This is a genomic window from Enterobacter sp. MGH120 (assembly GCF_001037725.1).
Classification (GTDB): domain Bacteria; phylum Pseudomonadota; class Gammaproteobacteria; order Enterobacterales; family Enterobacteriaceae; genus Enterobacter; species Enterobacter hormaechei_C.
Genome location: NZ_KQ089940.1, coordinates 114,624 through 345,309, shown reverse-complemented (window position 1 = coordinate 345,309; position 230,686 = coordinate 114,624). Strand labels below are relative to the sequence as shown.

At 55.2% G+C, this 230,686-nt stretch carries 215 protein-coding genes, 10 tRNA genes, 1 rRNA gene, 1 pseudogene and 1 riboswitch (1 of these 228 running past the window's edge); of the genes and pseudogenes, 131 read left to right on the top strand and 96 right to left on the bottom strand.

Going from position 1 to position 230,686, the window contains the following annotated elements:
- Positions 1-35 carry the final stretch of a LacI family DNA-binding transcriptional regulator gene (locus SK54_RS01650; protein ID WP_003861033.1) on the top strand. Its footprint begins 916 nt before the window's first position, so the window shows 35 of its 951 coding nt (coding positions 917-951); the start codon falls outside the window, past its left edge; the stop codon is at positions 33-35.
- Between the two features lie 48 nt (positions 36-83).
- Here SK54_RS01650 and SK54_RS01645 read toward each other — a convergent pair whose 3' ends face one another.
- From SK54_RS01645 to SK54_RS01620, 6 genes are all read right to left on the bottom strand, one after another.
- Positions 84-380 carry a YicS family protein gene (locus SK54_RS01645; RefSeq protein ID WP_003861030.1) on the bottom strand — a complete coding sequence of 99 codons (297 nt, stop codon included), beginning with the start codon at positions 378-380 and terminating at the stop codon, positions 84-86.
- Positions 381-462: 82 nt separating this feature from the next.
- Positions 463-1,620 (bottom strand): multidrug effflux MFS transporter, encoded by a 1,158-nt coding sequence (locus SK54_RS01640; RefSeq protein ID WP_023302834.1) that lies wholly within the window; start codon positions 1,618-1,620, stop codon positions 463-465.
- Between the two features lie 49 nt (positions 1,621-1,669).
- Positions 1,670-3,034, bottom strand: a complete 1,365-nt coding sequence (locus SK54_RS01635) for an efflux transporter outer membrane subunit (RefSeq protein ID WP_039269378.1) — start codon at positions 3,032-3,034, stop codon at positions 1,670-1,672.
- A complete protein-coding gene (locus SK54_RS01630; protein ID WP_045141766.1) occupies positions 3,034-6,144 on the bottom strand; it encodes an efflux RND transporter permease subunit in 3,111 nt (1,036 codons plus the stop codon). Before SK54_RS01630 ends, SK54_RS01635 begins: the two co-directional genes overlap by 1 nt.
- The gene (locus tag SK54_RS01625) at positions 6,144-7,265 is read right to left on the bottom strand and encodes an efflux RND transporter periplasmic adaptor subunit (RefSeq protein WP_017383665.1); all 1,122 of its coding nucleotides are present in this window, start codon (positions 7,263-7,265) and stop codon (positions 6,144-6,146) included. The genes SK54_RS01630 and SK54_RS01625 overlap by 1 nt, the downstream gene beginning before the upstream one ends.
- A 147-nt stretch (positions 7,266-7,412) precedes the next feature.
- Entirely contained in the window at positions 7,413-7,982 is a 570-nt protein-coding gene (locus SK54_RS01620) for a TetR/AcrR family transcriptional regulator (RefSeq protein WP_047062539.1), read from the bottom strand.
- A 185-nt stretch (positions 7,983-8,167) separates the two neighbouring features.
- Between SK54_RS01620 and SK54_RS01615 the strand changes: the two genes are divergently transcribed.
- Complete coding sequence (locus tag SK54_RS01615) at positions 8,168-8,587, top strand: GNAT family N-acetyltransferase (protein WP_017383664.1); 420 nt, start codon at positions 8,168-8,170, stop codon at positions 8,585-8,587.
- Here the strand turns inward: SK54_RS01615 and SK54_RS01610 are convergent.
- Complete coding sequence (locus tag SK54_RS01610) at positions 8,584-9,231, bottom strand: TetR/AcrR family transcriptional regulator (protein WP_017383663.1); 648 nt, start codon at positions 9,229-9,231, stop codon at positions 8,584-8,586. The two genes, SK54_RS01615 and SK54_RS01610, sit on opposite strands and share 4 nt — an antisense overlap.
- A 78-nt stretch (positions 9,232-9,309) precedes the next feature.
- Here SK54_RS01610 and SK54_RS01605 point away from each other — a divergent pair, with 78 nt between their 5' ends.
- Positions 9,310-10,809 (top strand): MDR family MFS transporter, encoded by a 1,500-nt coding sequence (locus SK54_RS01605; RefSeq protein ID WP_015570095.1) that lies wholly within the window; start codon positions 9,310-9,312, stop codon positions 10,807-10,809.
- Between the two features lie 229 nt (positions 10,810-11,038).
- Positions 11,039-11,839, top strand: a complete 801-nt coding sequence (gene nlpA, locus SK54_RS01600) for a lipoprotein NlpA (protein ID WP_020480549.1) — start codon at positions 11,039-11,041, stop codon at positions 11,837-11,839.
- 33 nt (positions 11,840-11,872) lie between these two features.
- Here nlpA and SK54_RS01595 read toward each other — a convergent pair whose 3' ends face one another.
- Together SK54_RS01595 and SK54_RS01590 are read right to left on the bottom strand one after the other, a co-directional pair.
- Positions 11,873-12,553, bottom strand: coding sequence for an EAL domain-containing protein (locus tag SK54_RS01595; protein WP_015570094.1), 681 nt, complete (start codon positions 12,551-12,553; stop codon positions 11,873-11,875).
- A gap of 75 nt (positions 12,554-12,628) precedes the next feature.
- Positions 12,629-13,249 (bottom strand): LuxR C-terminal-related transcriptional regulator, encoded by a 621-nt coding sequence (locus tag SK54_RS01590; protein ID WP_015570093.1) that lies wholly within the window; start codon positions 13,247-13,249, stop codon positions 12,629-12,631.
- A 569-nt stretch (positions 13,250-13,818) separates the two neighbouring features.
- On the opposite strand from SK54_RS01590, the gene SK54_RS01585 reads away from it, so the two are divergent.
- Positions 13,819-14,454, top strand: coding sequence for a LuxR C-terminal-related transcriptional regulator (locus SK54_RS01585; RefSeq protein ID WP_015570092.1), 636 nt, complete (start codon positions 13,819-13,821; stop codon positions 14,452-14,454).
- A 6-nt stretch (positions 14,455-14,460) separates the two neighbouring features.
- On the opposite strand, the gene SK54_RS01580 is transcribed toward SK54_RS01585, so the two are convergent.
- The 4 genes from SK54_RS01580 to SK54_RS01565 are packed head-to-tail and all read right to left on the bottom strand — an operon-like array spanning position 14,461 to position 19,378.
- Entirely contained in the window at positions 14,461-15,525 is a 1,065-nt protein-coding gene (locus tag SK54_RS01580) for a fimbrial protein (protein ID WP_048246618.1), read from the bottom strand.
- A gap of 15 nt (positions 15,526-15,540) precedes the next feature.
- Entirely contained in the window at positions 15,541-18,033 is a 2,493-nt protein-coding gene (locus tag SK54_RS01575) for a fimbria/pilus outer membrane usher protein (protein ID WP_015570090.1), read from the bottom strand.
- Between the two features lie 15 nt (positions 18,034-18,048).
- Positions 18,049-18,741 carry a fimbrial biogenesis chaperone gene (locus SK54_RS01570; protein ID WP_015570089.1) on the bottom strand — a complete coding sequence of 231 codons (693 nt, stop codon included), beginning with the start codon at positions 18,739-18,741 and terminating at the stop codon, positions 18,049-18,051.
- A 52-nt stretch (positions 18,742-18,793) separates the two neighbouring features.
- A complete protein-coding gene (locus SK54_RS01565; protein ID WP_017383657.1) occupies positions 18,794-19,378 on the bottom strand; it encodes a fimbrial protein in 585 nt (194 codons plus the stop codon).
- Positions 19,379-19,752: 374 nt separating this feature from the next.
- Here SK54_RS01565 and SK54_RS01560 point away from each other — a divergent pair, with 374 nt between their 5' ends.
- The 14 genes from SK54_RS01560 (at position 19,753) to SK54_RS01495 (ending at position 33,002) form a co-directional block, all read left to right on the top strand.
- Positions 19,753-20,565: a winged helix-turn-helix domain-containing protein gene (locus SK54_RS01560; protein ID WP_015570087.1), complete on the top strand. Its 813-nt coding sequence runs from the start codon at positions 19,753-19,755 to the stop codon at positions 20,563-20,565.
- A gap of 18 nt (positions 20,566-20,583) precedes the next feature.
- Positions 20,584-21,054: a hypothetical protein gene (locus SK54_RS01555; RefSeq protein ID WP_017383656.1), complete on the top strand. Its 471-nt coding sequence runs from the start codon at positions 20,584-20,586 to the stop codon at positions 21,052-21,054.
- Positions 21,055-21,281: 227 nt separating this feature from the next.
- Positions 21,282-21,905 (top strand): common pilus major fimbrillin subunit EcpA, encoded by a 624-nt coding sequence (locus tag SK54_RS01550; protein WP_003860995.1) that lies wholly within the window; start codon positions 21,282-21,284, stop codon positions 21,903-21,905.
- A 45-nt stretch (positions 21,906-21,950) separates the two neighbouring features.
- Positions 21,951-22,628, top strand: coding sequence for an EcpB family pilus assembly chaperone (locus SK54_RS01545; RefSeq protein WP_032668886.1), 678 nt, complete (start codon positions 21,951-21,953; stop codon positions 22,626-22,628).
- 6 nt (positions 22,629-22,634) lie between these two features.
- Positions 22,635-25,229, top strand: coding sequence for a CS1-pili formation C-terminal domain-containing protein (locus tag SK54_RS01540; protein WP_032620742.1), 2,595 nt, complete (start codon positions 22,635-22,637; stop codon positions 25,227-25,229).
- Positions 25,207-26,805: a hypothetical protein gene (locus tag SK54_RS01535; RefSeq protein WP_023295679.1), complete on the top strand. Its 1,599-nt coding sequence runs from the start codon at positions 25,207-25,209 to the stop codon at positions 26,803-26,805. The genes SK54_RS01540 and SK54_RS01535 overlap by 23 nt, the downstream gene beginning before the upstream one ends.
- Before the next feature lie 6 nt (positions 26,806-26,811).
- Positions 26,812-27,465, top strand: a complete 654-nt coding sequence (locus tag SK54_RS01530; RefSeq protein ID WP_006812468.1) for a hypothetical protein — start codon at positions 26,812-26,814, stop codon at positions 27,463-27,465.
- Between the two features lie 73 nt (positions 27,466-27,538).
- A complete protein-coding gene (locus SK54_RS01525) occupies positions 27,539-27,733 on the top strand; it encodes a hypothetical protein (protein ID WP_013094846.1) in 195 nt (64 codons plus the stop codon).
- A 23-nt stretch (positions 27,734-27,756) separates the two neighbouring features.
- Positions 27,757-27,942, top strand: a complete 186-nt coding sequence (locus tag SK54_RS01520) for a hypothetical protein (protein ID WP_001196016.1) — start codon at positions 27,757-27,759, stop codon at positions 27,940-27,942.
- Positions 27,943-28,009: 67 nt separating this feature from the next.
- On the top strand, positions 28,010-30,106 hold the full coding sequence (locus SK54_RS01515) for a peptidase domain-containing ABC transporter (protein ID WP_048246615.1): 2,097 nt from the start codon (positions 28,010-28,012) through the stop codon (positions 30,104-30,106).
- The gene (locus SK54_RS01510; RefSeq protein WP_048246613.1) at positions 30,103-30,852 is read left to right on the top strand and encodes a hypothetical protein; all 750 of its coding nucleotides are present in this window, start codon (positions 30,103-30,105) and stop codon (positions 30,850-30,852) included. The genes SK54_RS01515 and SK54_RS01510 overlap by 4 nt, the downstream gene beginning before the upstream one ends.
- A 6-nt stretch (positions 30,853-30,858) precedes the next feature.
- The gene (locus SK54_RS01505; protein WP_017693988.1) at positions 30,859-32,109 is read left to right on the top strand and encodes an HlyD family secretion protein; all 1,251 of its coding nucleotides are present in this window, start codon (positions 30,859-30,861) and stop codon (positions 32,107-32,109) included.
- Between the two features lie 123 nt (positions 32,110-32,232).
- Positions 32,233-32,685: an STM2901 family protein gene (locus tag SK54_RS01500; RefSeq protein WP_032646726.1), complete on the top strand. Its 453-nt coding sequence runs from the start codon at positions 32,233-32,235 to the stop codon at positions 32,683-32,685.
- Positions 32,685-33,002: a DUF1493 family protein gene (locus SK54_RS01495; protein ID WP_023298994.1), complete on the top strand. Its 318-nt coding sequence runs from the start codon at positions 32,685-32,687 to the stop codon at positions 33,000-33,002. Before SK54_RS01500 ends, SK54_RS01495 begins: the two co-directional genes overlap by 1 nt.
- Positions 33,003-33,026: 24 nt before the next feature.
- On the opposite strand, the gene SK54_RS01490 is transcribed toward SK54_RS01495, so the two are convergent.
- The 5 genes from SK54_RS01490 to SK54_RS01470 form a co-directional block, all read right to left on the bottom strand.
- The gene (locus tag SK54_RS01490) at positions 33,027-33,509 is read right to left on the bottom strand and encodes an Hcp family type VI secretion system effector (RefSeq protein ID WP_023298995.1); all 483 of its coding nucleotides are present in this window, start codon (positions 33,507-33,509) and stop codon (positions 33,027-33,029) included.
- A 262-nt stretch (positions 33,510-33,771) separates the two neighbouring features.
- On the bottom strand, positions 33,772-34,860 hold the full coding sequence (locus SK54_RS01485) for an AAA family ATPase (RefSeq protein ID WP_048246611.1): 1,089 nt from the start codon (positions 34,858-34,860) through the stop codon (positions 33,772-33,774).
- A 146-nt stretch (positions 34,861-35,006) separates the two neighbouring features.
- Positions 35,007-35,966 (bottom strand): YbgA family protein, encoded by a 960-nt coding sequence (locus SK54_RS01480; RefSeq protein ID WP_045343888.1) that lies wholly within the window; start codon positions 35,964-35,966, stop codon positions 35,007-35,009.
- A 102-nt stretch (positions 35,967-36,068) separates the two neighbouring features.
- On the bottom strand, positions 36,069-36,479 hold the full coding sequence (gene uraH, locus SK54_RS01475) for a hydroxyisourate hydrolase (RefSeq protein WP_017383647.1): 411 nt from the start codon (positions 36,477-36,479) through the stop codon (positions 36,069-36,071).
- A gap of 99 nt (positions 36,480-36,578) precedes the next feature.
- Positions 36,579-37,304 carry a MerR family transcriptional regulator gene (locus tag SK54_RS01470; protein ID WP_048246609.1) on the bottom strand — a complete coding sequence of 242 codons (726 nt, stop codon included), beginning with the start codon at positions 37,302-37,304 and terminating at the stop codon, positions 36,579-36,581.
- A gap of 117 nt (positions 37,305-37,421) precedes the next feature.
- Between SK54_RS01470 and SK54_RS01465 the strand changes: the two genes are divergently transcribed.
- Complete coding sequence (locus SK54_RS01465; RefSeq protein WP_015570073.1) at positions 37,422-37,946, top strand: lipocalin family protein; 525 nt, start codon at positions 37,422-37,424, stop codon at positions 37,944-37,946.
- 1 nt (position 37,947) lies between these two features.
- Here the strand turns inward: SK54_RS01465 and SK54_RS01460 are convergent, their stop codons facing one another.
- From SK54_RS01460 to SK54_RS01435, 6 genes are read right to left on the bottom strand one after another with little or no spacing between them, the layout of a single operon-like run.
- The gene (locus tag SK54_RS01460) at positions 37,948-38,955 is read right to left on the bottom strand and encodes a fimbrial protein (RefSeq protein ID WP_017383645.1); all 1,008 of its coding nucleotides are present in this window, start codon (positions 38,953-38,955) and stop codon (positions 37,948-37,950) included.
- Positions 38,955-39,473: a fimbrial protein gene (locus tag SK54_RS01455; protein WP_015570071.1), complete on the bottom strand. Its 519-nt coding sequence runs from the start codon at positions 39,471-39,473 to the stop codon at positions 38,955-38,957. Before SK54_RS01455 ends, SK54_RS01460 begins: the two co-directional genes overlap by 1 nt.
- The gene (locus SK54_RS01450; RefSeq protein WP_048246608.1) at positions 39,464-41,989 is read right to left on the bottom strand and encodes a fimbria/pilus outer membrane usher protein; all 2,526 of its coding nucleotides are present in this window, start codon (positions 41,987-41,989) and stop codon (positions 39,464-39,466) included. The genes SK54_RS01455 and SK54_RS01450 overlap by 10 nt, the downstream gene beginning before the upstream one ends.
- A gap of 23 nt (positions 41,990-42,012) precedes the next feature.
- A complete protein-coding gene (locus SK54_RS01445; protein WP_032104018.1) occupies positions 42,013-42,690 on the bottom strand; it encodes a fimbrial biogenesis chaperone in 678 nt (225 codons plus the stop codon).
- Positions 42,691-42,743: 53 nt separating this feature from the next.
- On the bottom strand, positions 42,744-43,328 hold the full coding sequence (locus SK54_RS01440) for a fimbrial protein (protein WP_015570069.1): 585 nt from the start codon (positions 43,326-43,328) through the stop codon (positions 42,744-42,746).
- 52 nt (positions 43,329-43,380) lie between these two features.
- Entirely contained in the window at positions 43,381-43,983 is a 603-nt protein-coding gene (locus tag SK54_RS01435; RefSeq protein WP_015570068.1) for a helix-turn-helix domain-containing protein, read from the bottom strand.
- Positions 43,984-44,817: 834 nt separating this feature from the next.
- Here SK54_RS01435 and SK54_RS01430 point away from each other — a divergent pair.
- The 4 genes from SK54_RS01430 (at position 44,818) to SK54_RS01415 (ending at position 47,703) form a co-directional block, all read left to right on the top strand.
- The gene (locus tag SK54_RS01430; RefSeq protein ID WP_032646739.1) at positions 44,818-45,606 is read left to right on the top strand and encodes a winged helix-turn-helix domain-containing protein; all 789 of its coding nucleotides are present in this window, start codon (positions 44,818-44,820) and stop codon (positions 45,604-45,606) included.
- 1 nt (position 45,607) lies between these two features.
- Positions 45,608-46,087, top strand: coding sequence for a hypothetical protein (locus tag SK54_RS01425; RefSeq protein ID WP_048246606.1), 480 nt, complete (start codon positions 45,608-45,610; stop codon positions 46,085-46,087).
- Positions 46,088-46,440: 353 nt separating this feature from the next.
- Entirely contained in the window at positions 46,441-47,211 is a 771-nt protein-coding gene (locus SK54_RS01420) for a GlxA family transcriptional regulator (RefSeq protein ID WP_223230145.1), read from the top strand.
- A 48-nt stretch (positions 47,212-47,259) separates the two neighbouring features.
- Positions 47,260-47,703, top strand: coding sequence for a GNAT family N-acetyltransferase (locus tag SK54_RS01415; protein WP_017383639.1), 444 nt, complete (start codon positions 47,260-47,262; stop codon positions 47,701-47,703).
- Between the two features lie 32 nt (positions 47,704-47,735).
- Here SK54_RS01415 and SK54_RS01410 read toward each other — a convergent pair whose 3' ends face one another.
- The 5 genes and pseudogenes from SK54_RS01410 to SK54_RS01395 form a co-directional block, all read right to left on the bottom strand.
- Positions 47,736-48,323 (bottom strand): hypothetical protein, encoded by a 588-nt coding sequence (locus tag SK54_RS01410; RefSeq protein ID WP_225561440.1) that lies wholly within the window; start codon positions 48,321-48,323, stop codon positions 47,736-47,738.
- A complete protein-coding gene (locus tag SK54_RS21605) occupies positions 48,320-48,685 on the bottom strand; it encodes a tlde1 domain-containing protein (protein ID WP_023302859.1) in 366 nt (121 codons plus the stop codon). The genes SK54_RS01410 and SK54_RS21605 overlap by 4 nt, the downstream gene beginning before the upstream one ends.
- 9 nt (positions 48,686-48,694) lie before the next feature.
- Positions 48,695-49,180, bottom strand: a complete 486-nt coding sequence (tssD, locus tag SK54_RS01405) for a type VI secretion system tube protein TssD (RefSeq protein WP_045338680.1) — start codon at positions 49,178-49,180, stop codon at positions 48,695-48,697.
- Positions 49,181-49,443: 263 nt separating this feature from the next.
- The gene (locus SK54_RS01400) at positions 49,444-50,481 is read right to left on the bottom strand and encodes a virulence RhuM family protein (RefSeq protein WP_048246604.1); all 1,038 of its coding nucleotides are present in this window, start codon (positions 50,479-50,481) and stop codon (positions 49,444-49,446) included.
- Positions 50,482-50,531: 50 nt separating this feature from the next.
- Positions 50,532-50,873 (bottom strand): annotated as a pseudogene (locus SK54_RS01395) (SymE family type I addiction module toxin).
- Between the two features lie 136 nt (positions 50,874-51,009).
- Between SK54_RS01395 and SK54_RS21600 the strand changes: the two are divergent.
- From SK54_RS21600 to SK54_RS22420, 3 genes are read left to right on the top strand one after another with little or no spacing between them, the layout of a single operon-like run.
- Positions 51,010-51,198, top strand: coding sequence for a toxin-antitoxin system HicB family antitoxin (locus tag SK54_RS21600; RefSeq protein WP_075550043.1), 189 nt, complete (start codon positions 51,010-51,012; stop codon positions 51,196-51,198).
- 14 nt (positions 51,199-51,212) lie between these two features.
- Positions 51,213-51,452 (top strand): P-loop NTPase fold protein, encoded by a 240-nt coding sequence (locus SK54_RS22425; protein ID WP_075550042.1) that lies wholly within the window; start codon positions 51,213-51,215, stop codon positions 51,450-51,452.
- 36 nt (positions 51,453-51,488) lie between these two features.
- Positions 51,489-53,048 (top strand): P-loop NTPase fold protein, encoded by a 1,560-nt coding sequence (locus SK54_RS22420; RefSeq protein ID WP_369793795.1) that lies wholly within the window; start codon positions 51,489-51,491, stop codon positions 53,046-53,048.
- 4 nt (positions 53,049-53,052) lie between these two features.
- Here the strand turns inward: SK54_RS22420 and SK54_RS01385 are convergent.
- Positions 53,053-53,147 (bottom strand) — tRNA-Sec (locus SK54_RS01385).
- Positions 53,148-53,434: 287 nt separating this feature from the next.
- Between SK54_RS01385 and SK54_RS01380 the strand changes: the two genes are divergently transcribed.
- Entirely contained in the window at positions 53,435-54,826 is a 1,392-nt protein-coding gene (locus SK54_RS01380) for a glycoside-pentoside-hexuronide family transporter (protein WP_023295696.1), read from the top strand.
- A gap of 12 nt (positions 54,827-54,838) precedes the next feature.
- A complete protein-coding gene (yicI, locus tag SK54_RS01375) occupies positions 54,839-57,157 on the top strand; it encodes an alpha-xylosidase (protein ID WP_039269354.1) in 2,319 nt (772 codons plus the stop codon).
- Between the two features lie 128 nt (positions 57,158-57,285).
- Here the strand turns inward: yicI and SK54_RS01370 are convergent, their stop codons facing one another.
- Entirely contained in the window at positions 57,286-58,980 is a 1,695-nt protein-coding gene (locus SK54_RS01370; RefSeq protein ID WP_047734934.1) for an AsmA family protein, read from the bottom strand.
- Between the two features lie 118 nt (positions 58,981-59,098).
- On the bottom strand, positions 59,099-60,490 hold the full coding sequence (xanP, locus tag SK54_RS01365; protein WP_015570053.1) for a xanthine/proton symporter XanP: 1,392 nt from the start codon (positions 60,488-60,490) through the stop codon (positions 59,099-59,101).
- Positions 60,491-60,715: 225 nt separating this feature from the next.
- Between xanP and gltS the strand changes: the two genes are divergently transcribed.
- Complete coding sequence (gltS, locus tag SK54_RS01360) at positions 60,716-61,918, top strand: sodium/glutamate symporter (RefSeq protein WP_006812438.1); 1,203 nt, start codon at positions 60,716-60,718, stop codon at positions 61,916-61,918.
- Between the two features lie 3 nt (positions 61,919-61,921).
- Here gltS and recG read toward each other — a convergent pair whose 3' ends face one another.
- Genes recG through gmk form a run of 5 tightly spaced genes read right to left on the bottom strand, consistent with a single transcriptional unit; the run spans position 61,922 to position 67,788 of the window.
- A complete protein-coding gene (gene recG / locus SK54_RS01355; RefSeq protein ID WP_017383630.1) occupies positions 61,922-64,003 on the bottom strand; it encodes an ATP-dependent DNA helicase RecG in 2,082 nt (693 codons plus the stop codon).
- Positions 64,004-64,006: 3 nt separating this feature from the next.
- Positions 64,007-64,696, bottom strand: coding sequence for a tRNA (guanosine(18)-2'-O)-methyltransferase TrmH (trmH, locus tag SK54_RS01350; protein ID WP_003860922.1), 690 nt, complete (start codon positions 64,694-64,696; stop codon positions 64,007-64,009).
- 4 nt (positions 64,697-64,700) lie between these two features.
- Positions 64,701-66,815, bottom strand: a complete 2,115-nt coding sequence (gene spoT / locus SK54_RS01345; RefSeq protein WP_003860921.1) for a bifunctional GTP diphosphokinase/guanosine-3',5'-bis pyrophosphate 3'-pyrophosphohydrolase — start codon at positions 66,813-66,815, stop codon at positions 64,701-64,703.
- Between the two features lie 19 nt (positions 66,816-66,834).
- Entirely contained in the window at positions 66,835-67,110 is a 276-nt protein-coding gene (rpoZ, locus tag SK54_RS01340; protein WP_000135058.1) for a DNA-directed RNA polymerase subunit omega, read from the bottom strand.
- Between the two features lie 54 nt (positions 67,111-67,164).
- Entirely contained in the window at positions 67,165-67,788 is a 624-nt protein-coding gene (gene gmk / locus SK54_RS01335; RefSeq protein ID WP_006177710.1) for a guanylate kinase, read from the bottom strand.
- Positions 67,789-68,038: 250 nt separating this feature from the next.
- Here gmk and ligB point away from each other — a divergent pair, with 250 nt between their 5' ends.
- The 8 genes from ligB to etk all read left to right on the top strand — a co-directional run bounded on the left by ligB (position 68,039) and on the right by etk (position 78,104).
- A complete protein-coding gene (gene ligB, locus SK54_RS01330) occupies positions 68,039-69,709 on the top strand; it encodes an NAD-dependent DNA ligase LigB (RefSeq protein WP_017693972.1) in 1,671 nt (556 codons plus the stop codon).
- A gap of 703 nt (positions 69,710-70,412) precedes the next feature.
- Positions 70,413-70,709 (top strand): hypothetical protein, encoded by a 297-nt coding sequence (locus SK54_RS01325; protein WP_017693971.1) that lies wholly within the window; start codon positions 70,413-70,415, stop codon positions 70,707-70,709.
- Positions 70,710-70,824: 115 nt separating this feature from the next.
- Entirely contained in the window at positions 70,825-71,469 is a 645-nt protein-coding gene (locus SK54_RS01320) for a YjbF family lipoprotein (protein WP_023295702.1), read from the top strand.
- Positions 71,466-72,203 (top strand): capsule biosynthesis GfcC family protein, encoded by a 738-nt coding sequence (locus SK54_RS01315; protein WP_039269351.1) that lies wholly within the window; start codon positions 71,466-71,468, stop codon positions 72,201-72,203. The genes SK54_RS01320 and SK54_RS01315 overlap by 4 nt, the downstream gene beginning before the upstream one ends.
- The gene (locus SK54_RS01310; protein ID WP_048246600.1) at positions 72,203-74,296 is read left to right on the top strand and encodes a YjbH domain-containing protein; all 2,094 of its coding nucleotides are present in this window, start codon (positions 72,203-72,205) and stop codon (positions 74,294-74,296) included. The genes SK54_RS01315 and SK54_RS01310 overlap by 1 nt, the downstream gene beginning before the upstream one ends.
- 43 nt (positions 74,297-74,339) lie before the next feature.
- The gene (locus SK54_RS01305) at positions 74,340-75,473 is read left to right on the top strand and encodes a polysaccharide export protein (protein WP_032646765.1); all 1,134 of its coding nucleotides are present in this window, start codon (positions 74,340-74,342) and stop codon (positions 75,471-75,473) included.
- The gene (locus tag SK54_RS01300; RefSeq protein WP_045142428.1) at positions 75,461-75,904 is read left to right on the top strand and encodes an arsenate reductase/protein-tyrosine-phosphatase family protein; all 444 of its coding nucleotides are present in this window, start codon (positions 75,461-75,463) and stop codon (positions 75,902-75,904) included. The genes SK54_RS01305 and SK54_RS01300 overlap by 13 nt, the downstream gene beginning before the upstream one ends.
- A gap of 22 nt (positions 75,905-75,926) precedes the next feature.
- Positions 75,927-78,104, top strand: a complete 2,178-nt coding sequence (etk, locus tag SK54_RS01295; RefSeq protein ID WP_045614498.1) for a tyrosine-protein kinase — start codon at positions 75,927-75,929, stop codon at positions 78,102-78,104.
- Positions 78,105-78,130: 26 nt separating this feature from the next.
- Here etk and SK54_RS01290 read toward each other — a convergent pair whose 3' ends face one another.
- Both SK54_RS01290 and SK54_RS01285 read right to left on the bottom strand, forming a co-directional pair.
- Entirely contained in the window at positions 78,131-78,748 is a 618-nt protein-coding gene (locus SK54_RS01290; RefSeq protein ID WP_015570045.1) for a trimeric intracellular cation channel family protein, read from the bottom strand.
- A 208-nt stretch (positions 78,749-78,956) separates the two neighbouring features.
- Positions 78,957-79,820, bottom strand: a complete 864-nt coding sequence (locus SK54_RS01285; protein WP_003860907.1) for a YicC/YloC family endoribonuclease — start codon at positions 79,818-79,820, stop codon at positions 78,957-78,959.
- A gap of 125 nt (positions 79,821-79,945) precedes the next feature.
- Between SK54_RS01285 and rph the strand changes: the two genes are divergently transcribed.
- Positions 79,946-80,662: a ribonuclease PH gene (gene rph, locus SK54_RS01280; protein WP_015570044.1), complete on the top strand. Its 717-nt coding sequence runs from the start codon at positions 79,946-79,948 to the stop codon at positions 80,660-80,662.
- Positions 80,663-80,728: 66 nt separating this feature from the next.
- On the top strand, positions 80,729-81,370 hold the full coding sequence (gene pyrE, locus SK54_RS01275; RefSeq protein ID WP_015570043.1) for an orotate phosphoribosyltransferase: 642 nt from the start codon (positions 80,729-80,731) through the stop codon (positions 81,368-81,370).
- Positions 81,371-81,452: 82 nt separating this feature from the next.
- Here the strand turns inward: pyrE and slmA are convergent, their stop codons facing one another.
- The 3 genes from slmA to coaBC all read right to left on the bottom strand — a co-directional run bounded on the left by slmA (position 81,453) and on the right by coaBC (position 83,818).
- Positions 81,453-82,049, bottom strand: coding sequence for a nucleoid occlusion factor SlmA (gene slmA, locus SK54_RS01270; protein ID WP_003860901.1), 597 nt, complete (start codon positions 82,047-82,049; stop codon positions 81,453-81,455).
- 121 nt (positions 82,050-82,170) lie between these two features.
- On the bottom strand, positions 82,171-82,629 hold the full coding sequence (gene dut, locus SK54_RS01265) for a dUTP diphosphatase (RefSeq protein ID WP_015570042.1): 459 nt from the start codon (positions 82,627-82,629) through the stop codon (positions 82,171-82,173).
- The gene (coaBC, locus tag SK54_RS01260) at positions 82,607-83,818 is read right to left on the bottom strand and encodes a bifunctional phosphopantothenoylcysteine decarboxylase/phosphopantothenate--cysteine ligase CoaBC (RefSeq protein WP_181007816.1); all 1,212 of its coding nucleotides are present in this window, start codon (positions 83,816-83,818) and stop codon (positions 82,607-82,609) included. Before coaBC ends, dut begins: the two co-directional genes overlap by 23 nt.
- Before the next feature lie 173 nt (positions 83,819-83,991).
- Between coaBC and radC the strand changes: the two genes are divergently transcribed.
- From radC to mutM, 4 genes are all read left to right on the top strand, one after another.
- Positions 83,992-84,657, top strand: a complete 666-nt coding sequence (radC, locus tag SK54_RS01255) for a RadC family protein (RefSeq protein ID WP_006812419.1) — start codon at positions 83,992-83,994, stop codon at positions 84,655-84,657.
- A 217-nt stretch (positions 84,658-84,874) separates the two neighbouring features.
- Positions 84,875-85,111, top strand: coding sequence for a 50S ribosomal protein L28 (gene rpmB / locus SK54_RS01250; RefSeq protein WP_002436699.1), 237 nt, complete (start codon positions 84,875-84,877; stop codon positions 85,109-85,111).
- Positions 85,112-85,133: 22 nt separating this feature from the next.
- A complete protein-coding gene (gene rpmG, locus SK54_RS01245; protein ID WP_003024094.1) occupies positions 85,134-85,301 on the top strand; it encodes a 50S ribosomal protein L33 in 168 nt (55 codons plus the stop codon).
- Between the two features lie 72 nt (positions 85,302-85,373).
- Entirely contained in the window at positions 85,374-86,183 is an 810-nt protein-coding gene (gene mutM / locus SK54_RS01240; RefSeq protein ID WP_003860879.1) for a bifunctional DNA-formamidopyrimidine glycosylase/DNA-(apurinic or apyrimidinic site) lyase, read from the top strand.
- A gap of 2 nt (positions 86,184-86,185) precedes the next feature.
- Here mutM and coaD read toward each other — a convergent pair whose 3' ends face one another.
- The 7 genes from coaD to rfaQ form a co-directional block, all read right to left on the bottom strand.
- Positions 86,186-86,665, bottom strand: a complete 480-nt coding sequence (gene coaD, locus SK54_RS01235) for a pantetheine-phosphate adenylyltransferase (RefSeq protein WP_015570040.1) — start codon at positions 86,663-86,665, stop codon at positions 86,186-86,188.
- 3 nt (positions 86,666-86,668) lie between these two features.
- Positions 86,669-87,439, bottom strand: coding sequence for a glycosyltransferase family 2 protein (locus SK54_RS01230; protein WP_017693965.1), 771 nt, complete (start codon positions 87,437-87,439; stop codon positions 86,669-86,671).
- Positions 87,439-88,713, bottom strand: coding sequence for a lipid IV(A) 3-deoxy-D-manno-octulosonic acid transferase (gene waaA / locus SK54_RS01225; RefSeq protein ID WP_003860874.1), 1,275 nt, complete (start codon positions 88,711-88,713; stop codon positions 87,439-87,441). The genes SK54_RS01230 and waaA overlap by 1 nt, the downstream gene beginning before the upstream one ends.
- Positions 88,714-88,779: 66 nt before the next feature.
- Entirely contained in the window at positions 88,780-89,769 is a 990-nt protein-coding gene (locus SK54_RS01220) for a glycosyltransferase (RefSeq protein ID WP_017693964.1), read from the bottom strand.
- Between the two features lie 11 nt (positions 89,770-89,780).
- On the bottom strand, positions 89,781-90,881 hold the full coding sequence (locus tag SK54_RS01215; protein ID WP_017693963.1) for a glycosyltransferase: 1,101 nt from the start codon (positions 90,879-90,881) through the stop codon (positions 89,781-89,783).
- Positions 90,882-90,883: 2 nt separating this feature from the next.
- Positions 90,884-92,011, bottom strand: a complete 1,128-nt coding sequence (locus SK54_RS01210; protein ID WP_048246597.1) for a glycosyltransferase family 4 protein — start codon at positions 92,009-92,011, stop codon at positions 90,884-90,886.
- On the bottom strand, positions 92,008-93,078 hold the full coding sequence (gene rfaQ, locus SK54_RS01205; protein WP_048246595.1) for a putative lipopolysaccharide heptosyltransferase III: 1,071 nt from the start codon (positions 93,076-93,078) through the stop codon (positions 92,008-92,010). Before rfaQ ends, SK54_RS01210 begins: the two co-directional genes overlap by 4 nt.
- A 150-nt stretch (positions 93,079-93,228) precedes the next feature.
- Between rfaQ and SK54_RS01200 the strand changes: the two genes are divergently transcribed.
- Positions 93,229-94,182, top strand: a complete 954-nt coding sequence (locus SK54_RS01200; RefSeq protein ID WP_048246592.1) for a polysaccharide deacetylase family protein — start codon at positions 93,229-93,231, stop codon at positions 94,180-94,182.
- Positions 94,183-94,208: 26 nt separating this feature from the next.
- Here the strand turns inward: SK54_RS01200 and SK54_RS01195 are convergent, their stop codons facing one another.
- From SK54_RS01195 to rfaD, 6 genes are read right to left on the bottom strand one after another with little or no spacing between them, the layout of a single operon-like run.
- Complete coding sequence (locus SK54_RS01195) at positions 94,209-95,420, bottom strand: O-antigen ligase family protein (protein ID WP_048246589.1); 1,212 nt, start codon at positions 95,418-95,420, stop codon at positions 94,209-94,211.
- Positions 95,408-96,307 (bottom strand): glycosyltransferase family 2 protein, encoded by a 900-nt coding sequence (locus tag SK54_RS01190; RefSeq protein WP_045338664.1) that lies wholly within the window; start codon positions 96,305-96,307, stop codon positions 95,408-95,410. The genes SK54_RS01195 and SK54_RS01190 overlap by 13 nt, the downstream gene beginning before the upstream one ends.
- A gap of 5 nt (positions 96,308-96,312) precedes the next feature.
- Entirely contained in the window at positions 96,313-97,422 is a 1,110-nt protein-coding gene (locus tag SK54_RS01185) for a glycosyltransferase family 9 protein (RefSeq protein WP_017693958.1), read from the bottom strand.
- A gap of 3 nt (positions 97,423-97,425) precedes the next feature.
- Positions 97,426-98,409 (bottom strand): lipopolysaccharide heptosyltransferase RfaC, encoded by a 984-nt coding sequence (gene rfaC / locus SK54_RS01180; RefSeq protein ID WP_039269342.1) that lies wholly within the window; start codon positions 98,407-98,409, stop codon positions 97,426-97,428.
- Between the two features lie 3 nt (positions 98,410-98,412).
- Positions 98,413-99,459, bottom strand: a complete 1,047-nt coding sequence (gene rfaF, locus SK54_RS01175; protein WP_015570031.1) for an ADP-heptose--LPS heptosyltransferase RfaF — start codon at positions 99,457-99,459, stop codon at positions 98,413-98,415.
- A 2-nt stretch (positions 99,460-99,461) separates the two neighbouring features.
- Positions 99,462-100,394: an ADP-glyceromanno-heptose 6-epimerase gene (rfaD, locus tag SK54_RS01170; protein ID WP_003860858.1), complete on the bottom strand. Its 933-nt coding sequence runs from the start codon at positions 100,392-100,394 to the stop codon at positions 99,462-99,464.
- A 213-nt stretch (positions 100,395-100,607) separates the two neighbouring features.
- On the opposite strand from rfaD, the gene kbl reads away from it, so the two are divergent.
- Entirely contained in the window at positions 100,608-101,804 is a 1,197-nt protein-coding gene (kbl, locus tag SK54_RS01165) for a glycine C-acetyltransferase (RefSeq protein WP_015570030.1), read from the top strand.
- 9 nt (positions 101,805-101,813) lie between these two features.
- Positions 101,814-102,842, top strand: coding sequence for an L-threonine 3-dehydrogenase (tdh, locus tag SK54_RS01160; RefSeq protein WP_017383610.1), 1,029 nt, complete (start codon positions 101,814-101,816; stop codon positions 102,840-102,842).
- A 28-nt stretch (positions 102,843-102,870) separates the two neighbouring features.
- On the opposite strand, the gene SK54_RS01155 is transcribed toward tdh, so the two are convergent.
- Both SK54_RS01155 and SK54_RS01150 read right to left on the bottom strand, forming a co-directional pair.
- On the bottom strand, positions 102,871-103,785 hold the full coding sequence (locus SK54_RS01155) for a hypothetical protein (RefSeq protein ID WP_015570028.1): 915 nt from the start codon (positions 103,783-103,785) through the stop codon (positions 102,871-102,873).
- A gap of 15 nt (positions 103,786-103,800) precedes the next feature.
- Positions 103,801-105,006 (bottom strand): glycosyltransferase, encoded by a 1,206-nt coding sequence (locus SK54_RS01150; RefSeq protein ID WP_047729082.1) that lies wholly within the window; start codon positions 105,004-105,006, stop codon positions 103,801-103,803.
- Between the two features lie 205 nt (positions 105,007-105,211).
- Between SK54_RS01150 and SK54_RS01145 the strand changes: the two genes are divergently transcribed.
- Complete coding sequence (locus tag SK54_RS01145; RefSeq protein ID WP_047637970.1) at positions 105,212-106,012, top strand: glycosyltransferase family 2 protein; 801 nt, start codon at positions 105,212-105,214, stop codon at positions 106,010-106,012.
- An 11-nt stretch (positions 106,013-106,023) separates the two neighbouring features.
- On the opposite strand, the gene SK54_RS01140 is transcribed toward SK54_RS01145, so the two are convergent.
- From SK54_RS01140 to gpmM, 3 genes are read right to left on the bottom strand one after another with little or no spacing between them, the layout of a single operon-like run.
- Positions 106,024-106,956 (bottom strand): divergent polysaccharide deacetylase family protein, encoded by a 933-nt coding sequence (locus tag SK54_RS01140; protein ID WP_033486964.1) that lies wholly within the window; start codon positions 106,954-106,956, stop codon positions 106,024-106,026.
- 3 nt (positions 106,957-106,959) lie between these two features.
- On the bottom strand, positions 106,960-108,219 hold the full coding sequence (gene envC / locus SK54_RS01135) for a murein hydrolase activator EnvC (RefSeq protein ID WP_026094345.1): 1,260 nt from the start codon (positions 108,217-108,219) through the stop codon (positions 106,960-106,962).
- Positions 108,220-108,252: 33 nt separating this feature from the next.
- Positions 108,253-109,797: a 2,3-bisphosphoglycerate-independent phosphoglycerate mutase gene (gpmM, locus tag SK54_RS01130; protein WP_023302893.1), complete on the bottom strand. Its 1,545-nt coding sequence runs from the start codon at positions 109,795-109,797 to the stop codon at positions 108,253-108,255.
- Between the two features lie 248 nt (positions 109,798-110,045).
- Here gpmM and SK54_RS01125 point away from each other — a divergent pair, with 248 nt between their 5' ends.
- The 5 genes from SK54_RS01125 (at position 110,046) to cysE (ending at position 113,155) form a co-directional block, all read left to right on the top strand.
- The gene (locus SK54_RS01125) at positions 110,046-110,477 is read left to right on the top strand and encodes a rhodanese-like domain-containing protein (RefSeq protein ID WP_003860840.1); all 432 of its coding nucleotides are present in this window, start codon (positions 110,046-110,048) and stop codon (positions 110,475-110,477) included.
- Positions 110,478-110,488: 11 nt separating this feature from the next.
- Complete coding sequence (gene grxC, locus SK54_RS01120; RefSeq protein WP_003860837.1) at positions 110,489-110,740, top strand: glutaredoxin 3; 252 nt, start codon at positions 110,489-110,491, stop codon at positions 110,738-110,740.
- Between the two features lie 31 nt (positions 110,741-110,771).
- Positions 110,772-111,239: a protein-export chaperone SecB gene (gene secB / locus SK54_RS01115; protein WP_003860835.1), complete on the top strand. Its 468-nt coding sequence runs from the start codon at positions 110,772-110,774 to the stop codon at positions 111,237-111,239.
- Positions 111,239-112,258: an NAD(P)H-dependent glycerol-3-phosphate dehydrogenase gene (gpsA, locus tag SK54_RS01110; protein ID WP_006812398.1), complete on the top strand. Its 1,020-nt coding sequence runs from the start codon at positions 111,239-111,241 to the stop codon at positions 112,256-112,258. Before secB ends, gpsA begins: the two co-directional genes overlap by 1 nt.
- A 75-nt stretch (positions 112,259-112,333) precedes the next feature.
- Entirely contained in the window at positions 112,334-113,155 is an 822-nt protein-coding gene (cysE, locus tag SK54_RS01105) for a serine O-acetyltransferase (protein WP_022646641.1), read from the top strand.
- Between the two features lie 54 nt (positions 113,156-113,209).
- Here cysE and ppiC read toward each other — a convergent pair whose 3' ends face one another.
- Positions 113,210-113,491 carry a peptidylprolyl isomerase PpiC gene (gene ppiC, locus SK54_RS01100; RefSeq protein ID WP_006812396.1) on the bottom strand — a complete coding sequence of 94 codons (282 nt, stop codon included), beginning with the start codon at positions 113,489-113,491 and terminating at the stop codon, positions 113,210-113,212.
- 85 nt (positions 113,492-113,576) lie between these two features.
- On the opposite strand from ppiC, the gene rep reads away from it, so the two are divergent.
- Positions 113,577-115,601, top strand: coding sequence for a DNA helicase Rep (gene rep / locus SK54_RS01095; protein ID WP_015570023.1), 2,025 nt, complete (start codon positions 113,577-113,579; stop codon positions 115,599-115,601).
- Between the two features lie 51 nt (positions 115,602-115,652).
- Here rep and gppA read toward each other — a convergent pair whose 3' ends face one another.
- Both gppA and rhlB read right to left on the bottom strand, forming a co-directional pair.
- Complete coding sequence (gene gppA / locus SK54_RS01090; RefSeq protein WP_017383602.1) at positions 115,653-117,137, bottom strand: guanosine-5'-triphosphate,3'-diphosphate diphosphatase; 1,485 nt, start codon at positions 117,135-117,137, stop codon at positions 115,653-115,655.
- 5 nt (positions 117,138-117,142) lie between these two features.
- Positions 117,143-118,411, bottom strand: coding sequence for an ATP-dependent RNA helicase RhlB (gene rhlB, locus SK54_RS01085; RefSeq protein WP_006812393.1), 1,269 nt, complete (start codon positions 118,409-118,411; stop codon positions 117,143-117,145).
- Positions 118,412-118,555: 144 nt separating this feature from the next.
- Here rhlB and trxA point away from each other — a divergent pair, with 144 nt between their 5' ends.
- From trxA to SK54_RS01000, 17 genes are all read left to right on the top strand, one after another.
- Positions 118,556-118,885 carry a thioredoxin TrxA gene (gene trxA, locus SK54_RS01080; protein WP_006812392.1) on the top strand — a complete coding sequence of 110 codons (330 nt, stop codon included), beginning with the start codon at positions 118,556-118,558 and terminating at the stop codon, positions 118,883-118,885.
- Between the two features lie 341 nt (positions 118,886-119,226).
- Positions 119,227-120,486, top strand: coding sequence for a transcription termination factor Rho (gene rho / locus SK54_RS01075; RefSeq protein ID WP_001054528.1), 1,260 nt, complete (start codon positions 119,227-119,229; stop codon positions 120,484-120,486).
- 242 nt (positions 120,487-120,728) lie between these two features.
- The gene (wecA, locus tag SK54_RS01070; protein WP_001050933.1) at positions 120,729-121,832 is read left to right on the top strand and encodes a UDP-N-acetylglucosamine--undecaprenyl-phosphate N-acetylglucosaminephosphotransferase; all 1,104 of its coding nucleotides are present in this window, start codon (positions 120,729-120,731) and stop codon (positions 121,830-121,832) included.
- 13 nt (positions 121,833-121,845) lie between these two features.
- A complete protein-coding gene (gene wzzE, locus SK54_RS01065) occupies positions 121,846-122,892 on the top strand; it encodes an ECA polysaccharide chain length modulation protein (protein ID WP_017693953.1) in 1,047 nt (348 codons plus the stop codon).
- A 56-nt stretch (positions 122,893-122,948) separates the two neighbouring features.
- Positions 122,949-124,079, top strand: a complete 1,131-nt coding sequence (gene wecB / locus SK54_RS01060; RefSeq protein WP_006812390.1) for a non-hydrolyzing UDP-N-acetylglucosamine 2-epimerase — start codon at positions 122,949-122,951, stop codon at positions 124,077-124,079.
- Complete coding sequence (gene wecC, locus SK54_RS01055) at positions 124,076-125,338, top strand: UDP-N-acetyl-D-mannosamine dehydrogenase (RefSeq protein WP_048246586.1); 1,263 nt, start codon at positions 124,076-124,078, stop codon at positions 125,336-125,338. The genes wecB and wecC overlap by 4 nt, the downstream gene beginning before the upstream one ends.
- On the top strand, positions 125,335-126,012 hold the full coding sequence (gene rffC, locus SK54_RS01050; RefSeq protein ID WP_032620667.1) for a dTDP-4-amino-4,6-dideoxy-D-galactose acyltransferase: 678 nt from the start codon (positions 125,335-125,337) through the stop codon (positions 126,010-126,012). The genes wecC and rffC overlap by 4 nt, the downstream gene beginning before the upstream one ends.
- 4 nt (positions 126,013-126,016) lie before the next feature.
- Entirely contained in the window at positions 126,017-127,147 is a 1,131-nt protein-coding gene (gene rffA / locus SK54_RS01045) for a dTDP-4-amino-4,6-dideoxygalactose transaminase (protein ID WP_015570019.1), read from the top strand.
- A 1-nt stretch (position 127,148) separates the two neighbouring features.
- A complete protein-coding gene (gene wzxE / locus SK54_RS01040) occupies positions 127,149-128,399 on the top strand; it encodes a lipid III flippase WzxE (RefSeq protein ID WP_017383597.1) in 1,251 nt (416 codons plus the stop codon).
- Positions 128,396-129,475, top strand: a complete 1,080-nt coding sequence (locus SK54_RS01035) for a TDP-N-acetylfucosamine:lipid II N-acetylfucosaminyltransferase (protein ID WP_017383596.1) — start codon at positions 128,396-128,398, stop codon at positions 129,473-129,475. Before wzxE ends, SK54_RS01035 begins: the two co-directional genes overlap by 4 nt.
- Entirely contained in the window at positions 129,472-130,824 is a 1,353-nt protein-coding gene (gene wzyE, locus SK54_RS01030; RefSeq protein WP_048246584.1) for an ECA oligosaccharide polymerase, read from the top strand. The genes SK54_RS01035 and wzyE overlap by 4 nt, the downstream gene beginning before the upstream one ends.
- Before the next feature lie 12 nt (positions 130,825-130,836).
- Positions 130,837-131,577, top strand: a complete 741-nt coding sequence (wecG, locus tag SK54_RS01025) for a lipopolysaccharide N-acetylmannosaminouronosyltransferase (RefSeq protein WP_015570015.1) — start codon at positions 130,837-130,839, stop codon at positions 131,575-131,577.
- A 197-nt stretch (positions 131,578-131,774) separates the two neighbouring features.
- A complete protein-coding gene (locus tag SK54_RS01020; RefSeq protein WP_017693946.1) occupies positions 131,775-133,160 on the top strand; it encodes a bifunctional threonine/serine APC transporter ThrP in 1,386 nt (461 codons plus the stop codon).
- A gap of 102 nt (positions 133,161-133,262) precedes the next feature.
- Positions 133,263-133,339: transfer RNA gene (locus tag SK54_RS01015), tRNA-Arg, on the top strand.
- Between the two features lie 67 nt (positions 133,340-133,406).
- Positions 133,407-133,482 (top strand) — tRNA-His (locus SK54_RS01010).
- 21 nt (positions 133,483-133,503) lie between these two features.
- A tRNA-Leu gene (locus SK54_RS01005) sits at positions 133,504-133,590 on the top strand.
- Positions 133,591-133,634: 44 nt separating this feature from the next.
- Positions 133,635-133,711 (top strand) — tRNA-Pro (locus SK54_RS01000).
- Between the two features lie 537 nt (positions 133,712-134,248).
- Here the strand turns inward: SK54_RS01000 and hemY are convergent.
- Genes hemY through hemC form a run of 4 tightly spaced genes read right to left on the bottom strand, consistent with a single transcriptional unit; the run spans position 134,249 to position 138,343 of the window.
- Positions 134,249-135,448: a protoheme IX biogenesis protein HemY gene (hemY, locus tag SK54_RS00995; RefSeq protein WP_026080629.1), complete on the bottom strand. Its 1,200-nt coding sequence runs from the start codon at positions 135,446-135,448 to the stop codon at positions 134,249-134,251.
- A 2-nt stretch (positions 135,449-135,450) separates the two neighbouring features.
- Positions 135,451-136,644 (bottom strand): uroporphyrinogen-III C-methyltransferase, encoded by a 1,194-nt coding sequence (gene hemX / locus SK54_RS00990; RefSeq protein WP_015570012.1) that lies wholly within the window; start codon positions 136,642-136,644, stop codon positions 135,451-135,453.
- A 20-nt stretch (positions 136,645-136,664) separates the two neighbouring features.
- A complete protein-coding gene (gene hemD / locus SK54_RS00985; protein ID WP_017383593.1) occupies positions 136,665-137,405 on the bottom strand; it encodes a uroporphyrinogen-III synthase in 741 nt (246 codons plus the stop codon).
- Positions 137,402-138,343, bottom strand: coding sequence for a hydroxymethylbilane synthase (gene hemC / locus SK54_RS00980; RefSeq protein WP_048246582.1), 942 nt, complete (start codon positions 138,341-138,343; stop codon positions 137,402-137,404). Before hemC ends, hemD begins: the two co-directional genes overlap by 4 nt.
- 350 nt (positions 138,344-138,693) lie before the next feature.
- On the opposite strand from hemC, the gene cyaA reads away from it, so the two are divergent.
- Entirely contained in the window at positions 138,694-141,237 is a 2,544-nt protein-coding gene (gene cyaA / locus SK54_RS00975; RefSeq protein ID WP_017383591.1) for a class I adenylate cyclase, read from the top strand.
- A gap of 279 nt (positions 141,238-141,516) precedes the next feature.
- Here the strand turns inward: cyaA and cyaY are convergent, their stop codons facing one another.
- Complete coding sequence (gene cyaY, locus SK54_RS00970; protein ID WP_017694788.1) at positions 141,517-141,837, bottom strand: iron donor protein CyaY; 321 nt, start codon at positions 141,835-141,837, stop codon at positions 141,517-141,519.
- Between the two features lie 135 nt (positions 141,838-141,972).
- Between cyaY and SK54_RS00965 the strand changes: the two genes are divergently transcribed.
- The 8 genes from SK54_RS00965 (at position 141,973) to corA (ending at position 148,904) form a co-directional block, all read left to right on the top strand.
- Complete coding sequence (locus SK54_RS00965; RefSeq protein WP_003860815.1) at positions 141,973-142,176, top strand: LPS translocon maturation chaperone LptM; 204 nt, start codon at positions 141,973-141,975, stop codon at positions 142,174-142,176.
- A 35-nt stretch (positions 142,177-142,211) separates the two neighbouring features.
- Positions 142,212-143,036, top strand: a complete 825-nt coding sequence (gene dapF, locus SK54_RS00960; protein WP_017383590.1) for a diaminopimelate epimerase — start codon at positions 142,212-142,214, stop codon at positions 143,034-143,036.
- Positions 143,033-143,740, top strand: a complete 708-nt coding sequence (locus SK54_RS00955) for a DUF484 domain-containing protein (protein ID WP_017694746.1) — start codon at positions 143,033-143,035, stop codon at positions 143,738-143,740. The genes dapF and SK54_RS00955 overlap by 4 nt, the downstream gene beginning before the upstream one ends.
- Positions 143,737-144,639: a tyrosine recombinase XerC gene (gene xerC / locus SK54_RS00950; RefSeq protein ID WP_017383588.1), complete on the top strand. Its 903-nt coding sequence runs from the start codon at positions 143,737-143,739 to the stop codon at positions 144,637-144,639. The genes SK54_RS00955 and xerC overlap by 4 nt, the downstream gene beginning before the upstream one ends.
- Complete coding sequence (gene yigB / locus SK54_RS00945; protein ID WP_017383587.1) at positions 144,639-145,355, top strand: 5-amino-6-(5-phospho-D-ribitylamino)uracil phosphatase YigB; 717 nt, start codon at positions 144,639-144,641, stop codon at positions 145,353-145,355. The genes xerC and yigB overlap by 1 nt, the downstream gene beginning before the upstream one ends.
- Positions 145,356-145,434: 79 nt before the next feature.
- Positions 145,435-147,597, top strand: a complete 2,163-nt coding sequence (uvrD, locus tag SK54_RS00940) for a DNA helicase II (protein WP_017383586.1) — start codon at positions 145,435-145,437, stop codon at positions 147,595-147,597.
- A 149-nt stretch (positions 147,598-147,746) separates the two neighbouring features.
- Positions 147,747-147,803, top strand: coding sequence for a YsgD/CorL family protein (gene ysgD, locus SK54_RS22670; protein WP_212743980.1), 57 nt, complete (start codon positions 147,747-147,749; stop codon positions 147,801-147,803).
- A 150-nt stretch (positions 147,804-147,953) separates the two neighbouring features.
- A complete protein-coding gene (gene corA / locus SK54_RS00935; protein ID WP_003860807.1) occupies positions 147,954-148,904 on the top strand; it encodes a magnesium/cobalt transporter CorA in 951 nt (316 codons plus the stop codon).
- A 462-nt stretch (positions 148,905-149,366) separates the two neighbouring features.
- Here the strand turns inward: corA and rarD are convergent, their stop codons facing one another.
- On the bottom strand, positions 149,367-150,263 hold the full coding sequence (rarD, locus tag SK54_RS00930) for an EamA family transporter RarD (RefSeq protein ID WP_017694744.1): 897 nt from the start codon (positions 150,261-150,263) through the stop codon (positions 149,367-149,369).
- 51 nt (positions 150,264-150,314) lie between these two features.
- Positions 150,315-150,782 (bottom strand): acyl-CoA thioesterase YigI, encoded by a 468-nt coding sequence (gene yigI, locus SK54_RS00925; RefSeq protein ID WP_006812366.1) that lies wholly within the window; start codon positions 150,780-150,782, stop codon positions 150,315-150,317.
- Positions 150,783-150,942: 160 nt separating this feature from the next.
- Between yigI and pldA the strand changes: the two genes are divergently transcribed.
- The 3 genes from pldA (at position 150,943) to rhtC (ending at position 154,414) form a co-directional block, all read left to right on the top strand.
- Positions 150,943-151,812, top strand: a complete 870-nt coding sequence (gene pldA / locus SK54_RS00920; RefSeq protein ID WP_003860803.1) for a phospholipase A — start codon at positions 150,943-150,945, stop codon at positions 151,810-151,812.
- Positions 151,813-151,902: 90 nt separating this feature from the next.
- A complete protein-coding gene (gene recQ / locus SK54_RS00915) occupies positions 151,903-153,732 on the top strand; it encodes an ATP-dependent DNA helicase RecQ (protein WP_032620661.1) in 1,830 nt (609 codons plus the stop codon).
- A gap of 61 nt (positions 153,733-153,793) precedes the next feature.
- Positions 153,794-154,414, top strand: a complete 621-nt coding sequence (gene rhtC / locus SK54_RS00910; protein ID WP_006179256.1) for a threonine export protein RhtC — start codon at positions 153,794-153,796, stop codon at positions 154,412-154,414.
- Here the strand turns inward: rhtC and rhtB are convergent.
- Positions 154,411-155,031, bottom strand: a complete 621-nt coding sequence (gene rhtB, locus SK54_RS00905; protein ID WP_006812363.1) for a homoserine/homoserine lactone efflux protein — start codon at positions 155,029-155,031, stop codon at positions 154,411-154,413. The genes rhtC and rhtB overlap by 4 nt on opposite strands.
- A 111-nt stretch (positions 155,032-155,142) precedes the next feature.
- On the opposite strand from rhtB, the gene pldB reads away from it, so the two are divergent.
- The 3 genes from pldB (at position 155,143) to SK54_RS00890 (ending at position 157,949) form a co-directional block, all read left to right on the top strand.
- The gene (gene pldB, locus SK54_RS00900; RefSeq protein WP_015570002.1) at positions 155,143-156,135 is read left to right on the top strand and encodes a lysophospholipase L2; all 993 of its coding nucleotides are present in this window, start codon (positions 155,143-155,145) and stop codon (positions 156,133-156,135) included.
- 31 nt (positions 156,136-156,166) lie between these two features.
- A complete protein-coding gene (yigL, locus tag SK54_RS00895) occupies positions 156,167-156,967 on the top strand; it encodes a sugar/pyridoxal phosphate phosphatase YigL (protein ID WP_015570001.1) in 801 nt (266 codons plus the stop codon).
- Between the two features lie 82 nt (positions 156,968-157,049).
- Positions 157,050-157,949, top strand: coding sequence for a carboxylate/amino acid/amine transporter (locus SK54_RS00890; RefSeq protein WP_023295736.1), 900 nt, complete (start codon positions 157,050-157,052; stop codon positions 157,947-157,949).
- Here the strand turns inward: SK54_RS00890 and metR are convergent.
- Positions 157,837-158,790, bottom strand: coding sequence for an HTH-type transcriptional regulator MetR (gene metR / locus SK54_RS00885; protein ID WP_015570000.1), 954 nt, complete (start codon positions 158,788-158,790; stop codon positions 157,837-157,839). The two genes, SK54_RS00890 and metR, sit on opposite strands and share 113 nt — an antisense overlap.
- A gap of 116 nt (positions 158,791-158,906) precedes the next feature.
- On the opposite strand from metR, the gene metE reads away from it, so the two are divergent.
- Positions 158,907-161,168, top strand: coding sequence for a 5-methyltetrahydropteroyltriglutamate--homocysteine S-methyltransferase (gene metE, locus SK54_RS00880; RefSeq protein WP_048246580.1), 2,262 nt, complete (start codon positions 158,907-158,909; stop codon positions 161,166-161,168).
- Between the two features lie 47 nt (positions 161,169-161,215).
- Here metE and SK54_RS00875 read toward each other — a convergent pair whose 3' ends face one another.
- Positions 161,216-162,022, bottom strand: a complete 807-nt coding sequence (locus tag SK54_RS00875; RefSeq protein ID WP_048246578.1) for a dienelactone hydrolase family protein — start codon at positions 162,020-162,022, stop codon at positions 161,216-161,218.
- Positions 162,023-162,281: 259 nt separating this feature from the next.
- On the opposite strand from SK54_RS00875, the gene udp reads away from it, so the two are divergent.
- The 9 genes from udp (at position 162,282) to tatD (ending at position 170,191) form a co-directional block, all read left to right on the top strand.
- On the top strand, positions 162,282-163,043 hold the full coding sequence (udp, locus tag SK54_RS00870; RefSeq protein ID WP_003860792.1) for a uridine phosphorylase: 762 nt from the start codon (positions 162,282-162,284) through the stop codon (positions 163,041-163,043).
- A gap of 138 nt (positions 163,044-163,181) precedes the next feature.
- Entirely contained in the window at positions 163,182-164,639 is a 1,458-nt protein-coding gene (rmuC, locus tag SK54_RS00865; RefSeq protein WP_017383581.1) for a DNA recombination protein RmuC, read from the top strand.
- A gap of 66 nt (positions 164,640-164,705) precedes the next feature.
- Complete coding sequence (ubiE, locus tag SK54_RS00860) at positions 164,706-165,461, top strand: bifunctional demethylmenaquinone methyltransferase/2-methoxy-6-polyprenyl-1,4-benzoquinol methylase UbiE (RefSeq protein WP_003860790.1); 756 nt, start codon at positions 164,706-164,708, stop codon at positions 165,459-165,461.
- Between the two features lie 13 nt (positions 165,462-165,474).
- Positions 165,475-166,080, top strand: coding sequence for a ubiquinone biosynthesis protein UbiJ (locus SK54_RS00855; RefSeq protein WP_023295740.1), 606 nt, complete (start codon positions 165,475-165,477; stop codon positions 166,078-166,080).
- Complete coding sequence (gene ubiB / locus SK54_RS00850) at positions 166,077-167,717, top strand: ubiquinone biosynthesis regulatory protein kinase UbiB (protein WP_017383580.1); 1,641 nt, start codon at positions 166,077-166,079, stop codon at positions 167,715-167,717. Before SK54_RS00855 ends, ubiB begins: the two co-directional genes overlap by 4 nt.
- Before the next feature lie 76 nt (positions 167,718-167,793).
- Complete coding sequence (gene tatA, locus SK54_RS00845) at positions 167,794-168,048, top strand: Sec-independent protein translocase subunit TatA (protein WP_003860787.1); 255 nt, start codon at positions 167,794-167,796, stop codon at positions 168,046-168,048.
- Between the two features lie 3 nt (positions 168,049-168,051).
- Positions 168,052-168,594 carry a Sec-independent protein translocase protein TatB gene (gene tatB, locus SK54_RS00840; RefSeq protein ID WP_003860783.1) on the top strand — a complete coding sequence of 181 codons (543 nt, stop codon included), beginning with the start codon at positions 168,052-168,054 and terminating at the stop codon, positions 168,592-168,594.
- A gap of 2 nt (positions 168,595-168,596) precedes the next feature.
- Complete coding sequence (gene tatC / locus SK54_RS00835; protein ID WP_032646822.1) at positions 168,597-169,367, top strand: Sec-independent protein translocase subunit TatC; 771 nt, start codon at positions 168,597-168,599, stop codon at positions 169,365-169,367.
- A gap of 41 nt (positions 169,368-169,408) precedes the next feature.
- Positions 169,409-170,191: a 3'-5' ssDNA/RNA exonuclease TatD gene (gene tatD / locus SK54_RS00830; RefSeq protein WP_017694739.1), complete on the top strand. Its 783-nt coding sequence runs from the start codon at positions 169,409-169,411 to the stop codon at positions 170,189-170,191.
- Here the strand turns inward: tatD and rfaH are convergent.
- Positions 170,188-170,679: a transcription/translation regulatory transformer protein RfaH gene (gene rfaH, locus SK54_RS00825; RefSeq protein WP_003860779.1), complete on the bottom strand. Its 492-nt coding sequence runs from the start codon at positions 170,677-170,679 to the stop codon at positions 170,188-170,190. The two genes, tatD and rfaH, sit on opposite strands and share 4 nt — an antisense overlap.
- A 169-nt stretch (positions 170,680-170,848) precedes the next feature.
- Here rfaH and ubiD point away from each other — a divergent pair, with 169 nt between their 5' ends.
- The 3 genes from ubiD (at position 170,849) to SK54_RS00810 (ending at position 174,922) form a co-directional block, all read left to right on the top strand.
- The gene (gene ubiD / locus SK54_RS00820) at positions 170,849-172,345 is read left to right on the top strand and encodes a 4-hydroxy-3-polyprenylbenzoate decarboxylase (protein WP_032652159.1); all 1,497 of its coding nucleotides are present in this window, start codon (positions 170,849-170,851) and stop codon (positions 172,343-172,345) included.
- A 39-nt stretch (positions 172,346-172,384) separates the two neighbouring features.
- Complete coding sequence (gene fre, locus SK54_RS00815; RefSeq protein ID WP_048246576.1) at positions 172,385-173,086, top strand: NAD(P)H-flavin reductase; 702 nt, start codon at positions 172,385-172,387, stop codon at positions 173,084-173,086.
- Positions 173,087-173,302: 216 nt separating this feature from the next.
- Entirely contained in the window at positions 173,303-174,922 is a 1,620-nt protein-coding gene (locus SK54_RS00810; protein ID WP_039269331.1) for an ABC-F family ATP-binding cassette domain-containing protein, read from the top strand.
- Between the two features lie 38 nt (positions 174,923-174,960).
- Here SK54_RS00810 and SK54_RS00805 read toward each other — a convergent pair whose 3' ends face one another.
- Entirely contained in the window at positions 174,961-175,248 is a 288-nt protein-coding gene (locus SK54_RS00805; RefSeq protein ID WP_003860776.1) for an HTH-type transcriptional regulator, read from the bottom strand.
- Positions 175,249-175,578: 330 nt separating this feature from the next.
- Between SK54_RS00805 and SK54_RS00795 the strand changes: the two genes are divergently transcribed.
- On the top strand, positions 175,579-176,289 hold the full coding sequence (locus SK54_RS00795; protein ID WP_017383576.1) for a DUF3053 domain-containing protein: 711 nt from the start codon (positions 175,579-175,581) through the stop codon (positions 176,287-176,289).
- A 244-nt stretch (positions 176,290-176,533) separates the two neighbouring features.
- On the top strand, positions 176,534-176,746 hold the full coding sequence (gene cspA / locus SK54_RS00790; protein ID WP_003860775.1) for a transcription antiterminator/RNA stability regulator CspE: 213 nt from the start codon (positions 176,534-176,536) through the stop codon (positions 176,744-176,746).
- A gap of 58 nt (positions 176,747-176,804) precedes the next feature.
- On the opposite strand, the gene ghrB is transcribed toward cspA, so the two are convergent.
- The 6 genes from ghrB to SK54_RS00760 all read right to left on the bottom strand — a co-directional run bounded on the left by ghrB (position 176,805) and on the right by SK54_RS00760 (position 182,857).
- Positions 176,805-177,779, bottom strand: a complete 975-nt coding sequence (gene ghrB, locus SK54_RS00785; RefSeq protein ID WP_039269330.1) for a glyoxylate/hydroxypyruvate reductase GhrB — start codon at positions 177,777-177,779, stop codon at positions 176,805-176,807.
- A 27-nt stretch (positions 177,780-177,806) separates the two neighbouring features.
- Positions 177,807-179,087 carry an MFS transporter gene (locus SK54_RS00780; RefSeq protein ID WP_039269329.1) on the bottom strand — a complete coding sequence of 427 codons (1,281 nt, stop codon included), beginning with the start codon at positions 179,085-179,087 and terminating at the stop codon, positions 177,807-177,809.
- 117 nt (positions 179,088-179,204) lie between these two features.
- Positions 179,205-180,143: a sugar kinase gene (locus SK54_RS00775; RefSeq protein WP_048246574.1), complete on the bottom strand. Its 939-nt coding sequence runs from the start codon at positions 180,141-180,143 to the stop codon at positions 179,205-179,207.
- Between the two features lie 3 nt (positions 180,144-180,146).
- Positions 180,147-180,896, bottom strand: a complete 750-nt coding sequence (locus tag SK54_RS00770) for a sugar phosphate isomerase/epimerase family protein (RefSeq protein WP_033486944.1) — start codon at positions 180,894-180,896, stop codon at positions 180,147-180,149.
- 102 nt (positions 180,897-180,998) lie between these two features.
- Entirely contained in the window at positions 180,999-182,015 is a 1,017-nt protein-coding gene (locus SK54_RS00765) for a LacI family DNA-binding transcriptional regulator (RefSeq protein WP_015569988.1), read from the bottom strand.
- Positions 182,016-182,194: 179 nt separating this feature from the next.
- Positions 182,195-182,857, bottom strand: coding sequence for an OmpA family lipoprotein (locus SK54_RS00760; RefSeq protein WP_048246572.1), 663 nt, complete (start codon positions 182,855-182,857; stop codon positions 182,195-182,197).
- A gap of 122 nt (positions 182,858-182,979) precedes the next feature.
- Between SK54_RS00760 and SK54_RS00755 the strand changes: the two genes are divergently transcribed.
- Complete coding sequence (locus tag SK54_RS00755; RefSeq protein WP_044488942.1) at positions 182,980-185,349, top strand: molybdopterin guanine dinucleotide-containing S/N-oxide reductase; 2,370 nt, start codon at positions 182,980-182,982, stop codon at positions 185,347-185,349.
- Here SK54_RS00755 and SK54_RS00750 read toward each other — a convergent pair.
- Together SK54_RS00750 and tag are read right to left on the bottom strand one after the other, a co-directional pair.
- The gene (locus SK54_RS00750) at positions 185,318-185,758 is read right to left on the bottom strand and encodes an N-acetyltransferase (RefSeq protein WP_048246570.1); all 441 of its coding nucleotides are present in this window, start codon (positions 185,756-185,758) and stop codon (positions 185,318-185,320) included. The genes SK54_RS00755 and SK54_RS00750 overlap by 32 nt on opposite strands.
- Positions 185,736-186,317, bottom strand: coding sequence for a DNA-3-methyladenine glycosylase I (gene tag, locus SK54_RS00745; RefSeq protein ID WP_017383572.1), 582 nt, complete (start codon positions 186,315-186,317; stop codon positions 185,736-185,738). Before tag ends, SK54_RS00750 begins: the two co-directional genes overlap by 23 nt.
- Positions 186,318-186,477: 160 nt before the next feature.
- On the opposite strand from tag, the gene SK54_RS00740 reads away from it, so the two are divergent.
- The 9 genes from SK54_RS00740 (at position 186,478) to dppF (ending at position 196,888) form a co-directional block, all read left to right on the top strand.
- Positions 186,478-187,020, top strand: a complete 543-nt coding sequence (locus SK54_RS00740) for a hypothetical protein (protein ID WP_015569983.1) — start codon at positions 186,478-186,480, stop codon at positions 187,018-187,020.
- A 238-nt stretch (positions 187,021-187,258) separates the two neighbouring features.
- Positions 187,259-188,461 (top strand): L-lactate MFS transporter, encoded by a 1,203-nt coding sequence (locus tag SK54_RS00735; RefSeq protein ID WP_045329429.1) that lies wholly within the window; start codon positions 187,259-187,261, stop codon positions 188,459-188,461.
- 238 nt (positions 188,462-188,699) lie between these two features.
- Positions 188,700-190,394 (top strand): kdo(2)-lipid A phosphoethanolamine 7''-transferase, encoded by a 1,695-nt coding sequence (gene eptB / locus SK54_RS00730; protein ID WP_017383570.1) that lies wholly within the window; start codon positions 188,700-188,702, stop codon positions 190,392-190,394.
- A gap of 91 nt (positions 190,395-190,485) precedes the next feature.
- Positions 190,486-190,562: transfer RNA gene (locus tag SK54_RS00725), tRNA-Pro, on the top strand.
- Between the two features lie 621 nt (positions 190,563-191,183).
- A complete protein-coding gene (dppA, locus tag SK54_RS00720; protein WP_003860756.1) occupies positions 191,184-192,791 on the top strand; it encodes a dipeptide ABC transporter periplasmic-binding protein DppA in 1,608 nt (535 codons plus the stop codon).
- Between the two features lie 161 nt (positions 192,792-192,952).
- Positions 192,953-193,972: a dipeptide ABC transporter permease DppB gene (dppB, locus tag SK54_RS00715; RefSeq protein ID WP_006810536.1), complete on the top strand. Its 1,020-nt coding sequence runs from the start codon at positions 192,953-192,955 to the stop codon at positions 193,970-193,972.
- Between the two features lie 9 nt (positions 193,973-193,981).
- Positions 193,982-194,884 (top strand): dipeptide ABC transporter permease DppC, encoded by a 903-nt coding sequence (gene dppC / locus SK54_RS00710; RefSeq protein WP_017383569.1) that lies wholly within the window; start codon positions 193,982-193,984, stop codon positions 194,882-194,884.
- A gap of 10 nt (positions 194,885-194,894) precedes the next feature.
- Complete coding sequence (gene dppD / locus SK54_RS00705) at positions 194,895-195,878, top strand: dipeptide ABC transporter ATP-binding protein (RefSeq protein WP_015569978.1); 984 nt, start codon at positions 194,895-194,897, stop codon at positions 195,876-195,878.
- A complete protein-coding gene (gene dppF, locus SK54_RS00700; protein ID WP_017383568.1) occupies positions 195,875-196,888 on the top strand; it encodes a dipeptide ABC transporter ATP-binding subunit DppF in 1,014 nt (337 codons plus the stop codon). Before dppD ends, dppF begins: the two co-directional genes overlap by 4 nt.
- Positions 196,889-196,930: 42 nt before the next feature.
- Here the strand turns inward: dppF and coaA are convergent, their stop codons facing one another.
- A complete protein-coding gene (gene coaA / locus SK54_RS00695; RefSeq protein ID WP_015569977.1) occupies positions 196,931-197,881 on the bottom strand; it encodes a type I pantothenate kinase in 951 nt (316 codons plus the stop codon).
- A gap of 317 nt (positions 197,882-198,198) precedes the next feature.
- On the opposite strand from coaA, the gene SK54_RS00690 reads away from it, so the two are divergent.
- From SK54_RS00690 to rpoC, 13 genes are all read left to right on the top strand, one after another.
- Positions 198,199-198,274, top strand: a tRNA-Thr gene (locus tag SK54_RS00690).
- 8 nt (positions 198,275-198,282) lie between these two features.
- Positions 198,283-198,367 (top strand) — tRNA-Tyr (locus tag SK54_RS00685).
- A 116-nt stretch (positions 198,368-198,483) separates the two neighbouring features.
- Positions 198,484-198,558: transfer RNA gene (locus SK54_RS00680), tRNA-Gly, on the top strand.
- A gap of 6 nt (positions 198,559-198,564) precedes the next feature.
- Positions 198,565-198,640 (top strand) — tRNA-Thr (locus SK54_RS00675).
- A gap of 118 nt (positions 198,641-198,758) precedes the next feature.
- Complete coding sequence (gene tuf / locus SK54_RS00670; protein ID WP_023323999.1) at positions 198,759-199,943, top strand: elongation factor Tu; 1,185 nt, start codon at positions 198,759-198,761, stop codon at positions 199,941-199,943.
- Positions 199,944-200,170: 227 nt separating this feature from the next.
- On the top strand, positions 200,171-200,554 hold the full coding sequence (gene secE, locus SK54_RS00665) for a preprotein translocase subunit SecE (RefSeq protein ID WP_003862342.1): 384 nt from the start codon (positions 200,171-200,173) through the stop codon (positions 200,552-200,554).
- A 1-nt stretch (position 200,555) separates the two neighbouring features.
- A complete protein-coding gene (gene nusG, locus SK54_RS00660) occupies positions 200,556-201,101 on the top strand; it encodes a transcription termination/antitermination protein NusG (protein ID WP_003862341.1) in 546 nt (181 codons plus the stop codon).
- Between the two features lie 156 nt (positions 201,102-201,257).
- The gene (gene rplK, locus SK54_RS00655) at positions 201,258-201,686 is read left to right on the top strand and encodes a 50S ribosomal protein L11 (protein ID WP_003862340.1); all 429 of its coding nucleotides are present in this window, start codon (positions 201,258-201,260) and stop codon (positions 201,684-201,686) included.
- Positions 201,687-201,689: 3 nt separating this feature from the next.
- Positions 201,690-202,394, top strand: coding sequence for a 50S ribosomal protein L1 (rplA, locus tag SK54_RS00650; protein ID WP_006810530.1), 705 nt, complete (start codon positions 201,690-201,692; stop codon positions 202,392-202,394).
- A gap of 289 nt (positions 202,395-202,683) precedes the next feature.
- Complete coding sequence (gene rplJ / locus SK54_RS00645; protein ID WP_003862338.1) at positions 202,684-203,181, top strand: 50S ribosomal protein L10; 498 nt, start codon at positions 202,684-202,686, stop codon at positions 203,179-203,181.
- Positions 203,182-203,247: 66 nt separating this feature from the next.
- Positions 203,248-203,613, top strand: coding sequence for a 50S ribosomal protein L7/L12 (gene rplL, locus SK54_RS00640; RefSeq protein ID WP_002445276.1), 366 nt, complete (start codon positions 203,248-203,250; stop codon positions 203,611-203,613).
- Between the two features lie 319 nt (positions 203,614-203,932).
- Positions 203,933-207,961 carry a DNA-directed RNA polymerase subunit beta gene (rpoB, locus tag SK54_RS00635; RefSeq protein WP_008503453.1) on the top strand — a complete coding sequence of 1,343 codons (4,029 nt, stop codon included), beginning with the start codon at positions 203,933-203,935 and terminating at the stop codon, positions 207,959-207,961.
- Between the two features lie 76 nt (positions 207,962-208,037).
- A complete protein-coding gene (gene rpoC, locus SK54_RS00630) occupies positions 208,038-212,261 on the top strand; it encodes a DNA-directed RNA polymerase subunit beta' (protein WP_017384083.1) in 4,224 nt (1,407 codons plus the stop codon).
- A gap of 115 nt (positions 212,262-212,376) precedes the next feature.
- Here the strand turns inward: rpoC and SK54_RS00625 are convergent, their stop codons facing one another.
- The 10 genes from SK54_RS00625 to SK54_RS00580 all read right to left on the bottom strand — a co-directional run bounded on the left by SK54_RS00625 (position 212,377) and on the right by SK54_RS00580 (position 221,162).
- Positions 212,377-212,694 (bottom strand): PTS lactose/cellobiose transporter subunit IIA, encoded by a 318-nt coding sequence (locus SK54_RS00625; RefSeq protein ID WP_003862327.1) that lies wholly within the window; start codon positions 212,692-212,694, stop codon positions 212,377-212,379.
- A complete protein-coding gene (locus SK54_RS00620) occupies positions 212,694-213,002 on the bottom strand; it encodes a PTS sugar transporter subunit IIB (protein WP_010425948.1) in 309 nt (102 codons plus the stop codon). Before SK54_RS00620 ends, SK54_RS00625 begins: the two co-directional genes overlap by 1 nt.
- Positions 213,003-213,182: 180 nt before the next feature.
- A complete protein-coding gene (locus SK54_RS00615) occupies positions 213,183-214,724 on the bottom strand; it encodes a sensor domain-containing diguanylate cyclase (RefSeq protein ID WP_048246568.1) in 1,542 nt (513 codons plus the stop codon).
- A 338-nt stretch (positions 214,725-215,062) separates the two neighbouring features.
- Positions 215,063-216,190: a 2-iminoacetate synthase ThiH gene (thiH, locus tag SK54_RS00610; protein WP_015569973.1), complete on the bottom strand. Its 1,128-nt coding sequence runs from the start codon at positions 216,188-216,190 to the stop codon at positions 215,063-215,065.
- Positions 216,190-216,957 carry a thiazole synthase gene (thiG, locus tag SK54_RS00605; RefSeq protein WP_015569972.1) on the bottom strand — a complete coding sequence of 256 codons (768 nt, stop codon included), beginning with the start codon at positions 216,955-216,957 and terminating at the stop codon, positions 216,190-216,192. The genes thiH and thiG overlap by 1 nt, the downstream gene beginning before the upstream one ends.
- 1 nt (position 216,958) lies before the next feature.
- Complete coding sequence (gene thiS, locus SK54_RS00600; RefSeq protein WP_015569971.1) at positions 216,959-217,159, bottom strand: sulfur carrier protein ThiS; 201 nt, start codon at positions 217,157-217,159, stop codon at positions 216,959-216,961.
- Positions 217,143-217,898: a thiazole biosynthesis adenylyltransferase ThiF gene (gene thiF, locus SK54_RS00595; protein WP_023302918.1), complete on the bottom strand. Its 756-nt coding sequence runs from the start codon at positions 217,896-217,898 to the stop codon at positions 217,143-217,145. The genes thiS and thiF overlap by 17 nt, the downstream gene beginning before the upstream one ends.
- The gene (thiE, locus tag SK54_RS00590) at positions 217,885-218,526 is read right to left on the bottom strand and encodes a thiamine phosphate synthase (protein WP_032646852.1); all 642 of its coding nucleotides are present in this window, start codon (positions 218,524-218,526) and stop codon (positions 217,885-217,887) included. The genes thiF and thiE overlap by 14 nt, the downstream gene beginning before the upstream one ends.
- The gene (gene thiC / locus SK54_RS00585; protein ID WP_015569968.1) at positions 218,526-220,421 is read right to left on the bottom strand and encodes a phosphomethylpyrimidine synthase ThiC; all 1,896 of its coding nucleotides are present in this window, start codon (positions 220,419-220,421) and stop codon (positions 218,526-218,528) included. The genes thiE and thiC overlap by 1 nt, the downstream gene beginning before the upstream one ends.
- A gap of 79 nt (positions 220,422-220,500) precedes the next feature.
- Positions 220,501-220,610, bottom strand: a riboswitch (TPP riboswitch).
- Between the two features lie 54 nt (positions 220,611-220,664).
- The gene (locus SK54_RS00580; RefSeq protein ID WP_017384077.1) at positions 220,665-221,162 is read right to left on the bottom strand and encodes an Rsd/AlgQ family anti-sigma factor; all 498 of its coding nucleotides are present in this window, start codon (positions 221,160-221,162) and stop codon (positions 220,665-220,667) included.
- A gap of 95 nt (positions 221,163-221,257) precedes the next feature.
- Here SK54_RS00580 and nudC point away from each other — a divergent pair, with 95 nt between their 5' ends.
- From nudC to SK54_RS00550, 6 genes are all read left to right on the top strand, one after another.
- Positions 221,258-222,031: an NAD(+) diphosphatase gene (nudC, locus tag SK54_RS00575; RefSeq protein WP_015569966.1), complete on the top strand. Its 774-nt coding sequence runs from the start codon at positions 221,258-221,260 to the stop codon at positions 222,029-222,031.
- 38 nt (positions 222,032-222,069) lie between these two features.
- A complete protein-coding gene (hemE, locus tag SK54_RS00570) occupies positions 222,070-223,134 on the top strand; it encodes a uroporphyrinogen decarboxylase (protein WP_022650209.1) in 1,065 nt (354 codons plus the stop codon).
- A 9-nt stretch (positions 223,135-223,143) separates the two neighbouring features.
- On the top strand, positions 223,144-223,815 hold the full coding sequence (nfi, locus tag SK54_RS00565; RefSeq protein ID WP_048246566.1) for a deoxyribonuclease V: 672 nt from the start codon (positions 223,144-223,146) through the stop codon (positions 223,813-223,815).
- 41 nt (positions 223,816-223,856) lie between these two features.
- Entirely contained in the window at positions 223,857-224,447 is a 591-nt protein-coding gene (locus SK54_RS00560) for a YjaG family protein (RefSeq protein WP_003862310.1), read from the top strand.
- A gap of 186 nt (positions 224,448-224,633) precedes the next feature.
- The gene (gene hupA / locus SK54_RS00555; protein ID WP_002445246.1) at positions 224,634-224,906 is read left to right on the top strand and encodes a nucleoid-associated protein HU-alpha; all 273 of its coding nucleotides are present in this window, start codon (positions 224,634-224,636) and stop codon (positions 224,904-224,906) included.
- Positions 224,907-224,917: 11 nt separating this feature from the next.
- On the top strand, positions 224,918-225,610 hold the full coding sequence (locus SK54_RS00550) for a DUF1481 domain-containing protein (RefSeq protein WP_017384076.1): 693 nt from the start codon (positions 224,918-224,920) through the stop codon (positions 225,608-225,610).
- Positions 225,611-225,658: 48 nt separating this feature from the next.
- Here the strand turns inward: SK54_RS00550 and purD are convergent, their stop codons facing one another.
- Positions 225,659-226,951 carry a phosphoribosylamine--glycine ligase gene (gene purD, locus SK54_RS00545; RefSeq protein ID WP_015569963.1) on the bottom strand — a complete coding sequence of 431 codons (1,293 nt, stop codon included), beginning with the start codon at positions 226,949-226,951 and terminating at the stop codon, positions 225,659-225,661.
- Between the two features lie 15 nt (positions 226,952-226,966).
- The gene (gene purH, locus SK54_RS00540) at positions 226,967-228,556 is read right to left on the bottom strand and encodes a bifunctional phosphoribosylaminoimidazolecarboxamide formyltransferase/IMP cyclohydrolase (protein ID WP_023295751.1); all 1,590 of its coding nucleotides are present in this window, start codon (positions 228,554-228,556) and stop codon (positions 226,967-226,969) included.
- Positions 228,557-229,119: 563 nt separating this feature from the next.
- On the opposite strand from purH, the gene SK54_RS00535 reads away from it, so the two are divergent.
- Positions 229,120-230,661 (top strand): 16S ribosomal RNA (locus tag SK54_RS00535).
- Positions 230,662-230,686 lie beyond the last annotated feature (25 nt).

Genomic DNA, 230,686 nt, shown 5'->3' with positions numbered 1-230,686 from the left:
GGGATTTGATTATTCCGGATGTGCGGAAGCGTTAAACGTGTGATGTAGGCCGGGTAAGCGCAGCGCCACCCGGCGCTCAACCCTCAGTAATCTTCCATACAATCCACCTGACTTACTGCATCCCAGTAGGCGTCCAGGTTGTCACGCTTCACGGCAGTGATGGCGTTTTTGATCAGCAGCTGATTGGCCTCAGACGACAAAATCATCGCCTGCCAGGCCTTATCGCTCTGCTTTTTCTGCGGGGTACAGGTTTTCTTCACATCTTTCAGGACCTGCTGTTTTATCTGGGCCTCTTTCTCCGGAGCGCTCTTCTCCTGCGCGTGAACAAACGCAGCGAAAATCAGGCAAACGAGCAGGCAAACCAGGTGTGCAGATTTCATCGAAACCTCCTTTGAAAGTCACATGCTTCCCCTGAAATATATCGTTACATTCATCAACGCGATTCAAGCCAAAAGTATGAATTTACGCATTCTGCGTGCGGGATCCGAACGCCAGTGCAATGCCATAGCTTACTAACACCGCGAGACTCATTTTCAGCATCGTTTCTCCGCCGATACCGGCAAGAGGCGCTGCGATCCCGCCGAATAAAAACATCAGCATGCCCAGAATGGCTGACGCTGTGCCGGACTCCTTCGCGTCGACTGCGCTCATCGCTTCTGAACCCGCAATGGTGCTGATCCCGCTGTTAAATGCGACGGTGAAAAAGAGTGCAATCAGTGCCGGAACGGAAAGCTGCATCCACGCAAAGAGCAACGTCAGCCCCGCGCAGGTTACGGCCAACACCAGGCCTATTTGCATTAACCCTTCCGCCGGGTGTCGGCGTGCCAGACGGGAGAAAATCAGCGCTGAGACGATCAGGCCGATACCGTTCACACCGAACAGCAGGCTGAACTGCATGGCGCTCAGGCCATATTCGTTTTGCATCACAAAGGAGGATGCCCCGATATAGGCGAACAGCCCCGCCAGCATGAAGGCCTGGATCAGGCAGTAGCGCATAAAGCGACGATTTTTAAGTACCGTCCTGGCGGTTTGCGTCAGCGATCCCCCGCCCTGTTTCTCTGTGAGGGACTCGCGGATAAAAAGCTGGCTGGCGATCAGCAGCGCCAGACCCGCCCCTGCCATTACCCAGAACAGCATCCGCCAGTCGAAATGCGACGCGATATAGCCACCGAGTACCGGGGACACCACGGGCGCGATGCCGTTGACCGTCATCAGTAGGGCAAAAAACTGCGTTAGCATCGTGCCATGATAGTTATCACGGGCGATGGAGCGGGCAAGTACGGAGCCGCCCGCCCCGGCAACGCCCTGCACAAATCGCCAGCCGATCAGGGCGTAAATATTCTGCGTGCTGGCACAAAGCACTGAAGCCAGTACAAACAGCAAAAGTGAGAACAGCAGCGGCGTTTTACGTCCGATGCGATCGCTTAGCGGGCCGAAAAAGAGTTGTCCCAGCCCCAGGCCAATCAGCGCCGAGGTAAGAGAAAGCTGCGTCAGCGTTGTGGAGGTGTTGAGCTGGGTGGCGATCTCCGGCAGCGCCGGAAGATAAAAATCGGAACACAGCGGCCCGATCGCCGTCAGCAGGCCAAGGATGGCCGCGAAAGAAAAAGAGAGTTTTGCCATAGGTATTTACTCTGATGGCCGGGCAACGTTGCGCCGCCCGGCAGTGATGTTACTGAATCCCGCCGCCCAGCGACTGCCACAGCGTGATGCGGTTTTCCAGGTCGGTTTGCTGCAAGGCAATCAGTGATTCCTGCGCCGACCACAGCGACCGCTGCGCGGTGAGCACCGTCAGATAATCGCCCGCGCCAGCCTTGTAACTGCGCGTCGCCACATCCAGCGTTTTTTGCTCCGCCGCCACGTATTCACGCTGGGCATCAAGCTGTTCACTCAACGTTTCGCGCCGGGCCAGCGCGTCGGCCACGTCCTTGAACGCGCTCTGGATGGTTTTCTCATAGGTCGCAATTAACCCTTTTTTCTCGGCTTCCGCATAGCGCAGCTGCGCCATATTGTTGCCGCCGCTGAACAGCGGCAGGGTGATGGAAGGTGCAAACGACCAGACCTTCATCCCGTGGCTGAACAGGGACGACAGCGAATCGCTGCCGACGCCCGCGCTGGCGGTGAGCGAGATGGTCGGGAAGAAGTTGGCGCGCGCCGCGCCGATGTTGGCGTTGGCGCTCAGCAGGTTATGTTCCGCCTCCTGAATGTCCGGACGACGCAGCAGCGCGCTGGAGCTGACGCCCGCCGGGATCAGCGTGATGGCGTTGTCGCTCAGGCTCTCCAGCGTGTCGGGCAGCAGGTTCTCGGGCACCGTATCGCCCGCCAGCAGGTTGAGAGCGTTTTTGTCCTGCATCACCAGCGTCTGGTAGCTCGCCACGCTGGCGCGCGCCTGCTGGTAAACCGCCATCGCTTCACTGACGTCCGTTGCCGCTGCCACGCCTACTTCCTGCTGGCGCTTCACAATCTTGAGTGAGTTTGCGGCGCTCTCCAGGGTGGACTTCGCCAGCGCCAGATTGCTGTTATCCGCCGCCAGCGTCACCCAGGCCGTGGTCAGCTCGCTGACCATCGTCAGGCGCGTGTTCTGCGCGGTGAATTCGCTGGCAAGCCAGGTTTCACGCGCGGCACGCGACAGGCTCTGGTTGCGGCCAAACAGATCCAGTTCGAAGCTGGAGACCGCGCCGTTGGCTTCGTCACTTGTCGCGACGCCGCTCGCCAGCGTGCGGCTGCGGGTGTGGCTCAGTTCCGCGTCCACCGTCGGGAACAGGGACGAGCGCGTTTCGCCATACTGGGCACGGGCGGCGTCGATATCCGCAATCGCTTTTTGCACGTCGCGGTTGCTGTTGAGCGCCATCGTCACCACGCTTTTCAACCGCGCATCATTCATCACCTGCTGCCACTGGCTCACCACGGCGTTGGCTTCGCCATGGGCGCCCGGCAACGTCGCCGGGACGGGGGCGTCCGGGCGCTGATACGTGGGATCTAATGACACACAGCCCGCGCTCAGCAGCGCTAACGTTAATACGGTTACACGAAACATTATGACCTCCGGTTTGCGTGCTTACCGGAGAACAGACGTTTCACCAGTACAAAGAATAAAGGAACAAAGAAGATGGCCAGCAGCGTCGCGGCCAGCGTCCCGCCGATAATACCGGTACCGATCGCCACGCGGCTGTTGGCACCGGCGCCGGTGGCAATCGCCAGCGGCGTCACGCCTGCGATAAACGCCAGCGAGGTCATGATGATCGGACGCAGACGCGTCTGGGCGGCCCGCAGGGCGGCGCGCGTCAGGGAGTAGCCTTCGGCCACTTTGGCTTCGGCAAACTCGACAATCAGAATGGCGTTCTTCGACGACAGACCGATGGTGGTCAGCAGCGCCACCTGGAAATAGACGTCGTTGTTCAGGCCGCGCAGGGAGGCGGCAACCGCTGCGCCAAGCACCCCAAGCGGGATCACGAGGATCACCGAAATGGGCACCGACCAGCTCTCATACAGCGCCGCCAGGCACAGGAACACCACCAGGATCGAGAGGGCATAGAGGCTCATTGCCTGACCGCTCGCCAGTTTTTCCTGCAACGACAAACCGCTCCATGCCCAGGTGCTGCCGGACGGCAGGTTATTCGCCAGCTGCTCCATTTTGCTCATCGCCGTACCGGAGCTGGCGCCGCTGGCGTTTTCGCCCTGAATCTCATACGCCGCCGAGCCGTTGTAGCGCACCAGGCTTTCCGGGCCATACTCCCAGCGGGTGGTGGCGAAGGCGGAGAACGGGGTCATGGTGCTGTCGCTGCCGCGCACATACCATTTGTTAAGATCCGACGGCACCGCGCGATAGTCACTGTCGCCCTGGATGTAGACCTTTTTCACACGGCCACGGTCAATGAAGTCGTTCACGTAGGTGCCGCCCCAGGCGCTGGAGAGGGTGTCGGTAACATCGCTCAGGGAGAGCCCCAGCGACACGGCTTTGTTGTTATCGATATCCACCTGAAGCTGCGGCATCTGCGGCAGATCGTTGGCGCGCACGGCGTGCAGCGAGTTGTCCTGGTTGGCTTCGCCAATCAACTGGTTACGCAGTTTCAGCAGCGCGTCGCGGTCGGTGCCGCCGCTGGCCATCAGCTCAAAGGTAAAGCCGTTGCTCTGGCCTAAACCATCCACCGCCGGGGGCGTCATGGCGAAAATTGTGGCATCCCGAATGGTGCTCAGCTCCTGCGTGGCGCGCAGGGCAATGGCCTGGGCGGTGTTTTCCTCGCCTTTGCGCTCTGACCAGTTTTTCAGGGAGACGAACGCCATCCCGGCGTTCTGGCCGCTGCCACTGAAGCTGAAGCCTTCAACGGTAAAGATCACGTCGGTATTGGCTTTCTCTTTGGTGAGGAACCACTCGCGTACCTGGCGGCTTACCTCGGCGGTACGCACCGCGGTTGCGCCGGCAGGCAGGGTGTACTGCACCATGATTTCACCCTGGTCTTCGGTTGGCAGGAAGCTGCCCGGCAGTTTTAGCATGGCGAACCCCATCGCGCCGCAGAGCAGGGCGTAGATCACCAGCATGCCACCGGAACGGCGCAGGGCGCGCAGCACCTTGTTCTGATAGCCGTGCTCGGTCTTACTGTAGAAGCGGTTAAACGCGCCGAAGAAACCTTTTTTGTGCGGAGCGGTGTGATTCAGGATCGAGCCGCACAGCGCGGGCGTCAGGGTCAGCGCCACCACCACGGAGAGGAACATCGCCGAAATAATGGTGACCGAGAACTGACGGTAAATCACCCCGGTGGAGCCGCCGAAAAAGGCCATCGGCAGGAATACCGCAGAGAGCACCAGCGCAATGGCGATCAGCGCGCCGGAAATTTCGCCCATCGATTTTTCGGTCGCTTCCCGGGCGGGCAGCCCTTCGTCGCGCATAATACGCTCGACGTTTTCCACCACCACGATGGCGTCATCCACCAGAAGCCCTATCGCCAGCACCATCGCAAACAGCGTCAGGGTGTTGATGGAGTAACCGAACAGCGCCAGCACGCCGAAGGTGCCCAGCAGCACCACCGGCACCGCCAGCGCCGGGATCAGCGTCGCGCGGATGTTTTGCAGGAACAGGTACATCACCACCACCACGAGGATAATGGCTTCGAACAGCGTCTGAATCACGTCCTCAACGGAGATCTTGATGAACTCGGTGCTGTCTTTCGGGTAGGCCACATCGTAGCCTTCCGGCATCGACTTTTTGAACTCGGCGATCTTATCTTTTACCGCCGTGGCGGTGTTAAGCGCGTTGGCGCCCGGTGAGAGCATCACCGCCATACCCGCCGCCGGGTGGCCGTTCAGCTTCGCGGTGGCGGTGTAATCTTCGCTGCCCATCTCCACGCGCGCGACGTCGCTGATGCGCACCACCGCACCGTTGGACTGGCTCTTGACGATGATCTTTTTGAACTCATCGACCGTTTGCAGACGCGACTGAGCGCGGACGGTGGCGGTCAGCTGTTGGGCGTTCGACGAGGGCAGTGCGCCGATTTTACCGGCGGAAACCTGCACGTTCTGCGCTTCAATCGCGCTCTGCACGTCGGAGGGCATCAGCGAGTACGACGCCAGCTTCGCCGGGTCGAGCCAGATGCGCATCGCGTATTCTGCACCGAACACCTGTAGGCTACCGACGCCATCCACGCGCGCCAGCGGATCCTGCATATTACTCACCAGCCAGTCGGCGATATCCGAGCTGCTGGCGGTGTCGGTTTTGTCATATACGCCCATGATCAGCAGGAAGTTGCTCTGGGATTTTTCGACGGTGATCCCGGACTGCTGCACCTCGGTCGGCAGGCGCGATTCCGCCTGCTGGACTTTGTTCTGCACCTGTACCTGAGCGGTGTCCGGATCGGTTCCCTGTTCAAACGTGACGTTAATACTCACCGACCCGTCCGAGCTGCTGGTGGAGGTGAAGTAGAGCAGGTTATCCAGCCCGGTGAGCTGCTGCTCGATCACCTGCGTCACGCTGTTTTCCAGCGTCTGTGCGGAGGCACCGGTATAGGTGGCGGAGATTTTGATCGACGGCGGAGCCACGTCCGGGTACTGCGCAACGGGCAGCGTGCGGATCGCCAGCATTCCGGCGAGCATGATGAGAATGGCGATAACCCAGGCAAAGACCGGGCGACGCACGAAGAAACGGGAAAACATCAGGCGTTTCCTCCGTTGGTTTTCATCTCTTCAGCTTTCACTTCCTGCCCGGCGGTGACTTTATCGGTGCCTTCCACAATCAGCTTATCGCCCGCCTTCAAACCGCTCAGCACCAGCCATTTGTCGCCGTAGGTGTCGCCCGTTTCGAGCTGACGCTGCTCCACCTTGTTGCTGGCGTTCACCACCAGCGCGGTGGCGGTGCCTTTGGCGTCGCGGGTGATGCCCTGCTGCGGGGCGAGGATCGCGTCATTCATGATGCCTTCATCCACTCTGGCGCGAACGAACATGCCCGGCAGAAGCTGATGCTGCGGGTTCGGGAAGACGGCGCGCAGGGTAACTGAGCCGGTAGACTCATCCACCGCCACTTCGGTCAGCGCCAGGCGGCCTTTTTCGCTGTAGCTGCTGCCGTCTTCGAGAATCAACGACACGTTCAGCGTATCGCTGTTGCTGGCGAGGGTTTGCTTGCGTAAACGCAGCAGATCGGCGCTGGAACGGGTTAAATCGACGTACATACTGTCCAGCCCGCGAATGGTGGCCAGCGCGGTATCCTGCTGGGCGGTCACCAGCGCGCCGGGGGTCACAGAGGAGATGCCGATACGTCCGGCAATCGGCGCGGTGACGGTGGTCCAGTTGAGGTTAATGCGGGCGCTTTCCAGCGCGGCTTTCTTTGACTCGACGCTGGCCTTGTCCTGCGCGCAGGTGGACTTCGCGTCTTCCGCATCCTGACGTGATACGCCGTCGTCCTTCACCAGCTGCGCATAACGCCGGGCTTTCTGGCAGTCGGCCTGCACCAGCGCCTGCGCCTGTTTCAGTGCGGCGGCGGCTTCATCATACGCGGCGCGGTAGCTGGAAGGATCGATCTGATACAGCGCCTGCCCGGCCTTGACCGTATCGCCTTCGGTGAACAGGCGCTTCTGGATAATGCCACCTACCTGGGGGCGCACTTCGGCGCTCATTGCGGCGGCGGTGCGGCCGGTCAGCTCGCTGACGACGGACACCGGCTGGCTCATGAGGGTGACAATCCCCACTTCCGGAAGAGGACGTTGAGGAGCAGATGTTTGCGCATTATCGCACCCTGTCAGGAGGAGTAATGCCGCGATGGAGGTTGTTATGGTTTTCATAATCTTTTTCCAGGGTGAACGAAGCCTGCCCTGTTAATCGCTTAACAGGGAGGAGGGCTAATTAAAAGCACAGCGATCCCGCATCTCTGGCTGAGCCAGAAATGAAAAAAGGGAAATTCCTTATTTCCGCTAATTATTCACATGCGATTACTTCGCAGAGAAAATCATATTTAAAATATTCTGGTATATAGGCTCTAATTGTTCTGATGGTACTTTTAAAGGCGTGAGTCGACGGTAAATCGTGCCTTCGATCATCACGGCGGTAATCTCCACGCAGCAGCGAATATGCTCATCGCTCAGGTGAGGGAACTGCTTTTTCAGGTGCTCACAGGCATTGGCGAACATGCGTGCTTCGGCTTCGATCAGCATGTTTGCCACCAGCGGATTGCGCGTGGCCTCTGCGGACATTTCGAGCATCAGCGCGTCATCGTCTTCGTTAAGCGTCTGGCGCCAGGCAAGCGCCTGCGGCATCCCTTCAACCAGGGTTTTGCCCTGCATCTCTTCAATACGTGAGTCGATAATGCGCCGGATCATCTCTTCAATAATCGCGTCTTTGTTACTGAAATAGCGATAGATTTGTCCGACGCTGAGCCTGGCTTCGCTGGCGATCTGCGACATGCTGGCAGCGTGAAACCCGCTGGCGCGAAAGCAGCGGTGCGCGGCGGTAATGATTTCGTCCTGCCGCAGTTTTTGTCGTTCTTCCAGCTTTGTACTCATTGTCGGCTACCGTAAAAAGTGAGAATGATCGTTCTCATTATACGTTTTCGGAGACTATTGGAAAGGCTTTTTTTATTTACATATTGAATGAATATTTCCAGGTATAAACAATGGAGAAAATAAGGAGTTTTTATGAAGGTTAAGCTGTGAGATATTCAGATTGCGCTGAAAATAAGGAGAGAATTATGCATCTGAGCATTACAGATAATGTCACAGCCGAAGAAAAAGAAGAATTATTAACGGGGCTAAGAGCCTATAACGCGCAGTTTTTAGATCTGTCGACATTTGGCGGCGATATTGGCGTATATATGCGAGACGACAATGGCGTCATGCTGGGCGGGTTAATCGGCGTACGGAAAGGCGACTGGCTGAACATCGACTATCTGTGGGTCAGCGACAGCGTGCGGGGAACGGGCGTGGGAAGCCAGCTTATCAAAACGGCTGAAGAGGAGGCCCGTCGCAAAGGCTGTCGTCACGCGCTGGTGGATACGGTCAGCTTCCAGGCGCGCCCGTTCTATGAAAAGCAGGGTTATCAGGTGCAGATGTCCTTGCAGGATTACCCTTATCAGGGAATGCAGAGACACTATCTGTCCAAAAATCTTTAACCGCCGATCCCGGTGCCTATCACGGCTAACACGTGGCGCACCACGATCTCCGGCGAGAGGGCGCTAAGCCTCTCGTCATTGCGCATGCGGGAGAACGGCACCAGCACCAGGCTCAGCAGCGTTGTGAACAGCAGTTCGGGGGCCAGCGCCGGATTCAGCTTTCCTTCCTGCTGCCAGCCTTTGATGGTTGCCAGCGTGGTGTGATATTTCTCATCGCCAAAGCGTGCCTGCAAATGGGTGCGCAGTACCGGCATCTCGCCAATCACCTCCTGCATCCACAGCGGGGCAAACCAGCGATACTTTTCCGCCAGTTCGGCCAGCACCCTGACCATTTCCGTCAGGGCATCCACCGGCGAATCCCGGTTGTCGGCGAAAATCGCCCCGATCCGCTCGCGTAACGGCAGGAAGCGCTCCTCAATCATCGCATCCAGTAACTGTTCTCTGGAGTTGAAGTAGTAGTGCAGCATGGCGGGCGTCACGCCTGCTTCGCGGGCGATGGCGTTCAACGACGTATTGGCGATCCCCTGGCGGGAAAAGAGGTTCAGGGCGATGTCCAGCAGCTGTTCACGGCTGGCGGTAACGCGCTTGCCGCCGCGTGGCCGACCGGGGCGGCGGGGTTCAGAATTGTCCTTTTGTGCTGGCATGGTCACCGTATCTCTTGATCTTATTCATCACTTCCACAAATATTAATTATACGATTAATTAATTTCAAGTGATGTCTTATGGAGTCCGACGTAATGACTCAACCTGCGAAAAAGGCGCCGTCGATTAAGCTGCTGTTCAGCGCACTCCTGCTGGTGATGCTGCTCTCGGCGCTGGATCAGACCATTGTCTCCACCGCGCTGCCGACCATCGTCGGTGAGCTGGGCGGGCTGGATAAGCTCTCGTGGGTGGTAACGGCCTATATCCTCAGTTCGACCATCGTGGTGCCGCTGTACGGCAAATTCGGCGATCTGTTTGGCCGAAAAATCGTTCTGCAAATCGCGATTGTGCTGTTTCTTGTAGGGTCCGCGCTGTGCGGTCTGGCGCAGAACATGACCCAGCTGGTGCTGATGCGCGCCCTGCAAGGGCTGGGGGGCGGCGGTCTGATGGTGATCAGCATGGCTGCCGTGGCGGACGTGATCCCGCCTGCCGATCGGGGTCGCTATCAGGGGTTGTTTGGCGGCGTGTTTGGCCTGGCGACGGTGATAGGGCCGCTGATCGGCGGGTTTATCGTTCAGCACGCATCCTGGCGCTGGATTTTCTACATCAACCTGCCGCTGGGGCTGTTTGCCCTGCTGGTGATTGGCGCGGTTTTCCACGGCAGCGCGCGGCGCAGCAAGCATGAGATTGACTACCTGGGGGCGATTTACCTCAGCATGGCGTTGCTGTGCATCATTCTGTTTACCACCGAGGGCGGGACGATCCGCCAATGGAGCGACCCGCAGCTGTGGTGTATTCTGGCCTTCGGCCTGACGGGGATCGCCGGGTTTATCTACGAAGAGCGGCTGGCGTGGGAGCCGATTATCCCGCTGTCGCTCTTCCGCGACCGCAGCTTCCTGCTCTGTAGCCTGATCGGTTTTATTATCGGCATGTCGCTGTTTGGCTCCGTCACTTTCCTGCCGCTCTATTTACAGGTGGTAAAAGACGCCACGCCGACGCAGGCCGGTTTGCAGCTGATCCCCCTGATGGGGGGGCTGTTGCTCACCTCCATTATCAGCGGGCGCATCATCAGCCGTACCGGGAAATATCGTCTGTTCCCGATCCTCGGCACGCTGCTCGGCGTGGTGGGGATGGTATTACTGACGCGCATTTCAATCACCTCCCCAACCTGGCAGCTGTACCTGTTTACCGGCGTGCTGGGCATGGGGCTGGGACTGGTGATGCAGGTGCTGGTGCTGGCGGTGCAGAACAGCGTGTCAGCCGATCAATACGGCGTCGCGACGTCTGGGGTGACGCTGTTCCGTTCCATTGGCGGGGCGATTGGCGTTGCGCTGTTTGGCGCGGTGTTCACCCATATTCTGCAATCAGGCCTGATCGACAGGCTGCCGGAAGGGGCGGAACTGCCGCGCGAACTTAATCCCGTTGCCATACACCATCTGCCTGATGCCCTGCGTCTGGACTATCTGGATGCGTTCGGCTCGGCGATCCATGCGGTATTCATGCTGGCGGCGGGGATTATGGTGCTGGCGTTTGTGCTGTCGTGGTTTTTGCGCGAAGCGCCGCTGCGTCGGCAGGCGTGAGGGAAGCGGTTCTGCTTGCGCCTGGACTACCGTAGCCTGATGCCCATCGCCCGGTGGCGCTACGCTTACCGGGCCTACACTTCCCCCGTCACGTAGGCCGGGTGAGCGCAGCGCCACCCGGCAACAGGCCGCATATAACTTAACCGTCTTACTGATTCCTTTTCGTTTTTTAGCCTGCCGTCTCGTTGTCGATATAGTCTTCAAAACGTCTATCAAAAGGAACTGTCTCGTGAAACTTCGATTGGGTGCGCTTCTCCTGACTGGCCTGCTGCTCGCGGGCTGTGATCAGGGCGGCAATGATGCCAGACACATTAAAGTCGGCGTGATCAATGGCGCTGAGCAGGACGTGGCGGAAGTCGCCAAAAAGGTGGCAAAGGAGAAATACGGTCTGGATGTTGAGCTGGTGGGCTTTAGCGGCTCGCTGCTACCCAACGATGCCACCAACCAGGGCGAACTGGACGCCAACGTCTTCCAGCATCGCCCGTTCCTCGCAGAAGATAACAAGGCGCACAATTACAAGCTGGTCGCCGTGGCCAATACCTTCGTCTTCCCGATGGCGGGTTACTCCCGAAAGATTAAATCGGTCTCTGAGCTGAAGGACGGCGCAACCATTGCGATTCCAAACGATCCCACCAACCTTGGCCGCGCGCTGTTGCTGCTGCAAAAAGAGAAGCTGATTACCCTTAAACCGGATGTTGGCCTGCTGCCAACGGCGCTGGATATTACCGCGAACCCGAAAAACTTACAGATTATGGAGCTGGAAGGGGCGCAGCTGCCGCGCGTGCTGGACGATCCGAAAGTGGATGTGGCCATCATCAGTACCACCTATCTCCAGCAAACGGGGCTTTCTCCGGTACACGACAGCGTCTTTATCGAAGACAAAAACTCACCCTACGTGAATATTGTGGTCACGCGTGAAGAGAACAAAGACGCCGAAAACGTGAAGGAATTTATCCAGTCCTATCAGTCGCCGGAAGTGGCGAAAGCGGCGGAGACCATTTTTAACGGTGGCGCGGTGCCGGGCTGGTAAGCCCCGGTAAAAAGGCCAGCGCTCCGCTGGCCGTCAAAGCGTTACGCGGGCATCGGTTCGGCTTTCGGGCCACAGAAAACCCTGACCAGACTGTGCGCCGGACGCGCGGGCGCGCGCCAGATCCCGCGAGTTTTCGATGCCTTCTATAAGAATTGATTGCGCGATACCTGCCCTGACCTCCTGTACAAACGGGGCAAGCGGCGCGCGCTCGCGCAGCGCTGAGCGGTCAATTTTCACCCCATCCAGCGGCAGCGCAAGCCGCGCGAACGCCTCCGCCAACTCCCGGGTTAAATCGTCCAGCCAGATTTGCCATCCCGCCTCTTTTAACCGAACAAGCGTGGCATGAAGGCGACGTTGCTCATCCTCGCTCAGCCGTGTGATGGTGAGGGGATCCTGAATTTCAATCGTTAACCGCTGCTGATGGCGTAACGCCAGCAACAACCGGATAGCGCGTTCGTTGAGAAGGTGTTCTGCCGGAAGGTTTAGCCAGTAAGCGTCCCGGGCGGGTATCTGTAACAGGGTGTTGGCCTGCCAGAAGAAGATTTGCAGCGCGCTGCGCGAGGGCAGCGAGGCAAACAGCACCTCAAGATTGACGTTATGGATCTCCACGAGAACTTCATGCGCGAACACCTGGCCCGAATGAAGATCGACAAGCGGCTGGAATCGCAGCCCTGAGATACGTTGCAACAGGGGAGAGGGAAGAACGGTATACATGGAACAGCCTTCAGGAAATGAAAAAAGGTTCCCGCGGACACGGGAACAAAAGGCAAACGACACACGGTCAAATTTTTAATTCAGGATCCAGCGAATGCTCTGGTAAAACGAGGGACCACGCACGGCCTTAAGCTTGTTCATGGCGTTGTTCTTATAAAAGTAAACCAGCCTGACGTTACACCCCAGCTGACGGGCGATTTGCTTGGTTTTGAGATTACAGGAATAGCCGCGCAGTACGCTTGCCTCCTCGCTGGACAGCCTCGCCGGGGTGCGTAAGCGGGTCGTCATGCCTACGTTGTAACGGCCAGACTCTTGCGGCGTCTGGCTCATCAGTATTTGCCACAGCGCTTTGATATCCCCCAGGGAGACTCTTTTGCTGATGACTCCATCAACATGTTTAAATTTCAAATAGCCGGCGGATAACGAATAGATATAGATCTTCGCTGTCACTTGTTTCTGTTTAATACAGAGAATGTCGTCATTCGTCGTCACCCGGAAATGACGCGTATTCAACGGATCATAAATGATGATATCAAAGAGTTGTTCACTCATAGCAAGTTCTTCGATATGGGTAAATCCATGGAAAATAACGTCGTGTTTTTCATCAGGCTCACGCTTTCCAAGCGATTGCAGGCCAATCATCGTGAATTCGCAGCTGTCAACAACGGCAACGTGAATTGTTTTTTTATTTTGCATTGGCATTCTCCTTTCGCTGAGTAAACAGTCCATATAAGAGAAAATGGCGGTTCGCACTCTCTTATTAAAAGAATAGCGAGCACTTTTTAAATAACGCGATGCGATGGCATCAATGTAAGCCAATACAAACCGTCGAGTAAAGCTGAAGCCAATTATTAGCGGAAGATAAAATTGAAAAATGGTTTTAATGGTATATGCAATTGTTTTAATCTTCTAATAATATTCATGCCAGATTTTTATTCTGTAAATGAGCGGATAATAAGCATCAGAAGGTTGATTAATGGGGTTAATCCACCGCCTTTTCAGTGATTTACTGCTGTTCCTGTAAGAAAAATTGTGATCGTGGCAGGATTATCGACAGGGCTTTATCTGCGAGGGGAAACGGCGTGCAGAATAAAATAGAATTTTTTCTATGAATTTAATGTCCTTGTTCAGATTTTTAATCCTGAGAAGGATAAAATCCTGGCGCGAAGAGGTTGTGAGTGGTGAGTACATAAACTATTATCATTTTCCTCCGGTCACGAGAATTTAGAAAAGACATGAATAATACTGAACGTATCGTAAGGGTAATGGTGTTTTACAAAATAAATATATTTAAAGAGATAATATTCCGGGCGCTCCAGGATCTTTTACCCGATTACGTACTGAACATTACTCAGGTCGATTCCACAGAACAGGCGCTGGCGGCGGTGGCGGATAATAACGTGGATGTTTTCTTCACTGAATTTAATTATCTGCTTAATCATAAAGAGTGGAGTGCGGAGGTCAGCAGCCGTTTTACATCTTTATGTAAAACCCATCACGTCAGGCGTGTTCTGTTGGTGCCCGAGCTGCCTTACGGGCTGTTAAAAAAAGTTCTGGAGATGAAATTTGAATTAACCATCAGTCAGCAGGATGAATTGACTGAACTGAAAAAGGAATTACCCGCGTTGCTCATGGCGGACGGGCAAAAACCGTCGATCTCTTCGTGGCTCAGGCGGGTAATGCGGTCCGGCTCCCGGGCGCGTTCCATCCTCTCGGCCAGAGAGTGGGAGGTGCTTCATCTTATCGTGGAAGGATTTTCAACGACGGAGATTGCCCGTCATCGAAACCGTTCGGTCAGTACCATTGCGACACAGAAACACAATGCAATGAAAAAGCTGAATCTTTCCAACCACAGCGAACTGATTAAGTATGTGCAAGCGGTTGGAAAGATGGAGGAATAGTTCACATCAGGGATAGATAATATTCAGCGTAGCCGATGTATTGATCTTACCCTGGCTCACTTGGGCGGGCGCCCACACGTAATAGTACGCCGCCATCGGAAGGGTGAAATGTTCGTCCAGCGCCGCGCCAGCCGCCACGCTGAAAATCATCGTGGCGTTGCCACGGCTGGTGGTTGAGGTAGAGAAGGTCACCGGCGTTTGCGGGGCGTCACGTTTTATCAGGCGGAGCCCCACGCCCTGCGCCGCGCTACTGCTGCTGTCGATCAGCACCGAGCTGTCGGTTGAGAGCAGCTGCGTGCTGGACAGAAACATCTCAATTGACCGATCGGAATTGCCGTTAACCCCGACGTTCTGACAGCTCATGTTCAGTGAAAAAGGCGTCAGCCCCGGCTGTGAGGATGCACTGAGCTGGGGAATGCCGAGCGTCGGCAGCGCCACGGTCAGCCCCGCATTATCAAAGGAACAGGTAGTCAGTTTCGGCGCGTATTTGATGATCATCGGTTGACCAAACATATCTCGGTTGTCGTAAGGCCACTTGAACCCGCTGAATAACCACTGCGCTATCTTGATGACCTGATTGATTGGCCAGGTGATGATTTCCCAGATGGATAACCCGCTCATGTCGCTGACGAACAGAACGTCGCTCATGTTCGCCGTATCCCCCGTCAGGGTGGTACCGCTCTGGTTAACGAGGGTGAAGCGAACCGTAAACGGTGTGTTCAGCTCAGACGCCGTATGGCTACCGCTGGCTGACAGGGTTTTATTGGCCGGGGGATTGGTGATCTCCGCCCGCACCATATACTTGTTGTTGCTGAACCCGAGGATGGTCGCGTATTTGCTGTCGGTCGAGAGGATCGGCGTGTAAGAAAATTCACTGTTACCCGTCGTACAGTTGAACGAGCCGCTGTACTGGGTGGTGAAGCTGCCGGTCCATGTGGGCGTGGCCGGGCTCAGCTTATCCGATAAATCAATGGTAATCGGTGTGCCATAAACGATGCTGCTGCCGGAGCAGGTGGCATAGCTCATCCCGCTAATGCTGGTGAGGAGCAGGAACATGAATGATCGTAACATTTTGATAATCCGTAATTAATGGCAAACCGATGAGGGGCTGTTCAGCCCCCAGGCCGGGGAGGAGATTTCGCACTTTCCGCTGCGGAGATGCACGTTGAGCGCGCGTGGCGGCTGTTCAGCACGGATATACAGTACGCTGGCCTGGCCGACATACCCGACAGATCCACCGTGTTCATCCAGCACTTCAGTGCCAAACGGCAGCGGTTTGCCGTCGGTGCGCGTCGCATGAAGTACCCATGACTGGCGCTTATCGGTTTCGAAGCGGATATAACTCACCGCCCCGTCATAAGGCGCCACGTTAGCCATATTGCCGATCACCTCCGCGCCAGCGCTGTTTTCCGTTTCAGTTAACGTAATGGCGTTTTTGCGATACGGGGTGGCGTAAGGCACCAGCGCTACGCCATCGCGGTTCGTCATAATGCTTTCATCGCCGTTCACCATCAGCCCCTCCGCCTTTGGCGCATCGACGATAGTCATGGTTGTGCCGGTTTCGTTTGAGGCGAGAACGTGCCACGGGTAGGCCACCAGGCTTCCGCGTCCGCTGAGCCCGGTCTGGCGGTAGTCGGAGGATTCGCTGTAAGAGCCACCGAGTGTCGCGAAGTTCGAACGGTACGCGGCGTTAACGCTTGCCGCATTTTTACCCCCACGCGCATTACTGCCGGAGAGGGTATAGCTCAGGCGGTTCGACGCCAGCGCGTTCCCGCTCATGCTGATATTGCTCTGCTCGTAATGCGAATCGCTGGCCGTCAGGCTGGAGGTGATCCACGCATTATTATCAAACAGCGAGAACGGCAGGCTGAGGGAGAGGTAAAGGCGCGTCTCTTCTTCACTGTCCCTGTTCCGTACCCGGCTGGCCGACAGGGTATAGCTGGCGCGGCCGATGGCGTTGGAATAGCCCATCTGATATTCGCGCGTGGTTTGCTGTGAGTTCCAGTAATCGCGCTGTGTGCCGGAGACAAACACCGTGCCCCAGTTATTGAGCAGGCGCTGATTAAGGTTAAGCGTAAAGGTATTCTTGGGCTGCGCCGCGCGCAGGGCGTCCCAGGTGCTTAGCGACATGTCGGGCGCAACGCCAAACCGATCTTCATAGTCGTCGTACTGCGCTCTCAGGCGCTGATACCCTTCGCGCGAATAGAGCGCGTCGCTGAAGCTGTAATAGCCTTTAGTGGAATAGCGATAGGCCGCCAGAGTGAAGTTGGTGGCAGTGGTATCGATAAATTTGCTGTACGACACGCGATAACTCTGACCGCTGCTGGTGCGATCCTGTAGGGTGGTTTTGGCGTGGGTGACATCAAACGAGACCGCGCCAAAGGGAAGGTTCCACCCGGTACCGACAAGCCCGGCCTGGTAGTTATCGCTAATAATCGTCCCGGTATACCCGGTGATGAGGTTATTAAACCCGTAGCGCAGCGTGGCCTGCATGAATGCGGGTTCGGCATCGAGCGTGTTCTGGTGCACTTTACCCGCCACCACGCTGTACTGACTCACCCCTTCTTTTAGCATCCCGGGCACGGCGGAAAACGGCACCGTGAAGGACTGCTGTGAACCGTCCGCCTCACGCACCACCACCAGCAAATCGCCCGCGGAGCCGGTAGGCTGAATGCTGTCGAGGGTAAACTGGCCCGGCGGCACGTTCTCCTGATAGATCACGTTGCCATTCTGGATAACTTTCACCAGGGCGTTCGTCCGTGCCACGCCGTGAACCACCGGTGAAAAACCCTGCTGTGAATTTGGGCGCATCTTCATATCCGACGCCAGCGACACGCCGCGCACGCGCAGGGAATCAAACAGATCGCCAGGAATATAAAAGTCACCCAGCGTCAGGTTGGATTTCAGCGAGGCCAGGGGACGGCGCAGGTAGCGGGTATTATTCTGCCAGCTACTCTCTCCGCTGGCGGTTTTCCGCCAGGCGCTGCTGTCGCGAAACTGCCAGCCGAACAGGTTGGCGCCGGAATCCAGCCCGGCATAAAAATCATCATTTGTGTCTTTCGCAGTGCCTTTCGCGCGGGTGTTGTACCAGGTCGTGTTCCACGAGAGCATCAGCGCCGGGATCCCCTCGTCCCAGAACTGGGGGGCAATGTAACCTTCTTCAGTACGCTGCACGGCCGCCTGCGGAACGGTAAGCGCCAGACTCAGGGTGCTGGTATCGGTTTTGACTTCACCGCCCTGAACCAGATCGCGCAGCTGGACCTGCCCGTGCGCAATGGCGGGCGCAGGCACGGACGTGGTGTTGATGCCCAGCGACCGGGCATCTTTCCAGGCAAGGCGGATGTCGTCACGCTGCTCGCCGTAGATGACGGTATAACGTCCCTTCCAGCTGCCGTTTACGTAGATATCCATCTCCTGACTGCCGGCAGGCATGGCGTTGTTTTCGGAAAAGCGAGACAGATCGGACTCACCGGATGCGCCAGCAAGCAGGGAGGGATCAAACGAGACGGCCCCTGATTTATGCGAAAGCAGAAGCGTGCAGACTGCCAGCAGACAGAGTCTGTTTTGTTTCATTTTCATGGTGAGTCTTTCCGATCACTGACTGGTGAAAGTCCGGGTTTTATACGCGCCAAGATCGTCCACATACATCAGCTGGAAGGTCTGTCCGCGCTTAACCGTATTTTTGGCGGCGACCGTCAGCTGCCCAAACGGGGAAACCATCGGGGACTCCTGGAGCAATTTCGTTTTACCCAGCGAAATATTGGCGACCGTAATATGGAACGGACTGTTATTTGTAATGCGAAAGCGATCGCCGTCGGCGGCGAGCGTCAGTTTCGCCACCGCGTCATCCAGCGTGCCTTTCAGCGCAGCGGGCCGATAAAAAAGTTTGATACGGGATTTAATCGCCAGCTGAACAGTATTCTGGTTTTGCAGATTTTCAGGTCTGGGCGGAATGTCGAGGACATTCAGGAAAAAGACGGATTCGCGATCCGCAGGCAAGCTGGACGGCAGCTTTTTAATACGAAGCTGTTGACCATTATGTTCGTTAACCTTTATCACCGGCGGCGACAACAGAAACGGCACATTGGCTGTTTCCGGCGTGGAATTAATATCACCGTCATCTATCCAGGATTGTACCAGAGCCGGCGCATCGCCCGTATTCATTAACTGGACGATCACCTCTTTGTTATTTTCAGGATAAAGGACACGGGTGCCATTAATGACAATATTGGCCCATGAGTGACCCGTGCTTAGCAGTAAGCCTGCCAGCAAAATTGCCTTGCGCATGATTGCAACCTTAAATACAGGCTCTGCGAAAACAGAGCCTGAATAATCACTATTACAGGTAGGAAATGGTATACGTTACGTTGGAGCTTAACTCGCCCACGGTGGCGGCAGCGGCGTTTGTTTTATAGTAATAAACGTCCAGCGTCAGCGTTTCGGAATCTGGCGCGGTCGCTGTACCCATAATATTTGTCGTGTAAGGCTGGTTCAGGGTAATAGGCGTAGACGAACCTGGCTCCACTAACGCAAAGCCGACATTACGTGCCACGCTGGCATCGCTTTCGTTCACGCTGTTATTCAGCAGGTATTTACCGTCAGTGGAAATATTATCCGCGCTGGAGAAATAAACTTTCAGCGGGGTACCGGTCGTTCCGGCTGCTGGTGAGCAACCAGAGAATGTCAGCGCAATAGATTTTTTATTTCGGGTGATCAGGCCAACCGTGGTGCCCGCATCTTTTACCGAAATAGGGGAAAGCGCAACGGTAAAGTCCGCGCTTTTACCGCCGTTAATGGTACAGGTTGTATCGGTAATAGCGCCGGTAAAGTTAATGATACCACCCGCCGAATTGTCTGCGGCCACTGCGCTGGTAGAGGCAATAGCGGCGGCCAGCAGTGATACGGTCATGATCGATTTGAACATGATAAACTCCATGAAGATTTGTGTTATTTAAAATGAATGTTAATCGGCTACACATGTCCCTGATGTACCGGCTAGACGCATGGCGACTCGGGAGAATGCTTTGACGATATTATGTTGCACTAAAAAAGTACATAACAAAACATTATTCCAATAACTTCTAAAGTTTAAGATTATAATCTTGTCAGTATGTTTTTTTTAATGTTTTAACCTAAATGCGTTGGTTCGAAGATTTTTATTAATGCTTTAATAATCGTTAATTAATGAAGCTTTATGAATTCATCTCTCAATTAATATCACGCGACTTGACCACACAAACTTTAGACTTATTATTGCCTGGCAAATGCACAAAAATTTAACAATGGCGTAATAATAATATGAAGTATCTCATTGATCTTACAATGCTTTATGAAGTCGACACCGGTATGATCATGATTAATGGAGAGGAAGAGTCATCCATTAAGTTATCTAACCAGGCGGGTCGTCTGCTTTATGAACTTATCATCAATAATGGTAAAACACTCGACAGAGACGACCTGATAAAGAAGGTCTGGGAGGATCATGGTTTCTCTGGTTCTTCGGTGAGTCTGAATGTTGCCATAAGTGAAATCAGAAAAGCATTTCGTACATTAGGCTGCGACCCTTTACTGATAAAAACGATACGTGGCAAGGGATTTAGCCTTGCCGCGCATATTGAACACCACACGGTCAGGCCGCCGGTTATTTCAACGCTTAGCGAAGAATCTGCCTCTGAAGCATTCGATACGCTAGCGCATAAGAAAGATGCCGATCCGCCTAAACAAATAATATCGCTGCACAGACTCTTTATTTCTCTCTGCACGTTATTACTGATTATTGTTACCGGCACCGCTGTTTTACTGTTGCACCAGCGGGATTCCTATGCCGAGAGCCTGAAAGATTCTGATATGCATCTGCTCGGTAAAGTGGACAGGTGTACGATATACCTGATCGATAAGAATATGTATCAGCCGCGACAGCACTACTTTAATCACGTAAAAGAGGTCATCGCCAGTCAACATATCGACTGTCAACATCAGGTTGCAGATGCTTACTATTCCAGGTTTAAAAAGTCGCAGATAGAAAATTATTTCCTGGCCATCTGTTATCAGCAGGACAGTATCGACGATTATAAGAACTGCATTTCTTACAGAAGCCTGACCGGGAGTTAAAATATGTCAAGGACTAAAATGAGTGTACTGTTCAGTATCGTACTGGCGCTGTCTGTCATCGCGTTGTTATGGGTCTATTTTACCAGAACGCAGGATGAGGGGTTTGGCTGCCAGTCAGATACCATTTCCTGGAAAACCTATTCCACGGGTGAGTCAACCGATATGTCGCTAACCACGCTTTTCCTGTTTAACAACAAAGATGTTGTGACGGTTATTCATAAAGGCGTACTCAAGAAAGAGGGCAAAAGCTACCTGATTGACAGAAATTACACGCTCAGCGTGGAAAAAGTCGACGGCAGCAATATCTTTTATATTAAGGATAAAAAGCTGAATAAATCTGAAGATGATGCGGCGCCGGATGGCGTTGTAAACGAAATGTTACTTGATAATATCAACTTCTTCTATATTACCAGCGTAAAAAAACATGCGTGGTTAATTAAGGGGCTGGTGTTGCCTGTAATGATGTGTGTGGCTGTCCCGACGTCCTGATATTTTTCTTTATTGAAAAATCGATATTTATCTATTACTCGGGAAATTGAGTAATTTACTCAATACGTAACAATAAGATACGAGAAATTTATTTATATTTTTATTGTTACTCTCCGTCGAGTGAATTTTTCTGTATTGCCTCGTTATTTTGCGGCTGTCTATACTCCGCCTCGAAAAAGGGGCTCCCCTTTTTATACACGTGGATTCTTTTTTGAAGGACTAAATAAATGAACAAACTGAACGCTATCGTTCTGGGCTCCCTGCTGTCTGTTTCTGCCCTGAGCGCAGTTAATGCAGCTGAAACGACGGCTTCTGCCACCTGGCAGGCAACCGCGACCAAAGACAGCGAATCCGATCTGGTTGTTACGCCAACGCGTGCTTTGAACTTCGTTTACAGCGCCAATACCAAATCTTTCAACACCGATACCGGTCTGTTTGATGTGGCTATCCGTGGCGATCACTCTACGGCGACCAGCTTCAAACTCGAAGCTATCCTCGACGATTCAAACAACACGCTGTTCAGCGTGGGTGGTGAAGCGACCAAGCTGAAAGTGGGTGCGCGTTGGGGCGGTAACGACCTGGGCTCTATCGGTGGCACCGTGGGGGCGAAATCGACCGCATGGACCACGCTGGTTGATTCTTCTTCTAACACCGGCGTCTCTTCTGGCCTGTGGAACCTGACCACCAGCGCAGGCGCGGCGGCAGATACCGAAATTACCGGCCAGGACAAATTCGTCTTCTACGTTGACTCCGCTCAGGACAACGCGGGTACTGCGAAAGAGTTCAAAGACCTGACCAACAGCCTGTGGGAAGGGACCGTGTCTGTTGCGTTCCGCGCAACCTGGGGCTAAGGCCTGATCGATCCAGGGGCGCAAGCCCCTGTTTAGGGAAATAGCATGTTTAACCTCAAATCCACCTTCTTATTTTTATTATTTATCTCTTCCTCCGCGCTGGCCATTAATGTGGGAAAAGTCACCACCATTATTTCTGCGGATGCTGACTCCACCGCCAAGGAAATAAAAAACGAAGCAGACAGCGTGCGTATTGTTTCTGTTCGCGCACAGCGGATCAGCAGCCCAATGGATGAAGGGATCGTCATTAATCCGGAGAAAGTGGACGAACTGTTGCTGACGCCCACGCGCATGGTAATGCCCGCCGGTACCAGCAATATCGTCAAATTTTACTATCACGGGAACGCCGATAACAAAGAGCGTTACTACCGCATTACCTTCACGGATGAAGGGGTAAGCGAAGAGGTGGACAGCGGTTCGCCAAAAAACGGCACCGGGATGACGCGTGCGGTGGTGAGCACCATTCTGGTGGTTCAGCCCCGGAATAAGAAGATTGATTTCGTCTATGTGGCGGGAAAAATAACCAATAAAGGGAACACCTCGTTTCGCGTCAATGCGACCGGGACCTGCCTGAAGCCTAATCCGGAATCCCCCGGCACGCCGTGTAGCAAAAACTTCTACCTGATGCCAGAGACCTCGCGCGCTATCGAGGATATCAACGTTACGGATAACCATTTTCATCTCGGAATATGGGACCTGAAACAGTTCATTCCTGTTAAGTAAGGATGCATGGTGAAAAATAAATTAGTGTTGCCGGTGATGATGGCTTGCGCATCCGGCACGCTGCCCGCGCTTGCGCATGCAGCCTCAAGCTCCGTGGTTATCGCTAATTACCGTTTTCCCGACTCGCTTTATGCACTGCTGGAGCAGGGGATCAAAATTCCCGTCTATCTGGTGAATACGCGTCCACACTCAGCACAACAAGGGAACCACGAAGGCACGGCGAGCGAATATGTTCGTATCGGTGACGTGACGCTCTTTGCAAAAGATCTGAAGCTGGGGCTGAGGGATGTTCAGGTCCAGGAGTCTGATAACGGCATTCGTCTGTCAAAAGAGATGCGGGCGTTACTGCAAAGCATTAACGATAAGCAGTTTGATGGCCAGATGCGTATTCCGGTTAGCGCGGGTTCGGCGTTCGAACTGGATCAGAAAAAAATGCGCCTGTTGCTGAATCTGTCGCAGAGCGACTACGGGGTGAATATTCGCCCGCGTGAGGTGGATATTGATGCGCCGGAGTCTGACGACCTGAGCGGCACGTTCTCCTACAACCTCGGGGCGTATCACACCGAGAGCGGCTACGGTGACAGCTGGTCGTCGGGCTATCTGAACGCGAGAAACTGGATCTCAATGGGCGTCGATCATGTGCTGATCGATGGCTCTGGCTACGTCAACGAGAGCAGCAGCGATACCCAGATGAACGCGGTTATGTGGGAGCGCGACTATCAGGGGATGCGCTACGCCGCGGGCATGCTGAACGGCTGGGCGATGCAGTCTCTGGCGAGCGTCAGCGGGATTTCCGGCGGTGAAGTCTACGGCGTTTCCATGGGCAACCAGGCCAACTCCCGCAAGCGCGATAACACGCTCTCTCTGACGCCGGTGGTGGTCTATTTTCCCACGGCGGGCGAGGCCCGTATTCGTCGTGACGGGCAGCTTATCGGCATTCAGCGCTTTGACGTCGGCAACCATGAAATTGACACCAGCAGCCTGCCCTACGGGATCTACAGCGTCGAAGTTGAAGTGGTGAGCGGAAGCCGCACCGTGTCGCGCAGCATGTACACCGTAAATAAACCGTTCTCCAGCAACGTGTCGGAAACGCTGCGCTGGCAGATGTGGGGCGGGATGTATAGCCGCGATAAATCCGTCGTCAATTATAAAAAATACGCGAAACGCAAAAACGAGCAGGATAACACCTACTACTACGATTACGACACCAAACATAAAGACACCATGTCGCTGGTGGGAGCCTCGTTCAGCAAGCGCAGCGGGATGGTCGACTGGAACGCCTCTACCTACATGATGCGGGAACACATCGTCAGCGAGCTGTGGGCCTCCCTGAACCTGACGGGCTATTTCTCGGTGAATACCCAGACCATGGCCGCCTCCGACGGAACGTATCGCGCCAACTATGGGGCGAATCTCAGCCTGCCGTGGCAGATCGGCTCGGTGTGGTACTCCCATGAACAGCTCTCCAGCGGCAAGTTCCTGGATATCTATGAGAGCAAGGGCAACACCTGGGGCGCTTCCTTTAGCCTGCCGTCATTCGGCCTGCCCTCGGCAGGCAACCTGAGCCTGATGCGTCAGGAAGACGACCTCTATCGCTATAAACGCTATCAGCTGGACTACTCCCAGGGGTTATACGCCGGTCGCTACGGTACGGCGCGCCTGCGGGTGGGAATGTCGCGCAACAAATACGACGGGTATTACGAAGAGAAAGATCGTTACGTGATGCTCGATTTCGCCATACCGCTCGGCAATACCGTGTCGGTTGGCGTTTCCCACAATCGCGATACCGGCACAGCGCTGAACGTCAGCGCCAGCCGCCAGTTTGAAGGCGATTACCTGAAATCGGCCACCGCCAACGTCTCGAAAGCCTTTAACAGCCGCCAGGATCGCAGCGTAAGCGGCGGCGGCAGCGTGAACTTCGACACGCCGTGGAACAGCAACATCCTCAGCGTCCAGAGCGGCATGAGTAAAGGCTGGAACTCCACGCTGACCAGTGACGGCAGCGTGGGCTGGTCCAAAGAGGCCATCGCCGCCGGGAAAGGCACCGAAAGCGCAGGGGTGATTGTCAGTACCGGTCTCAAATCTGATGAAGCGCTGACCCTGAAGCTTAACGGCCGGGCAGAACGCATCAAAGGGGATAAGACCTGGCTGTCGCTGCCGGCATACCAGGCTTATGACCTGGAAGTGATGAACAGTGAAACCGGTACGGAAAGCTATGAGATTGGCGCGAATGCGCGTCGCCATATCACGGTTTATCCGGGTAATACCGTGGTGATGAAGCCGCAGGTGAAGAAAATCGTCACCCTGTTTGGTCGTCTTGTGGATGCAAACGGGGCCCCGGTTGGCGCCATGCAGATCAAAAACCACGTTGGGCTGACCCGGACGGAAAACGACGGACGCTTCGTGATCGACGTTGATAAGAACAACCCTGTCCTGAGTATCGCCACGCCGGACGACAGCGTCTGCGAAGTGCGCCTGGACATCGAGTCTAACCGCGGTGCGCTGTGGCTCGGGGACATCTCCTGCGACAAAGGCGATTTTGTCTGGCAGGAAGCAAAAGGAACGCAGGAACGTGACGATGAAAAAGATATTCGCTCTTAATTTACTGCTGATGAGCGCGGCGGCCCAGGCGCAGGAGCTGCCCTATTTCGCCATTAATAACCCGGACAATAACGGGACGGGAAACAGCGCGGGGCTGTTTAGTCTGAACAGCACGTCGACCGCGTTTTTACACGGTTCGCGCGAGTGGCCGACCCTGAGTGCGAAAACGAATAACGGTATCGCCACTTACATCCCGGACAACAGCTACAGCGGTCCGGCAGGCAGCGCGCTGACCATCGACTTTTCGGTGACCGGTTCCAGCGCCTCTCCGTTCTTCAAAGGGACGGCGTGTTCCTCGTCCTGCGGCAACACGGGGTACACCCCGACGACCAGCTATACCGACACGTCGATGGTGGTTAAGCCGCCGGTGATGGAGCCCGGCACGTCATACGGGCGCTGGGTACTGGGCGATCCGTTCTTTAACTATCTGCTCAACGCCGCGCCAGGGGATGAAGTGACCATCACCTCCACGCCGCAAATCAGCTCCATCAACAAAGTGACCACCACCAATACGCTTCACAAGGTGGGCACGCTGACCATGACCAACGCCAGGGCGCTTAACCTGGGGATTGACCCGATCAGCGGTGAGGTGACGATTGTCGATGGATCAACGGGGGCCACCTGCACCAAATACACCCGCAACACGGTCTCTGGCGTCCTGTGCGACCTGCTCGAATACACGTTTGTTGGGGAGGATATCTCCGGTTACAACGGGGGGCTGGCGCTCACCTCTTCCCGCGTCAACAGCGTGCTGCAATCGCACATGAGCGGCGGCACCGGGCTTGCCGCCGAGCTGACCTTCGATGAAAACACCTGGTACAGTATCTCCGGCGGTATCCTGAGCGATACGCGTGTCCTGGCGAACACCTTCCTTGCAGCGCCGCAGAAAAACGGCGGCAAAGCGTCCCTTAAAATCTTTTTGCCGAAAGCGTTAATTCTGAGCGTGGCGCAGGCGGGGGACGGCAGCAACATTGGCAATATCGTCAGCCTGTGTCTGACGCCCGGCAACAGCTCGCTGGCGGCGGATTTCTGCTTCCAGCCGGGGGGCGGCCTGGTGATTAACCCTATCGAGCCCGGGCTGGAGATTGTGCCAGACAACCCGGATTACACCCTCGATCCTGACGGTCTGGGCGGCTCCGGGAAAGGTATTATCGGCGAAGCGCCCATTGAGATCCCCTACACCATCACCTACAGCGGGGCGCAAAAAGATGCGGCGATTGCGGTCACGGTAAAAGTAACCGGGCCTACCCAAAGCCTTAATGGGGTGGACTACTGCGCCTTTAGCGGCAACGGCTTCACGGTTCCCATTCCGGGCAACGTGCTGGTGGGGAAAAGCCAGACGCTGATGGCGCACAACTGTAAAGGCGAAGTACTGTCGATCCCGGCGCCGGCCACCCATGCGGAAGAGTGGGACAAAATGAGTTCCGGCGTGACCGATATGTGGCTCTGGAAAACACCGCTGGTCCTCCAGTTCGTTATGGATAATCCGGTATCGAAAACCACCTATGACGGAAATAGCTGGTTTGGCGAAGTGACCGCGCAGGGAAGAATAGATGTTAGCGCATCCTGGAATTAATCAACCATGACTGGAAAATTCCTGGCTATTTTTGCAATAAATTGCTTCATTTCCACAGGGGCAAATGCTTTAATTATCGAAAGTCTGAATATTGATTTTCTTCCCGAAAGAGAAGTTGTTTTTCAGCCGATAAAAAACGATACCAGCGAGCGTCAGAATTATACCGTTTCGCTTATTCAGGTAGACGTTCCTAAAGAGAAGGGAAAAGAAACCGAAATAAAAGACGGCGAAGTCATGTATTCGCCTAAGCAATTAACGCTGGGGAGCGGTGAACGCGCGGGTTTTAAATTTTATTATACCGGCCCGCATGACAACAAAGAGCGATACTATCGCGTAAAATTCACCGAGACGCCGCTCCAGGCAAAGGTTATCACGCGCAAAGGCCAGCGCATCCAGTCGGATGTGGTGGTCTCGCTTGAGGCTATTTTGATTGTCCGTCCATGGACACGACATTTTGATTATGCGTTTAGCAACGGGGTGGTGAGTAATACCGGGAATACCTATTTTAAATATGTTTCCTCGGTCGGGTGCAGTACGCAATACAACAATTCAAAATATATTCCGCCGGGGCAACGGCTGGAAATAGATAATGCCGGGCAGGCTGCAAGGCGGATGATTATTTATGGCAATAAAATCATTCCGCTTACCACCTGCCCGTAGCAACCGCTTTCCTTCATAAAAGGAAATTAGCCTTTAGCATCATGCTAAAGATCCATCACTACAGGAGATAAAAATGAAAGCGATTTCATTCGTAGAAGCGAAAGACATTATCGGTGGCGCGTTAAACCCGTTCGCTGGTCTGGTTAAAGGTGCACAGCTGGGTTACGACACCGGCGCAAGCATCATGGGCATGGTTGGCGGTGTGGTTGGCGGAATTCTGGGTGGCGCAATGGGCTTCCTGGGTGCGCTGGTTGGTAGCTACAACTAATTCACGTTAACAGGAAAAGACTCATGCAAGTTATTGATTTCAAAAAAGCACAGGCCATCATCGGTGGTTGGGATCCGTTTGCTGCCGCTATTCAGGGCGCAAGCGCGGGCTATAACGCGGGCAGCCAGATGTTAGGCGCGCTGGGCGGCACCATCGGCGGCGTGTTCGGCCTGGTGGGCGGCTTCATCGGCGGTTTCTTCAGCGCCTAAGCGAGAAGCACGTTGTACGCATGGCCCGCATTGCCGGGCCATTTTTTTATTTCAGCCACGGATCATTATGTTTTCGCTCTTTCAGTATAAAAAACAGGGTAAGACCCCTGTTATTCGCCAGCATGAATTTACCGAATGTGGACTGGCCTGCCTGGCGATGGTGTTGGGGCACTACGACCACCATGTCTCTGTCAGCCAGCTGCGCCGGGAGATTTCCGTTTCCGCCGATGCGGGAACCTCAATGGCGGAATTGATGACCCTTGCCAGCGATAAAAATATGTCTGGCCGGGTGCTTAAAGGCGAAATCACTGAAATAGAAACGTCTGAGCTGCCGCTCATCGCCTTCTGGCGCGGCAACCATTTCGTGGTCATCGTGAAGATCGACAGCCGCAGCGTGACCGTTCACGACCCGGCCAGCGGCGTGCGTCGTTACCGTCTGAAAGAGGCGGAAAAACTCTTTTCCGGCTATGTTCTTGAGCTTAAGCCCACGCCGTGCTTCGAAAAGAAATCCCCGGATGAAAAGCTCACGCTTGGCCGGTTAGCCAATAAATCCCCGAGCCTGTTCCAGCGCCAGCTGCTGCTGTTTGTGCTCTGTATTTTTACCCTCATCACCATGCTGGCAAGCCCCACCTACGTGCAGCTGATTATGGATGAGGCCATTTCCCGCAGCGACAGCGATCTGGTGATCCTGCTCACCGCGATCTTCGCTATTGTCTTTATCTTTGAAGTCATCGGTAAATTCCTCAAGCAGCTGCTTGAGATCCTGATGCGTAACATTGCCTATGACGATTTAAGCCAGTCCGTGCGCCACTACATGCTGCGCACCCAGACCAGCTGGTTCCGCTCGCGCCCGCCGGGCATCGTGCTGGCCATTGAAAAATCGCTCCACGCCTGCGCGGAGTTCATCAGCAATGGTTACGTGCAAATTCTCTTTTCCAGCCTGATCGCCGTCACCAGCCTGCTGTTTATGCTGCTGTATAACGTCAAAATTGCGCTGCTGACGATGCTGCTGATGGGCGTGTTTTTCCTGATCCGCTTTTCGCTGATCGGCCCCTATCAACGCGCGGTGGATGACTCCATCGAGCGCACCGCCCAGTATGAATCCCTGCTGGTGGAGACGCAGAAAGGGATCATTACGCTCAAAGCGAACAATATGGAGCAGGCCCGGGATGCGGTGATGGATAAATCCCAGCGCGAACACATCGCCGGGCTGATGCGTAAAGAGCGGCTGCTGGCCCGCTTTGACGTGGCTTCGCTGCTGGTGATCAATGCCGAGCAGCTGCTGGTGGTCTGCTTTGGCGCGTGGCTGATCCTGGAAGGGCAGATGAGCATCGGGATGCTTTACGCCTATATCAGCTATAAGCGCTATTTTTCCGATGCCATGGTGCAGGTGGCGCAGAAGCTGCTGGACAAAAATGCCCTCAAGGGGCCGCTGGATCGCGTGGGCGACCTGCTGTTTGCCCCCTCTGAAACCAGCCAGTTTGGGAAGCGGATTGTCACCTCGCCGGTCTGTCTGCAATTTGAGGATGTCTCATTTGCCTATCCTGGCCGGGAGGCCACGCTACAGCATATCAATATGACCCTGAAGCAGGGCGAAGAAGCGGTAATTGTGGGCCAGAGCGGGTCGGGAAAAACCACGCTGCTGCGTCTGATCTCCGGCATGCTGCTGTCATCGTCTGGCACGCTGCGGATCAATAAGATCCCCATTGAGGAGTGCGATCTTTCCTCGCTGCGTCAGCACATCCGCATCGTCCATGCGGACGATATTCTCTTCACCGGCTCGATTCTGGACAACATCGCCTGCTTTGACAGCGCACCGGATAAAGAGCAGGTCATTGCCGCGTGTCGGCTGGCGGAGGTGGACCACGTCGTCGCCAGGCTGCCGCACGGCTACGAAACGGAGATGCTGCCGGGGAACACCTTTTTCTCTGCCGGGGAGATGCAACGTCTGGTTCTGGCGCGCGCCCTGTACAGCCAGCCTAAGCTTCTGCTGTGCGACGAAGTGACGGCGAACCTGGATAAAACGACCGCGCAGAAAGTGCTGGCGAACCTGCGTAGCCTGGGGATTGGCCTGGTGTTTGTCACCCACTCGCCGGACGTGGTGGGCTGCCAGGGGCGTCTCTATACCATGGAAAACGGAACCCTGCGGGAGAATGCGCCATGATGTTTCTGCCGCGTCTCTATGCTCGCCTCTGTGCGCGCCAGGCCGGGCGCACGCTGCTGGCAAACCGGATCACGCAAAACTACAGCCAGTTTATGCGCTGCCCGGAGGCCGATGTCCCGGCTGATTTTCTGCATCAGAACGCCCATGAGCTGAGCGGGTTTAACTTCGTGGAGCAGATCTTCCCGCCCGCGCTTTGGGCACGCAACGTCCGCTTCGATCTGCACGCGTACGTGGCGCAGTGGACGCAGGAGCAGGCGTTTTACAGTTCATCTCGCACCCTGCTTCTGGGAATGCGCTGGGCGGGCTTTGGTCTGATCGTGGATGCGCTGCTTGCCACCGCGCCAGCCGATGTGCGCTTTCAGTTTATTACCCGTCACCCTGCGCTGCATAAGCTGATGGCCGCGCACGAAGGCCGACGCGCCAACTCGTTTTTTGCCCCTCACCGCCTGGTGACGGTGCTGCTGATGGACGAACGCCTGCCGGATGCGCCGCTGTTCTCCACCCAGGCAGGGGATCAAAAGGCGTGGTTAACGGATGTCTCAACGCGGTTTTTATCGCGCTATGGCTACAGCGTCCGAACGCTGCTGCCGATCTGTTCGCTGCACGCGGCAGAGTTTGGGCTGGAGAGTCAGGCGTATGCGCCAGAGGATTACCGTCAGGCCGCCGCCGACACGCTGAACGCGCTGCGTAAAACCCCCACGCTCTGGAGTGCATGGGACGATCTTTCAGTGATTTATCATGGATGACATATCGTGAAATTAAAAAACCGAAGCCGACAGCGGCGGGCGCTGATCCCGCATCATTTCTCAAAAAGCTATCACATCAACGCGCCACGGCTGAAAGCCGTGCTGACCTTGTTCATCACCTTTTTTCTCTGCCTGCTGGTCTTTGCGATTGTCTTTAACTTTTCGGAAACCACGCTGGCACGCGGGGTGCTGATCCCGGCGCAGGGCGATGTGGAAGTCCGCGCCAGAGAGTCCGGTACGCTTGTGGATTTTGCCGTACGGCCGGGCCAGTACGTGAAGGAAAACGATCCGCTGTTCACCGTGTCGCAGGACTATGGCGGCAAGCAGGGCTCGGTGGTGCAGTTTGACCGCCAGCAGATGGAAGCGGAGAAGAAGCGCAGCGAGCAGCGCATCCAGGCCATTGAGGACTCGATTGCGTCGTATCGCAAAAATCTGGCGCAGCAGCTGGCTCTCACCGACAAGCAGATCGCCGTTTCCCGCGATAAGGTGAAGAAGCTGCGCGCGTTGTTAAAAAACAGCACCGACACCTACGAGGCGTGGAAATCCGTCTCCGGGAAGGGCTATGTCTCCAAAGTGGATCTCGATAAAAGCCACAACGATGTGCTCAATGCGCAGCTCAACCTGACGCTGGAGGAGAGCACTATTCTTGAGCTTGAGGCACGAAAAACCAGCCTGACCGACAGCACCCAGTCGCAAATTGACTCTCTGAGCGAAGAGCAGCTGTATGTGAAAAACCGCATCAGCGAAATTGACCGCAACCTGTCCAGCCGGGGAAGTTCCACCATGGCGATGCTGGCCCCTTCCGATGGTTACGTGGTGGCGATTAACTTCCCGCCTGGCCGGGCCATTACGCAAAATAGCGAGGTGGTGGTGGTGATCCGTAAAAATACCGCGGCGACGATGGAGGGGTACCTGTATGTTCCGGCAACGGGGGTGGGGCGCGTGGCGAAAGGCGATAAGGTCAAGCTGCGCTTCGACTCCTGGCCCGTAGACAAATACGGTTCCGTGGAGGCGACGTTGTCCGATTTCTATGAGGTAAACATTGATGCCCATTCGGCGCTGATCCCGCTCCAGGAGGGGCAGAACTACTACCTGGCTAAAGTGCGCGTCCCCTCCTGGTTTACCGACCCGGACAAGAAAAAGCGCATGCTGATGGGCGGAATGACGGTGAACGCCGATATCGTTATCGATCGTAAGCCGCTTATCAATCTGCTGATTGCGCCGCTGGAAAGGGTGCGCAAGCGGTTTATCGATTGACCCGATTTCATTTTAAAGCATTTATGCAGGCACTTTTCTGAATTTAATCAAAGTGGTATTGCCTTGTTATCCTTAATAAAGATAAGGGTTTAACCTTTATCTCTTTAATTAATGGATTATGCTATGGACACAGTAGAGGAATCTGGCGGGACGTATTTCTATCACGGGAATGCGAACGTAACCCCACAGGAGCTATTTTTGCTGATATTCGCTGAGGGTCTGGCGAACCATCTGGGCGTAACTGTGGAGACTGCTGCAACAATCCTGGCGGGGCAGCCTATATTACCCAAGCGTAAGGTATTGGGTGCGTCCGGTTCGCGTACAAGTATCGCGTCTAAGGTAGCGCGTCGCATTTTAAAGGGGGTCCACTTTCCTGAAGGCATGAGAGTGGAGACGATCATCGGTATGGGTAAAACCAGACAGACAAATAAGGTTGGGGCCGTCGTGGGAAGAGCAGTTCCCTTTGTTGGCTATGCCCAGGCGGTAATTATCTTTGCCCTAGTTGCCAGAGAAACCAGAAACAAGTACAACCTCATTGCCCGACCGAAAGATCGGATTGCCTGGACTTATTTCTAATGTTGTTGCCGGATGAGCAAGAGTTTTTAGATTACATCACTGAAAATTACAGTGAACGTAAGCGTCCTGCCCTTAAGGAATGGACCTTCCAGGAGCATTTTAACCTCGTCCCTGAAGATCTGGAGGAGATGCTGCTCGACCTATTCAACCGGTATGAAATTGAGCACAGCAACTTTGTCATGGATAACTACTTTGAGCCCGAGCTTTTTTGGTTCCAGTTTGGGCTTAGAAAGAAGTTTCGAGATCGTCAGTACAAGCCGCTAACGCTCGAAATGATTATTGAGTCTGCCAAAGCGGGGCGCTGGTTGTATGATTAAGGGGCTAAGCGCCCCTTGTGCGTTCTATGCTGACTGGCGTTCGTTCCATGCATCGCTGAAGATAATGTTCCCGTCGTTATGCTTCCAGGTAATCTTCTCGTAACGCAGTTCGACCGTTTCCATATGGTTTTCGTTAGGGTTATCCCCTGGCGCCATTGCTGGTGAAATCGAAACTATTCGCACGCCTTCAAGCAGCATGTTGAAGTATTCCTCTTCCTGTCCAGAGTAGTTGATCCGATACCATTTTATTTCTGCTGACACCAGGCTTTGACCTGTCGCAACTGCTTTATAAAGATATGGGCTAGAGCAGTCGAATTCTTTAATGATCAGCATAGGGGAATGCATACGTGTACCGGTTATTTTGCCGGTTGCGTTATCTGTTGGGATCATGAGGTTGTGGTGGAACCCTTTTACCTCAATGCTGCACTCTCTGTGCTGAACATCAACTCCGCCTTTGATTAATGCTCCGCCGTCGTCCTTAAGCCATAAGTATGCTGGTATAGACATTTCCCTATTTCCTTATTTTGTTGAATAACGTCATTATTGTGCTTTAAAACCCCATACCTATTCTTTCCATCAAGTATGTCAATACGCTCCAGCGTATGTCCGCTATCCGCATGGAAAGGTGAAACCAGATCATGTTTACACCCAATCGATGTCCTTTTAAGACATTGACCAGGCAAATTTTAACCAAAAGAAGGAGTTAACTTATAACGCTTCCAGAAAAGATAAAAAGCGGTTCTCTCAGCACTACCGGTGAGGATGGCAATTACCCCAGCCGCTCCATCCTCGTTTCCCCCTCCGTCATCGACAGCTGATACAGCGAAAACGATCGGTGCTTCTCAATCAAATGCGCCAGCTCCGGCGAGTGGCTGGTGAGCCAGATCTGCGAATAGCGGCTGGCCTCGGCAATGAGGCTTGCCAGGGCGGGCAGCATCTGCGGATGCAGGCTGTTTTCCGGTTCGTTGAGGACGATGAATGCGGGAGGGCGCGGGCTTAACAGCGCCACCGCCAGGCACAAAAAACGCAGCGTGCCGTCGGAGAACTCTGCCGGTTCCAGCGGCCTGCTCAGCCCCTCGCGCTGCATCATCATGCGGAAGCGCCCGCCGGTGTTGTCGCTGTAAAACACACAGCCGGGAAAGGCCTGGTCGAGAATGCGCATCAGCAGCAGCTCGTCGCCAATTTCGACAATGGTCTGAAACGCGGCGGCCAGGTTCGCGCCGTCGCTGGCCAGCACCGGGGAACGAAAGCCCACCTGCGGGGCACGGATCGCCGAGCCGGATGAGACGGAAAACTCGTGATAAAATCGCCAGTTACGCAGGGACTCGCGCATCTGCGACACTTCGGGGTAGAGGTGCGGTTCGCCGAGCTGACCGAACACCGACTCGTTCTCATACAGCGTACCGCTGTGGGTCACTTTTTCGTGATGCACGTTGTTCAGGAATACCGCCTGATTCTTACGCTTCATCAGCTGTGACGACGGGCGACGGTGCTGTCCGCCGAGCCAGATAGATTCCTCCTTGATCACCGGATCGAGCTGAAACTGTGAGGGGTAGGGCAGCTTTTCCACGAACCCGACCTGAAGCTCATATTCATAGGTTTCCGTTTCCACCGCCAGGTTCATGCGTCGCTGCTGGTCGCTGCGGGTTTTTCCCGCCCAGAACACTTTCAAAATTCCCCCCTCGTTCGCCAGCGCCTGGGAGAATTGCCCCTGCGCCGCGCTGTGCATCAGGTAAATCGCTTTATAAATATTAGATTTTCCGGTGCCGTTGGGGCCGAACACGATATTGAGCTGTTCCAGCTCAAGCGACATATCGCGAATTGAGCGGTAGTTCTGAATATGCAAATTTTTGATCATCGGGGTACTCCGCTGTGCACGCTTAACCTGTACAGAATTACAGTATTTTACGCTGAGCGCAAAAAAAAGACGACAGTGAGGGTGTCGTCTAAACGGGGTACTGCTTTGGGCCTCTGTGGGTCAACAGGGCCTTCGCTTCTTTCTTATCAGGTAACGGCCAGACGCAGACCCAAATCATCAGGATAGGGAGCAAAGTAGTTTTGCGTCATCAGATACCGGTCAGGGTATTCAGCCAGATAATGCTTCAGCAGCGTCAGCGGCGCGAGGATCGGCAGCAGCCCGTCCCGGTAATGCAGGATCACATCCCGCAGTTCTCCACGCTGGCGGCTGTTCAGCTGGTTACGGAAATAGCCCTGAATGTGCATCAGCACGTTAGTGTGATTCTTCCGCGAAGCGGGTTTTTTCAGGATGGTCATCAGCTTGTCGCGATAGGCCACGAAAAACGCGTCCAAATCGTCCCACTCGTGCAGTGATGCCACGAACGGGCCAATTTCACGGTAGCCTGCCTGATGGTGCGCCAGAAGCTGAAGCTTATAGCGGCTGTGAAAGTCCAGCAGGGCACGGCGCGTCAGGCCATTTTTACGCATTACGTTCAGTTCGTGGAGAGCGAAAACGCGCTCAACAAAGTTTTCCCGCAGTACCGGATCGTGCAGGCGACCGTCTTCTTCGACGGGCAGCCAGGGGAAAGTTTCAAGGAGGGCGGCGGTGAACAGCCCGACACCCTCCTTGCGGCCCCGGTTGCCGTTTTCGTCGTACAGCCGCACGCGCTCCATGCCGCAGCTGGGGGATTTTGCACAGACGATAAAACCCGCCAGATCGCCGATTTTCGGCAGATAATCTGCCGTAAATGCGGCCATCTTCTGCGTGACGTCATCGTGCGGCGCTTTGCTGAACCGCATTTCTGTCTCGCCGCCGGTGGTCATCACCAGACGCAGCGCCGGACGAGGCGTGGGCAGGCCGATAGCCATTTCAGGGCATACCGGACGGAAAGCGACCCACTGCGCCAGCTCATCCATCACAAAGCCCATACGCTTATGCCCGCCGTCAAAGCGAACGGCGGAACCGGTCAAACATCCGCTAATACCCAGCACAGGTTTTGTTGTCATGGTGTGCACCTCCCGATCTCATACCTAAAAGTTACACAAGAATGCGTATTTGTCCAAGTATTGGCGGGATTATTTTTAAATCGTCTTTAAAATCAAGAGCAATCAGCTGCCCTTGTAGGTTGAGTAACCGTACTGGCTGAGCAGAAGCGGGATGTGCAGTTTTTCATTGGTGCGGGTGACGGTGAACAGCACCGGCACTTCCGGGAAGAAGGAGTCCAGCTTTTTACCGTGGAAGTAATCGGCGGTTTTGAAGGTCACTTTATACACGCCAGGCGCCATATCCTGATCCTGCGGATAGAGCGATTTGATGCGCCCGTCGTGGTCGGTTTTACCGCTGGCAATCGGGGTCCACTTGTCCTGCTCCTGCTTCTCCAGCGTGACGGCCACATCCGCTGGCGGCATACCGGTTTGCTGGTCCAGAACGTGAACGCTCAGGGTGCCTGCCGGGGCGCTGAACGCGGCAGGCGCGAAAGCCATTGTAGCCAGCATCATCAGAGGGAGTGTCTTTTTCATCGTGTTTTCCTGTTGAGTTGTCGGTGACAGGAAAACGTTAGCACTCGCTGTGCGAAAAAATATTCAACTTTTCGTGAAGATTGCCTCAGCAGAAAATAATCAGAGGATAATCACCTCAAGGGAAACCTGCTGCTGCCACTGCGCAACCTGCTTTTTCCGCACGGCGGTAAGTTTACCGCTGGTGACCAGCAGCCATTTGCGGTCCGGGAAAATTTCCAGGGCCAGCGCGGCAGGGGGAACCGGCAGTATGTCGATGCGGTGGCCCTGGCCGGTGCGCGTCAGAGCTTCAAGCCAGATCTCACAGGGGTCGTTCAGATGCCAGCCGCTGATGAGGATGTTATCGCCCGGCGCTTTTTTATCGCCCTCAAGGCAAAACGAGGTATAGGCGATGAGGATGCCGTCGAGGATCTCACGCAGCGTCATGGCGGCGGCGACGTTGGCCGATATCTGGCTGCGCAACGGACGCAGCACGTTAGTGACCAGCTCTGGCCTTGGGTATTCGCGTCCGGCGTCGTAAATTATCTGACGCAGGGACTCAATTTTCCCCTCCTGCAACTTTTGCAGCATGGCCTGTTGCAGGGTTTGCCAGTTATTGGCGCGGCGCGGCGCAGGGCGTTCCAGCAGTGATTTTACCTGACCGATGGGTACGCCTTTTTTTACCCAGTCGAGGATTTTCAGCGCCTGCTGAACGTCCTCATCGCTGTACAGGCGGTGACCGCCGTCCGTACGCTCGGGTTTGAGCAAGCCATAGCGTCGCTGCCACGCCCGCAGCGTGGTGGCGGTGATGCCGCTGAGTCTGGCGAATTCGCCGATGGAGTAAGCCATGTCTGCATCCGAAGAGAAGGAGTTGTCTCAATATACTACGAATATTCCCCGACGGGATGAAGCGCCGCACGGGTGCGCTACACTTAACGTCCAACCGCGTAAATGAAAGGAGTTCTCATGAGGCTATGGCCTGTCGTTACCGGTGTCGCCATTGCGCTGACGCTGGTTGCCTGTAAATCTCCCACGCCGCCGAAAGGCGTGCAGCCCATTACCGGCTTTGATGCCAGCCGCTATCTCGGCAAATGGTATGAAGTCGCCCGACTGGAAAATCGCTTCGAGCGCGGTCTGGAACAGGTCACCGCGACGTACGGCAAGCGCAGCGATGGCGGTATCAGCGTACTGAACCGCGGCTACGATCCGGTGAAGAAAAAATGGAATGAGAGCGAAGGAAAGGCGTACTTTACCGGCGAACCGACCACGGCTGCGCTGAAGGTATCGTTCTTCGGCCCGTTCTACGGCGGCTATAACGTGATCAAGCTGGATGATAAGTACCAGTACGCGCTGGTCAGCGGCCCGAACCGCGACTATCTGTGGATTTTATCGCGCACCCCGACCATTCCGGATGCGGTAAAACAGGACTACCTGAACACCGCACGCGAGCTGGGCTTCCGGGTCGATCAGCTGGTGTGGGTGAAGCACTAACCTACTGATACGAAAAGGTGATGCTTGCCAGGGCGTTGGCCGAGCCGGGGACCAGTTCACCGGTTCGGATGTACTGCGCCTGGAACGGCAGGGACAGCGTTTGTGCCGAGCTGGTGGTCTGGATGAAAAACTGTCCCGTCGTACCTGCGGACGAGCTGTCCGGCCCCATCATAAGCGGCCCGGTACCGTTATAGAAAAACTGTACGCCAATGCCGGAGGCCGTGGAGTCCCCGGTCAGCGTCACGACCGACGAGGTATTTGACGGTGTGGTCTGATCGGTCATCACTGCGTTAACCGCCACGTTCTCATCGCAGGTCAGGCTGACGTTAAACTCCCCCGACGGCGAGGTGCTGCCTACGCTGGGCAGCGTGTGAATATCAATGGTGCCCAGGTCGACGTTGGCGCTTTTCGTGCCTACCGTGCAGCCGCTTGCCGTCACCGTGATGGTGGTGGGGTTGATGATAACCTGCGCGGTTTTCACTTCGTTGTTATAGGCCGTCAGGATCGCCGCGTTAATGGTCGGGGTCTGGTATACGCCGGATTTCAGCGGAACGCCGGTCTTGATAAACGTCACTTTTGCCGACCAGCCCAGTGCGGTGGCGTAACCGTTAGTCCCATCGGCCGGATAGCTCTGCGTAATGCCCGTCTGCATCGGGACATAGGTGGTGCCGTTATAATCTTTAAGCCCAAGAATGAAGCCGATGCCGGGCACGCCCGTTTCAAATACCATGTAATTTGCGCCATCAAGAATAACCGTGATGCCGGTGGCGGTTATACTGCTGCTCGGCTCCAGCGTCCCTTTGGAGCAGGTAAATACCAGGCCGCACCAGAACACTTCCGAGACGCTCGCAGAGGCGCTCCATTCAGAGCCGATCGTCTTTCCAGGCACGATGGAGTCTGCCGGGCCGGACCACGACATGGGCGTTGGCGAAAGGGTGATATCCGATGTCCAGGAGAGGGCAAGCGCCTGAGAGGACATGAAAAACAGGGCTAAAAACAGTAAACGCATTATTGATACTCCGTCGTCCAGGTCGCCACTGCCGAAACGTCTCCGGCATTGACCGGCGCACCCGTGGCGGCCAGTCGCGCATAGAAGGTCATTTTTACGCTGTCATCCCCCGCCGCGCCGTAAGCAGCGGTTTGGGTGTCCAGCGGGATAAGTACGCTGTCTTTATCCAGAATCTGCACCGCCACGCCGGTCGCGCCGCCGTCAGCGACTTTGAGAAGCTGCGGGTTCTCGTCATCCGGCGTACCGCTGAAGCGGATTTTCACGCCAGCAAAGGTGGGGCCGCATGCTTCAAGGGTGAGCGTGAAGGGCGTTTTGATATTGCTGACCGCGCCCGCCTCGCTAAATTGCTTCACGCCGAGGGTGCCCAGCGGCACGTTTTGCTCCTTCGAATCTTCCGAGACAATGCAGGTATTGCCGATCACGTTGCCGGTCACGGAAACCAGCACGTCATAGCCGCGCGCGGGAACGGTGATGAACATCAGCAGGATCAGGGGGAGGAACCGGATGGTTACTGACATATGACCTCCTGGGAATAAAGCCCGGTGCGGGCGTGATAATTCTGCGGGTTCAGCGCATAGCGGATCGTGCAGCGCTGGGCGCTGTTGCGCCCCCATACGGCATGCAAGGTTCCCTCCACTGACAGGCCGGTCAGATACACGCTGCCGCCGTCGCCGACGATACCGCTGGCTTTGTCATCCTCTGACGAGACCAGCGTACCGAAGGGGAGCACGTCTTTAGCGTGACGTACGATAAACATCGCTTTTGCCCCCTGACGCGTGGTGAGGGTGGCGCGAACCAGTGCCCCGTCGGTGGGGATTTTATTGGCGATGGCGTTCTCAAGTTCCACGTCATTGCCCACGGTGGTGACATCCAGCGCAACCTGATTAACGCGATACGGCGTGGCGTACGGGATCACCGCATAGCCCCGGCTGTCGGTTTTGATGCCTTTGTGGTTGAGCACGGCGACATGGCTGGCGCCCGGGGCTTTCACCAGAATATTGGTGTTCCCGAGCGGCTGGCTCAGCGTCAGACCATCCTCATGCAGCACCGCACCGCCGCTCATCCCGTAACTGAGGTTGCGGGAGTCACCGGCGTAGCTGTAGCCCAGGGTATAGTCTCCCCACGCGCCCTCGTATTGCAGCGCGGCATCGCCGCCGTAGTGCTGCTGCGCGCTGTAGCGCTGGTTGACGCTATAGAAAAGATTCTCCTGCCCCGGCAGATAACCACTGACACCGGTACTGGCGGTGGTGCCAGCGGGATCCGCATGGGTAGCGGTAAAACGGAGACGGGTCGACAGCGCCGGGTTACCCAGCGGCACCGACAGGGACAACGCGAGGATATTGTCTTTCTTGTTGTCGTACAGGCCAGAGCTACGCTGGGCGCTGATGCCAAGCGACAGGTTACGAAACGTCGCGTTCCACGCGAACTGCAAACTTTGCGTGGTTTTTGACGTATTCCAGTAGGTTTGTTGATCCCAGGACAGCGACAGCGCGCCGTATTCGCCCATCGGCTGCGACAACAGCAGCTGATTTTTTGCCTTACGCGACATATGCAGGTTGTAAACCGTGTCGTAGTGAGTGGTGACGGTGCCATCGTCTTCCACGGTCTGTTTTGGCGCTCCGCCCGCCATGCCTTTGTAAGTGGTATCGCTGAGGGTATAAAACCCTGCCGTTGAGTAACGCAGCGAGAAGAAATTGACCCGCGTACCGATATCGTTCAGCAGCTTGCTGTACCGCAGGCGCACCGAATCACCGGTGTAGTGCTGGTTATCAGCCAGCTGGCTGCGGGCATGGGTGAGGTCGAGGGAGTAGGCGCCAAAGCGGCCGAGATTCTGCCCGATACCGAAGGCCAGGCCGTTGTAGCGATCGGAAAACTGCGCCCCGCCATAAAACGTGAGGCCGTATCGCCAGCCCAGGAACAGCTCGCCCTGCGCGAAGGAGGGCGAGATCTGATTGCCCGCAGGGCGGTATTTCCCCGCCCCCAGAGCATATTTGACCTGACCGTTACGCACCAGATTCGGCACGCTGGCAAAGGGCAGGGTGTATTGCGTCTGGCTACCGTCGCTCTCCTGAATGGTGACCGCGAGATCGCCGCCGGAAGAGGTCGGATAGAGATCTTTCAGCACAAACGCCCCCGGCGGAACGGAGGTTTGATAGATGACGTTACCGTTCTGGCGAACCGTCACCGTGGCATTGCCGCGCGCGATGCCGCGCACTTCGGGCGCGTAACCGCTCAGGCTGGCGGGCAACATATTGTCATCGGTCTTCAGGGCAACCCCACGCAGGCCAACGGCGTCAAACACCTGCGATGAGGTGAACGTTTCACCGGCATAAACCTGGGCACGCAGGGCGCGGATATCCCGCTGTAGCCAGGTCTGGACGTGGGTGAGCTCGTTACTCTCTTTGGTCCACGTGGTGAAATCACGCAGCCGCCATGCGCCCAGGTTGGCGCCGCTGTTGAGGCTCACAAACAGCTGTTGTTCCCGCGTGCGCGTCTCGCCCCGGTAGTCATTATTCGCGCCATTGACCACATAGTTCAGCCACGCGGCAGGGATGCCGGACTCCCAGCTCTCCGGGCTGACGTACCCGCGCGGCAGAGCGCGCATCGCGCTTTGCGGTACGGTGAAGTTGAGGGTAAGCGTCCTCTGGTCAAAATCAAACCGGGTATCGGCGAATGACCGGGTTAAAAAAATGCACCGCTGCGCAGGCGGCAGCTCACCCCCTTTAGCCTGACGGCTGTCGATGCCAAGTGCGGCGAATTGCGCAGGCGTAAGGCACGGCAGGGCTTCACCGGCGGTGTTTTCAGCGACGCGAAACGTGACGTTACCTGTGAACGCGAACTGGGTGTTGATATACACGTTAAGATTGTACTCGCCCGGCGGCAACGCGCTCCCGGCGTTGACCCAGGCGAGATCGGCGCTGTTGGCGCGCTCGCCGTTGAGAAACGCAGGATTAAATTGCAGCTCGCTTTCGGCAGCCACGGCTTGCCGAATCACCAGGGCGATCGCCGTGGCGCACAGGATTTTAATTTTCATGTGGTCACGCCTTACTGTTTTTATTATTGGGACAATGACGTGCGGGTAACGGGCGTCCAGGCGCCATAATCGTTAATCGTCTGGTAGCTTAAGCTGCTCGCATGGCTGAAGGTGTCTGCCAGCGTCACGCTGGATTTCGGCGGCACCATGACGGGCGACACCGGCCTGCCATCAATTTTCACGTTAATGGTGGTGAGGTAATACGGCGTTGGGTTGGTCAGCGTGACCTTGCCCGCGCGGTAGGCGCCGGCAAGGTTTTTCCATGCCTCCCCTGCACCTTCCCTGAGCCGCTCCGGGCGATAAAAGACCTTGATGCGGTTGGCAGAGGCGAATTGCAGCGAATTGCCGGAACCGTTTTTAACCTGCTGTGGGATAGCTTTGACCGTCATCCAGTACAGCGTCTCGCGATCGGCTGGCAGGGCGTCGCCGCTGAACATGATTTTCACCGCGCTTTCGCTGGCGGGCTTCATGACGTACAGCGGCGGCGTGATGACGAAGTCGTTGGTACGGCTCCCTTTCTCGTCTTCCATCCAGGACTGGATCAGAAACGTGGCATCAGGGTGGGTATTTCTTACCTGCATCATCGTCTGCGTAGCCGCGCCGGTGTAGATCAGCCGCGTTGCGCCTAACCCCACGCCGCCTGCGTACACGGCGGATGAACATAACGTGCCAGCCAGACAAATCCATGTGTTTACGCGCATAGTGCGTCTCCTGAAAGCTGAGTCAGACCCGGCCAGCAGACCGGGCCTGAAGATTACGAATAGGTCACGGTGTAGGTGGCGACCGCGCTGGCATCACCCGCCGTGGCGTTGCCCAGTGGGGAGTAATATTTCGCGCTGAAGTTCAGGATGTTCGCCCCCGCACGCAGGGGGATCGCTGCTGCCGGCTCACCCAGCCTGACGACGTTGCCCTGTTCGTCATAAAGACGGATAGCGACATGCTGCGCCGAGCCCGCGCCGCCGTTTACTCCCGCGGCCAGGCTATTCACATCGGTACTGTCCGGTGTACCGGTGAAGGTGATAGCCACGGTCGTTGCGGCAATAGGGTTATCTTCCGTGGACGCCGAGGTATCGGCGATTTCGCAATCTTCCAGGGTGATGGAGAAGGCTTTTGCGGTACTGGCTTCACTGCCTGCGGCAGCCAGCGTGGCGGTACGCACTTCACCCATGTCGACGTCGATATTGGCGCTACCGGCGCTGATGGCACAGGCGGAGGTCACCACTTTACCGCTGAAGTTAACCGTGCCGCCGCTGGTGGTGGCGGCCAGTGCTGAGCCCGCTGGCAGCAGGGCGGCAATGCTTAATGCCAGCAGAGAATGGCAAGTAAGGCGTGCTTTCATTTCATAGTTCCTTGATTTTTTTATTACGAGATTTGCTCTGAAAGCGGCAGGTCTAACTGGTTAAAAAGACCAGCAAATCTGTCTTATTCCTGAGCCCGAGTTTCCTTATCGCTGAGCTTTTTAAGGCGCTCACGCGGCGATAAGAAAGTTTCTCCAGTTCTGCGATGTAACGTATATCCAGTCCGTTCCTGAGTTCCTTTAATACCCTCCTTTCTCCAGGCGTCAGCGATAACGCCGCTGGCTGCTTTTGGGGCCGATAATGGCTATCGACCATTTTTGCTAGCTTTATCCGCCACTGATAAACCGTGTTCTGTAGCGAGATATAGGCATCAATATCTTCCCGGACCCATAACAGGGAATGGGCAGAGGTTGAGTACAGGCAGATAATCACTTCAGGCTGCGTGACTTTGATTTTTTTTAAATATTTCAGTGAGTCATACCCTGTATGGTATTTCTCTGCGCCGGATATAAATAAGATATCGATACGAATCGACGACAGCGCCTTATCCAGTTCCTGATAACCTCCTTCGATGATAATGATGTGAAGGTCGTCGCGGATGCTGCTTAATAACGTTTTAATGCCGTTTCTTGCATAATGATCGCCGCCCATCAGTGCAACAGTTATATGCTGTGTTATTTGGCTATTGTTCGTCATGTTATTCCTCGATTTATAATAGTAATCAGGCGAATTATTTATAAGGTTATCGCCAGTATTCTCGAAGCAATGACGTATTGCATACTGTAGGCCTACTATACGTCGGCCAATAAAGAGGTAATCTGAATTAATCTAAAATTGTATTAATTACTAAGATCGAGACCGGTTACGACGCTTCCCTCTGATTGGTCTTATTCCGCTTCGCTTTCTGTAAATTATGATAGCCGCTATTTTTAATGAAAATTTAGCTTTGATAAATGTTTTGTAAGGAGTTTGTCGTCTGGTGTCAGTGCGGGTGTGAAGTTGCTGACGGGGAATAACAATTTACGAATGTTATCATCGATAAAAACTGATAGAAAGGTGGCTTAAAAGCATACAAAAACCATGTAAATTATTGATATTGGTCAGGTTGAGAAAACTTAAGGCTTAAGGGTGCTGAATATTTCAGACACGCATGTCCGTGGCGTACAATGTTTTTTTATGTAGATATTTGTCAATGTCAAGAGGCGAGGAGTGCGCCAAAAGATGAGGCACTGATAAATGAGATGCTGCCGGTAGTCAGATACTTCTGTGGAGCGGAAATTCACTTCACAAAAGATCATAATGAGGATGATCGCGGATGAAGCGGCTCTGCAAGCCGCATTCTACAAGGGTTGAGCTCTTATGCAGGTTCAGTGAAGCTTAAGGGATGAAATATAAATTAAGATTTTTCGCCAATGGCGAAGATATACAGCATGACGTTAATCAGTCACATTAATCCCGACGTGAATGTCATCCCATACATGCGGTGACCCAGGTTCAACATCTGTTAACCGGAGAATTCATACTGCCCCTATGCATAAGCATTACATTATAAATAATATCGTCGAATTTCATCCTGCGGCCAGCACGTTACGTGATATCAACAATCCTGACCGTGTGGTTGTCTTAAATTCGCCAGCAGGCCGATGCCTGTTGTTATTAATCGACAGAGCGGGGTCGATTGTCACTCAGCAAGAGTTCCTTGATATTGTCTGGCAAAGCCGCGGCATGCTTGTCTCCTCCAATACCTATTACCAGAACATCTCCATCCTGCGCAAAGGGCTCAAAAAGATTGGTTTTGAAACTGACCCTATCGTTACCATTCCCCGGATTGGGCTGACGCTGGCAAGCGACACGCAAATAACTGTCAGGGAGTCTTCACCCGTCGCGCCTCAACCCGCAGAGGGACAATGTGTGGAGGCGCCAGCGATCGAGGAGGTCTCTGCACCCTCCGAGCCAGCAACGCCCGTTGCCAGGAAGCCCACGCGCTGGCTGGCTGTCGTCATGGGGCTGCTGATCATCCTGGCCGGGGCAGGCGTGACGGGATATATGAACGCCACAGAAAACCGTTTTGTTGAGGATTACCGTTTTGCGGCATCCGTCGGAGCCTGTCGCGTTTATCTTGCGAACGACATTCAGACCCACGCTGAACGCGCTTCCGCGCTGACCTATGTGGAACAATTCAAGGCTGAATGCGCGCAATATCCCTGGGTTTACATCAGCTGGTACGCTCTGCTTCCTCGTGCGTCGGTTATTCGCTGCGACCGGCCAATGAAAGAACCGAACCGCTGTATATCTGATTATTTCCTGAAGGATAGCTAGCATGACTCGTTTTCGGCAGATGCTGTATATCATCGTGGCGGGCCTCGTCACCGCAGGCGTGCTGACGGGCTATTACCTGTGGCACCGAACTTACGTTCAGCCTTTTTCATGCCAGGCTAATCTGGTACAGCACCATCCGGATGAGACGCTGACGGTCTGGCTGAATTACACCTTCGACGGGAAACTCGGCACCCTGAGCATGAATGGCCGGGCAAAGAGCGATCCGGGTAAAACCATTGACAGGAAAATTTCCTTTCGGGTGGAGAGACAAGATCATCTCTATTTGCTGACGTCAGAAAAAAATATGACGTTCCCGGACGATAATGTCGAAGACACCTGGCTGGAAAAATATGAACCGCAATTTTTTGTCTATCCGGGCAAGAGTATTTATATGCGGATCAATGAACAACATAATGGTAACTATATCTTTACCTTAGGAACATTACCGACATATGTGTGTCGTGGTTCAAAAAAAGAATGATATAAACGAGAAAAACATTATATTTTCCTCCCGTCTCATTTATGCTTGATTTAAAATATCAGGATTACCTTAGAAATAAAAAGTGCGACAGATCATGTTGCGATAATGTAATTAATTTTAAATTTGGCAAGTAAATGAAAAGTGTATTTGACTCCTCCGATGGGGGGAAATCAGTACCGGAAAAGTGTCTGCATATTGGGTTGATATTATGGCCCCGTTATTCACTCCTGGCCGTCTCCGGGTTGCTGGAGGCGCTGCGTTATGCAGCGAAAGCTCAGGATAAATTAGCATTTAAAATCAGCCTGATAAGTGAATTTCCTGATATCCCGATTATCAGCAATGCGGGGATTATCATGAGACCAGATTCTCCCCATGCGCCGCCGGACAGTTTTAACTATCTTGCTGTTATCGGCGGTGAATTGCAGTATCTGGACTTAGGGTATCAGGGGGATAAAGCGTATCTGGCACATGCCCACCATGCCGGGGTTCCGCTCATTGGCATTGGCACCGGCAGTTTTGTCCTCGCACAGGAAGGATTGCTGAATGAACGACGAGCGTCCATCCATCCTTTCCACCTTGATGCATTTCGGCAGGCTTTCCCGCTGGTTTATGCTGAGCAAGGGTATGATTTCATCGACGATGGCGATGTGCTGACCTGCCCGGGCGGTATTTCCACCCTTACGCTGGCAACTGAGCTTATCCGCGCCCATGCCGGGGATGATATCGCCAGCACCACCTGTCAGCGTTTGTCGCTCGTTCCGCATGAAATTGCCACCCCGCGTCCGGCGAATTTTGCGCTTATCCCTGACTCGCGGTTGCGCCGCGCCGTCATGCTGATAGAACAGTTCCTGACCCGGCCGCTCACCACCGCCGGGCTTGCGCGAGAAGTGGCATTGAGTGAACGCCAGCTCAACCGTCTGTTCCACGCAGAATTCGGCAAAACGGCCCGCGAATTTATCCGCAGCGCCAGACTGCGCTATGCTTGCTGGCTGCTGAAGAACTCACAGCAAAGCGTGACGGATATTGCGCAGCGGATGGGGTTCAGCGACTGCGCGCACTTTATTCGTCATTTTCAGACGGAGTATGGTTGTACGCCTGGCGTGTGGCGCACGTCGCAGAGCTGAATATCATTACATTGCTGCCCTGAAACTTTACTCAACCGGAATATCACCATGAAAATAGAAGCCGCACACCCCTCACAATTTGAACGCCTCGTCGCAGTCTGGGAGTCGTCCGTTCGCGCCACGCACCGCTTTTTGCAGGAAAGCGATATCGCGGCGCTGCGTCCGTTATTGCTCAACGCATATTTGCCTAATCTCAGGGTTGTGATTGCCCGGGATGACGTGGGTATTATTCACGGCTTTTTGGGCGTGGATAAAAATCGCATTGAAATGCTGTTTGTGGATGATGCGAGCCGGGGGAAGGGTATCGGGAAAATGCTGCTGCAATATGCCATTGCAGAATTCGGCGTAAATGAAGTGGATGTGAACGAGCAGAATCCGCAGGGGGTGGCGTTTTATCGTCATATGGGGTTTGAGCAGGTCGGGCGCTCGGAACTGGATGGGCAGGGGAATCCGTTTCCGCTGTTGCATATGCGGTTGAGTGGACAGGCTTAACGCCCTCTCCCTCTGGAGAGGGCTTCTGCAAGCTAGTTACTGGTAATTTGCCCGATGATTACACCACGCACTTTTTCGCCATCGAAGTAATACGAGACCGTATTACTCTGGATGAATCCATTCTGTACTGGCGTCTCCTGATAAAAAAGTATCGCTTTCTTTTTGGCGATCCCTTTCTTGCCGAACATTTCAATTAGATTCCTGTGAGTAGCATTCAACAATGGAACATTCGCGACTGAGACGCTGACAGGTTCCGTTGTTTTAGCACACTCTTTATGGATGCCATCTTTGGCAATAACTAGCGCAGTTAACAATCCTGCACCCATTTCGTTATCAGAAATGAACCAGTAATTCGTGCCATCGTCGTCATGAAGGCAGACCCAGCGTGCTGAGCTGTCTTTGTTAACTGGTGTGCTGGTGATATCTGACAGGTGAGTAACCTCCATTCGTACGGCTTGCTTGCCTATAGCGATGGTCGGTGAAAGGGGCACTGTTGTAGAAATTTCCGTCAATGATCCGTCTTCATCGTAATACTCGGTCGCGAAGCCGGTCATTTCCGTTGCTGAGACGTGCGAACTGACTGCAACGAGTAATGGCAATAAACAAAATAAACGCTTCATTTGACTATCAATACCGTATCGTTGCTTTTCCAGATACTCCTTCTGGCACTCAGAGGAGCAATGATGCAGCCCTCTGAAGAGTCGTCAGGGTGCAAACTGCTTTTACCATGTATTTTAAATGAGTCTCTACCACACATCTCATTTGTCGAGTAGGGCGTGAGGCTGAGAGTATATTTCCCGGTGTGGGCTGAATTATGAGGGGAACCAATTGTGTATTTCCCTCGAGGTAGAGGCCCACTGTTTTTTACACATTCTTGAGATGGATCGTTTTTGTAACCACTTGCTCCTGCATAATCTGCATCGAACTGATAAACACCATCAAGATAAAATTTGTGCTCTTTTACATCATATTCCCAGGACATACTTTCTCCTTAAGCGCGTTCCTTCCAGGTATCAGAATGAATGATGTTTCCATCTATGTAATGCCATGTTATTTTTTCATATGTTAGATCTACATATTCACAATGTGTATAGCGTTCGTTTCGCGGTAGTTTAATGTCAAACATGAGTGGTTCAATTTGAACTACTCTTGCATTTTCTAAAGTTGTCTTAAAGTAAGCCTCTTCAAGTCCGTTATAGTTGATTCTGTAAAATATGAACTCTGCTTTTTTAAGTGTTTGCCCAGTGCATAAGGCTTTGTATAGATAAGAGGATGATGAATCAATCTCTTTCATGAATGCATAGGTACTACAAATGCGTTTTGCAGTGATTTTACTGGAGAATTTATCTATAGGTTGTTCTATAGAATGCATAAATTCAATCACTTCTATTGAACCTTCGCGATCTTTTATATCGACAGATCCATTAATCCTCCGGCCTGAATCATCCTCGAGCCATAAGTAAACAGGTATAGCCATCTCAATCTCCTTTTATAGACTGAGGGAAACTACTCTTCATTATGGATTTAAATTGTGACTTTCATTTCAAAACAGGAATGTTAAAGAATTTTGGTTGGTTTAATAGAAAGTTGTAGTTGCGAGATATGGATGGTATCAATTGACGTTTAAAACTTTATAAGGTTGATTTATGACTATTCTTCCATCGCAAGAATAATAGTCACTAAAAAAAGCATCAAATATTGAAATGATGAATATCATTGAATAATGAACCTATGCCGGGATTAGCGCTTAGCCTGCTTATCCCATTTTAATAAGCTGGCGATATCTTTCTTACCTTCGGCTTCTTTCAGCAGGCGCTGCTTTTTTTCAAACTCGAGGTATTCTGAGCACGCCTTTTCATCAGCCGTTTTCTTGCTGATTTTTCCTGCGCCTTCTAAAACGTCCCGGTCGTTGAATTGCAGAAACTGATCGAGCTTGGTTTGCCAGTCTCGTAAAAATACCTGCTTGCGGCGTTTGGCCTGATCTTCGGCAAAATCGAGCCACATATTAACGACGCGATTAAGCTCGCTCACCTCATCCTGAGACAGATAATTTTTTGCGGTGGTGACATCGCTTTTACGGACTTCTTCGCCTTTATAGCTGGTCAGCTCCATATGCGGTTGAGTGGCGTCCGCACGTTGGTGAATCAACTCAGCAGCGGTGTGCCCAGTGCAGGCAAAATGCAGTTTATTCTGGATGGTCTGAAAGAATTGCGTGGTTTCTTTGAGCGACGGCTGATAGTCAGCGGCTAATGCGAAAATCTCCCTCACGCGAAGATAGACCCGGCGTTCGCTGGCACGTATATCGCGAATGCGTTCCAGCATTTCATCGAAATAGTCAGGGACGGCGGAAGATCCCACAGGCGGATTTTTCAGGCGCTCGTCGTCCATAACGAAGCCTTTAACCAGGTATTCCTGGAGCGTTTGGGTGGCCCACTGGCGGAACTGCGTACCTCGCGTGGATCGGACGCGATAGCCGATGGCGAGAATGACGGGCAGGCTATAGTGAAGTGTGTTGCGATTGACCTTGCGCTGACCTTCTTGCTGAACTTGTAAGTAAGCCTTACAAGTTGCTTTTTGTTCAAGCTCACCTTCTTCGTAAATAGCTTTAATATGCTGAGTAATAGCTTGAGGGGTGACCTGGTAAAGAGACGCAATGGCTGCTTGCGACAGCCAGAGTGTTTCATGTTCAAAGCGACATGTGATGCGAACCGTTCCATCATCACTGGCAAACATAACAAATTCGCCTGCCGGGGATTGGATTACGTCTTTATCTGCCATGTCGCCTCCACATCTAATGCACCAGGCAGGTAGTATGCCAGAAACAGCCGCTAAGCCAGGTGGTTTGTATTTGATTTTGCTAGGCGCTTTCCAGCATGCGGAATTTGGATCGCTGCAAGCGCGTTCTCTATCTCAATAAGCTTTGCTTTCGTCCGTTTATAATCATCCTGCAACCTCTGCTCCTGCTCGTTATACGCCATCAGAACGATACACCCTTTCATGATCTATACCGTGACCTGCTGCCCGGTATCAAACCCCGCCGCGCGCAGCCACTTGCCGGAAAGGATGATTTTCGGCGTGGATTTGTCGAAAACATTCGGGCGGTATCCCACAATTAACGAACGCTCGGTTCCGGATTGGTCGGTGTCTGGGGTAGAATGCGAATCAGCCATAATCAACTCCTTGATAGTTGGTGAGGTTAGCTCTCGTCCGGTATTGCGAGTACCCGACGAGGGCGTTTCAATTTGAGGTTTTTGTATGCTAAGGTACGTACCTCAATGAGGTTATCTTGCTCTAGTAGGTACGTACATGTCAACAGCTAAACGCGACCCTAACAAATCTAAATCCGGAAAAGCACCAACTTTTCAAATTCGCATTACGCCGGAGTTGAAGGCACAGTTTGAAGAAGCTGCGAAAGCTGACGGAATGAGTTTGGGTAATTGGTTGAAAAGCCTAGGGCGTAAAGAAATAGCTAGGCTTGGGAAAACCCCATATTAAACGAGATACTATGTATGGCATTCAATGAAAATGAAGAATTAAATGACAATGTTATAAATTATTTAAATTATTATCTTTCTGAAAAAAATAATACAGACTATGCTGTACAACTTGTTGGGCCATGGGGTAGTGGAAAAACTCACTTCATTAAAAGTTGTGTTTTAGTTAATAATAAATATAAATTCAATCCCCTTTACATTAGCTTGAATGGATTAATCACCAACGCAGAAATAACAGAGAGATTATTTTTCTAAGTACATCCAAAATTATCTTCCAAAGTATTTAAGGCAATAGGTTTTTTTATTTCTAGAGTAATAAATGCTGTTGCAGGAACCGATGTTACAAAAGACACAGATGCAAAATATATAATAAAAGACTTCATTTTAAATGTAGAAAAAAGAATTTTAATATTTGATGATCTAGAAAGATGTTTGATTCCCATTCAAAGTGTATTGGGCTATATAAATTCCTTTGTGGAACATAAAGCATGCAAAGTTATAATTATAGCAAGTGAAAATGATTTCACAAGTGAGCAAAAAGAACAATATGTAATAATTAAAGAAAAGGTTGTAGGAAAGACGTTATCATTAACTCCTTCTATTGAACAAGTGATAGAGGTTTTTAGTCAACAAATCAATAATGAATTAGCACGTAGTTATATTAAAAAGAACAAAGATTTAATAAACGATATTATAAAAATGTCCGGCAGTGTAAATTTTAGAAGTGTAAGGGCTATATTTGATGATTATGAAAGGTTAATTTCACTTTTTTGTGATTATTTCCAAACTTCAACTATTGCTGCTGATAAATTGTTGTCCTCAATGTTAGCTCTAGGAATAGAAATTAGATCGGGACGTATAACATATGAGGAAGTCATTGACTTACCAACAAACTCTTTAATTCATGCGTTATCTAAAACAAAAACAAATGGGGTTATTAACACTATTGATAAATATAAATCATTGGATTGGTTTGATCCAGTTATCCCATACAAAACAATTGCTTTCTTGTATTCGAGTGGAGTAATTGATATTAACAACATAAAATGTTATTTATCGCAGCATCCATTATTTATTAACGATAATGCTCGCCAATTCTGGAGAGAGTTATGGAGTTGGAGCGATCTTACTAGGACAAGATTTTTATTCGCACAGAAAGGTCTTAAAAAACAACTTGAAAAATGTGAAATTATTGAGCCAGAAGTAATTATGCATGTTGTTGGCATAGTGTTAAGTTTGGAAGAAAATAATGACATTAGTTTAACCTCAGGTGAAGATATTAAGGATTTTTTCTATAACTATATTGATGAGATAAAAAAACGAAAATTGCTTCTGCCGAAGATTTCTTTTTTTAGCGATAGTTATAGTTCAGTTTATGGCTTAGGCTTTATTTCGTCGGAAAAAAATACTTTCAAAGAGATTAGATGCTATCTGAAGGGGGCTGTTCATTATCGTTTAAATGATTCACTAAAAAAGACATACCCAGATCTGTTACATTCTTTTTCTTTAAGCACTAATAAATATTCATCTTTATATGAATATGGTATAGATGATGGCAACTATGGTGGAGTAGCTTTCTTACACTTGATACCACCCGGATATTTTTCTTATATTATTATTGATGACTGGAAGTGTAATAATAAACTAATGTCTTCTTTGCTTGCTCGATATACTAGAGACAAATATAACAAGCATTTAGAAAGCGAGTATAGTTGGCTTGAGAAAGTTGAAAAGTTAACTTATCAGATTGCTAATAAAGCTCTGGAACCTCATAAAACTCAATTAGCACAAAACTTAAAATACTACTTTGAATTAATAAAAGGTGAGATTTCTTTCACAAGAAATAATTAGATTTTGGCGGAAGATCACAGGAGTCGAACCTGCCCGGGAACGCTGGCGCCCCCAACTGGATTTGAAGTCCAGCCACCTCACCGGAGATGACGATCTTCCGCGCCTGCATTGCTACATGGAGGCGGGGCGCATTATAGCTACTTTCAGGCATTTACCACATACCCCACACCACTTTTTTCACCTCTCTTTTGACCTTAACCCCCCTGTTTCAGCTAATTATTAAGAAAATCCTCAGGTTAGCATTTCGTGCTCACCAACTTTTATCCCGATCACAAAAAACAAGAAACGTAATCTCTTAACCAGAAAACGCAATACCCGCTCCTGAAACAATGGTTTAAAAAACGGTAACCGGTCTCAGCGCCCCCTACAGCGTGAAGGATAAAAATATGAGCGAAGTCCTGTCAGTAAAAGAGAAGATTGGCTACGGCATGGGAGACGCCGCCAGCCACATCATTTTTGATAACGTCATGCTTTATATGATGTTTTTCTACACCGATATTTTTGGTATTCCCGCCGGGTTTGTCGGCACCATGTTCCTGCTGGCCCGCGCGCTGGATGCGATCTCCGACCCGTGCATGGGGCTGATTGCCGACCGCACCCGCAGCCGCTGGGGTAAGTTCCGTCCGTGGATTTTGTTCGGCGCCATTCCGTTCGGCATCGTCTGCGTGCTGGCGTATACCACGCCGGACCTCAGCCTCAACGGTAAAATGGTTTACGCCGCCGTTACCTACACCCTGCTGACCCTGCTCTATACCGTGGTCAACATCCCGTACTGCGCGCTGGGCGGCGTGATCACCAACGACCCGACGCAGCGTATCTCCCTCCAGTCCTGGCGCTTTGTGCTGGCGACGGCGGGCGGTATGCTCTCTACGGTGCTGATGATGCCGCTGGTGAACCTGATTGGCAGGGATGACAAAGCCTTCGGCTTCCAGGGCGGGATCGCCGTGCTGTCGGTGGTCGCGTTCCTGATGCTGGCGTTCTGCTTCTTCACCACCAAAGAGCGCATCCAGGTGCCGCCGAGCACCACCTCCATGCGTGAAGATCTGCGTGATATCTGGCAAAACGACCAGTGGCGCATCGTCGGCGTGCTCACCATCCTCAACATTCTCGCCGTCTGCGTGCGCGGGGGCGCGATGATGTACTACTGCACCTGGATCATGGGTTCGCCGGAAGTGTTCGTCGCGTTCCTCACCACCTACTGCGTCGGCAACCTGATCGGCTCCGCGCTGGCGAAACCGCTCACCGACTGGAAGTGCAAGGTCAGCATCTTCTGGTGGACCAACGCCGCGCTGGCGGTGGTCAGCGTGGCGATGTTCTTCGTGCCGATGCATGCCACCGTCCTGATGTTCGGCTTCATCTTCGTTATCGGCGTGCTGCACCAGCTGGTGACGCCGATTCAGTGGGTTATGATGTCCGATACCGTCGACTACGGCGAATGGACCAACGGCAAACGACTGACCGGCATCAGCTTTGCGGGCACGCTGTTCGTGCTGAAGCTCGGCCTGGCGCTGGGCGGGGCGATGATCGGCTGGATGCTGGCAGGCGGCGGCTACGACGCGGCAGCCAAAACCCAGAACAGCGCGACCATCAGCATCATCATCGGCCTGTTTACCCTGGCACCGGCGATCTGTTACGTGCTGAGCGCCATCATCGCCAAACGCTACTACACGCTGAAAACCCCCTTCCTGACCAAAATTCTGCGCGAGCTGGCGCAGGGCGCGCGCCGCAATCAGCAGGAGTTTGAAAACCTGCCGGTCAGCAAAGAATTGCAGAACTAAGAGGACGTAAGCATGAAAATCAGTGATGGAAACTGGCTTATTCAACCGGGCCTGAATGTGACCTATCCGGTGCAGGTGTTCGACGTGGAGCAGCAGGGCAATGACCTGGTGGTGTATGTGGCGCCGCGTGACGTGCGCGAACGCACCTGGCAGCTCGACACGTTGATGTTCACGGTGCGCCTGTTTGCCCCGCAGGAAGGGATTGTCGGGGTGCGCATCGAGCACTTCCAGGGTGCGCTGAACAACGGCCCGCACTATCCGCTGAACGTTCTGAAGGATGTAAAAGTTGAGATTGAAAACAACGCCGAATTTGCCGAGCTGAAAAGCGGCAGCGTCAGTGTGCGCGTCGCCAAAGGCGAGTTCTGGGCGCTGGATTTCCTGCGCAACGGCCAGCGCATTACCGGCAGCCAGCTGAAAAACAACGGCTACGTGCAGGACAGCAATACCGATCGCAATTACGTCTTCGAACGTCTGGATCTGGGCGTGGGGGAAACGGTCTACGGCCTGGGCGAGCGCTTTACCGCGCTGGTACGCAACGGCCAGACGGTCGAAACCTGGAACCGCGACGGCGGCACCAGCACCGAGCAGTCTTACAAAAATATCCCGTTCTACCTGACCAACCGCGGCTACGGCGTGCTGGTGAATCACCCCGAGAACGTCTCGTTTGAAGTCGGCTCCGAGAAGGTCTCCAAAGTGCAGTTCAGCGTGGAAGGGGAGTATCTGGAGTACTTCGTGATCGACGGCCCGACGCCGAAAGAGGTGCTGAACCGCTATACGCAGTTCACCGGGCGTCCGGCGCTGCCGCCTGCCTGGTCGTTCGGCCTGTGGCTGACCACCTCCTTCACCACTAACTATGACGAAGCGACGGTGAACAGCTTTATCGACGGCATGGCCGAGCGCGACCTGCCGCTGCACGTGTTCCACTTCGACTGCTTCTGGATGAAGGCCTTCCAGTGGTGCGACTTCGAGTGGGACCCGGTGACCTTCCCCGATCCGGAAGGCATGATCCGCCGCCTGAAAGAGAAAGGGCTGAAGGTCTGCGTGTGGATCAACCCGTACATCGGCCAGAAATCGCCGATCTTCCGGGAGTTGAAAGAGAAGGGCTACCTGCTCAAGCGCCCGGACGGCTCCCTGTGGCAGTGGGACAAATGGCAGCCGGGGCTGGCAATCTACGACTTCACCAACCCGGACGCGTGCCGGTGGTATGCCGACAAGCTGAAAGGCCTGGTGGCGATCGGCGTCGACTGCTTCAAGACCGACTTCGGCGAGCGTATCCCGACGGACGTCCAGTGGTTTGACGGTTCCGATCCGCAGAAGATGCACAACCACTACGCCTACATTTATAACGAGCTGGTGTGGAACGTGCTGAAAGAGACGGTGGGAGAAGAAGAGGCGGTGCTGTTTGCCCGTTCTGCCTCCGTGGGTGCGCAACAGTTCCCGGTACACTGGGGCGGCGACTGCTACGCCAACTATGAGTCGATGGCCGAAAGCCTGCGCGGCGGGCTGTCGATTGGGCTGTCCGGCTTCGGGTTCTGGAGCCACGATATCGGCGGGTTCGAAAACACCGCTCCGGCGCACGTCTACAAACGCTGGTGCGCGTTCGGGCTGTTCTCCAGCCACAGCCGCCTGCACGGCAGCAAATCCTATCGCGTGCCGTGGGCGTACGATGACGAGTCCTGCGATGTGGTGCGCCACTTCACGCAGCTGAAATGCCAGCTGATGCCGTACCTGTATCGTCAGGCGGCGCTGGCCCGCGAGTTCGGCACGCCGATGCTGCGGGCGATGATGCTGGAGTTCCCGGACGATCCGGCGTGCGATTACCTCGACCGCCAGTACATGTTGGGGGATTCAATGATGGTGGCGCCGGTGTTCTCCGAGGCGGGCGACGTGCAGTTCTACCTGCCGGAAGGGCGCTGGACGCACCTGTGGCACAACGATGAAATCGAGGGTAGCCGCTGGCATAAGCAGCAGCACGATTTCCAGAGCCTGCCGGTCTATGTGCGCGACAACACGCTGCTGGCGCTCGGCAATAATAACCAGAAGCCGGACTATGCGTGGCACGAGGGGACGGCCTTCCAGCTCTTCAACCTGAGCGATGGCGCAACGGCGGTAAGTGAAGTGCCTGCGGCGGACGGTTCTGTGGTGTTTACGCTGAAGGCGTCACGTCAGGGCGACGTCGTGACCTTTACCGGCGCGGGAGATGCGCAAAACTGGTCGGTATGCTTGCGCAACGTGCAGAAGGTCGGCGGCGTAAAAGGCGGTTCACATGCGGGCAGCGAATGGGGTGTGGTGGTGAAAGCCGAGGGGGATGAGGTGGTGGTTCACCTCTGAGCTGGAAAAATGCCCGGTGGCGCTTCGCTTACCGGGCCTACGGTAATTATGCGGTCTGATGCCCTCACCCACGGTAGAAGGAACCAAAACCTCGTAGGCCGGGTAAGGCGAAGCCGCCACCCGGCTTTTTACTGTGCCGGAGCCACCGTAGACACCATCCCGCCGGTCATCTTCTGTTGCACCTGCCGTTTATCCATATTCACTGCGCTCAGCTTCCCATTCACCGTCGGCTTCAGCGGCGCATTGGCCTGCACGCTTCCGCTGGCGGTGAGCTGAATATTGCCGTCGCCTGCAATCGGCAGCGCTGGCCAGCCCCACTGCTGCAAAACGTTGAGTGGTACACCGCGCCCGTTCAGGCTCACGGTGGTTTGTCGCTGTGGCAGCTGTGACACGGTGGCGGTCGCTTCCAGGATCCCTTTCTCGGTAAAGGCGCTCAGATCGGTAATATTTACCGTTGCGGCGTTGGCATTCAGCGCCAGCGACGGGCGACGCACGTCGACGCGGTTAAAGGTTGCTGCCGCCCCGTTGAGGGTTGCGTTACCGCCCCACACGCCCCACTTGTGATCCTGCGCCAGCCGCAGATTAGCGCCATAACCGTCGAGGGAGGTGATCTGCCACGGGAATGCCGGATCGATGTCGATCACCAGGTTGCGGCTCAGGCCGAATTTTTTCAGCGTCACGCTGTTCAGCCATGCCGGAAGCGGGTCCATCCACAGCGTTTTCCAGTTTTCCGGAAGCGTATATTCCAGCCCGGCAATGACAACGTCGTCCAGCACCAGCGCCTGACCCTCGCGCAGCCAGTTGCCGGAGGTGCGCACCATGCCCCCTTCCCAGCGGGAGGTGAACTGACGCAGCGCAATGCCCTGCGGGGAGAATTCCGCATTCAGGATAGGGTCAAACAGATGCAGCGAGCCGTAGATAAATTCGCTGGCGTTCATGGATAACCGTCCCTCCTGGCTTTGCCAGTCACCTTTACTCAGGGTGAGGTTACGCAGGCTGAGATCGAGGTCGGTTACCGCCCAGTCTGGCCCCTGTAGACGGGCATCGGTCACTTCCAGCCGCCCAATCTGTAACGAAGGCAGGGTGGAGAGAGGGGCGAAGAAATCCAGCAGCGATTTGTCGCTTTGCAGGCGGATCTCATTCAGACGCAGGGTGTTGATAACCCAGCCACCGTCGGCATTACGCAGAGCCGAGCCCGTCAGCGAGCCGCGCGCCATATCGGCACCGATGGTATTCAGCACCACCTCTTTGCCGTTGAGTTGTCCCTGAATCAGCACGTTATTGGCCGGTATGCCGTTGAGCGTGAGCGACCCGGCGCTCATCTGGATTTGCGCATTTTTTCCCAGTACGTTCCCCGCCTCGGGCTGCCACGGGCTGACGCCGCCGGTCACCTTTTGCGCACTGAGATCCCACTCCGTATTCGGGCTGTTAAAGGCCATGTTATTCAGTTGCAGACGGTCGGCCTGGAACGGCAGCGGCGCCGTCTGCGGCGATAAATTCAGCGTGCCATCGAACAGGGTGATGGCATCCATATGCAGCGGGTCGGTGATCTGGCGGCTGCTTAAGCCAATATCCACTTTTTTAGCGACCAGCGTGGCCGGTTTGCCATCTCGTCCGAAGGTAACGTTTTCCAGAAGGATGTGAGAAGGGGATGAAAAGCGGTGATCCATCAGGTCAAAGTTGAGCTCGTAATCGGTATTCACCGTGATCCAGCTGCTGACCTGCGATGCGCCCCAGCGGGTCTGGAGCAGAAAATAAAAGGCGAGCACTACAATGAGCAGGGCTACCAGAAGATAGATAAGCAGCTTTCCAATAAATTTCATGGTCTTCCTTCCCGCGAAACGCACATAAGGGTGTTATGCACGATTTATGCGCAATGCTCAAGGCGGGAATGGTGTAAAGAGATGTCACGGCAGGCATTGACAGCCTGCCGTGTGGGGATCAGTTCTTTTCAGGCGGGAAAATAAGATTCAGCACGATAGCGGTAATACCGCCCGCGGCGATGCCGGAAGAGAGCAGGTTTTTCACCCAGTCCGGGGCAAACTGCAAAATCATCGGCTGCTGGGAGACGCCAAGCCCTACGGCGAGAGACAGCGCAATAATCATGATTGCGCGGCGGTTCAGCGGCTCGCGGGAGACGATACGCACGCCAGAGGCCGCGATGGTACCGAACATGACCAGCGTCGCGCCGCCCAGAACCGGCTCAGGGATGTGCTGCACAAAGCCGCTTACCGCCGGGAACAGGCCGAGGACCACCAGCATCAGCGCCACCACGAAGCCCACGTAGCGGCTGGCCACGCCGGTCAGCTGGATCACGCCGTTGTTCTGGCCGAAGCAGGAGTTCGGGAAGGTGTTGAACACCGCCGAGACAAACGAGTTCAGTCCGTTCGCCAGCACGCCGCCTTTCAGACGTTTCATGTACAGCGGGCCGGAGACCGGCTGCTCGGACACGTCGGAGGTGGCGGTGATATCGCCAATGGTTTCCAGGGAGGTGATCATAAAGACCAGCATCAGCGGCAGGAGCAGACTCCAGTCAATGCCCAGGCCGTAGTAGAGCGGCGTTGGCACGGTAATCAACGCGCTGTTGGTTGGGGTGGTGTTTTCCGGGAGCATACCCAGCGCCCACGCCAGCAGGTAACCGGCGGCCATGGCGATCACCAGCGATGCCACGCGCAGGTACGGGTTACGCTGGCGGTTAAGCAGAATAATGATCGCCAGCACGACGCCTGCCAACAGCAGGTTTTTCGGCGCGCCGAAGGTATGGTCGCTCATTGCCGCGTAGCCGCCCCCGATGGAGGTCAGACCCACCTGGATCAGCGACAGGCCGATAATCATCACCACCACGCCGGAGACCAGCGGGGTGATCACCCGGCGCGCCAGGTGCAGAACGCGGGAGATGATCATCTCTGTGCAGCTTGCCAGCATCAGGGTGCCGAAAAGCGCCGCCATCATCGTCGGGACATCTGCGCCGCCGGTTTTCAGTGCCGTACCGCCCATGATCAGCGGCGCCACAAAGTTAAAGCTGGTGCCCTGAATCGACAGCAAACCTGAACCCACCGGACCCCAGGCTTTAATTTGAATGATGGAGGCCACGCCGGAAGCGAACAGAGACATACTGATGATGTGTTGCGTATCCTGCGCCGGTAACCCCAGCGCCTGGCAAATCAGCAGAGCCGGCGTGATGACCGCAACGAACATCGCCAGCAGGTGCTGGCATGCGGCAAACAGGGTTTGAGGCAGCGGGGGACGATCTTCAAGGCGGTAAATCAGTTCGCTGTTTTGCTTCTGCGCAATCGGTTGCGCATCAGCAGACTCCAGAGTGTTAACAGACATCGGCGGCAATCCCACGGTGGAAAAGCGGGCATTTTAGCTGACCACCTGGTAAAAGCAAACGATTGCCAGCAAAAAAAAGAGAGAAAATCTGCCGGTGTGAGCAGGTTTTCTACAACGAACAGCAAAAAAAAATTACACTTTTCGCGCCGGCGGCTCATGACGAGCATCACCCGGCCCAGGATAACGCCGCGTGTGTATGGAATACGCGCATAACAGGAGCCTTTTATGATTCATCTCGATACGTTGTCGACCCTTGTTGCCGCAACGCTGGTTCTTCTGCTTGGTCGCAAGCTGGTACACAGTGTTTCCTTTCTGAAAAAGTACACCATTCCTGAACCTGTCGCCGGTGGATTGCTGGTGGCGCTGGCCCTGCTGGTGCTGAAAAAAAGCATGGGCTGGGAAATCGATTTTGATATGTCCCTGAAAGATCCGTTGATGCTGGCCTTCTTTGCCACTATCGGCCTGAACGCTAACCTCGCAAGCCTGCGTTCGGGCGGCAAGGTGCTGGGCGTGTTTCTGATTGTTGTGGTGGGCCTGCTGCTGATGCAAAACGCCATCGGCATCGGTATGGCGTCGCTGCTGGGGCTGGATCCGCTGATGGGTCTGCTGGCGGGGTCGATTACCCTGTCAGGTGGCCACGGAACGGGCGCGGCGTGGAGCAAGCTGTTCATCGAACGCTATGGCTTTGAAAACGCAACGGAAGTGGCAATGGCCTGCGCGACCTTTGGCCTGGTGCTTGGCGGGCTGATTGGCGGCCCGGTGGCGCGCTATCTGGTGAAACACTCCACCACGCCGGAAGGCAGGCCAGACGATGAAATGGTGCCGACGGCATTTGAAAAACCGGACGTTGGCCGTAGCATCACCTCGCTGGTGATGATTGAAACCATCGCCATGATTGCTATCTGCCTCACCGTGGGCAAAATCGTTGCGCAATGGCTGGCGGGAACGGCTTTTGAACTGCCAACCTTTGTCTGCGTGCTGTTTATCGGGGTGATCCTGAGCAACGGTCTGGCGCAGATGGGCTTCTACCGCGTCTTCGAACGCGCGGTGTCCGTGCTGGGGAACGTCAGCCTGTCGCTGTTCCTGGCGATGGCGCTGATGAGCCTCAAGCTGTGGGAACTGGCCTCGCTGGCGCTGCCGATGGTGGCGATCCTGGCGGTACAGGCCGTGTTCATGGCGCTGTATGCCATCTTTGTTACCTGGCGCATGATGGGCAAAAACTATGATGCGGCGGTACTGGCAGCGGGCCACTGTGGGTTTGGTCTGGGGGCGACGCCAACGGCCATCGCGAATATGCAGGCGATCACCGAACGGTTCGGTCCGTCGCACATGGCGTTTCTGGTGGTGCCGATGGTGGGGGCATTCTTCATTGATATCGTCAACGCGCTGGTCATTAAGCTCTACCTGATGCTGCCGATGTTTGGCTGATCGTCAGGCGTTGGAATACCGCTCGGTTTCCGGCATCCAGCGTTCAATCAACGCTGCCGCCTGTTCGGGGTAGCGTTCATGAATATGACGCGCAAGGCGTTGTACTTCGGGGATCATGGCCTGATCGCGCAACAAATCCGCCACTTTAAATTCGGCGTTACCCGTCTGACGTGTGCCCAGCAGTTCGCCCGGGCCGCGGATCTCCAGATCTTTTTGCGCAATCACGAAGCCGTCATTGCTGTCGCGTAATACCTGCAAACGCATCTGCGCGGTTTTCGACAGCGGGGCTTTGTAGAGCAGCACGCAGTGAGAGGCGATCGCGCCACGGCCCACGCGCCCGCGAAGCTGGTGGAGCTGCGCCAGGCCGAGACGCTCCGGGTTTTCGATAATCATCAGGCTGGAGTTCGGCACGTCCACGCCCACTTCGATGACCGTGGTCGCAACGAGTAAATGCAGTTCGCCCTGTTTAAACGACTGCATCACCGCCTGCTTCTCGGCAGGCTTCATGCGCCCGTGAACCAGACCGACGTTCAGCTCCGGCAGGGCGAGCTTTAACTCTTCCCACGTGGCTTCGGCAGCCTGCGCTTCCAGCAGCTCAGACTCTTCAATCAGGGTACAGACCCAGTAAGCCTGACGCCCTTCCTGGGTGCAGGCGTTGCGCACGCGGTCAATGATATCGCTGCGGCGCGTGTCCGGAATGGCGACCGTCGTCACCGGCGTACGGCCCGGCGGCAGCTCGTCGATGGTGGAGGTATCCAGATCGGCATAGGCCGTCATCGCCAGGGTGCGTGGAATCGGCGTGGCGGTCATGATCAGCTGATGCGGGTGGAAGCCCTGTTGCAGACCTTTCTCCCACAGCGCCAGACGCTGATGAACACCAAAGCGGTGCTGTTCGTCGATAATGACCAGCGCCAGACCGTTAAACTGCACCTGTTCCTGGAAAATGGCGTGCGTGCCGACAATCATCTGCACCTGCCCGCTGGCAATGGCTTCCTGCTGCGCAAGGCGCGCTTTGCCCTTCTGCTTCCCGGCCAGCCAGCCCACTTCGATTCCCAGCGGGGCGAACCAGTTCCGGAAATTGTTGGCGTGCTGCTCGGCCAGCAGTTCCGTCGGCGCCATCAGCGCCACCTGCTTACCGTGGGCGATGGCGCGCAAAGCGGCCAACGCGGCGACCAGCGTTTTCCCGGAACCCACGTCGCCCTGCACCAGGCGCATCATTGGCACATCCAGCGCCATATCGCGTTCGATCTCGGCAGTCACCCGCGCCTGGGCGCCGGTGGGTTTAAACGGCAGTGAGGCCAGCAGCTTATCTTTGAGCTCATCACGCTGGCTTAATGGCTGCGCGTGGAAGCGCTGCGCACCTGCGCGCAGGGCCAGCATGCTCAGGTTGTGAGCCAGTAATTCCTCAAGGATAAGACGCCGTTGGGCGGGGTGTTTACCGCTTTCTAAATCAACAAGCTGAAGCGTTGGCGGTGGACGGTGCAGGGTGCGCAACGCCTCCGGCAGGCTCATCATGCCCTGTGCCAGCTCCGGCGGCAGCAGCTCGTTAATGGCGCAGGTATCGAGCAGCTCCAGCGCCTGGTCGGTGAGCTTGCGCAGCGTAGCCTGCTTAATGCCTTCAGTGGTTGGATAGACCGGCGTGAGCGTCTCCTGTAGCTCAGGTGAGCTGAGATCGCCCTGCACGCGGTATTCCGGGTGGATCATCTCCGCGCCGTATTTGCCCCGTTTGGCTTCACCGTACGCAAGTACGCGTCGTCCAGTGGCAAGGCTGTTTTTCATTGCCGCATTGAAGTTGAAAAAGCGCATGGTGAGAATGCCGGTGCCGTCGCTGATCTGGCAGGTCATCATTCTGCGTCCGCCAAAGGTGATGTTGCAGTTCAGCACTTCCCCTTCAACGGTGGCGTAAATAGCGGGCAGCAGATCGCCAATTTTATAAAGCTGGGTACGGTCTTCGTAACGCAGGGGGAGGTGGAGCAGGAGATCCTGCACGGTGTGCAGGCCAATCTTCGCCAGTTTACTGCTTTGAGCCGCGCCCACGCCCGTCAGGCTATTGAGCGGTATGGCGTCCAGCAGGCGGCCTTTCATGATTTACCCCGCGTACTGCATGGTGGACCACCACTCGGCATCGGCTTCAATTTCGCCCTGCGCGTTGACGTGGGGGTAAGGCAATTTCTTCTGCTTCGCAACGCGAGCCAGCACCGGATAGCCACCTTCAAACAGCAGGCGCTGCTGCTCCTCTTCCGGCAGCATGCTGTTGCTGCGCTCGTACATTCCGGCATTCTGACGCTGGCGCTGTGCTTCATACAGGATCAGCGCTGAGGCGACCGACACGTTGAGTGACTGGACCATGCCGATCATTGGAATGATGATGTCCCGATCGGCCAAGTCCAGTGCTTCCTGCGTGATCCCCGTTTTCTCCTGGCCCATTAAAATGCAGGTCGGACGGGTGTAGTCGATCTCACGGAAATCCACGGCTTTAGCAGAAAGGTTGGTTGCCAGAACCTGCATGCCACGCCCTTTCAGGTGCGAGACCGCTTCACCAATAGTCTGGTGAGTTTTCACGGATACCCAGCTGTTACTGCCTGCGGCGGTGGAGGCCATGGTACGCATACGTGCGCCTGGCCAGACGGCGTGGACTTCATGCACGCCGACGGCATCTGCGGTGCGGACGATAGCAGAGACGTTATGAGGTTTATGGACCTGCTCCATGCAGACCGTCAGATCAGGCTGACGCCTGGCGAGCATTTCGCAGATTCGCTCGTAACGTTTTGAATTCATAATGCTAGTTTCGGTTTCGGGTGACTTTAATGACATCCGGCATCACGCGGATCTTGCGCATAATATTCGCCAGATGCACGCGGTCACGGGCGGTCAGGCGAATAAAGGCGCTGTAAACGCGGCCATCTTTTTCTTCCGTATTCAGGCTTTGAATGTTGGACGAGGCCGTGTTGATCGCTGCCGTCAGGTTCGCCAGTGCACCCTGGTGGTTGAACATATCCACCTTGATTTCAGTGATAAATTCCTGCGCCGTCTCTTTATCCCACTCGACCGCCATGAACTTCTCAGGCTCTTTCTGATAGCCACGGATGTTACGGCAGGATTCGTGGTGGATCACCAGCCCTTTACCCGGGCTGACGTGCGCAATAATCGGGTCGCCCGGGATAGGACGGCAGCATTTGGCGAAGGTGATGAGCACCCCGTCAGCGCCTTTGATCGGCAGGTGACCATGATTTTGCGTGGTGGCAGGAACGGCTGTCGTTTCGCCTTGTTGCAGGTTCTTCGCCACGACCACGCTCATGGCGTTGCCGAGACCAATCTCTGCCAGCAGGTCATCCAGCGAGGCGAGCTTCATACGCTCCAGCTCATGCTGAATGTTTTCTGGCGGGATCTCTGCCAGTTTGCGGCTGCCACCCAGCGCGTGATTGAGCAGACGACGCCCCAGGCTAACGGAATCGTCGCGCTTGAGGTTTTTCAGCAGCTGGCGGATTTTTGCGCGCGCTTTTGAGCTCACGACAAAGTTCAGCCAGGCGGCGTTAGGACGTGCCCCCGGCGCGGTAATGATCTCCACCGTCTGTCCGCTGAAGAGCGGCTGCGACAGGGGATAAGGCTGCCTGTCGACGCGGGCACCTACGCAGGCATGGCCGATATCGGTATGCACGGCGTAAGCGAAGTCGACCGGAGTTGCGCCCGCAGGCAGTTCGACAATGCGTCCTTCCGGTGTGAAAACGTAAATCTCATCCGGGAAGAGATCGGATTTAACGCTCTCGATAAATTCAAACGAGCTACCTGCGCTCTGTTGCAGCTCCAGCAGGCTCTGCATCCAGCGCTGGGCGCGGATTTGCGCGGTGGTGCTGCTTTCACCGCCGTGCTCTTTATAAGCCCAGTGCGCCGCGACACCCATCTCCGCCATCTGATCCATATCTTCGGTACGAATCTGCACCTCAACAGGGACACCGTGCGGGCCAATCATGGAGGTGTGCAAAGACTGGTATCCGTTCGCTTTAGGAATGGCGATGTAATCTTTGACGCGCCCCGGACGCGGCTTGTACAGGCTGTGCATCTGCCCCAGCACGCGGTAGCAGGTGTCTGAGTCGTGGACGATCACGCGGAACGCGTAGATATCCATGATCGAGTGAAAACGCTGCTCTTTGAGCACCATTTTGCAGTAGATAGAGTACAAATGCTTTTCGCGACCGCTCACGCGGCACGGAATACCCGCTTCCTGCAAACGCCCTTCGATTTCAGAGAGGATCTTTTGAATCATCTCTTTACGGTTACCGCGAGCGGCTTTCACCACCTCTTTAATCACGCGATAGCGGTTCGGGTACAACGCCTCAAAACCCAGCTCTTCCAGCTCGGTTTTAATATGATGAATACCTAAACGGTGCGCCAGCGGACTGTAGATTTCGAGGGTTTCACGGGCGATGCGGCGACGTTTATCCGGGCGAAGTGAGCCCAGCGTGCGCATATTGTGGGTGCGGTCAGCCAGTTTGATGAGAATGACGCGGATATCCTGCACCATCGCCATGATCATCTTGCGAAAGTTTTCGGCCTGCGCCTCTTTCTTGTCGCGGAATTTCAGCTTATCAAGCTTAGAGACCCCTTCCACCAGCTCGGCAACGCTTTTGCCAAACAGCTGTTCCATGTCCTGGTAGGTGGCAGGGGTATCTTCGATCACGTCATGCAGCAGGGCGGCCATCAGCGTTTCGTAGTCGAGTTTCATCTCGGCCAGAATACAGGCCACCGCTACCGGGTGCGTGATATAGGGTTCACCGCTTGAACGTGTCTGGCCCTCGTGAGCGTCACGTGCAACGAGATACGCCTGCTGAAGACGCTTAATCTGGTCTTCAGGCAGGTAGGTTTGAATCAGTTGATTCAGGCTTTCAAACAGATACAAGGGCGACCCGCAGGTTTAATTAACGACGACCTTCAGCAATAGCGGTAACAGCTTGTAATTCAGCGGCTTCCTGCTCTTGCTGCTCCTGGCGCTCACGCACGTCGAGGATCTGGTTGTTGATCAGACCTTCTTCGATTTCGCGAAGTGCAATAACGGTGGTTTTATCGTTTTCTTCCGGTACCAGCGGATCTTTACCGCCTACCTGCATCTGACGAGCGCGACGCGCGGCGACCAGCACCAGGTCAAAACGGTTACCAATTTTCTCTACAGCGTCCTGAACAGTTACGCGTGCCATACTTAAAATGCTCCACAGGTGAAGAAATGACTGGGCATGATACTGAAAGTGGGTTCAGTCTGCCAACAGTTTGGTGATTAATGCGTCATGTCGCTGCTTCTGGCGGCTCATACGCAGACGTTCTGCGCGAAGGATAGTTTTGAGATCGCTCAGCGCGGCATCAAAATCATCATTCACAATAAGGTAATCATATTCCGCGTAATGGCTCATTTCTGCAACTGCCTGCGCCATACGCTTCGCGATAACTTCTTCGCTGTCCTGGCCGCGACCACGCAGGCGGCGATCCAGTTCATCTTTCGATGGCGGTAAAATAAAGATACTGCGCGAATCCGGCATTTTCTTACGAATTTGCTGCGCGCCCTGCCAGTCGATATCCAGGAACACGTTCACGCCGGTCGCCAGAACCTGCTCAATGGTTTCACGCGAAGTACCGTAGTAGTTACCGAAAACTTCTGCGTGTTCAAGAAACGCGTCTCTGCCAATCATCGCTCTGAATTCGTCGTGATTCACAAAGAAATAGTGTTCGCCGTGCACTTCACCCGGACGCGGTGCTCGCGTGGTGTGAGAAACAGAAACCTGCGTATCGTACAACGGTTGGGTTTTTAACAGTGCCTGAATAAGGCTGGATTTACCCGCGCCACTAGGGGCAGAAACAATATAAAGCGTGCCTTGAGCCATGAGAGTCTTTTGTATGTGTTAACGAAGAAGTCCTACATACGGGCTTATTATACACGTCGCCGCTGTGTGACGTAGCCTTTGTCACACTTTTTCCCGTGGATGATTAAATTTTGCGTGCCGTTTTCAGCTTTTACCTTCCTTTTGCTGCAATAAAAACAATGCGCTGAAGCGCGCTCGTAAAATGCAATTTTGCAGCTGGTCTGCGGCTCCCGGGCAGGGTATACCCTTCGCAAAACAGGGAGGGGTAATAATGGTGAAATGGATAAGCATACTGATGATCTTCTTAAGCAGCGGGGCGATGGCTATTTGCCCGGTCTGGTCACCGGCTAAAGCCGGGCAGGAGATCGCGGCCCTGAAGGCGCAGCTGACCCGCTGGAATGAAGATTACTGGAAGCAGGGCCGCAGCGAGGTGAGCGACGACGTTTACGACAGGCTTAACGCCCGCTTAAAACAGTGGCAGCGCTGTTTTCACGATGAACCGCTGCACGACGATCTTCCAGCCGCCAGTGGGACGGTGAAACATCCCTTCGCCCATACCGGCGTGCATAAGGTAGAAAGCAAGCAGGCGCTTAGCCGCTGGATGGCGACGCAGCAGGATCTCTGGGTACAGCCAAAGGTGGATGGTGTTGCGGTCACCCTGGTCTACAAAAACGGCAAGCTGGTGCAGGCGATTAGCCGGGGCGACGGCTTACAGGGGGAAGAGTGGACGGCACAGGCGCGAATGATCCCCGCTATTCCGCAAACGCTGGCCGGGCCGCTTGCCAACAGCGTGTTGCAGGGTGAACTTTTTCTGCTGCGCGACGGGCATATCCAGCAGCGGATGGGGGGGATGAACGCGCGTGCGAAGGTAGCGGGGGCAATGATGCGCGCGACCGATCGCGCAGCGCTGAAGCAGACAGGCATTTTTATCTGGGCCTGGCCGGACGGCCCAAAAGCGATGAAAGCACGCCTTTCCGCGCTGGCGGAGGCAGGTTTTACCCTGACGGCCCGCTATACCCTGCCGGTTAAAAACGCGGCTGATGTGGAAGCGCAACGGACGGCCTGGTTTAAGGCTTCGTTGCCCTTCGCCACGGATGGCATTGTGGTTCGCGCCTCGGCAGAGCCGCCGGGCGAGGAGTGGCTGCCGGGGGAAGGGAGTTGGATCGTCGCATGGAAATACCTTCCTGTGGCCCAGGTGACGGAAGTCAAAGCGATTCACTTTACCGTTGGCCGTACCGGGCGGATCACCGCGATTGCGCAGCTTGAGCCGCTGATGCTCGACGATAAACGCGTACAGCGCGTCAGCTTAGGGTCGGTTAACCGCTGGCAGAGGCTGGATATTGCCCCCGGCGATCAGGTGCTGGTAAGCCTGGCGGGACAAGGTATTCCCCGGCTGGATAACGTGGTGTGGCGCAATGTGGATCGCCGTAAACCGCAGCCGCCCTCATCGCGCTATAACGGCTTAACCTGTTTCTATGCCTCCCCGGAGTGCATGGAGCAATTTTTTGCCCGGCTGACGTGGCTAAGTTCCAGGCAGGCGTTAGATATCGAAGGAATGGGCGAATCAGGATGGCGGACCCTCTATCAGGCGCATCGGTTTGAGCACCTCTTCTCCTGGCTACAGCTCACGCAGGCGCAGCTCACCGCGACGGCGGGGATATCGGCATCGCATGGCGCTGCGCTGTGGCATCAGTTTAACCTGGCGCGGGAGCGACCTTTTATCCGCTGGATCACCGCGATGGGAATACCGCTGGCCCGGTCGACGCTCAAGGCGGCAGGGGATCGCACCTGGCAGGAGCTGATTCAGCGAAGCGAAGCGGAGTGGCGGATGCTGCCGGGTGTCGGGCAGGAGAAGGCCCGCCAGATCGTAAACTGGCTGCATCAGCCTCAGATTGATGCCCTGGCAAAATGGCTGGCCGCAGAGCACATCGGTGGATTTTAATCTGCGTGCGCTCCTGAACAGACTGGCGAGGGGGCACACTTCCGCTGCCGTGAATAGCGTATTTATGAGACGCGGTTTATATACGCAATAATTATGAATATAAATGAATTATTCATGGTAAATATATTTTGAGGAAATATTATCCCTGAACCCAATTTCAGAATTTGCTCTGCTTGCGTTTTTATTTTCTTTGAGAGAACGGCTTAATTGATCTCAATCACTATTAATCGAGAGCAATAGCCGGGAATGAAGGAGTTATAGGCAATGCAGCCTGAGTATTGTTCGTATTTTTGCTTTTAATTTCAGTTGTTTAACTATTTTATTAATAATATGTTGAGTGTTTTCTGGTTAACAATTAGTCATATTTATTCTGCCGGAAATCATTGCGTCAAATTATTATAAGAATTATCTTATCCAAAATTTTTAAGGTAGTTACCGCTGGGGTGCATTTCGCATCACTCTGCGTTTTCCTTTCTTTTTGCGCCCCGTGAGGGGGTTAACTATCTGAACTCCAATTGAAGCAATTAAGGGTACCGAAATATATCCTGGCGGTTTATATGCGCTGGTGTTCAGAGCCCAGGGCTTTTACATGGATGATTTTCCGTCCCTGTCGGGCCGGAATTCAGCCCCGGGCTTTATGCCCGTTAACCGGGACCTGGTTTCCAGGTGCTCATATTTTCCTTCATTTGAATGAGGACCAAAAATGAAAAGGACGCTTTGTACAGTGCTGACGGCACTCACGCTGGCGACTGCCCTGCCTGCTATAGGCGCTACCACCGAAGCAGGTAGTACCAGCGCAGCAACAACCGGTACAACAACCGGAGCAACGGTGGGAACTACCGCTGGCACTACGGGGGGACTGGCGGCAGGCGCGATTGGGACAACCGCTGTTGTCACCACCGCTGCGATTGCCGGCGTAGCGACGTTAGCCGTTGTCGCGGTAAGCGACAGTGGCGATGACTCAGGCAATGGTACTTCCACGACGACAGTTACCCGCTAAGGCTGGTGCGCAAGGCGATATAGCCTTGCGCTGAACAGCGCAACGACTTGACCCGGTGGCGATATCAAAGCCGGGTATTTAATTGATTTCAATGTTATTTAATCAAGGATTTCTGGTGAGACTGTTTATTCTGCTCATCATGACTCTGCTGATCCAGGGATGTACGCCGAGCCAGCAGAGCATTATTGAGACCTTTAACGCCAGCCTGGACGGGCGCCAGGATGTGACGGTAACGGACGGGCAGATTCAGGTGCTCCCATACTCAACCATGTACCTGCGTCTGGATAATGGCCCGAGGATCCTGGTGGTTCTCGGATACATCGAGCAGGGAAACAGTAAGTGGTTATCGCAGGATAATGCGATGATCGTCACGCATAACGGTCGCCTTATCCACACGCTCAAGCTCCCTTATAACCTGCTTGAGGTAACCAACCTTGAGCACGATCCGCTGCGCCACACGCCGCAGCTCCGCGACGGCAGCCAGTGGTCGCGTGATGTGCGCTGGCAGGAAGAGGGGCGGTATCGCTCCGCACACCTGACCTCGCGCTTCTCCCTGAGCGGGACGGAAAACCTGACCCTTGCCGGAAACACGCTACGTTGTCAGGTCTGGCAGGAGACGGTGCAGGCCGACGGCCTCGATCGTCGCTGGCATAACACCTTCTGGATTGATTCCGCCACCGGCCAGGTACGCCAGAGCGAACAGATGCTCGGCGCGGGCGTATTCCCTGTCACCATGACGATGTTGAAGCCCGCCCCATGAACAGACTCAGAAAATGGTTACCTGGCGTAGGGCTATCTCTCTTCAGCCTGCCCGCCTTATGCGCAAGCGTCGTTACCGTGCATCAGCCGGGCAAAACGTGGTCTGCTGGACAGGCCGATACGCTCTCCCGGCTGGTCACCCAGCCGCAGTTGAACAACGTCTGGTGGCAGGGCGCTGTCATCGCAACCCCTTCCGCCACGCGGCGAGCGCAACAGACGCAACAGCAGGTGCTGGCGTCGCTTTCAGCCTGGCAGAATCGTGCCGATGACGAGCAGATCGCGACCATTCGCGCTGTCGCTACACAGATCCGCTCCCTGCGGATCGTCGGGCGGCAGTTTGTCAGCCTCGATCCAGACGCCGTGCGTACCGACGCCCGCGGCGATCGTTCCCTTGAGGGCCGTTACGATCTGTGGCTCTCGCCTGCGCCCCGCACCGTCACGCTGATGGGGGCGGTCGCCACACCGGGGAAACTGGCCTGGCGACCGGGCGCAAGCATCAGGGATTACTTACAGGGGCAGCTGCGGCTGGCTGGCGCCGACAGGAATAACGTGACCGTTATCGATCCTGACGGCAGTAGGGTTGTTGCGCCGGTGGCGTACTGGAACGCACGCCATATTGAAGCAGAGCCGGGCGCTGTTCTGTGGGTGGGGTTTGATCCCCGGGCGGTGCCGGACGATTTTACCGGTCTGAATGAGCAAATCGTTGCGCTCCTGACGCGGCGGATACCTGACTGATGAACAAACTTTTTTTACTGAGCGGCCTTGCTCTGGCGATCTCTTCTGCCTGCCACGCGGAGCTGCGTACCTGGCCCGATCCGACCGGACCTTCACAGTCCGACTTTGGCGGCACCGGCCTGATGCAAATGCCCGACGCGCGCTTTGGCCGGGAAGGGGAATTCAGCGTCAACTACCGCGATAACAACCAGTATCGTTTTTACTCCTCTTCGGTCGTGCTCTTTCCGTGGCTGGAAGGGACGATTCGTTATACCGACGTCCGCACCCGCAAATACAGCAGCGACGAGGATTTCAGCGGCGATCAAAGCTACAAGGATAAGTCGTTCGATTTTAAGGTTCGTCTGTGGGAAGAGGACTATAGCCTGCCGCAGTTGGCGCTCGGCAAGCGCGATATTGCGGGCACCGGCCTGTTCGACGGTGAATATCTGGTTGCCAGTAAAATGGCCGGACCGGTCGATTTTACCTTTGGAATAGCCTGGGGATATCCCGGTAATAGCGACAACGTGGGTAACCCGCTGTGCCACGACAACAATAAGTATTGCACCCGCGGCGAATCGCATGATGCCGGGGATATCAGCTTTAGCGATATGTTTCGTGGGCCGGCGTCGCTGTTTGGCGGACTCCAGTATCAGACACCCTGGCAGCCCCTGCGCCTGAAGCTCGAGTATGACGGCAACAATTATGCCGATGATTTTGCCGGCTCCATTAAGCAGTCGAGCCATATTAACGTGGGGGCGGTCTATCGCGTTGCCGACTGGGCCGATCTCAACCTCAGCTACGAGCGCGGCAATACGCTGATGTTTGGCTTCACCCTGCGGACCAATTTTAACGATCTGCGCCCCGCGCTGCGTGATAACCCGAAACCGGCCTGGCAACCGGCACCGGCAGGCGAGACGCTGGACTATACCTCGGCGGCAAACCAGCTCACCGCGCTTAAGTACAACGCAGGCTTCGATGCGCCGGAGATCCTTCAGCACGGCAATACCTTATACATGACCGGCGAACAGTATCGCTATCGCGATCCGCGCGAAGCGGTGGATCGCGCCAACCGTATTCTGATCAATAACCTGCCCGACGGGGTCGACACGATCGCTATCACCCAGCGGCGTGACCATCTGCCGCTGGTCACGACGCAAACCGATGTCACCAGCCTGCGCAAACAGCTGGCGGGAGAGCCGCTCGGCCAGGAGGAGGCGCTCAAACAGCAGCGCGTCGAGCCTGTGGATACTACAGCGTTCGGGCGCGGCTACCGTATTCGCGCCGATCGCTTCAGCTACAGCTTCAAACCGACGCTGGCGCAGTCGCTGGGCGGTCCGGAAGATTTCTATATGTTCCAGGTGGGGGTGATGGCCAGCGCCAGCTACTGGCTGACCGATCGTCTGCTGCTCGACGGCGGCGTGTTCGCCAACCTCTATAACAACTACGACAAGTTCAAATCCTCGCTGCTTCCCGCTGACTCCAGCCTGCCGCGCGTCAGAACCCATATTCGCGATTATGTCAGCAATGGCGTCTACATCAACAACTTACAGGCCAACTATGTCGATGCGCTGGGGCACGGCTTCTATGCCCAGATTTATGGCGGCTACCTCGAAACCATGTACGGCGGCGTGGGAGCAGAGGCGCTCTGGCGCCCGCTTGATAGCGACTGGGCGCTGGGCGTGGATGCGAACTACGTCAAGCAGCGCGACTGGGACGACATGATGCGCTTCACCGACTACAGCGCGCCAACCGGATTTATCACCGCCTACTGGAACCCGGCGAAGCTCAACAGTGTGTTGATGAAGCTGAGCGTCGGGCAGTACCTGGCGAAGGATAAAGGCGCCACCCTCGACGTCGCGAAGCGATTCGACAGCGGCGTGACGGTAGGCGTCTGGGCGGCGCTGACCAACGTCTCGAAAGAGGATTATGGCGAAGGTGGCTTTAGCAAAGGCTTCTACATCTCGATCCCGCTTGATCTAATGACGATCGGCCCAAATCGCAACCGGGCGGTGGTCTCGTGGACGCCTCTCACCCGTGATGGCGGTCAGATGTTAGGCCGTAAATATCAGCTCTATGACATGACATCAGAACGCGAAACCCCGGTAGGGCAGTAGTACCGGATGAAACAGGCATTACTTAACCAGATGATTTTCCTGAATGAAAAACGTTAAATTTTCCGTGCTTGCGTTGGCTATGATGGCGTTAAGCGGTTGTACTATCGTACCGGGCCAGGGACTTAGCACCCAGGGCAAAGATATTATCGATCTGCCTGACAGCAATTACGATCTGAATAAGATGGTCAACGTCTATCCGCTCACGCCGGGGCTGGTGGAGCAGTTGCTGCCTGGCAAAGTCGACTCCCGCGCGAATCCTGAACTGGATCGCCAGCTCCAGAACTACCAATATCGCATCGGCGTCGGCGACGTGCTGATGGTTACCGTCTGGGACCACCCGGAGCTGACCACCCCCGCAGGTCAGTACCGTAGCGCCAGCGATACGGGCAACTGGGTGAATGCCGATGGCACGATCTTCTATCCCTATATCGGCAAAATCCGCGTCGTCGGCAAAACGCTGGCCCAGGTGCGCGATGAGATCGCCGCCCGGCTGGACTCGGTAATTGAGAGCCCGCAGGTGGATGTCAGCGTCGCGGCGTTCCGCTCACAAAAAGCCTACGTGACGGGCGAAGTGGCTAAGTCGGGCCAGCAGCCCATCACCAACATTCCGCTGACGATAATGGATGCGATCAATGCGGCAGGCGGCCTGACGTCAGAGGCGGACTGGCGGCACGTGGTGCTGACCCATAACGGCCAGGATACGCACATTTCGCTCTACGCGCTGATGCAGCGCGGCGATCTCACCCAGAACAAACTCCTCTATCCGGGCGATATTCTCTTCATTCCCCGTAATGACGACCTGAAAGTGTTTGTCATGGGCGAGGTGGGTAAACAGAGCACCCTGAAGATGGACCGTAGCGGCATGACGCTGGCGGAAGCGCTGGGTAATGCGCAGGGCGTAAATCAGGATATGGCCGACGCCACGGGGATCTTTGTGATTCGTCCGTTGCAGGGCAAGCAGAACGGCAAAATCGCCAACGTCTACCAGCTTAACGCCCGGGATGCCACCGCGATGGTGTTGAGCACCGAATTTCAGCTTGAGCCTTACGACATCGTCTATGTCACCACCGCGCCGCTGGTGCGCTGGAACCGCGTGATCTCTCAGCTTGTGCCGACCATTACCGGCGTACATGACCTGACTGAAACAGGGAGATATATCAGAACATGGCCAAACTAACGTTTAACGCCATCCTGGTGATCTGTACCGGCAATATCTGCCGCTCTCCCATTGGGGAACGGCTGCTACGCCGGCTGCTTCCCGCCGCCCGGGTCGATTCAGCGGGAATTTGTGGCCTGGAAGGGCGCACCGCCGATTCACAGGCGACAGAGATCGCCGCCGAACGCGGCACCCTGCTTGAGGGCCACGTGGCGCGCAGGCTCACCCCCGCCATGGTGCGCGACTACGATCTGATTCTGGCGATGGAGCTGGAACATATCGAGCAGGTCACGGCTATCGCACCGGAGGCGCGGGGCAAAATGATGCTCTTTGGTCACTGGACGGGCAGAAAAGAGATCCCGGACCCCTACCGTAAAAACCGGGACGCATTTGAATATGTTTATGGGCTGCTGGAGCAGGCCAGTCTGGAATGGGCGAAACGGCTCAGTTAATCACACGGGATAGTTACGTTTTATGTCAACAAATAACCTTCATGCCCATGATGCGTCTGCCGCGAATAACGAGATCGATCTGGTGCGCCTGTTGGGTGAGCTGCTCGACCACCGAAAATTTATTCTCATCCTTACCACGCTGTTCACGCTGGCGGCACTGCTTTATGCGCTCTTTGCCACGCCGGTTTATCAGGCCGATGCGCTGATACAGGTGGAACAGAAGCAGGGCAACGCGCTACTCAGTAACCTTAGCGAGTTCATCCCTGACTCCTCGCCGGAGTCGGCGCCGGAGCTTCAGCTTCTCCAGTCGCGCATGATCCTCGGTAAAACGATTGATGACCTGAACCTGCGCACGCAGGTAAGTGAAAACTATTTTCCCCTTGTCGGACGCGGCTGGGCGCGGCTCACCGGGCAACAGCCTGGCATCGTCGATGTCAGTATGCTCAATCTTCCCCCTGTCGCGGGTCGGGCGCAAAAGCTGACGCTGACCGTCGGCGAGAAGGGCCACTATCAGCTGGAAGGCGAAAACGTGACGTTACAGGGCGTCGTGGGACAGCCGCTGAGTGCGGCGAATATCGCCATTACCATTGCCGCTATCCAGGCGAAGCCGGGTACGCAATTTACGATTACACAGCTGAGCGAGCTGGAAGCCATTGACGCGCTACAGCTGCGTTTTTCCGTGAGCGAGCGCAGCAAGGACAGTGGAATGCTTGGCCTGACCATCACGGGGGAAGATCCCGATGAGATGGCGCGCGTGCTTAACTGCATCGCTGACAACTATTTACAACAGAACGTGGCTCGCCAGGCGGCGCAGGATGCGAAAAGCCTGCAATTTTTGAAGCAGCAGCTTCCGCAGGTGCGCAGCGAGCTGGACCAGGCCGAGGAGAAGCTCAACCGCTATCGCCAGCAAAACGACTCCGTTGACCTGAACCTGGAGGCAAAAGCGGTGCTGGAGCAGATTGTGAATGCGGACAATCAGCTCAATGAACTGACCTTCCGGGAAGCGGAAATTTCGCAGCTCTACAAAAAAGATCACCCCACCTACCGGGCGCTGATTGAGAAACGCCAGACGCTGGAGCAGGAAAAAAACCGCCTGAATAAACGGGTATCGTCCATGCCGTCAACCCAGCAGGAGGTGTTGCGCCTGAGCCGTGATGTGGAGTCGGGACGCGTTATCTACCAGCAGCTGCTTAACCGCGAACAGGAGTTGAGCATCGCCCGGTCGAGCGCAATTGGTAACGTCCGCATTATCGATCCGGCCGTGACCCGGCCGCAGCCAGTTAAGCCGAAAAAAGCGCTGGTTGTCGTTCTGGGGGTTCTCCTGGGTCTGTTCGTCTCTGCGGGCTGGATCCTGGCGCGCAGTATGCTGCGTATGGGCATTGAAACGCCGGAGCAGCTGGAGGAGCACGGGATTAACGTCTATGCCACCGTACCGCTGTCGGAATGGCTGGCTAAAAAGATGCGTTTGCGCAAAAAAGATTTTATGTCCTCAGGGCTGCGCCATAAGACCAAACATATCCCCTTCCTGGCGGCGGATAACCCGGTCGATCTCTCCGTGGAGGCGATTCGCGGCCTGCGCACCAGTCTGCATTTTGCGATGATGGAGTCAGCGAACAATATACTGATGATCTCTGGCGCCACGCCTGACAGCGGTAAAACCTTTGTCAGCAGTACCCTGGCGGCCGTCGTGGCGCAGGCGGGCCAGAAAGTGCTCTATATTGATGCGGATATGCGTCGCGGGTATGCCCATGATCTGTTTAAGCTCGACAATACCTGCGGCTTGTCGGAGATGTTGTCCGGTAAGGCGGAGTATACCCAGGGCGTTCAGACCTTCGATAAAGGCGGGTTCGATACCATCGTGCGCGGGCAGATCCCCCCTAATCCGGCGGAGCTTCTGATGCATACGCGTTTCCAGCAGCTGCTGGACTGGGCGAATGAACGCTACGATCTGGTGATTATCGATACGCCACCGATCCTGGCGGTCACCGACGCGGCGGTTGTTGGCCGTCGCGCAGGCACCACGCTGCTGGTCGCCCGCTTCGGGATGAACAGCGTGAAGGAGATGCTGGTCTGTGTACAGCGTCTGGAGCAGAGTGGCGTCAATACCAAAGGGGTGATTCTCAACGGCGTCGTAAAGCGGGCAAGCAACGCTTACGGCTATGGCTACCATCACTACGGTTACAACTATTCGAGTAACTGATTATCCGGCGCCTGCCCGTTCTGACATTAATGCGCATTGTGTTTGTAATGAAAAACGGGAAGGCCCAGCTTAAGGCGCAATGCCAGCATACGCGCGGTGAAGCCAAACAGCAGGGTGGAGATAACCACCACATCGTGGCTGGTGACATAGTGCTGCAAGGCGACGTAAAGCACCGCCGCGGCAAAGGAGATGCCGGCATACAGTTCCTTCTGGAAAACCAGCGGGATACGTTTGCAGAACATATCCCGCAGCACCCCGCCAAACACGCCCGTGATCACGGCAGCAATGGTGGCGATAACCGGGCCTTCACCCATATCGAGAGCGATTTGTGCGCCAATGATGGAAAAAACAATCAGCCCAAGTGCATCCAGCACCAGGAACACGCGGCGCAGATGAGGCATCACCGGGGCCACAATCGTGGTTAGCACGGCTGCCGTTGCCACGATAATGACGTACTCAGGGTTTTTGACCCAGCCGAGCGGATAATGGCCAAGCAGGATATCGCGCACGGACCCGCCGCCGAGCGCGGTGGCCGTGGCAATAATGATCACGCCGAAGGTGTCCATACGGCGACGTCCGGCGGCGAGCGCGCCGGTCATGGCTTCTGCGGTAATGCCAATAAGATAGAGAATGTGAAGCAGCATAAACCCTCCGGGATGAAGAGGAGGAGATTAGCGATTTGTGCGGAAGATCACGATTGAGATTTTCTAAGGCGAGGGGATTTGCCCTACAGTAATTTATCAACGCAGGCCTGGCGGGCTTGTGCTAAGGCGGGAGGAAAAGAAAGTAAGGCTAAATAAGGATTAGAAAAAGTAATGGGTGATGTGCGAGGCAACACCACCCTGAAAGGAATTACTCGATATTCTGAATCTGCTCGCGCATCTGCTCAATCAGGACCTTCAGCTCAATCGCTGAATTGGTTACCTCTGCATTGATAGACTTAGACGCCAGCGTGTTCGACTCGCGGTTGAACTCCTGCATCATAAAGTCGAGACGGCGGCCTACCGCTTCTTTCTTCTTCAGAATGTTGTAGGTCTCTTTAACGTGCGCTTCCAGACGATCCAGCTCTTCAGCCACGTCCACACGCTGCGCCATCAGCACCAGCTCTTGTTCCAGACGGTTGTTTTCCAGCTGAACTTCCGCCTCTTCCAGTTTGGCGACAAGACGCTCACGCTGCCATTGCAGCACTTCTGGCATATGAGCGCGCACTTTAGCGACTTCGGCGCTCACGCCCTCAAGGCGTTGCTCAATCATCGCTTTCAGCGCCTGGCCTTCGGTTTCGCGGGCAACGATAAAGTCGTCCAGCGTGCCGTCGAGTGCAGCCAGGATTTCAGCGGTAATCGCGTCCAGATCCTGCTCTCCGGCGGCCATCACGCCTGGCCAGCGCAGAATATCAACCGGGTTGATCTCGCCTTCATCGCTCTGCATTTTGACCCAGTTCGCCGCATTAACCAGCTGTTTTGCCAGCTTTTCGTTCAGGATCAGTTCGCCCTGCGCGCTGGCATCGGGCTCAAAACGCAGGTTACATTCCACTTTCCCGCGGGTCAGACGCGTACGGATACGCTCACGCACCACAGGCTCCAGGCTGCGGAACTGTTCCGGCATACGGAAATACGTTTCCAGATAGCGCTGGTTTACCGAGCGCATTTCCCAGGTAGCGCTACCCCAGCTACCCTTGATTTCACGCCGGGCGTAGGCGGTCATACTGCGGATCATAGACATTCCCGTTTTTAAAGGAGAGATGGGGGGATTATAGCTTTCAGGGGCTTCTCAGGATAGGAATAAGCGTCCTTTATCCGTATAATGCGCAGCCACATTCGTTTCAAGCCGGAGAATCCATCATGCGTCCAGCAGGTCGTAGCGCCAACCAGGTGCGTCCCGTCACCCTGACCCGTAACTATACAAAACACGCTGAAGGCTCCGTGCTGGTTGAGTTTGGTGACACCAAAGTGCTTTGCACCGCGTCCATTGAAGAGGGCGTGCCTCGCTTCCTGAAAGGTCAGGGCCAGGGGTGGATCACCGCCGAATACGGTATGTTGCCGCGCGCAACCCATACCCGTAATGCCCGTGAAGCGGCAAAAGGTAAGCAGGGCGGCCGTACTATGGAGATCCAGCGCCTGATCGCGCGTGCGCTCCGCGCCGCGGTTGACCTGAAAACGCTGGGTGAGTTCACCATCACGCTGGACTGCGACGTGATCCAGGCCGATGGCGGCACGCGTACGGCCTCTATTACCGGTGCCTGTGTGGCGCTGGCAGATGCCCTGAACAAGCTGGTTGCCGCCGGTAAGCTGAAAACCAACCCAATGAAAGGGATGGTTGCTGCTGTCTCCGTTGGAATCGTTAACGGCGAAGCGCTTTGCGATCTGGAATACGTTGAAGATTCTGCCGCAGAAACCGACATGAACGTGGTGATGACCGAAGATGGCCGCATCATTGAAGTGCAGGGGACGGCAGAAGGCGAGCCATTCACCCACGAAGAACTGCTCACCTTGCTGGCGTTGGCCCGAGGGGGAATCGAATCTATTGTAGCGACGCAGAAAGCGGCGTTAGAAAATTGATTTTAAGGCGACCAATGAGTCGCCTTTTTTTTGCCTGTAAGACTGAAAAGACAAAGGAGCAAATCCATGAAATCGTATCAGCGCCAGTTTATTGAGTTTGCGCTTAACAAGCAGGTACTTAAGTTTGGCGAGTTCACGCTGAAATCCGGGCGTAAAAGTCCGTATTTCTTCAACGCCGGGCTGTTTAATACCGGGCGCGACCTGGCACTGTTAGGCCGCTTCTATGCCGAAGCGCTGGTGGATTCCGGGATTGATTTTGACCTGCTGTTTGGCCCCGCGTACAAAGGCATTCCAATTGCAACCACCACGGCGGTAGCGCTGGCGGAGCACCATGACCGCGACGTACCGTACTGCTTTAACCGTAAAGAGGCCAAAACCCACGGTGAAGGCGGCAATCTGGTAGGCAGTGCGTTGCAGGGGCGCGTGATGCTGGTGGATGACGTGATCACCGCAGGTACCGCGATCCGTGAATCGATGGAGATTATCCAGGCTAACGGCGCAACGCTTGCGGGTGTGCTGATTTCGCTCGATCGTCAGGAGCGCGGGCGCGGCGACATCTCTGCTATTCAGGAAGTGGAGCGCGATTATGGCTGCAAGGTCACGTCGATTATCACGCTGAAAGACCTGATTGCGTATCTGGAAGAGAAGCCTGAGATGGCTGATCATCTGGCGGCGGTGCGTCAATACCGCGAAGAGTTTGGCGTATAATTCAATTGCCCGGTGGCGCTACGCTTACCGGGCCTACCCGTTCGTAGGCCGGATAAGGCAAAGCCGCCATCCGGCGATGGCGTTACTGTAACTGAGCAGCCACTAACGGCCAGCGGGCGTCAAAATCGTCCGTTGGTCGATATTTAAACTCGCTGCGCACAAACCGGGAGAGCATCCCTTCGCAAAAAGCCAGGATCTGGCTTGCCAGCAGGGTCTCATCCGTATTATATCCCTCGCCTTCCCGCATTTTCTTCTCGCGCAGAACCTGACGCAGCTGGGCTTCGATACGCTCAAAAAGCTGGTTTATACGGCCTTGCAGACGATCCTGTTCAAACATCAGCGCGTGGCCGGTCAGAATACGGGTCAGACCCGGGTTACGTTCACCAAAGCCCAGAATCAGCAGCACAATCAGACGCAGACGCGTGCTGGTGTCTTTTTCATCCTTCAGAATCAGGTTGATGCGCGTGATCAGGCTGTCTTCGATAAACTCGATCAGGCTGTCAAACATCCGGGTTTTGCTCGGGAAATGACGATACAGCGCCGCCTCTGACACGCCCACAGAGGCCGCCAGTTTTGCGGTGGTGATGCGTTGACTGCCGTCGCTGGATTCAAGCATCAGAGCCAGAGATTGAAGTATTTCTTCGCGACGATTCCTTTTCGCGGTTTGTTTTTCTGCCATGTTACAAAATACCCCTGAAAATAAGCACTTGTCAGGCTGGCAACCACACAGCGACCCGCAAACTGACGTTTGCGGTTTGTTATTGCATTATGGCGCTGTGAGATGCGTGTTTGTCGGGCGGTTATTTGCGCCCGGAATGGCCGAAGCCGCCTTCGCCACGGTCGGTAGCGTCGAAGTCTGCCACCAGGTTAAATTCTGCCTGCACCACCGGTACAAACACCATCTGCGCGATACGCTCGCCCGGCTCAATGGTGAAGCTGTCCTGGCCACGGTTCCAGACGGATACCATCAGCTGACCCTGATAGTCAGAATCGATCAGGCCGACCAGATTACCCAGCACGACGCCATGCTTGTGGCCCAGGCCAGAGCGCGGCAGGATCACCGCTGCCAGTGACGGGTCAGCAATGTGAATCGCCAGCCCGGTCGGGATCAGGGTCGTTGCACCCGGCGCCAGTTCTACGGCGTCATCAAGACAGGCGCGCAGGTCAAGACCGGCAGAGCCGGAGGTGGCATACGTTGGCAGCGGAAATTGCTCGCCAACGCGCGGGTCCAGAATCTTAACGTCGATTTTTTTCATCATAACGGGTAACGATCTCGTCCAGTAAGTGTTGGCCCAGGAGTTCTTTGCGCTCAAGCGGTAAGACTTTATCTCCCTCCTGCCAGAAAAGGTGCAATGCGTTGCTGTCGCTGTTAAATCCTTGCGTGGACAGCGATACGTCGTTCGCGCAAATCAAATCGAGGTTTTTGCGGGTACGTTTTTGCCGGGCATATTCTTCCACATTATTCGTTTCTGCGGCAAACCCAACAACGTAAGGTCGATGAGTTTTCAATGCGGCGACACCGGCAACGATATCCGGGTTCTTCACCATTTTTATTGTTAATTCATCACCTTGCTTTTTAATTTTGGCGTCGGCAATGGTTTCGGCGCGGTAATCAGCGACGGCCGCACAGCCGATAAAAATATGCTGCTGTTGAGCATGTGCCTGTACGGCGGCTTCCATTTCCAGCGCGGTCGTTACATCAATACGCTGCACAAACGCAGGGGTGGTAAGCGACACCGGGCCGCTCACCAGCGTGACGTTCGCGCCGCGTTTGGCTGCCGCGGCAGCAATCGCAAAGCCCATTTTGCCTGAGCTGTGGTTGGTGATGTAACGCACCGGATCCAGCGGCTCGCGCGTGGGGCCCGCGGTAATCATGATGTTGAGATGTTGCAGATCGTTGACAGGCGAGAAATGGGCGGCGGCCATATCAACAATCGTCAATGGGTCGAGCATACGCCCTGGCCCAACGTCGCCGCAGGCCTGGCTGCCACTGTCCGGTCCCCAAATCAGCAGGCCGCGCGAGGCCAGCGTGTCCAGATTATGCTGGGTAGCGGCGTTGCGGTACATCTGCTGGTTCATTGCGGGCACAACCGCGACGGGCGCAGGCGTGGCGAGGCAAATGGTCGTTACCAGATCGTTCGCCATACCGGCTGCCACGCGGGCAATTAAATCTGCCGTGGCGGGGGCAAGGATAACCAGATCGGCCCATTTCCCCAGCTCAATGTGGCCCATTGCGGCTTCGGCTGCCGGGTCGAGCAGGCTGTCGGATACCGGGTATCCCGAGAGGGCTTGCAGGCTCAGCGGGGTGATAAAGGCTTTGCCGCCTTCGGTGATCGCGACCCGTACGTCGGCCCCGCGCTCGCGCAAACGGCGCACCAGGTCTGGCGTTTTATAGGCAGCAATACCGCCGCTGACGCCAAGAACGATTTTTTTACCGGCCAGGCTCATCATGATTCTTTCCTGTTGGGTTTCACCAGAGAGCGGGCATTTTATCACAATCCCTAAAACGGGGTGATGATGTCCTTAATTCACTTTGCGAGGCGTTACGCAAGAACGAAATGCCAGCGTCGAACCCCGAATTTGCCTGTGGCAGCATAATGGCAAACAGAAGGAGGCCGGGCATGGAAGAGACTGAACTGCTGCTACCGCGTGAAAAAATGCTGCGTCATGGCGTCACGTTGTTAAAGGACGACGAGCTGCTGGCGCTCTTTTTACGCACAGGCACGCCGGGGAAAACGGTATTTACGCTGGCAAAAGAACTGATAGACCATTTCGGTTCACTGTATGGATTGCTGACCGCTGAGCTGGAGGCGTTTACGCACGTTGAGGGCATTGGCGTGGCGAAATATGCCCAGTTACGGGGCATTGCCGAGCTGGCCCGGCGATTTTACAACGTGCGTATGGAGGAAGAAGACCCGATCCTCACCCCCGACATGACCCGCGAATTTCTGCAAAGCCAGCTCTCCGATCTGGAGCGGGAGATCTTTATGGTGATCTTTCTCGACAACAAAAACCGGGTACTGAAACATACCCGCCTTTTTTCGGGAACATTGAGCCACGTTGAGGTGCATCCGCGTGAAATTGTGCGGGAAGCGATAAAAGTGAATGCAGCCGGCGTGATCCTCGCGCATAATCACCCCTCTGGCTGTGCAGAACCAAGCAGAGCTGACAAAGCAATTACCGAACGTATTATCAAATGCTGTCAATTCATGGACATTCGTGTGCTGGACCATCTGATAATTGGCCGCGGAGAGTACATTTCTTTTGCCGAACGTGGCTGGATTTAGGCCTTTTCTCGCGATCCATCGGGATCTTTGTCTGTTCGGGACTTGAGCACACCGCCGAGTCAGCGTATACTACGCCACCTTTGAGAATCTCGGGTTTGGCATTTGGGCCTGGCAATCGAGAGTTCAATAGAACTATGCGATGACCGGGCTGTAAAGCCTGACGAGGCGCCGATACCCCATACGAAGCTCGAGCTAATTTGATTTTTGGAGAATAGACATGTCCCGAGTCTGCCAAGTTACTGGCAAGCGTCCGGTGACCGGTAACAACCGTTCCCACGCACTGAACGCGACTAAACGCCGTTTCCTGCCGAACCTGCACTCTCACCGTTTCTGGGTTGAGAGCGAGAAGCGTTTTGTCACCCTGCGCGTATCTGCTAAAGGTATGCGTGTAATCGATAAGAAAGGCATCGATACAGTTCTGTCCGAACTGCGTGCCCGTGGCGAAAAGTACTAAGTACTTAAAGAGGAAATAAATCATGGCTAAAGGTATTCGCGAGAAAATCAAGCTGGTTTCTTCTGCTGGTACAGGTCACTTCTACACCACCACGAAGAACAAACGTACTAAGCCGGAAAAACTGGAACTGAAAAAATTCGATCCAGTTGTACGCCAGCACGTACTGTACAAAGAAGCTAAAATCAAATAATTTTAGTCTCCTTGTATTGAAAAACCCCGCAACTGCGGGGTTTTTTGCATTCTGCATCTCAACGGAGGAACCATGCCTGAATTACCTGAGGTAGAGACCAGCCGCCGCGGCATTGAGCCCCATCTGGTTGGCGCGACTATTCTTCATGCTGTCGTTCGCAACGGGCGTCTGCGCTGGCCGGTGTCCGATGAGATCCACGCGTTAAGCGACAAACCCGTCCTGAGCGTGCAGCGCCGCGCGAAATACCTGCTGCTGGAGCTGCCTGACGGCTGGATCATTATCCATCTGGGCATGTCGGGAAGCCTGCGCATCCTCACCGAAGAGTTGCCTGCGGAAAAGCACGACCACGTTGATCTGGTGATGAGTAACGGCAAAGTACTGCGTTACACCGACCCGCGTCGCTTTGGCGCATGGCTGTGGACCAAAGAGCTGGAAGGACACAACGTGCTGGCGCATCTCGGACCTGAGCCGCTGTCAGAGGCGTTTAACGCGGATTATCTCAAAGAGAAGTGCGCGAAAAAGAAAACCCCGATTAAACCCTGGCTGATGGATAACAAGCTGGTGGTGGGCGTGGGAAATATCTATGCCAGCGAATCGTTGTTTGCCGCCGGGATCCATCCCGATCGGCTGGCCTCCTCGCTGTCGGCGCAGGAGTGCGAGCTGCTGGTCAGAGTAATTAAAGCGGTACTGCTGCGCTCAATTGAGCAGGGCGGGACGACGCTGAAGGATTTCCTGCAAAGCGACGGGAAGCCGGGCTATTTTGCGCAGGAGTTGCAGGTTTATGGCCGTAAGGGTGAGCCGTGCAGAGCCTGCGGGACGCCGATTATTGCCACGAAGCACGCTCAGCGCGCCACGTTTTACTGCCGTCAGTGCCAGAAGTAGGGTTACTTTAGCTTTTCCATCAACGCCTGGTGGACGTTAACCGGCAGGAAGTGGGTAACGTCCCCGTGATGGCGCGCCACCTCTTTCACCAGTGAGGAAGAGATGAAGGACCACTCTTTGGAGGGCATCAGGAATACGCTCTCCAGCTCCGGCATCAGATGGCGGTTCATGTGTGCCAGCTGCATCTCATATTCGAAGTCTGCTACCGCGCGAAGACCGCGGATCAGGATATTGGCCTGCCGGTCACGGGCAAAGTTTGCCATCAAGTCGCTGAATCCGACGACCTCAACATTCGACAGATGCGAAATCGCATCGGTGGCAAGCTGCACGCGTTCGTTCAGGTCGAACATCGGCTTTTTGCTCGGGCTGGCGGCAATGGCCAGAATCACCTTGTCGAACATACACGCCGCACGGGTGATGATATCAAGATGACCGTTAGTGATCGGATCGAAGGTACCCGGATAAATCGCTTTTGTGCTCATGGCTCACGTTTTCTCTGAGTAGCCGCGGTTCAGCGCCCACAGCTCGGTGTATTTGTTGAAAGTATACTGGGCATTCACTACGGCCAGTAACCAGCCCTGTTTGCCGTCCAGCACGCCGCCACGCAGCAGCAGCGTTTTCAGAAACGCGCCCAGCGTGTGGGTGAAGATGCCGGTCAGCGTGGCCTTCTTGCCGCGCGTATGCCGCTCCTGCGCCCAGGCGGTGGCATAGTTCAGCTGTTTACGCTGGAAGCTGGCGAAATCGCGGCAGGTCAGATGAAGCAGATCGCCCGTCAGGGGGATGACCTGAGCGCCATCGCAGGCCAGAGATTCATGGACCAGGTTGTCGTTGTACTGATAACGCTCGCGCGCATAGAGGCGCATCACGCGGTCGGGGTACCAGCCGCTGTGGCGCATAAAGCGGCCCAGGAAATAGTTACGACGCGCGATACTGTAGACCGCGCCGGGCTGTGGCGCGGCAAGCACCGTTTGAATGGCCTGTCGGAGTTCCGGGGTGACGCGCTCATCGGTATCGATCATCAACACGTAATCGCCCGTGGCGTAACCCTGCGCACGCTGGCGCTGAATACCGTAGCCCTGCCAGTCGGTGTCGGTAAAGACTTTTGCCCCGGCTGCACGGGCAACGTCCGCCGTGTTGTCCGTACTTCCGGAGTCGAGAATGACGATTTCGTCAGCCCAGGCAACAGAGGCCAGGCAATCCGGAAGCAGGTCGGCGGCGTTTTTGGCGATCATCACGACCGACAGACGCGTTGACATTAGTGGCTCCGCTGCGGCAGGTAAGGTTGCAGAAGTTGCAGCAGACGGGTCAGTGCGCCCTGGTTCTGATGCAGGACTTCAACGGCGTGACGACCGTACCACAGGCGGTAATCTTCGTCAGTCAGAAGGGTAGAGACCTCTTTGACCACCGAATCCGCGTCGGTCACGGTGATTAAGCCATCGGCTTGCTGCAATTTCGCGCAGATATCTTTGAAGTTAAACGTGTGTGGCCCCATCAGTACGGGGATGGCGTGGGCTGCTGGCTCCAGCGGGTTATGACCACCGCGCTCCACCAGGCTTCCGCCAACGAATGCAAGATCGGCGATCCCGTACAGCAGCATCAGTTCGCCCATCGTATCGCCAATCACCACCTGCGTGCTGCCAGAGGGGATTTCGCCGCTGCTGCGCAGGGTGAAGCTGAAACCGCCTTTTTGCACCATCTCGCGGGCATCTTTAAAACGCTCAGGATGGCGAGGAACCAGAATCAGAAGTAAATCAGGGAATTTTTCCAGCAGCTGGCGGTGAGCCTGAAGAATAATGGCTTCTTCGCCATCATGGGTGCTGGTGGCAATCCAGACCTGGCGACGCGGCGCCCACTGACGACGCAGTGTTACCGCACGGGCGGCGAGTTCAGGGGTGACGGAAATATCGAACTTCAGGCTACCCGTGACCGCAAGCTGGTTGCGCTTCAGGCCGAGGGCGATAAAGCGCGCGGCATCTTCTTCGTTCTGCGCGGCGATCAGCGTGATTTTGCTGAGCAGGCGACGCATAAATTTACCCAGCTTGCCGTACCCTTTCGCCGAGCGTTCCGACAGACGCGCGTTGGCGATAACCAAAGGAATTTTACGGGCATGCAGGGCGGAAATCATATTCGGCCACAGTTCGGTTTCCATGACGATCACCAGTTTAGGGCGCACGGTATTCAGGAAACGGTTCATGGCGCAGGGGAGATCGTACGGCAGGTAGACGTGATGCACGTCTTTACCGAAGGCAGACATCACGCGCTCTGAGCCGGTTGGCGTCATCGTGGTGACGGTGATGGGCAGTGACGGATAACGGTGGCGCAGGGCACGCACCAGTGGAATGGCGGCCAGCGTTTCCCCGACTGACACGGAATGCAGCAGAATACCGTCCGGCGCCACTTTATTGCGGCAGTAGCCATAACGTTCGGCCCAGCGTTTACGGTACGCAGGCGCTTTACGGCTACGAAGCAACAGTCGCAGCCACACCAGTGGCTGAATGATGTAGAGCAGGGCGGTATACAACAATTCCAAGCGATTATCCGTTTTTTTAGTTTCGGCCGGGAAATTCTAAGCATTTAAGCGTGCTAAAGCTATCTCTTATGCCAGATACCGTTTTAAACGGAAGTAGCGCCGGCCCAGGCGCCAGCGCAAACGCGGGCTTTTGGCACTTTTCCAGATGAGCTTCCAGATCCCGGTGTCGAAGAACTCTTTGATTATCATTGATTTCTTCGCCTCATCCTTCATGTTGTCGAAGGTATGAATAATTCCCAGACCCTCTTTAGCGATTTGCCAGTAACAGGCCGGGATATTTTTCACTTTATCCGGGTAGCGCTGGTTAATGGCATCAAGCATCTTCAGGATCTTCATATAATGGCGCGCAGAGCGAATCAGCGTGTCGTCATTATCCGGGGTGTGCGATACCGAGGCGGAGTGAATGTAGTAGTCGTAAAAGCGTTCGCTGGTGTACTGAACGCGTTCCGCGGCAAGCAGCACCTCAGTCGTCCACGGGATATCCTGATGGCGCAGGCTTGGCTCGAAACGGAAGCCGTGCTGACGAATAAAATCGTGACGATAGATATTCAGCCAGGTCACATGCAGGAACTTACGTGAATCCAGCGCCTTTTTTAACCATGCCGCGCCATTCATGACGCCCGTTGAGGCGAGCTTATCTTCAGGGAAGATAGGGCGAGACGGTTTTTTGTTATTTTCCCAGACGTAGTTGCCATTGCAGGTGGCGACATCCAGGTTCTGCGTGACGGCCATATCCAGCAGACGCTGGTACATGCCGGGTTTGAAGACATCATCAATATCCGGGAAAGAGAGATACTGCCCGGTCGCAACGGCCAGGCCAGTATTACGCGCGATGGACACGCCCTGATTAGGTTGTTCAATAACCTGCATCTGTGGCAGCTTTTCGCGCCATTTTTCGACAATCTGCATCGAGCGGTCAGTGGAACCGTCATTCACGATGATGACTTCCATACTGTCGATGTGTTGATTTACAAGGCAGGTAAAGAACTGATCGAGAAAAGCTTCACCGTTATAAACGGCCACCACCACGCTTAATAAAGGCGCTGAATTTTGCATATGAAACCTGATTATTTTTGGTTGTCGACCAAAGCAATGTATTGCTGGCAAATGGCGTTGATACCGAACGATGCGATCGTTTCGCGATCAACAACCGGCGGAGAGGCATACAGTTCTGCCAGTGTTTTCGCCAGTGATTCGTCGGTTAACGCTGTCAGACCACGCGCCAGGGGGCCAGTAAGGATCTCAGCAGGGCCGCCAGGGCAGTTTGTACTCACCGGTGGGGTCTGACAGATAATGGACTCTACCAGTACATTACCAAAACCTTCGCAGTCGGAACTTAACACTAAAAGGCGTGCCCCTTTGATCCACGGGTAGGGGTTGGTTTCGAACGGGCGGAAGACGATCTTGTTTTCAATTCCCAGCTTAGCGGCAAGCTGTTTGAGCTGATTTATTTTCGCGTCAGAACCTTTGCCCATCAACACCAGCGATGCGTCGATCTTGCTCAGCGCGAACGCCCGCAGCAGCCTGTCGTGACGTTTGTGTTCATGAAAACGGCCAACATGGATAATGTAATCCTGCCCCTGCATCTCAAAGGGCGCTTCCGCCAGACGCTGAATTTCAGGGATATCAAAGGGGTTATGGATAACCGCTTTGCGCCGCAGGGGGATCGCGAGTACTTCAGACAGATCGTGCAGCACGGCGCCAGAAACCGCCACCACGTTGCGGTTTTCATAGGTATGACGAATTTTATAATGCTTAAACCAGCGAGAAAGCCCGCTGCGATGGCGCAAATAGGAGAAGGAGAACATCCCGTGTACGCAGAACCAGACCTTATCCCGATCCAGCACGCGGCTGTGCGCCACGATACGGTCGGTTTTATGCAGATGTGAGAACACGACGTCAAATTTACCGCTGCGTTCTGCCTGCTCGATGGCGCGATCCAGCAAACGGGCGCGACGCGGGATCTCGGTCAGCTTCCGCCAGGGTTTTTTACAGGTATCCTGCACAACCTGAAAATCGATGCCTTCCGGAATGGCGTAGTCGCACACCTTCCGTAAGGAGAAAAGGGTGACCTGATGCCCCAGTTCTGTCAGTCCGCTGGAGAGGGTGAGAACCGTTTTTTCGGCTCCTCCACCGGGTAAACCATCAATAATCATTAGGATGCGCATTATTAATCCAGTAATTTTTGATAAAGCGAAATAAGCTGACTTGATAGTTTTTCAGGGGTTGCTTCTCTGACGCGTTCACGCGCCGCAAGCCCCATATTGTTATTTTTTTCCAGTGAAGGGATGGACATGACGGCCTCCTTCAATGTGTGGATATCAAGTGCATCACAGTAAAACCCGTTCTGGCCTTGCTCAATAAATTCTGAACCACCGCAACTCTCTGACGTAATGACGGGCAATCCACAGGCCATTGCTTCAAGTATGACGTTAGGGAAAGGATCATACAGCGTCGGCAGCAGTAAACCATCAGAAAGCTGATAAAACGGCAGCGTCTCTTTTTGCATCCCCAGGAAACGGATTTGCCCCTCACAGCCTAATGAACGGGCGAGGTCGCGATAACGGCTTTCCGCTTTATCCTGACCGACCACAACCAGCCACGCCGAGTTTCCTGCTATAGCCCGAATAGCGCTTGCCAGCCCCTTACGTTCAAACCCTGAACCCACGAAGCAGAAAATGACGGCATCAGCGGGTAAGCCAAATTGCTGACGCAGTACAGCGCGTTGCCTCTCTTCTGCCGGAACGAAGCGGCTGGAATCTATTGAATTATAAATCACATGTATCTTTTTTGCGTCAATATCAAAGTCTTCGACGATTTCGCGCTTGATCATCTCCGCATTACAGATAACGGCTTTCAACTCGGGAGCCTGGTACATTTCACGTTCTGCGTGCATCACGTAGCGGTGATAGCGATCGTGCATAAGCAGCTTCGCGCGCCAGGCGGGGAGAATACGCGTACGCTGTAGCAGCCAGCGTCGATGTACACCATCCCCGGCGCGGTAAATATCGCAGCCCGGAATACGTTCGTGGCTCTGGACAATATCAAACTGCTGTTGCTGCCACAGCGCGCGCGCGGCGTGTGCAAAGCCGCGCTCACGGCTGATGCGGCCCCACTTTCGGGGATCGCAAATATGAATATGCCAGTCGTCCTGCTTTTCGCCCTGCCACTCGCGGGTGATGACGTTGAGCTCAAGATTTTGATTGCTCAGCGCGGTAAGTGCCCTGGAGACAAAACGTTCTGCTCCCCCATCCGGACGATATTTTTGGCGCACAATGGCCAGACGATGAAGCTTCATTGCAGGTATCTCCTTGCGGCGGAGACGACAGCATCAACGGGGATGGCGTCGAGATAACGTTCCGTCGTTTTTGTATCAATGGCGTCAGGGTTGGGAAGCGGGCCGTAGTTACCTGCCCAGATGACCTCTCCGTTAACCTGCCATGGCGACCAGAACGTCAATTTTGACGGGCCAAACAGCGCCACGCAGGGCGTCTGAAGAGCGGCGGCCATGTGCATGGGTACGGAGTCAACGCCAATGAACAGGATCGCGTGATCGATTAGCGAGGCCAGCTGGCGCAGGGTTAACTGCCCTGCCAGCGATACAACACCCGTCTGCGGGGAGGCGGCAAGAATGCGGTCAATCATCGCCAGCTCTTTCTTGTCCGGTCCCGCCGTAAGGACGATAGTGTGGCCGTCCTGCTGCAACGCGGCGATAGTTTGCGCCATTTTGCCTTCGTCCCAGCACTTAAAGAACCAGCGTGAAGTGGGTTGAATAACGATGTAGCGGTCTCCCACGCCCTTTTGCGACAGCTTTTGGTGAGCATGGCGCCAGTCATCCGCGCTGTAAGCCATGGTCACGGTAGGGTTGGCCATTACCGGCAGCGCTGACAGTATGGAGAGATTTTGTTCAACGGTGTGCAGCGACTGATGGCTGGCGACCGAGACCAGTTCACTGTGACAAAAACGCCAGAAGGCATTATTGCGCTTGTTAAAAGCGAACCCGAGCCGAACCGGTGCACCGGTGAAGCGGGTAACAATCGCGCTGCGCCACTGATCGGCAAGATTGATCACCAGATGATAATGCTGAGCACGTAAAGCACGAAGCAACTGCCACTCTTTTTGCAGGTGCTTCAGCGTCCCCAGCTGCTTCCATTTACGATCGATACCATAGATCGTCCTGATTGCCGGATGCGCGGCGAGCATGTCTCGCGTCTCTTCATAGAGAAGCACGTCGATTTGGGCTTCAGGCCATTTCTGGCGTAATGAATTGATGACGGGGGTGGTGAGTAACATGTCACCATGATGGCGAAGTTTGATCAGTAAAATGCGCAAATCAGGCGTGTCAGGTAAGTTATTCATCATCATCTTATCGGCGTTGTACTATTGGCAATTCTAATAGACCTGGTAACGACTTGCACTCTTTCTCCATAATGTCAGGAATTTCCCTGGAAGGGTTTACTCCTGCTTTCGGGCGTGCGTAACATAGCGCTAACTATTTTGTCTTGCGGGCTCATTATGAAAAAACCAGCGTTTATCATCACGATCGATACCGAAGGGGATAATCTCTGGCAGAACCACCGGGTGATCAAAACGGAAAACGCGCGCTACCTTGCGCGGTTTCAGGCGCTTTGTGAACGCTTCGGCTTTAAGCCCGTCTGGCTGACCAACTACGAGATGGCAGTCGAACCGGTATTCATTGAGTTCGCGAAAGAGGTCATAGCCCGCGGCCAGGGTGAGGTGGGAATGCATCTCCATGCCTGGAATAGCCCTCCGGAGCACGATCTGACCGGTGATGACTGGCACTGGCAGCCTTATCTGATTGAGTTTTCAGACGAGGTCATGCGTGAGAAAGTGCTCTTCATGACCCGCTTACTGGAAGAGACTTTCCAGACAAAAATGCTCAGCCATCGCGCCGGGCGCTGGGCATTCGACAGCCGTTACGCCCAGTTGCTGATTGAGCTGGGGTATCAGGTAGATTGTTCCGTTACGCCGCGCGTGAACTGGCGCAACGCGAAAGGTGCCCCGCAGGGTAATGGCGGAACGAATTACCAGCATTTTCCCGATCGTGCCTACTTTTTGGACGTAGACGACATTTCCCGGCCGGGAAACAGCCCTCTCCTCGAAGTGCCGATGAGCATCCAGTATAAACACCCGGCATGGCTGAATTCCCTGAAGCAGGGTTATGATCGTCTGCGCGGTAAATACCGTTCTCCGTCAGTTAACTGGTTACGTCCGTCCGGAGGAAATGCGGCGGAGATGATTAAGGTTGCGCAGCAGTGCCTGGCTCAGGGGAATGACTACGTGGAATTCATGCTGCATTCGTCGGAATTTATGCCTGGCGGGAGCCCTACTTTTAAAGACGAGGTCGCGATTGAGGGGCTGTATCAGGATCTGGAGCAGCTCTTTACCTGGTTATCAGATAAGACCGTGGGGATGACGCTGGCGGAGTTTTACCAGTACAAAAAATAGTTATGCCCGCCAGGCGGGCATATTTGTTATTGCTGTTTTGTTTGTGAGAAAGGTGTACTTAGCGCAAACAAAATCATAAAGAAGATTAAGGCTTCTGAACTGAGCAGTATGACATCTGTCAGTCCATATAAGAGCAAAAGAAGCATCGACGTCAGCAGCAGCGCGTTTCTGTTTCGTAGGGCATACACAATCATCGAAACGAAGAAAAAGAGCATTACCGCTACGCCGGGGATCCCCTGCAAAGAGTATTTCTCAATAAATTCATTATGCAGGTGGACTTTGATGTACACGAGCGCGGTAGCAAGATGTGGATGGCCGTCTTTTATATACTGCCGTGTCCACGTTTCACGGTCTTCAAGTGATTGTCCCAACGGATGTGCAAGACCATTCTCGATCCCGACAGTCCACATCGAAAAACGTGCGCCAAGTGACGTGCGGTCATAGCCTTGCTGATATTTCTCAACTTCTATTTGAGTTTGCCTTATTTTTGGGGAAATCAATGGCTTGTAGCTCACGATAACAATCCCGGCCACAATACATAAAAAGATGAGAGTGGATTTGAGATGAATCTTTCTGAAATGATAAAGCGTGAGCACAATCGCCAGAAGCAGATATAAACCCATCGCAGCGCGGGTCCCCGTCAACAGTATGACGAAGTAAGAGATTAATATAGTGAAGCCCGCAACAACATACAGCTTCACGTTCTGTTGAAGGTAAAGACTGTATACGAAAGCCAGTGACAGGACAGAATAAACATAGGCTGAAACGGTGGCACGGTTAATTGCCATCTCGACGCGAGTCATACCTTGCGAGGCCTGCCACAAGCCATACCCTGTGGCGAGCACAAACCCCAGGGCCGTTGCGAAGAAGAAGAATTTCCTGAAGGTATCCTTATCGATATAAAACTTAAAGCGGTCGATATAGAAAATCAGGACACTCGCTAAAATTAACTTTTTGCTGGCACCGAGGTAGTCGCTGTAAAGGTTGAGGCCCTCGTTATGATACTCATAGAGTAAGTACCAGCCGAGGTTAAGTAACCCAATCAGCAGAATGGGCAGTGCTATAGTAAAAGGTCGCAGAGTGATTTTTTTATATTCGAAAGCCAGGCCAATAATACTGGCGTAAATAGCGATATAGAAAAATTCTCTTTGCTTCCCAGAACTGACTAAAGCCAGTATCAAGGAGATGAGGCTTAAAGCGATCGTCAGTTGATATAGCCGTGGTTTTATTTTTTCCATAACGCCTCAATAACCCTTTTTTTGTAGCTAAAACGAACATCGGTGGACAGGAAAAAAGACAATGTATACATGGTCTTTACGCGTTGTTTCACGAGCTGCAATTGTTGGTCTGTCAGACAGGACCGATGGTTGCTGTAAATATCAAACCAGTGGCAATTGACGAGATGTTTGTAGCGTGACGGAAATGTTCTTTCCATCTGTAACGTGCATTCGACAAGCGTTGAAATTTTGCTGGCGTCCAGACTGCTCGACAAACTGTCGCGACGCTTGATGTAATAATAATGCCCCTGGCGTTGATAGGCTATTTTGCTCGATTGCATCAACATTCCCGGGAAGACAGCGAAATCCTCATAACATAACATCGGAGGTATGGGATTTTTCTCGTAAAGACTACGATGAATAAACTGGCCAATGAGATGTGCCTGAAAGTCTTTATGACGTAAGAAACGAGCAATTGCTTCATGTTGTGACAATGGCACAGGATTAAATCCCTGCCAGTCTGAAGTCATTCTCCGGGGATCGCGAATCTCAAGCAAACGTGTCAGTAACATATCCGGACGTTGCGCTTTCAGGTAGGCCATTGCGTCCCTGAGGCTGCCCGGCTTTAAGCAATCGTCACTGTCGAGCATCGTAATATACTCACCCGATGCCAGTGCGACAGCGCTGTTTCTTACCCGGCCAACGTTACGAAAGTTCACGGTGCGCGTTATGATCTGAGGAAATTTCGGCGACCACTCTTCAATTATTGCCTGCGTGGCATCCTCAGAACTGTCATTGAAAATAATGACTTCAGTATCCTGATCGGTTGCTGCCAGCAGGCTTGAAAGCGTGGCGTGCAGCGTAGCTTCAGCGTTATGCGCAGCAATAATGACGCTTAAAAAAGCCATAAAAATTAATTTCCTTGAGCGTCGGTAGCGCTAGCCAGTGAGCGGGCTTTTGGTAATGTACGGATAAACTGCTGAAGATCGTGTAACGCGGAGTCAGTGACAGAGAATAGCGCTTCCCGTTCTTGCGGGAAGTAATAGCGCGTTTCAAACACATAAGAACAAATGTTATCGTCATTCCCGATCAGCATCACATTGCCAAGCGGACGCTGTTCATAGTGACAACACGGTCCAAACAGCAGGACCACCGGCACGCCGACGGCGTCTGCGATGTAGACATTCCCCGAGTCAGACGCGATATAGCAGTCCATCTTAGAAATGGCCCAGGGAAGCTCTTCCAGCGAAATTTTGCCAATAAGATTGATAAAATTGGGGATGTCACCGTAAAGACGGGTGATATCGTCCATCCACGACTGTTCGTTTGGCGCGCCGAAGACATAAAACTCGCAGGGTAAATCAGCAAGTTGATCAACAATCCGCTTCCAGATAACCGGAGGGACGGTTTTGGCTTTATTGCCCGCCGCAATACTGATGCCGATGCGGATAACACCAGGTTTATCAAGTATGGCCGGCCAGGTCGTCGGCTTGAAGAGTGGCTTTGTGGCGTGCTTGGGAGAGTCTTGCCACGTGAGCGAGCGGTCGGCCAGTTTCAGGTAGTTCGTCACCGAAAGCGTTTTTTTGCCATGCTCAACGGTACCGTCGGCCGCGAGATAGAAAATCCCGTGATACCACCTGCGCGTGTAAATGCTTAAAAATTGTTTGTTTTTGGCATTGCAGACGGCGGCAAAAAAGAGGTTCACGCTGTTGGGCTGTAGCAGGTAGACGTTGTCGTAGCGGTTCATGATCCTGCACGCGAAGCACAGTTTACGCCACAGGTTGCGCTTATGCTGCTCAATAAAATAGATCTGCTCAATAGTCTCATCATGCTTCGCCAGCGCGCCAACGCTGCGACTGATCAACACATCGCTTTTTTGCAGATATGCCAGAAGAGGCGTCGCATTAATAAAGTCACCGATTTTGGCTGTCTGAATGACAAGGTTTTTGCCCGTGTCCTTTCGAAACAGCTTCCGGATGAGTTTCACCGGAAAGAGTAAAATCAGCAGAAATACATAACTCATGGGTTAAATATCCCTGTTGGAAAGCCGATGGCTGCCCTGTAAAAATGAAAAAATAGCATCTGCGCTAATATCCTTCGTTTGTTGCGTAGGGCTGACCATCTGATGCTGGTTTTTACCGTAACCCCCGATCAACCCCGGATCGGTCGGGCCGAAAATCGTGATATTAGGACGATCCAGTGCGGCGGTTAAATGGCTTAACCCTGTATCCACAGAAACGACGGCGTTAGCGCCCGCCAGCTGTGCGGCAACCTGCGCCAGCGTGAGTTTGGGTAACACCTCGACGTGGGAAAAACCTGCTGCCAGACGTTCCGCTCGCTGCCGCTCATGTTCAGCGCCCCACGGGAGTTTAATATGGATACCGCAAGGTTGCATTAGTTCAATCAGCCTTCTCCAGTGCGTTTCCGGCCAGTGCTTATCGTCGCGCGTTGTGGCATGCAGGAAGACCAGATAGGGCGCGCTATCCTTGTCCGTTTCGCGCAGAAAATGCTGTGCGATGGCGTAGTCACCCTGGAGGTCGGGTTTTGCATAGCCGAGACTCTTAGCGAACAGCTCACGGGTACGTTCCACGGCGTGCTGCTGCTTCGCAATATGGTGGCGACGGTTATAGAACAGGCTCGCCAGCGGTTCGCGGGCGGTTTGCCAGTCCATGCCGTGCTTTACGCCGTGCGCCAGACGCGTGACCAGCGCGGCGCTTTTCACTAGCCCCTGGGCGTCGACGATCGCGTCGTAACGCCGGGCCTGCACCGCTTCGCGGAAGGCTTTGCGTTCGGCTTTAATCGGTGCGGAGAACCACGCTTTGCGCCAGCGGCGAATGGCCACCGGGATCACGCGATCAACCGCTTCATGCCAGGTGGGGATCTGCGCGAAGCCTTCTTCCACCACCCAGTCAAAACGGATGCCGGGAATGGCCCGCATGGCGTCCGTCAGCGACGGCAGCGTATGCAGAACATCACCCATTGAGGAGGTTTTAACGATCAATACCCGCATCCGTTATCCTTCTTCGCTCAACAGCAGTGCGTTGAGTTCTTCGAGAACACGCTGCGGGGTAATGTCGATCAGGCTCTGATGGTAACCTTCTGCGGCATCGCCTTTGCGCACCTTGTGGTAGCCGGTGATCAAACGGATCACGCGCGCCTTATGCGACAGCGGCGGCGTGAAGTCCGGGCTGCTTGGGCCATACAGCGCGACCAGCGGGCGGTCCAGCGCGGCGGCGACGTGCATCAGGCCAGAGTCGTTACTGACCACGGCCTTACAGGCGGCAATCAGGATAACCGCCTGCTCGAGTTGCGTTTCCCCGGCCAGGTTGCGGCACCATGCCTGTTGCTCGGTGCTCAGCGTGGCGAGAATTTCATTGCCCGCCTCATGATCTTTCGCCGAGCCAAACAGCACAATCTGATAGCCTTCGTCGATAAGCTGTTTCGCCAGCTCTGCATAGTGATAGTGCGGCCAGCGTTTTGCCGGACCGAATTCTGCGCCAGGGCAAAACCCAATCATCGGGCGTTCGGACGAAATGCCAAATGCGTTGCAGGTGTGGGATTTCTCCCCATCGCTTACCTGGAGCTGCGGCCACAGCAGCGGCTGCGGCAGATCTTTCGCGCTGCGCATCACGCCTTTGTCGTAGGCCAGCGCCACGTAGCGCTCCACCATCAGCGGCCAGGCCTCTTTATCCAGCACCCGGGCGTCGTTCAGCAGGCCGTAGCGCATTTCACCGCGCCAGCCGGTACGGTGCGGGATGCCCGCAAAGAAGGGCACAAGGGCGGATTTGAAGGAGTTAGGCAGCACGTACGCGCGGTCATAGCGTTTCTCGCGCAGGCTGTGGCCGAGTTTGCGGCGTTCACCGATTTCCAGCGCCCCGTGTCCGAGCGGCATCGGGATCGCCTCGTTCACTTCCGGCATACGCGATAACAGCGGACGGCACCATGCGGGTGCCATCACGTCGATTATCGCCTGGGGATAACGCGCCTTGAGCGTGCGATAGAGACTTTGCGACATCATCATGTCGCCCACCCATGACGGGCCGATCACCAGAATTTTCATGCTTATGCGTCGCGGTTCAGCCAGGCCATATATTCCGTTACGCCTTCGGCAACGGTCTTGAACGGCTTGTCGTAGCCTGCGGCGCGCAGGTTAGTCAGGTCCGCCTGGGTGAATGCCTGGTAGCGGCCTTTCAGCTTATCCGGGAACGGAATGTACTCGATGCTGCCTTTCTTATGGTACGCCAGCGTCGCGTCTGCCACCGCCTGGAAGGATTCCGCGCGGCCAGTGCCCAGGTTGAAAATGCCGGACACGCCATTTTCCAGGAACCACAGGTTTACTGCCGCCACATCGCCCACGTAGACGAAGTCACGCTTGAAGCCGTCGCTGCCTTCGAACAGTTTCGGGCTTTCGCCGTTATTTAATTGGGTGTTCAGGTGGAACGCCACGCTCGCCATGCTGCCTTTGTGGCCTTCGCGCGGCCCGTAGACGTTGAAGTAGCGGAAGCCGACAATCTGCGAGTTCGCTTCTGGCAGGATCTGACGTACGTACTCATCAAACAGGAACTTGGAGTAACCGTAAACGTTCAGCGGCTGCTCATATTCGCGGGATTCGATGAAATCTGAAGTGCGCCCACCGTAAGTTGCCGCGGAAGAGGCGTACAGGAACGGAATTTCACGCTCCAGGCAGTAGTGCAGGAGCTCTTTGGAGTACTGATAGTTGTTATCCATCATGTACTTGCCGTCCCACTCGGTGGTGGAGGAGCACGCACCTTCGTGGAAGATGGCTTCGATCTCGCCGAACTCTTCACCCGCCATAATCTGGATAAGGAAGTCTTCTTTATCCATGTAGTCAGCGATGTTCAGATCCACCAGGTTCACGAACTTGGTGCCGTCTTTCAGGTTGTCCACCACCAGAATGTCGGTGATGCCTTTGTCATTGAGGGCCTTAACAATATTGCTGCCGATAAAGCCCGCGCCGCCAGTAACGATGATCATAACTGTAACCTTTGAAGTATGAGTCGGGGAATATCCCGAACGCTAATCTCTTTATCATATCATCACAATGCTCAGGCTTCAGCCATTCACCGATATGCAGCAGGGGTACGCGTGATTTATGCTGCAAAAACGAGAAGAGATACTGCGTCATCTCGTCATGAACTATTGGTTTGGGTAATATGTGCCAAAATTTGCCGAGTCTGGAGAATTGCAATGCGTGGTGATTTTTACAAACAGTTAAACAGCGACCTCGACACCGCACGTGCGGAAGGGTTGTTCAAAGAAGAGCGTATTATCACGTCTGCCCAGCAGGCGGACATCACCGTTGCCGACGGCAGCCATGTGATCAACTTTTGCGCGAACAACTACTTAGGTCTTGCGAATCACCCTGAGCTAATTGCCGCGGCGAAAAACGGCATGGACACCCACGGTTTCGGTATGGCCTCCGTTCGCTTTATCTGCGGTACGCAGGACAGCCACAAGCAGCTTGAGCAAAAGCTGGCGAACTTCCTCGGAATGGAAGACGCGATTCTGTACTCCTCCTGCTTCGACGCCAACGGCGGTCTGTTTGAGACCCTGCTCGGCGCAGAAGACGCGATTATCTCCGACGCCCTGAACCACGCCTCCATCATCGACGGCGTACGCCTGTGCAAAGCGAAGCGTTTCCGCTACGCCAACAACGACATGGTGGAGCTGGAAGCGCGCCTGAAAGAGGCCCGTGAAGCAGGGGCTCGCCACGTCCTGATCGCCACCGACGGCGTGTTCTCCATGGACGGTGTGATCGCCAACCTGAAGGGCGTGTGCGATCTGGCGGATAAATACGACGCGCTGGTGATGGTGGATGACTCTCACGCGGTCGGTTTTGTCGGCGAAAACGGTCGTGGCTCCCACGAATACTGCGACGTAATGGGCCGCGTGGATATCATCACCGGTACGCTGGGCAAAGCGCTCGGCGGCGCGTCTGGCGGCTACACCGCCGCGCGTAAAGAGGTGGTCGAGTGGCTGCGCCAGCGCTCCCGCCCGTATCTGTTCTCCAACTCCCTGGCGCCGGCGATTGTGGCTGCCTCCATTAAAGTGCTGGAGATGGTGGAATCCGGGGCTGAGCTGCGCGACCGCCTGTGGGCTAACGCCCGCCTTTTCCGTGAAAAAATGAGTGCCGCAGGATTCACCCTGGCCGGTGCCGATCACGCGATCATTCCGGTGATGCTGGGCGACGCGGTTGTCGCGCAGAAATTTGCTCGTGAGCTTCAGAAAGAAGGGATTTACGTGACCGGGTTCTTCTTCCCGGTGGTACCAAAAGGTCAGGCGCGTATCCGCACCCAGATGTCTGCGGCGCACTCGCCTGAACAAATTGAACGTGCGGTGGAAGCCTTTACCCGCATCGGCAAACAGCTGGGCGTCATTGCCTGAGGACGTATGATGAAAGCGTTATCCAAACTGAAAGCGGAAGAAGGGATTTGGATGACCGACGTGCCGGAGCCGGAAGTCGGTCATAACGATCTGCTGATCAAAATTCGTAAAACCGCCATCTGCGGTACTGACGTTCACATCTACAACTGGGACCAGTGGTCGCAGAAAACCATTCCGGTACCGATGGTTGTCGGTCACGAATATGTAGGCGAAGTGGTGGGTATCGGCCAGGAAGTAAAAGGCTTCAACATTGGCGATCGCGTCTCCGGTGAAGGCCACATTACCTGCGGTCACTGCCGTAACTGTCGCGGTGGGCGTACCCACCTGTGCCGCAACACCGTCGGCGTGGGCGTGAACCGTCCGGGCTGCTTCGCGGAATACCTGGTGATCCCGGCGTTTAACGCGTTCAAAATCCCGGACAATATCTCTGACGATCTGGCCTCCATTTTCGACCCGTTCGGCAACGCGGTACACACGGCGCTCTCCTTCGACCTGGTGGGTGAAGACGTGCTGGTTTCCGGCGCGGGCCCCATCGGCATTATGGCGGCAGCCGTGGCGAAGCATGTGGGTGCGCGCAACGTGGTGATCACCGACGTGAACGAATACCGCCTGTCGCTGGCGCGCAAAATGGGCGTCACCCGCGCGGTGGATGTCTCGAAAGAGAGCCTGACCGATGTGATGGAAGAGCTGGGCATGACCGAAGGCTTTGACGTGGGTCTGGAGATGTCCGGCGCGCCACCGGCGTTCCGCACCATGCTCGACACCATGAACCACGGTGGCCGTATCGCGATGCTGGGTATTCCGCCGTCAGATATGTCCATTGACTGGAACAAAGTCATCTTCAAGGGGCTGTTCATTAAGGGCATCTATGGCCGTGAGATGTTCGAAACCTGGTACAAGATGGCCGCGCTGATCCAGTCCGGTCTGGATCTGTCCCCGATTATCACTCACCGTTTCTCCATCGATGAGTTCCAGCAGGGCTTTGACGCAATGCGGTCCGGCCAGTCAGGGAAAGTGATCCTGAGCTGGGATAAGTAATTAAAAAGGGGCTAGCGGCCCCTTTTTTTTACTGATTCTTTTTCTCTTCGTCCGTCAGGTAACGCACCTTGCGGGTGTAATCCTGGCCTTTGAACAGCAGTTTGTTATCCGGAGATTCCAGATACTTCTGCCATTCGGAAAGCGGGAAACCACCGTGCGCGCCAATCACCTCTTTCGGCACAACGGCTTCCTGACCGCCGATCTTCTTGGAGACCGGCCAGTTCATCCAGTCACCGAGGTTAACCGTTTTTACATCCAGCATGTCCAGCAGCGCAGCGAGCGGCAGCTGATCGGTCGGCGGCTGCGTGTCGTCCATCAGCTCCCAGGTATCCTGGAACAGCGTCAGCCACAGCGGGCAGATACGGCGCCAGGTCTTTTTGGTGGCGGCAAGAAACGCGCCGTTAACGTGATCGACCAGATACGGACGCACCGTTTCTTTGTAATATGCCGGCACTTTCTCCGCTGGCGCGCCGTCCAGCTTGGCAATCATTTTGCCCTGACGGAAGCTGGAGTAGATGTGCATATCCGCCATGTTGATCTCTGGCATTTTAAGCAGGTTGAGATCGGAGTCGATCATCAGCACACCTTCACCGCGCGCCTGCAACGGAGCGTTAAGCTTCACCAGACGACTGAGGTAGATCTGCTTATAGCGGTAACCTTCTTCACGTTTTGGAAGCGTGAGGGTAACAACGCGGGTTTTTGGCGGCAGCTCGCCGAAAGCGGATTCAGGCTGATCGCTGACGATAACAATCTCGCTGACGTCGGTGGCATAACGCTCTGCAAAGGTCGCTGACAATAACGCCTCTTCGACGAAATCCGCGCCCGTACACGGGATCACAATGGAATCCACCGCAACGAGATCGCGCGTGACCGGAAGGGAAGCGTAAGGAATGTTATGACGCCCGGTAATGTGGCGGTAGCGAGCATTCAGGAATTTAAACATGTTCTTCTCGTTTGGTTATTGCGCGCCAAGAACGGCCTCGACACCGTTAACATAGCTTTCAATGGCATATATGTTGCAGACATTCTGGTGTGCGGCAGCGGCGAGCCGGGCGCGCAGAGCAGGATCCTGCCAGATATTATCCAGATGTTGAGCAAGTTGCGACACGTCGCTCCAGGGAAACAGCAGGCCGGTCGACTCATGATCGATCAATTCTGCCGTGCCGGTCACCTTTGAACCAATCACGGGAATATTCAGCAGCATCGCCTCCAGCACGACGCGCGGCAGGCCTTCGCTCTTCGAGGCCAGAATAAATGCGTCAAAGGTGGCGAGATAGTCAAAAGGCGTGTTCTGGAAACCGGTAAAAATGACGTGCTCAGCAATACCCAGCGCGTCAGCCTGTGCCGCCAGTGCGCCGCGCTCCGCCCCTTCACCGACCAGCACCATCTTCCATTTTGCCTGCGGGTGCCTCTGGCTGAACTGTGCCAGCGCCTCCAGCGTATGGTGGTTGGCTTTGCGAGGGATTAGCGAGCCAATGCTGCCGAACACAAACGTGTCGTCATCAATGTTCAGGCGCTGGCGCATCGCGCGTCGGTCGGGCAAAGGCTGGTGGATGTCGATAGCATTGTTGACCGTGGTACACAGCTCGGGCCGGACGCCATGCTGAAGTAGCACGCGTTCAACGCCGTGCGAGACGGCGATAATTTTTGTGGCATGGGTATTCACCAGCTTCACCAGCGGCGGGGTCAGCACCGGTTCAATCCGGCAGTGCTGGATTATCCGCGCATGCAGGTTTGCGCCCGCCAGATACCCTTCTTCGTTAGAGCCTGGCTGGTTGTTCATATACAGCGTATCGAATCCACCCTCCCTGAAAATGGTCTCGATCTTGCTGACGTTGGGGCGAATGCGCCACAGGGTATCGATATGCCGCGTAAATGCTTTGCGCGCTGAACGCGAGAAAAACAGCAGACCACGTCCCGCTTCTTTCAGTAGTTTTGCCCATGCCGGTTGCTTACGTTGAGGGATAACGAGTAGCGGGATCCCAATGCTATTGAGCACCTGGCCAATCGTTTGACCTTCAGCACGACTATAATCCCTGTAAAAACAACAGGTAATGTCGAATTTGTCGCGGTTGATTCGCTTCAGAAGCTCAAGCATACTGTTGGTACCTCCCCCCCATTCTTTGCCCGTGTCCAGGAGGAGGATTTTACGTTTTTGCGGCATGTCTGAATCCGTATGCTACCCTTCATCTGACCGCATTATAAAGAATTTACTGAAATAAAATAGATTTTTTGTATTTCTTTGTCTTTTTACAAGAAAACATTTTAAACGCGCTTATTTTAAAAGTGCGATTTAAGACTTTAATCGCCTCTTCTCAATTCGATAGTATGAGTGAAAAATTTTATCTCGTTATTGAGAGAGTGAAAATATGTTTAAAATAACGGTCTGCTTATTAACGTTTAACTCCGAAAGAACGTTGCACGATGTTATTCCTCCTCTTTTAAAAATAGCAGATGAATTCGTTATAGTGGATTCCGGAAGTACAGACTCGACGATATATATTTGCCAGAGTTATGGATTGTCGCCTATATTCAAAAAATATAGCTGGCACGGCGAGCAGATGAACCATGCCGTATCCCATGCGCACAACGACTGGGTGCTGTGCATGGACAGTGACGAAATACTCGATCAAGAAACCGTTGATGCTATTTTAAAATTAAAAATGGGCGATGAACCCGAACCGGATATGGCGTGGCGGATATGTCGTCACTGGTTTGTTTTGGGAGAAAATGTCCGAACGATTTATCCCGTCTCATCACCGGATTATCCGGTGCGTCTTTTTAACCGTACGCAGTCGCGATTTAATAACCGGCCAGTAGACGATCAGGTTGAAGGTTTTCTCCGTTCTGAACGTATTCCAGGTTATGTCAGACATGATACGTTTCATTCGCTGCATGAACTTTTTAATAAATTAAACGGATATACCACTCGCCTGGTTCAATATCAGACGATACGTCCCTCTCTTGGTCGCGGCGCGATCAGCGCTATTGGCGCATTTTTCAAATGGTATCTGTTTAGCGGTGCGTGGCGTCAGGGCAAAGTAGGTGTGGTGACAGGGTTTTATGCCACGGCGTACAGTTTTTTGAAGTATTTCAAAGCCTGGTATCAGGATCGGGAAAAGAGAGAGTCCGTTGCAAAAGAGCAGTCGGACTCTTATCTGGCAGAATAGGCGTTAGCCGATCAGGCTTTTTTTCCCCAACCCTGCCACTGTTGCTGGACGTATTTAACCAGTGTACTGCTGCTGATGCTTTCGCCAATCACCGAGAAGAAGCGGGTTGCATAGACCGGTTCAGGCGGCTGTTTCAGCGTGCAGTTCTTCACTCCGCGGAATGGATTACGCGGCTGCGTTGCGGGTGGTTGCGCGCTACCCGGACGAGAAGTATCCACCTGAGGTTCATTGAGCAGATCGCTCGGACGCACCAGCGTAATATCGGCGGGTAAGCCCGACAACATTTGCTGCAAAACGCGAACGGTAGACGGATGCGGATGCCCAATGGCAATCGCCGAACCGTTACGGCGCGCCAGCTGTACCGCGCGGTTGAACTGCACGCGGATATCCGCTTCGTTCTGGGAGTCGTCCAGGAATACTTTGCGCTTGATGACTTTTACACCCGTCCCCTGAGCGGCACGCATCGCCTGGCTGTTGCCGATGGTCATGCTGTCGAGGAAATAGAGATTGTAACGCTCCAGCGCCTGCATCACTTTCAGCATACCGTACAGGCTGGAGGTCATCGCGCTGCCCATATGGTTATTCAGACCCACGGCATACGGCACTTTATTGTACGCATCGCGGATGATGCGATCGATCTCGTCGCTGCTCATGTCCGGGCGCAGGGTATCTTTTTCCAGCGGCTGCTTGCTGAGGGGGGCCATCGGCAGATGGATGAGGACCTGATGGCCGCCATTGTGCGCTTTGGTCGCCATTTCATGCGCGTGAGGCGCATTAGGCAGGACGGCGACAGAGATGGCTGGCGGCATCGCCAGCACCTGATTTTCATAGTGTGGTCGATAACCGAAGTCATCAATCACAATCGCGAGTTTGCCTGCATAAACCGGTGCAGCCAGCGCCAGTGCGCTGACTACGGAAACAACAATTCGACGAAATTGAAGCAAAACCTATCTTCCCAACCACGGCTGTGGATTGACCGCCTGACCCTGACGACGAATTTCGAAATAGAGTGACGGGCGGCCCTGACCGCCACTGCTGCCCACAAGGGCAATGGGTTGACCCGCGCGCACCTGGGTGCCAACGCTGACCAGCGCGCTCTGGTTGTAGCCGTAAAGACTCATATCGCCTTTACCGTGTTCAACCACCACCACGAGCCCATAACCCTGTAGCCAGTCGGCCAGGATCACGCGGCCATCGGCGATGGCTTTCACTTCGCTACCTTCAGACGCACCGATAACGATCCCCTTCCAACGTAGCTCACCCTGCAACTGTTCGCCATAGCGATGCAGGATCGTACCGCGAACGGGCCAGTAAGCCTGACCACGCGGGGAGCCGAGGCCGCCGGTACGCGACATCAGGGAACGTTCATTTTCAGTCGGTTTGTAGGTGGTGCCTTTCCGGGAGGCTTCCTGCTGCTTATTACGCACCGCCTGCGCTTCACGCGCTTCTTTTTCGGCGCGCGCTTTGGCCGCGGCTTCTGCCCGGGCAATGCTGTTACGCAGTCTGGATTCGTTGGCGCGCATTTCGCTCAGCTGGCTTTGTCCTGCCTGGATAGAGGACTCCAGCCCGGCGAGCGTCTTCTTACGCTCATTGCGCGCCTGCTCAAGCTTCTCCTGCTGCGCCTGCTGATCGTAGAGCAGCGTTTGCTGCTGGCTCTGCTTCTCTTCCAGCTCGGCTTTTTGCGTGGTGACTTCTTCGCGCGTCTGTTTCAGCTGCGCAATGGTCTCCTGACGCGCCTGGTTTAGATAGCCGAAATAGGCCTGTAAACGCTGACCACGCTGGCTCTCTTCACCGCTGAGGATCAGCTGAAGGCCTGTGTGCTCACCCTGACGGAAAGCAGCATCAAGCTGTGCAGCAAGGTTCCGCTCCTGGGCATCGCGCTGACGCTCCAGTTTCGCAATCGACGCGTTCATTTCATCGATTTGCTTATTGAGCTGGGCAAGGGTGTTTTGTGTTTCACGCAGCTTACGCGCGGCGGCGGAAATGGCCTCTTCCTGCTTTTTAAGCTGGGCGAGCAGGGTGGCGCGCTGCTGTTGCTGCTGACGTACCGCACGCTCTTTGGCGGCGATATCGGCCTGAATGGATTTAAGCTGATCGCGGTCATCCGCGTGGGCGGATGCGGCGCACAGCAATACGCCAGCGCTGAGTGCGCTGGCGCAAAGCAGAGGTCTGACTGATAACCGAAGCGGCTTCACGACCCATGTGATTGAAAAAATCGCCTTTCCCCTCATGGGGAGCGATTATTCCACGATGAACAGCGGCTTGCCAGTCATCTCTTCAGGGATTTCCATACCCATCAGCGACAACATGGTTGGCGCGATGTCGGAAAGCTTGCCGCCTTCCACAGCTTTCACTGATTTATCACCCACATAAATCAGTGGAACAGGCAGGTTGGTATGGGCGGTATGCGCCTGACCGGTTGCCGGGTCACGCATCTGTTCTGCGTTACCGTGGTCAGCGGTGATCAGCAGTTGGCCGCCTACGGATTCAACCGCCTTCGCAACCTGCTCAACGCAGTGGTCCAGCGCTTCAACCGCTTTAACGGCTGCTTCCATCACGCCGGTGTGGCCCACCATGTCGCCATTCGGATAGTTACAGATGATGGTGTCGTATTTACCGCTTTCGATCGCGGCCACCAGTTTTTCGGTCAGCTCCGCAGAACTCATTTCTGGCTGGAGATCGTAAGTGGCGACTTTCGGCGAGTTAATCAGGATGCGGTCTTCGCCTTCAAACGGCTCTTCTACGCCGCCGTTAAAGAAGAAGGTCACGTGCGCATACTTCTCAGTTTCGGAGATGCGCAGCTGCGTTTTATCGTTTTTCGCCATCCACTCGCCGAAGGTATTTTCCAGGGAAGCGGGTGGATACGCGCATGGCGCTTTGATATCCGCTGCATATTCGGTCAACTGGATGAAATCGATCTTCGCCACTTTCTTACGGGCGAAACCGTCGAAATCGCTGTTGACGAAGGCGCGGGTGATTTCGCGCGCGCGGTCAGCACGGAAGTTCATGAAGATCAGCGCATCGCCATCTTCCATGGCGGCATCGGCCTGGCCTTCAGCGCGGATCACGGTTGCCTTCACAAATTCGTCGTTTTCATCACGCGCGTAAGCCGCTTCCAGGCCTTCAACGGCGGTCGGGAACTGGAACTCACCTTTTGCCAGGGTCAGCAGATCATAGGCTTGCTCAACGCGGTCCCAGCGGTTGTCGCGGTCCATGGCATAGTAACGGCCAACGATGGACGCCACGCGGCCTTTGCCCAGTGCGGCAAATTTATCTTCAAACGCTTTAAGAGAACCTTTTGCGCTGCGTGGCGGCGTATCGCGACCATCCAGGAAGGCGTGCAGATAGATTTTTTCCGCACCGCGCTCGGCGGCCAGTTCTACCATCGCCATGATGTGATCTTCGTGGCTGTGAACGCCGCCCGCAGAGAGCAGACCCATAATGTGAACGGCCTTGCCTGCGGCAACGGCTTTATCAACCGCTCCGGTGAGCGTTGGGTTGGCAAAGAATGTACGTTCTTTGATTTCAACGTCCAGGCGCGTCAGGTCCTGGTAAACGATACGGCCCGCACCCAGGTTAACGTGACCCACTTCAGAGTTGCCCATCTGACGATCCGGCAGACCCACTTCCAGGCCAGACGCATCAATCAGGGTGTGGGGACGTTTTGCCCATAGCGCATCCATAACCGGGGTTTTGGCGTTGAAAATGGCGTTATCCTGTTGATCTTCACGGTAGCCATAGCCATCCAGAATCACCAGTACCATAGGTTTTTTAGAAACCGACATTGCGACAACCTCATGCTCAAGAGACAAAAAATTTGCGTAATTTTACTACAGCTGAATCGATAAAATAGCCGCAGAAGATCAAAGAAAGCGCGGGGGCAATGCTGTTCTCAGGCCATTTTGAGGCTTTTTTTACGTGGCATGCCGCAGAAAATAGATTAGCTTTATGTCGCTGGCTGTATTTGCCACAGCGCACAGGTATACTCCTGTCCTGGTTTTTTTAATCACTTAGTCGGGAGTTGTTACCCCCCATGCAAGAAATTATGCAATTCGTTAGCCGCCACCCGGTTCTGAGCATCGCGTGGATTGGCCTGCTGGTCGCTGTACTGTTCACCACATTTAAGGGACTGACGTCTAAAATTAAGGTGATCACCCGCGGTGAAGCGACACGTCTGATCAACAAAGAGGACGCCGTGGTTGTCGATCTGCGTCAGCGCGACGATTTCCGCAAGGGCCACATCGCAGGTGCTATCAACCTGCTGCCAGCGGAAATTAAAGCGAACAACATTGGTGAGCTGGAGAAGCATAAAGCCCAGCCGATTATTGTTGTTGACGGCACTGGCATGCAGGCGCAGGAATCTGCCAACGCACTGCATAAAGCAGGCTTTGAAAACGTAACGGTGCTGAAAGAAGGCATCTCCGGCTGGAGCGGGGAGAATCTTCCTTTAGTGCGCGGTAAATAAGGAGTTAAGTGATGGCCAATATTGAGATCTACACCAAAGCAACGTGCCCGTTCTGCCACCGAGCGAAAGCGCTGCTGTCCAGCAAAGGCGTAACGTTCAAGGAACTGCCGATCGATGGTGACGCGATTAAACGCGAAGAGATGATCCAACGCAGTGGTCGCACAACGGTTCCACAGATTTTTATTGATGCGCAGCACATTGGCGGCTGTGATGACTTGTATGCGCTCGACGCTCGTGGCGGACTCGATCCGCTGCTGAGCTAGAGACTTTAGGACAATTAAAAAGGGTTTTTCCATGTCAGAACAAAACAACACCGAGATGACTTTCCAGATCCAGCGCATCTACACCAAGGATGTCTCTTTCGAAGCGCCAAATGCGCCGCACGTTTTCCAGAAAGACTGGCAGCCAGAGGTTAAACTTGATCTGGATACCGCATCCACCCAGCTGGCGGATGATGTGTATGAAGTCGTACTGCGTGTCACCGTGACCGCCTCTCTGGGCGAAGAAACTGCATTCCTGTGCGAAGTTCAGCAGGGCGGTATCTTCTCCATCGGCGGCATCGAAGGCAACCAGATGGCACATTGCCTGGGCGCATACTGCCCGAACATCCTGTTCCCGTATGCGCGTGAATGCATCACCAGCCTGGTTTCTCGCGGTACATTCCCGCAACTGAACCTTGCGCCAGTAAACTTTGATGCGCTGTTCATGAACTATCTACAGCAGCAGGCTGGCGAAGGTGCCGAACAACATCAGGATGCCTGATGAGCACTGTTAATGCGTCAATGACTGTGATCGGTGCCGGCTCTTACGGCACCGCTCTTGCCATCACGCTGGCAAGAAATGGTCACGACGTGGTCCTGTGGGGCCACGATCCAAAACATATCGCGACGTTGCAACACGACCGCTGCAATGTGGCGTTTCTCCCGGACGTTCCGTTCCCTGACTCCCTGTATCTGGAAAGCGACCTCGCGACCGCGCTGGCGGCCAGCCGCAATATTTTGATTGTGGTGCCAAGCCATGTGTTTGGCGAAGTCCTGCGTCAGATTAAGCCGCTGATGCGTGCGGATGCGCGTATTGTGTGGGCGACGAAGGGGCTGGAAGCGGAAACCGGACGTCTGTTGCAGGACGTTGCCCGCGAAGCGCTGGGAACAGCGATCCCGCTGGCGGTGATCTCCGGGCCGACGTTTGCCAAAGAGCTGGCTGCGGGCTTGCCGACGGCGATTTCGCTGGCGTCCACCGACCAGGCATTTTCCGACGATCTTCAGCAACTGCTGCACTGCGGCAAAAGCTTCCGCGTGTACAGCAACCCCGATTTTATCGGCGTGCAGCTGGGCGGCGCGGTGAAGAACGTCATTGCCATCGGGGCCGGGATGTCTGACGGCATCGGTTTCGGCGCGAATGCGCGTACTGCGCTGATCACCCGTGGCCTGACCGAAATGTCCCGCCTGGGCGAAGCGCTGGGTGCCGATCCGGCCACCTTTATGGGAATGGCAGGGCTGGGCGACCTGGTGCTGACCTGCACCGATAACCAGTCGCGTAACCGCCGCTTTGGCATGATGCTCGGACAGGGCAGCGATGTAAAAAGCGCGCAGGAGAAGATTGGTCAGGTGGTTGAAGGCTATCGCAATACCAAAGAAGTTCGCGAACTGGCGCACCGTTTCGGTGTCGAAATGCCAATAACCGAGGAAATTTATCAGGTATTGTATTGCGGAAAAAATGCGCGCGAGGCAGCATTGACCTTATTAGGTCGTGCGCGCAAGGACGAGCGCAGCAGCAATTAGCCGGGAAGTATCGTCACCTGAATGACCCAGCCAGCGCAGAACTGGCTGGTCATTAACTATCGTCTGGAGCAAGCAATGCCGTGTGAAGAACTGGATATCGTCTGGAATAATATTAAAGCCGAAGCCCGAGCGTTGGCCGACTGTGAGCCCATGCTGGCCAGTTTCTATCACGCGACGCTACTTAAGCACGAAAATCTCGGCAGCGCCCTGAGCTATATGCTCGCCAATAAATTGGCTTCCCCTATCATGCCTGCTATCGCGATTCGCGAAGTGGTGGAAGAGGCCTACGCCGCAGATCCGGAGATGATTGCTTCTGCCGCCTGCGACATCCAGGCTGTGCGCACGCGAGACCCGGCGGTGGATAAATACTCCACGCCGCTGCTGTATCTCAAAGGCTTCCATGCCTTACAGGCGTACCGCATCGGCCACTGGTTATGGAATGAGGGACGCCGCGCGCTGGCCATCTTCCTGCAAAACCAGGTTTCCGTGACCTTCCAGGTCGATATTCACCCGGCGGCGAAAATTGGCCGCGGGATCATGCTCGATCACGCCACCGGCATTGTTGTTGGTGAAACGGCGGTGATCGAAGATGACGTGTCGATCCTGCAATCCGTTACGCTGGGCGGTACCGGTAAAACCAGCGGCGATCGCCATCCGAAAATTCGTGAAGGGGTGATGATTGGCGCGGGCGCTAAAATCCTCGGCAATATTGAAGTCGGACGCGGCGCGAAGATTGGCGCGGGGTCGGTTGTGCTCCAGCCTGTACCGCCGCACACCACCGCCGCTGGCGTCCCGGCGCGCATCGTCGGTAAGCCAGACAGCGATAAGCCGTCGATGGATATGGATCAGCACTTCAACGGTATTCATCACACCTTCGAATACGGCGACGGCATCTGAACCCCGGAACAGCCAAATAAAAAAGCCCGGTGAGTCAATGCACCGGGCTTTTGATTAGTTGCGGTATAACACTTTGATAATGTGATAGCCGAACTGCGTATGCAGTGGGCCGGTTGGCTCCAGCACCGGGCAGGAGAAGACCACTTTATCAAACGCCGGAACCATCTGGCCCTGGCGGAACTCGCCTAAGTCACCACCGCGTTTGCCTGACGGGCAAATCGAGTGTTTCTTCGCCAGTTTGCCGAAGTCGGCGCCGTTTTTAATCTGTTCGAGCAGATCCTGTGCCAGTTTCTCTTCTTTAACAAGGATATGCAGTGCTGCTGCTGTTTTTGCCATGATCGTGCCTTGAGTCGACTAGTTTACGATCGGTATACTACCACGCGTTTTTCCTCCTCTCCCGACTTTCATTGAGTGATCATTTATGCGTTTAAACCCCGGACAACAACAAGCTGTCGAATTCGTCACCGGACCCTGCCTGGTGCTGGCGGGAGCGGGATCCGGTAAAACACGCGTGATCACCAACAAAATCGCCCACTTAATTCGGGGTTGTGGATACCAGGCGCGCCATATCGCGGCGGTCACCTTTACCAACAAAGCGGCGCGTGAGATGAAAGAGCGCGTCGGCCAGACGCTGGGCCGTAAAGAGGCGCGCGGGCTGATGATCTCCACCTTCCACACGCTGGGTCTGGATATTATCAAGCGCGAATACGCGGCGCTGGGCATGAAGTCCAACTTTTCTCTCTTCGATGACACCGACCAGGTGGCGCTGCTTAAAGAGCTGACGGAAGGGCTGATCGAAGATGACAAAGTGCTGTTGCAACAGCTGATCTCGACGATCTCGAACTGGAAAAACGATCTGATGACGCCGGCCCAGGCAGCGGCAAGCGCCAAAGGCGAGCGCGACCGCATCTTTGCCCACTGCTACGGTCTGTACGACGCGCATATGAAAGCCTGTAACGTCCTGGATTTCGACGATCTGATCCTGTTGCCGACGCTGCTGCTTCAGCGGAATGAAGAGGTGCGCGAGCGCTGGCAGAACAAAATCCGTTACCTGCTGGTGGATGAATACCAGGATACCAACACCAGCCAGTACGAGCTGGTGAAGCTGCTGGTAGGGCAGCGTGCGCGCTTTACCGTCGTAGGCGATGACGATCAGTCGATTTACTCCTGGCGCGGCGCGCGTCCGCAAAACCTGGTGCTACTGAGCAAAGACTTCCCGGCGTTGCAGGTGATTAAACTGGAGCAGAACTACCGTTCTTCCGGGCGTATCCTGAAGGCGGCGAACATCCTGATTGCCAATAACCCGCACGTCTTTGAGAAGCGCCTGTTCTCCGAACTGGGTTACGGCACCGAGCTGAAAGTGCTCAGCGCCAACAACGAAGAGCACGAAGCGGAGCGCGTAACGGGCGAGCTGATTGCCCATCACTTCGTCAACAAAACTGAATACAAGGATTACGCGATCCTCTATCGCGGAAACCACCAGTCGCGCGTCTTTGAAAAGATGCTGATGCAGAACCGCATTCCCTACAAAATTTCTGGCGGTACGTCGTTCTTTTCGCGTCCGGAAATCAAGGATCTGCTGGCCTATCTGCGCGTGCTGACCAACCCGGATGACGACAGCGCTTTCCTGCGCATCGTGAATACGCCGAAACGCGAGATTGGCTCTGCGACGCTGCAAAAACTGGGTGAATGGGCGATGACCCGCAACAAAAGCCTGTTCACCGCCAGCTTCGATATGGGGCTGAGCCAGACCCTGACCGGGCGCGGCTATGACGCCTTAACCCGCTTTACCCACTGGCTGGGTGAGGTGCAGCGTCTGGCAGAGCGCGAGCCTGTGGCGGCAGTACGCGATCTGATCCACGGCATTGATTACGAATCCTGGTTGTATGAAACCTCTGCCAGCCCGAAAGCAGCCGAGATGCGGATGAAAAACGTTAACCAGCTCTTCAGCTGGATGACCGAAATGCTTGAAGGATCTGAGATTGACGAGCCCATGACCCTGACGCAGGTGGTCACCCGCTTCACGCTGCGCGATATGATGGAGCGCGGCGAAAGCGAAGAAGAGGCCGATCAGGTTCAGCTAATGACGTTACATGCCTCGAAAGGGCTGGAGTTCCCCTATGTCTATCTGGTGGGGATGGAAGAGGGCTTATTGCCGCACCAGAGCAGCATTGATGAAGATAACGTCGACGAAGAGCGCCGTCTGGCCTACGTGGGGATCACTCGTGCGCAGAAGGAGCTGACGTTTACGCTGTGCAAAGAGCGCCGTCAGTATGGTGAGCTGGTGCGCCCGGAGCCGAGCCGTTTTCTGCTGGAGTTGCCTCAGGACGATCTTATCTGGGAGCAGGAGCGTAAAGTCATTACCGCTGAAGAGCGTATGCACAAAGGGCAGGCAAACGTGGCAAACATTCGCGCGATGCTGGCAAAAGCCAAAGAGAAGGGATAACTATTTGCAGGCCGGGTAAGGCGAAGCCGCCACCCGGCACGCTTCAAAGGGTCACTTCACATCAAGCGCCCAGTGCACATAGCTCTGCCACTGGTACTCCTGCTCAATCAGTTCCGCCCCAAGCGGATGATCCTCAAGCCAGTTTTCCGGTAGCGTCAGCGTCAGTTTCTCATCGTCTGCCGCCAGCGTAATGGCTGGCAGCAAATCATCACGACGCCGGCTGGCAAACAGGATCGCCAGGCGAAGCAGACGACACAGATGCTCCGCCACGCGCGGCGGCACAGCGTTCTGCTGGTGAAGGGAAGAGAGATCGACGGCGTTAGTCTGATTTAGCAGCAGGGTGGCCAGCAGCTTCTTCTGGGCGGGCGTATAGCCCGGTAAATCGAGATTACGCACCAGCCAGGCCGCGTGCAGCGGTGCCTGCTTGTACTCCACGCTGAGACCAATTTCATGTAGCGCACAGGCGCTTAGCAGCAGATCGCGGCTTAACGGTTCAATATCCCAGCTTTTTTTCACCTGATCGGCAAACAGTGACGCCAGTTGACTCACTCTGTGTGCCTGGTCGATATCCACAATAAAGCGGCGCTGAACGTTACGCAGCGTACGGCTACGGATGTCCTGATCGACCGACTGGTGCAGCATTCCGTAGACCAGACCTTCGCGCAGCGCACCGCCTGCCAGGGTCATACACTGGATATTGAGTTCAGTAAAAATGGCGATCAGAATGGCGAGCCCACTGGGGAAAACCAGCGCGCGTTCGAGCGTCAGCCCTTCTATTTCAAGCTCTTCCAGACGACCACACTGGATGGCGCGCTGTTTAAGCTGCTGGAGTTTGGCAAGCGTGATCCGCTCGTCCATTCCCTGTGCCATCATGATTTCCTGCAACGCCTGAACGGTTCCGGACGCGCCGACACACACTTTCCAGCCGTGATAGCGCAGTTCGTCCATGACCGGGCGCAGGACCGCACGCGCCGCGTTTTCCGCCTCGTCAAAATTCTCTTTGGCAAGGTTTCGATCGGTAAAGTAGCGTTCCAGCCAGGTCACACAGCCCATCGACAGGCTGAACAGTGACGTCGCCTGCGCGCCTGTGCCCGTGACCAGTTCGGTACTGGCGCCACCGATATCGACCACCAGACGACGATCGTCGCCGCCGGTCGTATGCGCCACACCCTGATAAATCAGACGCGCTTCTTCTTCACCGCTGATGACCTGCACCGGGCAGCCCAGAATTTCCTGTGCTCTGGCAATGAAATCGCCAGCGTTAACCGCCAGACGAAGGGTCGCCGTGGCAACAACGCGAATTTGACTGAGCGGGATATCCTGCAAACGTTCTGCAAACAGACGCAGACACTGCCAGCCACGTTCCATGGCTTCCGGGGAGAGGTGATTATCGCTGCTCAGGCCCGCCGCGAGGCGGACCTTGCGCTTAATGCGCGTCAGCGTTTGTATGCTTCCCGCCACCTCGCGCACAACCAGCATATGAAAACTATTCGAACCGAGATCAATTGCCGCATAAAGCGAGGTGGAGCTGAGCATATTTTTTAACCTGAACGACGACGATTACGCGGTGCACCGCCGGAACGACGCGGACCATTGCCGGAGCGTGGACGGGTAAGGCGCTTAGGTGGCGGCAGCTCGCTCAACAGCGCGTCCGGATTGTATTTGCTCTGTGGAATAGAGTGACCGATGTAGGTCTCAATGGCCGGAAGATTCAGCGCATACTCTTCACACGCAAGGCTGATGGAGTGACCGCTTGCGCCGGCACGACCGGTACGACCGATACGGTGTACATAGTCTTCACAGTCATCTGGCAGGTCATAGTTAAAGACGTGCGTCACGGCTGGAATGTGCAGGCCACGGGCCGCCACGTCGGTCGCGACCAGAATATCAAGGTCGCCACGAGTAAATTCGTCGAGAATGCGCAGGCGTTTTTTCTGCGCCACGTCGCCGGTCAGCAGGCCCACACGGTGACCATCTGCCGCCAGGTGACCCCAGATATCTTCACAGCGGTGTTTGGTGTTCGCGAAGATAATCGCGCGATCCGGCCACTCTTCTTCGATCAGGGTTTGCAGCAGGCGCATTTTCTCTTCATTAGAAGGATAGAAGAGCTCTTCTTTAATGCGGTGCCCGGTTTTCTGCTCCGGTTCTACTTCAACATATTCGGCATTGTTCATCTGCTCGAATGCGAGTTCACGTACGCGGTATGACAGGGTTGCGGAGAACAGCATGTTCAGACGCTGGTTTGCCGCAGGCATACGGCGGAACAGCCAGCGGATGTCTTTAATGAAGCCCAGATCGTACATGCGGTCTGCTTCATCCAGCACCACGACCTGGATTGCGCCGAGGTTGATATGGTTCTGTTTGGCGTAGTCGATAAGACGGCCGGTGGTCCCAATCAGGATATCGACGCCGCTTTCCAGCACTTTCAGCTGTTTATCGTAGCCGTCGCCGCCATAGGCCAGGCCAAGTTTCAGGCCGGTGGCTTGCGCCAGGGGCTCAGCGTCTGCGTGGATCTGTACCGCCAGTTCTCGCGTCGGGGCCATAATTAGCGCGCGCGGCTGGTTAACTTTGCGGTCTGCAATCGCCGGGTGAGAAAGTAAATAATGAAACGTTGACGTTAAAAACGCCATCGTTTTGCCAGTACCGGTTTGCGCCTGCCCTGCAACGTCGCGACCGGCCAGCGTCAGCGGCAGGGCGAGAGCCTGAATGGGCGTGCAGTTATGAAACCCTTTAGTTTCAAGGGCTTCGATAACCTTTGGGTGCAGGGCGAAGTCGGAAAACTTCTGTTCTGTTAAATGTGTTTTGCTCATAGTGTGGTAGAATATCAGCTTACTATTGCTTTACGAAAGCGTATCCGGTGAAATAAAGTCAACCTTTAGTTGGTTAATGCGACATCAACACGTCGTTGGTGGAGACAAAACCAACGTACCAGGCTTATTCCTGTGGAGTTATATATGAGCGATAAAATTATTCACCTGACTGACGACAGTTTTGACACGGACGTACTTAAAGCTGACGGGCTGATCCTCGTTGATTTCTGGGCTGAATGGTGTGGTCCTTGCAAAATGATCGCTCCGATTCTGGATGAAATCGCTGACGAATATCAGGGCAAACTGACCGTTGCCAAGCTGAACATCGACCAGAACCCGGGCACCGCGCCAAAATACGGTATCCGTGGCATCCCGACCCTGCTGCTGTTCAAGAACGGTGACGTGGCGGCGACCAAAGTGGGCGCACTGTCCAAAGGTCAACTGAAAGAGTTCCTGGACGCTAACCTGGCGTAAGGTTTCTCAGCTGAGCGTCCAGAACGCCTAATTAACGGCGAGCTCTGGACGCCCGGCTTTAGTCGTGCTAAGTTAGCTATGACTACGTTTTAAACATATCTTGTTGTTTGAATCTTGTTTTACCCGATACTTCCCGTTGTTAACTTAAACAGTGCGTGAAGTTGCTAGATTCCGGGCTTGTCACTCAATCCGTCTTGTCGTTTCAGTTCTGCGTTCTTTCCCTGTGACCAGACAGCGAACAGACATGAGGTGATGGCCGCTAAACAGGCATGGATGACCCTGCCATACCATTCACAACATTAAGTTCGAGAATCACCCCGAGTTTAAGAACCCACACCATTATGAATCTTACCGAATTAAAGAATACGCCGGTTTCTGAGCTGATCACTCTCGGCGAAAATATGGGACTGGAAAACCAGGCTCGTATGCGCAAGCAGGACATCATTTTCGCCATCCTGAAGCAGCACGCTAAGAGTGGCGAAGATATCTTTGGCGACGGTGTGCTGGAGATACTGCAAGACGGATTTGGTTTCCTCCGCTCCGCAGACAGCTCCTACCTCGCCGGCCCTGACGACATCTACGTATCCCCTAGCCAAATCCGCCGTTTCAACCTCCGCACTGGTGACACCATTTCAGGTAAGATTCGTCCTCCAAAAGAGGGTGAACGCTACTTTGCGCTGTTGAAGGTTAACGAAGTTAACTACGACAAACCGGAAAACTCCCGCAATAAGATCCTGTTCGAGAACTTAACGCCGCTGCACGCTAACTCTCGTCTGCGCATGGAGCGTGGTAACGGGTCTACTGAAGACTTAACCGCTCGTGTGCTGGATCTGGCATCGCCAATTGGTCGTGGCCAGCGTGGTCTGATTGTGGCGCCGCCAAAAGCCGGTAAAACCATGCTGCTGCAAAACATCGCGCAGAGCATTGCTTACAACCATCCAGACTGTGTGCTGATGGTGCTGCTGATTGACGAACGTCCGGAAGAAGTGACCGAGATGCAGCGTCTAGTGAAAGGGGAAGTGGTTGCGTCTACCTTCGACGAGCCTGCTTCTCGCCACGTTCAGGTTGCGGAAATGGTTATCGAGAAGGCGAAACGCCTGGTTGAGCACAAGAAAGACGTGATCATCCTGCTCGACTCCATTACCCGTCTGGCGCGTGCCTACAACACCGTGGTGCCGGCTTCCGGTAAAGTACTGACCGGTGGTGTGGATGCTAACGCCCTGCATCGTCCGAAGCGTTTCTTCGGTGCGGCGCGTAACGTGGAAGAGGGCGGTAGCCTGACCATTATCGCGACGGCGCTGATCGATACCGGCTCCAAAATGGACGAGGTTATCTACGAAGAGTTCAAAGGTACAGGCAACATGGAATTGCACCTTTCTCGTAAAATCGCAGAAAAACGCGTCTTCCCGGCGATCGACTACAACCGTTCCGGTACCCGTAAAGAAGAGCTGCTTACCACTCAGGAAGAGCTTCAGAAAATGTGGATCCTGCGTAAAATCATCCATCCAATGGGCGAAATCGACGCAATGGAATTCCTCATTAACAAACTGGCGATGACCAAAACGAACGACGATTTCTTCGACATGATGAAACGCTCGTAACGCAAATAATCCCAGTAAACGCCACGTTTTTACGTGGCGTTTTTTATTTATGGACTATACGCTATTACCACACACTCCCAATTTAGACCTGTCGGTGCGACAATAAGAAGGTTTGCACAGTCAAAGAAATAATTGATTGAAAAACATACAAAGGGAGTTGTGATGAGCCATCTTTAATCCTTCTGAGGCAGAGGCTTCATGGTTATACTTCCGGGACTAACATTTGTTGAGAGCAATCCATTGTGAATCTACTCACTGCTGTAACTGAGCTGATCAGTATTTTTTTATTCACAACCTGTTTTTTGTTCATTGCGCGCAAGGTAGCAAAAAGAATTGGGTTAGTGGACAAACCGAACTTCCGTAAACGTCATCAGGGGCTTATTCCACTGGTGGGCGGCATTTCGGTATACGCAGGCATCTGTTTCACATTCGGGATCGCGGATTACTATATCCCCCATGCCGCACTCTACCTGGCATGTGCCGGTGTGCTGGTACTGGTCGGCGCCCTTGATGATCGTTTTGATATCAGCGTGAAGTTCCGCGCGACGGTACAGGCGGCCATTGGCATCATTATGATGGTGGTAGGCGGCCTCTATCTCAGAAGCCTGGGCTACGTGTTTGGTCCCTGGGAGCTGGTGCTTGGGCCATTCGGCTTCTTCCTGACGCTGTTTGCCGTGTGGGCGGCTATCAACGCCTTTAACATGGTTGACGGTATAGACGGTCTGCTCGGTGGGCTGTCCTCTGTTTCGTTTGGCGCTATCGGCATCATCTTATGGTTTGACGGCCAGTACAGCCTGTCAATGTGGTGCTTTGCCATGATTGCCGCCATCCTGCCTTACATCTGCCTGAATCTGGGTGTGTTAGGGCGTCGCTATAAAGTCTTTATGGGCGATGCGGGCAGTACCCTGATTGGCTTTACGGTTATCTGGGTCTTGCTGGAGACCACGCAGGGTAAAACGCACCCTATCAGCCCGGTAACGGCTCTCTGGATTATCGCCATCCCGCTGATGGACATGGTCGCTATTATGTACCGCCGTCTGCGTAAAGGGATGAGCCCGTTTTCTCCCGATCGGCAGCATATTCATCACCTGATTATGCGCGCCGGCTTCACGTCTCGTCAGGCATTTGTGTTGATTACGCTTGCGGCTGCTATTCTGGCTGCGATTGGCGTAGCCGCGGAATACGCACATTTCATTCCTGAATGGGTAATGTTGGTATTATTCTTGCTAGCATTTTTCATGTACGGTTACTGCATCAAGCGTGCATGGAAAGTCGCGCGTTTTATTAAACGTTTAAAACGCAGGATGCGTCGGAACAGTGGCAAAAACACAACATTAACTAAGTAAAACCGGGACTATGATGACTCAACCGTTGGCGGGAGCGAAATCAGTGGGCACTGAGAACGAGCTGGATATTCGTGGTTTGTTTCGCGTGTTATGGCAGGGCAAACTGTGGATTGTGGGGATTGCCCTGGGGTTCGCGCTGTTAGCGCTTGCCTACACCTTCTTTGCAAAACAAGAGTGGAGCGCCACGGCGATCACAGACCGACCAACGGTGAATATGCTTGGAGGCTACTACTCCCAGCAGCAATTCCTGCGTAATCTTGATATCAAGGCCAATCTGGCGACCCCGGATCAGGCTTCGGTGATGGATGAATCCTACAAAGAGTTTGTGATGCAGCTGGCGTCGTGGGATACACGTCGCGATTTCTGGTCCCAGACGGACTACTACAAGCAGCGCATGGTCGGTAACAGCAAAGCGGATGCCGCGCTGCTGGATGACCTGATTAATAACATTCAGTTTATGCCTGGCGATGTGCTCCGTAACGTTAGCGACAGCGTGAAGCTGATTGCGGAAACGGCGCCGGACGCCAATAACCTGTTGCGTCAGTACGTTGCTTTTGCCAGCCAGCGCGCGGCCAGTCATCTGAATGACGAGCTGAAAGGCGCCTGGGCTGCGCGTACTATTCAGATGAAAGCGCAGGTCAAACGTCAGGAAGAGGTCGCTAAGGCTATCTTCGCCCGTCGCGTACATAATATTGAGCAGGCGCTGAAGATTGCGGAACAGCACAATATTTCCCGTAGCGAAACGGATGTTCCGGCTGACGAACTCCCGGATTCAGAAATGTTCCTTCTTGGTCGCCCAATGCTTCAGGCACGTCTGGAAAATATCCAGGCCGTTGGTCCTGACTTTGACCTTGATTACGACCAAAACCGCGCCATGCTCAATACGCTCAACGTCGGTCCAACGCTGGACCCGCGTTTTCAGACCTATCGTTATTTAAGAACGCCTGAAGAGCCTGTAAAACGCGATAGTCCGCGTCGCGCATTCCTGATGATCATGTGGGGGATTGTGGGCGCACTGACTGGCGCTGGCGTAGCGTTATTGCGTCGCCGCACAAACTAAGAACGCCGTCTACGATGAAGGCTGCGGCCTTCATCGTCTAATCGAAGAGAATCGATGTGAAAGTACTAACCGTATTTGGCACCAGGCCGGAGGCCATCAAGATGGCGCCTCTGGTTCATGCGCTGGCCAGAGATCCTGATATTGAAGCGAAAGTGTGCGTGACTGCCCAGCACCGTGAGATGCTCGATCAGGTCTTAACCCTCTTTTCTATCGTCCCGGATTACGATCTCAATATAATGAAACCGGGACAGGGACTGACGGAAATCACCTGCCGTATTCTGCAAGAATTAAAGCCTATTCTGGAGTCGTTCAAGCCGGATGTGGTGCTGGTGCACGGCGACACCACCACCACCGTGGCGACCAGCCTGGCCGCGTTCTATCAGCGTATCCCCGTTGGTCATATTGAAGCGGGTCTGCGTACCGGCAATCTCTATTCCCCGTGGCCGGAAGAGGCCAACCGTACGCTCACCGGTCACCTGGCGATGTACCATTTTGCGCCAACCGAGAACTCACGTCAGAACCTGCTGCGCGAAAATATCAGCGACAGCAAGATCTTCGTCACCGGCAATACGGTCATTGATGCGCTGATTTGGGTGCGTGACCGCGTGCTGGCTAACAGCGAGCTTCAGGCAGAACTTGCTGCGCGCTATCCGTTCCTGAACAACGGCAAGAAAACGATTCTGGTGACGGGCCACCGCCGCGAAAGCTTTGGCCGTGGCTTTGAGCAAATATGCCACGCGCTGGCTGAAATCGCCGCGCAGAACGAGGATGTGCAGATTGTCTATCCGGTGCACCTCAACCCGAACGTCAGCGAACCGGTCAACCGTATCCTGGGCCACGTGGAAAACGTGCTCCTGATCGAGCCGCAGGACTATTTGCCATTTGTCTGGCTGATGAACCACGCCTGGCTGATCCTGACCGATTCTGGCGGCATTCAGGAAGAGGCGCCCTCCCTCGGTAAGCCGGTACTGGTGATGCGTGAAACCACCGAACGCCCGGAAGCGGTTACTGCCGGTACCGTGCGTCTGGTGGGAACGGATCCGCGTCGTATTGTCGAAGAGGTCACGCGCTTACTGCATGACGATGAAGAGTATCAGGCGATGAGCCGGGCCCACAATCCGTACGGTGACGGGCAGGCTTGTGGTCGTATTTTGCACGCACTTAAACACAATCGGGTAACGCTATGAGTTTTTCTACCATCTCTGTTGTTGGTCTTGGCTATATCGGGCTGCCTACTGCGGCGGCTTTTGCCTCTCGTCAAAAGCAGGTCGTTGGCGTAGATATCAACGCGCACGCGGTGGAAACCATCAACCGTGGCGAAATTCATATCGTGGAGCCCGATCTCGATCGTGTGGTGAAAAAGGCGGTGGACGGTGGCTTACTGCGCGCCAGCACCACGCCGGTAGAAGCCGATGCGTACCTGATTGCGGTTCCAACGCCCTTTAAAGGCGATCATGAGCCTGACATGGTTTACGTCGAGGCGGCAGCAAAATCCATTGCGCCTGTGCTGAAGAAAGGGGCGCTGGTTATTCTTGAGTCCACTTCACCTGTTGGGGCTACCGAGCAGATGGCGCAGTGGCTGGCCGAGGCGCGTCCCGATCTCAGCTTCCCGCAGCAGGCGGGCGACCAGGCCGATATCAATATCGCCTACTGCCCTGAGCGCGTACTGCCAGGCCAGGTGATGGTGGAACTGATTAAAAACGACCGCGTGATTGGCGGCATGACGCCAGTCTGCTCCGCGCGCGCCAGCGAGCTGTATAAAATTTTCCTTGAAGGCGAATGTGTGGTGACCAACTCCCGCACCGCCGAGATGTGCAAACTGACCGAAAATAGCTTCCGCGACGTTAACATCGCGTTTGCGAATGAACTGTCGTTGATTTGCGCCGATCAGGGGATTAACGTCTGGGAACTTATTCGTCTTGCCAACCGTCACCCCCGCGTGAACATCCTTCAGCCGGGGCCGGGCGTGGGTGGGCACTGCATCGCGGTCGATCCGTGGTTTATCGTGGCGCAGAACCCGGAACAGGCACGCCTGATTCGCACCGCACGCGAAGTAAACGACCATAAACCGCACTGGGTTATCAACCAGGTCAAAGCCACGGTCGCGGATTGCCTGGCCGACAGCGGCAAACGCGCCAGTGAGCTGAAAATTGCCTGCTTTGGTCTGGCATTCAAACCGAATATTGACGATCTGCGCGAAAGCCCGGCGATGGAAATTGCCGAAATGATCGCTGCCTGGCACAGCGGTGAAACGCTGGTGGTTGAGCCGAATATTCATGCGCTGCCGGCAAAACTTGCCGGTCACTGCACCCTTACCGCCCTGGATGACGCGCTGGCGACGGCGGATGTGCTGGTGCTGCTGGTGGATCACAATGCGTTCAAAACGGTTTCCGGTGATGCCGTACGTCAGCAGTATGTTGTTGATACCAAAGGCGTGTGGCGTTGAGTATCCTCAACGGCGTGCTGGAGGCCCTTGAGTGGGAAAGCGCATTCTTTGCGCGTCCCTCAGCGATAGTGCGTCTGCGCGACAATGCCCCTGCGTTGCAGGAAGCAGACTTCAGCGCCTGGCAGCGCGTACAGGCTAAGATCCCGGCGGACCGCGCCGATCTGCTGGACGCCCTCCAGCAGCACGGATTCCGGCTGGTCGAGGGTGAGGTTGATCTCTCTGTTACCGTGGCTCTCCACGCCTCACCGGGCGCGGAAATTGCAACGGAGCAGGATATCCCCGCGCTGCGCAAGATGGCGGCGCTGGCCTTCGCTCAGAGCCGTTTCCGGGCGCCCTGGTATGCGCCCGATGACAGCGGCCGCTTTTATGCCCAGTGGATAGAGAATGCGGTCAAAGGCACGTTTGACCACGTCTGTCTGGTGTTCCGTACTGCCGGGGGGCAGATTCAGGGTTTTGTTTCGCTTCGCAGGCTCAACGAGCACGAGGCGCGCATCGGTTTGTTAGCCGGGCGCGGCATGGGCGAGAAACTCATGCAGGCGGCGCTGCACTGGGCGGAGCAACAACAGGTATCGACGCTGCGGGTCGCAACCCAGATGGGCAACACCGCTGCGCTTAAACGTTATATTGCGAGTGGTGCCAGCATCGACGCCACCGCCTACTGGTTATACAGGTGACAAGATGATTCCATTTAACGCGCCTCCCGTTGTGGGCACTGAACTTGATTACATGCAGTCTGCTATGGGCAGCGGCAAGCTCTGTGGCGATGGCGGTTTTACCCGCCGCTGCCAGCAGTGGATGGAGCAACGTTTTCACAGTGCCAAGGTACTGCTGACGCCGTCCTGTACCGCATCGCTTGAGATGGCGGCGCTGTTGCTGGATATCCAGCCCGGTGATGAAGTGATCATGCCGAGCTACACCTTCGTCTCCACGGCGAACGCGTTTGTCCTGCGCGGGGCGAAAATCGTGTTTGTGGATATCCGTCCGGATACTATGAACATCGACGAAACGCTGATTGAAGCGGCGGTCACCGATAAAACGCGGGCGATTGTGCCGGTGCATTACGCGGGCGTGGCCTGTGAGATGGACACCATCATGGCCATCGCTAAAAAGCACAACCTGTTTGTGGTGGAAGACGCAGCGCAGGGCGTGATGTCCACCTACAAAGGGCGCGCGCTGGGCACCATTGGTCATATCGGCTGCTTTAGCTTCCACGAAACCAAAAACTACACCGCAGGCGGCGAAGGCGGCGCGACGCTGATTAACGATCGTGCCCTGGTGGAGCGTGCGGAAGTGATCCGTGAAAAAGGGACCAACCGCAGCCAGTTCTTCCGCGGTCAGGTGGATAAGTACACCTGGCGCGATATCGGCTCAAGCTACCTGATGGCGGATTTGCAGGCCGCGTATCTCTGGGCGCAGCTGGAAGCGGCAGAGCGAATCAATCTGCAACGCCTCTCCCTGTGGCAAACCTACTACGACGCGCTGGAGCCGCTGGCAAAAGCCGGACGTATTGAACTGCCGACTATTCCGGCAGACTGTATCCACAACGCTCACATGTTCTATATCAAGCTGCGCGATAACGACGATCGCAGCAAGCTGATTGCCTGGCTGAAAGAGGCGGAAATTATGGCGGTATTCCACTATATTCCGCTGCACTCCAGCCCGGCTGGCGAAGCCTTCGGGATGTTTGCCGGTGAAGACCGCTACACCACCAAAGAGAGCGAACGTCTGCTCCGCCTGCCCCTGTTCTACAACCTCGCGCCGGTGAACCAGCGTACGGTGATCAATTCGCTTCTGAGTTATTTCGCCTGATATGTCTCTGGCAAAAGCGTCGGTGTGGACGGCAGCGTCCACGCTTGTAAAAATTGGCGCCGGGTTACTGGTCGTCAAGCTGCTGGCCGTCTCATTTGGTCCGTCAGGCGTTGGGCTGGCAGGGAACTTCCGCCAGCTGGTCACGGTGCTTGGCGTGCTGGCGGGTGCCGGGATATTCAATGGCGTCACCAAATACGTCGCGCAGCATCATGACGATGCCGAAAAGCTCCGCACGGTGGTGGGCACCTCTTCTGCTATGGTGCTGGGCTTCTCTACGTTGCTGGCCGTCGTCTTTTTGCTGGCGGCGGCACCCATCAGCCAGGGGCTGTTCGGACACACGCATTATCAGGGGCTGGTGCGCCTGGTGGCGCTCGTTCAGATGGGGATCGCCTGGGCAAACCTGCTGCTGGCGCTGATGAAAGGCTTCCGTGATGCCGCCGGGAATGCGCTGGCGCTGATCCTCGGCAGCATCATCGGCGTTATCGCCTACTACTTTTGCTATCGGCTGGGCGGCTATGAAGGCGCGCTGCTGGGGCTGGCGCTGGTGCCTGCGCTCGTTGTCATTCCGGCAGCGTTTATGCTGATGCGCAGAGGCAATGTCCCGCTGAATTACCTGAAACCGCAGTGGGACAAGATGCTGGCGGGGCAGCTAGGAAAGTTTACCCTGATGGCGCTCATCACTTCAGTAACGCTTCCCGTTGCCTACGTGATGATGCGAAACCTGCTGGCAGCGCATTACAGCTGGGATGAAGTGGGGATCTGGCAGGGCGTGAGCAGCATTTCAGATGCTTACCTCCAATTTATTACGGCTTCCTTTAGCGTCTATTTGCTGCCAACCTTATCGCGCCTGACTTCCAGGCAGGATATTACCCGCGAGATTTTTCGCTCCCTGCGTTTTGTTTTGCCGGCGGTTGCGATCGCCAGCTTTACCGTCTGGTTACTGCGTGATTTCGCCATCTGGCTGCTGTTTTCGGCGAAGTTTACCGCCATGCGCGATCTGTTTGCCTGGCAACTGGTCGGCGATGTACTGAAAGTGGGGGCATACGTTTTCGGCTATCTGGTGATTGCGAAGGCTTCGCTGCGGTTGTATATCCTGGCAGAGATCGGCCAGTTTGCGCTGCTGACGGCATTTTCTCACTGGCTGATCCCCACCCACGGTGCGCTGGGGGCGGCTCAGGCCTATATGGCAACTTATATCGTTTATTTCGCTGCCTGTTGCGGCGTATTTTTACTTTGGCGTAAACGCGCATGACTGCACTGATACACATACTGGGATCGGATATCCCGCATCACAACCAGACCGTTCTGCGGTTCTTCAACGATGAACTGGCATCCGGCACGCCCGATGCGCGCGAGTTTATGGTTGTTGGACGCGATAACGGCCTGAGCGCGGCGTGTCCGGCATTGCACATCACCTTCTGGCCAGACAAAGCGGCGCTGACCAAAGCCGTTGTCGCGAAAGCCAAAGCGGACCGAAGCCAGCGTTTCTTCTTCCACGGACAATTCAATACCGGGCTGTGGCTGGCGCTGTTAAGCGGCGGGATAAAACCTTCCCAGTTCAGCTGGCATATCTGGGGAGCGGATCTCTACGAAGTCTCCCACGGCTGGAAGTTCCGTCTTTTCTATCCGCTGCGTCGTCTGGCGCAGGCGCGCGTGGGCTGCGTTTTTGCTACCCGTGGCGACCTCAACTATTTTGCTAAACAGCACCCGAAGGTTCGCGGGGAACTGCTCTATTTTCCGACCCGTATGGATCCGGCACTGAATACCATGGCGAATGACGCGGTTCGTGAGGGCAAACTGACTATCCTGGTGGGAAATTCCGGCGATCGCAGTAACGAGCATGTCGCGGCGCTGCGGGCGGTGCATCAGCAGTTTGGCGATACGGTGAACGTGGTGGTGCCGATGGGCTATCCCGCCAATAACGACGCCTACATCGATGAAGTTCGCCAGCAGGGGCTTGCGCTGTTTAGCGCGGAAAATCTGCACATTCTCAGCGATAAGCTGGAATTTGATGACTATCTCGCGCTGCTGCGAAAATGCGATCTGGGCTATTTCATCTTTGCCCGACAGCAGGGGATTGGTACGCTGTGTCTGCTGATTCAGGCGGGCGTACCGTGCGTGCTCAACCGCGAAAACCCGTTCTGGCAGGACATGGCCGAACAGCATATTCCGGTGCTGTTTACCTCTGACACGCTTAATGTCGAGGTGGTACGGGAAGCGCAGCGTCAGCTCACGCTGGTGGATAAAAATAGCATCGACTTTTTCAGCCCGAACTATCTCACGCCGTGGCACCGCGCGCTGCGTATTGCTTCAGGAGACAACGCATGAGCCAGTTGCAATTTAGCGGCTTGCTGGTGGTCTGGCTGCTGAGCACGCTGTTTATCGCCACGCTCACCTGGTTTGAATTCCGGCGCGTACGTTTTAACTTCAACGTATTCTTCTCGCTGCTGTTTTTGCTGACCTTTTTCTTTGGCTTCCCGCTGACCAGCATCCTCGTGTTCCGCTTTGATGTTGGCGTCGCTCCGCCGGAAATTTTGTTGCAGGCGCTGCTCTCTGCGACCTGCTTCTACGCGGTGTATTACGTCACCTATAAAACGCGCCTGCGCGCGGCGAAAGACACCACACCCCGTCGTCCGCTGTTTACAATGAACCGGGTAGAAACCCATCTGACGTGGGTTATGCTGATGACCATCGCCCTCGTCAGCGTGGCGATTTTCTTCATGCATAACGGCTTTTTACTGTTTAAGTTGCAGTCCTATAGCCAGATTTTCTCCGCCGAAGTCTCCGGCGTCGCGCTCAAGCGTTTCTTCTATTTCTTCATTCCGGCGATGCTGGTGGTCTTTTTCCTGCGTCAGGACAGCAAAGCCTGGCTGTTCTTCCTGGTCAGCACCGTCGCATTTGGCATTCTGACCTACATGATCGTCGGCGGCACCCGCGCCAACATCATTATCGCCTTCGCGATTTTCCTGTTTATCGGCATTATTCGCGGTTGGATCTCGCTGTGGATGCTGGCGGCGGCAGGCGTCTTTGGCATTGTGGGGATGTTCTGGCTGGCGCTGAAGCGCTACGGACTGAACGTGGCGGGCGACGAAGCGTTTTATACCTTCCTGTATCTGACGCGCGACACCTTCTCGCCCTGGGAAAACCTGGCATTGTTGCTGCAAAACTACGACAAAATCGAATTCCAGGGGCTGGCGCCGATTGTTCGCGATTTCTATGTCTTTATACCGACGTGGCTGTGGCCTGACCGTCCCGGTATTGTCCTGAACACGGCGAACTACTTTACCTGGGAAGTGCTGAACAACCATTCGGGCCTGGCGATTTCCCCAACCCTGATTGGCTCGCTGGTAGTGATGGGCGGAACGTGGTTTATCCTGCCGGGCGCGATCGCGGTCGGGGTGATAATAAAATGGTTCGACTGGCTATATACGCTGGGTAATGAAGAGACCAACCGCTACAAAGCCGCTGTTTTGCACAGTTTCTGTTTCGGTGCCATTTTCAATATGATCGTTCTGGCGCGCGAGGGACTGGATTCGTTCGTCTCACGCGTGGTGTTTTTTATGGTCGTTTTCGGTCTCTGTCTGCTGCTGGCAAAACTGCTGTACTGGTTGTTTGACAGTGCAGGGCTTGTGCACAGACGTGAGCCACAGGGCAGCACAACGCTGTCGCAAGTCTGAGTAGGGATTATCATGACGGATACAACTTCAGCCCCGCGTTATGCGCTGCGTGGGCTACAGCTTATTGGCTGGCGTGACATGCAACACGCGCTGGATTTCCTGTTCGCGGACGGGCAGATGAAATCGGGCACGCTGGTGGCCATCAACGCAGAAAAAATGCTGGCGGTTGAAGATAATGCGGAAGTGAAAAGCCTGATTGAAGCCGCGGAGTTTAAATATGCCGACGGTATTAGCGTGGTGCGTTCAATTCGTAAAAAGTTTCCTGACGCTAATGTGTCTCGCGTGGCGGGTGCTGACCTTTGGGAGCGACTTATGGAACGCGCAGGCGCTGAAGGCACGCCGGTATTTTTGATTGGCGGCAAACCAGAGGTGCTGGCGCAGACCGAACAAAAGCTGCGTAGCCAGTGGAATGTTAACATCGTGGGCAGCCAGGATGGCTATTTCAGGCCGGAAGATCGCCAGGCGTTATATGAGCGCGTGCGCGACAGCGGGGCGAAAATTGTCACTGTCGCCATGGGGTCGCCGCGGCAGGAAATTCTGATGCGCGATTGCCGTCTGGTCAGCCCGGATGCGCTCTATATGGGCGTTGGCGGCACCTACGACGTCTTTACCGGCCACGTTAAGCGGGCTCCCAAAGTCTGGCAAAACCTGGGGCTGGAGTGGCTCTACCGCCTGCTCTCTCAACCGACGCGTATCAAACGACAGATTCGTCTGCTGCGCTACCTCGCCTGGCACTACACCGGGAAAATGTAATCAATATGCAGCGCGATCTGCTGTTCGCGCTGCAACCCCCCCTGTAAAACTGCTGGATTTCTGTACAATGCATTCATTTTTTTAATGCATTGTTTGCCATTTGCCAGAATTTAAGAAACCATTCGCTCCGTATTTCAGTACCCCTCAAAACAATACCCGGCAATAAGTCGGGAAACAGCAAACACAACCGAGGATTTATGGCAGAGAAAAAACCGGAGCTTCAGCGTGGGCTGGAAGCTCGACATATTGAATTGATCGCGCTGGGCGGCACTATCGGCGTTGGCCTGTTTATGGGCTCGGCAAGCACGCTGAAATGGGCGGGGCCTTCCGTCCTGCTGGCGTATATTATTGCCGGGCTGTTCGTCTTCTTCATCATGCGCTCAATGGGCGAAATGTTGTTTCTGGAGCCGGTAACGGGCTCTTTCGCCGTTTACGCCCACCGTTATATGAGCCCGTTCTTTGGCTATCTCACGGCCTGGTCGTACTGGTTTATGTGGATGGCCGTCGGGATTTCGGAGATCACCGCCATCGGGGTCTACGTGCAGTTCTGGTTCCCGGAGATGGCCCAGTGGATACCCGCGCTCATCGCCGTAGGGCTGGTGGCGCTGGCGAACCTTGCCGCCGTTCGCCTTTACGGTGAAATCGAGTTCTGGTTTGCGATGATCAAAGTCACCACCATTATCGTGATGATTGTTGTGGGTCTGGGTGTCATCTTCTTTGGTTTCGGTAACGGCGGGCACGCGATTGGTTTCGGTAACCTGACCGGACACGGCGGCTTCTTTGCCGGCGGCTGGAAAGGCTTCCTGACCGCACTCTGTATCGTTGTCGCCTCTTATCAGGGCGTTGAGCTGATCGGCATTACCGCAGGTGAGGCGAAAAACCCGCAGGTCACGCTGCGTAGCGCGGTAGGCAAGGTGCTGTGGCGTATCCTGATTTTCTATGTGGGCGCGATCTTCGTTATCGTGACCATTTTCCCATGGAACGAGATCGGCACCACCGGCAGCCCGTTTGTCTTAACCTTCGCTAAGATTGGCATCACGGCGGCGGCCGCCATTATCAACTTTGTGGTGCTGACGGCGGCGCTCTCCGGCTGTAACAGCGGGATGTACAGCTGCGGGCGTATGCTTTACGCGCTCTCGCAAAACAAACAGCTGCCGGCGGTGATGGGTAAAGTCTCCCGCGTGGGTGTACCGGTGGCGGGCGTAGCGGTGTCGATTGTGATTCTGCTGATTGGCTCTTGCCTGAACTACATCATCCCGAATCCGCAGCGCGTGTTTGTTTACGTCTATAGCGCCAGCGTGCTGCCGGGAATGGTACCGTGGTTTGTCATTTTGATTAGCCAGCTGCGTTTCCGACAGGCGCACAAAAAAGCGATCGCCAGCCATCCGTTCCGCTCCATTCTGTTCCCGTATGCGAACTATTTGACGATGGCGTTCCTGATTTGCGTATTAATTGGAATGTACTTTAATGAAGATACCCGCATGTCGCTGTTTGTCGGGATGATCTTCCTGGCTGCCGTCACAGCTGCATATAAACTTTTTGGCCTGGGTCGCCGTGGCTCCGCCCATAAAGTGGAGGAATAAGCGGCAAAATGTGCAAACCATAACCAAACGCGCATTTTTTTCAAAAAAGCACTAGACAGCGGGGACGGAGGTACGTAATATCCAGCCCCGCAACGGCGCTAAGCGCCCGTAGCTCAGCTGGATAGAGCGCTGCCCTCCGGAGGCAGAGGTCTCAGGTTCGAATCCTGTCGGGCGCGCCATTTTAGTCCCGGCGCTAGAGCTGCGGTGGTCTGAGAAGTAGTCAGAACCGCGTGAAAGAATACAGTGGTGGCTATAGCTCAGTTGGTAGAGCCCTGGATTGTGATTCCAGTTGTCGTGGGTTCGAATCCCATTAGCCACCCCATTATTGAAAGAGTTGTGAATTGCGAAGGTGGCGGAATTGGTAGACGCGCTAGCTTCAGGTGTTAGTGTTCTTACGGACGTGGGGGTTCAAGTCCCCCCCCTCGCACCACGACTTTTAATGAGTTGAACTAAAAATTCAAAAAAGCAGTACATCGGCGAGTAGCGCAGCTTGGTAGCGCAACTGGTTTGGGACCAGTGGGTCGGAGGTTCGAATCCTCTCTCGCCGACCAATTTTGAACCCCGCTTCGGCGGGGTTTTTTGTTTTCTGCGTTTTTTATCCTGTAGCCTTTCCCCGACAACACTCTATATCCTTGTCGCGATTCAGCGACATATAACCCGTTAATATTAAAGAATTTATTATTTTACCTCTTAACCTGTCTCCTGGTGACGACATATCGCCGCCTTCAGCGCGATGTTGTATGGCTTCAGGCGGTTCTTAACAGCATAATTTCCTTTTATCTTAAAATGTTGCGCGATGTAAAAGTTCTGCGTGTAAACCTGGCACATTACATGCAATAATATGCGTGTAGATGCTCATTCCATCTCTTATGTTCGCCTTAAGGCCTCATAAACTCAGGAATGACGCAGAGCCGTTTACGGTGCTTATCGTCCACTGACAGATGTCGCTTCGGCCTCATCAGACACCATGGACACAACGTTGAGTGAAGCACCAAATATGTTGTCTTACAGACCTGTTTTAACGCCTGCTTTTATAGCAGGCGTTTTTTTATGGGCGTAAAAAAGGAGGCCATCTGGCCTCCTGTTAATTACTGCTGCGTTCCGTTATTTTGCAACGTTAATAACAGCCCATCACGGCGCATAGCTGCGGCCTCTTCCGGCTTATGCTGCTTGTCCAGCGAATCAGCAAGCCAGGCGTAATCAAATGCGTCCGGACGTTGCTTCAGCGCGGCGCGGAAGGCGAGACTCGCCTCCTGCCACTCGCCGTGTTTCATCAGAGACTGGCCCAGCGTACTCCACAGCAGCGGACGATCGCCCACGGTTTTGATCTGCTGGCGCAGTGCTTTTTCAATTTGTTCCGGATTGTTGGTTTTCAGACGCGGGATGACCATCACCAGGCGGTCATCATACTGTCGCTTGAGACCGTCGAGGAGGATCTCCTGCGCGGTGTCATGGTCGTCACACTCAATCAGATGTTCTGCCATCGCCACCTGAAGAGGAACCTGCTGGCGCGTTTTGCGGCTCTGGTTTTTCCACCAGGTTTTCAGGCCGTCGCTGCCGAGATCGGCGCGCGCCTGATCCATCAGGCCAATCCAGGCCAGACGCTGAAGTTCATCACGATGTTCATCATCGCCCACGTCGGCTTTCGCCATGGAAGGGATAATGTCCAGCAGCGAGCCCCAGGCACCGGTCCGAATATATGCCTGCTCAGCCAGACGCAGCACTTCCGGGTGACGAGGGGTAATTTCCAGCAGACGGTCAACGCCGTGACGGGCGGCATGGTTTTCATTGCGCGCCAGTTGCAGACGAACGCGGGTGATCTCAACCGGAATCGGATCTTTAGTAGAGAGCTCAGACGCGCGTTCAAGATGCTGATTGGCGCGGGCCTCATCGCCTCGCTGTTGCGCCGCCTCAGCGGCCAGCAGATAGTTAACAACCGGCTGTTCTGCATGGTCGGCATTTTTCGACATCAGCTTTTCAACCTGCTGATAGTCGCCTTCGGCCAGCTTCAGCAACGCTTGCTCGGTCTGCTTGCGGGCGCGACGGCGCTTACGGCCAACGAACCAGCCGCGCGTATGTACGCCGGTACGGAAAATACGACGCAGGAGCCACTCCACTGCCAGCAGAACGACCACACCCAGGATCAGAATAATTACCAGCCCTGTTACGCTGGTTTCGATATTGTAGTTATCGGTCTGGATCAATACATAACCCTGGTGACCCGCGAGCATCGGCCCCAGTACAATCCCGGCGATCAGCAGGATGAAGAGTAAGAAGACTTTTAGCATCATTACTCTCCTTGCGGCGCGCTTTCAGGCGCTGGCGCGGCGGCAGGTGCTTCAGCCGGACGTTCTGCCGGAACGCCCGGCTGGGCCAGCAGGTTACGCACGCGCGTCTGCATGAGCTTCTCCAGAATCGGCTGGCTTTCCAGCTTGTCCGGCACGTTCATGGTGATGTTTTGCTGGCTCAGCTTGTCGATATCCTCAAGGAACGCGGTCGTGGTTGCGTCATTGGTATCGTAGTAAGCACGTACCCAGGTTGAAACGTTATCCAGCGCCTGTTTGTAGGTCTCTTCCTGGTGACGCGGTACGGCCTGGGCAGCCACCAGCAGGCGGGAACGAATGTTTTCGCGCAGATAGACGTCCTGGTTCGGCGCCAGCAGCGGCACGGCAGTTTCATCGCGGCGGCGAATGGTAATAAAGCTGTCCATAAAGTTCTGCCAGCTCTTTTGCAGGTTGATACGCCATTCGCTCAGGGAGCTGGACAGCTCGGTGCCGTCAGAATCCATCGGGGAGTCATCGTCGTTGTTATCGGCCAGCTGAAGGTTATCAATCTGGTTGGAGAGCTGATTTACCTTAAGGATGATACCGTCGTAATCGACCTGAGAAACCGCGGACAGGCTGGCGATATCTTCCGTAATAGCGCGGCGAGCGTTGATGAGGCTCGGATCGTTCATGTCCGCCAGGCTTGCGTCGGCGCTTTTCAGCAGCGCGGCGGCGGTGGTGACATCCTGATCGCTCCAGAGCTTGCGCCCGGCCAGTTTCACCAGAAAATCGGCCTGTGAAAGTAGCCAGGTTTTGGCATCGGTTCCCGAAATTGTGGCGACTTTTTCCTGCACTTCGCTCAGCTGTTTGGTCAACTCTTCACGTTTGCTGTTCGCGTCGGCGAGGGCGGCAGCCTGCTGTTTGATCACGCCTTCCAGCTCAGCTTTTTGCGTCTCCTGCGCTTTCTGTAGGGCAGTGATTTGGTTAACCAGCGCGTCGCTGGTGGCCGTCTGGTTGGTGCCTTGTTTCTTCACCAGTCCGTAGAGTCCCACGCCTGCGGCCAGCGCAATCGCGATGGCAATCACGCTCAGCGTGAGGCTGGTTTTGTTGCTGCCGTTTTTCTTCTCAACGGTTGTGTCTGTCGTCTCTGGCTGTGACGTGGTGTCCACAGTCTCCCTGGTCTCTTCAACCACGGCGGAGGATTTTTCGTGTTCCGTCATTATGGCTTCCCATTTGAGAGTTATTGTAATGCGCGCAGCAGCGCATCGTTGTCGGCGTTTTCAGCGATCCGAATATCCTGCCAGCCCAGTTCCCGGGCGTGGTTCGCCAGACGCTCACTGACGACCAGAAGCCGACAGCGGAGTAACCAGTTTTCGCGATACCAAAGCGGAATCAGCGACCAAAGCTGTTGTAACATTTCACCGCTGGTGACCACCAGCGTATTAATACCGCGGGCGTGCCAGCGCATTGCTTCTTCCGCGCCATCATAGTGTTTCGCACAGCGCTGATAGCACTCCACAAACGTCACGTCTGCGCCGCGTTCGCGCAGCGTTTCGCCCAGCAGTTCGCGGCCACCGTTGCCGCGCAAAATGAGCGCGCGCTTTCCGGCAATGGTTTGTAATTCAGGTAATTGTAGCAAGACTTCGCTGATTTCCCGATCTAACGGGTAACGAACATCGATTCCGCTCGCGGTATGTAAGGCCAGCGCCGTGGTGCGCCCGATGGCGAAATAGCGGGGGGCGTGAGGCCAGCTAACGGCATGCTGTTGCAGCTGCGCATGGGCAAACTCCACGGCATGCTGCGACAGCGCAAAGAGCAGATCGCCTTCCTGCAAGAGACGCATCTGGTCAGCGAGCTCAGGCAGCTCGCGACCGGGGGAGAACTCAATCAGCGGAAAACTCCAGGCCACCTGCCCCAGTGCGCGCAGACGGCTCACTAACTGCTCTCCTGCGGGAGAAGGGCGGGTGACAAGTATGCTCATGCAGGGGGCTCTCCGTTATAGACCTCAGCCAGAATTTCACGCGCGCCGTTATTCAGCAGCTCTTCCGCCAGCGATACGCCAAGCGCCTCGGCATCTTGCGGCTTGCCGCGACGTTCACCGCGAACCATCTGTGAGCCGTCCGGCGCGCCAACCAGCGCACGCAACCACAGCTCACCGTCAGTTAATTCAGCATAGCTGCCAATTGGCACCTGACAGCCTCCTTCGAGGCGAGTATTCATCGCGCGCTCGGCTTTTACGCGAACGGCGGTATCGTCATGATTCAGCGGCGCGAGCAGTGCCTGAGTGCGCGCATCAACCAGACGACACTCAATGCCGACGGCACCCTGGCCGACGGCGGGCAGCGACAGCTCCGGCGGCAACGCGACGCGAATGCGTTCTTCCAGCCCCAGGCGTTTCAGGCCCGCAACCGCAAGAATAATGGCATCGTAGTCGCCGTTATCCAGCTTGCCAAGGCGTGTGCCGACGTTCCCGCGCAGCGAATGGATCACCAGATCCGGGCGACGTTCAGCCAGCTGACACTGGCGGCGTAAACTTGACGTGCCGACCACGCTGCCTGCCGGCAACGCATCGAGCGAGTCATAGCGATTAGAGACAAACGCATCGCGCGGATCCTCGCGCTCGCAGATGGTCACCAGCCCCAGCCCTTCCGGGAACTCAACGGGCACATCCTTCATCGAATGCACGGCGATATCGGCGCGGTTCTCAAGCAATGCCAGCTCCAGCTCTTTGACAAACAGACCTTTTCCGCCCACTTTGGCCAGCGGCGTATCCAGAATGACATCGCCACGTGTGACCATTGGCACCAGCTCAACGCGTAATCCGGTGTGGCAGGCTTCCAGGCGCTGCTTAACATAATGTGCCTGCCAGAGTGCAAGAGGACTTTGGCGTGTGGCAATTCTCAAAACATTGTCTAACATGCTTGTTACCGTCATTATCAATCGCTAACCATCCTAACATTGTTGACACTCGGATGGCAGTTTTACGGTTGATGAAGAGTGAGAGGGACAGGGCGGCGTACTCGTCAGCCATCGCCGTATTCAGGAATTTACACGTCAAGAACGATGCTACACTTGTATGTAGCGCATCTTTCTTTACGGTCAACCGGCAAGGTGTTAAATTGATCACGTTTTAGACCATTTTTTCGTCTGTACCACCAGAAAAGCAAAAGGCGAAAAAAGGGTAACGGTTATTTTTTGAAATACTGTGGGTCCGCTGCTTTTTGTGTTCTGACTGGCGTGCGACACCCGGAAACATCAGGCGATACGTCTTGTACCTCTATATTGAGACTCTGAAACAGAGACTGGATGCCATCAATCAATTGCGTGTGGATCGCGCGCTTGCTGCCATGGGCCCTGCTTTCCAGCAGGTATACAGTCTACTGCCAACATTGTTGCACTATCACCATCCGCTGATGCCGGGTTACCTTGATGGTAACGTTCCCCAGGGCATTTGCCTCTTCACGCCTGATGAAACCCAACAGCATTACCTGACTGAACTTGAACTCTACCGTGGTATGCCGCCGCAGGATTCGCCGAAAGGCGAGCTGCCGATTACCGGGGTTTACTCCATGGGCAGCACGTCATCGGTTGGGCAAAGTTGCTCTTCTGACCTGGATATCTGGGTCTGCCATCAGTCCTGGCTCGACAATGAAGAGCGCCAGCTGTTGCAGCGTAAATGCAGCCTGCTGGAGAGCTGGGCGGCGTCGCTCGGCGTGGAAGTGAGCTTCTTCCTGATTGATGAAAACCGTTTCCGCCATAACGAAAGCGGCAGTCTGGGTGGTGAAGACTGCGGCTCGACTCAGCACATCCTGTTGCTGGATGAGTTTTACCGTACTGCCGTTCGCCTGGCCGGGAAACGTATTCTGTGGAATATGGTGCCGTGCGATGAAGAAGAGAATTATGACGACTACGTCATGTCGCTTTACTCGCAGGGCGTTCTGACGCCAAACGAGTGGCTGGATCTGGGCGGCCTGAGCTCCCTGTCCGCCGAAGAGTACTTTGGCGCAAGCCTCTGGCAGCTTTATAAGAGCATTGATTCACCGTACAAAGCGGTGCTGAAAACCCTGCTGCTGGAAGCCTACTCCTGGGAATACCCCACGCCGCGCCTGCTGGCGAAAGATATTAAACAGCGTCTGCACGACGGGGAGATCGTCTCCTACGGTCTTGATGCCTACTGCATGATGCTGGAACGCGTCACCGAATACCTGACAGCCATTGAGGACGCCACGCGTCTTGACCTGGTGCGTCGATGTTTCTATCTCAAAGTCTGTGAAAAACTGAGCCGCGAACGCGCCTGCGTGGGCTGGCGTCGTGAAGTCGTCAGCCAGTTAGTCAAAGAGTGGGGATGGGACGAAGAGCGTCTCGCCATGCTCGACAACCGCGCCAACTGGAAGATCGATCAGGTGCGTGAGGCGCACAACGAACTGCTTGATGCGATGATGCAGAGCTACCGCAACCTGATCCGCTTTGCCCGCCGTAACAACCTTAGCGTTTCTGCCAGCCCACAGGATATCGGGGTGCTGACCCGCAAACTGTACGCCGCGTTTGAAGCGTTGCCGGGCAAGGTAACGCTGGTTAACCCACAGATTTCGCCTGACCTGTCTGAACCGAATCTGACCTTTATCTACGTACCGCCGGGCCGCGCGAACCGCACCGGGTGGTATCTGTACAACCGTGCGCCAAGCATGGATTCGATCATCAGCCATCAGCCGCTGGAGTATAACCGCTACCTGAACAAGCTGGTGGCCTGGGCCTGGTTTAACGGCCTTCTCACTTCACGTACCCGGTTGTTTATCAAAGGCAACGAGGTGGTCGATTTAGCCAAGTTGCAGGAGATGGTGGCGGATGTCTCGCACCACTTCCCGCTGCGTCTGCCTGCGCCGACGCCAAAAGCGCTCTACAGCCCGTGTGAGATTCGCCATCTGGCGATCATCGTCAACCTGGAATACGACCCGACGGCGGCCTTCCGCAATCAGGTGGTTCACTTTGACTTCCGCAAGCTGGACGTCTTTAGCTTTGGCGAGCAGCAAAACTGCCTGGTGGGCAGCGTGGATCTGCTGTACCGCAACTCGTGGAACGAAGTGCGTACCCTGCACTTTAACGGCGAGCAGGCGATGATCGAGGCGCTGAAAACGATCCTCGGCAAGATGCACCAGGACGCCGCGCCGCCGGACAGCGTGGAGGTGTTCTGCTACAGCCAGCACCTGCGCGGCCTGATTCGTACCCGCGTTCAGCAGCTGGTGTCTGAGTGCATCGAACTGCGTCTCTCCAGCACCCGACAGGAAACCGGGCGCTTTAAAGCCTTGCGCGTCTCCGGCCAGACCTGGGGGCTGTTCTTTGAGCGCCTGAACGTGTCGGTGCAGAAGCTGGAAAACGCCATTGAATTCTACGGCGCGATTTCACACAACAAACTGCATGGCCTGTCGGTCCAGGTGGAAACCAATCACGTTAAGCTGCCGCAGGTGGTGGATGGCTTTGCGAGTGAAGGGATTATTCAGTTCTTCTTCGAAGAGTCGGGCGATAACGCCGGGTTTAACATCTACATTCTGGATGAAACCAACCGTGCCGAGGTGTATCACCACTGCGAAGGCAGCAAAGAGGAGCTGGTGCGCGACGTCAGCCGCTTCTATTCGTCCTCGCACGATCGCTTTACCTACGGCTCAAGCTTTATCAACTTCAACCTGCCGCAGTTCTACCAGATTGTGAATGTGGATGGGCGAGCGCAGGTGATCCCGTTCCGTACGCAGGCGATTACCCCGGCGGCGCCCGCTAACCAGGAAACTGCGCCGCTGTTGCAGCAGTATTTTTCCTGAGGCTTTTCGCCGGGTGGCGCTAACGCTTACCCGGCCTACGGTCCGAGCCGCTGTTGCCGGGTGGCGCTAACGCTTATCCGGCCTACGGTCCGAGCCGCTGTTGCCGGGTGGCGCTAACGCTTATCCGGCCTACGGTTTGAGCCGCTGTTGCCGGGTGGCGCTGACGCTTACCCGGCCTACGGTCCGAGCCGCTGTTGCCGGGTGGCGCTGACGCTTACCCGGCCTACGGTTCGAGACGTTGTAGGCCCGGTAAGGCGTAGCCGTCACCGGGCAACGCAACTACCTGAAACTCACTGCCTCGCCTGCCTGCGCCGTCGCCGCCTGCTCCAGCCTATCCCAGAACGTTTCGCCGCTGCGATCGCAGACCCACTCGTCACCTTTCAGATCAAAGTGATAGCCGCCCTGTTTCGCCGCCAGCCACACCTGGTGAAGCGGCTCCTGACGGTTAATAATAATCTTGCTGCCGTTTTCGAAGCTTAAGGTCAGGATCCCGCCGTTGATTTCACAATCGATATCGCTGTCGCCGTCCCAGTCGTCGATACGCTCTTCGATGGTCATCCACAGGGTATCGGCAAGGCGATGAAATTCACTGTCGTTCATGGTTTTATTCCTGTTTTTCGTGATGGCGGCAGTATAACGCTAAATAATTCCCGTTGCAGGAAAGCGGCAAACTCTTGCTTTTGTGTCTTCTCCTGCGATGATAGAAACAGATTTGAACTTACGGGCAACCTCTACATGAAAAACGTCTTCCGAACGCTTGTCGTTCTTGTCACTCTGTTTAGCCTGACCGGCTGTGGACTGAAGGGACCACTGTACTTCCCGCCAGAGGATAAAAACGCACCACCGCCGACAAAACCGGTGCAAAGTGGTATCGAGTCATCTACGCCGGATACCAACGATCGCGGCAATAACGGCGGCCCGACTCAGGTCAATCTCTGACAATTACGTTCTGTACCCGCGCAATGGAGCAAATGATGCAGTTCTCTAAAATGCATGGCCTTGGCAACGACTTTATGGTCGTCGACGCGGTAACGCAGAATGTCTTTTTCTCCCCGGAATTGATCCGTCGCCTGGCGGATCGACACGTGGGCGTGGGGTTTGACCAGCTGCTGGTGGTGGAGCCGCCTTACGATCCTGACCTGGATTTTCACTACCGCATTTTTAACGCCGACGGCAGCGAAGTTTCCCAGTGCGGCAACGGCGCGCGCTGTTTTGCCCGCTTTGTTCGGCTGAAAGGGCTGACCAACAAGCGCGATATCCGCGTCAGCACCGCCAACGGCCGGATGGTGCTCAGCGTCACCGACGACGAACTGGTGCGCGTGAACATGGGCGAGCCGAACTTCGACCCCTCTGCCGTGCCGTTTCGCGCCAACAAAGCGGAAAAGACCTATATTATGCGTGCCGCCGAGCAGACAGTATTGTGCGGCGTCGTCTCAATGGGTAACCCGCACTGCGTGATTCAGGTGGATGATGTGCAAACCGCGGCGGTTGAAACGCTCGGCCCGGTGCTGGAAAGCCACGAGCGCTTCCCGGAGCGGGCGAACATCGGTTTCATGCAGGTGGTGAAGCGTGAACACATTCGCCTGCGGGTTTACGAGCGCGGCGCGGGCGAAACCCAGGCCTGCGGAAGCGGTGCCTGTGCGGCGGTGGCCGTCGGTATCTCACAGGGGTTACTGGCAGAAGAGGTTCGCGTGGAATTACCGGGCGGACGTCTTGATATCGCCTGGAAAGGAGCGGGTCATCCACTGTACATGACTGGCCCGGCGACACATGTTTATGACGGGTTTATCCATCTATGAAGCAACCAGGGGAAGAACTGCGGGAACCTGTAACGGAGCTGGACGACAGCGCTGTTGTGGATTACCTGCTGCACAATCCTGAGTTTTTTATCCGCAATGCACGCGTCGTCGAACAGATGCGCGTGCCGCATCCGGTTCGCGAGACCGTGTCGCTGGTTGAATGGCACATGGCGCGCTCGCGCAACCACATCAATCAGCTCGAAGAGAACATGACGCTGCTGATGGAGCAGGCCAGCAATAACGAAAGCCTGTTCTACCGTCTACTGCACCTTCAGGCGCGTCTGGCTTCCGCGCACAGTCTCGAAGAGTTCCTCAACCGCTTCCACCGCTGGGCGCGCGAGCTGGGGCTGGCAGGCGCGACGATCCGTCTCTTCCCTGACCGCTGGCGCATTGGCGCGCCGTCCGGGTTTACCCATCTGGCGCTGAGCCGTCAGGCGTTTGAGCCGCTGCGCATTCAGCGTCTGGGCCATGAGCACCACTATCTGGGGCCGCTTAACGGGCCAGAACTGCTGGTGGTGCTGCCGGAAGCCAAAGCTATCGGCTCGGTGGCGATGTCGCTGATGGGGCGCGATGGTGACCTGGGCGTGATGTTATTTACCAGCCGCGACGCGCATCATTATGAACAGGGGCAGGGCACGCAACTGTTGCAGGAGATCGCCCTGATGCTGCCTGAGCTGCTGGAGCGCTGGATTGAGCGCGTATGACGGACGGATTGCTCGCCACTGACGTCAACCGCTTTCTGCGCTATCTGGGCGTAGAACGCCAGCTCAGCCCTATTACGCTGCTCAACTATCAGCGTCAGCTTGATGCCATCATGCAGCTTGCCGATGAAATCGGCCTGAAAAGCTGGCAACAATGTGACGCCGCCACGGTACGCGGGTTCGTCGTGCGTAGCCGTAAAAAAAATCTCAGCCCGGCGAGCCTGGCGCTCCGGCTCTCTGCCCTGCGCAGTTTCTTCGACTGGCTGGTCAGTCAGGGCGGTCTGAAAGCCAACCCGGCAAAAGGGATCGCCACGCCGAAAGCCCCGCGTCATCTGCCGAAAAATATCGACGTCGACGACGTAAACCGCCTGCTGGATATCGATCTTAACGATCCGCTGGCCGTGCGCGACCGCGCGATGCTGGAGGTGATGTACGGCGCGGGCCTGCGTCTCTCTGAGCTGGTGAACCTCGACTTAAAGCACCTCGATCTGGAGTCCGGCGAGGTGTGGGTAATGGGCAAGGGCAGCAAAGAGCGCCGCCTGCCGATCGGCCGCAATGCGGTCTCCTGGATTGAGCACTGGCTGGACCTTCGCGGGCTGTTTGGCGCCGACGAAGATGCGCTGTTCCTGTCGAAACTCGGCAAGCGGATCTCGGCGCGTAACGTGCAGAAGCGCTTTGCGGAGTGGGGCATTAAGCAGGGGCTGAACAGCCACGTTCACCCCCACAAGCTGCGCCACTCCTTTGCGACGCACATGCTGGAATCAAGCGGCGACCTGCGCGGCGTACAGGAGCTGCTTGGTCACGCGAATCTGTCGACCACCCAAATCTATACCCACTTAGACTTCCAACACCTTGCCTCGGTGTATGACGCGGCGCATCCACGCGCCAAACGGGGGAAATAATGCGTTTTTACCGCCCACTCGGTCAGATATCAGCCCTGACGTTTGACCTTGATGACACTCTTTACGATAACCGCCCGGTGATCCTGCGTACCGAGCAGGAGTCGCTGGCGTTTGTGCAGAACTACCATCCTGCGCTGAAAGCGATGCAGAACAAAGACTTCCAGCAGCTGCGTCAGTCCCTGCGGGAAACCGAACCGGAGATTTACCACGACGTGACCGAATGGCGCCGCCGTGCGGTTGAGCAGGCGATGCTCAACGCCGGCCTGAGCGCGCAGGATGCGGCCACGGGGGCCGAAGCGGCCATGGAAAACTTCGCCAAATGGCGCAGTCGGATCGACGTGCCGCAGGAGACCCACGACACGCTGGCGAAGCTCGCCGAAAAGTGGCCGCTGGTGGCCATCACCAACGGCAACGCTCAGCCTGAACTGTTTGGTCTGGGGAACTATTTTCAGTTCGTGCTGCGCGCGGGCCCGCACGGACGCTCGAAGCCGTTCAACGATATGTATCATCTGGCAGCGGAAAAACTGGATTTGCCGCTCGGTGAGATCCTGCACGTGGGCGACGACCTGACCACGGACGTCGCCGGGGCGATCCGCTGCGGCATGCAGGCCTGCTGGATCAAGCCGGAAAATGCCGATCTGATGACTACCCCGGATAGCCGTCTTCTGCCGCACGTGGAAATTTCACGGTTGGCATCCCTCACGACGCTGATATAATCATCAATTGTTCTGTATAAATTAACAGGGTTTTGGCGAATGGAAACATTTGCCTGCCCGACATGACGTGACGGTGCCAATGGACGTTTCTTACCTGCTCGACAGCCTTAATGATAAACAGCGTGACGCGGTTGCCGCCTCGCGTACGAACCTGCTGGTACTGGCTGGAGCGGGCAGTGGTAAGACGCGCGTGCTGGTTCACCGTATCGCCTGGCTACAGAGCGTGGAGAACTGCTCGCCGTACTCGATTATGGCCGTGACGTTCACCAACAAGGCGGCGGCGGAGATGCGCCACCGTATCGCGCAGCTGATGGGCACCAGCCAGGGCGGCATGTGGGTTGGCACCTTCCACGGCCTGGCGCACCGTCTGCTGCGCGCGCACCATATGGACGCTAACCTGCCGCAGGATTTCCAGATCCTCGACAGCGAAGATCAGCTGCGCTTGCTGAAACGCCTGATCAAGGCGATGAACCTCGATGAGAAGCAGTGGCCGCCGCGTCAGGCGATGTGGTACATCAACGGTCAGAAAGACGAAGGGCTGCGTCCGCATCATATTCAGAGCTTCGGTAACCCGGTCGAGCAGACCTGGCAGAACGTCTACAAGGCCTATCAGGAAGCGTGCGATCGCGCCGGTCTGGTGGATTTCGCCGAGCTGCTGCTGCGCGCCCACGAGCTGTGGCTGAACAAACCGCATATTCTGCAACACTACCGTGAACGCTTTACCAACATCCTGGTGGACGAATTCCAGGATACCAACAACATCCAGTACGCCTGGATCCGCCTGCTGGCCGGGGATACCGGCAAGGTGATGATCGTAGGCGATGACGACCAGTCTATCTACGGCTGGCGCGGCGCGCAGGTGGAGAACATCCAGCGCTTCCTCAACGATTTCCCCGGCGCGCAAACCATCCGTCTGGAGCAGAACTACCGTTCTACCAGCAACATTCTGAGCGCGGCCAACGCCCTGATTGAGAACAACAACGGGCGCCTGGGTAAAAAGCTGTGGACCGATGGCGTCGACGGCGAACCGATTTCGATTTACTGCGCCTTCAACGAGCTCGACGAAGCCCGCTTCGTGGTGAACCGCATTAAAACCTGGCAGGAGAACGGCGGCGCGCTGGAGCAGTGTGCCATTCTCTATCGCAGCAACGCCCAGTCGCGCGTGCTGGAAGAGGCGCTGTTGCAGGTGAGCATGCCGTACCGCATTTATGGCGGTATGCGCTTCTTCGAACGTCAGGAGATCAAAGATGCGCTCTCGTATTTGCGTCTGATTGCCAACCGTAACGACGATGCGGCGTTTGAGCGCGTGGTGAACACGCCGACGCGCGGCATCGGCGATCGTACGCTGGACGTGGTGCGTCAGGCCTCGCGCGATCGTCAGCTCACGTTGTGGCAGGCGTGCCGCGAGCTGTTACAGGAAAAAGCCCTTGCCGGGCGCGCCGCCAGCGCATTGCAGCGCTTCCTGGAGTTAATCGACGCGCTGGCGCAGGAAACGGCCGACATGCCGCTGCACGTCCAGACCGACCGGGTGATCAAAGATTCCGGCTTGCGCACCATGTACGAGCAGGAAAAAGGCGAGAAGGGCCAGACCCGTATTGAGAACTTAGAGGAACTGGTGACGGCAACGCGCCAGTTCAGCTACAACGAAGAAGACGAAGACCTGATGCCGTTGCAGGCATTCCTCTCTCACGCCGCGCTGGAGGCGGGTGAAGGGCAGGCCGATACCTGGCAGGATGCGGTTCAGCTGATGACCCTGCACTCCGCGAAAGGTCTGGAGTTCCCGCAGGTGTTCATCGTCGGGATGGAAGAGGGGATGTTCCCGAGCCAGATGTCGCTGGATGAAGGCGGGCGTCTGGAAGAGGAGCGTCGTCTGGCCTACGTGGGCGTGACCCGTGCGATGCAGAAACTGACCCTGACCTACGCGGAAACCCGCCGCCTGTACGGGAAAGAGGTATATCACCGTCCGTCGCGCTTTATCGGCGAACTGCCGGAAGAGTGTGTGGAAGAGGTGCGCCTGCGCGCCAGCATCAGCCGTCCGGTCAGCCATCAGCGTATGGGCTCGCCGATCTCTGAAACCGACACCGGTTACAAGCTGGGCCAGCGCGTGCGCCACTCGAAGTTTGGCGAAGGCACCATCGTCAACCTGGAAGGCAGCGGCGAGCACAGCCGTTTGCAGGTAGCGTTCCAGGGGCAGGGGATCAAATGGCTGGTGGCAGCCTATGCCAAGCTGGAAAGTGTGTAACTTTCAGAAAAATATCACTATTTTGTAATAATCTGCTAGCCTTATACGTTGAAGGTCAATTAATGCCCTTCAGCGTTCCGTTGCGTGTTGACGCCACAGTTATTGCTGGCGTAACATGCGCGCACGATTACGCTAAGAGGACATTCGCCTTGGACACACCCAGTAGATACTGGCTCAATTCCCTGTCATCCAGGAACAACTCCTAAGGCTATCTCCTCTTGCTGATGGCCTTAGTGGTTGTCAGCGACTGCATCATTCCCGTCGCGCTGAGTCAGGCTGTTTAATGGTCTGAAACCCAATTTGTTTCTGTGTGCCCACCGAACTGTCCGATATTTTTTGCATTGGGAGTCCCGGTCATGTTGAGCGCATTTCAACTCGAAAATAACCGACTGACTCGGCTTGAAGCCGAAGAGTCACAGCCCCTCATTGATGCCGTATGGGTGGATCTGGTCGAGCCGGACGACGATGAGCGCCTTCGCGTACAATCTGAACTGGGGCAAAGCCTGGCGACACGCCCGGAACTGGAAGACATCGAAGCATCCGCCCGTTTTTTTGAAGACGAAGACGGCCTGCACATTCACTCCTTCTTCTTTTTCGAAGATGCCGAAGACCACGCGGGGAACTCCACCGTGGCGTTTACCATCCGCGATGGCCGCCTGTTCACCCTGCGCGAGCGCGAACTGCCTGCGTTTCGTCTCTACCGTATGCGTGCCCGCAGCCAGGCGATGATGGACGGCAACGCTTATGAGCTGCTGCTGGATCTGTTCGAAACCAAAATCGAACAGCTGGCGGATGAAATCGAAAACATCTACAGCGACCTGGAAAAGCTGAGCCGCGTGATCATGGAAGGCCATCAGGGCGATGAGTACGACGAAGCGTTGTCCACGCTGGCTGAGCTGGAAGATATCGGCTGGAAGGTGCGTTTGTGTCTGATGGATACCCAGCGCGCGCTGAACTTCCTGGTGCGCAAGGCGCGTCTGCCGGGCGGTCAGCTGGAGCAGGCGCGTGAGATCTTACGCGATATCGAATCCCTGCTGCCGCACAACGAATCCCTGTTCCAGAAGGTCAACTTCCTGATGCAGGCGGCGATGGGCTTTATCAACATCGAGCAGAACCGCATCATCAAGATCTTCTCGGTGGTGTCCGTGGTGTTCCTGCCGCCGACGCTGGTGGCGTCCAGCTACGGGATGAACTTCGAGTTTATGCCGGAGCTGAAGTGGAGCTTTGGCTACCCGGGGGCGATTATCTTTATGATCCTCGCCGGGCTGGCGCCGTATCTGTACTTTAAGCGGAAGAACTGGCTGTAAAAATCTGGCGGGTGGCGCTGCGCTTACCCGCCCTACGATCGAATTCCCTCTCCCTGTGGGAGAGGGCTGGGGTGAGGGGGAACATACGGCTCTGGTGGTCATTCCGTTCACTTTATGTTCCTTGCTACTCTGTCACGACATGACCGGTGAACGTGCCAGGGTGGCTCAGTCGCCACCACCCTGGCGACCCGGGCTTCCGGCGGTAAATCGCCGCTTCGCGGTGCCTTCGGCTTATTCCTTCCGGCTTATCGGGGACGGGCGGAGGTAACATCCCTGTAAAGCCCGCCCTCTCGGCGCATCCCTGCGCCTCGCCCCGGCCTCCAGGAAACGCCTCAGCGATTTACAGCCGGACCGAGGCATCGCTGAAAGCCCTCAGTTATTCTGAGGCAACGTTATCGCTTTTGCTTTCAAATTACTGGGGAACCCTCTCCCCTGTGGGAGAGGGTTAGGGTGAGGGCAACATCACAGCCCTTTGCGCACCCTGCGCTGGGTATAAATCGCATCCGCAACAAAGATGGCCAGCGCCACCCAGATAAAGGCGAACGTCACCATCTTATCCGCACCCGGCACCTCGCCGTAAAACACCACCGCCAGCAGGAACATCAGCGTGGGGCCAATGTACTGGAAGAAGCCCAGCGTGGAGAGGCGCAGACGCGTTGCCGCGCCGGTAAAGCACAGCAGGGGGATCGTCGTGACCACGCCCGCGGCCATCAGCATCAGGTTCAGCGACCATGGATTGCTGCCCATGTGGCTGGTGGCGCTGTCGGCAATACCGAACAGGTAGATCGCGGCGACAGGCAGCAGCCACAGGGTTTCAAACAGCATTCCCGTCTGCGCTTCCACCGCAATCTTCTTACGCACCAGGCCGTAAAACGCAAAGCTGAACGCCAGTCCCAGGGCGATAACCGGCAGTGAGCCGAAGGTCCACAGCTGTACCAGCACGCCGCAGAAGGCCAGAATCACCGCCACCCACTGCATCCGGCGAAAGCGCTCACCAAGGAAAATCATCCCCAGCAAAATATTGACCAGCGGGTTAATAAAGTAGCCCAGGCTGGCTTCGAGCATGTGATGGTTATTCACCGCCCAGATAAACAGCAGCCAGTTTCCGCCAATCAGCACCGCAGAGAGAGCGAGCAGGAAGACCTTCTTCGGGGTTTTCAGCAGCGTTTTGACGCCTGACCACTGACGGCTGATACTCATCAGCGCAATCATGAAGAAAAAGGACCAGATGACGCGGTGAGTGAGGATCTCGTCCGCCGGGACATAGGCGATAAGTTTGAAGTACGCCGGTGCGATACCCCAAATAAAATAAGCGGCAAGGGCGAGTAAAACGCCCTGCCGCGTCTGTTTAGCATCCATCGGGAAAATCCGTTACAAAAAAGTGAAGTAATTTTACCCGAATTTGCCGTCTCAACCCACCATATAAGTGGCGGTTGCGCTGGCGATATAAACCTGCTCCTCGTTATGCAGCTCAACGCGGGCGACGGCAACTTTATTCCCGGCGCGCAGCAGGCTGCTGGTGCAGGTGAAGCGGTTTCCGCGTCCCGGACGCAGGTAGTCGACGCGTAAATCGATGGTGCCCATGCGCGACAGGCGCTGGCGTAACTCATCTTCGTTGATGGTGTCATGGCGCGTCAGCGTGCTGCCCACGCACACCAGACCGGCCGCCACGTCCAGCGCGGAGGCAATGACCCCGCCGTGCAAAATGCTTTGCGCCCAGTTACCGACCATCATTGGCTGATTATTGAAACTCAGCTGAGCGAAGTCTTTTTCGTATCGCTCCAGCTCAAGACCCAGTGCACGGTTGAACGGCATGTGGTACACAAAAATCTCGCCCACGAGCTTTAAGGTTTCTTCGGCGGTGAGTGTGGCTGACATCTGACGTGGCATCCTTGTTGTTAACAAAATGTTGATTTTATGCTTCAGGATAAAGGAATGCCACTTTAAGAAACGAGGAAGCGGAAGTTATCGCAGAAGTCTGTAGAATGCCCGGACAAAACTATTCATTAAATGTCACCATTTCAGGAGAACACCACCGATGCGGACGTATCTGGGTTGGTTACTGGCGGCGGTTGCGCTGCCCCTCACAGCATATGCGCAGGAAGCGACGATCAAAGAGGTGCATGATAAACCTGCCGTTAAGGGCAGCATCATCGCCAATATGCTTCAGGAGCATGACAATCCGTTCACGCTGTACCCTTATGATACAAACTACGTGATCTACACCCAGACCAGCGATCTCAACAAAGAGGCGATAAGCTCCTATAACTGGTCTGATAATGCGCGTAAAGATGAGGTGAAGTTCCAGCTCAGCCTCGCCTTCCCGTTCTGGCGCGGCATCCTGGGGCCGAACTCGGTGCTTGGCGCGTCTTACACGCAGAAGTCATGGTGGCAGCTCTCCAACAGCGGGGAATCTTCACCGTTCCGCGAAACCAACTATGAACCGCAGCTGTTCCTCGGTTTCGCCACCGATTATGAGTTTGCAGGCTGGACGCTGCGAGACGTGGAGGTGGGCTATAACCACGATTCCAACGGTCGTTCCGACCCAACCTCACGCAGCTGGAACCGCATCTATACGCGTCTGATGGCGCAGAACGGCAATTTCATGGTGGAAGTGAAGCCGTGGTACGTGGTGGGCAGCACCGATGACAACCCGGATATCACCAAATATATGGGCTACTATCAGCTTAAAGTGGGCTATCAGCTGGGTGACGCGGTGCTGAGCGCCAAAGGCCAGTACAACTGGAATACCGGCTACGGCGGTGCAGAGCTGGGCCTGAGCTACCCGGTAACGAAACACGTTCGTCTTTATACTCAGGTGTATAGCGGGTATGGCGAATCGCTGATCGACTACAATTTCAATCAGACCCGCGTCGGTGTGGGCGTCATGCTGAACGATATTTTCTAAGCTGCTCGAATGTTTTTGCGTTAAACGTTGAAGTTTCTCTCTCAGGCGCTGAAAATAGCGCCTGTTTCATTTCTGGCATATGGGGTTAACGTGGCGCAGGCGGAAGTATTGAATCAGGAATCGCTGGCTAAACAGGTTTTGCAGGAAACCTTTGGCTACCAGCAGTTCCGTCCTGGCCAGGAAACCATCATTGAAACCGTGTTGGAAGGCCGCGATTGCCTGGTGGTCATGCCGACCGGCGGCGGTAAATCGCTCTGCTATCAGGTGCCCGCGCTGGTGCTTAATGGCCTGACGGTCGTGGTATCGCCCCTTATTTCCCTGATGAAAGACCAGGTCGACCAGCTGCTTGCCAACGGCGTGGCGGCGGCCTGCCTGAACTCGACGCAGACCCGCGAGCAACAGCAAGAGGTAATGACCGGGTGCCGCACCGGGCAGATCCGCCTGCTGTATATCGCGCCAGAACGCCTGATGCTGGACAACTTCCTCGATCATCTGGCGCACTGGAATCCGGTGCTGCTGGCAGTGGATGAAGCGCACTGTATCTCCCAGTGGGGGCACGATTTCCGCCCGGAATACGCCGCGCTTGGCCAGCTTCGTCAGCGCTTCCCCGAGCTGCCGTTTATGGCGCTTACCGCCACGGCGGACGACACCACGCGTCAGGACATCGTTCGCCTGCTGGGGCTGAACGACCCGTATATTCAGGTCAGCAGCTTCGACCGCCCGAACATCCGCTATATGCTGATGGAGAAGTTCAAGCCGCTGGATCAGCTCTTACGCTACGTGCAGGAGCAGCGCGGAAAGTCCGGCATCATCTACTGCAACAGCCGGGCGAAGGTGGAAGACACCGCCGCGCGTCTGCAAAACCGTGGCTTTAGCGCCGCGGCCTATCACGCCGGGCTGGAGAACCATATCCGCGCCGACGTGCAGGAGAAATTCCAGCGCGACGACCTGCAAATCGTGGTCGCAACGGTGGCGTTCGGGATGGGGATCAACAAGCCCAACGTGCGCTTTGTGGTGCATTTCGACATTCCGCGCAATATCGAATCCTACTATCAGGAAACCGGCCGCGCCGGGCGTGACGGCCTGCCTGCGGAAGCGATGCTGTTTTACGATCCGGCGGATATGGCGTGGCTGCGCCGCTGTCTCGAGGAGAAACCGCAGGGGCAGTTGCAGGATATCGAACGGCACAAGCTTAACGCGATGGGGGCCTTCGCCGAAGCGCAAACCTGCCGCCGTCTGGTGCTGCTCAACTACTTTGGTGAAGGGCGTCAGGCACCGTGCGGCAACTGCGATATCTGCCTCGACCCGCCGAAGCAGTACGATGGCCTGATGGACGCGCGCAAAGCGCTCTCGACTATCGGACGCGTGAACCAGCGCTTCGGGATGGGCTACGTCGTTGAAGTGCTGCGCGGGGCTAACAACCAGCGTATCCGCGATATGGGTCACGACAAACTGCCGGTTTATGGCATCGGGAAAGACCAGAGCCACGAGCACTGGGTGAGTATCATCCGCCAGCTGATCCATCTCGGCTTTGCCACGCAGAACATTGCCCAGCACTCTGCGCTTCAGCTGACCGAAGCGGCGCGACCGGTCCTGCGTGGCGAGGTTGAACTGAAGCTCGCCGTTCCGCGCGTTGTCGCCCTGAAGCCGCGCGTGATGCAGAAATCCTACGGCGGTAACTACGATCGCAAGCTGTTCGCCAAGCTGCGTAAGCTGCGTAAAGCCATTGCGGATGAAGAGAACATCCCGCCATACGTGGTGTTCAACGACGCGACGCTTATCGAGATGGCCGAGCAAATGCCGCTCAGCGCCAGCGAGATGCTCAGCGTCAACGGCGTCGGCACGCGTAAGCTGGAGCGCTTTGGTAAAGAGTTTATGGCGCTCATCCGTTCCCACGCTGATGGTGATGATGAGGAGTAGTCAGCCGGGCGAAAAAGTGCCAGGATGGTGACTCACTGTATTATTTCCCCGCGAGCTAATTATGTTAATGCTATTTCTCACCGTGGCGTTAGTGCACATCGTTGCGCTGATGAGCCCTGGCCCTGACTTTTTCTTCGTGTCACAAACGGCCGTCAGCCGCTCCCGCAAAGAGGCAATGATGGGTGTGCTCGGTATTACCATGGGCGTCATGGTCTGGGCGGCGGTTGCGCTGCTCGGTCTGAACCTGATCCTGGCGAAAATGGCGTGGCTGCATAACATCATCATGGTCGGCGGCGGTCTGTACCTGTGCTGGATGGGCTACCAGATGCTGCGCGGGGCGCTGAAGAAAGAAGAGAAAAAGCCGGAAGAGCCAAAGGTTGAGCTGGCAACGGGCGGCCGTAGCTTTGTGAAAGGGCTGCTGACCAACCTGGCGAACCCGAAAGCGATTATCTACTTCGGCTCTGTGTTCTCGCTGTTTGTAGGGGATAACGTCGGCGCGGGCGCGCGCTGGGGGATCTTCCTGCTGATCGTTGTTGAGACGTTCGCCTGGTTTACCGTTGTGGCAAGCCTGTTTGCCTTACCGGCGATGCGTCGCGGCTACCAGCGCATCGCGAAGTGGATCGACGGCTTTGCCGGCGCGCTGTTCGCCGGCTTCGGCATTCATCTCATCATTTCTCGCTAAGCATGACGCGCTGACGCAAGCAGCGCGCCAACCAGCATAAACAGCGAACCAAAGACTTTGTTCAGGGCCTTCATCTGTTTAGGCCCTTTGATCCACGCCGCAATTCGCTGCGCCAGCGTCGCGTAACCAATCATCACAATGATATCGACAATAATGGTGGTCGCGCCCAGCACCACGTACTGCATCACCTGTGGCTGATGCGGCACGATAAACTGCGGGAACAGGGCGGCGAGGAACACGATGCTTTTCGGGTTGGTCAGGTTAACGAACACCGCGCGTTTAAACAGGTGGCCGCGTGTTTGCGTCCGGGAGAGCGTATGCAGATCAATCGAGCCTGCGGCGCGCCACTGCTGAATACCCAGCCAGATAAGATACGCTGCGCCAGCCCATTTCAACACCTCGAAGGCCAGCACCGAACGGGAGAACAGCGTGCCCAGACCAATCCCCACCAGCACAATATGAATGCCAAGCCCGGTCTGTAAACCGGCGATTGACGCCGCCGCGCCGCGATAGCCGTGATTAATGGAGGTGGTCATGGTGTTGATTGCGCCCGAGCCAGGTGAAAGGCTGAGGATGATGGATGTCAGCAGGTAGGCGAACCACCATTCGAAGGTCATTTGAAACTCCCGGATCGTCTGTTTTTATGCCACAATACGCTATTGTTGAGTCATTTTGTGACCGGTGACGAAAAAAACGATATTCCCTGAATTACGGGGGGTGGAAACCCAATGTTTCAGCAGAAAAAGGACTGGGAAACACGAGAAAACGCATTTGCTGCTTTCTCCATGGGGCCGCTGACCGATTTCTGGCGCCAGCGTGAGGAAGATGAGTTTATGGGCGTCGGGGAAATCCCGGTACGCTTCGTTCGTTTCCGTGATGAAAAAAATGACCGGGTGATTGTGGTCTGCCCCGGGCGCATCGAAAGCTATATCAAATATGCCGAGTTGGCGTATGACCTGTTCCATCTGGGCTTTGATGTGTTAATTATCGACCATCGCGGGCAGGGGCTTTCTGGCAGGATGTTGCCGGATACCCATCGCGGCCACGTGGATAACTTCAGCGATTACGTCGACGATCTGGCCGCGTTCTGGCAGCAGGAAGTGCAGCCCGGACCGTGGCGCAAGCGTTATATTCTTGCCCACTCCATGGGGGGCGCGATCTCGACGTTGTTTTTGCAGCGCCATAAGCACCAGTGTGACGCCATTGCGCTGACCGCGCCGATGTACGGCATTGTGATACGTTTTCCTGACTGGATGGTGCGCCATCTGCTGGACTGGGCTGAGGGCCATCAGCGCATTCGAGAAGGCTATGCCATCGGAACAGGACGCTGGCGGGCATTGCCATTTGCCATCAACGTGTTAACCCACAGCCGGCAGCGTTATCGCCGCAACCTGCGTTTTTATGCCGATGAACCGCGTCTGCGGGTCGGCGGCCCCACCTGGCACTGGGTGCGGGAAGGTATTCATGCCGGTGAGCAGGTGCTGGCGGGCGTAGGCGATGATGACACGCCGACGCTCCTGATCCAGGCGGAAGAAGAGCGTGTGGTGGATAACCGCATGCATGACCGCTATTGTGAACTTCGCGCCGCTGCGGGCCATCCCTGTGAAGGGGGTAAACCGCTGGTCATCAACGGTGCGTACCATGAGATCCTTTTTGAAAAGGACGCTATGCGCTCAGTCGCGCTCAACGCCATTGTTGAATTTTTCAACAGGCATAACTGATTATTGTTTTCCACCAGAGGTTGAAATCCCTATGTACCAGGTTGTTGCATCTGATTTAGATGGCACGCTGCTTTCCCCCGACCACACCCTGTCGCCTTATGCGAAAGAGACCCTAAAACTCCTGACTGCCCGCGGCGTGAACTTTGTGTTCGCCACCGGTCGCCACCACGTGGACGTGGGACAGATCCGCGATAACCTGGAGATCAAGTCGTACATGATCACCTCTAACGGTGCGCGCGTACATGACACGGACGGCAACCTGATTTTTACCCATAATCTCGATCGTGACATCGCCACCGATTTGTTCGGCATTGTGCATAACAACCCGGATATCGTGACTAACGTTTACCGCGACGACGAGTGGTTTATGAACCGCCATCGCCCGGAAGAGATGCGCTTCTTCAAGGAAGCCGTATTCCAGTACTCACTGTACGAGCCGGGTCTGCTGGAGCCGGAAGGGATCAGCAAGGTATTCTTCACCTGTGTAAATCATGAGGAGTTACTGCCGCTGGAGCAGGCGATCAACGCCCGCTGGGGCGACCGCGTGAACGTGAGCTTCTCCACGCTGACCTGTCTGGAAGTGATGGCGGGCGGGGTGTCCAAAGGTCACGCGCTGGAAGCGGTAGCGAAACGGCTGGGCTTTGATCTGAAAGACTGTATCGCCTTTGGCGATGGCATGAACGATGCCGAGATGCTCTCCATGGCGGGTAAAGGCTGCATCATGCAGAACGCGCACCAGCGCCTGAAAGATCTGCACCCGGAGCTGGAAGTGATCGGCACCAACGGCGATAACGCCGTGCCTAAGTATCTGCGCAAACTGTTCCTTGAATAATCTTCAATTGATTGTTTATTGTTCAGATGTCAACTAAAGAGTTCGCTACAATGCCTCTCCTTCTTTCTGAGAGACAAGCATTGTGGCGCTACTCATTATCACCACTATCCTGTGGGCCTTCTCCTTTAGTCTGATTGGCGAATACCTTGCCGGATCGGTCGACAGCTACTTCTCGGTACTGATGCGCGTGGGGCTGGCGGCGCTGGTGTTCCTGCCGTTCCTGCGTACCCGCGGGCAGTCGCTAAAAACGATACTGCTGTACATGCTGGTAGGCGCGATGCAGCTCGGCATCATGTACCTGTTCAGCTTCCGGGCCTACGTTTACCTGTCCGTCTCGGAATTTCTGCTCTTCACCGTGCTGACGCCGCTCTACATCACGCTGATTTACGACTTGCTCAGCAGGCGCCGTTTGCGCTGGGGATATCTGCTGAGCGCTGCGCTGGCAGTCATTGGCGCTGCGATTATTCGCTATGACAAGGTAAGCGATCACTTCTGGACCGGGCTGATGTTCGTCCAGCTCGCTAATATCAGCTTTGCCATCGGGATGGTGGGTTACAAACGTCTGATGGAGACCCGCCCGATGCCGCAGCATAACGCGTTTGCGTGGTTCTATATGGGCGCGGCGATTGTCGCGGTAGCGGCGTGGTTTCTGCTCGGCAATCCGCAAAAGCTGCCGACTACCTCCGTGCAGTGGAGCGTTCTGGTCTGGCTGGGCGTGGTGGCGTCGGGGCTGGGCTATTTTATGTGGAACTACGGCGCTACGCAGGTAGACGCCGGGACGCTGGGGATCATGAACAATGTGCACGTGCCGGCGGGGCTACTGGTGAACCTCGCCATCTGGCAGGAGCAGCCGCACTGGCCGAGTTTCCTTATTGGGGGAACGGTGATCCTGGCTTCGCTGTGGGTACATCGCCGCTGGGTCGCTCCGCGCTCCGCACAAACGGAAGATGGTCGCACGCGTGGTTCCGCGCTGAGCGAATAAACGCTTCCGTAATCGGCTGACGCTGCTCGCCGTCGCGCACGGCGGCGTACAGCCGGCTCCACAGTCCTTCACCCAGGGTTTTGGTGACCACCAGACCCTGGCGTTCAACCGTCTCGACCACCCAGTGCGGCAGCGCCGCAATCCCCATTCTGGCCGCCACCATCTGAATTAACAGCAGCGTGTTATCCACGCTTTTCAGCTGTGGGCTGATGCCCGCGGGTTGCAGGAAATGGCGCCAGATATCCAGACGACTGCGCTGTACCGGGTAAATCAGCAGCGTCTCCGTTGCCAGATCTTCCGGCGTGATACGCGTTTTAGCGGCCAGCGGATGGTCCGGGGCCAGCACCAGACGCACCTCAAAATCAAACATTGGCGAATAGTGCAGACCGCTGCGCGGTAGAATATCTGAGGTCATCACCAGATCCAGCTCACCCTGCTGAAGCGACGGCTGCGGATCAAACGTGACGCCGGATTTGAAGTCCATCTCCACCTGCGGCCACTTCTGGCGGAAGTTCTCAAGCGCGGGGGTCAGCCACTGAATACAGCTGTGACACTCAATGGCGATGCGCAGGGTGGTCTGCTGCGGCTCGTTGCAGGACTGCAACGCGCTGGCAATCTGCGGCAGCACCTGGTTCGCCAGCTGAAGCAAAATTTCGCCCTGCGGCGTAAAGCGCAAAGGCTGGCTCTTACGCACAAAAAGACGAAAGCCGAGGCGTTGTTCCAGATCGCTGAACTGGTGAGAAAGGGCAGACTGAGTCTGGTGCAGCGTGGCCGCTGCCGCCGCAAGAGAACCGCAGTTCCGCAACGCTTGTAGCGTTTTCAGGTGTTTAATCTCGATCATGAAAGTCCTTCACTTCGCCATGAACATTTTGCGCTTGAGGAATATACAGTACCTGCCAATTATAGAAGTGTAAACATCTGGACGTCTAAATAACGAATTTCTACAAGGGGTATGCCATGACAATCCGCACTCACACTCTCGGTTTCCCTCGCGTTGGCCTGCGTCGCGAGCTGAAAAAAGCGCAAGAAAGCTACTGGGCGGGTAACGCCACCCGCGAAGAACTGCTGGCGGTGGGGCGCGAGCTGCGCGCGCGTCACTGGGATCAGCAAAAACAGGCGGGCGTAGATCTGCTGCCGGTGGGCGATTTCGCCTGGTACGACCATGTTCTGACCACCAGCCTGCTGCTTGGCAACGTGCCGGCTCGTCATCAGAACAACGATGGATCGGTGGATATCGATACCCTGTTCCGCATCGGCCGTGGCCGCGCGCCAACGGGTGAGCCAGCGGCAGCGGCGGAAATGACCAAGTGGTTTAACACTAACTATCACTATATGGTGCCGGAGTTCGTTAAGGGCCAGCAGTTCAAACTGACCTGGACCCAGCTTCTGGATGAAGTGGACGAAGCGCTGGCGCTGGGTCACCAGGTGAAACCCGTGCTGCTGGGGCCGGTCACCTACCTGTGGCTGGGCAAAGTGAAAGGCGAGCAGTTCGACCGCCTCAGCCTGCTGAACGATATTCTGCCGGTTTATAAGCAGGTGCTGATTGAGCTGGGCAAACGCGGTATTCAGTGGGTGCAAATCGATGAACCGGCGCTGGTGCTTGAGCTGCCGCAGGCGTGGCTGGATGCCTTCAAACCGGCGTATGACGCGCTCACGGGCCAGGTGAAGCTGCTGCTGACCACCTATTTCGAGGGCGTAACGCCGAACCTCGACACCATTACCGCGCTGCCGGTTCAGGGTCTGCACGTTGATCTCGTTCACGGCAAAGACGATGTGGCAGAGCTGCACAAGCGTCTGCCTGCGGAGTGGCTGCTCTCTGCCGGTCTGGTGAATGGTCGTAACGTCTGGCGTGCCGATCTCACCGGGAAATATGTACAAATCAAGGAGATTGTCGGTAAACGTGAATTGTGGGTAGCCTCTTCCTGTTCCCTGCTGCACAGCCCGATCGACCTGAGCGTGGAGACCCGACTCGACCCTGAGGTGAAAAGCTGGTTTGCCTTTGCCCTGCAAAAGTGTGAGGAGCTGGCTCTGCTGCGCGACGCGTTGAACAGCGGCGACACGGCAGCGATTACCGACTGGAGCGCGCCGATCCAGGCGCGCCGTCACTCGACGCGCGTGCATAACCCGGCGGTGGAAAAACGTCTGGCGGCCATCACTGCCCGGGACAGCCAGCGCCAGAGCCCGTATGAAGTGCGCGCCGAAGCCCAGCGTGCGCGCTTTAACCTGCCCGCGTGGCCGACCACAACCATCGGCTCCTTCCCGCAGACTACCGAGATCCGCGGCCTGCGCCTGGACTTCAAAAAGGGCAATCTGGATGCGAATCACTACCGCACCGGCATTGCGGAGCACATCAAACAGGCGATCGTCGAGCAGGAACGTCTGGGTCTGGACGTGCTGGTGCACGGCGAGGCCGAGCGTAACGATATGGTGGAATACTTCGGTGAACACCTGGACGGCTTTGTCTTTACCCAGAACGGCTGGGTGCAAAGCTACGGCTCCCGCTGCGTGAAGCCGCCGGTGGTGATCGGTGACGTCAGCCGCCCGGAAGCGATCACCGTGGAGTGGGCGAAGTATGCCCAGTCTCTGACCGACAAACCGGTAAAAGGCATGCTGACGGGGCCGGTGACCATTCTCTGCTGGTCGTTCCCGCGTGAAGATGTATCCCGGGAAACCATCGCCAAACAGATCGCCCTGGCGCTGCGTGATGAAGTGGCGGATCTGGAAGCGGCGGGGATTGGCATCATTCAGATCGACGAACCGGCGCTGCGTGAAGGCTTGCCGCTGCGTCGCAGCGACTGGGATGCTTATCTGACGTGGGGCGTGGAGGCGTTCCGCCTGAACGCGGCCGTCGCGAAGGACGACACGCAGATCCACACCCACATGTGTTACTGCGAATTTAACGACATCATGGACTCCATTGCCGCGCTCGACGCCGATGTGATCACCATCGAGACCTCGCGTTCAGACATGGAGCTGCTGGAGTCGTTCGAAGAGTTCGACTACCCGAACGAAATCGGGCCGGGCGTGTATGACATTCACTCCCCTAACGTGCCGAGCGTGGAGTGGATTGAATCGCTGCTGCAAAAAGCCGCCCAGCGCATTCCGGCGGAACGCCTGTGGGTAAACCCGGACTGCGGCCTGAAAACTCGCGGCTGGCCTGAAACCCGCGCGGCGCTGGCGAACATGGTGCAGGCGGCGCAGAATTTGCGTCAGGCGTAGTGGGGCTGGATTGCCCGGTTGGCGCAGCCGCCACCGGGCTTTTTGTATTACGCTTTCTTCCCGCCGTACTGGCTGAACCACGCCAGCATTCTCTGCCAGCCATCTTTCGCCGATTCTGCGTGATAGCTCGGACGATAATCGGCATTAAACGCGTGTCCCGCATCCGGGTACACCACGATTTCGGCCTTCGCGTTTGCCGCCCGCAGCGCGTGGCGCATGGTCTCGACGGTATCAAGCGGAATGCCGGTATCCTGGCCGCCATACAGCCCTAGCACCGGGGCATTTAAATCGGTGGCGATATCAACTGGATGTTTCGGCGAGTTCAGGGTCTTTTCACCCACCAGTTTACCGTACCAGGCCACAGCGGCTTTCAGCTGCGGATTGTGCGCGGCATATAGCCAGCTAATGCGTCCGCCCCAGCAGAAGCCGGTCACCATCAGACGGTGCGGGTCGCCACCGTTGCGCGCCGCCCAGCTGGCAACGTGGTCGAGATCGGCCAGCACCTGCGCGTCCGGCACTTTGCTGACCAGGTTGCTGAACAGCGTCGGGATGTCGCTGTAATCATTCGGATCGCCCTGACGGAAGTAGAGTTCCGGCGCAACGGCCAGGTAACCTTCCAGCGCCAGACGGCGGCAGAGGTCGCGAATATGTTCATGAACGCCAAATATTTCCTGCACCACGATCACGATGGGCAGCGGGCCATCGGCAGATTTTGGCCGCGCGTGGTACGCTGGCATGTTCTCTCCCTGGGAGGGAATGGAGGTCTCGCCTGCGGTAATGGCCTCTTGAGGGGTTGAGACGATGGTTGAAGCATGCGGGGCCGCAGCAGGTGCAAAACCGGTTTTTTCAGTCATGGCATTCTCCGTACCAATGAATGGATTAGCGCAAAGATAAATATAGACACCAGGTTAACAATCCACAGTGCCTTATAGCGTCTATCTTTTGTGCAGCACCCGGCGATATAACTTGTTAATGTGATGTGAATCACTATTTTATGGAAATTAACTGCAATCATTTTCATTCATGGTGAGGTGTGTCACGAAATAATGCACATTGCTTCTGTAAAGTACCGTTTTACTTCTTCTGACAAACCGACCCACAGAGGAGTCACCTATGTCTAAGTCTGATGTTTTTCATCTCGGCCTCACTAAAAACGATTTACAAGGGGCTACGCTTGCTATCGTCCCTGGCGATCCTGAGCGTGTGGAAAAGATCGCCGCGCTGATGGATAAGCCGGTTAAGCTGGCAGCGCATCGCGAATTCACCACCTGGCGCGCAGAGCTGGACGGTAAAGCGGTGATCGTGTGCTCTACCGGTATTGGTGGCCCGTCTACCTCTATCGCCGTTGAAGAGCTGGCGCAGCTGGGGATTCGTACTTTCCTGCGCATCGGCACCACAGGCGCCATTCAGCCGCACATCAACGTGGGCGACGTGCTGGTTACCACCGCATCCGTGCGTCTGGACGGGGCAAGCCTGCACTTTGCACCGATGGAATTCCCGGCAGTGGCCGATTTCGAATGCACCACCGCGCTGGTTGAAGCCGCGAAGTCCGTGGGCGCAACCACCCACGTGGGCGTAACTGCCTCTTCCGATACCTTCTACCCGGGCCAGGAGCGTTACGACACCTTCTCTGGTCGCGTGGTGAGCCGTTTCAAAGGCTCCATGGAAGAGTGGCAGTCGATGGGCGTCATGAACTACGAAATGGAATCTGCGACGCTGCTGACCATGTGCGCAAGCCAGGGTCTGCGTGCCGGTATGGTGGCGGGCGTTATCGTCAACCGTACCCAGCAGGAGATCCCGAACGCTGAAACCATGAAGCAGACTGAAAGCCATGCGGTGAAAATCGTGGTTGAAGCGGCGCGCCGCCTGATCTAATTCTCTCTTCAGTGCTGAAAGGCCGACATGCTCGGCCTTTTCTTTTTGCGTAACGCCTCGCAGGAAAACCCTTTCAAACTGGACGTTTATACAGCACAATTCTATTTTGTGCGGTAATACGTTGATGCAGGGGGCATTGTGGATATCTCAATCCTTATTTATGCAGTGATTGCGCTGGTGAGCGTGGGGATTGGCTGGCTCATTTCCGGCTACCAGCATGCGCAGCAGAAAGCCGAACAGCTGGCAGAGCGCGAAGAGATCGTCGCTGAACTTAGCGCGACGAAACAACAGCTTGCGCTGAGTGACCACTGGCGCGACGAATGCGAACTGCTCAATAACGAACTGCGCAATCTGCGTGATATCAATACCTCGCTGGAGGCCGATCTCCGTGAAGTGACCACCCGTCTTGAGTCCACCCAACTGCACGCCGAAGACAAAATCCGTCAGATGATCAACAGCGAGCAGCGTCTTAGCGAGCAGTTTGAGAACCTCGCGAACCGCATTTTTGAGCACAGCAATCGCCGCGTGGATGAGCAGAACCGCCAGAGCCTGAACAGCCTGCTGACGCCGCTGCGTGAACAGCTGGATGGCTTTCGCCGTCAGGTACAGGACAGCTTTGGTCAGGAAGCCCGCGAACGCCACACGCTGGCGCATGAAATTCGTAATCTCCAGCAGCTGAATGCGCAGATGGCGCAGGAGGCGGTTAACCTGACGCGCGCACTGAAAGGTGATAACAAAGCGCAGGGAAACTGGGGCGAAGTGGTCATGACGCGCGTGCTGGAGGCCTCTGGCCTGCGCGAAGGATACGAATACGAAACGCAGGTCAGCATTGAGAACGATGCGCGCTCGCGGATGCAGCCGGATGTCATTGTTCGTCTGCCACAGGGCAAAGATGTGGTTATCGACGCCAAAATGACGCTGGTGGCCTATGAGCGCTACTTCAACGCTGAGGATGACTACACCCGCGAAACAGCGTTGCAGGAGCACATCGCCTCCGTGCGTAACCATATCCGTCTGTTGGGCAGAAAAGATTATCAGCAGTTGCCGGGGCTGCGATCGCTGGATTATGTGCTGATGTTCATTCCGGTCGAGCCTGCGTTCCTGCTGGCGCTCGACAGACAGCCCGAACTGATCACCGAAGCGCTGAAAAATAACATTATGCTGGTCAGCCCCACCACGCTACTGGTGGCGTTACGTACCATTGCCAACCTGTGGCGCTATGAGCACCAAAGCCGTAACGCGCAGCAGATTGCCGATCGCGCCAGCAAGCTGTACGACAAAATGCGGCTGTTTGTGGACGATATGTCCTCGGTGGGGCAAAGCCTGGATCGCGCGCAGGATAACTACCGCCAGGCGATGAAAAAACTCTCCTCCGGGCGTGGCAATTTGCTGGCGCAGGCGGAGGCGTTTCGCAGCCTGGGGGTGGAAGTTAAACGCGAGATTAATCCGGAACTGGTGGAGCAGGCTACCGCTCAGGACGAAGAGTTTCGTCTGCGTGAAGGCGACGGTAAGCAAAATAGCCGCAATGAAGACAACGATTTAGCGGCGAGTTTATCCCCCGAAGCGCAGCCGGCGCGTTTCTTTCACGGTGGTTGAAACGTAGGGCAAATGCGCCCAATCTGTTACACTTCACGAACATTTGACTGATTAGCAGGCTCTGAGATGGTTGACGATTCACAAGACACAACGCACTTTGGCTTTCAGACTGTCGCCAAAGCGCAGAAAGCTGACATGGTGGCCCACGTATTTCATTCCGTGGCGGCGAAGTACGATGTGATGAATGATTTGATGTCATTTGGCATTCATCGCTTGTGGAAGCGCTTCACTATTGATTGCAGCGGCGTGCGCCGTGGACAAACGGTGCTGGATTTAGCCGGAGGCACAGGGGATCTGACCGCTAAATTCTCCCGTCTGGTTGGCGAAACCGGCCGCGTGGTGCTGGCGGATATCAACGACTCCATGCTGAAAATGGGACGCGAAAAGCTGCGTAATATCGGCGTGGTAGGCAACGTTGAATATGTTCAGGCCAACGCCGAAGCGCTGCCGTTCCCGGACAATACGTTCGACTGCATCACCATCTCTTTCGGTCTGCGTAACGTTACCGATAAAGATAAAGCGCTGCGCTCCATGTACCGCGTGCTTAAGCCGGGCGGTCGACTTCTGGTACTCGAGTTTTCTAAACCGATTATCGACCCGCTGAGCAAAGCTTACGATGCCTATTCCTTCCACGTTCTGCCGCGCATCGGCGAGCTGGTGGCAAACGATGCAGAAAGTTACCGTTATCTGGCCGAGTCCATCCGAATGCACCCGGATCAGGACACGCTGAAAGCGATGATGCAGGATGCGGAGTTTGAAAACGTGGAATACTTCAATATGACGGCGGGTGTCGTCGCGCTGCATCGTGGTTACAAGTTCTGAGTGGAGGTTTCCCGTGCCCATTAAACCCTTAGTCACCGCTGGCATCGAGAATGTGCTGAATGCCTTTCTGTATCGCGCTCCGGCGCTGAAAACCGCACGTCAGCGGCTTAACGGAAAGGTGCTGCGCATCGTTTTAAAGGAGTTCTCGACGCCGCTTGTGTTGGTCTTCAGCGAACGCCAGCTTGACGTTCTGGGTGAGTGGGAAGGCGAGGCTGACTGCTCGGTGATTACGCACATGAGCGTATTGCCAAAACTGCGTGACCGTCAGCAGATGACGGCGCTTATTCGCAGCGGTGAGCTGGAGGTCGAAGGCGATATTCAGGTGGTACAGAACTTCGTTGCACTCAGCGATCAGGCTGAATTCGACCCGGCGGAACTGATGGCGCCCTATATCGGCGACATCGCGGCTGAAGGTATAAGCAAAACGCTGCGCACGGGTTCCGCTTTCCTTCGTAAAGGTCTGCTCCGTCAACAGCGCTACGCTGCCGAGGTGCTGACCGAAGAGTGGCGTATGGCGCCGGGGCCTTTAGAAGTCGCCTGGTTTGCAGAAGAGACCGCGGCAGTTGAGCGCGCAGTTGATGCGTTAACCAAACGGCTGGAAAAACTGGAGGGCAAATGACGCCTGGTGAAATTCGGCGCCTCTATTTTATCGTTCGCACCTTTTTGAGCTACGGGCTCGACGAGCTTATCCCCAGAATGCGTATCACCCTGCCGCTTCGGCTTTGGCGTCGCACGCTGTTCTGGATGCCGAATCGCCATAAGGATCAGGAGCTGGGCGCACGCCTGCGTCTTGCGTTACAGGAGCTGGGCCCGGTCTGGATCAAGTTTGGGCAGATGCTCTCAACACGTCGCGACCTTTTCCCACCGCAGATTGCCGATCAGCTCGCGCTATTGCAGGACCGCGTTGCTCCGTTTGATGGAGCGAGAGCGAAGAAACAAATCGAAGAAGCGATGGGCAATATCCCCATCGAGACCTGGTTTGATGATTTCGATATTCAGCCCCTGGCCTCTGCCTCTATTGCGCAGGTTCACACCGCGCGCCTGAAGGAAAATGGCAAAGAGGTGGTCATCAAAGTGATTCGTCCGGATATCCTGCCGGTTATCAAAGCAGACATGAAGCTGATTTATCGCCTGGCTCGCTGGGTGCCGCGTCTGTTGCCGGATGGTCGCCGTCTGCGTCCGCTGGAAGTGGTTCGGGAATACGAAAAAACGCTGATTGACGAGCTTAACCTGCTGCGTGAATCGGCGAACGCCATTCAGCTGCGTCGAAACTTTGAAGACAGCCCGATGCTGTATGTTCCTGAAGTCTATTCTGACTATTGCAGTCAGAACATGATGGTGATGGAACGTATCTACGGTATTCCGGTCTCGGACGTGGCGGCGCTGGAAAAACAGGGCACCAATATGAAGCTGCTGGCCGAGCGTGGCGTGCAGGTCTTCTTTACTCAGGTTTTCCGCGACAGCTTCTTCCATGCAGACATGCATCCGGGCAACATTTTCGTCAGCTATGAGCACCCGGAAGATCCGAAATACATCGGCATCGACTGCGGTATTGTCGGCTCGCTGAATAAAGAGGATAAGCGCTACCTCGCAGAGAACTTTATCGCTTTCTTCAATCGCGACTACCGTAAGGTGGCCGAGCTGCACGTGGATTCAGGCTGGGTTCCGCCAGATACCAACGTGGAAGAGTTTGAATTTGCGATCCGCACCGTCTGTGAGCCGATTTTTGAAAAGCCGCTCTCGGAGATCTCTTTCGGACACGTCCTGCTCAACCTGTTCAACACCGCACGCCGTTTCAATATGGAAGTGCAGCCACAATTAGTTTTACTTCAGAAAACATTACTTTACGTTGAGGGCGTAGGCCGCCAGCTCTATCCTCAGTTAGACTTGTGGAAAACCGCGAAACCGTTCCTCGAATCCTGGATTAAGGATCAGGTCGGTATTCCAGCCCTGGTTCGCTCGCTTAAAGAGAAAGGCCCGTTCTGGATTGAAAAAATGCCTGAAATTCCTGAACTGGTTTACGACAGTTTGCGTCAGAGCAAGAACCTTCAGCACAGCATGGATAAAATCGCGCACGAGCTTCAATCCAGTCGCGTGCGTCAGGGGCAGTCCCGCTATCTCTTCGGAATTGGCGCGACGCTGCTGATAAGCGGCACGTTGCTGTTGATCAATCGTCCGGACTGGGAAATGATGCCAGCCTGGATTATGGCTGCCGGTGTGGTTGTCTGGCTTGCTGGCTGGCGAAAAACGCGCTGAATTAGCGTCGCTATCGAGAGATTGCATACGTATAATGCGATCTGACTAATTAATCATCTATCACTGGGGAACACGCATGGGTGGTATCAGTATCTGGCAGTTAGTGATCATTGCCGTCATCGTTGTGCTGCTGTTTGGCACGAAAAAACTCGGATCGATTGGTTCCGACTTGGGCGCGTCAATCAAAGGCTTCAAGAAAGCCATGAGCGATGATGAGAATAAGCAGGAAAAAACCAGTCAGGATGCTGATTTTACCGCTAAATCCATCGCCGATAAGCAGGACGAAGCCAAAAAGGAAGAGGCTAAACGTCACGATAAAGAGCAGGTGTAATTCGTGTTCGACATTGGTTTTGGTGAGTTACTGCTGGTCTTTGTGATTGGTCTGATTGTGTTGGGGCCGCAGCGTTTACCCGTTGCGGTGAAAACCGTCGTGGGCTGGGTGCGGGCGCTTCGCTCGCTGGCAACTACCGTGCAGAACGAACTGGCGCAGGAGCTGAAGCTTCAGGAATTTCAGGACAGCCTGAAAAAGGTTGAAAAGGCGAGCATGGACAACCTGACGCCGGAGCTGAAAGCATCAATGGATGAGTTGCGCGAAGCGGCTGAATCCATGAAGCGTTCTTACAGTATTAACGATCCTGAGAAGGCGAGCGATGAAGCAAACACCATCCACAATCCGGTGGTGAAGGGTAGCGAAGAGCAGCGCGAGGGTGTAACGCCTTCCAGCGCGGAGCATCAGGCTGCTTCGCCAGAGCAATCGCCGCAGGAGCCCGAAGTGAAAAAGCAGGTGCCGCCGGAAGAGCCCGTGGTCAAAACGGCTGAGGTAAAACCCGCCGCGCCCGTTTCCGAATCATCCCCCTCGTCGAGTGATAAAGCGTAAACATGGCAGTAGATGATACTCAACCGCTTATTACGCACCTCATTGAGCTGCGTAAGCGCCTGTTAAACTGCATTATTGCGGTTTTCCTCATTTTTTTATGTCTGGTCTATTTTGCCAACGATATCTATCAGGTGGTTTCCGCGCCGCTGATTAAACAGATGCCTCTGGGCGCGACGATGATTGCAACAGACGTTGCTTCACCGTTCTTTACCCCGATCAAACTGACCTTCTGGGTGTCGTTGATTGCCTCTGCGCCGGTCATTCTGTATCAGGTCTGGGCATTTGTGGCGCCCGCGCTGTACAAGCATGAACGCAAGCTGGTTATTCCGCTGCTGGTGTCCAGTTCGCTGCTGTTTTATATCGGCATGGCGTTCGCCTACTTCGTTGTCTTCCCGCTGGCCTTCGGCTTCCTGACGCATACCGCGCCGGAAGGGGTACAGGTGTCGACGGACATCGCCAGCTACCTCAGCTTCGTGATGGCGCTGTTTATGGCCTTTGGTGTCGCCTTCGAGGTGCCCGTAGCAATTGTCCTGCTCTGCTGGGTGGGGGTGACCACGCCTGACGATCTGCGTAAGAAGCGCCCGTACATCCTGGTGGGGGCATTTGTCGTAGGTATGCTGTTAACGCCACCGGACGTCTTCTCGCAAACCTTACTGGCGATACCCATGTACTGCCTGTTTGAAGTCGGCGTGTTCTTCGCTCGTTTCTACGTCGGAAAGGGGCGTACCGGGGACGAAGAAGACGAGCCGTCTGAAGAGACCACTAAAGAATAAAACCAACCGCCCGTCAGGGCGGTTGTCATATGGGGATACGTATGTTTGATATCGGGCTTAACCTCACCAGCGCCCAGTTTGCGAAAGACCACGATGAGGTGGTGGCGCGCGCCTTTGCCGCCGGCGTGGGTGGGCTGCTACTGACGGGAACGAATCTGCATGAGAGTGAGCAGGCACGGCAGCTGGCGCAACGCTATCAACACTGCTGGTCCACCGCAGGCGTGCATCCTCATGACAGCAGCCAGTGGACGCATGAAAGCGCTGAGGCGCTTCATCGTCTGGCACAAACGCCAGAAGTGGTTGCCATTGGCGAATGCGGGCTTGATTTCAACCGTAACTTCTCGACACCTGAAGAGCAGGAGAAGGCATTTACCGCCCAGCTCGCGCTGGCAGCAGAGCTGGAGATGCCGGTGTTTATGCACTGTCGCGATGCGCATGAACGTTTTATGGCGCTACTGGAACCCTGGCTGGAGAAACTGCCGGGCGCGGTGTTGCACTGCTTTACGGGCTCCCGTCAGGAAGCGCTGGATTGCCTGAACCGCGGGCTGTATTTGGGTATCACGGGCTGGGTCTGCGATGAGCGTCGTGGGCTGGAACTGCGTGAGCTGTTACCCGTTATCCCGGCCGATCGTTTGCTGCTGGAAACGGATGCGCCGTATCTGTTGCCCCGGGATATGCAGCCCAAACCGCCATCACGACGTAATGAACCGGCCTACCTGGGGCATATTGCTGAGCGAGTGGCGCACTGGCGCGGAGAAGATGCCCAGTGGCTGGCAGCACAAACCGATGATAACGTGCGTCGTCTGTTCGGCGTGCAGTTCTAAACTTTGCGGAAATCGGTGTTTTTAACGCTCTGCAACACCTCTTTGTTCAGCAGGTTGAGCAGCAGCATGGAGCGCGCTTCACCGTCCGGCTCAGCGAAGATGGCCTGTAACCCTTCAAAGGCGCCTTCGGTGATCACCACGCTGTCGCCGGCATAAGGGGTTTCCGGATCGGTAATATCTTCAGGCTGCTGGTAGACAGAAAGCTGATGAATAACCGATGACGGTACTCTTGCCGGATGGGCGCCAAAACGCACAAAATGGCTGACGCCGCGCGTGGCGCTGATCGTCGTGGTGTGGATCACTTCGGGGTCGAACTCGACGAACAGATAGTTCGGGAACAGAGGCTCACTGACGGTCGTGCGTCTTCCACGCTGCATTTTTTCAAGCGTGATCACGGGTGTCAGGCAGTTAACAGACTGACGTTCAAGATGTTCCTGCGCGCGCTGAAGTTGCCCGCGTTTGCAATACAGTAAATACCAGGCCTGCATAATCACTCTTCCCATTGTTCGGGGCGCAAGCATACCAAAACCCTGGCGGGATCGCTAAGGTGATTATAATGGCGAAAAAGAGAGTAAGTCGTGGAAGTTCACGCTAATTTAACAAAATTACAGCATCACGCGGTCTTACGCCGTATAATGAAGCGCTTACAGAGAGGCCATGATTAACTGCATGAAATACCACGATCTACGCGACTTCCTGGCGCTGCTGGAAAAGCAGGGCGAACTCAAACGCATTACGCTTCCTGTTGATCCGTATCTGGAAATGACAGAAATCGCTGACCGAACCCTGCGCGCGGGCGGCCCGGCGTTGCTGTTTGAAAACCCAAAAGGCTACGCCATGCCGGTGCTGTGCAACCTGTTTGGCACACCTCGCCGCGTGGCGCTGGGGATGGGACAGGAAGATGTCACGGCATTACGTGAAGTGGGCAAACTGCTGGCCTTTCTTAAAGAGCCGGAGCCGCCAAAAGGGTTCCGCGACTTGTTCGACAAGCTGCCGCAGTTTAAGCAGGTGCTGAACATGCCCACCAAACGCCTGCGCGGTGCGCCGTGCCAGCAAAAAGTGCTGGAAGGCGATGCGGTGGATCTGACCAAAATTCCCATCATGCAGTGCTGGCCTGACGATGCCGCACCGCTGATCACCTGGGGCCTCACCGTGACGCGTGGGCCGCATAAAGAGCGTCAAAACCTCGGCATTTACCGCCAGCAGCTGATTGGCAAAAACAAGCTCATCATGCGCTGGTTGTCCCATCGCGGCGGGGCGCTGGATTTCCAGGAGTGGTGCGCGGCCCATCCGGGCGAACGCTTCCCGGTTTCAGTCGCGCTGGGTGCCGATCCGGCAACCATTCTGGGCGCGGTGACGCCTGTTCCTGATACGCTGTCTGAATATGCCTTTGCAGGGCTGCTGCGCGGCACCAAAACCGAAGTGGTGAAGTGCATCTCCAGTGACCTGGAAGTGCCGGCCAGCGCAGAGATTGTGCTGGAAGGTTACATTGAACAGGGCGAGCTGGCGCCCGAAGGGCCGTACGGCGACCACACCGGCTATTACAACGAAGTGGATAACTTCCCGGTGTTCACCGTCACCCACATTACCCAGCGTGAAGATGCCATCTATCACTCCACCTATACCGGCCGTCCACCCGACGAACCGGCGGTGCTTGGCGTGGCGCTGAACGAAGTGTTTGTGCCGATCCTGCAAAAGCAGTTCCCGGAAATCGTTGATTTTTATCTGCCGCCGGAAGGGTGTTCGTATCGCCTGGCGGTGGTGACGATGAAGAAGCAGTATGCCGGTCACGCTAAGCGCGTGATGATGGGCGTATGGTCTTTCCTGCGCCAGTTTATGTATACCAAGTTTGTGATTGTCTGCGATGATGACGTCAATGCCCGCGACTGGAATGACGTCATCTGGGCCATCACCACGCGTATGGATCCGGCGCGTGATACGGTGTTAGTGGAAAACACGCCGATTGATTACCTGGACTTTGCCTCGCCGGTTTCCGGACTTGGCTCAAAAATGGGACTGGATGCCACGAACAAATGGCCTGGCGAAACCGACCGTGAATGGGGTCGCCCGATCGAAAAAGATCCTGCCGTGACCGCGCGAATTGACGCGATCTGGGACGAGCTGGCCATAATGAATAACGGTAAGGCAGAATAAGACCGTTTAGCCCCCTAGACTTCCCGACAGAGAGAGCGAATGACAACCTTAAGCTGTAAAGTGACGTCGGTAGATGCTATTACCGACACCGTATATCGCGTCCGTTTGGTTCCTGAAGCGGCATTCTCATTCCGTGCCGGTCAGTACCTGATGGTCGTGATGGACGAGCGTGATAAGCGTCCTTTCTCTATGGCCTCAACGCCAGCAGAGAAGGAATTTATTGAGCTGCATATTGGTGCGTCTGAGCTTAACCTGTACGCGATGGCCGTGATGGACCGCATCCTGAAAGAGCGTGAAATCGTGGTCGATATTCCTCATGGCGAGGCCTGGCTGCGTGAAGACGAAGACCGTCCGCTGATCCTGATTGCCGGTGGCACGGGCTTCTCTTATGTCCGCTCTATTCTGCTGACCGCGCTGGCGCGCAACCCGAATCGCGATATCACCATCTACTGGGGCGGCCGTGAAGAGAAGCATCTTTACGATCTGTCTGAGCTGGAAGCGCTGAGCGTAAATCATCCAAACCTGCGCATCGAGCCGGTTGTCGAGCAGCCTGAAGAGGGCTGGCACGGGCGCAGCGGTACGGTGCTGACTGCGGTATTGCAGGATCATGGGACGCTGGCCGGGCACGATATCTATATTGCCGGTCGCTTTGAAATGGCAAAAATTGCCCGCGACCTGTTCTGCAACGAGCGTGACGCGCGGGAAGATCGTCTGTTTGGCGATGCGTTTGCGTTTATCTGATTGAGAGACCCGCTTCGGCGGGTTTTTTACGCTCGGGCATTAGCCTGGTGAAAATTTAACCTTGAAATGGGCGGCGCATTGCCGTTATTCTTGTTCCCGTTAAATTTCGCCCTCAGGAGCTCCCCCCAAAAATGAACAAACACGACTGATGAATTTCGATCCTTGCTCAACGCACCGCGTCGGCAGGGGATGTTTTGATTTCATTCAGGAGTGCTTATGGCTCATTTTGCGCAGTCCCCCTCTTTTATTTTGCATCAGGTCACCTGTCAGTTTGCGACGGGCGATATCCTTTTTGGTCCGCTGAATCTTTCTCTGGATGCGTCAGTGTGCGCGCTGGTTGGCCGCAACGGCAGCGGTAAAACACGTCTTCTGCGGCTGCTGGCAGGGGTTGATGAACCCGCCAGCGGTCATATTGAGCGCTTTGGTACACACGTCTATGTGGCGCAGCAGCAGGATATTTCTGCGGATACGACTCTTGCCGGACTGCTTGGTTACGACGCGATCTTTGCGGCGCGCACGCGCATCGACAGCGGTCATTATGAACCCGACGATCTCGACACGCTCGATGGTTACTGGGATCTGGCTGAACGGCTGAGCCAGGCTTTTATCACTGCAAAACTTCCCCCTTTTGACCCGAATAAACGCGCGGCAGAGCTGAGCGGCGGCGAGCGCATTCGTGCCTTGCTGTGCGGCGCATTCGCCGCAGATGCTGATTACCTGCTGCTGGACGAACCGACCAACCACCTCGACAGGCAAGGCCGCGTGTGGTTCTACGAGCAGCTTTCCCGGTATCAGGGCGGGGTGCTGGTGGCCTCCCACGACCGTGAGTTGCTGGCCCAGGTATCGCGTATCCTTGAACTGAGCGCATTGGGCCTGCGCAGCTACGGTGGGAATTATGCTGGCTATCGAACCCAGCGTGATGCTGAGCAGCTGGCTGCCCGCGCCGCGCTGGAGCATGCTGCCACCGAACGCAAGCGTACCCGCGCCCGTATGCATAAAGAGCATGACGACAGCCTGCGGCGTTCAGCCAAAACGCTTCGCACGGTCGACAGCCTTAACATCGCCTCGTTTGAACGGGTCAAATACAAAGGGGCGGCGAAAGAGCGTATTGGTTCCTGGAAAAAACAGCATAGCGATCAAAATTATGCTCTGAACGCTGCGGTCAACCAGGCACGCGAGCGGGTTGAAGAGGAGAACGCGGTGATGTTTACCCTGCCGGGCAGTGAAATCCCGGAAGGAAAACAGGTGCTGGTGCTGGAAGAACTGGTGCTTCCGCACGTGCCTGTCTCCCCGATAAACTGGCGAATGGATGGCCCGATGCGCGTGGCGCTACGCGGGCCGAACGGCTGTGGAAAATCCACGCTGTTGAAAGTGATGTTGGGCGAAACCGCCCCTGTCACGGGAACCTGTAAGGTCTCCGTCAGGTGTGCTTATCTCGATCAGCATCTTTCCCGGCTGGATCTGTCGCAGTCGGTGATGACACACCTTAGCCTCGGCAATACGCCGCTCGAAGAGGGGGCGTTGCGTACCCGTTTAGCGCAGCTTCAGCTGGGCGCAGAGAAAGTGACCCTTCCACTGGCCGAACTGAGTGGCGGCGAGCGCCTGAAGGCCGCGCTGGCCTGCGTATTGTGGCGTGAAGCGGCAACGCAACTGCTGCTTCTGGATGAGCCGACCAACCATCTTGATCTGGCCTCTGTTCAGGCCATAGAAGCGGCCTTAGCCGATTACCCCGGCGCGCTGCTGGTGGTGTCGCATGATGAAGCCTTTCTGGCAGGGCTGAAGCTGACGCATGAACTGGTGTGGGAAGAGACGGGATGGCGATGTGAAAGTCTGTAAACACAAGCCCCCGCAAGGGCGGGGGCAAACAAACTTTATCAGGCTAACTGCTTGCGAAGGTCAGGGTTTGCCTGGATCAGGCGCATCAGCTTTAGCTCGGCTGGGGTTGGTTTTTCACGTTTTGACTCCCACTCCAGCACCATCGCTACGCTGACACCCATCGCTCTTGCGAATTCATCTGTTTTCAGGCCCGATCCTTTGCGTAAACGCTCAAATTCACTAAAAGGATTGGACTTTTGATTCAGGGTAACCGTCGGCGGTACATCTTTAAAAATAATCTGTTCCAGGCTGCTCAGCAGCTCAAACTCAGGATCTTTTAATTCCATTGAGAACTCCTCATAAATCACACATCGGGATCATGAACATCAGAGAGCCTGTTAAGAATAGTCCCTAAACCAGACACAGGATCGTCACGGCTGTGATTAATTGTGCGATAACGATCGCTTTACGCGTTTCAGCTATATGGATAGTTATGCTAATTACCTGATTAGTCATATGTAGGGATGCACAGGTATTTTTTTGTAAATAGTCAGTACAAAAACGGGAATACCCGTTTTGCATGAAAACTCTATCTTGCAAGGCTGACCTGGACTATCCTTGTCAGCGTTGGGCACGCGTGTGCCGGTGTGCGCTTTTTGGGTGAAAGGAGTAATAAAATGGCGACAGGAAAGTCCTGCTCTCGCTGGTTTGCGCCTATTGCGGCGTTGTTGATGGTTGTTAGCCTGAGTGGGTGTTTCGATAAAGAAGGCGATCAGCGCAAAGCGTTTATCGATTTTCTACAGAATACAGTGATGCGTAGCGGCGAGCGTTTACCAACGCTGACTGCGGATCAGAAAAAACAGTTTGGTCCATTCGTGTCGGATTACGCCATTCTGTATGGCTATTCACAGCAGGTAAGCCAGGCGATGGATTCCGGTATTCGCCCGGTAGTGGATAGCGTGAATGCCATCCGCGTTCCACAGGATTATATGACCCAGCGCGAACCGCTGCGCCAGTCAAATGGCGCGCTTGGGGTACTGAGCCAGCAGCTGCAAAATGCCAAAATGCAGGCTGATGCGTCGCGTTCCGCGTTGAAGCAGGGCGAGGATCTCAAACCGGTCTATGACCAGGTGTATGAGAAAGTCGTGACCAAGCCGTCAAACGCCTTGCAACCGCTGATCCCGGCGGCGCAGGTCTTTACTCAGCAGCTGGTTCAGGTGGGTGACTTTATTAGTGAACAAGGTACGCAGGTGAGCTTCGTCTCTAACGGTATCCAGTTCCCGACCTCCCAGCAGGCGAGCCAGTACAACGCGCTGATCGGGCCGCTAGCGTCCCAGCATCAGGCCTTTAGCCAGGCCTGGAGCGCAGCGGTCGCTGCTACGGAATAAGAAAAACCCCCGCTTCGGCGGGGTTTTTTTTATGCTTGATGAAAATAACACTTGTCATTCATCTACCACATCGGTATAACTATGTTCGTCGGTTTGTTACACAGACCTAAAGCAGTTTAGTAAAGCAGTCCAGATTGTTATCCATAGATACCCTTCGTAGTGACCCTTCCTTCATCGCTTAAAAATCTGTAACGCAATCCATCAAGCCGGAAGGCACAATATATTTGTTAATAAGGTAATTTCTATGTCTGCTAAAATGACTGGTCTGGTAAAATGGTTCAACGCTGATAAAGGTTTCGGCTTCATCACTCCTGACGATGGCTCTAAAGACGTGTTCGTACACTTCTCTGCTATCCAGAACGATGGCTACAAATCTCTGGATGAAGGTCAGAAAGTTTCCTTCACCATCGAAAGCGGCGCTAAAGGCCCAGCAGCTGGTAACGTTGTAAGCCTGTAAGCTTCCAACCCAGTAGCACAAAATTCAAAAACCCGCCTTCTGGCGGGTTTTTTCGTTTCTACTGTTGTATCTGTGGGTTAACGCAGTTCTTATCCACTTTACCGCCGAGCGCGGCAATCAGGTTATCCACGGCGGTCGCCGCCATATTGTAGCGTGTTTCATGAGTGGCAGAGCCGATGTGAGGCAGGGCGACGATGTTCGGCATGGTCAGTAGCGGAGAATCCACCGGCAGCGGCTCCTGTTCAAACACGTCCAGACCGGCGGCGTGGATCTCACCGTTTTGCAGTGCCTCAATCAGCGCCTTCTCATCGACCACCGGACCACGACCCGCGTTGATGAAAATGGCCGATTTCTTCATCTTTTCAAACGCCGATTTGCCGATGAGATGACGCGTTTCATCCGTCAGCGGCAGAATCAGGCAGACAAAGTCGGCTTCCCGCAACAGCGTATCAAGCTCGCAGTAGCGGGCATTGAAACGTTCTTCAGCTTCAGTGTGGTGACGGCGTGCGTTATACAGGATGGGCATGTTGAAGCCGAAATGCGCGCGCTGTGCCAGTGCCAGACCGATGCGCCCCATCCCAACAATCCCCAGCGTTTTGCCATGAACGTCCACGCCGAACCAGTCCGGGCCAATGCTTTTCGTCCATTCGCCCGCTTTCACGCGCTCGGCCACTTCCACCACGCGACGCGCGGTACTGAGCACCAGCGCCATCAGCGTGTCGGCGACGGTCTCCGTCAGGGCATGCGGCGTGTGCATCAGCAGGATGTTGCGCGCGTTTAGCGCATCCACGTCGAAATTGTCGTATCCCACCGAAACGGTTGAGGTAGCACGAAGCTTCGGCATTTTCTCCAGCAGCGCTGCATCCACCTTTTCGCTCGAACCCAGCAGGCCCTCGGCGCTGGCAAACGCGTCGGCGTGCTGCGCCACGGTTTCCGGGCTGAGGTTCTTTACCCGGGTAACGGTAAAGTGTTCCTCCAGGCGTTTTTGCAGATCTTCAGGCAGTGCTTTGTACAAAATGACGGACGGCTTCATGCTAATCTCCGTTGATTTTAAAAGGATTCAGGCGTGGCGTGCGCCGACGGGTAGCTGTTGATTATTAGCAGGCTTAACAATCAGAGTAAGCCATACCGAGGCAAAAAGCGCCACCCCCATAAAGATGTAAGAGGCCGACGGGCTGCCGGTGGCGCCGTTCAGATAGCCCACAAACCACGAGCCAAAGAACGAACCCAGCGCACCCATACTGTTGATCAACGCCATCGCGCCCCCTGCGACGTTACGCGGCAGCATTTCCGGGATGATGGCAAAGAACGGACCATACGGGGCATACATGGCCGCACCCGCAATCACCAGCAGCGTATACGAAGCCCAGAAGTGGTTCGCGCCTACGGCCCAGGAGCCAATGAAGGCAAAAGCAGCGATCAGCAGCAGTGGCCAGACGAACAGCTTACGGTTTTGCAGCTTGTCCGATGCCCAGGAGACGATAATCATCGCGATGGTCGCAGCCAGGTAAGGCACCGATGACAGCCAGCCCACTTCCACCATGCCAAGGTTTTCACCGCCGCTGCGGATAATCGACGGTAGCCACAGCACAAAGCCGTACACGCCAATACTCCAGGTAAAATACTGTGCGCACAGCAGAATAACGTTCCGGGAGCGGAAGGCTTCACCGTAGTTACGCACCGCTTTCAGCCCCTGCTGCTCTTTATCCAGCTGCGCCTGGAGTGCGGCTTTTTCGTCCTCAGAAAGCCATTTTGTTTGGGCTGGCTTATCTTTCACCAGCACCCACCAGCAGAAGGCCCAGATAATCGCGGGAACCCCTTCGATGATGAACATCTCGCGCCAGCCGAAGGACTGGATCAGGTAGCCGGAAACCACCGACATCCACAGCACGGTGACCGGGTTACCGAGTATCAGGAACGTATTAGCACGTGAACGCTCAGATTTTGTGAACCAGTTGCTGATGTAAATCAGCATTGCTGGCATGACGGCCGCCTCAACCACGCCGAGAATAAAGCGAATAGCCGCCAGAGCAGGAATGTTATTCACCACGCCAGTAAGCGACGCACAGGCACCCCATAAGATCAGGCAGATGAAAATGAGCTTTCGCACGCTGCGGCGTTCAGCGTAAATCGCGCCGGGGATCTGGAAGAAGAAATAACCCAGGAAGAAGAGGGCACCCAGCAGGGAGGAGACCCCTTTGGTGATCCCGAGGTCTTCGTTGATCCCGGCGGCGGATGCGAAACTGAAGTTGGCACGATCCAGGTACGCCAGGCTGTACGTGATAAACACGATTGGCATGATGTACCACCAGCGTTTTACTGCATTGGTCGAACTGTTCATAGGCTTGCCTCTGTTGTTGAGGTTGTTGCCGCCGTTGTCTGTAGGGTACACGGTGGCTTAATTATCTGGTGCGGATTGCTGCCCTCACCCTGGTCCTCTCCCACAGGGAGAGGGAATTTAGACGCCGAGCTCTGCTCGTGTTGGTAATCCTTCGCTGTCGCCCTGCACCTGAATCGCCAGCGAACCAATTTTGTTGCCTCGCGCCACGGCCTGCGACAGCGGTTTGCCCTCCAGCAGAGCGCTGATGACCCCGACGGCAAACCCATCGCCCGCGCCCACGGTATCGACCACGTTGTCGACTTTTACCGCAGCGACAGCGCCTTGCTCACCGTCGGCAGTTTTGAACCATGCGCCGTCGGCACCGGTTTTCAGCACCACGGCTTTTACCCCTCTGTTGAGGTAAAAATCGGCAATGCCTTCGGGCGTGCTTTCGCCAGTGAGGATCATTCCCTCTTTTATGCCAGGCAGAACCCAGTCCGCCTGAAACGCCAGTCGGTTGAGTTTCTCAGCCATCTCCGCTTCGCTTTTCCACAGCACCGGGCGCAGGTTCGGATCGAAAGAGATCGTTTTGCCCTGCGCTTTCATTGCCGAAGCCGCGTGATCCAGTAAATCGTACGAGCTGGTCGAGAGCGCCGCCGCCACGCCGCTCAGGTGCAGGTGGCGCGCGGAGGAGAAATACGCGGCGTGATAATCATCCACGGAGAGATGGCTTGCCGCTGAGCCTTTGCGGAAATACTCCACGATGGGATCGGTTCCATTTTCAACTTTAGATTTCAGCTGAAAGCCCGTCGGGAAGCGTCCGTCGAGGGTCACGCCTGCGGCATCAATGCCCTCTTTTTTCAGTGAGTCGAGAATAAAATGGCCAAAGCTGTCATTTCCCACGCGGCTTACCCAGCCGACATTCAGCCCCAGCCGCGCAAGGCCGGTAGCAACATTCAGCTCGGCACCTGCCACGCGTTTAATGAAGTACTCCACTGCGCTCAGCTCGCCCGTTTCGGTGGCGACAAACATCGCCATGGCCTCGCCAATGGTGATGACATCCAGCGTCTTGTGCATGGTTTACTCCTCGCGCAGCAGGTTGACGTAATGGCGGGTGACGGCGGTGAGATCCGTCCCTTCCAGCGGAAATTCGATACCGCGTGGCGCATCGGCAGGGAGTTGATTAAGCAGATCCCGCCAGCGAGAATCGGTCTGATCCGGCGCGACGGCGCGGAACTGCGCCTTATGCGGGACTGCGGACTTCACATGAATATAGCTCACGGCGGGAGCCAGCTGACGTGCAGCTTCTTCCGGGGAGTCGCCAACCCACAGCCAGTTGCCCATATCGAACGTCAGCGTGACCGGCAGCGCCATTACCCGGCAGGCGGCTTTGAAGCGCTGCATCGGCGCGAGCTGCCCGCAGTCGGTCTGGTCGTTTTCCACCACCAGCGTCATGCCGCTTTCATCCAGCAGTGCGCGCAGGGCTTCAAGCGGCTGTTTGTCGCTGAAATGACCCAGCGAGACTTTAAGCCACAGCGCGTTCAGGGCGCTGGCTTCGCTAAGGTAGCGCGGGAGATCTGTGTTGAGGGTGCCATCGGGCATAAACAGGGGGGCCGGGGCGGAGTAGCACGCCAGTAAACCCAGCAGTTCAATGGACTCGCCGAGCGCAGGCAGGGCCATTAACTCGTCGTTGCTGAAGAGCTCGCGGCGGATTTCAACGCCATCAGCTCCTGCGCCGGCAATAACGGGAAGCATTGCCCGTTGACCGCCTGCCTGTCGCACCTGGTCCGCGCCATACGCGGCGGTGACCACCATAATTTTCCTGCTCATTTCCTGACTCCAGAGCGTAATCGATAGTATTACGCTAGATGGAACCGGTTCCAAAGAAAAGTTCGGGATGCTGAATTTATGATCGCTGTCACGAAGGGGAAATTAACGGGCAGTAGAGCCGCGAACGATCAGCTCGCCGGAAAAAACCTGCTCGCGTACGGCGTCGCGGGTGCCTTCAATGCGGCGAACCACTTGTTCAACCGCGGCATAGCCGATCTGCCAGGTGGGTTGTTTGAGGGTGGTGATGCCTACGCCAGCCAGTTCTGCCCACTCCAGTTCATCAAAGCCAAGTAAGCCGATGTCGCTGCCCCAGTGCAGGCCAATGCGTTTAAGCGAGCGGGCAACCTGAAGCGTCAGCGCCCCGTTCGCGGAGATCACCGCTTTACGCATACCCCGATGACGGGTATGGAACTGGCGCAGGGTATTATCCAGCTGCCCGGCTTCATGCAGGGGGATTTCGGCATTTTCGGCGATCACGCCGGGATAACGCGCCAGCGTGGCACGAAATGCCGCCAGGCGGTCGCGGCGGGTGTTAACCATGCCCAGCGGTTCGCTCAGGAACAGAATGGCTTCGAAACCCTGTTCAATCAGGTGCTCGGTGGCGGTGGTGGCCGCCTGGGTGTTATCCAGCCCGACCACATCGCAGGCAAATTCCGGGATTTTGCGGTCAATAAGCACCATCGGCAGAGACGATTGTTGCAGACGATTTAGCCCCTCTTCTCGCATCCCGACGGCATTCACCACAATCCCTTCCACCTGATAGCTGCGCAGCAGATCGAGGTAATGCAGCTCCTGATCAACCTCGTTATTGGTGTTACAGACCAGCGGGGTAAAGCCTTTTTCACGGCACGCCGCTTCGATGCCGCTGAGGACGTTTACGGAGTAGGGGTTGGTGATATCGGCGATGATGAGGCCAATCAGACGGGTGCGGCCCCGCTTGAGGCCGCGCGCCATCAGGCTGGGACGGTAGTCGAGATCGGCAATGGCCTGTTCGATTCGCGCCAGCAGCGCATCGGAAAGCAGGTGTTTCTCGCCGTTGAGGTAGCGTGAAATGCTGGTTTTACCGGTTTTGGCGGCTTTCGCCACGTCGCTGATGGTGGCCCGGGTTGGTTTGATCATCGCTGATTTCCCTGAATTTAGTGAGAATACCTTAGCGGGAAAATCTGGCGAATCAAGCAATTTGCCGGGTGGCGCTGCGCTTACCGGAGGTTGCGGTCTGATGCCCTCACCCCAACCCTCTCCCACGGAAGAGGGCGCAAACACTAAAAACGGCAACGGAGTTGCCGTTTTGCTTTTACCTACTGCACCGGGCTTAACGTAATCTCGACGCGGCGGTTCTGCGCTTTGCCTTCCGCCGTGCTGTTGCTGGCGATCGGGTTAGCCGGACCCATGCCGCTGGTGCGAATGCGGTTCGCTTCTACGCCCTGGGCGATCAGCGAACTGGCCACGGAATCGGCGCGCTGTTGGGACAGACGCATGTTCAGATCCTGGCTGCCGGTGCTGTCGGTGTAGCCAATCACGTTCACGGCAGTTTTATTGTACTCTTTCAGCACTGCGGCCACGCCGGTCAGGGTGTTTGCGCCTGCGGGTTTCAGCGTCGCGCTGCTGCTGTCAAAGGTCACGTTGTTTGGCATGTTCAGGATGATGTTGTCACCGCTGCGCGTCACGCTCACGCCCGTACCTTTCATTTTGTTACGCAGTTTTGCTTCCTGCACGTCCATGTAATAACCCACGCCGCCGCCCAGAGCTGCGCCTGCCGCTGCGCCAATCAGCGCACCTTTGCCGCGATCTTTCTTGGAGGAGGAGAGTGCGCCAACGCCAGCGCCCACCAGGGAACCAATACCCGCGCCAATGCCGGATTTGCCCGCTTCGCGTTCACCGGTGTAAGGGTTGGTTGTGCAGCCAGAAACAGCCAGTGCGCCGCTCACCAGAGCGGCAATAACGAGTACGCGTTTTTTCATCTTATTTCCTTAATCCTTTTTATTCTTTGCCACGATGGACGTGGCAGTGGATTATGACGTCCGGATACGGAGAAAATTCAGTGTATAACTCTGAAATTTGTCACAAACGATAAACTGCCTCAATGAAAGGCCGAAACACCTGCACGCAACCAGGAGCGCACGCTTTGAGCACCTCAACAAAAACCATTCTGACCGCCGCCCACTGGGGGCCGATGCTGGTCGAAACCGATGGCGACACTGTGCTGTCGTCTCGCGGGGCTTTGCCTTCGCGCCATCTCAACTCTTTACAGACCGTCGTTCGCGATCAGGTACACAGTAAAACCCGCGTCCGCTGGCCGATGGTGCGTAAAGGCTTTCTGGCGTCACCGGATAAGCCGCAGGGTATTCGTGGGCAGGATGAGTTCGTACGCGTGAGCTGGGACGACGCGCTGGCGCTGATCCATACCCAGCATAAACGCATTCGCGACAGCTATGGCCCGTCGTCCATTTTTGCCGGCTCCTATGGCTGGCGCTCGAACGGCGTGCTGCATAAGGCCGCAACCCTGCTGCAACGCTATATGAGCCTGGCCGGAGGATACACCGGCCATCTGGGCGATTACTCGACCGGCGCGGCGCAGGCAATCATGCCGTATGTCGTGGGCGGGAATGAGGTTTATCAGCAGCAGACCAGCTGGCCGCTGGTGCTGGAGCATGCGGAGGTGGTGGTGCTCTGGAGCGCCAACCCGCTCAATACCCTGAAAATTGCCTGGAATGCGTCCGACGAGCAGGGCGTTTCCTACTTTGATGCGCTGCGCAAAAGCGGCAAGCGCATCATCTGTATCGATCCGATGCGTTCTGAAACGCTGGATTTCTTCGGCGACAGCGCCGAGTGGATCGCGCCGCATATGGGCACCGACGTGGCGATGATGCTGGGCATCGCCCACACCCTGGTGGAGAACGGCTGGCACGATACGGAATTTCTGGCGCGCTGCACCACGGGCTTCGATAAATTTGCCGACTACCTGACGGGACAAACCGACGGTATCGCCAAAACCGCAGAGTGGGCTGCGGCGATTTGCGGCGTTGATGCCGTTAAAATCCGCGAACTGGCGACGTTATTCCATAGCCGTGTCACGATGCTCATGTCCGGCTGGGGGATGCAGCGCCAGCAGTTTGGCGAGCAGAAGCACTGGATGCTGGTGACGCTCGCCGCGATGCTCGGGCAGATTGGCACACCCGGCGGCGGTTTTGGGCTTTCCTATCACTTTGCTAACGGCGGTAATCCAACGCGTAAAGCGGCGGTGCTGGCGTCCATGCAGGGCTCAGTGCAGGGTGGCGTGGACGCGGTAGATAAAATTCCGGTGGCACGCATTGTTGAAGCCCTGGAGAACCCAGGCGGGTTTTATCAGCACAACGGCCAGGATCGGCATTTCCCGGATATTAAGTTTGTCTGGTGGGCGGGTGGGGCCAACTTCACCCATCACCAGGATACTAACCGCCTGATCCGCGCCTGGCAGAAACCGGAGCTGGTGGTGATCTCGGAGTGCTTCTGGACCGCGTCAGCGAAACATGCCGATATCGTTTTGCCCGCCACGACCTCGTTCGAGCGTAACGATCTCACCATGACGGGGGATTACAGTAATCAGCATATGGTGCCGATGAAGCGCGTCGTGGCTCCCCGGGATGAAGCGCGGGATGATTTTGATGTCTTTGCCGACCTGAGTGAAATGTGGGAAGCGGGCGGTCGGGAGCGTTTCACCGAGGGCAAAACCGATCTGCAATGGCTGGAAACGTTTTACCAGATTGCCAGCCAGCGCGGGGCTGCGCAGGGCGTGACGCTGCCGCCATTCGCTGAGTTCTGGGAGGCGAATCAACTCTTCGAAATGCCGGAAAGCGAGCAGAATGCGCGGTTTGTGCGCTTTGCTGACTTCCGTCGCGATCCGGAGAATCACCCGCTAAAAACCGAAAGCGGGAAGATTGTGATCTACAGCGAACGCATCGCCAGCTTTGGCTACGCGGACTGTCCGCCACATCCGGCGTGGCTGGAGCCGGACGAATGGCATGGCAATGCGCAGCCGGGGCAGCTTCAGCTGCTGTCTGCCCATCCCGCCCATCGTCTGCACAGCCAGCTCAACTATTCGGCTTTGCGCGAGCAGTATGCGGTGGCGGGTCGTGAGCCGATTGCGCTGAACAGCGATGACGCAAAGGCGCGGGGGATTAACCACGGCGACCTCGTTCGGGTCTGGAACGCGCGCGGGCAGGTGCTGGCAGGCGCCGTGGTGAGTGACGGGATCCGCCCTGGCGTTTTCTGCATTCATCAGGGCGCATGGCCGGATCTGGCGCTGGACGAGGGCGGTATTTGTAAGAACGGCGCCGTAAACGTGCTGACCAAAGATCTCCCCAGCTCGAAGCTGGGGAATGGCTGCGCGGGGAATACGGCGCTGGCATGGGTGGAGAAATATGAGGGGCCGGCGCTTACCCTTACGGCGTTTGATCCGCCTGCCAGCTCATGATCCACGTCGGGTGTTGGGTATCATCCTGCCAGGCGCTGTCTTCGATGCGAAAACCCTGAGCATGATAGAAATTCACCGCCCGCACGTTTTTCTGATACACCTCCAGAGTTAAATACGGATAGTGCTGCTGAACGTGGTTCAGCAGCGCACGCCCGATCCCCTTTCCGATGAACTCCGGGGCGATAAACAACGCCCCCACGAACTGGAACTGCATGACGCTGATAAAACCGCACAGGGTACCGTTTTCTTCCCAGACCCAGGTCTCGGCGGCGGGAAGGTATTCATCCCGCACTACCGCTTCATTCGCTTGCCAGTAACTTGCGTCGATAAACGGATGCGCCTCGGTGGTGCTCTCCAGCCACAGACTCAAAAGCGGAGCGGTGTCCTCACTTTGCCATTTGCGGATCATGGTGGCCCTCCGGATGGCAGAAGCAGCCCGTAATGTGGTCATTGACCAGCCCGCAGGCCTGCATAAAGGAGTAACAGATGGTGGTGCCCACAAACTTAAAGCCGCGTTTTTTCAGCGCTTTCGACAGGGCATCTGAGGCGGGGGTCGACGTTGGGATCTCTGCAAGCGTGGCGGCCTGCGTCACCTTCGGCTCGTTATCCACAAACGACCAGACGAATGCTGAGAAGGGTTCGCCGTTTTGCTCCATCGCCAGATAAGCACGCGCGTTACCAATAATGGCCTGAATTTTACCGCGATGGCGGATGATACCGGTATCCAGAACCAGCCTTTCCACGTCGTCGTCGGTCATGGCGGCAACCGCAGCCGGATCGAACTGGTGGAAGGCTTTGCGATAGTTCTCACGCTTTTTCAGAACGGTGATCCACGACAGTCCGGCCTGCTGGCCTTCAAGGCAAATCATTTCAAACAGTTTTTTACCGTCGGTTTCCGGTACGCCCCATTCCTTGTCGTGATAATCGATATAAAGCTGATCCTGGCTTACCCAGCCGCAACGTTGCATAGGTCATCTCCCTTCCTGATACGGTAAACGCAAAAATTTCAATCTGCCCGGCTTGACGTGTCTGCTAAAGAGACAATAGTTAATACAGGGCTATACGCCCTAATACCTCTTCGAACAATGACATATATCGCCGAACTCGGCTCTTTCTGGAGTCGCTTTGATGATGATAAAAAAAATCAGTGGTCGCCATGCTGCTTCTGGCCTGGTGGGTGTTTCAGTCTGCCTGCTTTTTTGTAACACCGCTTTTGCGTGGCAACAGGAATATATCGTTTCAGATGCTCAAAGTAATACGATGGAACGCTATACATGGGACGCCGATCACCAACCTCGTTATGAAGATATTCTCGCGGAGCGTATTAACCGCACGCAGAATGCTGCGGGGTTTACCCTGAACGACCCATCCGGTTCAGATGCGGAAACCGTTCTGAGCGTTGGCTGGAATTTTCCCGTGGCGGGACATTTCACCACCGGGCCCGTAATGGCGTGGCGCACTGATGGCGCTCCCTCCGCACCAGTGAATGCGTTTGAGGATACAACCACCACGCAGTCGCTTACCGATCCACTCTGGCATGCCAGCGTGAACTCATTGGGGTGGCGTGTCGATACGCAGTATGGTGATTTACACCCCTGGGCGAAGATCAGCTATAACCAGCAAACTGAAGAAGAATATTTATATACGCTGGGATTGAGCGCCAAATTTTAAAGGGTTGTCACTTTTTTAAACGCTGCGGTAACATATTTAATACAATAACGGCAGGGACTGTAGCGATAGTGATCGCTCACCTTTGAGCTTTTTCTTCTCCGGCAAGGTCATTCATTCCCGCTTCCAGGCATTTCATTCCGTTTCTCCTGCATTTCATGCCGTTTTACCCCTGGTGTTATGGGGTTTTGTTTATCGTGTCCTCAGCGAATTTCCTTAATTTATCTTGCAGGACACTGCCATGAACACATCAACTTATAACCGCACGCGTTGGCTGACGCTATTCGGCACCATCGTTACCCAGTTCGCACTGGGATCGGTCTATACCTGGAGCCTGTTTAACAGCGCCCTGTCTGATAAGATCGGCGCGCCGATAAGCCAGGTGGCGTTCTCCTTCGGCTTGCTGAGTCTTGGGTTAGCAATTTCCTCTTCCGTGGCGGGCAAACTTCAGGAGCGCTTCGGCGTGAAGCGTGTAACCATGGCCTCCGGGATCTTGCTGGGCGTGGGCTTCTTCCTGACGGCATATTCCGACAACCTGATGATGCTGTGGCTGAGCGCCGGGGTGCTGGTGGGGCTGGCGGACGGCGCAGGTTACCTGCTGACGCTGTCTAACTGCGTGAAGTGGTTCCCGGAGCGTAAAGGGCTTATCTCCGCGTTTGCCATTGGTTCATATGGCCTGGGCAGCCTTGGCTTCAAATTCATCGATGCGCATCTGCTGACCTCGGTGGGGCTTGAGAAAACCTTTATGATCTGGGGCGTGATTGTGCTGGTGATGATCCTCTTCGGCGCAACGCTGATGAAAGACGCGCCGCAGCAGGAAGTGAAAACCGTTAACGGTGTGGTGGAGAATGATTTCACCCTTGCACAGTCCATGCGTAAACCGCAGTACTGGATGCTGGCGGTGATGTTCCTGACGGCCTGCATGAGCGGTCTGTATGTCATCGGCGTGGCGAAAGATATCGCGCAGGGAATGGTGAAACTGGACGCGGCGACGGCGGCGAACGCGGTAACGGTCATCTCCATCGCTAACCTCTCGGGTCGTCTGGTACTGGGTATCCTGTCTGACAAAATCGCCCGCATCCGCGTGATTACGCTGGGGCAGGTCATCTCTCTGGTGGGCATGGCGGCGCTGCTGTTTGCACCGCTGAACGAAGCGACATTCTTTGCGGCGATAGCCTGCGTAGCCTTTAACTTTGGCGGTACCATTACCGTCTTCCCGTCGCTGGTGAGCGAGTTCTTCGGGCTGAACAATCTGGCGAAAAACTACGGTGTGATTTATCTCGGCTTCGGTATCGGCAGTATTTGCGGATCGCTGATTGCCTCGCTGTTTGGTGGCTTCTACGTGACATTCTGCGTGATATTTGCCTTGTTGATTATTTCACTGGCGCTGTCCACCACGATTCGTCAGCCGCAACGCGAGGTCTATAAAGAAGCGCATGCATGATTCGATAAAAAGGGGCCGCAGGGCCTCTTTTTTTATCGCAATATCACTTCCGGACTTGTTATTTTGTAAAAATTCTCATCGATTCACATTCTCTGCTGCCACTTTTCTTCCTCGCTGTGGTCTACTTATCGCGCTTGTAGACGTTTCTGATAACGGTTTATCTCGCACCTACTTACTCTGTCTGCTTTCTCAATGAGATTCGGCGGGTCTTTATACCCCTTCCCCCAGGGTTGTTTGCATGAAATATATCAGGTCTCTTACCCAGCAAAGATTGTGTCTGATGCTGGCTGTCTATATCGGTTTGTTTCTGAATGGCGCGGTGCTGTTCAGAAGAGTGGAAGGTTATTTTGAACACCTCACCGTAAGAAACGGGATTTTCGCCGCGATTGAAGTGTTTGGCTCAATTCTGGCAACCTTCTTCCTGCTACGTCTGCTCTCGCTTTTTGGCAGACGTACATGGCAGGTTCTGGCCTCGCTGGTGGTGATTATCTCTGCCGCCGCAAGCTATTACATGACATTCATGAATGTGGTCATTGGCTACGGTATTGTGGCCTCGGTGATGACCACGGACATCGACCTCTCGAAAGAGGTGGTGGGGCAAGGGTTCATCATGTGGACGATTTTGACCTGCCTGATCCCGCTCTTCTTTATCTGGAGTAATACCTGTCGCTATACCCTGTTACGCCAGCTGCGTACCCGTGGGCAACGCATCCGCAACGTCGCCGTCGTCCTTCTGGCGGGTCTGCTGGTATGGGCGCCTATTCGCCTGATGGAAAAACAGCAAAAGCGGATCGAAAAAGCGACAGGCGTAGATATGCCAAGCTACGGCGGCGTGGTGGCTAACTCGTATCTGCCGTCTAACTGGCTGTCGGCGCTAGGTCTCTATGCCTGGGCTCAGGCGGACGAATCCAGCGATGTGAAATCGCTGATTAACCCGACCAAAAAGTTCACCTACCAGGCTCCGGCTGACGGACTGGATGATACTTACGTGGTCTTCGTTATCGGCGAAACGACGCGCTGGGATCATATGGGTATTCTCGGTTATGACCGCGATACCACCCCGAAACTGGCGCAGGAAAAGAACCTGGTGGCATACCGCGGCTACTCCTGCGATACCGCCACGAAGCTTTCGTTGCGCTGTATGTTTGTTCGTGAGGGCGGTGCGAGTGATAATCCTCAGCGCACTCTCAAAGAGCAAAACGTGTTTGCTGTTCTGAAGCAGCTTGGATTTAGCTCCGATCTGTTCGCCATGCAAAGTGAGATGTGGTTCTACACCAACACCATGGCGGATAACATCGCCTACCGCGAGCAGATTGGCGCCGAGCCGCGTAACCGCGGAAAGAACGTTGATGATATGCTGCTGCTCTCTGAGATGGAACAGTCGCTGAAAAACCATCCGCAGGGTAAGCACCTTATTGTTCTGCATACCAAAGGTTCACACTACAGCTACTATCAGCGTTACACGCGCGATTTCGCCAAATGGACGCCTGAGTGCGTCGGCATTAACAAGAACTGTAGCAAGCAGGAACTGATCAATGCCTATGATAACTCGATTCTGTATGTGGATACCTTCCTCAGCCGGGTGATCGACCAGCTTCGCGATAAGAAAGCGATTGTGATTTACGCGGCCGACCACGGCGAGTCCATCAACGAGAAAGAGCATTTACACGGCACGCCGCGTAAGCTGGCCCCGCCTGAGCAGTTCCGCGTGCCGATGATCATGTGGATGTCGGATAAGTACCTGGAAAACCCGGACAAAGCCAAAATGTTTGCCCATCTGAAACAGCAGGCAGAGATCAAGGTACCGCGCCGTCACGTTGAGCTGTACGACACCATTATGGGTTGTCTCGGCTATACCTCACCGAACGGTGGGATTAACGAAAACAACAACTGGTGTAAACTCCCTGATAACACCACAAAAGCCGCGCAGTAGCTGGTCTGGCGAGAATATCGCCAGTTGAATGGCTTTTTGAAAATAAGGGATTGACGGGGGCGCACCTCAGCAGTAAGATGCGCTCCGCATTCGGCGAGTAGCGCAGCTTGGTAGCGCAACTGGTTTGGGACCAGTGGGTCGGAGGTTCGAATCCTCTCTCGCCGACCACATTCTAAAAAGGGCTAACCGCAAGGTTAGCCCTTTTTGCATTAACGCGTTACCCCGCACGAGTCCTCAAAATACCCCTTAGCCCTGCTTCCCCCTGCCTGCTTGCGGTTTTGTGACATAATCCATTGTATTTTTTTATATATAGTTTGATCTTTTTTCGCGTTGCTTATGGATAACCTCAGCATTTTTCGCTGTGCGTTTTAACGTTCGCGGTATTTAGTGCTCAGATAATCACCATTCTGTAAGAAAATTTACCCATTCTGAATAAAACTTAATCACTGAGTGTTGCGAAATATGAAGATAATTGTGCTGCATCATGGCGAGTAGCATAAATTTCTCTGCTGAAAACTCACGGTCAGGGTTTTTTTAATCTTTGTTTGCGGTTTCTCACACTCCACGTAAATCCCCGCCACCTGTATTGACGTTTTCACATTCTGTTGACAGATTGTAGGGCACGAGGGGCATTTCAGGGAGGATCTGCGCTGCAACTCAAACGCTCTTCTGAAAGGATTCTCTATCCCTTTTAACGCCTTCGGGCATCACCGACCGGACCGGGTAAAAAATAAATAAAGGTCAGGCGGCGTAACACAACAAAGCAAAACATCACATTGGAGCACAATAATGAGTATTTCCTTGAAGAAGTCAGGGATGCTGAAGCTTGGTCTGAGCCTGGTGGCCATGACCGTTGCAGCAAGCGTACAGGCAAAAACCCTGGTTTACTGTTCTGAAGGCTCTCCGGAAGGCTTTAACCCACAGCTCTTTACCTCTGGTACGACTTACGACGCAAGCTCTGTACCGATCTATAACCGTCTGGTTGAATTTAAAACCGGCACCACGGAAGTAATTCCTGGCCTGGCTGAAAAGTGGGATATCAGCGAAGACGGTAAAACCTATACCTTCCACCTGCGCCAGGGCGTGAAGTGGCAGGACAGCAAAGAATTTAAACCTACGCGCGACTTTAACGCCGACGACGTTGTGTTCTCCTTCGACCGTCAGAAAAATGCCCAGAACCCGTACCATAAAGTGTCTGGCGGCAGCTATGAATACTTCGAAGGGATGGGTCTGCCAGACCTGATCGCTGAAGTGAAAAAAGTGGACGATAAAACCGTTCAGTTTGTGCTGACGCGTCCGGAAGCGCCATTCCTGGCTGACCTGGCGATGGACTTCGCCTCGATTCTCTCTAAAGAGTACGCGGACAACATGCTGAAAGCCGGCACCCCGGAAAAAGTGGACCTGAACCCAATCGGTACCGGCCCGTTCCAGCTGCTTCAGTACCAGAAAGATTCCCGTATTCTGTATAAAGCCTTCCCGGGCTACTGGGGTACCAAGCCGCAGATCGACCGTCTGGTCTTCTCCATCACGCCTGACGCATCCGTGCGTTACGCAAAATTGCAGAAAAACGAATGTCAGGTGATGCCGTATCCAAACCCGGCTGACATCGCGCGCATGAAGCAGGACAAAAATATCAACCTGCTGGAGCAGGCGGGCCTGAACGTGGGTTATCTCTCCTTCAACACCGAGAAGAAACCGTTCGATGACGTGAAAGTGCGTCAGGCGCTGACTTACGCGGTGAACAAAGAAGCGATCATCAAAGCCGTTTACCAGGGCGCGGGCGTTGCGGCCAAGAACCTGATCCCACCAACCATGTGGGGTTATAACGACGACATTAAGGACTACACCTACGATCCTGAGAAAGCGAAAGCGCTGCTGAAAGAAGCGGGCCAGGACAAAGGCTTCACCGTCGAGCTGTGGGCGATGCCGGTACAGCGTCCTTACAACCCGAACGCACGTCGTATGGCGGAAATGGTTCAGGCTGACTGGGCGAAGATTGGCGTACAGGCCAAAATTGTGACCTACGAGTGGGGCGAGTACCTGAAGCGCGCTAAAGCGGGCGAACACCAGGCGGTCATGATGGGCTGGACCGGCGACAACGGGGATCCGGACAACTTCTTCGCGACCCTGTTCAGCTGTGCGGCAGCGAAAGACGGTTCCAACTACTCTCGCTGGTGCTACAAGCCGTTTGAAGATCTGATCCAGCCGGCGCGTGCGACCGACGATCACAACAAACGTATTGAACTGTACAAGCAAGCGCAGGTTGTTATGCACGATCAGGCCCCGGCGCTGATTGTTGCTCACTCCACCGTGTACGAGCCAGTGCGTAAAGAAGTGAAGGGCTACGTGGTTGATCCACTGGGCAAACACCACTTCGAAAACGTATCTGTTGAATAATAAGTAGGGTGTTCTCCCTCTCCCTGTGGGAGAGGGCAGGGGTGAGGGGCGTGCATGCATCCCCTCATCCTAACCCTCTCCCACAGGGAGAGGGAATTTACATTTGTGAGCAATACAGACGTCACGCCACTGGGCGTGCGTCATCAGAGAGAATCCGGGTTATGTTGCAGTTCATCCTCCGACGTCTGGGACTGGTTATCCCGACGTTTATCGGTATCACCCTTCTCACTTTTGCCTTCGTCCATATGATCCCGGGTGACCCGGTAATGATTATGGCGGGCGAGCGTGGTATCTCCCCTGAACGTCATGCGCAACTGCTGGCTGAACTCGGCCTTGATAAGCCGATGTGGCAGCAGTATCTCCACTATATCTGGGGTGTGTTGCACGGCGATTTAGGGATTTCACTGAAAAGCCGTCTTCCGGTGTGGGACGAGTTCGTACCGCGCTTTAAAGCGACGCTGGAACTCGGTATCTGCGCCATGATCTTCGCGACCGCGGTAGGGATCCCCGTTGGCGTACTGGCTGCCGTTAAGCGTGGCTCTATTTTCGACCACACCGCTGTTGGCCTGGCACTGACCGGCTACTCCATGCCTATCTTCTGGTGGGGCATGATGCTGATCATGCTGGTCTCGGTGCAGTGGAACCTGACGCCGGTCTCCGGACGCGTCAGCGACATGGTTTTCCTTGACGACACCAACCCGTTAACCGGCTTTATGCTGATTGATACGGCGATCTGGGGCGAAGAGGGCAACTTCATTGATGCGGTTGCGCACATGATCCTGCCTGCAATGGTGCTGGGCACCATCCCTCTGGCGGTGATCGTGCGTATGACCCGTTCCTCCATGCTGGAAGTGCTGGGCGAGGATTATATTCGTACTGCCCGCGCTAAAGGCCTGACCCGTATGCGCGTCATCATCATTCATGCCCTGCGTAACGCTATGCTGCCGGTGGTAACCGTTATCGGTTTGCAGGTCGGTACGCTGCTGGCGGGGGCGATCCTGACCGAAACCATCTTCTCCTGGCCGGGTCTTGGACGCTGGCTGATTGATGCGCTGCAACGCCGTGACTATCCGGTTGTGCAGGGCGGTGTACTGCTGGTCGCGACGATGATTATCCTCGTCAACCTGCTGGTCGATTTGCTGTACGGCGTGGTGAACCCGCGTATTCGTCATAAGAAGTAAGGGGCCATCATGTCACAAGTTACTCAAAATAAAGTGGTCACCGCACCGGTGCCAATGACGCCGATGCAGGAGTTCTGGCACTACTTCAAGCGCAACAAAGGCGCGGTCGTCGGGCTGGTGTATGTTTCCATCATGATCCTGATTGCGGTGTTTGCGAACTTCCTTGCGCCGTATAACCCGGCTGATCAGTTCCGCGATGCGCTGCTGGCACCTCCTGCATGGCAGGACGGCGGAAGCCTGACGCACCTGCTGGGCACCGACGACGTGGGCCGCGATGTGCTGTCGCGCCTGATGTACGGCGCACGCCTGTCGCTGCTGGTTGGCTGCCTCGTTGTCGTACTGTCGCTGATCATGGGGATCGTACTCGGCCTGGTGGCAGGCTACTTCGGCGGCATTGTTGATAACATCATCATGCGCGTCGTCGACATTATGCTGGCATTGCCAAGCCTGCTGCTGGCGCTGGTGCTGGTGGCGATCTTTGGTCCGTCGATTGGTAACGCCGCGCTTGCGCTGACGTTTGTTGCGCTACCGCATTACGTGCGTCTGACCCGTGCGGCGGTGCTGGTGGAAGTGAACCGGGACTACGTTACCGCCTCTCGCGTGGCGGGTGCCGGTGCTATGCGTCAGATGTTTATCAATATCTTCCCAAACTGCCTTGCGCCGCTGATTGTTCAGGCGTCGCTCGGTTTCTCTAACGCCATTCTTGATATGGCCGCTCTTGGCTTCCTTGGCATGGGTGCGCAGCCGCCAACACCGGAGTGGGGCACCATGCTCTCCGACGTGTTGCAGTTCGCGCAAAGCGCCTGGTGGGTCGTCACCTTCCCGGGTCTGGCGATTCTGCTGACGGTGCTGGCATTTAACCTGATGGGTGACGGTCTGCGTGATGCACTTGATCCCAAACTGAAGCAGTAAGAGGCACGAGATGGCGTTATTAAATGTAGATAAATTATCCGTGCACTTTGGCGACGAAGGCACACCGTTTCGCGCCGTGGACCGCATCAGCTACAGCGTTAATCAGGGCGAAGTGGTCGGGATTGTAGGAGAGTCGGGCTCCGGTAAGTCAGTGAGTTCGCTGGCGATTATGGGGCTGATTGACTACCCCGGTCGCGTGATGGCGGAAAATCTGGAGTTCAACGGTCAGGATCTGAAGCGCATTTCCGAAAAACAGCGCCGCCAGCTGGTGGGCGCGGAAGTGGCGATGATCTTCCAGGACCCCATGACCAGCCTGAACCCATGCTACACCGTCGGTTTCCAGATTATGGAAGCCATTAAGGTGCATCAGGGCGGGAATAAGAAAACCCGTCGCCAGCGTGCTATCGATCTGCTGAACCTGGTGGGGATACCTGACCCAGCATCGCGTCTGGACGTTTACCCGCATCAGCTTTCCGGCGGCATGAGCCAGCGCGTGATGATCGCCATGGCGATTGCCTGTCGACCAAAACTGCTGATTGCGGATGAACCAACTACCGCGCTGGACGTAACCATCCAGGCGCAAATCATCGAGCTGCTGCTGGAGTTGCAGCAGAAAGAGAATATGGCGCTGGTGCTGATTACGCACGACCTGGCGCTGGTGGCGGAAGCGGCACACAAAATCATCGTGATGTATGCGGGTCAGGTAGTGGAGACCGGAAGTTCGCACGATATCTTCCGCGCGCCGCGTCACCCGTATACGCAGGCGTTACTGCGCGCGCTGCCGGAGTTTGCCCAGGACAAAGCGCGTCTGGCGTCACTGCCGGGTGTGGTTCCGGGTAAATATGACCGTCCGCAGGGCTGCCTGCTGAATCCGCGCTGCCCGTATGCGACGGATAAATGCCGCGCCGAGGAGCCAGAGCTGAATCTGCTGGCCGATGGTCGGCAGTCAAAATGCCACTACCCACTCGATGATGCCGGGAGGCCAACACTATGAGTACGCACGAGGCCACCACGCAACAGCCGCTGTTGCAGGCTATCGACCTGAAAAAACATTACCCGGTGAAGAAGGGGATTTTTGCCCCCGAGCGCCTGGTAAAAGCGCTGGACGGCGTCTCCTTCAGCCTTGAACGCGGTAAAACGCTGGCGGTCGTCGGGGAGTCGGGCTGTGGAAAATCCACGCTGGGCCGTCTGCTGACGATGATCGAAACGCCAACCGGCGGCGAGCTTTACTATCAGGGCCAGGATCTGCTCAAGCACGATCCGCAGGCGCAGAAGCTGCGTCGTCAAAAAATCCAGATTGTGTTCCAGAACCCGTACGGTTCTTTAAACCCGCGTAAAAAAGTGGGGCAGATTCTGGAAGAGCCGCTGCTGATTAACAGCAATCTGAGCAAAGAGCAGCGTCGTGAAAAAGCGCTGGCGATGATGGCGAAGGTGGGGCTTAAAACCGAGCATTACGATCGCTACCCGCATATGTTCTCTGGCGGTCAGCGTCAGCGTATTGCCATCGCCCGTGGGCTGATGCTTGACCCGGACGTGGTGATTGCCGATGAGCCGGTCTCAGCGCTTGACGTGTCCGTACGTGCGCAGGTGCTTAACCTGATGATGGATTTACAGCAGGATCTGGGACTGTCGTACGTCTTCATCTCCCATGACCTGTCCGTGGTTGAGCACATTGCCGATGAGGTGATGGTGATGTATCTGGGACGCTGCGTGGAGAAGGGGACGAAAGATCAGATCTTTACTAACCCGCGTCATCCGTATACGCAGGCGCTGCTGTCTGCAACGCCGCGGCTGAACCCGGATGACCGCCGGGAGCGCATTAAGCTGACCGGCGAGTTGCCAAGCCCGCTTAACCCGCCGCCGGGATGTGCGTTCAACGCCCGCTGCCGTCGCCGCTTCGGCCCGTGCACGCAGTTGCAGCCACAACTGAAGGATTATGGCGGACAGCTGGTGGCCTGCTTCGCGGTCGATCAGGATGAAAACGGCGAAAAGCCGCAGGCATAAAGAAAAAAACCGGCGATAAGCCGGTTTTTTTACGTCTGAGGTCTACTTCCGTAAACGAATCTGGTCAACGGCGTGTTTCTCACTCTTGGTGAGGATCAGGCTTGCACGTTCGCGCGTCGGCAGGATGTTCTCTTTGAGGTTGACGTAGTTGATCTCATTCCACAGCCCGGTCGCCACGCTGATAGCCTCTTCTTCAGAGAGCTGGGCGTAGTTGTGGAAGTAGGAATCCGGGTCGGTGAACGCGCCTTCGCGGAACTTCAGGAAGCGGTTGATATACCAGCGTTGCAGCAAATCTTCCGGCGCATCGACATAAATTGAGAAATCGACAAAGTCAGAGACAAACACATGATGCGGATCGTGAGGATAATCCATCCCGCTTTGCAGGACGTTTAAGCCTTCCAGAATCAGGATGTCGGGCTGCACAACCGTTTTGTCGCCATCCGGGATGCGGTCGTAGATCAGATGCGAGTAAACCGGCGCGGTAACGTGAGGTACGCCCGATTTTAGATCTGAAACAAACTTTACCAGGCGGTGCATATCATAAGAGAGCGGGAAGCCCTTCTTTTTCATCAGGCCGCGTTCTTTCAACACCTCGTTGGGATGCAGGAAGCCGTCGGTGGTGATCAGCTCCACGCTGCGGTGTTCCGGCCAGCGGCTCAGCAGCGCCTGTAGCACGCGCGCGGTGGTACTTTTACCCACTGCCACGCTGCCCGCAATACTGATGATATAAGGAATACGTTGACCGTTCGTGCCGAGGAACTGTTCCAGTACGGCCTGACGGCGCAAATTGGAGCTGATATAGAAGTTAAGCAAGCGAGAAAGGGGGAGATAGATTTCTGCCACCTCTTCCAGGGAGAGATCTTCGTTTATCCCTTTTAGCCGTGCGATTTCACCTTCCGTCAGTGTCATAGGGACGGAGTCACGCAGGGCTGCCCACTGGCTACGGTTAAACTGAAGATAGGGCGTCATTAACGTTTGCTCTTTTTTGCTCATAAGCATGCTTCTGTGAACCATCACGAAACGGCGGGTGCGGGCTCATCACATAGTTAATTTTGGACAATGGGCAGGAGGTTAACACCAGATGAGAGGAATAATAAGAAAAAATATGGGAAAGCGATGCTTAACCGGGCAGGCATCACCTGGGGCTATAGCGTGCCGAAATCAGGCATTCATGTTGAATTTTTAACCGTGAGCGGATGAATTTACAGCGGTTAGCCCTGGTTTCGAATAAAATGTGAGCGAAAGAACGTTTTATGCAATTTTTTAGTTGCATGACTGCGCAGGTCTCCATAGAATGCGCGCTACTTGATGCCGACTTAGCTCAGTAGGTAGAGCAACTGACTTGTAATCAGTAGGTCACCAGTTCGATTCCGGTAGTCGGCACCATCAAGTCCGGTGGGGTTCCCGAGCGGCCAAAGGGAGCAGACTGTAAATCTGCCGTCACAGACTTCGAAGGTTCGAATCCTTCCCCCACCACCACTTTCTGGCAGCGACAACGCCGCCGGAGCTGGTTGGAAAAATTGACCAGCTCGAACAGAAAAGAGAGAAATCTCTTTTTTTGTTACAGAAAGAACTGGGTAGCCGAGTTTCAGGATGCGGGCATCGTATAATGGCTATTACCTCAGCCTTCCAAGCTGATGATGCGGGTTCGATTCCCGCTGCCCGCTCCAATACGTGCTGATATGGCTCAGTTGGTAGAGCGCACCCTTGGTAAGGGTGAGGTCCCCAGTTCGACTCTGGGTATCAGCACCACTTCACTTCTCCCTCCCTTTCTCTCTGTTTCAATGTAAATGTATTCAACAGTTCAGGCATTTTCGCCTGGTTGATGTGGTGATATCACCGATTTATCCGTGTCTTAGAGGGACAATCGATGTCTAAAGAAAAGTTTGAACGTACAAAACCGCACGTTAACGTCGGTACTATCGGCCACGTTGACCATGGTAAAACAACGCTGACCGCTGCAATCACTACCGTACTGGCTAAAACCTACGGCGGTGCTGCTCGTGCTTTCGACCAGATCGATAACGCACCAGAAGAAAAAGCTCGTGGTATCACCATCAACACCTCTCACGTTGAGTATGACACCCCGACTCGCCACTACGCACACGTAGACTGCCCAGGCCACGCCGACTATGTTAAAAACATGATCACCGGTGCTGCGCAGATGGACGGCGCGATCCTGGTTGTTGCTGCGACTGACGGCCCTATGCCTCAGACTCGTGAGCACATCCTGCTGGGTCGTCAGGTAGGCGTTCCTTACATCATCGTGTTCCTGAACAAATGCGACATGGTTGATGACGAAGAGCTGCTGGAACTGGTAGAGATGGAAGTTCGTGAACTGCTGTCTCAGTACGATTTCCCAGGCGACGACACTCCAATCGTTCGTGGTTCCGCGCTGAAAGCGTTGGAAGGCGACGCAGAGTGGGAAGCGAAAATCATCGAACTGGCTGGCTTCCTGGATTCTTACATCCCAGAACCAGAGCGTGCGATTGACAAGCCATTCCTGCTGCCAATCGAAGACGTATTCTCCATCTCCGGTCGTGGTACCGTTGTTACCGGTCGTGTAGAGCGCGGTATCATCAAAGTTGGTGAAGAAGTTGAAATCGTTGGTATCAAAGAGACTGCGAAGTCTACCTGTACTGGCGTTGAAATGTTCCGCAAACTGCTGGACGAAGGCCGTGCTGGTGAGAACGTTGGTGTTCTGCTGCGTGGTATCAAACGTGAAGAAATCGAACGTGGTCAGGTTCTGGCGAAGCCAGGCTCAATCAAGCCACACACCAAGTTCGAATCTGAAGTGTACATTCTGTCCAAAGACGAAGGCGGCCGTCATACTCCGTTCTTCAAAGGCTACCGTCCACAGTTCTACTTCCGTACAACTGACGTGACCGGTACCATCGAACTGCCAGAAGGCGTAGAGATGGTAATGCCAGGCGACAACATCAAGATGGTTGTGACGCTGATCCACCCAATCGCGATGGACGACGGTCTGCGTTTCGCAATCCGTGAAGGCGGCCGTACCGTTGGCGCGGGCGTTGTTGCTAAAGTTCTCGGCTAATCGCTGATAACATTTGACGCAATGCGCAATAAAAGGGCATCATTTGATGCCCTTTTTGCACGCTTTCACATCAGAACCTGGCTCATCAGTGATTAATTTTGTCATAATCATTGCTGAGACAGGCTCTGCGGAGAGCGTATAATACGAAAAGCGAATAGCATTTCGATTGGTTTGCCTCGCACACGCGGGGTGAAAATGTTTGTAGAATACTTCTGACAGGTTGGTTTATGAGTGCGAATACCGAAGCTCAAGGGAGCGGGCGCGGCCTGGAAGCGATGAAATGGGTAGTTGTAGCCGTGCTGCTGATTGTGGCGATTGTCGGCAACTATCTTTATCGTGACATGATGCTGCCGCTACGCGCGCTTGCAGTGGTAATTCTGATTGCTGCGGCGGGTGGTGTCGCGCTGTTGACGACGAAAGGCAAAGCGACCGTTGCGTTTGCCCGCGAAGCGCGTACCGAGGTCCGCAAGGTCATTTGGCCGACTCGCCAGGAAACATTGCACACCACGCTGATTGTAGCGGCGGTAACCGCTGTAATGTCACTGATCCTGTGGGGACTGGATGGTATTCTGGTTCGCCTGGTATCCTTTATCACTGGCCTGAGGTTCTGAGATGTCTGAAGCCCCTAAAAAGCGCTGGTACGTCGTTCAGGCGTTTTCCGGTTTTGAAGGCCGCGTAGCTACGTCGCTGCGTGAGCATATCAAATTACACAATATGGAAGAGTTATTTGGCGAAGTTATGGTTCCGACCGAAGAAGTGGTTGAGATCCGTGGCGGCCAACGTCGCAAAAGCGAGCGTAAATTCTTCCCGGGTTACGTGCTGGTTCAGATGGTGATGAACGACGCGAGCTGGCACCTGGTGCGCAGCGTACCACGCGTGATGGGCTTTATCGGCGGCACATCTGACCGTCCGGCGCCAATCAGCGACAAAGAAGTTGATGCGATTATGAACCGCCTCCAGCAGGTTGGTGATAAACCGCGTCCGAAAACGCTGTTTGAACCGGGTGAGATGGTTCGTGTTAACGACGGTCCGTTTGCTGACTTCAATGGCGTCGTCGAAGAAGTGGACTACGAGAAGTCCCGCCTGAAAGTTTCCGTTTCTATCTTTGGTCGTGCGACCCCGGTAGAGCTGGACTTTGCTCAGGTAGAAAAAGCCTAAGCAGCGATCAAAAAAGCGACGATTTAATCGTTGCACAGGGCGCGAGATTGGAATACAATTTCGCGCCTTTTGTTTTTATGGGCCCCGGCCCGTAAAACGAATTTTATTCACGGGGAGCCTCTCCGAGGCGTTATTACCCAATCAGAGGATTTTAGAATGGCTAAGAAAGTACAAGCCTACGTCAAGCTGCAGGTTGCAGCAGGTATGGCGAACCCAAGTCCACCAGTTGGTCCAGCTCTGGGTCAGCAGGGTGTGAACATCATGGAATTCTGTAAAGCGTTCAACGCCAAAACTGAATCCATGGAAAAAGGTCTGCCAATCCCAGTTGTAATCACTGTTTACGCTGACCGTTCTTTCACTTTCGTTACCAAAACCCCTCCAGCAGCAGTTCTGCTGAAGAAAGCAGCGGGCATCAAGTCTGGTTCCGGTAAGCCGAACAAAGACAAAGTGGGTAAAATTTCCCGCGCTCAGTTGCAGGAAATCGCGCAGACCAAAGCTGCCGACATGACTGGTTCCGACATTGAAGCGATGACTCGCTCCATCGAAGGTACTGCACGTTCCATGGGCCTGGTAGTGGAGGACTAAGAAATGGCTAAACTGACCAAGCGCATGTCCGTGATCCGTGACAAAGTTGATGCGACCAAACAGTACGACATCAACGAAGCTATCGCTCTGCTGAAAGAACTGGCAACTGCTAAGTTCGTTGAAAGCGTTGACGTTGCCGTTAACCTGGGCATCGACGCTCGTAAATCCGATCAGAACGTTCGTGGCGCAACTGTACTGCCACACGGTACTGGCCGTTCCGTACGCGTAGCTGTATTTGCTCAGGGTGCAAACGCTGAAGCTGCTAAAGCTGCCGGCGCTGAACTGGTAGGTATGGAAGATCTGGCTGATCAGATCAAGAAAGGCGAAATGAACTTTGACGTTGTTATTGCTTCTCCAGATGCAATGCGCGTTGTTGGCCAGCTGGGCCAGGTTCTGGGTCCACGCGGCCTGATGCCAAACCCGAAAGTGGGTACTGTAACGCCTAACGTTGCTGAAGCGGTTAAGAACGCTAAAGCAGGTCAGGTTCGTTACCGTAACGACAAAAACGGCATCATCCACACCACCATCGGTAAAGTGGACTTTGACGCTGACAAACTGAAAGAAAACCTGGAAGCTCTGCTGGTTGCGCTGAAAAAAGCAAAACCAACTCAGGCGAAAGGCGTGTACATCAAGAAAGTTAGCATCTCCACCACCATGGGTGCAGGTGTTGCAGTTGACCAGGCTGGCCTGAGCGCTGCTGCAAACTAATGCCTTTACGTGGGCGGTGATTTTGTCTACAATCTTACCCCCACGTTTGCTAACAAAAGTTAGCGGCTAAAAGAATTGTTCGTTGGAGCCTGGCCTATCCAGGCCTCCGTCGAAGACCGCAGGTGTTTCGCAAGAAACTTAATCCCCTGCGTAGACGGTGACAGAACGCTAAGATTATTTTAAATACTCTGGCTTGTTTCTGCTCACCGTATTAAGACGCTCTTCCCGTTGGGTCGAGTGAAGTGAGTTCCGGAACATGAGTTCCGGCAAACATCCAGGAGCAAAGCTAATGGCTTTAAATCTTCAAGACAAACAAGCGATTGTTGCTGAAGTCAGCGAAGTAGCCAAAGGCGCGCTGTCTGCAGTAGTTGCGGATTCCCGTGGCGTTACTGTAGACAAAATGACTGAACTGCGTAAAGCAGGTCGTGAAGCTGGCGTATACATGCGTGTTGTTCGTAACACCCTGCTGCGTCGCGTAGTTGAAGGTACTCAGTTCGAGTGCCTGAAAGACACGTTTGTTGGTCCGACCCTGATTGCATACTCTATGGAACACCCGGGCGCTGCTGCTCGTCTGTTCAAAGAGTTCGCGAAAGCGAATGCAAAATTTGAGGTCAAAGCTGCAGCCTTTGAAGGTGAGTTGATCCCGGCATCGCAAATCGATCGCCTGGCAACCCTGCCGACCTACGAAGAAGCAATTGCACGCCTGATGGCAACCATGAAAGAAGCTGCGGCTGGCAAACTGGTTCGCACTCTGGCTGCTGTACGCGATGCGAAAGAAGCTGCTTAATCGCAGTTATCTTTATAAAGCATTTGCTTACGTATAAACTTATTCTGATTTTCAGGAACAATTTAAATGTCTATCACTAAAGATCAAATCATTGAAGCAGTAGCAGCTATGTCCGTAATGGACGTTGTAGAGCTGGTTTCTGCAATGGAAGAAAAATTCGGTGTTTCTGCTGCTGCTGCTGTAGCTGTAGCTGCGGGCCCGGCTGAAGCTGCTGAAGAAAAAACTGAATTCGACGTAATTCTGAAAGCTGCTGGCGCGAACAAAGTTGCTGTAATCAAAGCAGTACGTGGCGCAACTGGCCTGGGTCTGAAAGAAGCTAAAGACCTGGTAGAATCTGCTCCAGCTGCGCTGAAAGAAGGCGTGAGCAAAGACGACGCAGAAGCACTGAAAAAATCTCTGGAAGAAGCTGGCGCTGAAGTTGAAGTTAAATAAGCCAACTTTTCTGGTTGCAGCCTAAGTAATTAGGCTGATGGCTGGTGACTTTTTAGTCACCAGCCTTTTTGCGCTGTAAGGCATCAGCAGCATTTCACACTGTTTGACTGCTGGTTGTCCTGACAATGCTTGTTTCTATCGACGACTTAATATACTGCGACAGGGTGCTCGCTCTGTGTAAATCGCAATGAAATGGTTTAAGCGTGATAGCAACAGGTATTGCGGAAAGTATTCAATTTTCCGGTCCACAAAATGGTGTTGCACAAACTGTCCCTTCGTCGGACAGATGGGTCGACTTGTCAGCGAGCTGAGGAACCCTATGGTTTACTCCTATACCGAGAAAAAACGTATTCGTAAGGATTTTGGTAAACGTCCACAAGTTCTGGACATTCCATATCTCCTTTCTATCCAGCTTGACTCGTTCCAGAAGTTTATCGAGCAAGATCCTGAAGGGCAGTACGGCCTGGAAGCAGCCTTCCGTTCCGTGTTCCCGATTCAGAGCTACAGCGGTAATTCCGAGCTGCAGTACGTCAGCTACCGCCTTGGCGAACCGGTGTTTGACGTTCAGGAATGTCAGATCCGTGGCGTGACCTATTCCGCACCGCTGCGCGTAAAACTGCGTCTGGTGATCTACGAGCGCGAAGCGCCGGAAGGCACCGTAAAAGACATTAAAGAACAAGAAGTCTACATGGGTGAAATTCCACTCATGACGGACAACGGTACTTTCGTTATCAACGGTACTGAGCGTGTTATCGTTTCCCAGCTGCACCGTAGCCCGGGTGTCTTCTTCGACAGCGATAAAGGTAAAACGCACTCTTCCGGTAAAGTACTGTATAACGCACGCATCATTCCTTACCGTGGTTCATGGCTGGACTTCGAATTCGATCCAAAAGACAACCTGTTTGTCCGTATCGACCGTCGTCGTAAGCTGCCTGCAACCATCATTCTGCGTGCACTGAACTATACCACTGAGCAGATCCTGGACCTGTTCTTTGAGAAAGTGATCTTTGAAATCCGCGACAACAAATTGCAGATGGAGTTGGTGCCGGAACGTCTGCGTGGTGAGACCGCGTCGTTCGACATCGAAGCCGACGGCAAAGTGTATGTGGAAAAAGGTCGCCGTATCACCGCGCGCCACATCCGCCAGCTGGAAAAAGATGATATCAAACACATCGAAGTTCCGGTTGAATACATTGCAGGAAAAGTAGCCGCGAAAGATTACGTTGATGAATCAACTGGCGAGCTGATCTGCCCGGCGAACATGGAGCTGAGCCTGGATCTGCTGGCTAAGCTGAGTCAGGCTGGCCACAAACGTATCGAAACGCTGTTCACCAACGATCTGGATCACGGTCCGTACATCTCTGAGACTGTACGCGTCGACCCAACCAACGATCGTCTGAGCGCGCTGGTCGAAATCTACCGCATGATGCGTCCTGGTGAGCCACCAACTCGCGAAGCGGCTGAAAGCCTGTTCGAGAACCTGTTCTTCTCCGAAGACCGCTACGATCTGTCCGCGGTTGGTCGTATGAAGTTCAACCGTTCTCTGCTGCGCGACGAAATCGAAGGTTCCGGTATCCTGAGCAAAGACGACATCATTGAAGTGATGAAGAAGCTCATCGATATCCGTAACGGTAAAGGCGAAGTGGACGATATCGACCACCTCGGCAACCGTCGTATCCGTTCCGTAGGCGAAATGGCGGAAAACCAGTTCCGCGTTGGCCTGGTACGTGTAGAGCGTGCGGTGAAAGAGCGTCTGTCTCTGGGCGATCTGGATACCCTGATGCCTCAGGATATGATCAACGCCAAGCCGATTTCTGCGGCAGTGAAAGAGTTCTTCGGTTCCAGCCAGCTGTCTCAGTTCATGGACCAGAACAACCCGCTGTCTGAGATCACACACAAACGTCGTATCTCCGCACTCGGCCCAGGCGGTCTGACCCGTGAACGCGCAGGCTTTGAAGTTCGAGACGTACACCCGACTCACTACGGTCGCGTATGTCCAATCGAAACGCCTGAAGGTCCAAACATCGGTCTGATCAACTCCCTGTCCGTGTACGCACAGACGAACGAATACGGTTTCCTCGAGACCCCGTATCGTAAAGTGACCGACGGTGTTGTTACTGACGAAATTCATTACCTGTCTGCTATTGAAGAAGGCAACTACGTTATCGCTCAGGCGAACTCCAACCTGGATGACGAAGGCCACTTTGTAGAAGATCTGGTTACCTGCCGTAGCAAAGGCGAATCCAGCTTGTTCAGCCGCGACCAGGTTGACTACATGGACGTATCCACCCAGCAGGTGGTATCCGTCGGTGCGTCCCTGATCCCGTTCCTGGAACACGATGACGCCAACCGTGCATTGATGGGTGCGAACATGCAACGTCAGGCCGTTCCAACTCTGCGTGCTGATAAGCCGCTGGTTGGTACCGGTATGGAACGTGCTGTTGCCGTTGACTCTGGTGTTACAGCAGTTGCTAAGCGTGGCGGTACCGTTCAGTACGTTGACGCATCCCGTATCGTTATCAAAGTTAACGAAGACGAGATGTATCCGGGCGAAGCGGGTATCGACATCTACAACCTGACCAAATACACCCGTTCTAACCAGAACACCTGTATCAACCAGATGCCATGTGTGTCTCTGGGTGAGCCAGTTGAGCGCGGCGACGTGCTGGCAGACGGTCCGTCCACCGACCTCGGTGAACTGGCGCTCGGTCAGAACATGCGCGTAGCGTTCATGCCGTGGAACGGTTACAACTTCGAAGACTCCATCCTCGTCTCCGAGCGTGTGGTTCAGGAAGATCGTTTCACCACCATCCACATTCAGGAACTGGCATGTGTGTCCCGTGACACCAAGCTGGGGCCAGAAGAGATCACCGCTGACATCCCGAACGTGGGTGAAGCTGCGCTCTCTAAACTGGATGAATCCGGTATTGTTTACATCGGCGCGGAAGTGACCGGCGGTGACATTCTGGTTGGTAAGGTCACGCCGAAAGGCGAAACCCAGCTGACGCCAGAAGAGAAACTGCTGCGTGCTATCTTCGGTGAGAAAGCGTCTGACGTTAAAGACTCTTCTCTGCGCGTACCAAACGGTGTTTCCGGTACGGTTATCGACGTTCAGGTCTTCACCCGTGACGGCGTTGAGAAAGATAAGCGTGCGCTGGAAATCGAAGAGATGCAGCTCAAACAGGCTAAGAAAGACCTGTCTGAAGAACTGCAAATCCTCGAAGCAGGTCTGTTCAGCCGTATCTATGCGGTGCTGGTTGCCGGTGGCGTTGAAGCTGAGAAGCTCGACAAACTGCCACGCGATCGCTGGCTGGAACTGGGCCTGACCGACGAAGAGAAACAGAATCAGCTGGAACAGCTGGCTGAGCAGTATGACGAACTGAAACACGAGTTCGAGAAAAAACTCGAAGCGAAACGCCGCAAAATCACTCAGGGCGACGATCTGGCACCAGGCGTGCTGAAGATTGTTAAGGTGTATCTGGCTGTTAAACGTCAGATCCAGCCTGGTGATAAGATGGCAGGTCGTCACGGTAACAAGGGTGTTATCTCTAAGATCAACCCGATCGAAGATATGCCGCACGATGCTAACGGTACGCCGGTAGATATCGTACTGAACCCACTGGGCGTACCGTCTCGTATGAACATCGGTCAGATTCTGGAAACCCACCTGGGTATGGCTGCGAAAGGTATCGGCGATAAGATCAACGCCATGCTGAAACAGCAGCAGGAAGTCGCGAAACTGCGCGAGTTCATCCAGCGTGCCTACGATCTGGGTACCGACGTTCGTCAGAAAGTCGACCTGAACACCTTCAGCGATGAAGAAGTGCTGCGTCTGGCAGAGAACCTGCGCAAAGGTATGCCAATTGCAACGCCGGTATTCGACGGTGCAAAAGAAGCTGAAATTAAAGAGCTGCTGCAACTGGGTGGTCTGCCAACGTCTGGCCAGATTACGCTGTTTGACGGCCGTACCGGTGAACAGTTCGAGCGTCCGGTAACCGTAGGTTACATGTACATGCTGAAACTGAACCACCTGGTCGACGACAAGATGCACGCTCGTTCTACCGGTTCTTACAGCCTGGTTACTCAGCAGCCGCTGGGTGGTAAGGCTCAGTTCGGTGGTCAGCGCTTCGGGGAGATGGAAGTGTGGGCGCTGGAAGCATACGGCGCAGCATACACCTTGCAGGAAATGCTCACCGTTAAGTCTGATGACGTGAACGGTCGTACTAAGATGTATAAGAACATCGTAGACGGCAACCATCAGATGGAACCGGGCATGCCAGAATCCTTCAACGTACTGTTGAAAGAGATTCGTTCGCTGGGTATCAACATCGAACTGGAAGACGAGTAATTCTCGCTCAAACAGGTCACTGCTGTCGGGTTAACGCCCGACAGCAGAGTGTGCTAACTCCGACGGGAGCAAATCCGTGAAAGACTTATTAAAGTTTCTGAAAGCGCAAACTAAAACCGAAGAGTTTGATGCGATCAAAATTGCTCTGGCTTCGCCAGACATGATCCGTTCATGGTCTTTCGGTGAAGTTAAAAAGCCGGAAACCATTAACTACCGTACGTTCAAACCTGAGCGTGACGGCCTTTTCTGTGCGCGTATTTTCGGGCCAGTAAAAGATTACGAGTGCCTGTGCGGTAAGTACAAGCGCCTGAAACACCGTGGTGTGATCTGTGAGAAGTGCGGCGTTGAAGTGACCCAGACCAAAGTACGCCGTGAGCGTATGGGCCACATCGAGCTGGCGTCTCCGACCGCTCACATCTGGTTCCTGAAATCTCTGCCGTCCCGTATCGGTCTGCTGCTGGATATGCCGCTGCGCGATATCGAACGTGTTCTGTACTTCGAATCTTATGTGGTTATCGAAGGCGGGATGACCAATCTGGAACGTAACCAGATCCTGACCGAAGAACAGTATCTGGACGCGCTGGAAGAGTTCGGTGACGAATTCGACGCGAAGATGGGTGCGGAAGCTATCCAGGCCCTGCTGAAGAGCATGGATCTGGAGCAAGAGTGTGAAACTCTGCGCGAAGAGCTGAACGAAACCAACTCCGAAACCAAGCGTAAAAAGCTGACCAAGCGTATCAAACTGCTGGAAGCGTTCGTTCAGTCTGGTAACAAACCAGAGTGGATGATCCTGACCGTTCTGCCGGTTCTGCCGCCAGATCTGCGTCCGCTGGTTCCGCTGGATGGTGGTCGTTTCGCAACGTCGGATCTGAACGATCTGTACCGTCGCGTGATCAACCGTAACAACCGTCTGAAACGTCTGCTGGATCTGGCTGCGCCGGACATCATCGTACGCAACGAAAAACGTATGCTTCAGGAAGCAGTCGATGCCCTGTTGGATAACGGTCGTCGTGGTCGTGCGATCACCGGTTCTAACAAACGTCCTCTGAAATCTTTGGCCGACATGATCAAAGGTAAGCAGGGTCGTTTCCGTCAGAACCTGCTCGGTAAGCGTGTTGACTACTCCGGTCGTTCTGTAATCACCGTAGGTCCATACCTGCGTCTGCATCAGTGCGGTCTGCCGAAGAAAATGGCACTGGAGCTGTTCAAACCGTTCATCTACGGCAAGCTGGAACTGCGTGGCCTCGCCACCACCATCAAAGCCGCGAAGAAAATGGTTGAGCGTGAAGAAGCTGTCGTTTGGGATATCCTGGACGAAGTGATCCGCGAACACCCGGTACTGCTGAACCGTGCACCAACTCTGCACCGTCTGGGTATCCAGGCCTTTGAGCCAGTCCTGATCGAAGGTAAAGCGATCCAGCTGCACCCGCTGGTTTGTGCGGCCTATAACGCCGACTTCGATGGTGACCAGATGGCTGTTCACGTACCGCTGACGCTGGAAGCCCAGCTCGAAGCGCGTGCGCTGATGATGTCTACCAACAACATCCTGTCTCCAGCGAACGGTGAACCTATCATCGTTCCTTCTCAGGACGTTGTACTGGGTCTGTACTACATGACCCGTGACTGTGTTAACGCCAAAGGCGAAGGCATGGTGCTGACTGGCCCGAAAGAAGCTGAGCGTATTTATCGCGCTGGCCTGGCCTCTCTGCATGCGCGCGTTAAAGTGCGTATCACCGAATACGAAAAAGATGAAAACGGCGAGTTCGTTGCGCACACCAGCCTGAAAGACACGACCGTTGGCCGTGCCATTCTGTGGATGATCGTACCGAAAGGTCTGCCTTTCTCCATCGTCAACCAGGCGCTGGGCAAGAAAGCGATCTCCAAAATGCTGAACACCTGTTACCGCATTCTGGGTCTGAAGCCGACCGTTATCTTCGCTGACCAGACAATGTACACCGGCTTTGCTTATGCAGCGCGTTCAGGTGCATCTGTTGGTATCGATGACATGGTCATCCCAGAGAAGAAACACGAGATCATCTCTGAAGCGGAAGCTGAAGTTGCTGAGATCCAGGAGCAGTTCCAGTCTGGTCTGGTAACCGCAGGCGAACGTTACAACAAAGTTATCGATATCTGGGCTGCGGCGAACGATCGTGTATCTAAAGCGATGATGGATAACCTGCAAACCGAAACCGTGATTAACCGTGACGGCGTAGAAGAGCAGCAGGTCTCCTTCAACAGCATCTACATGATGGCCGACTCCGGTGCGCGTGGTTCTGCGGCACAGATTCGTCAGCTGGCAGGTATGCGTGGTCTGATGGCGAAGCCAGATGGCTCCATCATCGAAACGCCAATCACCGCGAACTTCCGTGAAGGTCTGAACGTACTCCAGTACTTCATCTCCACGCACGGTGCGCGTAAAGGTCTGGCGGATACCGCACTGAAAACGGCGAACTCCGGTTATCTGACGCGTCGTCTGGTTGACGTTGCGCAGGATCTGGTCGTCACCGAAGACGATTGTGGCACCCTCGAAGGTATCACCATGACCCCGGTTATCGAGGGTGGTGATGTTAAAGAGCCGCTGCGCGATCGCGTACTGGGTCGTGTGACCGCGGAAGACATTCTGAAGCCGGGCACCGCAGACATTCTGGTTCCACGCAACACCCTGCTGCACGAACAGTGGTGTGACCTGCTGGAAGCGAACTCTGTTGACTCCGTGAAAGTGCGTTCCGTTGTATCCTGTGACACCGACTTTGGTGTGTGTGCGCACTGCTACGGTCGTGACCTGGCGCGTGGCCACATCATCAACAAAGGTGAGGCTATCGGCGTTATCGCGGCACAGTCCATCGGTGAGCCGGGTACACAGCTGACGATGCGTACGTTCCACATCGGTGGTGCGGCATCTCGTGCGGCTGCTGAATCCAGCATCCAGGTGAAAAACAAAGGTAGCATCAAGCTCAGCAACGCGAAGTCGGTTGTGAACTCCAGCGGTAAACTGGTTATCACTTCCCGTAACACCGAGCTGAAGCTGATCGACGAATTCGGTCGTACCAAAGAGAGCTATAAAGTGCCTTACGGTGCGGTTATGGCGAAAGGTGATGGCGAGCAGGTTGCTGGCGGTGAAACCGTTGCAAACTGGGATCCACACACCATGCCGGTTATCACCGAAGTAAGTGGTTTCATCCGCTTCACTGACATGATCGACGGCCAGACCATTACTCGTCAGACCGACGAGCTGACCGGTCTGTCTTCTCTGGTGGTTCTGGATTCTGCTGAACGTACTACCGGCGGTAAAGATCTGCGTCCTGCACTGAAAATCGTTGATGCTCAGGGCAACGACGTTCTGATCCCTGGTACCGATATGCCTGCGCAGTACTTCCTGCCGGGTAAAGCGATTGTACAGCTGGAAGATGGCGTACAGATCAGCTCTGGTGACACCCTGGCGCGTATTCCTCAGGAATCCGGCGGTACCAAGGACATCACCGGTGGTCTGCCACGCGTTGCGGACCTGTTCGAAGCACGTCGTCCGAAAGAGCCTGCGATCCTGGCTGAAATCAGCGGTATCATCTCCTTCGGTAAAGAGACCAAAGGTAAGCGCCGCCTGGTTATTACGCCAGTAGATGGCAGCGAGCCGTACGAAGAGATGATTCCTAAGTGGCGTCAGCTCAACGTGTTCGAAGGTGAACGCGTAGAACGTGGTGACGTGGTTTCCGATGGTCCAGAAGCGCCGCACGACATCCTGCGTCTGCGTGGTGTGCATGCTGTTACCCGTTACATTGTTAACGAAGTACAGGACGTATACCGTCTGCAAGGCGTTAAGATTAACGATAAACACATTGAAGTTATCGTTCGTCAGATGCTGCGTAAAGCAACCATCGAAAACGCGGGCAGCTCCGACTTCCTGGAAGGCGAGCAGGTTGAATACTCACGCGTTAAGATCGCTAACCGCGATCTGGAAGCGAACGGCAAAATCGGTGCGACCTTCGCACGCGATCTGCTGGGTATCACCAAAGCGTCTCTGGCAACCGAGTCCTTCATCTCTGCTGCATCGTTCCAGGAAACCACTCGTGTCCTGACCGAAGCGGCTGTTGCAGGTAAACGTGATGAACTGCGCGGTCTGAAAGAGAACGTTATCGTGGGTCGTCTGATCCCGGCCGGTACCGGTTATGCGTACCACCAGGATCGTATGCGTCGTCGCGCAGCGGGCGAACTGCCAGCTGCACCGCAGGTGACTGCCGAAGATGCATCCGCGAGCCTTGCAGAACTGCTGAACGCAGGTCTGGGCGGTTCCGACAACGAGTAATCGTTGATGCCCGGTAGGTAAAATTACCGGGCATATGAATCACAGGTCGGGTAAGCGTAGCGCCACCCGACAATAAAAAACCCGCCTCGGCGGGTTTTTTTACATCTGTATGTCTTCAGTTCACTAACGGGATACGTCGATAAAGCTCAATCATATCGCCCGCCAGATCCTGAATAACCATCGCGTTCATCAGGTGATCCTGAGAGTGAACGGTGATCAGGTTAACCGGAAGTTTCCCGGTCCCTTCATCAAGACCGATAAGCTGCGTCTGGATCGTATGCGCATGTTTCACATATTCACGCGATTCTTCCATCGCTTTCTCGGCTTCATCAAAGTCGCCTTTTCGCGCCATCTGCAACGCCGTCAGGGCCGCGCTGCGCGCTGCGCCTGCGTTGACCAGCAGTTCCATAATCGTGGTTTCTAAGTCTTCCATTATGACTCCAGAAGTTTGAGCGCTTTTTCCAGTACGGCATCACCTTTCATCATGCCGTAATCCATCATGTCGATGACCGCAACCTTTTTTCCGAGCGGATCGGCCTGCGCCTGGAGTTTTGCCTGTTCGTATTTAACCTGTGGCCCCAGTAATACGATATCAGCCGTCGCGATGTTATCTTTAAACTCCGCGACCGGAACGGCTTTAATGGTTACTTCGACTCCTTTTTTCTGCGCGGCATCTTTCATACGTTGAACCAGCATGCTGGTTGACATTCCCGCTGCACAGCATAAAACGATGTTCTTCATAGTCAGCCTCGATCTACATGTGTTTATTGATAATTATCCCGTGCAGACCGCTTCAACAACCGCTTTACCGCGATTGTGTGTCAGGCATCACAAAGAAATCGGCATTTTCCTGAAACCGGTTACAATTTTACAGCGGAGAGCATTCTGCCCGTCAGATCGGGCAGAATTTGAGGAAGGGTATTATCGGCAGGCCGTGCTTACGATGCGGTTTTTACCCTGTTGTTTAGCGGTATACAGCGCTTCATCTACGCTACCGATAAATTGTTCCAGCGGTTCGAAGTGCCACTCCCCCATCCCGGCGCTGAAGGTCACTCGCAGATTCTCTTCCCGCCAGGTCCGCTTTTCAACGGCGGTGCGCCAGGCTTCCAGTAGCGTGTGCGCGGAGTTCATCAGCTCGGCCGGGAATATCACGCCGAACTCTTCTCCACCGTAGCGGTAAACGGAAACGTGGTGCGGCTGCATGATCTGAATACCTTCCCGCGCCACGTTGCGCAGCACAATATCCCCGCTCAGGTGGCCCCAGGTGTCGTTAATGGATTTGAAGTTATCGATGTCGATCAGCGCCAGAACGAAGGGTTGATGAGCGGTCAGCAGCTCATCCACATCGTTATCGAACGCACGGCGATTTTTGCAGCCTGTCAGCGCATCATGGGTGGCCTGACGGACATAGGCCAGCTCGCGTTCTTTATTGGTTCGAATGGTATGGCTGAGCATCGCCTCAAGGCGTGGTGCCTGGTTGACGTCGCCGGTTTTGATGGCGTTGATAATGTTCATCAGCACAGAACGCGAGGCATGACGAAGGTAAAGCCCGAACAAAATGATGATGATTGCCGCCAGCGCAAATCCCCAGCCGACGACGGTGGTTTCATGCCGGGTGATGACGGTAAGCGTGGCATCGGAGACCCGATAAATCACAAACCAGTCCGGATTGGTGAAAGAGTAGTAGTAATACCAGGTTTTACTTTTGGGGTCGAAAAGATGGCCTTCGCCGCTGGTCATTTTGTCCATCAGCGCTTCGCTTACGTACTGCTTAAAGAGCGCCCCCGTGTCCGGATGCAGCACAACGGCGCCGTCACGCTCCACGACAAAAAACTCACCCTGAACCGGCGCCACCATCTGGCGCAGGGTATACCCCATGGACGTTAAATCAAGATGGAAAGCGAGCGTGCCCTTCAGACGGCCTTCCGGTGAAATGACCGGCTTATAGAGGGTGACAGTAGGATGTTGGGTGAAATAGTCCAGATAGGGGCGGGTGTAGTGAGGAAAGTTGCTGGCTTCCGCTTGCCCGACAAACCATGGGCGGGTTCTGGCGTCGAACGACTTACTTTTCTCCGTTGGCAGCACTTCCGGCGCGCGCAGATGGCGCCCTTCTGTGTCCGCCAGAGAGATAGACGACACCGTCGGCATCAGGTTCTGCAAATGCATCAACATCTGCAAACCGTGTGTCGGATCGATATTTATTGTCTGATTTACTCTGTCGTTACGGGCGAAGTACATCGCAGCGCGACCAAGAATATAGTCATTTTCTCGCAGGATGGATTCGGTATAGTTCACCGCCAGATTATGGGTGAAATTACCATTAATTTTATGATAATCCTCAAGAAAATCCTTTCTCTGTGAAAGGATGACCAGGATGGCGATCAGCGCGAAACTGAACAGGATCCCCGCGAAGCTGACCATAATTGGCCGGGTAAAAGAGAGCTTTTTACTGTGGAGTGCCATGAGTTGTACATCAATCCAGATGGTAGACGCGTTGCGTCTGTCGATACCCTCAGCATAGTCGCTGTCCGGTTGCTGGTAGTAAATTATACAGAAGGCGATTACCGACGAGATGATTTATCTTAAGCGTAGATAAGAAACGACGTATTTATTGTATCAATTGAATTTTGTTTAAGAGGCGGAGGGCAGGGCGAAACGAGGAAGAAGCATTTTCACCCTGGTCAGCGTCCGTTGCTGACGTGGTAAAGCATAAGAAAACCGGGCAGATCGCCTCAATCGCCCGGTTATGATCTTACGAGCCGCCTCGTAACCTTTTCGCATTTTTGCAGACAGTTTCAGCGCTAATGCGAGGCTCTTCCCAGCCAGCTATCCCAGTCTTTCCACACCGGCTGGAGCCCCTGTGCAGTCAGGGCTTCCGCCACCGCTTCGGGCCGTCGGCCGTCGTGCGGTGCAAACTGTTCCAGTTCCGGGTGATCGTCCGCGTAACCGCCCGGCTGCGTTTTGGAAAAGGCGCTGACGTTATTGATCGCCAGCGGGATCGCGCGGTCGCGAAACGCGGGGGATTCACGCGTGGAGAGCGACAATTCCACTTCCGGCGCGAACAGGCGAAATGCACACAGGGTTTGCACCAGCTGGCGCTCATCCATCAGCGAGGCGGGTTCAACGCCTCCCGTACAGGGACGCAGCCGCGGGAAAGAGATGGAATAGCGGCTTTGCCAGTACTGCTGCTGTAGCCACAGCAGATGCTCCGCCACCATATAGCAGTCCACCCGCCAGCTGTCGGACAGACCGATAAGCGCGCCCAGCCCAATTTTATCGATACCGGCGCGCCCCAGCCTGTCCGGCGTTTCCAGCCGGAAGATGAAATCCTGCTTCTTCCCTTTCAGGTGATGCCGGGCATAGGTCGCCTCATGGTAGGTTTCCTGATAAACCATTACGCCGTCCAGCCCGAGGGTTTTCAGCTCCGCATATTCCTCCTGCGACAGAGGCTGCACTTCCATTTGCAACGAGGCAAATTCGCGGCGGATGGCCGGAAGATGCTGGCGAAAATAGTCCATCCCCACTTTGCCCTGATGTTCACCCGTCACCAGCAGGAGATGTTCAAAACCCATCTCACGAATAGCCGCACACTCGCGGGCGATCTCATGCTCATCCAGCGTTTTACGCTTAATACGGTTGCTCATGGAGAAACCACAGTAGGTGCAGTCATTGGCGCACAGATTAGAAAGATAGAGCGGCACGTAAAAGCTCACCGTGTTGCCAAAACGCTGGCGGGTGAGGCGTTGCGCGCGCTGGGCCATCGGTTCAAGGTACGCGCTGGCTGCCGGAGAAAGCAGGGCCATCAAATCCTCGCGCGTCAAATGTTTGGCTGTTAATGCCCGCTCTACGTCCGCAGAGGTTTTACTGTTGATGCGTAAGGCAATATCGTCCCAGTTAAGCTGACGCCAGCGATCGGTAAAGGTAGCCATCAGAGCGCCTCCAGAAAATCGGTCAGCGGGCTGGTGGCCTGCGCCTGAACACTGCGCGAGCCGGGGCCGGACTGCCGAGCCAGCAGACCGGACTCCACGGCAAGGCGGAACGCACGCGCCATCATCACCGGGTCGTCGGCCACCGCAATCGCGGTATTGACCAGCACCGCATCGGCCCCTATCTCCAGCGCCTGCGCGGCGTGACTGGGTACGCCGATGCCCGCATCCACCACCACGGGCACGGTCGCCTGCTCAATAATGATTTCCAGCATCGCGCGGGTCTCCAGCCCCTGGTTGGAGCCAATGGGGGCGCCCAGCGGCATTACGGCCGCGCAGCCGACCTCTTCCAGACGCTTACAGAGCACGGGGTCGGCACCACAGTAGGGCAGAACGGTGAATCCCTGCTGCACCAGCTTCTCTGCCGCTTTCAGGGTTTCGATCGGATCGGGCAACAGCCAGCGGGCGTCCGGATGAATTTCCAGCTTCAGCCAGCGGGTGCCGAGCGCTTCCCGCGCCAGTTGCGCAGCGAAAATTGCTTCCTCGGCCGTTTTCGCACCGGAGGTATTTGGTAAGAGCGTCACGCCTGCCTCCAGTAACGGCGCAAGTATGGCATCGTTGTGCTGACGCAGATCCACGCGCTTCATCGCCAGCGTCACCAGCTGGCTGCCGCTTTCACGAATGGCATCCACCATCAGTTGCGGGGAGGCGAATTTTCCGGTTCCGGTAAACAGATGTGAATCAAAGACTTTGTCGGCAATACGTAACATCTCAGCCCCCTGCGATAACCTGAAACAGCAGGATCTGGTCGCCCTCATTGACCTGCTGATGTTCCCACCGCTCGCGCGGCAGGATCTGTTGATTGAGCGCCAGCGCCGTTCCCGGCTTCAGCTGGCGCAGCATGTCGAGCAGGGCGGCAACGGTGAGATCGTCGTCGCACGTCATCGGCTCATCGTTAAACAGAATGCGCATTGCGGCCTCCGCATACCGGGCAGTGGCTGGCACGGTTTAACGCCAGATGACGCCAGCCGCTGGAGCGGGCGTCGAACAGCCGCAGCGTGTTGCGTTCTGTCTCCATGCCGCTGAGCAACTTGATGGCCTCCAGCGCCTGAAGAGTACCCATCACGCCCACCACCGGGCCCAGAATGCCTGCCGTGCGGCAGTTACGCTCCGGTTCAGCCTCGTCCGGCCACAGGCAGCGGTAGCAGCCCTGTGCCCACGGCGGCGTAAGCACCATTATTTGCCCACCGAAACCGACCGCGCTGGCGGTGATCAGCGGCGTGTTCTGCGCAACACAGGCCGCGTTGATGGCCTGACGTGTCGCCATATTGTCCGTACAGTCCAGCACCACGTCGGCAAGGGCCACTTCGCGTTGCAGATCTTCCCCGCTCAGCCGCGTCTGGAGTGCGACCAGTTCGATATCGGGGTTAAGCTGGTTCAGCCGCTGGCGCGTAACGTGCGCTTTAGGCTGGTTGATATCTTCTGTCGTAAAGAGAATTTGCCGTTGCAGATTGCTGAGATGTACCTCGTCGTCATCGGCCAGCACCAGCGTGCCCACGCCCGCGCCGGCCAGATACAGCGCGGCGGGGGTGCCTAATCCGCCCAGACCGACAATCAGTACCCGGCTGGCGAGCAGCTTTTGCTGCCCCTCGATGGCGATATCCTCCAGCAGGATCTGGCGGCTGTAACGCATAAAATCACGATCTTTCATCACCTGCTCCTGCCAGTTGTAAAAGCTGTGCGGTGGCGGCCTGCCAGTCTGCCGCCTGGGTGATAGCGCTGACGACGGCGATACTGCCGACGCCGGTCTCCAGCACCGCGGGCGCACGTTCAAGGCTGATCCCGCCGATGGCAACGGTGGGGTAATCGGCAAGGCGCTTAACGTGGGCCGCCAGCTGCGTCAAACCCTGTGGAGCGGACGGCATCTGTTTGGTTTTCGTCGGGAAGACGTGCCCGAGCGCGATGTAAGAGGGGCGGGCCGCCAGCGCCACGTCGATCTCCATATCATCGTGGGTAGAAACGCCCAGCCGCAGACCGGCGTCACGGATCGCGTTGAGATCGGTCGTTTCCAGATCTTCCTGTCCCAGATGCACGCCGTACGCCTGGTGTTTAACCGCCAGCCGCCAGTAGTCGTTGATAAACAGGCGGGCGTGGTAGCGACGTCCCAGCGCGATAGCGGCGATCACGTCGGCCTCCACCTCTTCATCGCGTTTATCCTTAATGCGTAGCTGGAGGGTGCGAACGCCAGCTTCCAGCAGGCGGGCGATCCACTCCACGCTGTCCACCACCGGGTAAAGCCCTAAGCGGAAGGGCACGGAGGGGAAATCGGGCTGGTACATTACGCCTCCTCCTTTTTGAGGTAGATTTCGCCGCCTTTCGCGCGGAAGGTTTCCGACATGTCCGCCATGCCGACTTCAATGGTCTGCGCGGCGGCGTAATCGCGTACTTCCTGGCTGATTTTCATCGAGCAGAATTTAGGTCCGCACATGGAGCAGAAGTGCGCAACTTTGCCCGATTCCTGCGGCAGGGTTTCGTCGTGATAGGCGCGGGCGGTGAACGGATCGAGGGCCAGGTTAAACTGGTCTTCCCAGCGGAATTCAAAGCGCGCTTTGGACATGGCGTTGTCGCGGATTTGCGCGCCCGGATGGCCTTTCGCCAGATCCGCCGCGTGGGCGGCAATCTTGTAGGTGATCAGCCCCTGCTTCACGTCCTCTTTGTTTGGCAGCCCGAGGTGCTCTTTCGGCGTCACATAGCAGAGCATGGCGCAACCGAACCAGCCGATCATCGCCGCGCCAATGCCTGACGTGAAGTGGTCGTATCCCGGCGCAATATCGGTGGTCAGCGGCCCCAGGGTGTAGAACGGTGCTTCGTGGCAGTGCTCCAGCTCTTCGGTCATGTTGCGACGGATCATCTGCATCGGCACATGGCCCGGGCCTTCAATCATCACCTGCACGTCGTACTCCCAGGCGATTTTGGTCAGCTCGCCCAGCGTGTGCAGCTCGGCAAACTGCGCCTCGTCGTTAGCATCGCGGATGGAGCCCGGGCGCAGGCCGTCGCCCAGCGACAGGGAGACGTCGTAAGCGGCGCAAATTTCGCAGATTTCGCGGAAGTGCTCGTAGAGGAAGTTTTCCTGATGATGGGAAAGGCACCATTTCGCCATAATCGAACCGCCGCGTGAGACGATACCGGTCAGACGTTTCGCCGTCATCGGCACGTAGCGCAGCAGCACGCCCGCGTGGATGGTGAAGTAGTCCACGCCCTGCTCGGCCTGCTCCAGCAGCGTGTCGCGGAACGCTTCCCAGGTGAGGTTTTCGGCGATGCCGTTTACCTTCTCCAGCGCCTGATAAATCGGGACGGTACCGATCGGCACCGGGCTGTTACGCAGGATCCACTCGCGGGTTTCGTGAATATAGCGGCCCGTGGAAAGGTCCATCACCGTGTCCGCGCCCCAGCGCGTCGACCAGACCAGCTTTTCCACCTCTTCTTCGATGGATGACGTCACCGCTGAGTTGCCGATGTTGGCGTTGACCTTCACCAGGAAGTTGCGGCCGATAATCATCGGCTCGGATTCCGGGTGGTTGATGTTGGCGGGGATAATGGCGCGCCCGGCGGCCACTTCGTCACGCACAAATTCCGGCGTGATGTTTTCCGGCAGGCGAGCGCCAAACCCTTCACCCGGATGCTGGTGGCGCAGCACTTCGCTGCGGATGCGCTCGCGGCCCATGTTTTCGCGGATGGCGATGAACTCCATCTCCGGCGTGACGATACCCTGGCGCGCGTAGTGCAGCTGGGTGACGCATTTGCCCGCTTTAGCGCGTTTCGGCGTCAGCAGGCCGGTAAAGCGCAGCTCGTCCAGACCGTCGTCGGCCAGGCGCGCGTTGGTATACGCCGAGCTGCGCACGCTCAGTTCTTCGCAGTCGTTACGGGCGTCAATCCACGGCTGGCGCAGTTTTGCCAGACCCTGCTGTACGTTGATAGCAACAGAAGGGTCGCCGTACGGGCCGGAGGTGTCATACACCGGCACGGCTTCGTTGTCTTCAAACTGCGGGTTTTCTTTGCTGCCGCCGATAAGCGTCGGGCTGAGCTGGATTTCGCGCATCGGCACGCGGATATCAGCCTGTGAACCGGTGATGTAGATGCGCGTTGAGTTCGGGAAAGCGGTGCCTTCCAGGGTGTCGATGAAGCGTTGTGCGTGTTCGCGCTGTTCGCGGCGGGTCAGTTTTGTTGTAGACATAGCTCATTCCAGATGTGAAGGACATGGCTTGTCAGACGACGGATGAAGCAAGAGAAGATCACCTCAGGGGCGATACAACAGCAGTGTGACTCTTGTTCCCTTCGCAGGTATTAACCTGATCAGGTTCCGCGGATCCCGAATTAACGGTCTCAGCCCGTGCTTTCACACTGGGCACTCCGACAAGAAAAATCCCCCTCGTGAGAGGGGCGAATGGTTGTAAATTACTCGTTAACGATTAAGAACTCAAGCAGGGCGCGCAACGTTATCGCTGGTGCTGATATTCAGGTTGTTGTCCAGCACGAGGGCGATGAGCTTGTCTTCCAGCGTGAATCGCTCTTCCAGCGCTTCGCCAAGGTCGGAAAGCGCCTGCTGAAACTCAAGATAGTTATCGTGATCGATAGCGTTCTCTAGCGTGGAATCGTAATAGTCCATGATCTGCTGGGTGTTGGCTTCCAGCAGCGGACAGAGTTTGCTGGCCGCTAAATACGGCGTTGTCCCTTCCATTTCGCGGATAATGCGTTCATAAAGGTTGAAATGGCCGTCGGAAAGGTAGTCGACCAGGCTCTGACAGAAGTCGTCCAGCGCTTTTTCATTCAGCCGCATAAAGGATTCTTTGCCAGGCTTAAGACCAACCAGATTGTAATACGCCACGAGTAGATGCTTGCGCACATGTAGCCAGCGATCCACCAGGGTGTTACTTCCTCCAACGCGCTCAGTCAGGCTTTCCAGCTGGTTTAACATGGTCGACTCCATAAGGTTTAGAATGGGATCTGCTTATCCAAAATGTAACCATAATGCTAACAACATGTCAGTGAAGCGAAGGTAGTGCAATAGATATGGATCGTATTATTGAAAAATCAGATCTGGGTTGGTGGATCGTCAGTCACGAACAAAAATTATGGCTGCCCGGTGGGGAGATACCCTACGGTGCGGCAGACATCTTCGATCTCGTCGGCCAACCGGCGCTGCGGATCGGCGAGTGGCAGGGCGATCCGGTATGGTTGATCCAACAGGCTCGTCGTCAGGATATGGGATCCGTTCGTCAGGTGTTGGATCGGGATGTCGGCCTGTTCCAGCTGGCGGGGCGCGGCGTGCAGCTGGCGGAGTTTTACCGCTCGCACAAATACTGCGGCTACTGCGGCCACACCATGCACCCGAGCAAAACCGAGTGGGCAATGCTCTGCGGCCACTGCCGTGAACGCTATTACCCGCAAATCGCACCGTGCATCATTGTCGCCATCCGCCGTGATGATTCCATCCTGCTGGCGCAGCATACCCGCCATCGCAACGGCATTCACACCGTCCTCGCCGGGTTCGTGGAAGTCGGCGAAACGCTGGAACAGGCGGTGGCGCGCGAGGTGATGGAGGAGAGCGGCATTAAGGTGAAAAACCTGCGCTATGTGACATCGCAGCCGTGGCCGTTCCCGATGTCCCTGATGACCGCGTTTATGGCGGAATACGACAGCGGCGAGATTGTTATCGATCAGAAAGAGCTGCTGGAGGCGAACTGGTATCGCTACGACGATTTACCGCTGCTGCCCCCACCGGGAACGGTGGCGCGTCGCCTGATAGAAGATACCGTGGCAATGTGTCGGGCCGAGTATGAGTAGTGTTACACTGACGGACTGACGCAATAAGGAACTGCAAAATGACCGAACTGAAGAACGATCGTTATCTGCGTGCGCTGCTGCGCCAGCCCGTTGATGTCACCCCGGTGTGGATGATGCGCCAGGCGGGACGCTATCTGCCAGAGTACAAAGCCACGCGCGCGCAGGCAGGCGATTTTATGTCGCTGTGCAAAAACGCCGAGCTGGCCTGTGAAGTGACGCTCCAGCCGCTGCGCCGCTTCCCGCTCGATGCCGCCATTCTTTTTTCGGACATTCTCACCATTCCGGATGCGATGGGCCTTGGGCTCTATTTCGAAACCGGAGAAGGCCCGCGTTTTACCTCTCCGATCAAAAGCAAAGCTGACGTTGATAAGCTGCCGATCCCCGATCCTGAAGGCGAGCTGGGCTATGTGATGAACGCCGTGCGCACCATTCGCCGCGAACTGAAAGGCGACGTGCCGCTGATAGGCTTCTCCGGTAGTCCGTGGACGCTGGCCACCTACATGGTGGAAGGCGGCAGCAGCAAAGCCTTTACCGTCATCAAAAAGATGATGTACGCCGAGCCGCTGGCCCTGCATGCCCTGCTCGACAAGCTGGCGAAGAGCGTCACGCTCTATCTCAACGCGCAGATTAAAGCGGGCGCGCAGTCGGTGATGATTTTCGACACCTGGGGCGGCGTGCTGACCGGACGTGATTATCAGCAGTTCTCCCTGTACTACATGCACAAAATTGTCGATGGCCTGCTGCGTGAAAACGAAGGCCGTCGCGTGCCGGTGACGCTGTTTACCAAAGGCGGCGGTCAGTGGCTGGAAGCGATGGCGGCCACCGGCTGCGACGCGCTGGGCCTCGACTGGACCACCGATATAGCCGATGCGCGCCGTCGCGTGGGGGACAAAGTAGCGCTCCAGGGCAACATGGATCCGTCCATGCTCTATGCGCAGCCTGCCCGTATCGAAGAAGAAGTGTCGACTATACTGTCTGGTTTCGGCCAGGGCGAAGGCCACGTCTTCAACCTCGGTCACGGTATTCATCAGGATGTACCGCCAGAACACGCTGGCGTATTTGTGGAGGCGGTGCATCGGCTTTCTGCCCAGTATCATAAGTAAGGAGTGGTTATGGATCTCGCGTCGCTACGCGCTCAGCAAATCGAACTGGCTTCATCAGTGATCCGCGAGGATCGTCTGGATACGGACCCTCCGCGGTACATTGGCGGGGCGGACGTCGGATTTGAGCAGGGCGGTGAAGTGACGCGAGCGGCGATGGTGGTGCTGAAATACCCTTCGCTGGAGCTGGTGGAGTACAAGGTGGCGCGTATCGCCACTACCATGCCCTATATCCCCGGCTTTCTCTCCTTCCGCGAATATCCCGCGCTGCTGGCCGCGTGGGAGCACCTCTCGCGAAAACCCGATCTGCTGTTTGTTGATGGGCATGGTATCTCCCATCCGCGTCGCTTAGGCGTCGCCAGCCACTTTGGTCTGCTGGTGGACGTGCCGACCATCGGCGTGGCGAAAAAACGCCTGTGCGGCGCGTTTGAGCCGCTCTCTGCCGAACCGGGCGCGCTGGCGCCGCTTATCCATAAAGGCGAGCAGCTGGCGTGGGTCTGGCGCAGTAAAGCGCGCTGCAACCCGTTGTTTATCGCCACCGGGCATCGGGTCAGCATGGATAGCGCACTGGCGTGGGTGCAACGCTGTATGAAGGGCTACCGTTTACCGGAGCCAACCCGCTGGGCTGACGCCGTGGCCTCTTCACGTCCGGCATTCATTCGTTGGCAGGAAATTCAGCCGTGATTCAGGTAAACTGCGGCTAATTTTCGATTCGAGACATCATCATGTTACAAAACCCGATTCATCTGCGCCTTGAGAAGCTGGAAAGCTGGCAGCACGTGACGTTTATGGCTTGCCTGTGCGAGCGCATGTATCCCAACTATGCCGCGTTCTGCAAGCAGACGGCGTTTGGCGAAGGCCAGATTTATCGTCGTATCCTGGATTTAATCTGGGAGACGCTGACGGTCAAAGATGCGAAGGTAAATTTTGACTCTCAGCTCGAAAAGCTGGAAGAGGCTATTCCGGCTGCGGATGATTTCGACCTGTATGGCGTCTACCCGGCCATTGATGCCTGTGTGGCGTTGAGCGAGCTGATCCACTCCCGTCTGAGCGGTGAAACCCTGGAACACGCCATTGAAGTCAGTAAGGCATCCATTACCACTGTTGCGATGCTGGAAATGACCCAGGAAGGCCGTGAAATGACCGACGAGGAGCTGCGTGCTAACCCGGCGGTTGAACAGGAATGGGATATTCAGTGGGAAATTTTCCGTCTGCTGGCGGAGTGTGAAGAACGTGATATTGAGCTGATCAAAGGGCTTCGCGCGGACCTTCGCGAGGCCGGTGAGAGCAATATTGGTATAATTTTTAACCAATGAGACAACAAAACGTGATTTAACGCCTGTTTTGTCACTCCTCGACTCTTCCCTTTCGCCCCCCGTCTGGTCTACATTTGGGGGGCGAAAAAAAGTGGCTATCGGTGCGTGTATGCAGGAGAGTGCTTTTTTGGCATTTTCGTCGCACTCGATGCTTAGCAAGCGATAAACACATTGAAAGGATAACTTATGAACAAGACTCAACTGATTGATGTAATTGCGGACAAGGCTGATCTGTCTAAAGTGCAGGCTAAAGCTGCTCTGGAATCTACCCTGGCTGCTATTACTGAGTCTCTGAAAGAAGGCGATGCTGTACAACTGGTTGGTTTCGGTACCTTCAAAGTGAACCACCGCGCTGAGCGTACTGGCCGCAACCCGCAGACCGGTAAAGAAATCAAAATCGCCGCAGCTAACGTGCCGGCATTTGTTTCTGGTAAAGCACTGAAAGACGCAGTTAAGTAAGACGCGTGGCAGTGAACAGTTTTAACGAAGGGGCGGCAACGCCCCTTTTGTCATTCTGGCGTGGAACGCTCGCGCTGGCAGGCGTACTGTTGCTGTCTGCCTGTAGCCATGATTCCTCACTCCCCCCGTTTACCGCCAGCGGCTATGCTGACAACCAGGGTGCGGTCAGGATCTGGCGCAAAGATTCCAGCGATGAAGTCCATATGCTCACCGCATTCAGCCCGTGGCATAACGGCAACACCTCGACCGCAGAATACCGCTGGCAGGGCGATGCGCTGTCGCTCATTGAACTGAATATCTACAGTAAGACTCCCGAACACGTGAAGGTGCGTTTCGACGACCACGGCGAGCTGAGCTTTATGCAGCATGAGGTCAGTGGACTGAAACAGCAGCTTTCCAGCGATCAGGTCGCTCTCTACCGCTACCGTGCTGAACAACTCCGCCAGACCAGCGATGCGCTGCGTCAGGGCCGCGTGGTGCTGCGCCAGGGGCGCTGGCATGCCGACGGCACGGTGACCACCTGCGAAGGGCAGACAGTGAAGCCTGAGCTTGAATCCTGGGCAACCGAACACATTCAGCGTCGTCAGCGGCATTCATCTGTGGAGGTGAGTGTGGCATGGCTGGAAGCGCCGGAAGGCTCTCAGCTGTTGCTGGTGGCGAATGAAGATTTCTGCACCTGGCAGCCGACAGAGAAGAGTTTCTGACGTAAATCCCCTCTCCCTGTGGGAGAGGGTTAGGGTGAGGGTGTGAAATTACTCTCCCTGCTCCCGCGCAATGGCACGATAGCCGATATCCTGGCGGCTGAAGCTGCCATTCCAGTGAATATCCGCCATCAGCGCATAGGCGCGCTTCTGCGCCTCTGCCACGGTCTGGCCCAGCGCGGTCGCACACAGCACGCGACCGCCGTTGGTGAGCACGCGGTCGTCGTCAGAGAGCTTTGTACCGGCGTGGAACACCTTCGCACCGTCAATCTCTTCCAGCGGCAGGCCGTGGATCTCATCTCCGGTGTTGTAGCTACCCGGATAGCCACCCGCAGCAATCACCACACCTAAAGAGGCACGCTCGTCCCACTCGGAAGTTTTCTCGTCCAGCTTGCCTTCGCACGCCGCCAGACACAGATCAACCAGATCGGACTTCATGCGCAGCATGATCGGCTGGGTTTCCGGATCGCCGAAGCGGCAGTTGAATTCAATCACCTTCGGGTTACCCTGCTTGTCGATCATCAGGCCTGCGTAAAGGAAACCGGTGTAGGTATTGCCTTCCGCAGCCATCCCCTTCACTGTTGGCCAGATGATACGGTCCATGGTGCGCTGGTGTACTTCGTCAGTGACCACCGGAGCAGGGGAGTAAGCCCCCATCCCGCCGGTGTTTGGCCCCGTGTCGGCATTGCCTACGCGCTTGTGATCCTGGCTGGTCGCCATCGGCAGAACGTGCTCGCCGTCAACCATCACGATAAAGCTCGCTTCTTCGCCGTCGAGGAACTCTTCAATCACGATGCGGTGGCCCGCGTCGCCAAAGGCGTTACCCGCCAGCATATCCTGCACGGCGGCTTCCGCTTCTTCGAGGGTCATCGCCACGATAACGCCTTTCCCGGCAGCCAGGCCGTCGGCTTTGATCACGATGGGCGCGCCTTTTTCACGCAGGTAAGCCAGAGCAGGCTCTACCTCGGTGAAGTTCTGATATTCCGCCGTCGGGATGTTATGACGCGCGAGAAAATCTTTGGTGAAGGCTTTTGAGCCTTCCAGCTGCGCAGCCCCTTCCGTTGGGCCGAAAATTTTCAGGCCCGCGGCGCGGAAGGCATCTACAACGCCGATCACCAGCGGTGCTTCCGGGCCAACAATCGTCAGATCGATATTCTCGTTTTGGGCAAAGCTCAGCAGCGCCGGGATGTCGGTTACGCCGATGGCGACGTTCTGTAGCGCGGGCTCCAGCGCGGTCCCGGCGTTACCCGGTGCCACAAAGACGGTTTCAACCTGCGGAGACTGCGCTGCTTTCCACGCCAGGGCGTGCTCGCGCCCGCCGTTACCAATCACTAATACTTTCATTTTCTGCTCCGGGAATTAATGGCGGAAGTGGCGCATGTCGGTGAAGATCATTGCGATGCCATGCTCGTCGGCAGCGGCAATCACTTCGTCATCACGGATTGAACCGCCAGGCTGGATCACACAGGTGATGCCCACAGCAGCGGCCGCATCGATACCGTCGCGGAACGGGAAGAAGGCGTCAGAGGCCATGGCGGAACCTTTGACTTCCAGACCTTCGTCACCTGCTTTAATACCCGCGATTTTCGCAGAGTAAACGCGGCTCATCTGGCCTGCGCCTATTCCGATGGTCATGTTCTCTTTGGCGTAGACGATGGCGTTGGATTTCACGAACTTCGCCACTTTCCAGCAGAACAGCGCGTCACGCAGTTCCTGCTCGGTTGGCTGACGTTTGGTGACGACACGCAGATCGGCTTCGCCCACCATACCCAGATCGCGGTCCTGAACCAGCAGCCCGCCGTTCACGCGCTTGAAGTCCAGGCCTGGAACGCGCTCTGCCCACTGGCCGCAAACCAGTACGCGCACGTTCTGTTTCGCCGCGGTGATTTTCAGCGCCTCTTCGGATGCTGATGGCGCGATGATCACTTCGACAAACTGACGGGAGATGATGGCCTGCGCGGTTTCCGCATCCAGCTCGCGGTTGAAGGCGATAATGCCGCCGAACGCGGAGGTCGGGTCGGTTTTGTAGGCGCGATCGTAAGCTTCCAGAATAGACGCACTTACCGCAACGCCGCATGGGTTGGCGTGCTTGACGATAACGCAGGCTGGCTCGCTGAACTCTTTCACGCATTCCAGCGCGGCGTCGGTATCGGCAATGTTGTTATAGGAGAGCGCTTTGCCCTGAACCTGCTGGGCAGTCGCTACAGAGGCTTCTTTTACCTCTTCTTCTATATAGAAGGCAGCCTGCTGGTGGCTGTTCTCACCGTAACGCATATCCTGCTTCTTAATGAAGTTCAGGTTCAGCGTGCGCGGGAAGCGGCCAGATGGATCTTTGCTTTCACCGTGGTAGGCAGGTACCAGGCTACCGAAATAGTTGGCGATCATGCTGTCGTAGGCGGCGGTATGCTCGAAGGCTTTGATGGCGAGATCGAAACGCGTTTCAAGCGTCAGGGACCCTTCGTTGGCATCCATCTCATTAATAATGGCGTTGTAGTCACTGCTCTTTACCACGATGGCCACATCTTTATGGTTCTTGGCTGCGGAGCGCACCATGGTCGGGCCGCCGATGTCGATATTCTCAACAGCGTCTTCCAGAGAACAGCCTTCGCGGGCAACGGTCTGGGCGAACGGGTAGAGGTTAACAACCACCATGTCGATGGGGGCAATATTGTGCTGCTCCATAATGCCGTCGTCCTGACCGCGACGGCCCAGAATACCGCCGTGCACTTTCGGGTGCAGGGTTTTGACGCGTCCATCCATCATTTCCGGGAAACCGGTGTAATCGGACACTTCGGTTACCGGCAGACCTTTATCTGCTAACAGGCGAGCGGTACCGCCTGTAGAAAGCAGCTCTACGCCACGTGCAGAAAGTGCCTGAGCGAATTCGACGATACCGGCTTTATCAGAAACACTGAGCAGAGCGCGGCGGACTGGACGACGTTGTTGCATGGTAAATCCCCTGGATTTCACGATTACAGAGAGCGTTAGATGAATTTTCCTGTGAAAAACTCATCTAACACACCTGACGAGGCATCCTTGTGAAGCGCGAGCATTTTAACGAAAACGTTTGCGCAACGCTCGCACATTTTTACTTTTTCGTATCATTGTGGATAAGTCTGTGCGTAAAAAGGTATAAGGCGGGGTTTTGCTGTGGAATGCAGCAGTCAGTCATTCTTCTGTCATTTAGCGGTTGCGGCCTGCGGAGAACTCCCTATAATGCGCCTCCATCGACACGGAACATGTGAATCACTTCACAAACAACCGAGTCGGCTGAAGAGAAAAAATCCTGAAATAACGGGTTGACTCTGAAAGAGGAAAGCGTAATATACGCCACCTCGCAACGGTGAGCGAAAGCCGCGTTGCACTGCTCTTTAACAATTTATCAGACAATCTGTGTGGGCACTCAAAGTGACATGGATTCTTAATGTCTTCGGACACTAAATGAATACCAAGTCTCAACGAGTGAACACGTAATTCATTACGAAGTTTAATTCATTGAGCATCAAACTTTTAAATTGAAGAGTTTGATCATGGCTCAGATTGAACGCTGGCGGCAGGCCTAACACATGCAAGTCGAACGGTAACAGGAAGCAGCTTGCTGCTTCGCTGACGAGTGGCGGACGGGTGAGTAATGTCTGGGAAACTGCCTGATGGAGGGGGATAACTACTGGAAACGGTAGCTAATACCGCATAACGTCGCAAGACCAAAGAGGGGGACCTTCGGGCCTCTTGCCATCGGATGTGCCCAGATGGGATTAGCTAGTAGGTGGGGTAACGGCTCACCTAGGCGACGATCCCTAGCTGGTCTGAGAGGATGACCAGCCACACTGGAACTGAGACACGGTCCAGACTCCTACGGGAGGCAGCAGTGGGGAATATTGCACAATGGGCGCAAGCCTGATGCAGCCATGCCGCGTGTATGAAGAAGGCCTTCGGGTTGTAAAGTACTTTCAGCGGGGAGGAAGGTGTTGAGGTTAATAACCTCAGCAATTGACGTTACCCGCAGAAGAAGCACCGGCTAACTCCGTGCCAGCAGCCGCGGTAATACGGAGGGTGCAAGCGTTAATCGGAATTACTGGGCGTAAAGCGCACGCAGGCGGTCTGTCAAGTCGGATGTGAAATCCCCGGGCTCAACCTGGGAACTGCATTCGAAACTGGCAGGCTAGAGTCTTGTAGAGGGGGGTAGAATTCCAGGTGTAGCGGTGAAATGCGTAGAGATCTGGAGGAATACCGGTGGCGAAGGCGGCCCCCTGGACAAAGACTGACGCTCAGGTGCGAAAGCGTGGGGAGCAAACAGGATTAGATACCCTGGTAGTCCACGCCGTAAACGATGTCGACTTGGAGGTTGTGCCCTTGAGGCGTGGCTTCCGGAGCTAACGCGTTAAGTCGACCGCCTGGGGAGTACGGCCGCAAGGTTAAAACTCAAATGAATTGACGGGGGCCCGCACAAGCGGTGGAGCATGTGGTTTAATTCGATGCAACGCGAAGAACCTTACCTACTCTTGACATCCAGAGAACTTTCCAGAGATGGATTGGTGCCTTCGGGAACTCTGAGACAGGTGCTGCATGGCTGTCGTCAGCTCGTGTTGTGAAATGTTGGGTTAAGTCCCGCAACGAGCGCAACCCTTATCCTTTGTTGCCAGCGGTCCGGCCGGGAACTCAAAGGAGACTGCCAGTGATAAACTGGAGGAAGGTGGGGATGACGTCAAGTCATCATGGCCCTTACGAGTAGGGCTACACACGTGCTACAATGGCGCATACAAAGAGAAGCGACCTCGCGAGAGCAAGCGGACCTCATAAAGTGCGTCGTAGTCCGGATTGGAGTCTGCAACTCGACTCCATGAAGTCGGAATCGCTAGTAATCGTGGATCAGAATGCCACGGTGAATACGTTCCCGGGCCTTGTACACACCGCCCGTCACACCATGGGAGTGGGTTGCAAAAGAAGTAGGTAGCTTAACCTTCGGGAGGGCGCTTACCACTTTGTGATTCATGACTGGGGTGAAGTCGTAACAAGGTAACCGTAGGGGAACCTGCGGTTGGATCACCTCCTTACCTTAAAGAACCTGCCTTTGTAGTG

Coding starts and splice junctions, on each gene's coding strand:
- SK54_RS01570 (WP_015570089.1), bottom strand. CDS start 18,741: ATGCGCAAGGCAATTTTGCTGGCAGGCTTACTGCTAAGCACGGGTCAC.
- SK54_RS21600 (WP_075550043.1), top strand. CDS start 51,010: ATGTCAACAGCTAAACGCGACCCTAACAAATCTAAATCCGGAAAAGCA.
- SK54_RS00755 (WP_044488942.1), top strand. CDS start 182,980: ATGAAAGGCCGAAACACCTGCACGCAACCAGGAGCGCACGCTTTGAGC.
- SK54_RS01630 (WP_045141766.1), bottom strand. CDS start 6,144: ATGTTTTCCCGTTTCTTCGTGCGTCGCCCGGTCTTTGCCTGGGTTATC.
- SK54_RS00955 (WP_017694746.1), top strand. CDS start 143,033: ATGAAGCAACCAGGGGAAGAACTGCGGGAACCTGTAACGGAGCTGGAC.
- hemY (WP_026080629.1), bottom strand. CDS start 135,448: ATGCTAAAAGTCTTCTTACTCTTCATCCTGCTGATCGCCGGGATTGTA.
- gpsA (WP_006812398.1), top strand. CDS start 111,239: ATGAGCACTGTTAATGCGTCAATGACTGTGATCGGTGCCGGCTCTTAC.
- radC (WP_006812419.1), top strand. CDS start 83,992: ATGGAAGAGACTGAACTGCTGCTACCGCGTGAAAAAATGCTGCGTCAT.
- SK54_RS01530 (WP_006812468.1), top strand. CDS start 26,812: ATGACTGGAAAATTCCTGGCTATTTTTGCAATAAATTGCTTCATTTCC.
- SK54_RS00625 (WP_003862327.1), bottom strand. CDS start 212,694: ATGGAAGACTTAGAAACCACGATTATGGAACTGCTGGTCAACGCAGGC.
- rph (WP_015570044.1), top strand. CDS start 79,946: ATGCGTCCAGCAGGTCGTAGCGCCAACCAGGTGCGTCCCGTCACCCTG.
- cspA (WP_003860775.1), top strand. CDS start 176,534: ATGTCTGCTAAAATGACTGGTCTGGTAAAATGGTTCAACGCTGATAAA.
- ghrB (WP_039269330.1), bottom strand. CDS start 177,779: ATGAAGCCGTCCGTCATTTTGTACAAAGCACTGCCTGAAGATCTGCAA.
- SK54_RS01580 (WP_048246618.1), bottom strand. CDS start 15,525: ATGTTACGATCATTCATGTTCCTGCTCCTCACCAGCATTAGCGGGATG.
- SK54_RS01420 (WP_223230145.1), top strand. CDS start 46,441: ATGAGACCAGATTCTCCCCATGCGCCGCCGGACAGTTTTAACTATCTT.
- SK54_RS01020 (WP_017693946.1), top strand. CDS start 131,775: ATGGCAGAGAAAAAACCGGAGCTTCAGCGTGGGCTGGAAGCTCGACAT.
- SK54_RS01150 (WP_047729082.1), bottom strand. CDS start 105,006: ATGCCGCAAAAACGTAAAATCCTCCTCCTGGACACGGGCAAAGAATGG.
- tatD (WP_017694739.1), top strand. CDS start 169,409: ATGTTTGATATCGGGCTTAACCTCACCAGCGCCCAGTTTGCGAAAGAC.
- rfaH (WP_003860779.1), bottom strand. CDS start 170,679: ATGCAGGCCTGGTATTTACTGTATTGCAAACGCGGGCAACTTCAGCGC.
- wecG (WP_015570015.1), top strand. CDS start 130,837: ATGACGGATACAACTTCAGCCCCGCGTTATGCGCTGCGTGGGCTACAG.
- SK54_RS00780 (WP_039269329.1), bottom strand. CDS start 179,087: ATGAACAGTTCGACCAATGCAGTAAAACGCTGGTGGTACATCATGCCA.
- hupA (WP_002445246.1), top strand. CDS start 224,634: ATGAACAAGACTCAACTGATTGATGTAATTGCGGACAAGGCTGATCTG.
- SK54_RS01590 (WP_015570093.1), bottom strand. CDS start 13,249: ATGCAAAATAAAAAAACAATTCACGTTGCCGTTGTTGACAGCTGCGAA.
- SK54_RS01370 (WP_047734934.1), bottom strand. CDS start 58,980: ATGAAATTTATTGGAAAGCTGCTTATCTATCTTCTGGTAGCCCTGCTC.
- SK54_RS01125 (WP_003860840.1), top strand. CDS start 110,046: ATGCAAGAAATTATGCAATTCGTTAGCCGCCACCCGGTTCTGAGCATC.
- rho (WP_001054528.1), top strand. CDS start 119,227: ATGAATCTTACCGAATTAAAGAATACGCCGGTTTCTGAGCTGATCACT.
- SK54_RS01610 (WP_017383663.1), bottom strand. CDS start 9,231: ATGCCAGCACAAAAGGACAATTCTGAACCCCGCCGCCCCGGTCGGCCA.
- coaA (WP_015569977.1), bottom strand. CDS start 197,881: ATGAGCAAAAAAGAGCAAACGTTAATGACGCCCTATCTTCAGTTTAAC.
- SK54_RS01155 (WP_015570028.1), bottom strand. CDS start 103,785: ATGTTTAAATTCCTGAATGCTCGCTACCGCCACATTACCGGGCGTCAT.
- ubiD (WP_032652159.1), top strand. CDS start 170,849: ATGATTAACTGCATGAAATACCACGATCTACGCGACTTCCTGGCGCTG.
- rfaC (WP_039269342.1), bottom strand. CDS start 98,409: ATGCGGGTATTGATCGTTAAAACCTCCTCAATGGGTGATGTTCTGCAT.
- wzxE (WP_017383597.1), top strand. CDS start 127,149: ATGTCTCTGGCAAAAGCGTCGGTGTGGACGGCAGCGTCCACGCTTGTA.
- mutM (WP_003860879.1), top strand. CDS start 85,374: ATGCCTGAATTACCTGAGGTAGAGACCAGCCGCCGCGGCATTGAGCCC.
- SK54_RS01585 (WP_015570092.1), top strand. CDS start 13,819: ATGGTGTTTTACAAAATAAATATATTTAAAGAGATAATATTCCGGGCG.
- xerC (WP_017383588.1), top strand. CDS start 143,737: ATGACGGACGGATTGCTCGCCACTGACGTCAACCGCTTTCTGCGCTAT.
- SK54_RS01550 (WP_003860995.1), top strand. CDS start 21,282: ATGAACAAACTGAACGCTATCGTTCTGGGCTCCCTGCTGTCTGTTTCT.
- yigI (WP_006812366.1), bottom strand. CDS start 150,782: ATGTCAGCCACACTCACCGCCGAAGAAACCTTAAAGCTCGTGGGCGAG.
- SK54_RS01605 (WP_015570095.1), top strand. CDS start 9,310: ATGGAGTCCGACGTAATGACTCAACCTGCGAAAAAGGCGCCGTCGATT.
- SK54_RS01220 (WP_017693964.1), bottom strand. CDS start 89,769: ATGCAAAATTCAGCGCCTTTATTAAGCGTGGTGGTGGCCGTTTATAAC.
- rhlB (WP_006812393.1), bottom strand. CDS start 118,411: ATGAGCAAAACACATTTAACAGAACAGAAGTTTTCCGACTTCGCCCTG.
- secE (WP_003862342.1), top strand. CDS start 200,171: ATGAGTGCGAATACCGAAGCTCAAGGGAGCGGGCGCGGCCTGGAAGCG.
- SK54_RS01440 (WP_015570069.1), bottom strand. CDS start 43,328: ATGAAAGCACGCCTTACTTGCCATTCTCTGCTGGCATTAAGCATTGCC.
- rffA (WP_015570019.1), top strand. CDS start 126,017: ATGATTCCATTTAACGCGCCTCCCGTTGTGGGCACTGAACTTGATTAC.
- SK54_RS00770 (WP_033486944.1), bottom strand. CDS start 180,896: ATGAGCAGGAAAATTATGGTGGTCACCGCCGCGTATGGCGCGGACCAG.
- rhtB (WP_006812363.1), bottom strand. CDS start 155,031: ATGACCTTCGAATGGTGGTTCGCCTACCTGCTGACATCCATCATCCTC.
- hemC (WP_048246582.1), bottom strand. CDS start 138,343: ATGTTAGACAATGTTTTGAGAATTGCCACACGCCAAAGTCCTCTTGCA.
- yigL (WP_015570001.1), top strand. CDS start 156,167: ATGTACCAGGTTGTTGCATCTGATTTAGATGGCACGCTGCTTTCCCCC.
- SK54_RS01645 (WP_003861030.1), bottom strand. CDS start 380: ATGAAATCTGCACACCTGGTTTGCCTGCTCGTTTGCCTGATTTTCGCT.
- SK54_RS01620 (WP_047062539.1), bottom strand. CDS start 7,982: ATGAGTACAAAGCTGGAAGAACGACAAAAACTGCGGCAGGACGAAATC.
- SK54_RS01520 (WP_001196016.1), top strand. CDS start 27,757: ATGCAAGTTATTGATTTCAAAAAAGCACAGGCCATCATCGGTGGTTGG.
- SK54_RS00740 (WP_015569983.1), top strand. CDS start 186,478: ATGATGATAAAAAAAATCAGTGGTCGCCATGCTGCTTCTGGCCTGGTG.
- slmA (WP_003860901.1), bottom strand. CDS start 82,049: ATGGCAGAAAAACAAACCGCGAAAAGGAATCGTCGCGAAGAAATACTT.
- SK54_RS01640 (WP_023302834.1), bottom strand. CDS start 1,620: ATGGCAAAACTCTCTTTTTCTTTCGCGGCCATCCTTGGCCTGCTGACG.
- rpmG (WP_003024094.1), top strand. CDS start 85,134: ATGGCTAAAGGTATTCGCGAGAAAATCAAGCTGGTTTCTTCTGCTGGT.
- coaBC (WP_181007816.1), bottom strand. CDS start 83,818: ATGAGCCTGGCCGGTAAAAAAATCGTTCTTGGCGTCAGCGGCGGTATT.
- rhtC (WP_006179256.1), top strand. CDS start 153,794: ATGTTAATGCTATTTCTCACCGTGGCGTTAGTGCACATCGTTGCGCTG.
- SK54_RS01615 (WP_017383664.1), top strand. CDS start 8,168: ATGCATCTGAGCATTACAGATAATGTCACAGCCGAAGAAAAAGAAGAA.
- pldA (WP_003860803.1), top strand. CDS start 150,943: ATGCGGACGTATCTGGGTTGGTTACTGGCGGCGGTTGCGCTGCCCCTC.
- SK54_RS00620 (WP_010425948.1), bottom strand. CDS start 213,002: ATGAAGAACATCGTTTTATGCTGTGCAGCGGGAATGTCAACCAGCATG.
- yicI (WP_039269354.1), top strand. CDS start 54,839: ATGAAAATCAGTGATGGAAACTGGCTTATTCAACCGGGCCTGAATGTG.
- SK54_RS00580 (WP_017384077.1), bottom strand. CDS start 221,162: ATGTTAAACCAGCTGGAAAGCCTGACTGAGCGCGTTGGAGGAAGTAAC.
- thiE (WP_032646852.1), bottom strand. CDS start 218,526: ATGTACCAGCCCGATTTCCCCTCCGTGCCCTTCCGCTTAGGGCTTTAC.
- trmH (WP_003860922.1), bottom strand. CDS start 64,696: ATGAATTCAAAACGTTACGAGCGAATCTGCGAAATGCTCGCCAGGCGT.
- SK54_RS01555 (WP_017383656.1), top strand. CDS start 20,584: ATGAGTGTACTGTTCAGTATCGTACTGGCGCTGTCTGTCATCGCGTTG.
- SK54_RS01460 (WP_017383645.1), bottom strand. CDS start 38,955: ATGCGTTTACTGTTTTTAGCCCTGTTTTTCATGTCCTCTCAGGCGCTT.
- rplK (WP_003862340.1), top strand. CDS start 201,258: ATGGCTAAGAAAGTACAAGCCTACGTCAAGCTGCAGGTTGCAGCAGGT.
- dppD (WP_015569978.1), top strand. CDS start 194,895: ATGGCGTTATTAAATGTAGATAAATTATCCGTGCACTTTGGCGACGAA.
- SK54_RS00875 (WP_048246578.1), bottom strand. CDS start 162,022: ATGACTGAAAAAACCGGTTTTGCACCTGCTGCGGCCCCGCATGCTTCA.
- eptB (WP_017383570.1), top strand. CDS start 188,700: ATGAAATATATCAGGTCTCTTACCCAGCAAAGATTGTGTCTGATGCTG.
- SK54_RS01430 (WP_032646739.1), top strand. CDS start 44,818: ATGCATAAGCATTACATTATAAATAATATCGTCGAATTTCATCCTGCG.
- rarD (WP_017694744.1), bottom strand. CDS start 150,263: ATGGATGCTAAACAGACGCGGCAGGGCGTTTTACTCGCCCTTGCCGCT.
- SK54_RS01035 (WP_017383596.1), top strand. CDS start 128,396: ATGACTGCACTGATACACATACTGGGATCGGATATCCCGCATCACAAC.
- ppiC (WP_006812396.1), bottom strand. CDS start 113,491: ATGGCAAAAACAGCAGCAGCACTGCATATCCTTGTTAAAGAAGAGAAA.
- hemE (WP_022650209.1), top strand. CDS start 222,070: ATGACCGAACTGAAGAACGATCGTTATCTGCGTGCGCTGCTGCGCCAG.
- SK54_RS00805 (WP_003860776.1), bottom strand. CDS start 175,248: ATGGAATTAAAAGATCCTGAGTTTGAGCTGCTGAGCAGCCTGGAACAG.
- xanP (WP_015570053.1), bottom strand. CDS start 60,490: ATGTCTGTTAACACTCTGGAGTCTGCTGATGCGCAACCGATTGCGCAG.
- dut (WP_015570042.1), bottom strand. CDS start 82,629: ATGATGAAAAAAATCGACGTTAAGATTCTGGACCCGCGCGTTGGCGAG.
- SK54_RS01625 (WP_017383665.1), bottom strand. CDS start 7,265: ATGAAAACCATAACAACCTCCATCGCGGCATTACTCCTCCTGACAGGG.
- thiG (WP_015569972.1), bottom strand. CDS start 216,957: ATGTTACGTATTGCCGACAAAGTCTTTGATTCACATCTGTTTACCGGA.
- thiC (WP_015569968.1), bottom strand. CDS start 220,421: ATGTCTACAACAAAACTGACCCGCCGCGAACAGCGCGAACACGCACAA.
- SK54_RS01455 (WP_015570071.1), bottom strand. CDS start 39,473: ATGTCAGTAACCATCCGGTTCCTCCCCCTGATCCTGCTGATGTTCATC.
- SK54_RS00775 (WP_048246574.1), bottom strand. CDS start 180,143: ATGCACAAGACGCTGGATGTCATCACCATTGGCGAGGCCATGGCGATG.
- SK54_RS01315 (WP_039269351.1), top strand. CDS start 71,466: ATGAACAGACTCAGAAAATGGTTACCTGGCGTAGGGCTATCTCTCTTC.
- ligB (WP_017693972.1), top strand. CDS start 68,039: ATGGTGAAATGGATAAGCATACTGATGATCTTCTTAAGCAGCGGGGCG.
- SK54_RS00735 (WP_045329429.1), top strand. CDS start 187,259: ATGAACACATCAACTTATAACCGCACGCGTTGGCTGACGCTATTCGGC.
- SK54_RS01500 (WP_032646726.1), top strand. CDS start 32,233: ATGGACACAGTAGAGGAATCTGGCGGGACGTATTTCTATCACGGGAAT.
- dppF (WP_017383568.1), top strand. CDS start 195,875: ATGAGTACGCACGAGGCCACCACGCAACAGCCGCTGTTGCAGGCTATC.
- SK54_RS01535 (WP_023295679.1), top strand. CDS start 25,207: ATGAAAAAGATATTCGCTCTTAATTTACTGCTGATGAGCGCGGCGGCC.
- purH (WP_023295751.1), bottom strand. CDS start 228,556: ATGCAACAACGTCGTCCAGTCCGCCGCGCTCTGCTCAGTGTTTCTGAT.
- rpoZ (WP_000135058.1), bottom strand. CDS start 67,110: ATGGCACGCGTAACTGTTCAGGACGCTGTAGAGAAAATTGGTAACCGT.
- SK54_RS01425 (WP_048246606.1), top strand. CDS start 45,608: ATGACTCGTTTTCGGCAGATGCTGTATATCATCGTGGCGGGCCTCGTC.
- SK54_RS00810 (WP_039269331.1), top strand. CDS start 173,303: ATGGCTCATTTTGCGCAGTCCCCCTCTTTTATTTTGCATCAGGTCACC.
- wecC (WP_048246586.1), top strand. CDS start 124,076: ATGAGTTTTTCTACCATCTCTGTTGTTGGTCTTGGCTATATCGGGCTG.
- SK54_RS00795 (WP_017383576.1), top strand. CDS start 175,579: ATGGCGACAGGAAAGTCCTGCTCTCGCTGGTTTGCGCCTATTGCGGCG.
- thiF (WP_023302918.1), bottom strand. CDS start 217,898: ATGAAAGATCGTGATTTTATGCGTTACAGCCGCCAGATCCTGCTGGAG.
- tatA (WP_003860787.1), top strand. CDS start 167,794: ATGGGTGGTATCAGTATCTGGCAGTTAGTGATCATTGCCGTCATCGTT.
- yigB (WP_017383587.1), top strand. CDS start 144,639: ATGCGTTTTTACCGCCCACTCGGTCAGATATCAGCCCTGACGTTTGAC.
- secB (WP_003860835.1), top strand. CDS start 110,772: ATGTCAGAACAAAACAACACCGAGATGACTTTCCAGATCCAGCGCATC.
- gltS (WP_006812438.1), top strand. CDS start 60,716: ATGATTCATCTCGATACGTTGTCGACCCTTGTTGCCGCAACGCTGGTT.
- ubiB (WP_017383580.1), top strand. CDS start 166,077: ATGACGCCTGGTGAAATTCGGCGCCTCTATTTTATCGTTCGCACCTTT.
- SK54_RS01480 (WP_045343888.1), bottom strand. CDS start 35,966: ATGACAACAAAACCTGTGCTGGGTATTAGCGGATGTTTGACCGGTTCC.
- SK54_RS00615 (WP_048246568.1), bottom strand. CDS start 214,724: ATGGCACTCCACAGTAAAAAGCTCTCTTTTACCCGGCCAATTATGGTC.
- SK54_RS00560 (WP_003862310.1), top strand. CDS start 223,857: ATGTTACAAAACCCGATTCATCTGCGCCTTGAGAAGCTGGAAAGCTGG.
- purD (WP_015569963.1), bottom strand. CDS start 226,951: ATGAAAGTATTAGTGATTGGTAACGGCGGGCGCGAGCACGCCCTGGCG.
- thiH (WP_015569973.1), bottom strand. CDS start 216,190: ATGGCTACCTTTACCGATCGCTGGCGTCAGCTTAACTGGGACGATATT.
- pyrE (WP_015570043.1), top strand. CDS start 80,729: ATGAAATCGTATCAGCGCCAGTTTATTGAGTTTGCGCTTAACAAGCAG.
- tag (WP_017383572.1), bottom strand. CDS start 186,317: ATGCAACGTTGCGGCTGGGTAAGCCAGGATCAGCTTTATATCGATTAT.
- rplL (WP_002445276.1), top strand. CDS start 203,248: ATGTCTATCACTAAAGATCAAATCATTGAAGCAGTAGCAGCTATGTCC.
- tatC (WP_032646822.1), top strand. CDS start 168,597: ATGGCAGTAGATGATACTCAACCGCTTATTACGCACCTCATTGAGCTG.
- fre (WP_048246576.1), top strand. CDS start 172,385: ATGACAACCTTAAGCTGTAAAGTGACGTCGGTAGATGCTATTACCGAC.
- hemD (WP_017383593.1), bottom strand. CDS start 137,405: ATGAGCATACTTGTCACCCGCCCTTCTCCCGCAGGAGAGCAGTTAGTG.
- dppB (WP_006810536.1), top strand. CDS start 192,953: ATGTTGCAGTTCATCCTCCGACGTCTGGGACTGGTTATCCCGACGTTT.
- SK54_RS01525 (WP_013094846.1), top strand. CDS start 27,539: ATGAAAGCGATTTCATTCGTAGAAGCGAAAGACATTATCGGTGGCGCG.
- SK54_RS01190 (WP_045338664.1), bottom strand. CDS start 96,307: ATGGCTTTTTTAAGCGTCATTATTGCTGCGCATAACGCTGAAGCTACG.
- SK54_RS01305 (WP_032646765.1), top strand. CDS start 74,340: ATGAAAAACGTTAAATTTTCCGTGCTTGCGTTGGCTATGATGGCGTTA.
- SK54_RS00765 (WP_015569988.1), bottom strand. CDS start 182,015: ATGATCAAACCAACCCGGGCCACCATCAGCGACGTGGCGAAAGCCGCC.
- SK54_RS01310 (WP_048246600.1), top strand. CDS start 72,203: ATGAACAAACTTTTTTTACTGAGCGGCCTTGCTCTGGCGATCTCTTCT.
- SK54_RS01195 (WP_048246589.1), bottom strand. CDS start 95,420: ATGGAAAAAATAAAACCACGGCTATATCAACTGACGATCGCTTTAAGC.
- recG (WP_017383630.1), bottom strand. CDS start 64,003: ATGAAAGGCCGCCTGCTGGACGCCATACCGCTCAATAGCCTGACGGGC.
- SK54_RS01540 (WP_032620742.1), top strand. CDS start 22,635: ATGGTGAAAAATAAATTAGTGTTGCCGGTGATGATGGCTTGCGCATCC.
- wzzE (WP_017693953.1), top strand. CDS start 121,846: ATGACTCAACCGTTGGCGGGAGCGAAATCAGTGGGCACTGAGAACGAG.
- SK54_RS01185 (WP_017693958.1), bottom strand. CDS start 97,422: ATGAGTTATGTATTTCTGCTGATTTTACTCTTTCCGGTGAAACTCATC.
- udp (WP_003860792.1), top strand. CDS start 162,282: ATGTCTAAGTCTGATGTTTTTCATCTCGGCCTCACTAAAAACGATTTA.
- SK54_RS01470 (WP_048246609.1), bottom strand. CDS start 37,304: ATGGCTTACTCCATCGGCGAATTCGCCAGACTCAGCGGCATCACCGCC.
- SK54_RS21605 (WP_023302859.1), bottom strand. CDS start 48,685: ATGTCCTGGGAATATGATGTAAAAGAGCACAAATTTTATCTTGATGGT.
- SK54_RS01325 (WP_017693971.1), top strand. CDS start 70,413: ATGAAAAGGACGCTTTGTACAGTGCTGACGGCACTCACGCTGGCGACT.
- SK54_RS01380 (WP_023295696.1), top strand. CDS start 53,435: ATGAGCGAAGTCCTGTCAGTAAAAGAGAAGATTGGCTACGGCATGGGA.
- uvrD (WP_017383586.1), top strand. CDS start 145,435: ATGGACGTTTCTTACCTGCTCGACAGCCTTAATGATAAACAGCGTGAC.
- SK54_RS01410 (WP_225561440.1), bottom strand. CDS start 48,323: ATGAAGCGTTTATTTTGTTTATTGCCATTACTCGTTGCAGTCAGTTCG.
- SK54_RS00965 (WP_003860815.1), top strand. CDS start 141,973: ATGAAAAACGTCTTCCGAACGCTTGTCGTTCTTGTCACTCTGTTTAGC.
- kbl (WP_015570030.1), top strand. CDS start 100,608: ATGCGTGGTGATTTTTACAAACAGTTAAACAGCGACCTCGACACCGCA.
- corA (WP_003860807.1), top strand. CDS start 147,954: ATGTTGAGCGCATTTCAACTCGAAAATAACCGACTGACTCGGCTTGAA.
- hemX (WP_015570012.1), bottom strand. CDS start 136,644: ATGACGGAACACGAAAAATCCTCCGCCGTGGTTGAAGAGACCAGGGAG.
- gmk (WP_006177710.1), bottom strand. CDS start 67,788: ATGGCTCAAGGCACGCTTTATATTGTTTCTGCCCCTAGTGGCGCGGGT.
- rfaQ (WP_048246595.1), bottom strand. CDS start 93,078: ATGATGATGAATAACTTACCTGACACGCCTGATTTGCGCATTTTACTG.
- SK54_RS01490 (WP_023298995.1), bottom strand. CDS start 33,509: ATGTCTATACCAGCATACTTATGGCTTAAGGACGACGGCGGAGCATTA.
- cysE (WP_022646641.1), top strand. CDS start 112,334: ATGCCGTGTGAAGAACTGGATATCGTCTGGAATAATATTAAAGCCGAA.
- cyaY (WP_017694788.1), bottom strand. CDS start 141,837: ATGAACGACAGTGAATTTCATCGCCTTGCCGATACCCTGTGGATGACC.
- SK54_RS01230 (WP_017693965.1), bottom strand. CDS start 87,439: ATGTCAACGCGTCTGTCGGTCGTGATGATCGCCAAAAACGCCGCCGAC.
- SK54_RS01510 (WP_048246613.1), top strand. CDS start 30,103: ATGATGTTTCTGCCGCGTCTCTATGCTCGCCTCTGTGCGCGCCAGGCC.
- rpmB (WP_002436699.1), top strand. CDS start 84,875: ATGTCCCGAGTCTGCCAAGTTACTGGCAAGCGTCCGGTGACCGGTAAC.
- SK54_RS22425 (WP_075550042.1), top strand. CDS start 51,213: ATGGCATTCAATGAAAATGAAGAATTAAATGACAATGTTATAAATTAT.
- SK54_RS01595 (WP_015570094.1), bottom strand. CDS start 12,553: ATGTATACCGTTCTTCCCTCTCCCCTGTTGCAACGTATCTCAGGGCTG.
- SK54_RS00750 (WP_048246570.1), bottom strand. CDS start 185,758: ATGATCCGCAAATGGCAAAGTGAGGACACCGCTCCGCTTTTGAGTCTG.
- tdh (WP_017383610.1), top strand. CDS start 101,814: ATGAAAGCGTTATCCAAACTGAAAGCGGAAGAAGGGATTTGGATGACC.
- rpoB (WP_008503453.1), top strand. CDS start 203,933: ATGGTTTACTCCTATACCGAGAAAAAACGTATTCGTAAGGATTTTGGT.
- SK54_RS01210 (WP_048246597.1), bottom strand. CDS start 92,011: ATGAAGCTTCATCGTCTGGCCATTGTGCGCCAAAAATATCGTCCGGAT.
- gppA (WP_017383602.1), bottom strand. CDS start 117,137: ATGCTCAGCTCCACCTCGCTTTATGCGGCAATTGATCTCGGTTCGAAT.
- SK54_RS01450 (WP_048246608.1), bottom strand. CDS start 41,989: ATGAAAATTAAAATCCTGTGCGCCACGGCGATCGCCCTGGTGATTCGG.
- pldB (WP_015570002.1), top strand. CDS start 155,143: ATGTTTCAGCAGAAAAAGGACTGGGAAACACGAGAAAACGCATTTGCT.
- tuf (WP_023323999.1), top strand. CDS start 198,759: ATGTCTAAAGAAAAGTTTGAACGTACAAAACCGCACGTTAACGTCGGT.
- dppC (WP_017383569.1), top strand. CDS start 193,982: ATGTCACAAGTTACTCAAAATAAAGTGGTCACCGCACCGGTGCCAATG.
- SK54_RS01200 (WP_048246592.1), top strand. CDS start 93,229: ATGAAAAAACCAGCGTTTATCATCACGATCGATACCGAAGGGGATAAT.
- rep (WP_015570023.1), top strand. CDS start 113,577: ATGCGTTTAAACCCCGGACAACAACAAGCTGTCGAATTCGTCACCGGA.
- rfaF (WP_015570031.1), bottom strand. CDS start 99,459: ATGAAAATTCTGGTGATCGGCCCGTCATGGGTGGGCGACATGATGATG.
- tssD (WP_045338680.1), bottom strand. CDS start 49,180: ATGGCTATACCTGTTTACTTATGGCTCGAGGATGATTCAGGCCGGAGG.
- SK54_RS01515 (WP_048246615.1), top strand. CDS start 28,010: ATGTTTTCGCTCTTTCAGTATAAAAAACAGGGTAAGACCCCTGTTATT.
- uraH (WP_017383647.1), bottom strand. CDS start 36,479: ATGAAAAAGACACTCCCTCTGATGATGCTGGCTACAATGGCTTTCGCG.
- SK54_RS01635 (WP_039269378.1), bottom strand. CDS start 3,034: ATGTTTCGTGTAACCGTATTAACGTTAGCGCTGCTGAGCGCGGGCTGT.
- SK54_RS01485 (WP_048246611.1), bottom strand. CDS start 34,860: ATGATCAAAAATTTGCATATTCAGAACTACCGCTCAATTCGCGATATG.
- nusG (WP_003862341.1), top strand. CDS start 200,556: ATGTCTGAAGCCCCTAAAAAGCGCTGGTACGTCGTTCAGGCGTTTTCC.
- dppA (WP_003860756.1), top strand. CDS start 191,184: ATGAGTATTTCCTTGAAGAAGTCAGGGATGCTGAAGCTTGGTCTGAGC.
- nudC (WP_015569966.1), top strand. CDS start 221,258: ATGGATCGTATTATTGAAAAATCAGATCTGGGTTGGTGGATCGTCAGT.
- wzyE (WP_048246584.1), top strand. CDS start 129,472: ATGAGCCAGTTGCAATTTAGCGGCTTGCTGGTGGTCTGGCTGCTGAGC.
- trxA (WP_006812392.1), top strand. CDS start 118,556: ATGAGCGATAAAATTATTCACCTGACTGACGACAGTTTTGACACGGAC.
- metE (WP_048246580.1), top strand. CDS start 158,907: ATGACAATCCGCACTCACACTCTCGGTTTCCCTCGCGTTGGCCTGCGT.
- SK54_RS01400 (WP_048246604.1), bottom strand. CDS start 50,481: ATGGCAGATAAAGACGTAATCCAATCCCCGGCAGGCGAATTTGTTATG.
- rfaD (WP_003860858.1), bottom strand. CDS start 100,394: ATGATCATCGTTACTGGCGGCGCGGGCTTTATCGGCAGCAATATTGTT.
- ubiE (WP_003860790.1), top strand. CDS start 164,706: ATGGTTGACGATTCACAAGACACAACGCACTTTGGCTTTCAGACTGTC.
- etk (WP_045614498.1), top strand. CDS start 75,927: ATGTCAACAAATAACCTTCATGCCCATGATGCGTCTGCCGCGAATAAC.
- SK54_RS01145 (WP_047637970.1), top strand. CDS start 105,212: ATGTTTAAAATAACGGTCTGCTTATTAACGTTTAACTCCGAAAGAACG.
- SK54_RS01285 (WP_003860907.1), bottom strand. CDS start 79,820: ATGATCCGCAGTATGACCGCCTACGCCCGGCGTGAAATCAAGGGTAGC.
- grxC (WP_003860837.1), top strand. CDS start 110,489: ATGGCCAATATTGAGATCTACACCAAAGCAACGTGCCCGTTCTGCCAC.
- SK54_RS01560 (WP_015570087.1), top strand. CDS start 19,753: ATGAAGTATCTCATTGATCTTACAATGCTTTATGAAGTCGACACCGGT.
- dapF (WP_017383590.1), top strand. CDS start 142,212: ATGCAGTTCTCTAAAATGCATGGCCTTGGCAACGACTTTATGGTCGTC.
- SK54_RS01215 (WP_017693963.1), bottom strand. CDS start 90,881: ATGCGCATCCTAATGATTATTGATGGTTTACCCGGTGGAGGAGCCGAA.
- SK54_RS01545 (WP_032668886.1), top strand. CDS start 21,951: ATGTTTAACCTCAAATCCACCTTCTTATTTTTATTATTTATCTCTTCC.
- SK54_RS01300 (WP_045142428.1), top strand. CDS start 75,461: ATGGCCAAACTAACGTTTAACGCCATCCTGGTGATCTGTACCGGCAAT.
- SK54_RS01415 (WP_017383639.1), top strand. CDS start 47,260: ATGAAAATAGAAGCCGCACACCCCTCACAATTTGAACGCCTCGTCGCA.
- SK54_RS01435 (WP_015570068.1), bottom strand. CDS start 43,983: ATGACGAACAATAGCCAAATAACACAGCATATAACTGTTGCACTGATG.
- gpmM (WP_023302893.1), bottom strand. CDS start 109,797: ATGTCGGTTTCTAAAAAACCTATGGTACTGGTGATTCTGGATGGCTAT.
- metR (WP_015570000.1), bottom strand. CDS start 158,790: ATGATCGAGATTAAACACCTGAAAACGCTACAAGCGTTGCGGAACTGC.
- thiS (WP_015569971.1), bottom strand. CDS start 217,159: ATGCGCATTCTGTTTAACGATGAGCCGATGACGTGCGACGACGATCTC.
- SK54_RS00760 (WP_048246572.1), bottom strand. CDS start 182,857: ATGAAAAAACGCGTACTCGTTATTGCCGCTCTGGTGAGCGGCGCACTG.
- SK54_RS01290 (WP_015570045.1), bottom strand. CDS start 78,748: ATGCTGCTTCACATTCTCTATCTTATTGGCATTACCGCAGAAGCCATG.
- rplA (WP_006810530.1), top strand. CDS start 201,690: ATGGCTAAACTGACCAAGCGCATGTCCGTGATCCGTGACAAAGTTGAT.
- coaD (WP_015570040.1), bottom strand. CDS start 86,665: ATGAGCACAAAAGCGATTTATCCGGGTACCTTCGATCCGATCACTAAC.
- rplJ (WP_003862338.1), top strand. CDS start 202,684: ATGGCTTTAAATCTTCAAGACAAACAAGCGATTGTTGCTGAAGTCAGC.
- nfi (WP_048246566.1), top strand. CDS start 223,144: ATGGATCTCGCGTCGCTACGCGCTCAGCAAATCGAACTGGCTTCATCA.
- SK54_RS01575 (WP_015570090.1), bottom strand. CDS start 18,033: ATGAAAATGAAACAAAACAGACTCTGTCTGCTGGCAGTCTGCACGCTT.
- SK54_RS01565 (WP_017383657.1), bottom strand. CDS start 19,378: ATGTTCAAATCGATCATGACCGTATCACTGCTGGCCGCCGCTATTGCC.
- SK54_RS01465 (WP_015570073.1), top strand. CDS start 37,422: ATGAGGCTATGGCCTGTCGTTACCGGTGTCGCCATTGCGCTGACGCTG.
- SK54_RS01445 (WP_032104018.1), bottom strand. CDS start 42,690: ATGCGCGTAAACACATGGATTTGTCTGGCTGGCACGTTATGTTCATCC.
- SK54_RS01495 (WP_023298994.1), top strand. CDS start 32,685: ATGTTGTTGCCGGATGAGCAAGAGTTTTTAGATTACATCACTGAAAAT.